Origin of the sequence: Halarcobacter mediterraneus, from assembly GCF_004116625.1 — a bacterium.
Classification (GTDB): Bacteria; Campylobacterota; Campylobacteria; order Campylobacterales; family Arcobacteraceae; genus Halarcobacter; species Halarcobacter mediterraneus.
Genome location: NZ_NXIE01000001.1, coordinates 57,672 through 288,357 on the forward strand (window position 1 = coordinate 57,672; position 230,686 = coordinate 288,357).

General features: G+C 26.7%; 247 protein-coding genes, 2 pseudogenes and 1 riboswitch (2 of these 250 only partly in view). Of the genes and pseudogenes, 163 read left to right on the plus strand and 86 right to left on the minus strand.

Annotation, left to right across the window (positions count from 1 at the left end):
* The 3 genes from hypF to CP965_RS00280 form a co-directional block, all read left to right on the plus strand.
* On the plus strand, positions 1-1,519 hold the 3' portion of the coding sequence (hypF, locus tag CP965_RS00270) for a carbamoyltransferase HypF (RefSeq protein WP_129060028.1). It extends 710 nt beyond the left edge of the window; 1,519 of the gene's 2,229 nt are visible here — the last part of the coding sequence; its start codon lies beyond the left edge, outside the window; the stop codon is at positions 1,517-1,519.
* Positions 1,520-1,600: 81 nt separating this feature from the next.
* Positions 1,601-2,947: a sodium-dependent transporter gene (locus CP965_RS00275; RefSeq protein ID WP_129060029.1), complete on the plus strand. Its 1,347-nt coding sequence runs from the start codon at positions 1,601-1,603 to the stop codon at positions 2,945-2,947.
* An 80-nt stretch (positions 2,948-3,027) separates the two neighbouring features.
* On the plus strand, positions 3,028-3,444 hold the full coding sequence (locus CP965_RS00280; RefSeq protein ID WP_129060030.1) for a hypothetical protein: 417 nt from the start codon (positions 3,028-3,030) through the stop codon (positions 3,442-3,444).
* Between the two features lie 18 nt (positions 3,445-3,462).
* Here the strand turns inward: CP965_RS00280 and CP965_RS00285 are convergent, their stop codons facing one another.
* Complete coding sequence (locus CP965_RS00285) at positions 3,463-5,655, minus strand: HAMP domain-containing methyl-accepting chemotaxis protein (protein WP_228712643.1); 2,193 nt, start codon at positions 5,653-5,655, stop codon at positions 3,463-3,465.
* 233 nt (positions 5,656-5,888) lie between these two features.
* Here CP965_RS00285 and CP965_RS00290 point away from each other — a divergent pair, with 233 nt between their 5' ends.
* Together CP965_RS00290 and CP965_RS00295 are read left to right on the plus strand one after the other, a co-directional pair.
* Positions 5,889-7,298, plus strand: coding sequence for a DASS family sodium-coupled anion symporter (locus tag CP965_RS00290; protein ID WP_164970967.1), 1,410 nt, complete (start codon positions 5,889-5,891; stop codon positions 7,296-7,298).
* 60 nt (positions 7,299-7,358) lie between these two features.
* Positions 7,359-8,012: a response regulator transcription factor gene (locus tag CP965_RS00295; protein ID WP_129060031.1), complete on the plus strand. Its 654-nt coding sequence runs from the start codon at positions 7,359-7,361 to the stop codon at positions 8,010-8,012.
* Between the two features lie 17 nt (positions 8,013-8,029).
* On the opposite strand, the gene CP965_RS00300 is transcribed toward CP965_RS00295, so the two are convergent.
* Positions 8,030-8,413, minus strand: coding sequence for a DUF3817 domain-containing protein (locus CP965_RS00300; protein WP_323807963.1), 384 nt, complete (start codon positions 8,411-8,413; stop codon positions 8,030-8,032).
* Complete coding sequence (locus tag CP965_RS00305) at positions 8,382-9,053, minus strand: hypothetical protein (protein ID WP_129060033.1); 672 nt, start codon at positions 9,051-9,053, stop codon at positions 8,382-8,384. Before CP965_RS00305 ends, CP965_RS00300 begins: the two co-directional genes overlap by 32 nt.
* A 123-nt stretch (positions 9,054-9,176) precedes the next feature.
* On the opposite strand from CP965_RS00305, the gene hypB reads away from it, so the two are divergent.
* The 13 genes from hypB to CP965_RS00370 all read left to right on the plus strand — a co-directional run bounded on the left by hypB (position 9,177) and on the right by CP965_RS00370 (position 18,801).
* Positions 9,177-9,938, plus strand: coding sequence for a hydrogenase nickel incorporation protein HypB (hypB, locus tag CP965_RS00310; RefSeq protein WP_129060034.1), 762 nt, complete (start codon positions 9,177-9,179; stop codon positions 9,936-9,938).
* A gap of 1 nt (position 9,939) precedes the next feature.
* Positions 9,940-10,224 (plus strand): HypC/HybG/HupF family hydrogenase formation chaperone, encoded by a 285-nt coding sequence (locus CP965_RS00315; RefSeq protein WP_129060035.1) that lies wholly within the window; start codon positions 9,940-9,942, stop codon positions 10,222-10,224.
* Between the two features lie 3 nt (positions 10,225-10,227).
* Complete coding sequence (hypD, locus tag CP965_RS00320) at positions 10,228-11,352, plus strand: hydrogenase formation protein HypD (protein ID WP_129060036.1); 1,125 nt, start codon at positions 10,228-10,230, stop codon at positions 11,350-11,352.
* Positions 11,349-12,344, plus strand: a complete 996-nt coding sequence (hypE, locus tag CP965_RS00325; protein ID WP_129060037.1) for a hydrogenase expression/formation protein HypE — start codon at positions 11,349-11,351, stop codon at positions 12,342-12,344. Before hypD ends, hypE begins: the two co-directional genes overlap by 4 nt.
* Position 12,345: 1 nt before the next feature.
* The gene (gene hypA, locus CP965_RS00330; RefSeq protein ID WP_129060038.1) at positions 12,346-12,687 is read left to right on the plus strand and encodes a hydrogenase/urease nickel incorporation protein HypA; all 342 of its coding nucleotides are present in this window, start codon (positions 12,346-12,348) and stop codon (positions 12,685-12,687) included.
* 93 nt (positions 12,688-12,780) lie between these two features.
* A complete protein-coding gene (locus CP965_RS00335) occupies positions 12,781-13,890 on the plus strand; it encodes an ABC transporter substrate-binding protein (protein ID WP_129060039.1) in 1,110 nt (369 codons plus the stop codon).
* 92 nt (positions 13,891-13,982) lie between these two features.
* Positions 13,983-14,390: a TerB family tellurite resistance protein gene (locus CP965_RS00340; RefSeq protein ID WP_129060040.1), complete on the plus strand. Its 408-nt coding sequence runs from the start codon at positions 13,983-13,985 to the stop codon at positions 14,388-14,390.
* 40 nt (positions 14,391-14,430) lie between these two features.
* Positions 14,431-14,634 carry a hypothetical protein gene (locus CP965_RS00345; RefSeq protein ID WP_129060041.1) on the plus strand — a complete coding sequence of 68 codons (204 nt, stop codon included), beginning with the start codon at positions 14,431-14,433 and terminating at the stop codon, positions 14,632-14,634.
* Complete coding sequence (locus tag CP965_RS00350) at positions 14,621-14,833, plus strand: hypothetical protein (protein ID WP_228712644.1); 213 nt, start codon at positions 14,621-14,623, stop codon at positions 14,831-14,833. Before CP965_RS00345 ends, CP965_RS00350 begins: the two co-directional genes overlap by 14 nt.
* 3 nt (positions 14,834-14,836) lie before the next feature.
* Positions 14,837-15,268, plus strand: coding sequence for a type II secretion system protein (locus tag CP965_RS00355; protein ID WP_129060042.1), 432 nt, complete (start codon positions 14,837-14,839; stop codon positions 15,266-15,268).
* A complete protein-coding gene (locus CP965_RS00360; RefSeq protein ID WP_129060043.1) occupies positions 15,268-17,115 on the plus strand; it encodes a primosomal protein N' in 1,848 nt (615 codons plus the stop codon). The genes CP965_RS00355 and CP965_RS00360 overlap by 1 nt, the downstream gene beginning before the upstream one ends.
* Positions 17,116-17,168: 53 nt before the next feature.
* Positions 17,169-18,356 (plus strand): tetrahydrodipicolinate N-succinyltransferase N-terminal domain-containing protein, encoded by a 1,188-nt coding sequence (locus tag CP965_RS00365; RefSeq protein WP_129060044.1) that lies wholly within the window; start codon positions 17,169-17,171, stop codon positions 18,354-18,356.
* 223 nt (positions 18,357-18,579) lie between these two features.
* Positions 18,580-18,801, plus strand: coding sequence for a cold-shock protein (locus CP965_RS00370; RefSeq protein ID WP_129060045.1), 222 nt, complete (start codon positions 18,580-18,582; stop codon positions 18,799-18,801).
* A 39-nt stretch (positions 18,802-18,840) separates the two neighbouring features.
* On the opposite strand, the gene aat is transcribed toward CP965_RS00370, so the two are convergent.
* Positions 18,841-19,506 (minus strand): leucyl/phenylalanyl-tRNA--protein transferase, encoded by a 666-nt coding sequence (aat, locus tag CP965_RS00375; RefSeq protein WP_129060046.1) that lies wholly within the window; start codon positions 19,504-19,506, stop codon positions 18,841-18,843.
* Positions 19,507-19,541: 35 nt separating this feature from the next.
* On the minus strand, positions 19,542-20,381 hold the full coding sequence (locus tag CP965_RS00380) for an AraC family transcriptional regulator (RefSeq protein ID WP_228712645.1): 840 nt from the start codon (positions 20,379-20,381) through the stop codon (positions 19,542-19,544).
* Between the two features lie 124 nt (positions 20,382-20,505).
* Here CP965_RS00380 and CP965_RS00385 point away from each other — a divergent pair, with 124 nt between their 5' ends.
* From CP965_RS00385 to CP965_RS00415, 7 genes are all read left to right on the plus strand, one after another.
* The gene (locus CP965_RS00385; RefSeq protein WP_129060048.1) at positions 20,506-21,606 is read left to right on the plus strand and encodes an aminotransferase-like domain-containing protein; all 1,101 of its coding nucleotides are present in this window, start codon (positions 20,506-20,508) and stop codon (positions 21,604-21,606) included.
* Positions 21,607-21,715: 109 nt separating this feature from the next.
* Complete coding sequence (locus CP965_RS00390) at positions 21,716-23,002, plus strand: NCS2 family permease (RefSeq protein WP_129060049.1); 1,287 nt, start codon at positions 21,716-21,718, stop codon at positions 23,000-23,002.
* Positions 23,003-23,011: 9 nt separating this feature from the next.
* Positions 23,012-23,458 (plus strand): phosphoribosyltransferase, encoded by a 447-nt coding sequence (locus tag CP965_RS00395; protein WP_129060050.1) that lies wholly within the window; start codon positions 23,012-23,014, stop codon positions 23,456-23,458.
* Positions 23,459-23,593: 135 nt separating this feature from the next.
* Positions 23,594-23,860 (plus strand): hypothetical protein, encoded by a 267-nt coding sequence (locus CP965_RS00400; protein WP_129060051.1) that lies wholly within the window; start codon positions 23,594-23,596, stop codon positions 23,858-23,860.
* 54 nt (positions 23,861-23,914) lie between these two features.
* Positions 23,915-24,304 carry a DUF423 domain-containing protein gene (locus tag CP965_RS00405; protein WP_129060052.1) on the plus strand — a complete coding sequence of 130 codons (390 nt, stop codon included), beginning with the start codon at positions 23,915-23,917 and terminating at the stop codon, positions 24,302-24,304.
* A gap of 4 nt (positions 24,305-24,308) precedes the next feature.
* Positions 24,309-25,109: an ion transporter gene (locus tag CP965_RS00410; protein ID WP_129060053.1), complete on the plus strand. Its 801-nt coding sequence runs from the start codon at positions 24,309-24,311 to the stop codon at positions 25,107-25,109.
* Positions 25,109-25,879, plus strand: coding sequence for a Rossmann-fold NAD(P)-binding domain-containing protein (locus tag CP965_RS00415; protein ID WP_129060054.1), 771 nt, complete (start codon positions 25,109-25,111; stop codon positions 25,877-25,879). The genes CP965_RS00410 and CP965_RS00415 overlap by 1 nt, the downstream gene beginning before the upstream one ends.
* Here CP965_RS00415 and upp read toward each other — a convergent pair.
* Complete coding sequence (gene upp / locus CP965_RS00420) at positions 25,876-26,499, minus strand: uracil phosphoribosyltransferase (RefSeq protein WP_129060055.1); 624 nt, start codon at positions 26,497-26,499, stop codon at positions 25,876-25,878. The genes CP965_RS00415 and upp overlap by 4 nt on opposite strands.
* Positions 26,500-26,632: 133 nt before the next feature.
* Between upp and CP965_RS00425 the strand changes: the two genes are divergently transcribed.
* From CP965_RS00425 to CP965_RS00445, 5 genes are all read left to right on the plus strand, one after another.
* Positions 26,633-27,883, plus strand: coding sequence for a uracil-xanthine permease family protein (locus tag CP965_RS00425; protein WP_129060056.1), 1,251 nt, complete (start codon positions 26,633-26,635; stop codon positions 27,881-27,883).
* Positions 27,884-27,975: 92 nt separating this feature from the next.
* On the plus strand, positions 27,976-28,473 hold the full coding sequence (locus CP965_RS00430) for a YajQ family cyclic di-GMP-binding protein (protein WP_129060057.1): 498 nt from the start codon (positions 27,976-27,978) through the stop codon (positions 28,471-28,473).
* Between the two features lie 160 nt (positions 28,474-28,633).
* Positions 28,634-30,439, plus strand: coding sequence for a PAS domain S-box protein (locus tag CP965_RS00435; protein WP_228712646.1), 1,806 nt, complete (start codon positions 28,634-28,636; stop codon positions 30,437-30,439).
* Between the two features lie 63 nt (positions 30,440-30,502).
* Positions 30,503-31,162: a response regulator transcription factor gene (locus CP965_RS00440; RefSeq protein WP_129060059.1), complete on the plus strand. Its 660-nt coding sequence runs from the start codon at positions 30,503-30,505 to the stop codon at positions 31,160-31,162.
* A complete protein-coding gene (locus CP965_RS00445; RefSeq protein ID WP_129060060.1) occupies positions 31,155-32,324 on the plus strand; it encodes a sensor histidine kinase in 1,170 nt (389 codons plus the stop codon). The genes CP965_RS00440 and CP965_RS00445 overlap by 8 nt, the downstream gene beginning before the upstream one ends.
* On the opposite strand, the gene CP965_RS00450 is transcribed toward CP965_RS00445, so the two are convergent.
* Complete coding sequence (locus tag CP965_RS00450) at positions 32,311-32,916, minus strand: hypothetical protein (protein ID WP_129060061.1); 606 nt, start codon at positions 32,914-32,916, stop codon at positions 32,311-32,313. The two genes, CP965_RS00445 and CP965_RS00450, sit on opposite strands and share 14 nt — an antisense overlap.
* A 90-nt stretch (positions 32,917-33,006) precedes the next feature.
* Between CP965_RS00450 and CP965_RS00455 the strand changes: the two genes are divergently transcribed.
* Positions 33,007-33,582, plus strand: a complete 576-nt coding sequence (locus tag CP965_RS00455) for an NUDIX domain-containing protein (protein WP_129060062.1) — start codon at positions 33,007-33,009, stop codon at positions 33,580-33,582.
* Between the two features lie 104 nt (positions 33,583-33,686).
* The gene (locus CP965_RS00460) at positions 33,687-34,826 is read left to right on the plus strand and encodes an iron-containing alcohol dehydrogenase (RefSeq protein WP_129060063.1); all 1,140 of its coding nucleotides are present in this window, start codon (positions 33,687-33,689) and stop codon (positions 34,824-34,826) included.
* A gap of 18 nt (positions 34,827-34,844) precedes the next feature.
* Here the strand turns inward: CP965_RS00460 and CP965_RS00465 are convergent, their stop codons facing one another.
* Both CP965_RS00465 and CP965_RS00470 read right to left on the minus strand, forming a co-directional pair.
* Positions 34,845-35,711 carry an AraC family transcriptional regulator gene (locus tag CP965_RS00465; protein ID WP_129060064.1) on the minus strand — a complete coding sequence of 289 codons (867 nt, stop codon included), beginning with the start codon at positions 35,709-35,711 and terminating at the stop codon, positions 34,845-34,847.
* A 64-nt stretch (positions 35,712-35,775) separates the two neighbouring features.
* Entirely contained in the window at positions 35,776-36,696 is a 921-nt protein-coding gene (locus CP965_RS00470) for an AraC family transcriptional regulator (RefSeq protein WP_129060065.1), read from the minus strand.
* Between the two features lie 221 nt (positions 36,697-36,917).
* Between CP965_RS00470 and CP965_RS00475 the strand changes: the two genes are divergently transcribed.
* The 4 genes from CP965_RS00475 to CP965_RS00490 are packed head-to-tail and all read left to right on the plus strand — an operon-like array spanning position 36,918 to position 40,976.
* On the plus strand, positions 36,918-37,373 hold the full coding sequence (locus tag CP965_RS00475) for a (2Fe-2S)-binding protein (RefSeq protein ID WP_129060066.1): 456 nt from the start codon (positions 36,918-36,920) through the stop codon (positions 37,371-37,373).
* Position 37,374: 1 nt separating this feature from the next.
* On the plus strand, positions 37,375-39,516 hold the full coding sequence (locus CP965_RS00480; protein WP_164970968.1) for a xanthine dehydrogenase family protein molybdopterin-binding subunit: 2,142 nt from the start codon (positions 37,375-37,377) through the stop codon (positions 39,514-39,516).
* Positions 39,517-39,520: 4 nt separating this feature from the next.
* Complete coding sequence (locus tag CP965_RS00485) at positions 39,521-40,411, plus strand: XdhC family protein (protein WP_129060068.1); 891 nt, start codon at positions 39,521-39,523, stop codon at positions 40,409-40,411.
* Complete coding sequence (locus tag CP965_RS00490; protein ID WP_129060069.1) at positions 40,398-40,976, plus strand: nucleotidyltransferase family protein; 579 nt, start codon at positions 40,398-40,400, stop codon at positions 40,974-40,976. The genes CP965_RS00485 and CP965_RS00490 overlap by 14 nt, the downstream gene beginning before the upstream one ends.
* A gap of 17 nt (positions 40,977-40,993) precedes the next feature.
* Here CP965_RS00490 and CP965_RS00495 read toward each other — a convergent pair whose 3' ends face one another.
* Positions 40,994-41,983 carry a phospholipase A gene (locus CP965_RS00495; RefSeq protein WP_129060070.1) on the minus strand — a complete coding sequence of 330 codons (990 nt, stop codon included), beginning with the start codon at positions 41,981-41,983 and terminating at the stop codon, positions 40,994-40,996.
* 117 nt (positions 41,984-42,100) lie between these two features.
* Here CP965_RS00495 and rpe point away from each other — a divergent pair, with 117 nt between their 5' ends.
* The 13 genes from rpe (at position 42,101) to CP965_RS00560 (ending at position 54,700) form a co-directional block, all read left to right on the plus strand.
* Complete coding sequence (rpe, locus tag CP965_RS00500; RefSeq protein ID WP_129060071.1) at positions 42,101-42,742, plus strand: ribulose-phosphate 3-epimerase; 642 nt, start codon at positions 42,101-42,103, stop codon at positions 42,740-42,742.
* A gap of 3 nt (positions 42,743-42,745) precedes the next feature.
* On the plus strand, positions 42,746-43,339 hold the full coding sequence (locus tag CP965_RS00505) for a phosphoribosylanthranilate isomerase (protein WP_129060072.1): 594 nt from the start codon (positions 42,746-42,748) through the stop codon (positions 43,337-43,339).
* Positions 43,326-44,168: a 3'-5' exonuclease gene (locus CP965_RS00510; RefSeq protein ID WP_129060073.1), complete on the plus strand. Its 843-nt coding sequence runs from the start codon at positions 43,326-43,328 to the stop codon at positions 44,166-44,168. Before CP965_RS00505 ends, CP965_RS00510 begins: the two co-directional genes overlap by 14 nt.
* Complete coding sequence (locus tag CP965_RS00515) at positions 44,168-44,710, plus strand: HD domain-containing protein (RefSeq protein WP_129060074.1); 543 nt, start codon at positions 44,168-44,170, stop codon at positions 44,708-44,710. Before CP965_RS00510 ends, CP965_RS00515 begins: the two co-directional genes overlap by 1 nt.
* Positions 44,711-44,737: 27 nt before the next feature.
* Positions 44,738-45,058, plus strand: coding sequence for a DMT family transporter (locus tag CP965_RS00520; RefSeq protein WP_129060075.1), 321 nt, complete (start codon positions 44,738-44,740; stop codon positions 45,056-45,058).
* Positions 45,059-45,151: 93 nt separating this feature from the next.
* Positions 45,152-45,248, plus strand: a riboswitch (guanidine-I (ykkC/yxkD leader).
* A 46-nt stretch (positions 45,249-45,294) separates the two neighbouring features.
* Positions 45,295-46,374, plus strand: coding sequence for a putative urea ABC transporter substrate-binding protein (locus CP965_RS00525; protein ID WP_129060076.1), 1,080 nt, complete (start codon positions 45,295-45,297; stop codon positions 46,372-46,374).
* Positions 46,375-46,386: 12 nt separating this feature from the next.
* Positions 46,387-47,199: an ABC transporter permease gene (locus tag CP965_RS00530; RefSeq protein ID WP_129060077.1), complete on the plus strand. Its 813-nt coding sequence runs from the start codon at positions 46,387-46,389 to the stop codon at positions 47,197-47,199.
* Positions 47,200-47,201: 2 nt separating this feature from the next.
* On the plus strand, positions 47,202-47,942 hold the full coding sequence (locus tag CP965_RS00535; RefSeq protein ID WP_129060078.1) for an ATP-binding cassette domain-containing protein: 741 nt from the start codon (positions 47,202-47,204) through the stop codon (positions 47,940-47,942).
* Positions 47,929-48,651, plus strand: coding sequence for an urea amidolyase associated protein UAAP1 (locus tag CP965_RS00540; protein WP_129060079.1), 723 nt, complete (start codon positions 47,929-47,931; stop codon positions 48,649-48,651). Before CP965_RS00535 ends, CP965_RS00540 begins: the two co-directional genes overlap by 14 nt.
* A gap of 9 nt (positions 48,652-48,660) precedes the next feature.
* Positions 48,661-49,281: an urea amidolyase associated protein UAAP2 gene (locus CP965_RS00545; protein ID WP_129060080.1), complete on the plus strand. Its 621-nt coding sequence runs from the start codon at positions 48,661-48,663 to the stop codon at positions 49,279-49,281.
* 102 nt (positions 49,282-49,383) lie between these two features.
* On the plus strand, positions 49,384-52,980 hold the full coding sequence (gene uca / locus CP965_RS00550; protein WP_129060081.1) for an urea carboxylase: 3,597 nt from the start codon (positions 49,384-49,386) through the stop codon (positions 52,978-52,980).
* A complete protein-coding gene (gene atzF, locus CP965_RS00555) occupies positions 52,977-54,308 on the plus strand; it encodes an allophanate hydrolase (RefSeq protein WP_129060082.1) in 1,332 nt (443 codons plus the stop codon). The genes uca and atzF overlap by 4 nt, the downstream gene beginning before the upstream one ends.
* Before the next feature lie 2 nt (positions 54,309-54,310).
* Positions 54,311-54,700 (plus strand): allophanate hydrolase-related protein, encoded by a 390-nt coding sequence (locus tag CP965_RS00560; protein ID WP_129060083.1) that lies wholly within the window; start codon positions 54,311-54,313, stop codon positions 54,698-54,700.
* Positions 54,701-54,722: 22 nt separating this feature from the next.
* Here the strand turns inward: CP965_RS00560 and CP965_RS00565 are convergent, their stop codons facing one another.
* From CP965_RS00565 to CP965_RS00580, 4 genes are read right to left on the minus strand one after another with little or no spacing between them, the layout of a single operon-like run.
* Complete coding sequence (locus CP965_RS00565) at positions 54,723-55,280, minus strand: 2-oxoacid:acceptor oxidoreductase family protein (protein ID WP_129060084.1); 558 nt, start codon at positions 55,278-55,280, stop codon at positions 54,723-54,725.
* A gap of 8 nt (positions 55,281-55,288) precedes the next feature.
* A complete protein-coding gene (locus CP965_RS00570; RefSeq protein ID WP_129060085.1) occupies positions 55,289-56,125 on the minus strand; it encodes a 2-oxoglutarate ferredoxin oxidoreductase subunit beta in 837 nt (278 codons plus the stop codon).
* A 1-nt stretch (position 56,126) separates the two neighbouring features.
* Positions 56,127-57,257: a 2-oxoglutarate synthase subunit alpha gene (locus tag CP965_RS00575; protein ID WP_129060086.1), complete on the minus strand. Its 1,131-nt coding sequence runs from the start codon at positions 57,255-57,257 to the stop codon at positions 56,127-56,129.
* A 9-nt stretch (positions 57,258-57,266) separates the two neighbouring features.
* Complete coding sequence (locus CP965_RS00580; RefSeq protein WP_129060087.1) at positions 57,267-57,584, minus strand: 4Fe-4S dicluster domain-containing protein; 318 nt, start codon at positions 57,582-57,584, stop codon at positions 57,267-57,269.
* 223 nt (positions 57,585-57,807) lie between these two features.
* Between CP965_RS00580 and CP965_RS00585 the strand changes: the two genes are divergently transcribed.
* From CP965_RS00585 to trpC, 4 genes are read left to right on the plus strand one after another with little or no spacing between them, the layout of a single operon-like run.
* Positions 57,808-58,518: a tRNA1(Val) (adenine(37)-N6)-methyltransferase gene (locus CP965_RS00585; RefSeq protein ID WP_129060088.1), complete on the plus strand. Its 711-nt coding sequence runs from the start codon at positions 57,808-57,810 to the stop codon at positions 58,516-58,518.
* Positions 58,515-58,895: a YkgJ family cysteine cluster protein gene (locus CP965_RS00590; protein ID WP_129060089.1), complete on the plus strand. Its 381-nt coding sequence runs from the start codon at positions 58,515-58,517 to the stop codon at positions 58,893-58,895. The genes CP965_RS00585 and CP965_RS00590 overlap by 4 nt, the downstream gene beginning before the upstream one ends.
* On the plus strand, positions 58,871-60,163 hold the full coding sequence (locus tag CP965_RS00595) for a tetratricopeptide repeat protein (protein WP_129060090.1): 1,293 nt from the start codon (positions 58,871-58,873) through the stop codon (positions 60,161-60,163). The genes CP965_RS00590 and CP965_RS00595 overlap by 25 nt, the downstream gene beginning before the upstream one ends.
* Positions 60,160-60,951 (plus strand): indole-3-glycerol phosphate synthase TrpC, encoded by a 792-nt coding sequence (trpC, locus tag CP965_RS00600; RefSeq protein WP_129060091.1) that lies wholly within the window; start codon positions 60,160-60,162, stop codon positions 60,949-60,951. Before CP965_RS00595 ends, trpC begins: the two co-directional genes overlap by 4 nt.
* A gap of 7 nt (positions 60,952-60,958) precedes the next feature.
* Here the strand turns inward: trpC and CP965_RS00605 are convergent, their stop codons facing one another.
* The 13 genes from CP965_RS00605 to CP965_RS00665 form a co-directional block, all read right to left on the minus strand.
* Complete coding sequence (locus tag CP965_RS00605) at positions 60,959-62,458, minus strand: hypothetical protein (RefSeq protein WP_129060092.1); 1,500 nt, start codon at positions 62,456-62,458, stop codon at positions 60,959-60,961.
* Between the two features lie 86 nt (positions 62,459-62,544).
* Entirely contained in the window at positions 62,545-63,222 is a 678-nt protein-coding gene (locus tag CP965_RS00610; RefSeq protein WP_129060093.1) for a YggS family pyridoxal phosphate-dependent enzyme, read from the minus strand.
* 3 nt (positions 63,223-63,225) lie between these two features.
* Positions 63,226-64,278: an RIP metalloprotease RseP gene (gene rseP, locus CP965_RS00615; protein WP_129060094.1), complete on the minus strand. Its 1,053-nt coding sequence runs from the start codon at positions 64,276-64,278 to the stop codon at positions 63,226-63,228.
* Positions 64,279-64,292: 14 nt separating this feature from the next.
* A complete protein-coding gene (pgsA, locus tag CP965_RS00620) occupies positions 64,293-64,835 on the minus strand; it encodes a CDP-diacylglycerol--glycerol-3-phosphate 3-phosphatidyltransferase (RefSeq protein WP_129060095.1) in 543 nt (180 codons plus the stop codon).
* Positions 64,835-65,614: an enoyl-ACP reductase gene (locus CP965_RS00625; protein ID WP_129060096.1), complete on the minus strand. Its 780-nt coding sequence runs from the start codon at positions 65,612-65,614 to the stop codon at positions 64,835-64,837. Before CP965_RS00625 ends, pgsA begins: the two co-directional genes overlap by 1 nt.
* Positions 65,614-66,501: a 4-hydroxy-tetrahydrodipicolinate synthase gene (gene dapA, locus CP965_RS00630; RefSeq protein ID WP_129060097.1), complete on the minus strand. Its 888-nt coding sequence runs from the start codon at positions 66,499-66,501 to the stop codon at positions 65,614-65,616. The genes CP965_RS00625 and dapA overlap by 1 nt, the downstream gene beginning before the upstream one ends.
* Positions 66,502-66,516: 15 nt before the next feature.
* The gene (locus tag CP965_RS00635) at positions 66,517-67,779 is read right to left on the minus strand and encodes a M16 family metallopeptidase (protein ID WP_129060793.1); all 1,263 of its coding nucleotides are present in this window, start codon (positions 67,777-67,779) and stop codon (positions 66,517-66,519) included.
* Positions 67,780-67,865: 86 nt separating this feature from the next.
* On the minus strand, positions 67,866-68,924 hold the full coding sequence (locus tag CP965_RS00640; RefSeq protein WP_129060098.1) for a quinone-dependent dihydroorotate dehydrogenase: 1,059 nt from the start codon (positions 68,922-68,924) through the stop codon (positions 67,866-67,868).
* Between the two features lie 60 nt (positions 68,925-68,984).
* Positions 68,985-70,694, minus strand: coding sequence for an ABC transporter ATP-binding protein (locus tag CP965_RS00645; RefSeq protein WP_129060099.1), 1,710 nt, complete (start codon positions 70,692-70,694; stop codon positions 68,985-68,987).
* Between the two features lie 38 nt (positions 70,695-70,732).
* Positions 70,733-72,040, minus strand: coding sequence for a murein biosynthesis integral membrane protein MurJ (gene murJ / locus CP965_RS00650; RefSeq protein WP_129060100.1), 1,308 nt, complete (start codon positions 72,038-72,040; stop codon positions 70,733-70,735).
* Positions 72,030-73,571 carry an endonuclease/exonuclease/phosphatase family protein gene (locus CP965_RS00655; RefSeq protein WP_129060101.1) on the minus strand — a complete coding sequence of 514 codons (1,542 nt, stop codon included), beginning with the start codon at positions 73,569-73,571 and terminating at the stop codon, positions 72,030-72,032. The genes murJ and CP965_RS00655 overlap by 11 nt, the downstream gene beginning before the upstream one ends.
* 49 nt (positions 73,572-73,620) lie before the next feature.
* Entirely contained in the window at positions 73,621-74,274 is a 654-nt protein-coding gene (locus tag CP965_RS00660) for a ferritin family protein (protein WP_129060102.1), read from the minus strand.
* A gap of 101 nt (positions 74,275-74,375) precedes the next feature.
* Entirely contained in the window at positions 74,376-74,813 is a 438-nt protein-coding gene (locus CP965_RS00665) for a Dps family protein (RefSeq protein WP_129060103.1), read from the minus strand.
* Between the two features lie 198 nt (positions 74,814-75,011).
* On the opposite strand from CP965_RS00665, the gene CP965_RS00670 reads away from it, so the two are divergent.
* Positions 75,012-75,425, plus strand: a complete 414-nt coding sequence (locus CP965_RS00670) for a Fur family transcriptional regulator (protein ID WP_129060104.1) — start codon at positions 75,012-75,014, stop codon at positions 75,423-75,425.
* 3 nt (positions 75,426-75,428) lie between these two features.
* Here the strand turns inward: CP965_RS00670 and CP965_RS00675 are convergent, their stop codons facing one another.
* Positions 75,429-76,346 (minus strand): calcium/sodium antiporter, encoded by a 918-nt coding sequence (locus tag CP965_RS00675; protein WP_129060105.1) that lies wholly within the window; start codon positions 76,344-76,346, stop codon positions 75,429-75,431.
* Positions 76,347-76,766 (minus strand): rRNA maturation RNase YbeY, encoded by a 420-nt coding sequence (gene ybeY / locus CP965_RS00680; protein WP_129060106.1) that lies wholly within the window; start codon positions 76,764-76,766, stop codon positions 76,347-76,349.
* Positions 76,767-76,881: 115 nt separating this feature from the next.
* Between ybeY and CP965_RS00685 the strand changes: the two genes are divergently transcribed.
* A complete protein-coding gene (locus tag CP965_RS00685) occupies positions 76,882-77,286 on the plus strand; it encodes a thioesterase family protein (protein WP_129060107.1) in 405 nt (134 codons plus the stop codon).
* Positions 77,287-77,331: 45 nt separating this feature from the next.
* Here the strand turns inward: CP965_RS00685 and radA are convergent, their stop codons facing one another.
* A complete protein-coding gene (gene radA / locus CP965_RS00690) occupies positions 77,332-78,681 on the minus strand; it encodes a DNA repair protein RadA (protein ID WP_129060108.1) in 1,350 nt (449 codons plus the stop codon).
* Positions 78,682-78,812: 131 nt separating this feature from the next.
* Here radA and CP965_RS00695 point away from each other — a divergent pair, with 131 nt between their 5' ends.
* The 3 genes from CP965_RS00695 (at position 78,813) to CP965_RS00705 (ending at position 80,792) form a co-directional block, all read left to right on the plus strand.
* A complete protein-coding gene (locus tag CP965_RS00695; RefSeq protein ID WP_129060109.1) occupies positions 78,813-79,196 on the plus strand; it encodes a MazG nucleotide pyrophosphohydrolase domain-containing protein in 384 nt (127 codons plus the stop codon).
* The gene (locus tag CP965_RS00700; protein WP_228712647.1) at positions 79,186-79,833 is read left to right on the plus strand and encodes a tRNA-uridine aminocarboxypropyltransferase; all 648 of its coding nucleotides are present in this window, start codon (positions 79,186-79,188) and stop codon (positions 79,831-79,833) included. Before CP965_RS00695 ends, CP965_RS00700 begins: the two co-directional genes overlap by 11 nt.
* Positions 79,834-79,940: 107 nt before the next feature.
* On the plus strand, positions 79,941-80,792 hold the full coding sequence (locus CP965_RS00705; RefSeq protein ID WP_129060111.1) for a hypothetical protein: 852 nt from the start codon (positions 79,941-79,943) through the stop codon (positions 80,790-80,792).
* Between the two features lie 43 nt (positions 80,793-80,835).
* Here CP965_RS00705 and CP965_RS00710 read toward each other — a convergent pair whose 3' ends face one another.
* On the minus strand, positions 80,836-81,888 hold the full coding sequence (locus tag CP965_RS00710) for a DUF4885 family protein (RefSeq protein WP_129060112.1): 1,053 nt from the start codon (positions 81,886-81,888) through the stop codon (positions 80,836-80,838).
* 241 nt (positions 81,889-82,129) lie between these two features.
* Between CP965_RS00710 and CP965_RS00715 the strand changes: the two genes are divergently transcribed.
* Complete coding sequence (locus CP965_RS00715) at positions 82,130-84,043, plus strand: methyl-accepting chemotaxis protein (protein WP_129060113.1); 1,914 nt, start codon at positions 82,130-82,132, stop codon at positions 84,041-84,043.
* Between the two features lie 9 nt (positions 84,044-84,052).
* Positions 84,053-84,607 (plus strand): YqiA/YcfP family alpha/beta fold hydrolase, encoded by a 555-nt coding sequence (locus tag CP965_RS00720; protein WP_129060114.1) that lies wholly within the window; start codon positions 84,053-84,055, stop codon positions 84,605-84,607.
* Between the two features lie 33 nt (positions 84,608-84,640).
* On the opposite strand, the gene CP965_RS00725 is transcribed toward CP965_RS00720, so the two are convergent.
* The 6 genes from CP965_RS00725 to CP965_RS00750 form a co-directional block, all read right to left on the minus strand.
* Complete coding sequence (locus tag CP965_RS00725; RefSeq protein WP_129060115.1) at positions 84,641-85,627, minus strand: c-type cytochrome; 987 nt, start codon at positions 85,625-85,627, stop codon at positions 84,641-84,643.
* A gap of 75 nt (positions 85,628-85,702) precedes the next feature.
* Entirely contained in the window at positions 85,703-86,842 is a 1,140-nt protein-coding gene (locus CP965_RS00730) for a sensor histidine kinase (protein ID WP_129060116.1), read from the minus strand.
* A complete protein-coding gene (locus CP965_RS00735; RefSeq protein ID WP_129060117.1) occupies positions 86,826-87,491 on the minus strand; it encodes a response regulator transcription factor in 666 nt (221 codons plus the stop codon). Before CP965_RS00735 ends, CP965_RS00730 begins: the two co-directional genes overlap by 17 nt.
* Complete coding sequence (locus CP965_RS00740) at positions 87,488-88,378, minus strand: cache domain-containing protein (RefSeq protein ID WP_129060118.1); 891 nt, start codon at positions 88,376-88,378, stop codon at positions 87,488-87,490. Before CP965_RS00740 ends, CP965_RS00735 begins: the two co-directional genes overlap by 4 nt.
* Positions 88,379-88,405: 27 nt before the next feature.
* Positions 88,406-89,437: a signal recognition particle-docking protein FtsY gene (gene ftsY, locus CP965_RS00745; RefSeq protein ID WP_129060119.1), complete on the minus strand. Its 1,032-nt coding sequence runs from the start codon at positions 89,435-89,437 to the stop codon at positions 88,406-88,408.
* Between the two features lie 4 nt (positions 89,438-89,441).
* Positions 89,442-89,993: a TlpA family protein disulfide reductase gene (locus CP965_RS00750; protein ID WP_129060120.1), complete on the minus strand. Its 552-nt coding sequence runs from the start codon at positions 89,991-89,993 to the stop codon at positions 89,442-89,444.
* A gap of 59 nt (positions 89,994-90,052) precedes the next feature.
* Between CP965_RS00750 and CP965_RS00755 the strand changes: the two genes are divergently transcribed.
* Together CP965_RS00755 and rny are read left to right on the plus strand one after the other, a co-directional pair.
* The gene (locus CP965_RS00755; protein WP_129060121.1) at positions 90,053-90,589 is read left to right on the plus strand and encodes a 5-formyltetrahydrofolate cyclo-ligase; all 537 of its coding nucleotides are present in this window, start codon (positions 90,053-90,055) and stop codon (positions 90,587-90,589) included.
* Positions 90,590-90,600: 11 nt separating this feature from the next.
* Positions 90,601-92,145, plus strand: coding sequence for a ribonuclease Y (gene rny, locus CP965_RS00760; protein WP_129060122.1), 1,545 nt, complete (start codon positions 90,601-90,603; stop codon positions 92,143-92,145).
* Positions 92,146-92,156: 11 nt separating this feature from the next.
* Here rny and CP965_RS00765 read toward each other — a convergent pair whose 3' ends face one another.
* Entirely contained in the window at positions 92,157-92,645 is a 489-nt protein-coding gene (locus tag CP965_RS00765) for a DUF2062 domain-containing protein (RefSeq protein ID WP_164970969.1), read from the minus strand.
* 113 nt (positions 92,646-92,758) lie between these two features.
* On the opposite strand from CP965_RS00765, the gene rsmD reads away from it, so the two are divergent.
* The 3 genes from rsmD (at position 92,759) to CP965_RS00780 (ending at position 95,936) form a co-directional block, all read left to right on the plus strand.
* Entirely contained in the window at positions 92,759-93,355 is a 597-nt protein-coding gene (rsmD, locus tag CP965_RS00770; RefSeq protein WP_129060124.1) for a 16S rRNA (guanine(966)-N(2))-methyltransferase RsmD, read from the plus strand.
* 3 nt (positions 93,356-93,358) lie between these two features.
* Positions 93,359-94,159 carry an ABC transporter permease gene (locus tag CP965_RS00775; RefSeq protein ID WP_129060125.1) on the plus strand — a complete coding sequence of 267 codons (801 nt, stop codon included), beginning with the start codon at positions 93,359-93,361 and terminating at the stop codon, positions 94,157-94,159.
* 79 nt (positions 94,160-94,238) lie between these two features.
* Positions 94,239-95,936, plus strand: coding sequence for a Na+/H+ antiporter NhaC family protein (locus tag CP965_RS00780; RefSeq protein ID WP_129060794.1), 1,698 nt, complete (start codon positions 94,239-94,241; stop codon positions 95,934-95,936).
* Positions 95,937-95,967: 31 nt separating this feature from the next.
* On the opposite strand, the gene CP965_RS00785 is transcribed toward CP965_RS00780, so the two are convergent.
* Entirely contained in the window at positions 95,968-96,462 is a 495-nt protein-coding gene (locus CP965_RS00785; protein ID WP_129060126.1) for a hypothetical protein, read from the minus strand.
* Positions 96,463-96,552: 90 nt separating this feature from the next.
* Between CP965_RS00785 and CP965_RS00790 the strand changes: the two genes are divergently transcribed.
* Both CP965_RS00790 and CP965_RS00795 read left to right on the plus strand, forming a co-directional pair.
* On the plus strand, positions 96,553-97,281 hold the full coding sequence (locus CP965_RS00790; protein WP_129060127.1) for a hypothetical protein: 729 nt from the start codon (positions 96,553-96,555) through the stop codon (positions 97,279-97,281).
* 1 nt (position 97,282) lies between these two features.
* Positions 97,283-97,933 (plus strand): hypothetical protein, encoded by a 651-nt coding sequence (locus CP965_RS00795; protein ID WP_129060128.1) that lies wholly within the window; start codon positions 97,283-97,285, stop codon positions 97,931-97,933.
* 42 nt (positions 97,934-97,975) lie between these two features.
* Here CP965_RS00795 and CP965_RS00800 read toward each other — a convergent pair whose 3' ends face one another.
* Entirely contained in the window at positions 97,976-98,797 is an 822-nt protein-coding gene (locus CP965_RS00800; RefSeq protein ID WP_129060129.1) for an SDR family NAD(P)-dependent oxidoreductase, read from the minus strand.
* Between the two features lie 60 nt (positions 98,798-98,857).
* Positions 98,858-99,439, minus strand: coding sequence for a nitroreductase family protein (locus CP965_RS00805; RefSeq protein ID WP_129060130.1), 582 nt, complete (start codon positions 99,437-99,439; stop codon positions 98,858-98,860).
* A gap of 58 nt (positions 99,440-99,497) precedes the next feature.
* On the opposite strand from CP965_RS00805, the gene CP965_RS00810 reads away from it, so the two are divergent.
* The 3 genes from CP965_RS00810 to CP965_RS00820 all read left to right on the plus strand — a co-directional run bounded on the left by CP965_RS00810 (position 99,498) and on the right by CP965_RS00820 (position 103,280).
* Positions 99,498-100,265: a TIGR02757 family protein gene (locus tag CP965_RS00810; protein WP_129060131.1), complete on the plus strand. Its 768-nt coding sequence runs from the start codon at positions 99,498-99,500 to the stop codon at positions 100,263-100,265.
* A gap of 159 nt (positions 100,266-100,424) precedes the next feature.
* Positions 100,425-101,633, plus strand: coding sequence for a tyrosine-type recombinase/integrase (locus CP965_RS00815; protein ID WP_164970970.1), 1,209 nt, complete (start codon positions 100,425-100,427; stop codon positions 101,631-101,633).
* Positions 101,634-102,272: 639 nt separating this feature from the next.
* Positions 102,273-103,280 carry a hypothetical protein gene (locus tag CP965_RS00820; protein ID WP_129060133.1) on the plus strand — a complete coding sequence of 336 codons (1,008 nt, stop codon included), beginning with the start codon at positions 102,273-102,275 and terminating at the stop codon, positions 103,278-103,280.
* A gap of 27 nt (positions 103,281-103,307) precedes the next feature.
* On the opposite strand, the gene CP965_RS00825 is transcribed toward CP965_RS00820, so the two are convergent.
* On the minus strand, positions 103,308-103,517 hold the full coding sequence (locus CP965_RS00825; RefSeq protein WP_129060134.1) for a MerR family transcriptional regulator: 210 nt from the start codon (positions 103,515-103,517) through the stop codon (positions 103,308-103,310).
* A 158-nt stretch (positions 103,518-103,675) separates the two neighbouring features.
* Here CP965_RS00825 and CP965_RS14065 point away from each other — a divergent pair, with 158 nt between their 5' ends.
* The 9 genes from CP965_RS14065 (at position 103,676) to CP965_RS00865 (ending at position 108,837) form a co-directional block, all read left to right on the plus strand.
* A complete protein-coding gene (locus CP965_RS14065) occupies positions 103,676-103,813 on the plus strand; it encodes a hypothetical protein (RefSeq protein WP_164970971.1) in 138 nt (45 codons plus the stop codon).
* Between the two features lie 130 nt (positions 103,814-103,943).
* Complete coding sequence (locus CP965_RS00830) at positions 103,944-104,753, plus strand: DUF932 domain-containing protein (protein ID WP_129060135.1); 810 nt, start codon at positions 103,944-103,946, stop codon at positions 104,751-104,753.
* A gap of 10 nt (positions 104,754-104,763) precedes the next feature.
* Positions 104,764-105,357, plus strand: coding sequence for a siphovirus Gp157 family protein (locus tag CP965_RS00835; protein WP_129060136.1), 594 nt, complete (start codon positions 104,764-104,766; stop codon positions 105,355-105,357).
* 10 nt (positions 105,358-105,367) lie between these two features.
* Positions 105,368-106,093 carry a Rad52/Rad22 family DNA repair protein gene (locus tag CP965_RS00840; protein ID WP_129060137.1) on the plus strand — a complete coding sequence of 242 codons (726 nt, stop codon included), beginning with the start codon at positions 105,368-105,370 and terminating at the stop codon, positions 106,091-106,093.
* Positions 106,093-106,407, plus strand: coding sequence for a DUF2958 domain-containing protein (locus CP965_RS00845; protein WP_129060138.1), 315 nt, complete (start codon positions 106,093-106,095; stop codon positions 106,405-106,407). The genes CP965_RS00840 and CP965_RS00845 overlap by 1 nt, the downstream gene beginning before the upstream one ends.
* The gene (locus tag CP965_RS00850; RefSeq protein WP_129060139.1) at positions 106,407-106,646 is read left to right on the plus strand and encodes a DNA-binding protein; all 240 of its coding nucleotides are present in this window, start codon (positions 106,407-106,409) and stop codon (positions 106,644-106,646) included. The genes CP965_RS00845 and CP965_RS00850 overlap by 1 nt, the downstream gene beginning before the upstream one ends.
* Before the next feature lie 431 nt (positions 106,647-107,077).
* On the plus strand, positions 107,078-107,668 hold the full coding sequence (locus CP965_RS00855; RefSeq protein ID WP_129060140.1) for a YagK/YfjJ domain-containing protein: 591 nt from the start codon (positions 107,078-107,080) through the stop codon (positions 107,666-107,668).
* 65 nt (positions 107,669-107,733) lie between these two features.
* Complete coding sequence (locus CP965_RS00860) at positions 107,734-108,240, plus strand: hypothetical protein (RefSeq protein ID WP_129060141.1); 507 nt, start codon at positions 107,734-107,736, stop codon at positions 108,238-108,240.
* Complete coding sequence (locus CP965_RS00865; protein ID WP_129060142.1) at positions 108,241-108,837, plus strand: metallophosphoesterase family protein; 597 nt, start codon at positions 108,241-108,243, stop codon at positions 108,835-108,837.
* Positions 108,838-108,945: 108 nt separating this feature from the next.
* Here the strand turns inward: CP965_RS00865 and CP965_RS14395 are convergent, their stop codons facing one another.
* Positions 108,946-109,077, minus strand: coding sequence for a hypothetical protein (locus CP965_RS14395; protein ID WP_267285271.1), 132 nt, complete (start codon positions 109,075-109,077; stop codon positions 108,946-108,948).
* A 92-nt stretch (positions 109,078-109,169) separates the two neighbouring features.
* On the opposite strand from CP965_RS14395, the gene CP965_RS00870 reads away from it, so the two are divergent.
* Positions 109,170-109,418: a helix-turn-helix domain-containing protein gene (locus tag CP965_RS00870; RefSeq protein WP_129060143.1), complete on the plus strand. Its 249-nt coding sequence runs from the start codon at positions 109,170-109,172 to the stop codon at positions 109,416-109,418.
* 6 nt (positions 109,419-109,424) lie between these two features.
* On the opposite strand, the gene CP965_RS00875 is transcribed toward CP965_RS00870, so the two are convergent.
* From CP965_RS00875 to CP965_RS00890, 5 genes are all read right to left on the minus strand, one after another.
* Complete coding sequence (locus CP965_RS00875; protein ID WP_129060144.1) at positions 109,425-109,619, minus strand: hypothetical protein; 195 nt, start codon at positions 109,617-109,619, stop codon at positions 109,425-109,427.
* A gap of 159 nt (positions 109,620-109,778) precedes the next feature.
* Entirely contained in the window at positions 109,779-109,949 is a 171-nt protein-coding gene (locus CP965_RS14070) for a hypothetical protein (RefSeq protein ID WP_164970972.1), read from the minus strand.
* A 2-nt stretch (positions 109,950-109,951) separates the two neighbouring features.
* Positions 109,952-110,992, minus strand: a complete 1,041-nt coding sequence (locus CP965_RS00880) for a hypothetical protein (RefSeq protein WP_129060145.1) — start codon at positions 110,990-110,992, stop codon at positions 109,952-109,954.
* Between the two features lie 64 nt (positions 110,993-111,056).
* Positions 111,057-111,785, minus strand: a complete 729-nt coding sequence (locus CP965_RS00885) for a hypothetical protein (RefSeq protein ID WP_129060146.1) — start codon at positions 111,783-111,785, stop codon at positions 111,057-111,059.
* Positions 111,786-112,521: 736 nt separating this feature from the next.
* Entirely contained in the window at positions 112,522-114,891 is a 2,370-nt protein-coding gene (locus tag CP965_RS00890; RefSeq protein WP_129060147.1) for a hypothetical protein, read from the minus strand.
* A gap of 412 nt (positions 114,892-115,303) precedes the next feature.
* On the opposite strand from CP965_RS00890, the gene CP965_RS00895 reads away from it, so the two are divergent.
* Positions 115,304-115,948 carry a hypothetical protein gene (locus CP965_RS00895; RefSeq protein ID WP_129060148.1) on the plus strand — a complete coding sequence of 215 codons (645 nt, stop codon included), beginning with the start codon at positions 115,304-115,306 and terminating at the stop codon, positions 115,946-115,948.
* Here the strand turns inward: CP965_RS00895 and CP965_RS00900 are convergent.
* Positions 115,941-116,177: a helix-turn-helix domain-containing protein gene (locus CP965_RS00900; protein WP_129060149.1), complete on the minus strand. Its 237-nt coding sequence runs from the start codon at positions 116,175-116,177 to the stop codon at positions 115,941-115,943. The two genes, CP965_RS00895 and CP965_RS00900, sit on opposite strands and share 8 nt — an antisense overlap.
* A gap of 26 nt (positions 116,178-116,203) precedes the next feature.
* Here CP965_RS00900 and CP965_RS00905 point away from each other — a divergent pair, with 26 nt between their 5' ends.
* The 11 genes from CP965_RS00905 (at position 116,204) to CP965_RS00955 (ending at position 129,940) form a co-directional block, all read left to right on the plus strand.
* On the plus strand, positions 116,204-117,016 hold the full coding sequence (locus CP965_RS00905; RefSeq protein WP_129060150.1) for a WYL domain-containing protein: 813 nt from the start codon (positions 116,204-116,206) through the stop codon (positions 117,014-117,016).
* Positions 117,017-117,105: 89 nt separating this feature from the next.
* Positions 117,106-118,674 carry a type I restriction-modification system subunit M gene (locus CP965_RS00910; protein ID WP_129060151.1) on the plus strand — a complete coding sequence of 523 codons (1,569 nt, stop codon included), beginning with the start codon at positions 117,106-117,108 and terminating at the stop codon, positions 118,672-118,674.
* The gene (locus CP965_RS00915; RefSeq protein ID WP_129060152.1) at positions 118,658-119,899 is read left to right on the plus strand and encodes a restriction endonuclease subunit S; all 1,242 of its coding nucleotides are present in this window, start codon (positions 118,658-118,660) and stop codon (positions 119,897-119,899) included. Before CP965_RS00910 ends, CP965_RS00915 begins: the two co-directional genes overlap by 17 nt.
* Positions 119,900-119,909: 10 nt before the next feature.
* On the plus strand, positions 119,910-120,491 hold the full coding sequence (gene kwaA, locus CP965_RS00920; RefSeq protein WP_129060153.1) for an anti-phage protein KwaA: 582 nt from the start codon (positions 119,910-119,912) through the stop codon (positions 120,489-120,491).
* The gene (gene kwaB, locus CP965_RS00925) at positions 120,491-121,462 is read left to right on the plus strand and encodes an anti-phage protein KwaB (RefSeq protein ID WP_129060154.1); all 972 of its coding nucleotides are present in this window, start codon (positions 120,491-120,493) and stop codon (positions 121,460-121,462) included. Before kwaA ends, kwaB begins: the two co-directional genes overlap by 1 nt.
* 28 nt (positions 121,463-121,490) lie before the next feature.
* A complete protein-coding gene (locus tag CP965_RS00930; RefSeq protein ID WP_129060155.1) occupies positions 121,491-122,417 on the plus strand; it encodes a hypothetical protein in 927 nt (308 codons plus the stop codon).
* Positions 122,401-122,958 (plus strand): hypothetical protein, encoded by a 558-nt coding sequence (locus tag CP965_RS00935; protein ID WP_129060156.1) that lies wholly within the window; start codon positions 122,401-122,403, stop codon positions 122,956-122,958. Before CP965_RS00930 ends, CP965_RS00935 begins: the two co-directional genes overlap by 17 nt.
* Before the next feature lie 169 nt (positions 122,959-123,127).
* Positions 123,128-124,078: an Abi family protein gene (locus CP965_RS00940; protein WP_129060157.1), complete on the plus strand. Its 951-nt coding sequence runs from the start codon at positions 123,128-123,130 to the stop codon at positions 124,076-124,078.
* A complete protein-coding gene (locus CP965_RS00945) occupies positions 124,075-125,811 on the plus strand; it encodes an AAA family ATPase (RefSeq protein ID WP_129060158.1) in 1,737 nt (578 codons plus the stop codon). The genes CP965_RS00940 and CP965_RS00945 overlap by 4 nt, the downstream gene beginning before the upstream one ends.
* Positions 125,808-126,785, plus strand: a complete 978-nt coding sequence (locus tag CP965_RS00950; protein WP_129060159.1) for an HNH endonuclease signature motif containing protein — start codon at positions 125,808-125,810, stop codon at positions 126,783-126,785. The genes CP965_RS00945 and CP965_RS00950 overlap by 4 nt, the downstream gene beginning before the upstream one ends.
* 11 nt (positions 126,786-126,796) lie before the next feature.
* Entirely contained in the window at positions 126,797-129,940 is a 3,144-nt protein-coding gene (locus CP965_RS00955) for a type I restriction endonuclease subunit R (RefSeq protein ID WP_129060160.1), read from the plus strand.
* A gap of 228 nt (positions 129,941-130,168) precedes the next feature.
* On the opposite strand, the gene CP965_RS00960 is transcribed toward CP965_RS00955, so the two are convergent.
* The 6 genes from CP965_RS00960 to abc-f all read right to left on the minus strand — a co-directional run bounded on the left by CP965_RS00960 (position 130,169) and on the right by abc-f (position 136,699).
* The gene (locus tag CP965_RS00960) at positions 130,169-131,314 is read right to left on the minus strand and encodes a type II toxin-antitoxin system HipA family toxin (protein WP_129060161.1); all 1,146 of its coding nucleotides are present in this window, start codon (positions 131,312-131,314) and stop codon (positions 130,169-130,171) included.
* Positions 131,304-131,546, minus strand: a complete 243-nt coding sequence (locus tag CP965_RS00965; RefSeq protein WP_129060162.1) for a helix-turn-helix domain-containing protein — start codon at positions 131,544-131,546, stop codon at positions 131,304-131,306. The genes CP965_RS00960 and CP965_RS00965 overlap by 11 nt, the downstream gene beginning before the upstream one ends.
* Positions 131,547-131,873: 327 nt before the next feature.
* A complete protein-coding gene (locus CP965_RS00970) occupies positions 131,874-132,968 on the minus strand; it encodes a glycoside hydrolase family 3 N-terminal domain-containing protein (RefSeq protein ID WP_129060163.1) in 1,095 nt (364 codons plus the stop codon).
* Positions 132,952-134,214 carry a GGDEF domain-containing protein gene (locus tag CP965_RS00975; RefSeq protein ID WP_129060164.1) on the minus strand — a complete coding sequence of 421 codons (1,263 nt, stop codon included), beginning with the start codon at positions 134,212-134,214 and terminating at the stop codon, positions 132,952-132,954. The genes CP965_RS00970 and CP965_RS00975 overlap by 17 nt, the downstream gene beginning before the upstream one ends.
* 25 nt (positions 134,215-134,239) lie before the next feature.
* Positions 134,240-134,683, minus strand: coding sequence for a GatB/YqeY domain-containing protein (locus CP965_RS00980; protein ID WP_129060165.1), 444 nt, complete (start codon positions 134,681-134,683; stop codon positions 134,240-134,242).
* A 60-nt stretch (positions 134,684-134,743) separates the two neighbouring features.
* Positions 134,744-136,699 (minus strand): ribosomal protection-like ABC-F family protein, encoded by a 1,956-nt coding sequence (gene abc-f, locus CP965_RS00985; protein WP_129060166.1) that lies wholly within the window; start codon positions 136,697-136,699, stop codon positions 134,744-134,746.
* A gap of 129 nt (positions 136,700-136,828) precedes the next feature.
* Between abc-f and CP965_RS00990 the strand changes: the two genes are divergently transcribed.
* Positions 136,829-137,977, plus strand: coding sequence for an MFS transporter (locus CP965_RS00990; protein WP_228712648.1), 1,149 nt, complete (start codon positions 136,829-136,831; stop codon positions 137,975-137,977).
* A gap of 27 nt (positions 137,978-138,004) precedes the next feature.
* Here CP965_RS00990 and CP965_RS00995 read toward each other — a convergent pair whose 3' ends face one another.
* From CP965_RS00995 to CP965_RS01005, 3 genes are all read right to left on the minus strand, one after another.
* Positions 138,005-138,598 carry an FAD-dependent oxidoreductase gene (locus CP965_RS00995; protein WP_129060168.1) on the minus strand — a complete coding sequence of 198 codons (594 nt, stop codon included), beginning with the start codon at positions 138,596-138,598 and terminating at the stop codon, positions 138,005-138,007.
* Positions 138,599-138,691: 93 nt separating this feature from the next.
* Positions 138,692-139,576, minus strand: a complete 885-nt coding sequence (locus tag CP965_RS01000; protein WP_206732224.1) for a cation diffusion facilitator family transporter — start codon at positions 139,574-139,576, stop codon at positions 138,692-138,694.
* Positions 139,577-139,583: 7 nt separating this feature from the next.
* Positions 139,584-140,759, minus strand: coding sequence for a pyridoxal phosphate-dependent aminotransferase (locus CP965_RS01005; protein ID WP_129060170.1), 1,176 nt, complete (start codon positions 140,757-140,759; stop codon positions 139,584-139,586).
* On the opposite strand from CP965_RS01005, the gene CP965_RS01010 reads away from it, so the two are divergent.
* Positions 140,747-141,430, plus strand: a complete 684-nt coding sequence (locus tag CP965_RS01010) for a M48 family metallopeptidase (protein WP_228712649.1) — start codon at positions 140,747-140,749, stop codon at positions 141,428-141,430. The genes CP965_RS01005 and CP965_RS01010 overlap by 13 nt on opposite strands.
* Here the strand turns inward: CP965_RS01010 and CP965_RS14290 are convergent.
* The gene (locus tag CP965_RS14290) at positions 141,414-141,680 is read right to left on the minus strand and encodes a hypothetical protein (protein WP_228712650.1); all 267 of its coding nucleotides are present in this window, start codon (positions 141,678-141,680) and stop codon (positions 141,414-141,416) included. The two genes, CP965_RS01010 and CP965_RS14290, sit on opposite strands and share 17 nt — an antisense overlap.
* Positions 141,681-141,800: 120 nt before the next feature.
* On the opposite strand from CP965_RS14290, the gene CP965_RS14400 reads away from it, so the two are divergent.
* From CP965_RS14400 to CP965_RS01110, 21 genes are all read left to right on the plus strand, one after another.
* Positions 141,801-141,929: a hypothetical protein gene (locus CP965_RS14400; RefSeq protein WP_267285272.1), complete on the plus strand. Its 129-nt coding sequence runs from the start codon at positions 141,801-141,803 to the stop codon at positions 141,927-141,929.
* A 1-nt stretch (position 141,930) separates the two neighbouring features.
* Entirely contained in the window at positions 141,931-143,379 is a 1,449-nt protein-coding gene (gene nadB / locus CP965_RS01020; protein ID WP_129060173.1) for an L-aspartate oxidase, read from the plus strand.
* A gap of 2 nt (positions 143,380-143,381) precedes the next feature.
* Positions 143,382-144,776, plus strand: coding sequence for a sodium:proton antiporter NhaD (nhaD, locus tag CP965_RS01025; RefSeq protein ID WP_129060174.1), 1,395 nt, complete (start codon positions 143,382-143,384; stop codon positions 144,774-144,776).
* 135 nt (positions 144,777-144,911) lie between these two features.
* The gene (gene guaA, locus CP965_RS01030; protein WP_129060175.1) at positions 144,912-146,447 is read left to right on the plus strand and encodes a glutamine-hydrolyzing GMP synthase; all 1,536 of its coding nucleotides are present in this window, start codon (positions 144,912-144,914) and stop codon (positions 146,445-146,447) included.
* Positions 146,448-146,687: 240 nt separating this feature from the next.
* Positions 146,688-147,119: a nuclear transport factor 2 family protein gene (locus tag CP965_RS01035; protein WP_129060176.1), complete on the plus strand. Its 432-nt coding sequence runs from the start codon at positions 146,688-146,690 to the stop codon at positions 147,117-147,119.
* Between the two features lie 129 nt (positions 147,120-147,248).
* Positions 147,249-147,887: a LysE family translocator gene (locus CP965_RS01040; RefSeq protein WP_129060177.1), complete on the plus strand. Its 639-nt coding sequence runs from the start codon at positions 147,249-147,251 to the stop codon at positions 147,885-147,887.
* An 82-nt stretch (positions 147,888-147,969) separates the two neighbouring features.
* The gene (locus CP965_RS01045) at positions 147,970-148,251 is read left to right on the plus strand and encodes a putative quinol monooxygenase (RefSeq protein ID WP_129060178.1); all 282 of its coding nucleotides are present in this window, start codon (positions 147,970-147,972) and stop codon (positions 148,249-148,251) included.
* A 136-nt stretch (positions 148,252-148,387) separates the two neighbouring features.
* Positions 148,388-148,636 carry a hypothetical protein gene (locus CP965_RS01050; RefSeq protein ID WP_129060179.1) on the plus strand — a complete coding sequence of 83 codons (249 nt, stop codon included), beginning with the start codon at positions 148,388-148,390 and terminating at the stop codon, positions 148,634-148,636.
* On the plus strand, positions 148,633-148,872 hold the full coding sequence (locus CP965_RS01055) for a type II toxin-antitoxin system RelE family toxin (RefSeq protein WP_206732225.1): 240 nt from the start codon (positions 148,633-148,635) through the stop codon (positions 148,870-148,872). The genes CP965_RS01050 and CP965_RS01055 overlap by 4 nt, the downstream gene beginning before the upstream one ends.
* A 78-nt stretch (positions 148,873-148,950) precedes the next feature.
* Complete coding sequence (locus tag CP965_RS01060) at positions 148,951-149,766, plus strand: AraC family transcriptional regulator (RefSeq protein ID WP_129060180.1); 816 nt, start codon at positions 148,951-148,953, stop codon at positions 149,764-149,766.
* 94 nt (positions 149,767-149,860) lie between these two features.
* Positions 149,861-150,229 (plus strand): VOC family protein, encoded by a 369-nt coding sequence (locus tag CP965_RS01065; RefSeq protein ID WP_129060181.1) that lies wholly within the window; start codon positions 149,861-149,863, stop codon positions 150,227-150,229.
* Positions 150,230-150,292: 63 nt separating this feature from the next.
* Positions 150,293-150,616, plus strand: a complete 324-nt coding sequence (locus CP965_RS01070) for a hypothetical protein (RefSeq protein WP_129060182.1) — start codon at positions 150,293-150,295, stop codon at positions 150,614-150,616.
* A gap of 101 nt (positions 150,617-150,717) precedes the next feature.
* Positions 150,718-152,208, plus strand: a complete 1,491-nt coding sequence (locus CP965_RS01075; protein WP_129060183.1) for an ankyrin repeat domain-containing protein — start codon at positions 150,718-150,720, stop codon at positions 152,206-152,208.
* A gap of 31 nt (positions 152,209-152,239) precedes the next feature.
* Positions 152,240-152,446 (plus strand): DUF1566 domain-containing protein, encoded by a 207-nt coding sequence (locus CP965_RS01080; RefSeq protein WP_129060184.1) that lies wholly within the window; start codon positions 152,240-152,242, stop codon positions 152,444-152,446.
* 8 nt (positions 152,447-152,454) lie between these two features.
* Positions 152,455-153,072, plus strand: coding sequence for a hypothetical protein (locus CP965_RS01085; protein WP_129060185.1), 618 nt, complete (start codon positions 152,455-152,457; stop codon positions 153,070-153,072).
* A gap of 11 nt (positions 153,073-153,083) precedes the next feature.
* Complete coding sequence (locus CP965_RS01090) at positions 153,084-153,359, plus strand: putative quinol monooxygenase (RefSeq protein ID WP_129060186.1); 276 nt, start codon at positions 153,084-153,086, stop codon at positions 153,357-153,359.
* 172 nt (positions 153,360-153,531) lie between these two features.
* Positions 153,532-153,696, plus strand: coding sequence for a hypothetical protein (locus tag CP965_RS14075; protein ID WP_164970973.1), 165 nt, complete (start codon positions 153,532-153,534; stop codon positions 153,694-153,696).
* A 10-nt stretch (positions 153,697-153,706) separates the two neighbouring features.
* Positions 153,707-154,273, plus strand: coding sequence for a pentapeptide repeat-containing protein (locus tag CP965_RS01095; RefSeq protein ID WP_129060187.1), 567 nt, complete (start codon positions 153,707-153,709; stop codon positions 154,271-154,273).
* 102 nt (positions 154,274-154,375) lie between these two features.
* Positions 154,376-154,915 (plus strand): dienelactone hydrolase family protein, encoded by a 540-nt coding sequence (locus tag CP965_RS01100; RefSeq protein ID WP_164970974.1) that lies wholly within the window; start codon positions 154,376-154,378, stop codon positions 154,913-154,915.
* Positions 154,905-156,131 (plus strand): DEAD/DEAH box helicase, encoded by a 1,227-nt coding sequence (locus CP965_RS01105; RefSeq protein WP_129060189.1) that lies wholly within the window; start codon positions 154,905-154,907, stop codon positions 156,129-156,131. The genes CP965_RS01100 and CP965_RS01105 overlap by 11 nt, the downstream gene beginning before the upstream one ends.
* Before the next feature lie 45 nt (positions 156,132-156,176).
* Positions 156,177-156,929: an acyl-[acyl-carrier-protein] thioesterase gene (locus CP965_RS01110; protein ID WP_129060190.1), complete on the plus strand. Its 753-nt coding sequence runs from the start codon at positions 156,177-156,179 to the stop codon at positions 156,927-156,929.
* Positions 156,930-156,961: 32 nt separating this feature from the next.
* On the opposite strand, the gene CP965_RS01115 is transcribed toward CP965_RS01110, so the two are convergent.
* Positions 156,962-157,486: an NAD(P)H-dependent oxidoreductase gene (locus CP965_RS01115; protein ID WP_129060191.1), complete on the minus strand. Its 525-nt coding sequence runs from the start codon at positions 157,484-157,486 to the stop codon at positions 156,962-156,964.
* Positions 157,487-157,588: 102 nt separating this feature from the next.
* Here CP965_RS01115 and CP965_RS01120 point away from each other — a divergent pair, with 102 nt between their 5' ends.
* Positions 157,589-157,951, plus strand: coding sequence for a winged helix-turn-helix transcriptional regulator (locus CP965_RS01120; RefSeq protein WP_129060192.1), 363 nt, complete (start codon positions 157,589-157,591; stop codon positions 157,949-157,951).
* Here the strand turns inward: CP965_RS01120 and CP965_RS01125 are convergent.
* The gene (locus CP965_RS01125; protein WP_129060193.1) at positions 157,934-158,542 is read right to left on the minus strand and encodes a TetR/AcrR family transcriptional regulator; all 609 of its coding nucleotides are present in this window, start codon (positions 158,540-158,542) and stop codon (positions 157,934-157,936) included. The genes CP965_RS01120 and CP965_RS01125 overlap by 18 nt on opposite strands.
* 101 nt (positions 158,543-158,643) lie before the next feature.
* On the opposite strand from CP965_RS01125, the gene CP965_RS01130 reads away from it, so the two are divergent.
* From CP965_RS01130 to CP965_RS14295, 12 genes and pseudogenes are all read left to right on the plus strand, one after another.
* Positions 158,644-159,951, plus strand: coding sequence for a cytidylate kinase family protein (locus CP965_RS01130; RefSeq protein ID WP_206732226.1), 1,308 nt, complete (start codon positions 158,644-158,646; stop codon positions 159,949-159,951).
* A gap of 62 nt (positions 159,952-160,013) precedes the next feature.
* Positions 160,014-160,226 (plus strand): hypothetical protein, encoded by a 213-nt coding sequence (locus tag CP965_RS01135; RefSeq protein WP_129060194.1) that lies wholly within the window; start codon positions 160,014-160,016, stop codon positions 160,224-160,226.
* A 116-nt stretch (positions 160,227-160,342) separates the two neighbouring features.
* The gene (locus tag CP965_RS01140) at positions 160,343-161,053 is read left to right on the plus strand and encodes a hypothetical protein (RefSeq protein ID WP_129060195.1); all 711 of its coding nucleotides are present in this window, start codon (positions 160,343-160,345) and stop codon (positions 161,051-161,053) included.
* Between the two features lie 7 nt (positions 161,054-161,060).
* Positions 161,061-163,577 carry an ATP-dependent helicase HrpB gene (gene hrpB / locus CP965_RS01145; protein ID WP_129060196.1) on the plus strand — a complete coding sequence of 839 codons (2,517 nt, stop codon included), beginning with the start codon at positions 161,061-161,063 and terminating at the stop codon, positions 163,575-163,577.
* A 35-nt stretch (positions 163,578-163,612) separates the two neighbouring features.
* Entirely contained in the window at positions 163,613-164,200 is a 588-nt protein-coding gene (gene pnuC, locus CP965_RS01150; RefSeq protein WP_129060197.1) for a nicotinamide riboside transporter PnuC, read from the plus strand.
* Positions 164,163-164,921: a phosphotransferase gene (locus CP965_RS01155; protein WP_129060198.1), complete on the plus strand. Its 759-nt coding sequence runs from the start codon at positions 164,163-164,165 to the stop codon at positions 164,919-164,921. Before pnuC ends, CP965_RS01155 begins: the two co-directional genes overlap by 38 nt.
* A gap of 8 nt (positions 164,922-164,929) precedes the next feature.
* The gene (locus tag CP965_RS01160) at positions 164,930-165,802 is read left to right on the plus strand and encodes a DMT family transporter (protein ID WP_228712651.1); all 873 of its coding nucleotides are present in this window, start codon (positions 164,930-164,932) and stop codon (positions 165,800-165,802) included.
* Between the two features lie 75 nt (positions 165,803-165,877).
* Positions 165,878-166,678, plus strand: coding sequence for an arylamine N-acetyltransferase family protein (locus tag CP965_RS01165; protein ID WP_129060199.1), 801 nt, complete (start codon positions 165,878-165,880; stop codon positions 166,676-166,678).
* 68 nt (positions 166,679-166,746) lie between these two features.
* Positions 166,747-168,060, plus strand: a complete 1,314-nt coding sequence (locus CP965_RS01170; RefSeq protein ID WP_129060200.1) for an APC family permease — start codon at positions 166,747-166,749, stop codon at positions 168,058-168,060.
* A gap of 95 nt (positions 168,061-168,155) precedes the next feature.
* Entirely contained in the window at positions 168,156-168,674 is a 519-nt protein-coding gene (locus CP965_RS01175; protein WP_129060201.1) for a GrpB family protein, read from the plus strand.
* 57 nt (positions 168,675-168,731) lie between these two features.
* Positions 168,732-169,427, plus strand: coding sequence for an alpha/beta fold hydrolase (locus CP965_RS01180; protein WP_129060202.1), 696 nt, complete (start codon positions 168,732-168,734; stop codon positions 169,425-169,427).
* Between the two features lie 122 nt (positions 169,428-169,549).
* Positions 169,550-170,493 (plus strand): annotated as a pseudogene (locus CP965_RS14295) (PQQ-dependent sugar dehydrogenase).
* A 31-nt stretch (positions 170,494-170,524) separates the two neighbouring features.
* On the opposite strand, the gene CP965_RS01190 reads toward CP965_RS14295, so the two are convergent.
* Positions 170,525-170,725 carry a YgaP family membrane protein gene (locus tag CP965_RS01190; protein WP_129060203.1) on the minus strand — a complete coding sequence of 67 codons (201 nt, stop codon included), beginning with the start codon at positions 170,723-170,725 and terminating at the stop codon, positions 170,525-170,527.
* A 148-nt stretch (positions 170,726-170,873) separates the two neighbouring features.
* Between CP965_RS01190 and CP965_RS01195 the strand changes: the two genes are divergently transcribed.
* Positions 170,874-171,161 (plus strand): hypothetical protein, encoded by a 288-nt coding sequence (locus CP965_RS01195; protein ID WP_129060204.1) that lies wholly within the window; start codon positions 170,874-170,876, stop codon positions 171,159-171,161.
* Between the two features lie 9 nt (positions 171,162-171,170).
* Here the strand turns inward: CP965_RS01195 and sfsA are convergent, their stop codons facing one another.
* Positions 171,171-171,875: a DNA/RNA nuclease SfsA gene (sfsA, locus tag CP965_RS01200; protein ID WP_129060205.1), complete on the minus strand. Its 705-nt coding sequence runs from the start codon at positions 171,873-171,875 to the stop codon at positions 171,171-171,173.
* 89 nt (positions 171,876-171,964) lie between these two features.
* On the opposite strand from sfsA, the gene CP965_RS01205 reads away from it, so the two are divergent.
* The 7 genes from CP965_RS01205 (at position 171,965) to CP965_RS01235 (ending at position 177,835) form a co-directional block, all read left to right on the plus strand.
* Positions 171,965-172,450 (plus strand): RNase H family protein, encoded by a 486-nt coding sequence (locus CP965_RS01205; protein ID WP_129060206.1) that lies wholly within the window; start codon positions 171,965-171,967, stop codon positions 172,448-172,450.
* Positions 172,447-172,926 (plus strand): GreA/GreB family elongation factor, encoded by a 480-nt coding sequence (locus CP965_RS01210; RefSeq protein ID WP_129060207.1) that lies wholly within the window; start codon positions 172,447-172,449, stop codon positions 172,924-172,926. The genes CP965_RS01205 and CP965_RS01210 overlap by 4 nt, the downstream gene beginning before the upstream one ends.
* Entirely contained in the window at positions 172,913-173,824 is a 912-nt protein-coding gene (locus tag CP965_RS01215; RefSeq protein WP_129060208.1) for a class I SAM-dependent methyltransferase, read from the plus strand. The genes CP965_RS01210 and CP965_RS01215 overlap by 14 nt, the downstream gene beginning before the upstream one ends.
* Positions 173,825-173,870: 46 nt before the next feature.
* Positions 173,871-175,115: an L-lactate MFS transporter gene (locus CP965_RS01220; RefSeq protein ID WP_129060209.1), complete on the plus strand. Its 1,245-nt coding sequence runs from the start codon at positions 173,871-173,873 to the stop codon at positions 175,113-175,115.
* 120 nt (positions 175,116-175,235) lie between these two features.
* A complete protein-coding gene (locus CP965_RS01225) occupies positions 175,236-175,892 on the plus strand; it encodes a FadR/GntR family transcriptional regulator (protein ID WP_129060210.1) in 657 nt (218 codons plus the stop codon).
* 9 nt (positions 175,893-175,901) lie between these two features.
* Positions 175,902-177,086 carry a CynX/NimT family MFS transporter gene (locus tag CP965_RS01230; protein ID WP_129060211.1) on the plus strand — a complete coding sequence of 395 codons (1,185 nt, stop codon included), beginning with the start codon at positions 175,902-175,904 and terminating at the stop codon, positions 177,084-177,086.
* Positions 177,087-177,124: 38 nt separating this feature from the next.
* Complete coding sequence (locus CP965_RS01235) at positions 177,125-177,835, plus strand: ZIP family metal transporter (protein ID WP_129060212.1); 711 nt, start codon at positions 177,125-177,127, stop codon at positions 177,833-177,835.
* A 9-nt stretch (positions 177,836-177,844) separates the two neighbouring features.
* Here CP965_RS01235 and CP965_RS01240 read toward each other — a convergent pair whose 3' ends face one another.
* The 3 genes from CP965_RS01240 to CP965_RS01250 all read right to left on the minus strand — a co-directional run bounded on the left by CP965_RS01240 (position 177,845) and on the right by CP965_RS01250 (position 181,689).
* Positions 177,845-180,406 carry a putative bifunctional diguanylate cyclase/phosphodiesterase gene (locus CP965_RS01240; RefSeq protein ID WP_129060213.1) on the minus strand — a complete coding sequence of 854 codons (2,562 nt, stop codon included), beginning with the start codon at positions 180,404-180,406 and terminating at the stop codon, positions 177,845-177,847.
* Positions 180,407-180,496: 90 nt separating this feature from the next.
* Positions 180,497-181,198 (minus strand): SDR family NAD(P)-dependent oxidoreductase, encoded by a 702-nt coding sequence (locus CP965_RS01245; RefSeq protein WP_228712652.1) that lies wholly within the window; start codon positions 181,196-181,198, stop codon positions 180,497-180,499.
* Positions 181,183-181,689 (minus strand): hypothetical protein, encoded by a 507-nt coding sequence (locus tag CP965_RS01250; protein WP_129060214.1) that lies wholly within the window; start codon positions 181,687-181,689, stop codon positions 181,183-181,185. The genes CP965_RS01245 and CP965_RS01250 overlap by 16 nt, the downstream gene beginning before the upstream one ends.
* A 112-nt stretch (positions 181,690-181,801) precedes the next feature.
* Here CP965_RS01250 and CP965_RS01255 point away from each other — a divergent pair, with 112 nt between their 5' ends.
* Positions 181,802-182,926, plus strand: a complete 1,125-nt coding sequence (locus CP965_RS01255; RefSeq protein ID WP_129060215.1) for a hypothetical protein — start codon at positions 181,802-181,804, stop codon at positions 182,924-182,926.
* Here the strand turns inward: CP965_RS01255 and CP965_RS01260 are convergent.
* Positions 182,903-184,552 carry a L,D-transpeptidase family protein gene (locus CP965_RS01260; protein ID WP_129060216.1) on the minus strand — a complete coding sequence of 550 codons (1,650 nt, stop codon included), beginning with the start codon at positions 184,550-184,552 and terminating at the stop codon, positions 182,903-182,905. The genes CP965_RS01255 and CP965_RS01260 overlap by 24 nt on opposite strands.
* Before the next feature lie 131 nt (positions 184,553-184,683).
* Here CP965_RS01260 and CP965_RS01265 point away from each other — a divergent pair, with 131 nt between their 5' ends.
* Together CP965_RS01265 and CP965_RS01270 are read left to right on the plus strand one after the other, a co-directional pair.
* Positions 184,684-185,319, plus strand: coding sequence for a hypothetical protein (locus CP965_RS01265; protein WP_129060217.1), 636 nt, complete (start codon positions 184,684-184,686; stop codon positions 185,317-185,319).
* Between the two features lie 57 nt (positions 185,320-185,376).
* Positions 185,377-185,715, plus strand: a complete 339-nt coding sequence (locus CP965_RS01270; RefSeq protein ID WP_129060218.1) for a MerR family transcriptional regulator — start codon at positions 185,377-185,379, stop codon at positions 185,713-185,715.
* A 17-nt stretch (positions 185,716-185,732) separates the two neighbouring features.
* On the opposite strand, the gene CP965_RS01275 is transcribed toward CP965_RS01270, so the two are convergent.
* Positions 185,733-186,782 carry a CNNM domain-containing protein gene (locus CP965_RS01275; RefSeq protein ID WP_129060219.1) on the minus strand — a complete coding sequence of 350 codons (1,050 nt, stop codon included), beginning with the start codon at positions 186,780-186,782 and terminating at the stop codon, positions 185,733-185,735.
* 175 nt (positions 186,783-186,957) lie between these two features.
* On the opposite strand from CP965_RS01275, the gene CP965_RS01280 reads away from it, so the two are divergent.
* Positions 186,958-187,326, plus strand: coding sequence for a hypothetical protein (locus CP965_RS01280; RefSeq protein WP_129060220.1), 369 nt, complete (start codon positions 186,958-186,960; stop codon positions 187,324-187,326).
* A gap of 15 nt (positions 187,327-187,341) precedes the next feature.
* On the opposite strand, the gene uvrA is transcribed toward CP965_RS01280, so the two are convergent.
* From uvrA to CP965_RS01320, 8 genes are all read right to left on the minus strand, one after another.
* Entirely contained in the window at positions 187,342-190,155 is a 2,814-nt protein-coding gene (gene uvrA / locus CP965_RS01285) for an excinuclease ABC subunit UvrA (RefSeq protein WP_129060221.1), read from the minus strand.
* A 120-nt stretch (positions 190,156-190,275) separates the two neighbouring features.
* Entirely contained in the window at positions 190,276-191,010 is a 735-nt protein-coding gene (locus CP965_RS01290) for a sulfite exporter TauE/SafE family protein (protein ID WP_129060222.1), read from the minus strand.
* A gap of 1 nt (position 191,011) precedes the next feature.
* The gene (gene cysE, locus CP965_RS01295) at positions 191,012-191,725 is read right to left on the minus strand and encodes a serine O-acetyltransferase (protein WP_407646389.1); all 714 of its coding nucleotides are present in this window, start codon (positions 191,723-191,725) and stop codon (positions 191,012-191,014) included.
* A 61-nt stretch (positions 191,726-191,786) separates the two neighbouring features.
* The gene (speA, locus tag CP965_RS01300; RefSeq protein ID WP_164970975.1) at positions 191,787-193,592 is read right to left on the minus strand and encodes a biosynthetic arginine decarboxylase; all 1,806 of its coding nucleotides are present in this window, start codon (positions 193,590-193,592) and stop codon (positions 191,787-191,789) included.
* Between the two features lie 2 nt (positions 193,593-193,594).
* Positions 193,595-194,812, minus strand: a complete 1,218-nt coding sequence (gene hisS, locus CP965_RS01305; RefSeq protein ID WP_129060225.1) for a histidine--tRNA ligase — start codon at positions 194,810-194,812, stop codon at positions 193,595-193,597.
* Positions 194,805-195,371 (minus strand): dTMP kinase, encoded by a 567-nt coding sequence (gene tmk, locus CP965_RS01310; protein WP_129060226.1) that lies wholly within the window; start codon positions 195,369-195,371, stop codon positions 194,805-194,807. Before tmk ends, hisS begins: the two co-directional genes overlap by 8 nt.
* The gene (gene coaD / locus CP965_RS01315; RefSeq protein WP_129060227.1) at positions 195,362-195,856 is read right to left on the minus strand and encodes a pantetheine-phosphate adenylyltransferase; all 495 of its coding nucleotides are present in this window, start codon (positions 195,854-195,856) and stop codon (positions 195,362-195,364) included. Before coaD ends, tmk begins: the two co-directional genes overlap by 10 nt.
* A gap of 2 nt (positions 195,857-195,858) precedes the next feature.
* Positions 195,859-196,413 (minus strand): UbiX family flavin prenyltransferase, encoded by a 555-nt coding sequence (locus CP965_RS01320; RefSeq protein WP_129060228.1) that lies wholly within the window; start codon positions 196,411-196,413, stop codon positions 195,859-195,861.
* 224 nt (positions 196,414-196,637) lie between these two features.
* On the opposite strand from CP965_RS01320, the gene CP965_RS01325 reads away from it, so the two are divergent.
* The 3 genes from CP965_RS01325 to CP965_RS01335 all read left to right on the plus strand — a co-directional run bounded on the left by CP965_RS01325 (position 196,638) and on the right by CP965_RS01335 (position 198,710).
* Positions 196,638-197,279, plus strand: a complete 642-nt coding sequence (locus CP965_RS01325) for a recombinase family protein (protein WP_129060229.1) — start codon at positions 196,638-196,640, stop codon at positions 197,277-197,279.
* Positions 197,280-197,301: 22 nt separating this feature from the next.
* Positions 197,302-197,964 carry a CBS domain-containing protein gene (locus tag CP965_RS01330; protein WP_129060230.1) on the plus strand — a complete coding sequence of 221 codons (663 nt, stop codon included), beginning with the start codon at positions 197,302-197,304 and terminating at the stop codon, positions 197,962-197,964.
* A gap of 74 nt (positions 197,965-198,038) precedes the next feature.
* The gene (locus CP965_RS01335; RefSeq protein ID WP_129060231.1) at positions 198,039-198,710 is read left to right on the plus strand and encodes a response regulator transcription factor; all 672 of its coding nucleotides are present in this window, start codon (positions 198,039-198,041) and stop codon (positions 198,708-198,710) included.
* Between the two features lie 32 nt (positions 198,711-198,742).
* On the opposite strand, the gene CP965_RS01340 is transcribed toward CP965_RS01335, so the two are convergent.
* A complete protein-coding gene (locus CP965_RS01340) occupies positions 198,743-199,936 on the minus strand; it encodes a hypothetical protein (RefSeq protein ID WP_129060232.1) in 1,194 nt (397 codons plus the stop codon).
* Positions 199,936-201,276 carry a c-type cytochrome gene (locus CP965_RS01345; RefSeq protein WP_129060233.1) on the minus strand — a complete coding sequence of 447 codons (1,341 nt, stop codon included), beginning with the start codon at positions 201,274-201,276 and terminating at the stop codon, positions 199,936-199,938. Before CP965_RS01345 ends, CP965_RS01340 begins: the two co-directional genes overlap by 1 nt.
* 161 nt (positions 201,277-201,437) lie before the next feature.
* On the opposite strand from CP965_RS01345, the gene rplI reads away from it, so the two are divergent.
* The 14 genes from rplI to CP965_RS01415 are packed head-to-tail and all read left to right on the plus strand — an operon-like array spanning position 201,438 to position 212,419.
* Positions 201,438-201,887, plus strand: a complete 450-nt coding sequence (rplI, locus tag CP965_RS01350) for a 50S ribosomal protein L9 (RefSeq protein ID WP_129060234.1) — start codon at positions 201,438-201,440, stop codon at positions 201,885-201,887.
* Positions 201,887-202,423 (plus strand): ATP-dependent protease subunit HslV, encoded by a 537-nt coding sequence (hslV, locus tag CP965_RS01355; protein WP_129060235.1) that lies wholly within the window; start codon positions 201,887-201,889, stop codon positions 202,421-202,423. Before rplI ends, hslV begins: the two co-directional genes overlap by 1 nt.
* Before the next feature lie 7 nt (positions 202,424-202,430).
* Complete coding sequence (hslU, locus tag CP965_RS01360) at positions 202,431-203,759, plus strand: ATP-dependent protease ATPase subunit HslU (RefSeq protein ID WP_129060236.1); 1,329 nt, start codon at positions 202,431-202,433, stop codon at positions 203,757-203,759.
* A 53-nt stretch (positions 203,760-203,812) separates the two neighbouring features.
* Positions 203,813-204,118: a hypothetical protein gene (locus CP965_RS01365; RefSeq protein WP_129060237.1), complete on the plus strand. Its 306-nt coding sequence runs from the start codon at positions 203,813-203,815 to the stop codon at positions 204,116-204,118.
* A complete protein-coding gene (locus CP965_RS01370) occupies positions 204,115-204,903 on the plus strand; it encodes a TatD family hydrolase (protein WP_129060238.1) in 789 nt (262 codons plus the stop codon). Before CP965_RS01365 ends, CP965_RS01370 begins: the two co-directional genes overlap by 4 nt.
* Before the next feature lie 37 nt (positions 204,904-204,940).
* On the plus strand, positions 204,941-206,344 hold the full coding sequence (locus CP965_RS01375) for a LysM peptidoglycan-binding domain-containing protein (protein ID WP_129060239.1): 1,404 nt from the start codon (positions 204,941-204,943) through the stop codon (positions 206,342-206,344).
* Complete coding sequence (locus CP965_RS01380) at positions 206,331-207,146, plus strand: septal ring lytic transglycosylase RlpA family protein (protein WP_228712653.1); 816 nt, start codon at positions 206,331-206,333, stop codon at positions 207,144-207,146. The genes CP965_RS01375 and CP965_RS01380 overlap by 14 nt, the downstream gene beginning before the upstream one ends.
* A gap of 8 nt (positions 207,147-207,154) precedes the next feature.
* Entirely contained in the window at positions 207,155-207,727 is a 573-nt protein-coding gene (gene hisB / locus CP965_RS01385; protein ID WP_129060240.1) for an imidazoleglycerol-phosphate dehydratase HisB, read from the plus strand.
* Positions 207,724-208,221, plus strand: a complete 498-nt coding sequence (locus CP965_RS01390; protein ID WP_129060241.1) for a KdsC family phosphatase — start codon at positions 207,724-207,726, stop codon at positions 208,219-208,221. Before hisB ends, CP965_RS01390 begins: the two co-directional genes overlap by 4 nt.
* Positions 208,212-208,742 (plus strand): hypothetical protein, encoded by a 531-nt coding sequence (locus CP965_RS01395; protein WP_129060242.1) that lies wholly within the window; start codon positions 208,212-208,214, stop codon positions 208,740-208,742. Before CP965_RS01390 ends, CP965_RS01395 begins: the two co-directional genes overlap by 10 nt.
* Before the next feature lie 12 nt (positions 208,743-208,754).
* Entirely contained in the window at positions 208,755-209,249 is a 495-nt protein-coding gene (locus tag CP965_RS01400; RefSeq protein WP_129060243.1) for an LptA/OstA family protein, read from the plus strand.
* Positions 209,246-209,848, plus strand: coding sequence for a ribosome biogenesis GTP-binding protein YihA/YsxC (yihA, locus tag CP965_RS01405; protein WP_129060244.1), 603 nt, complete (start codon positions 209,246-209,248; stop codon positions 209,846-209,848). The genes CP965_RS01400 and yihA overlap by 4 nt, the downstream gene beginning before the upstream one ends.
* On the plus strand, positions 209,838-210,299 hold the full coding sequence (locus CP965_RS01410) for an N-acetyltransferase (RefSeq protein ID WP_129060245.1): 462 nt from the start codon (positions 209,838-209,840) through the stop codon (positions 210,297-210,299). The genes yihA and CP965_RS01410 overlap by 11 nt, the downstream gene beginning before the upstream one ends.
* Positions 210,296-212,419 (plus strand): ATP-binding protein, encoded by a 2,124-nt coding sequence (locus tag CP965_RS01415; protein WP_129060246.1) that lies wholly within the window; start codon positions 210,296-210,298, stop codon positions 212,417-212,419. Before CP965_RS01410 ends, CP965_RS01415 begins: the two co-directional genes overlap by 4 nt.
* A gap of 3 nt (positions 212,420-212,422) precedes the next feature.
* On the opposite strand, the gene CP965_RS01420 is transcribed toward CP965_RS01415, so the two are convergent.
* The 8 genes and pseudogenes from CP965_RS01420 to CP965_RS01460 form a co-directional block, all read right to left on the minus strand.
* Positions 212,423-212,917, minus strand: a complete 495-nt coding sequence (locus CP965_RS01420) for a redoxin domain-containing protein (RefSeq protein WP_129060247.1) — start codon at positions 212,915-212,917, stop codon at positions 212,423-212,425.
* Positions 212,918-212,995: 78 nt separating this feature from the next.
* Positions 212,996-216,193: pseudogene (locus CP965_RS14300) on the minus strand (efflux RND transporter permease subunit).
* Positions 216,186-216,944 carry an efflux RND transporter periplasmic adaptor subunit gene (locus CP965_RS01435; RefSeq protein ID WP_129060250.1) on the minus strand — a complete coding sequence of 253 codons (759 nt, stop codon included), beginning with the start codon at positions 216,942-216,944 and terminating at the stop codon, positions 216,186-216,188. Before CP965_RS01435 ends, CP965_RS14300 begins: the two are co-directional and overlap by 8 nt.
* Positions 216,941-218,290, minus strand: a complete 1,350-nt coding sequence (locus tag CP965_RS01440; RefSeq protein ID WP_129060251.1) for a TolC family protein — start codon at positions 218,288-218,290, stop codon at positions 216,941-216,943. The genes CP965_RS01435 and CP965_RS01440 overlap by 4 nt, the downstream gene beginning before the upstream one ends.
* 180 nt (positions 218,291-218,470) lie before the next feature.
* Positions 218,471-219,202: a flagellar type III secretion system pore protein FliP gene (fliP, locus tag CP965_RS01445; RefSeq protein ID WP_129060252.1), complete on the minus strand. Its 732-nt coding sequence runs from the start codon at positions 219,200-219,202 to the stop codon at positions 218,471-218,473.
* Between the two features lie 64 nt (positions 219,203-219,266).
* Positions 219,267-221,048 (minus strand): penicillin-binding protein 2, encoded by a 1,782-nt coding sequence (gene mrdA, locus CP965_RS01450; protein WP_129060253.1) that lies wholly within the window; start codon positions 221,046-221,048, stop codon positions 219,267-219,269.
* 506 nt (positions 221,049-221,554) lie between these two features.
* Complete coding sequence (locus tag CP965_RS01455) at positions 221,555-221,854, minus strand: EscU/YscU/HrcU family type III secretion system export apparatus switch protein (RefSeq protein WP_129060254.1); 300 nt, start codon at positions 221,852-221,854, stop codon at positions 221,555-221,557.
* 1 nt (position 221,855) lies between these two features.
* Complete coding sequence (locus tag CP965_RS01460; RefSeq protein WP_129060255.1) at positions 221,856-223,505, minus strand: flagellar hook-length control protein FliK; 1,650 nt, start codon at positions 223,503-223,505, stop codon at positions 221,856-221,858.
* A gap of 97 nt (positions 223,506-223,602) precedes the next feature.
* Between CP965_RS01460 and fliW the strand changes: the two genes are divergently transcribed.
* The 6 genes in view from fliW to ftsZ are tightly spaced (at most 49 nt apart) and all read left to right on the plus strand, a layout consistent with a single transcriptional unit that may run on beyond the window.
* A complete protein-coding gene (fliW, locus tag CP965_RS01465) occupies positions 223,603-223,977 on the plus strand; it encodes a flagellar assembly protein FliW (RefSeq protein WP_129060256.1) in 375 nt (124 codons plus the stop codon).
* Positions 223,955-224,347, plus strand: coding sequence for a hypothetical protein (locus CP965_RS01470; protein WP_228712654.1), 393 nt, complete (start codon positions 223,955-223,957; stop codon positions 224,345-224,347). Before fliW ends, CP965_RS01470 begins: the two co-directional genes overlap by 23 nt.
* A gap of 2 nt (positions 224,348-224,349) precedes the next feature.
* The gene (gene recD2, locus CP965_RS01475; RefSeq protein WP_129060257.1) at positions 224,350-226,668 is read left to right on the plus strand and encodes an SF1B family DNA helicase RecD2; all 2,319 of its coding nucleotides are present in this window, start codon (positions 224,350-224,352) and stop codon (positions 226,666-226,668) included.
* Between the two features lie 49 nt (positions 226,669-226,717).
* Positions 226,718-228,181 (plus strand): peptidylprolyl isomerase, encoded by a 1,464-nt coding sequence (locus CP965_RS01480; RefSeq protein WP_129060258.1) that lies wholly within the window; start codon positions 226,718-226,720, stop codon positions 228,179-228,181.
* A gap of 3 nt (positions 228,182-228,184) precedes the next feature.
* Entirely contained in the window at positions 228,185-229,594 is a 1,410-nt protein-coding gene (gene ftsA, locus CP965_RS01485) for a cell division protein FtsA (RefSeq protein WP_129060259.1), read from the plus strand.
* A protein-coding gene (ftsZ, locus tag CP965_RS01490; protein ID WP_206732229.1) for a cell division protein FtsZ crosses the window boundary here: on the plus strand, positions 229,594-230,686 show its 5' portion. It continues 50 nt past the right edge of the window; 1,093 of the gene's 1,143 nt are visible here — the first part of the coding sequence; the start codon lies at positions 229,594-229,596; its stop codon lies off the right edge, out of view. Before ftsA ends, ftsZ begins: the two co-directional genes overlap by 1 nt.

Consider the following 230,686-nt stretch of genomic DNA (forward strand, 5'->3'; position numbering starts at 1 on the left):
TAAAAACTTAAGACAAAGAAAAAATAGACCTGAAAAACCTTTTGCCGTTATGTTTAAAAGTATTGAAGAAATAAAAGAACATACCTTTTTGTCAGAAAAAGAGGAAGAACTTTTAAACTCAAAAGAGAAACCTATAGTTCTAGTTAGAAAGAAAAATAAAAGTGGACTTTCAAATAGTGTAGCACCAAATATTGATAGATTAGGGTGCTTTATTGCTTATACTCCTTTGCATTATATACTTTTTAGATATTTAAATAATCCAATAGTTGCAACAAGTGCAAATCTAAAAGATGAGCCAATCATAAGATTTAAAGATGAAATATTAAAAAAACTTGCAGATGTAGTAGATTTTGTATTGGATTTTAATAGAGATATAGTAAATGCTTGTGATGACTCTGTTGTTCAAGTTGTAAATGATGATATTAGTAAACTTAGAAATGCAAGGGGTTATGCCCCAACTTCTTTAAAATTAGAAAAAAAAGTTTCTAAAAAAATATTAGCCCTTGGAGCAAATCAAAAGTCAACTATTGCTTTAGCTTTTGAAGATAATCTTATTTTATCACCTCATATTGGGGATTTAAACTCAATTGAGTCAATGGAATATTTTAAACGAACTATTGAAACTTTTAAAAACTTTTATGACTTTGAACCTGATGTAATAGTTTGTGATAAACATCCAAATTATGAAAATACTAAATGGGCAAAAACTTTAAATAAAGAGCTTGTTTTTGTACAACACCATTATGCTCATATTTTATCAACAATGGCAGAATATAAACTAAAAGAAAAAGTACTTGGTTTTGCTTTTGATGGAACTGGATATGGAGATGATGGAAACATTTGGGGTGGGGAAGTTTTTATTTGTAATAATAAAAGCTATGAAAGAGCTTATCATCTAAAATATTTTAAACTTTTAGGTGGTGAGAAAGCAGTAAAAGAACCTAAAAGGGTTGCTTTATCTTTATTATTTGAAGAGTTTACATTAGAGGAAGTTTTATCTTTAGAAAGTTCTGTTGTTAAACAGTTTAGTAAGAAAGAAATCAAGATGCTTCATATGGCTTGGGTAAAAGGTTTAAATTCTCCACTTACAAGCTCTATGGGAAGATTATTTGATGCAATTGCTTCTTTATCTAATCTTGTTCATATTCAAAGTTATGAAGGACAAACGGGACTTGCAATCGAGCAAAATTATGATAAAACTATTGTTGAGAATTTTGATTTTGAAGTTATTAATAATCAAATTGATTTATCTCCTATGATAAATCAAATATTAAAAGAGAAAGAGATAAAAGTTATTTGCTCGAAATTCATAAATACTTTAGTAGAAATAATTCTTTATATAAGTAAAGACTACGAAAAATTACCATTAGTTCTTAGTGGGGGAGTTTTTCAGAATAAAACTTTAATAGACCTAGTTTGTAAAAAATTAAAGGAAATGAAACGAAAATATTTTTATTCTAAACAAATACCTTTGAATGATGGAGGAATTTCAATTGGTCAAATCTATTATATAAGTTAAAATTTCAAAAAATTACATAAAAGTCACATCTTTATTTAAAATAAATTTAGATAAAATAAATTCTTTAATTAAGGAGCTTTTTTGATTAGTTCAAGATTTAGTAAAATAGGATTTATTTTAGCTGCTGTTGGTTCAGCAGTTGGGTTAGGAAATATTTGGAAATTTCCATATGTAACTGGAGAATATGGGGGTGGTGCTTTTGTATTAGTATATTTGATTACCGCTTTATTTATTGGAGTTTTTATTCTTATCTCAGAGTTACTTATAGGTAAACTTGGAAGAAATGATGCTGTATCAATGTTTGAAAACCTAGCAACAAAGCATAAAAAACTTTGGAAGTATGCTGGTTTTATGGCTTTTGTACCCTTAATAATTCTTACATATTATTCTGTTGTGATTGGTTGGATTTTTCATTATATATCAATTTCTCTTCAAGGTTTACCTCATACCGTAGAACAATCAACTGAAGTTTTTATGACTTTATTAACTACTGATATTCAAACTCAATTGTTTTATCATACTGTTGTATTTGTATTAGTTACTGCAATTATTTTAAGGGGAATAAAAGGTGGTATTGAAAAAATAAATAAAATCTTAATGCCTTTATTAGGAATTTTATTAGGAATTTTATTAATTTATTCAATTAGTATAGATAGTTTTTCTAATGCTTTTTCTTTCATGTTTAATCCTGATTTTTCTAAATTATCTTCAGAAGCAGTGATTGTAGCAATTGGACAAGCTTTTTATACTTTGTCTTTAGGAATGGGGATTATTATTACTTATGCTGCTTCTTTACCTAAAGATAGTAATATTGTAAAATCATCTATTCTAATTTCAATTATAGATACAACAGTTGCAATTGTTGCAGGTCTTATTATTTTTACTTTATTATTTGATAAAGGTGCAGAATCAACAAAAGGTGCAGGTTTAGTATTTATTTCATTACCTTCAGTATTTTATGAGTTTGGTTCAGTGGGTTCTTTTTTAGCTTTATTATTTTTTATTGCAATTGCTTTTGCTGGAATTACTTCTGCTGTTTCAATGATAGAACCAGCCGTAGAATATTTTGAAAATAGATTTAATTTTTCAAGAATAAAAGCAACTATGATTTGTGGTATTTTATTTTATCTAGTAGGAGTTGCAGTTTTATTATCTAATATAGAAGCTTATTCTGAAGTTTTTAAAATAGGTGAAAAAAGTTTATTTGATTGGTTGGATTTTGTTTGTTCAACTATTTTAGTTCCAATTGGAGGGATTTTAGTAGTTGTCTTTATTGGGCATTATATGGATAAAAAAGAAATAGAAAATGAACTTATTCCTGTAATGGGAGAGTTTTTAACTAAATTTTGGTTCTTTATGGTTAGATTTATAATTCCAATTGCATTAGTTATTGTTATTTTAAATGAAACAGGACTTTTTAAATTCTAATCTAAAAAAATGTACAATAACAAAAATAAAAAGCAGAGGCTAAGGCTTCTGCTTTTTTTATAAGTAAAGTAGGAATTAAAATGATAAAAACAACAAATGAAATCTCAAAAGAAGATGGATATTCAAGATATAATTTTTTTGAAATTCATCCCGATTTGGAAGCTATTATTCATAAAGATTATCAAAAATATGGAACTGATGAGTTTGATAGAAAAGAGTATTGTGAAAATATGTATAAAGAAAATTTTTATGATAAGTATGATGAAACAGTTTATAAAGAGGTTTATGACAAGTATATAAACAATGAGAAGTTTAAAGAAAAAGCAATGTTTATATATGCAATCATTGATTTTGATAAATATAAACAGTTTGTTGAGTTAAATGAGACAATAGAAAATCCTTCTGAACTAATTATTTCATATAGTATTTTAGATAATACAGGAGTAAAAGTAAATATTTATAATATTTCAATTACAGATATCTCTTTTGTATTTTAATATAAATAGTTAGAATTTCTAACTATTTATATCTTTTTCTATATCTTCTTTTCCTTCAAATTCTTTTTCATTTGCATTTTTAACTACAGTGCTTGCAATCTTAGAAGTGTTTAAAGCTACTTCTTCTGTTTTATTGGCAATTGAGGCATTTTTTTGTGTCTGCTCATCTAAAGAGTTAATTGCTTCATTTATTTGAACAATACCTGTTTGTTGTTCTTTTGAAGCATTAGAAATATCTTCTATAAGTTCTATTGTTTGAGTAATATTATTTTTTAGGTTTATATAACCATTTTGCATTTCATTTGAAATATCTTTACCTTCATTTGCTTTTAATGTTGCAGTTTCAACTAATTCTTTAATTTGTTTTGCTGCTTCAGCAGATCTAGTTGCTAAGTTTCTTACTTCTTGGGCAACTACTGCAAAACCTTTTCCTGCTTCACCAGCAGTTGCAGCTTCAACTGCAGCATTTAGTGAAAGAATATTTGTTTGGAATGCAATTTGATCAATCACTGTAATTGCTTCATTAATAGAGTTTACTTGTTCATCAATTTCACTCATAGCCTCATTTGTTTTAAGAGCTAATTTCTCACCTTCATTTGCAGAGGCAGTAACATCTGTTGTTAACTCACTCATTTGAGTTATTTTATTTGTTGTAAGTGTTATATTACTAGTAATCTCTTCTAAAGCAGCAGCTGTTTCTTCTAAAGATGCAGCAGCTTCATTTGAGTTAATATTTAAGATATTAACATTTTCTAAAAGAGAGTTAGAGCTATGATTTAAAATAAGTCCATTTTTTTTGTTTTCAATTAACATTTTAGTAATAGAAATACCTAGATTATTTACACCATTAGCAAGTTTTTCAAGGTGTTCTTTTATTCCATTAGTATCTATTTTATTTAAATAATTATACTTTGAGAACTCTTCTAATACATCTAAAATATTTTCAATGTTTTTCTCAAAATTATTACCCATTTTATTTAATACATCTTTTAATTTATTTAAAGATGGATTTGAAACATTAGTAGTAATTCTTTGACATAAATCTCCTTGTTCAAACTCACTTAATACTTCTACTGTTTCTTGAATAATAGCTCTATCTTCATCAATAGATTTTTTTGTTTTTGTAATATTTTCATTTACAACTTTTGACATAATCCCTATTTCTGATTTTGTGTTATTTTTTATAGGTTCTGTATTTTCAATTTCTCTGTTAATATATTTAAAGAAGCTCATTAAACCTTTTTGAAATTCATTTATTTCTTCACTGATAGATTTTGGTATAAATACTGATAATAAAATAATTAAAATAAGAATAACTAGTGAAATAAGTATAGTTATAGTTTTTAGGATATTATTATTTTCAGCAACTTCTGGTCCTATTGTGTCTTGTTCTTTCTTTATAGAAATTTTAATTTTTTCTGCAATCTCTGCAATCTCTGGTCCAATAGCATTAACTATATTTATATTTAAATCTCTTTTTGAAATGGCTTCACTCATCATTTTTAGATTATTCATATATAAGTTAAGAAATTTTGTAGCTTTTTCGACTTCTATTTTTTCTTTATTATTTTTAATAATTATTCTAATTGAGTTTAAGCTCTTTTTTAAATTATCAAACTCTGCATAAGCTTTTTTTATATCATCTTTATTGCTATTGACATAGTATTTTGTAGTACTAAGTCTTATAAGTAATAATGTTCTAAGAGCTTTTGCAGTTTGTAGTGAAGTATAGTTTTCTTTATTTTTATATCTATCATTCATAATTGATGTAAGCGAATCTTCAATATTATTACCGTGTGTTGCAAGTTTTGAAAAATAATCATTTTCTGATTTCATGTAAATAATTATTTCTTTAAACTTTTTATTATAATCAATGAGTTTTTTATCTAATTCTTGAATAAACTTTACTCTAGTAGGTTTTTGAATATTCTTTTTAGCTTCTTTTAATAGCTGCAATGTTTTTTGATAATAGTGTGAATATTCTTCTATGTCTTTTTTTGATGAACTATTCAAATAATCTTTAACATTCATTCTTATCATTAACATATTTGATTGAATTTGACTTGCAAGAATATTGTCTCTTGCCATTTCTCTGTAGTGAGTAAATCCTTTTGATGATTTATTAATTCCTAATATACTATATACAGATACGATAGACAATAATATAATTATTGTTCCAAATGAAATTAAAAGTTTATTTTTAATTGTCATTTTAAATCCTTTTTCTATCAATGTAACATTGATAAATAATATTAATATTATAATAGTATTCCAACAAAATTTTATTTAAGCTTAAATAAAAATATATAATATTATTTATTTATAAGAAAGAAAGATTTGTCTCAAAATTTATTAATACTTTAGTAAGAAGAAGAAAAATGTCATACTAATGTCACATAAAAATCATATTATTACTTTATTACAATATTTATGAAGGAGACGTTATGTTAAGTAACAAAATGAAAATGTTACTACCTATTCTTGTAGCTATAGTTATTGCTCTTCTACCAACCCCAGAAGGTTTAAGTACAAATGCACACTATTTTTTTGCAGTATTTTTAGGTGTAATTGTAGGTTTGATTTTAGAACCAATTCCTGCTGCTTTAATAGGTTTAACAGGTGTAGCTTTTTGTGCAACTTTTGGTTTAGTAGGTGAGAGTGCAAAAGCTAGTAGAGATTGGGCATTAAGTGGTTTTTCAAATGGAGTTATCTGGTTGATTTTTGCGGCATTTATGTTTGCCTTAGGTTATAAAAAATCAGGTTTAGGTAAACGTATCGCTTTATTACTTGTAAAATATTTAGGAAAAACTTCATTAGGATTAGGTTATGCTGTGGCTTTTTCTGATGGTATTTTATCTCCTTTTATGCCTTCAAATACGGCAAGAAGTGCAGGTACAATTTTCCCAATAGCAATTAATATTCCTCAAATGTTTAATTCTACTCCTGAAAATGAACCAAGAAAATTGGGTGCATATATTTCTTGGGTTGCAATTGCAGCAACGTGCGTAACAAGTTCTATGTTTTTAACAGCACTTGCACCGAACTTACTTGCAGTTTCTTTAGTGGAAAAAAATGCAGGTATTGTAATTGAATGGGGACAATGGTTTTCAACTTTAGCAATAATAATGATTCCTTTATTTTTACTTATTCCTTATTTGTCATACTTAATTTATCCACCTGAACAAAAATATTCTCCTGAAGCACCAATTTGGGCAAAAGATGAATTAAAAAAAATGGGTTCAATTACAAAAAAAGAGTTACTAATGTTAGGTTTAGGTGTGCTTGCTCTTCTTATGTGGATTTTTGGAAAATCTATAGGTGTAAATAGTACAGTTGCTGCCTTAGCTGTATTATCTTTACTTGTATTAACAAATGTAATTTCATGGGAAGATGTTATTACTAATAAAGCTGCAATCAATGTATTCATTTGGTTTGCTACTTTAGTTGCAATGGCAAGTGGCTTGAAAAAAGTGGGATATTTAGATTGGGCAGCAGGTTTAATTTCAAATTGGTTAGGAGGACTAACCCCAACTGTAGTTATAATAGTTTTAGTTGTATTATTCTTTTTATTTCATTATTTATTTGCTAGTGTTACAGCACATGTTGTTGCTTTATTACCACTATTTTTAGGAATAGGTATGAATTTAATTCCAGCAGATATGGTTCCTTCTTTAGCTTTATTATTAGTTGGTTCTTTAGGTCTAATGGGAATTTTAACTCCTTATGCAACAGGACCATCACCTATTTGGTATGGAGCAGGATATATTTCTCAAGCGACTTGGTGGCTATTAGGTGCAATATTTGGAATAATTTTCCTTTCTGCACTAGTTCTTCTTGCATTCTTCATTATTTAAAAAGTAGCATCTTTTAAGATGCTACTTTTTATTTCTTTAATATTTTATGGAGATTCTTAATTGAAGATTTTACTTTTACAATCTGATAAAAAAGTATCAAAAGATATAAGAGATGTCCTAGAAAAAGAAAACTACAGTCTTGATGTTTTTTTTGATGGACAAGAAGCCTTAGAGTTTTTAAGTAATGGCTATAGTTGCTATATTTTAGATGCAGAAGCATCTTCTATAGATGGTTTATATTTATTAGAATTGATTAGATTAACAAACAAAAGTATTCCTATTATAATCACTTCAAATAATGATTTTGTAAAAATAAAAAAGGCTTATGATTTAGGTTGTTGTGATTGTTTAAAAAAACCTTTTTATCTTATTGAGTTAGTAAGTAAAGTAAAAAAACTATGTTGTATTAAATGTAGGTTTTTAGAGTTTGATGAAAACTTTAAATTTGATTTTATTAATTATGTTTTATATAAAGACAATAATGAAATTCAGTTAACAAAAAAAGAGATTTTATTTTTATCACTATTTTGTGAGAGACTTAATAAAGTAGCAACTTATGAAGAAATAACTGAGTATGTATGGGAAGGTGAACAAACAAACTTAACAAATATTAGAGCTATGATAAAAAGACTTAGAAAAAAATTACCAAAAGATAGTATAGAAATTATAAAAGGTTTGGGATATTCTTTAAGTAAAAAAGTTAAACTAATATAGATGAAATCTCATCTATATTAGTTAATATTTCTAATAGGTTTTACTTTTTTCTCTATAAATATAGCCCCAAAAGGGATTAAAGATAAAATAAAAAGTTGTAAAGTTAAACTATTTTCCCATTCATGTCTAATTTTTGCTTCAAATAAAGAAAGCATAAAAATAATAAATAAAACACCATGAGCCATACCTATGATTTTTACAGGCTGAGGATCTCCTCCAATATATTTTATAGGCATAGCAATAAGTACTAAGACTAGAAAAGAAAGGCCTTCAATGGCAGAAATAACTCTAAAACGTCCTAAAGCAGAATTTAACATATTTTTTCCTTCTTTTTTTATTAAATTATATTCTTTTAAAATTATAGCTACTTTAGAGTGTAAATTTAGTGTACTCTTTAAAATATAGGTTTTTTAAAATTTTAATTTGTTCATTTTGTAGGTAATTAAATTTAAATTCACACTCTTTTAGGTAATAAAAGAAGTTTTCATCATCTATTCCTTTATATTTTCTAAGATTTTTTTCTAAATATTTCCAAAAAATATTTAGAGGAGTAGAATAGGAATCTTTAGAAAAAATTCTATGCCATTTTAAATAGTTTTCAAAGGTTTTATTATCGTCTTCATTATTATATAGGGGGAGTTTTGGCATTAAAAGAGTATAAATTCTTTTATTTGAATAAAAACCTATGATATTGATTGCTTCATATAAAGATTTTTTCTTTTCTTTTTTTTGTTTATCATTAAAATAATAAAACTCTTCATATGAACTATTATCTTTTGGTAAAGATTGATAAGTTTCTTCTAAATAGTTTGAAATAAGTTTTCTAAAAAGGTTGTATCTATTTTTTATAGTACGATAATTAACATTTAAAAGCTTTGCACATTTATTTGCGCTTATTTGATTACAGAAAAATTCAATAACAGTAATATCTGTTTCAAATTTTTTTACAGAAAACTTTTTTTTACATGAAGAACATTTTTTATAATTGTTCTTTAAATGGTATAATTGTTTATTGTTACAATATGGGCATTTTTTTATCATATTTTATTTTACTATTTTTGTCCTAAAAGTACATAAGTAGTATAAGCTATTAGCTTGCTTTCAGCTTCTAGAAAATAAACTATAGTTTATATAAATGAACATTCATTAAATAAAGGAAAAACTATGTGTCAAGATTGCGGATGCTCAATAACAGACCATCATCATGAACATCATGGAGATTCAGACTCTCATCAATCAGCTCATGAAACCTTACATCATAACCCACAATTAAATGATAGTAAGACAATTTCAGTCATTAAAAAAATTTTAGATAAAAATGACCATGAAGCAGCTCATAATAGAGCACACTTTGATAAACATAATGTTTTAGGAGTTAATTTAATGTCAAGTCCTGGAAGTGGGAAAACAACTCTTTTAGAGCATTTATCTGAACTTACAAATTTTAAATTTGGTGTTGTAGAAGGTGATTTAGAAACAAATAAAGATGCTGATAGGTTAAAAGAAAAAGATATAAAAGCTGTACAAATTCAAACAGGTAGTGCCTGTCATTTAGATGCTTTTATGGTTCATAAAGGTTTGCATGATATGCCTTTAGAAGAACTAGATGTATGTTTTGTAGAAAATGTAGGAAATCTTGTATGTCCAGCTTCTTATGATGTTGGTACTCATTTAAATATCGTTCTTGTTTCTATTCCAGAAGGAGAAGATAAAATTGCAAAATATCCTGTTATGTTTCGAACAGCTGATTTAATATTATTTACAAAAACAGATCTTCTTCCATATTTTGAATATGATTTAGAAAAAGAAAAAGAAGTTGCAAGAAAGCTAAAACCAAATGTAGATATTTTAGAAGTATCAATAAAAGATAAAGATAGTTTACAAGCAGTTGTTGAGTGGATTAATTTTAAAAGAAAAATGAGATAATATGTGTTTATCAATACCATCAAAAATTACAAAAATAGATAAAGAAAATAATATAGCAACCGTTGATACAATGGGAGTAGAAAGACAAGCTTCTTTAGAACTAGTTGATCAGGCTGTGGAAGTTGGGGATTATGTACTTATTCATATTGGTTTTGCAATGAATAAAATAAATGAAGAAGATGCTTTAGCTTCTTTAGAGGTTTATAAAGAAATTATAGAAAAAATGGAAGAAGATGAACGTCGTCAGGCAATACTTGAAGATGAAGCCTGTCCCAATAAGGCTTAAGTTATGGAACAATTGAAGTTAAAAGACTTATATGATGGTTTTAGAAATCCTCAAACTATAAAGGCTTTAAAGAGACTACTTGACAAAGAAGCTAAAAAACTTAATACAAAAATAAATATTATGGAAGTTTGTGGGGGACATACCCATACTATTATGAAATATGGAATTAACCAATTGTTACCTGAGAATATTGAATTTATTCATGGTCCTGGTTGTCCTGTTTGTGTGATGCCAAAAGAAAGAATAGACCATGCTTATCTTTTAAGTTTACAAGAAAATGTAATTTTAGTAACATTAGGAGATATGATAAAAGTTCCAGGTAGTCGTGGAAGTTTGCAAGATGCAAGAAGTAAAGGTGCTGATGTAAGATTTGTTTACTCTCCTTTAGATACTATAAAAATTGCAAATGAGAATAAAGATAAAAAGATAATCTTTTTTGCAATAGGTTTTGAAACAACAACTCCAATGACTGCTGCACTTTTAGAACACGTTATAAAAAATAAAATAGACAATATCTATTTTCATATAAATCATATAACAGTTCCTGAACCTATGAGAGTATTATTAGATAATCAAGACTGTAAAATAGATGCTTTTATTGGACCTTCTCATGTTAGTGTAATTACAGGTTCAAAAATATATGAAGAGTTTGTAACAGAATACAATAAACCAGTAGTTGTAGCAGGTTTTGAACCAGTTGATGTGATGCAATCAATTTTGAGTTTAGTAAAACAGTTTAATGAAAATAAATGTGAACTGGAAATTGAATACTCAAGAGCAGTTTCATATGATGGGAATCTAGCAGCTCAAAAATTAAATGATAAATATTTTATAAAAGCAGAACATTTTAGATGGAGAGGATTAGGAGATATTCCAAATTCAGCTTTAAAATTAAAAGATGAATATGCTTTTTTAGATGCTGAATTAATCTATAAAGATATTTTACCAAATGAAGAAATAGATGATCATAAATTATGTATTTGTGGAGATATAATGCGTGGCGTTGCTAAACCAAATGATTGTAAGGTATTTGGGAAAGCCTGTAAACCAAGCTCACCTTTAGGCTCTTGTATGGTAAGTAGTGAAGGTGCTTGTAGTGCTTATTATAAATATGGGAATTTGTTATGAAAACAATTACATTAGCTCATGGTAATGGTGGGCAAGAAAATAATGAACTTATTTCAAAGATTTTTTATAAAGCTTTTGAAAATGAGATTTTAGCAAAAAGTGAAGATGCAGCAATTATTCAAGATGGAACTTTAGCTTTTTCAACAGATTCTTTTACTGTAAGTCCTATAGAATTTCCTGGGGCAGATATTGGTAAGTTAGCTGTTTGTGGTACTTGTAATGATTTAGCTATGATGGGAGCTAAGCCTAAATATCTTACTTGCTCAGTTATTATTGAAGAAGGTTTTGAAGTTGAAACTTTAAAAAGAATTGTTGCAAGTATGAAAAAAGAGCTTGAAGTAAATGGAGCTATTGTAGTAAGTGGAGATACAAAAGTAGTACCAAGAGGAAGTGTAGATAAAATATTTATAAATACAACTGGAATAGGGCAAATACAACAAAAAGGAATATCTTCAAACAACATTCAAGAAGAAGATATGATTTTAGTATCAAACTCAATAGGAAAACATGGGGCAACAATTTTTGCAAGCAGAGAAGGAATTGATTTTTCAACTTCTTTAAAATCTGATTGTGCGTCATTATGGCCAGTTGTAAAAAAGCTTATTGATAGTGGTATAAAAATAAGAGCCTTAAGAGATGCAACAAGAGGTGGAGTTAGTGCTGTTTTGAACGAATGGGCAAAGCAATCAAATATTTGTATTGAAATTGAAGAAGAGAAAATCCCAGTTTGTGATGAGGTTAATGGGATTTGCGAACTTTTAGGTTTTGAGGCTTTAAGTTTAGCAAATGAAGGAACTTTTGTAATGGCAATATCAAAAGATGAAGTTCAAAAAGCTTTAAAAGTTTTAAAAGAAATTGATACTTCAAAAGAAGCTCAGATTATAGGAAAAGCAAGTACTTTACATCGAGAAAAAGTTGTATTAAATACTGCTTGGGGTACACAAAGATTTATTGATTTACCAACAGGTGAGTTATTGCCAAGGATTTGTTAATATGCATGAATATAGTATTGTACAGTCCCTTTTAGAGTCTTGCGAGGAACACGCTAGACAAAATGATTCAACAAATGTCACAAAAGTTGTAGTAAAAATTGGAGTTTTAAGTGGAGTAGAACCAGATTTACTTCAAACTGCATTTGATACTTTCAAAGAGAAAACTGTCTGTGAAAATGCTAAATTTATAATAAATCATCAAAAAGTTGTAATAAGTTGCTTATCCTGTAATACAGACTCAACTTTAGAAAAAAATGAATTCTCTTGCCCTAAATGTAATTCAACTCAAGTTAAGGTAATAGATGGGGAAGATATGTTTTTGATGAGTTTGGAAATGAATTAATTAAAAATTATTTTTTTGTAATTTATATATAATTAAATTAGAATTATTGCTAATTTATGATAATCTTTTAATCAAATTTTTTAAAGAGAGAAAATGAAAAGGTTATTAGTCTTATTTTTTTTATTTGATTTTTATTTATTATTTGCAGAAGAAATAAAAATTGGGGCAATAATGCCAATGTCAGGTCCTTTGTCAATCTATGGGAAGGATACAAACAAAGGTGTCTCATTAGCTTATAATTTACAAAGTACTTTAAAAAATGGAAATAAAATAAAACTAATTTTAATTGATAATAAAGGTTTTAAAGAGGAGACAAGAAAAGCTGCTTTAAAACTTATAAAAGATGAAAAAGTTGTTGCTATATTAGGGGCATTAACTTCAACAAATAGTGAAGAAACCATAAAAATAGCTAACAAATATAAAACCCCAGTTATAATCCCTGTTGCAACAAATGATAATCTAATAAATTTAAGTGAATATGCAAGTAGGGTATGCTTTTCTGATTCTTTTCAAGGAGAAGTTATTGCTAATTATGCAATAAGACAAAATTATAAAACAGCTATTGTTGTAGTAGATAAAGCACAGGTTTATTCTTTTGGTTTATCAAATTCTTTTAAAAAAATTTTTGAAAAAAAAGAAGGGAAATTATTAAAAAAAATAGAAATTGAATCAGGAAATAAAGATTTTAATAAACTTATAACAGATATAAAAAAATTAAGTCCCGATTTTATTTTTTTACCTCTATATCATCCAGAAGCTTCAATCATTGCAAGAGAATTAAAAAAAGAGAATATTCAAATACCTCTTTTTTCAGGAGATGGAGTGGCAAATGAAACTTTTATAAAATTAGGTAAAGATGCTGTTGAAGGATATATGTTCACTGATTTTTTTGATTATAAACATCCTACTTCTAAAAAGGCAAAGGATTTTATTTCATATTATCAAGAAACTACAAAAAAAGAAGAAGTTAATTCTTTTACTGTTTTAGGAGCTGATGCATATAATATTCTTATTAATGCAATAAATAAATGTTTAAATCCTAAAGATAAAGCCTGTATTAATAGAGAAATAAAAAATACAATAAACTTTGATGGTTTCTCAGGTCAAATTACTATTGATTCTTCTGGAAATGCTAACAGATCGGCAGTAATTAAACAGATTAAAGATAAAAAAATGATTTATAAGGATATTGTAAATCCCTAGATTTGAAAATTCACATTAAGTACACAAAGTATTTAATTATTATTAACCTTAGTTGATTAAAATTATAAAATATATTAAAAAATAGGATAGAAATGCTTTTAATGAAATTAGAACCAAGAGAAAAATTTTCATTTTTACAATTAGCACATTATTTAGCAAGAGTTGATAATGATTATGGAAAGAAAGAACAAGAAGTTATTTTAGAATATTGTGCAGAAATGGGTATTGAAAATGATGATACTTTTATTTTAGAAGATTTTGATTTAGAAAAAACTTTAAGTGATTTTAGAAGTAATAAGAGTAAAAAAATAGTTTTATTAGAGTTGATGATTCTTATTCATGCTGATGATAAATTTGATTTTGAAGAGAGAAATTTAATATTAAAAATAAATAAGCTTTTTAATTTTTCTCAAAAAGATTTAGAGTTTTATTCTCAATGGGGGAAAGCAGTAGCTGCTTTATATACCCAAGGGAAGCTTTTTATAGATGATATAAATTAATTTAAATAAATTAATTGGAAAAATAGGATAAAATATTTTCATGGAAATCATCAATATATTAAATAAAAAAATTGAAAAGCTTGTGCATGAGTATGAGCTTATTAAAAAAGAAAATGAATTATTAAAAAGAGACCTTGATGATTTAAAGAATAAAAATGATGCCTTGGAAAGAAATAATCAAGACATGCTTTTAAAAATTGATAGTACTTTAACATTTGTTGAGGCAAAGAGTGGTGGAAAATAAAGTGACTTTTCATATAAATAATATGGCATATACTATAAATATAGATGATAAATTAAAAGATGAAATAACAAGATATTTATCAACAGATAAAAACTTAGATACAAAAGAGTTGTTAGCAGCATATATTAGGATTTCTCAAGAACATATAAAACTAAAAGATGACATTGAAACTATTTCTAATAAGCTTCCTAATCTTTAAATTATGAGTAAAGCTTTTTCTTTATTAGAAATAATTTTTGTTTTATTAATCATTTCAATTATTCTTTCTTTTTTTATGGGTAAATTTGATGATTCTTTGAATAGTGCTTATAAAACTAGTATAAAAGCAGAAATTTCTTTAATAAGAAACTCAATAAATAAAATAAACTCAAAAAAAATATTGCTAAATCAAAATATACTTACCAAGTTAGATGAAGCATTAGTTGAAAAAGAAAAAGTATTGTTATTTGAAAATATTTTACAAATACCTTTACTTTCAACAAATAGTATAAGAAAAGATTTAGGGAAATGGATAAAAATATCTTCTAATAAATATAAGATATATTTTACGTCAAATAAATATTTAGAATTTGAATATAAAAATAATGCTTTTTCTTGTTTAAGTGAAATAAATCTTTGTAAAGAGTTTGAATAATGAATTACTATGAATTATCTTTGTTAAAGTCACCTTTAGAACCTTTAACTTTTCAAACAGAAGAAGAACTTGAATTAGGAGTTAAAGTAGAAGTTTCATTAAGAAATAGAAAAAATCTTTCTGAAGCTGTAGTTATAAAAAAAGTTGATAAACCTAAGTTTACTTGCAGTGATATAGTAAGTATTACAGATTATTTTTTTGATAAAAAAATGCTTGAAATTGCAAAATTTATTTCTCAATATTATGTCTGTTCTTTAGGAGAAGCCTTATCTATTTTTTCTCCTTTTAACAAAAGTATTTCTTTGGAAATTGATAATGAAAAGTTTGATTCAAATATTCAGTTATCAAAAAAACAAGAAGAGGCATTTTCTTTTTGTGAAGAAAAAAAGCAAGCTTTACTTTTTGCAAATACTGGAAGTGGTAAAACAGAAGTTTATATTAAAACTATAGAAAAAATATTAAATGAAGGTTCACAAGCTGTTCTTCTTATGCCCGAAATTTCATTAACTCCTCAAATGCAAAAAAGACTAGATAAAGTATTTTCCTCTTCAGTTGCAATTTGGCATTCTAAAATCACAAAAAAGAAAAAACAAACTATCTTACAAGATTTACAAGAAGGAAAAATAAAATTAATTGCAGGTGCTAGGTCTGCACTTTTTTTACCTTACAAAAACTTAAAACTTATAGTAGTAGATGAAGAACATGATGATTCATACAAAAGTGATTCAAAACCAAGATATCAAGCAAAAGATTTAAGTATATACATTGCTAAAAAATATGATATTAGACTTATTTTAGGAAGTGCTACAGCTTCTATCTCTTCTTTTTTAAAACTACCTTTTTATAGGTTAAAAGAGACTTTTTTTGATACTAGAAAAAGAGTGGAATTTGATGATTCTTCACAAGATTTGTCACCAAGAATTTTAAATAAAATAAAACAAACAATAGCAAATGAAAATCAAGTAATAGTTTTTTTACCAACACGAGCAAATTATAAATATCAAATTTGTACTTCATGTGGAAAATCAGTTGAATGTCCTTATTGTTCTGTTTCTATGAGCTTACATAAAAATGATTTAGCTCTTAAATGCCATTATTGTGGATATACTCAAAAAATACCTGAAGTTTGTCCTTCATGTAATAATGGTGTTATACATAACTTAAGAGTTGGTACAGCACAAATAGAAGAAAAACTAAATGAAGAGTTCCCTGATAAAATTATTAAACGTTTTGATAGAGATGAAATAAAAACTGATAGTAAATTGAAAACTGTTTTAAATGACTTTAACAATAATAAAATTGATATTTTAGTTGGAACTCAAATGTTATCAAAGGGGCATGATTATCATAATGTAAAACTAGCAGTTGTCCTTGGAATAGACTCTATTTTAAATATGAATTCATATAAAGCAAGGGAAAAAGCATTATCTTTACTAATCCAAATAGCAGGACGAAGTGGAAGAAAAGGTGATGGAGAAGTTATTGTTCAAACTCAAAATTCTGAATTTTTTTCTGATTATTTACAAAATAATGATTATCAAGAGTTTTTAGAAGAAGAGTTAGAGTTTAGGCAAGAGCTTTATCCCCCTTATTTAAAAATGGCAAAAGTCATATTTGCTCATACAAATGGCTTAAAAGTAAAAGATGAATTAGATAAATATGTAAAAATCTTAAAACAAAAAGAGAATATTCAGGTAGTTGGTTTTGGGCAGTCTCCTATTTTTAAAATGGCAAATAAATATAGATATGAAATTATTTTACGTTCTTCAAATGTCAAAGCCTTACTTCAAGCTTTGCACTCAATTACATCTTCTATGGCAATAATTGACATGGATACTGTTTATTAATTAATCTTTAGTCTCTTTATTGTATAATCCACAAAAAATTATAAGGAAAATTAATGGCTTTTACAAAAGATGATTTTAAAGAATTAGTAGCAAATATTCAATCTCAAGACTGGTATAAAAATCCAATTGGTTTTGGTATTGCAAAAGTTGATAGAGGACAATTAAACAAAGAAAAAATTTTACAAGCTTCATATCCTGTAGTAAACTGGGAAGAAAATTATGGAAGTGCAGCAGTTTTTTTAAATGCATTAAAAGAAGCTGGTGAAAATATTGATACTTCTAAATCTGAGTTAGTATTTAGTATTAGTGATAAATTTTTAACAACTTGTATTGAGTCTTTTAGACCATACATTCCAGAAGCAAAAGGACAAGAGCACAAAAATGTTCAAGTTATTTCTACATTAGCTTCTTTACCAATTGATTCAGGACTTACTGCTGATGATTATAGAGTTGTTTTTATTTTTGAAGATACAAATCCAGTAAGTGCAGAGTCTGTATATTTAAAACTTTATGCTTTATCAACTGGAAAAGCAGCACTTAGAAGTTTAAATCTTGATGGTGCATTTGGTCAATTACACAATAGTGCTTGGGTTGGAAATCAACCAATTGAATTAGATTGGCTAAGAGAAAATGAAATTACATTAAAATTATCTGGTAAATTTCCTAGTATTACAAAAGTTGATAAATTCCCACAATTTTTAGACCATGTAATTCCTGCTGATAATACAAGAATTTTAGATACAAATAAAGTAAGATTTGGTGCTCAATTAGCAGCTGGAACTACTGTAATGCCAGGTGCTGCATATATTAACTTTAATGCAGGTACTGAAGGTGCTGTTATGGTTGAAGGTAGAATTTCTTCAAGTGCAAAAGTTGGTGCTGGTTCTGATGTTGGTGGAGGAGCTTCAATTCTTGGTGTTCTTTCTGGAACAGATGGTGTTCCTGTAACTATTGGAGATAACACATTATTAGGTGCTAATTCTTGTACTGGTACTGCTATTGGTGATTCTTGTATCTTAGATGCAGGTGTAACAATTTTACCAGGTACTAAAATCACTCTTTCTGAAAAAGCTGTTGAGCAATTAAAAGAGATTAACCCAGGTAAAGAGATTTCTACTGTTATGAAAGGTATGGATTTCCAAGGTGTTAATGGAGTACACTTTAGAGTTAATTCTCAAACTGGTCAAACAATTGCTATGAGATCAACTAGAGAAGTTAAATTAAACGCTGATTTACACTAAAACTTTAAATAAAAGAGAAATTTTTTTCTCTTTTGTTAAACTAAGATAAAAAATTTGCAATTAATTTTTTATTTAGTTATAATATCTCTCATAAAGAAAATTAGTACTTTTTCTTTGTCTGCTTTTTATTAAGACTTTTAATATTTAACTTTCAAATTGAAAAATCAAATTTATACTTTAACAAAAACGCTTCAAATGAAGTAATACAAAAACAAGGATTTTTATGTCAACAAAATATAATGGAACTGTAAAATGGTTCAATAGTGAAAAAGGTTTTGGATTTATCCAATTAGAAGATGGAAGTAAAGACTTATTTGTTCATTATAGTGAAGTTTCTCAAAACAATGGTTATGGAAGAGTTTCTTTAGATGATGGTCAAAAAGTTACTTTCGAAATTGGTCAAAATGAAAAAGGTGAGCACGCAAAAAGCGTTGAACTTTCATAATTTAGCAAATAAAAGAATTTAAGAAATACTTAAATTCTTTTATGACTTTAATAGCTTGAAATATTCTTCTCTAGGTATTTCTTTTGCACCTAAACTTGTAAGATGATTATTATGAACTTGACAGTCAATAAGTTTAATATCGTTTTCTTCAGCTTGTTTACAAAGATAATAAAAAGCGACTTTAGAAGCATCTTTTTCTTTTGCAAACATACTTTCTCCACAAAAAACATTATCAATTAAAACGCCGTATAAACCACCTACTAATTTATCATTTAAATAAGTTTCAATAGAATAAGCATAGCCTAAGTTATGAAGATTTGTATATGCTTGAATAAAGTTTTTATCAATCCAAGTTTCATCTTCGTGTTTTCTTTTTATACTTGCACAGTTTTTCATAACCTCTTGAAAGTTTTCATTTGTCTTTACAATATAACCTTTATTATTAATTGTTCTTCTTAAACTTTTTGATACTTTAAATTCATGGGGATATAAAATCATTCTTTTCTGGGGACTGAACCAATGGATATGATTATACTCATCAATAAACCAAGGAAATAAACCATTTTCATAAGCATTAATCAATCTTTGGGGGTGAAAATCCCCGCCAATTGCAACTAAATCATTATTCATCATATCTAAAGTTGGAAAATCAAAACTGTTTTCTTCAAGTAAATAAATTTTTTCTATAGGCTCTAAAAGTTTCATAAAAGAATAGTATCTAAATATGATTAAATGAAATATTAGTATATGACTTTTATAGGTAGATAGAAATCTAAAATAAAGTGTTTATTTTCATCTAAAAAGTGATTTTTTTCATAAATAGAATAAGGAGGGAAAGTCTTTGCTTCATAGCCTGAATTTGGAAGCCATTCGTTATAAATATAAGACATGAATTTTAAAACATCTCCATATTTCCCTTTTAGTTTGAAAATAGCACAAATACTGCTAGGTATTTCTAATATTGGAAGATTTTTATACTCTTTTTCTACTTTTATACAAGCAACATAAGAAGCTTTATCTTTGGGTGTTATTGTTGGATTGTCATGTTGAATACCAATTTGTAAAGGGTTTTTAATATCTAGCTCATAAGCTAAAGACCTTAATCTTTGCCAAGTGTTTTCTATATCTTCTCCATATCCTTTATGTCTAAGATAAATACATTTAATACTATCACAAGGTTTAATTATAGGTTCTATTTTTTCAATTTCTTTTATACTGTCATAATCTTTTAATATTTGTTCAGAAAATTTTTTATAACCATCTATTCTCCACTGTTTTGGAGTATAATTAAATACTTTTTTAAAAGCTTTAATAAAAGAAGAATGGGAAGAAAAACCACATACATTTGCCACTTCACTTATGGTAGAATATTTATTTACAATAAGTAAATTTGCAGCTTTTTGTAGTCTTATAGAAGTAATCATTTCAAAAATGTTATTTCCTGTTTCTTCTTTAAATATTCTATGAAAGTGATATTTACTTACAGAGACATTCTTTGCAAGTTCATCTAAAGTGATATTTGTTGAAATATGTGTATAGATATAAAAGATTGAATCATTAACAACTTTTGATCTAAACATTTTTGTATCTTTTTTCATAAAACTATTATAACAAAAAAATAGCAATATAGAACAAAAAAAATGAAATTTAGGATAAAGAATAAAAAAACTATTTGTATTATACTTAAATAAAAAAAGGCAAATTATGAAAAAAGAGTTGAAAAGGTCTTATATTAGGGAAATATTAGATGCAATAAATGAGCAGACAATCTCCTTTGCTGGAGGATTACCTGATGATAGTCTTTTCCCTTTAGAACAATTAAAAGAAGCTAGTAATAAAGTTTTCGAAACTTCTAAATGTTTACAATATAGTAAATCTATTGGAGATGATAATTTAAGAGAAAAAATTGCAGAAATTTATACAAAATATTTATCTTTTCCTACAACAAAAGATGAAATTTTAATAACTTCAGGTTCACAACAAGCTTTTGATATTATTAGTAAAACATTTATTGATAAAAGTTTATTTGTTCAAAGTCCAACTTATATTGGGGCATTAGGAAGTTTTAAGATCCTTGATAAGGAAATTTATGAATATAAAAATTTAAGTTCTTTAAAAAAGAGTTTAGAAAAAAATGATTGTGTTTATATTATGAGTGATTTCTCAAATCCAACAACAAAATCTATTTCTGCAAAAAAAAGAGAAGATTATGCAAAAGTTATAAATGAGAAAAAAGCTTTTTTAATAGAAGATGGTGCTTATTCTTTATTGTCATTTGATGGTAAGTTAAAAATACCATTAGCTTCAAAAGTTAAAAATAGTTTCCATTTAGGTTCTTTTTCAAAAATAGTTGCACCAGGACTTAGAGTAGGTTGGATTAGAACTTCAAAGGAAAATATTTCAAAACTTTTAGTTGCAAAAGAGTCTTTGGATTTACATACTTCAATTTTAAGCCAAATGATTTTAAATCAATATTTAGAAGACAATAAACTATTTGAACATATTGCAATTATTAGAAAAGAGTATGAAAAAAAGATGAAATTTATGGCTAAATGCTTAAAAAGATATCTTCCTTCATTTACTTTTAAAAGACCAAAAGGAGGAATGTTTATTTATGGCGAATTTGAGGAAGATAGTTTTGCTCTAGCAAAAAAAGCTTTAGAAAATAATGTTGCATTTGTTCCTGCAAAGGTTTTTTTTAAAGATGAAAAAGAATCAAATTTTGCAAGATTTAATTATACAAACTCTACTTTTGAAGAAATAGAAAGGGGAATTAAAATCATTAGTTCAAATATTAATAAATAATAAAATTATTTAATGCTAAAAAGTTGTATATTTTATACATTTTTTTAGTAGAAATAGAGTTGTTTTTTTGTATAATTTTTCCTTAATTTTTAATTTTAAGGACAAATTTATGTTTAAGCTAAAAGAACATAAAACAGATGTTTTCACAGAGTTGTCTGCTGGGTTTACAACATTTTTAACAATGATGTATATTGTCCCTGTAAATGGTTTTATTTTAGCTGATGCAGGGCTTCCTATGGAAGCTGTTATTACTGCAACAGCTTTAATTACTATTCTAGCCACTTTATTTAGTGGAATATGGTCAAATACTCCTATTGCAATGTCTGTAGGAATGGGATTAAATGCCTATTTTTCATATGGTTTAGTATTAGGAATGAAAATACCATGGCAAACTGCTTTAGGAATAGTTTTTATTTCAGGGATTTTATTTGTGATTTTATCTTTTACAAATTTTAGAGTTTGGATAATGACTTCAATACCTATGAATTTAAGGCGTGCTATTTCTGCAGGTATTGGTACTTTTATTGCATTTATTGGATTAAAGCAAATGGGAATGATTGTTGATAATCCTGCAACTTTGGTTTCTTTAGGAGATTTTTCTAAACCAAATGTATTATTAGGTGTATTAGGTCTAGTTTTAGCTTTTGCTTTTTATTCTTATAGAGTAAAAGGAGCTTTTGTCCTTTCTATTGCTTTAACTTCAATTGTTGCCTGGATATCAGGACTTGGCGATATTCCAAAAGAGCTATTTAGTGCACCAGCTTCGATTACTCCTATTGCTTTAGAACTTGATATTGCTAGTGCTTTGACATTATCTTTACTTCCTGTGATTATTACTTTTTTAATTACAGATATGTTTGATACTTTGGGTACTTTGACAGGAGTTGGAACAAGAGCAAAACTATTTCAAGAAAATAATAAAAATGATAAATCTTTACAAAAAACATTAGAAGCAGATGCCATGGCGACTACAGCTGGTTCCTTATTAGGTGTTTCTACAACTACTGCTTTTATTGAAAGTGCAGCAGGAGTAGAAGATGGGGGAAGAACAGGTTTAACTGCTGTTTTTACTGCTTTATTTTTTGTTTGCACACTGTTTATGTTACCTTTATTTAAATCAATTCCAGGAAATGCAATTTATCCAGTTCTTGTAGTTGTTGGGGTATTGATGTTTACAGAACTTGGAAAAATTAACTTTGAAGATACTGATTTAGCAACAAGTGCAGGGGCATTTTTTATAGTAGTTTTAATGCCTTTAACCTTTTCTATTACAAATGGTATTGCTGCAGGTTTTTTAGTTTATACAATTATTAAATTAACTAAAAATCAGTATAAAGATTTGAATTTAGGTATTTTAGCAATTACATTTATTAGTTTATTAGCATTTATTTTATAAGGAATTTTTTTGGAAAAATATTATTATGGTTATGAAGAGTTTAGAGATGACACTCAAGTTTTAGTTAATAAATGTAGGGATTTTGAACCAGATATTTTATTAGCAGTAGCAAGAGGTGGTTTAACTTTAGCACATTTAATGGCACAAGCAATGGATATGAGAAATCTGTATGCTTTAAATTCTATACATTATGAAGGGGAATTAAAATTAGATTCTTTTAATATTTTTAATATCCCTGATGTTTCACATGCAAAGAGAGTTTTGATTATTGATGATATTGTTGACTCAGGTGAGACTATGAGAGAGATTTTAAAAGTATTACATGAAAAATTTCCAAAAGTTGAGTTTAAGTTAGCAACAATCTTTAGAAAAAAAACAGCTGTTTTACAACCAGATTATTCTGTAAAAGAAGCTGATAAATGGATAGATTTTTTCTGGGAAGTTGATGTAAAGTAAGTAGTTTATTCTTTTAAACTACTTACTTCTCTATAAATTATATACTTTATATATAATTATTTACTATTTTAGAGTAATTTCAAGTGAATTTGTAGTATAATGTTTTCACAAATTTAAATTATGGAATAGGACATTATGACTTTTATTGAATTTAAAAAACTTTTATTAGATGCAGAACTTACAATACCAAAGTTTACAGCTTTGATTAAGGTTAGTGAAAAAAATATCCAATCATATAAGAAAAAAGAGCAGGTTCCTAATGCAATTGCTGCTGTAGCAGCTTGTTTTGCAAAGATGAATCAAGAAGGCATTGATTATAAAACTTTAATTGGTGAATTAGATTTAACTAAGAAAGAGAAAAAAGGTGCAGGTTTTTCTTCTAAAAAGAAAGAAAAAAAATAAAGAAAACGATTAATCTTTTTTAGCTATACTTCCCAAAAAAATTTAGGGAAAAAAATGGCTATAAATAAAAATGTTAGATTATTTCTAACAATATCTTCAATTATGATGGCTCTTGCCATTGCAATCGGTGCTTTTGGTGCACATGGTCTAAAAGCGATTGTTTCACCACAGTTATTAGTTATATATAATACTGGTGTAGAATATCATTTTTATAATACATTAGGGCTTTTTGCAGCTTGTTTTATGATGTATTTAAAGCCAGACTCAAAACTATTAAGAGTTGCAGCTTGGCTTATTTTAGTAGGAATGATAATTTTTTCATTTTCATTATATGCTTTAGTTATATTGAATATGCCTATTTTAGGAGCTATTACTCCAATTGGAGGAACACTTTTAATTATTGCATGGATTTTACTAGCAATTTCATTTTATAAGGATAAATAAATAAATGAATGTAATTGAAAGGATTGAACAAATTAGAGATGCCAAATGGTTTTCTAATTTAACAACTTTTATTATTTTAGCTTATGCTTCTGTTTTAGGTTTTAAAACTATTGATGAAGTAGAAACAAATTATGCAATTTTTTTACAACTTGCAGATATTTTTGTAACTATATATTTTATTTTTGAAATAGCAATTAAAATGGTTGCAGAAAAAAAGTTTATTAATTTTTTTAAATCTGGATGGAATGTTTTTGACTTTACTATTGTTGTAATTACTTTATTACCTTTAGAACAATCAGGTTTTGCAGCAATTGCAAGGATGCTTAGAGTCTTTAGAGTTTTAAGACTATTTACTGCTAGACCAGAACTTAAAGCAATTATTGATATGTTAATTAAAGCAATTCCTTCAATAATTGATATTGTAATTTTAATGTTTATAATTTTCTATATATATGCAATTATAGGAAATTTTTATTTCCAAGAATTACCATCAGGTTTATGGAAAGACTTTTTAGTATCAATGCTTACACTTTTTAGAGTTTTAACTTTTGAAGATTGGACAGATGTTATGTATGAAGCAATGGAAGTTTATCCTCTAGCTTGGATTTATTTTGTATCCTTTGTTATTATCGCAGCTTTTGTATTTTTTAATTTATTTGTTGCAGTTATCATTGGAGAAATGCAAAAAATACAAGAATCTGATTTTCATGATGAAGTACATGAAGATAGTAAAAAAATAGATATACTATTAGAAGAACTTCAATCATTAAGACAAGAAGTTAAAGAATTAAAAAAGAAAGAATAATGAAAAAAACAATTTCTATTTTGGGCACAGGGTGGCTTGGTCACCCTTTAGCTCTTAAATTATTAGATAAGTATAAGGTGAAAGTTTCCCTTAGAACACTTGATAAAAAACAGCAATTCCAAAATGAAGGCTTAATACCTTTTATTTTAAATGAAGACTCACTTGAAAATTTAGATGAATTATTAGAAACAGATTACCTTTTTATAAATTTTCCTCCATCAAAGTTTGATAATTTTTCTTCTTTTCTTGAAAAAATATATTCTCACCAAAAAATACAAAAGATAGAAAAAATCATTTTTATAAGTTCTACTTCAATTTATCCAGATGAAGCAAAAATTTTTGATGAAAATGAAGTTTTTGATAATCCTAAATCAAGTAAAATATTTAAAATAGAAGAGGCTATTAAAGATAAAACACATCTTATTTTTAGGTGTGCTGGTCTAATGGGTGCAAATAGAATTTCTGGTAAATATTTTGCAGGAAAAGAACTTGATAGTGAAGATGTAAAAGTAAATTATGTTCATTTAGAAGATATTATAAGAGCAACTATCTTTGCACTTGATAATGACTTAAAAGGTATTTATAATTTATGTAGTTGTGAACACCCAACTAGAAAAGAGATATATTTTAAAAATGCTTTAAATTTTGGTTTTGAAAAACCCATTTTTAAAAACAAAAAAGTTTATAAAGAACGTTTAATAGATGGAAGTAAGATAGAAAAAGAGGGATTTAAATATAAATATCCAAATCCTTTATTTTACAAATATTAAGAATTTGTATTAAAAGCTCTATCCCCAGCATCTCCTAGACCTGGTCTAATATATTTATTATCATCAAGTCTTTCATCTATTTGAGCAATATAAATATCAACATCCTTATGAGCTTCTTGTACCGCTTTAATCCCTTCTGGTGCACCTAAAATATTTAAAGAAATAATTCTTTTTGCTCCTTTTTCTTTTAAATAAGTAATTGCATCAATTAATGACCCACCAGTTGCAATCATAGGATCTAAAAGTAAAACTGTTTTATCTTCTAAAGGGGGAATATTTTCATAAAAAAGTTTTGATAAGGCAGTTTTTTCATCTCTTTTCATTGCTAAAAAACCACTTCTTGCATAAGGAAGAGTTTTTAAAATACCTGTAAGCATAGGTTCTCCTGCTCTTAAAATTGGAACTAAAACTAATTTTTGTACTTCAAGCATTTCTACATCTAAAGAACCTTGCCAAGTATTTATATTTTGTGTAACTGTTTCAAAATCACTTAAAGCTTCTGACGCAATAATTCTTGATAATTCTTCAATTGTAAGTCTAAATTCATTAGAGGCAGTTCTTACATCTCTTAGTCTATTTACTAGATGTTTTACAACTACATTTGTACTTTCTTTATACATATAAAATTCCTAATTATTTAATTTTTAAGCTTTAATAATAGCTTAAAATTGCTTATAAATTATACTAAAATTTACTAAAAATTAACCCAGTCTTAGTTAAAATAATTAACTTATTTCTACTTGAAGAGGACTTATGAAACCCACAGATTATAATTTTAAAGTTAAGGATTCTATTTTAGGTATACAATTTCTTTTTGTTGCCTTTGGTGCTTTGGTACTGGTTCCTATTTTAACAGGACTTGACTCAAATGTTGCATTATTTACAGCAGGAGTTGGTACTTTAGTTTTTCAATTTATTAATAAAGGAGCTATTCCTCCTATTTTTTTAGCTTCATCTTTTGCTTTTATTGCTCCTATAGCACATGGAGTTAAAACTTGGGGTATTGCAGCAACTATGTCAGGACTTATTGCTGCTGGTTTATTGTATGTATTATTAAGTTTCTTAATTAGACTAAAAGGAGACGCTTTTTTACATAGACTACTTCCTCCTGTTGTTGTTGGTCCTGTAATTGTTTCTATAGGTCTTATTCTTTCTCCTGTTGCAGTTAATATGGCAATGGGAAAAACAGGTGATGGAGCTTTAGAATTAGTACCTTTTGATAAAGCAATTGTTATTTCTATGGTAGCTTTATTTACAATGGTTTTTATATCTTTATTAGGGAAAGGAATTTTTAAATTGGTTCCTATTTTAGGTGGGATTATTGCAGGATATATTACAGCACTTTTTTATGGTGTAATTGATTTTTCAACTATTCACAAAGCTGCATGGTTTGCTATTCCTAATTTTACAGCACCAGAATTTAATTGGCAAGCAATTATTTTTATTTTACCAATTGCAATAGCTCCAGCAATTGAACATATTGGAGATATGTTAGCAATTTCAAATGTTACAAAAAATGATTATCTTAAAAAACCAGGATTAAAAAATACACTTTTAGGTGATGGTTTAGCTACTTCAGTTGCTTCTTTATTTGGTGGACCACCAAACACAACTTATTCTGAAGTTACAGGTGCAGTAACTGTGACAAAAGCTTATAATCCTGCTATTATGACTTGGGCTGCTATTTTTGCAATTTTATTAGCTTTTGTTGGAAAACTTGGTGGTTTATTAGCAACAATTCCAGTTCCTGTTATGGGTGGAATTATGCTTTTATTATTTGGTATTATAGCAAGTATTGGTATTTCAACTTTAGTTAGAGCTAATATAGATTTTAATTGTCCAAGAAATTTAGTTATTGTATCAATGATTTTAGTATTTTCTATTGGAGGAATGACATTTAATTTTGGTGGAGTTCCTTTTTCAGGAATTGGACTTGGAGCAATCACAGGTATTTTATTAAACTTACTTTTACCACAGCCTCGAAAAGATGATCATATTATATAGTTAGTTTACTAACTATATAATTGACTTTAATAACTTATATATCAAAAATTTCTTATAATAAATTGTAAAATTAAAGAATAGGAGTTCTTAATATGGCAAAAGAACATAGTTTTGATATTTCTGCAAAACTTGATATGAGTGAAATGAAAAATGCAGTAATACAAGCACAAAAAGAGATAGATAATAGATATGATTTTAAAGGTATTGCTAAAGAAATAGAGTTTAATCAAGGTGCAAAAACTTTAACTCTAGTTAGTTCTAGTGATAACAAAGTTGAGGCTATGTATGATATTTTAATCTCAAAAATGAATAAAAGAGGTTTATCAATTAATTCTTTAGAAGAATTGAAAAAAGAGGATAGCTCTGGTGCAAATAGAAGATATGTATATTCTATTGTTGATTCAATAAAAGCTGATGAAGCTAAACAAATACAAGTTGAGATTAAAAATTTGAAATTAAAGATAAAAGCAGTAAATCAAGGTGATGAAATTAGAGTTACTGGAAAAAATATTGATGATTTACAAACAATAATGAAACATCTGAAATCGTTAGATTTGAAATCTCCTTTAGTTTTTGATAACTTTAAATAGTACTCTTTTGAGTGCTATTAATAAATAATAACTTTTTAAATGCTACTTTAAAGCTATTTCTTTAGAAAAAAAACTTTTAAAAACTAACAAATCTTAACTAAAGTATATAAAATATTTAAAAATTTTGTTACAATTATTATAAAAAGTAATGGTGTGTGTAGTGGATGAAATTAATAAAAAGTGTTTGAAAAAAATTACAATACTTTATGTGGAAGATGATTTACTTATTCAATCTCAGACTAAAGAAATTTTAGAAAAAGTTGTAAAAAAAGTTTTTACTGCAACTAATGGAAAAGAAGCTTTATCTCTTTTTGAAAATAATAATATTGATATTATTATTACTGATATTACTATGCCTGTAATGGATGGAATAATTCTTTCAAAAAAAATTAGAGAAGAAAACCAAGAAGTACCTATTATTATAACAAGTGCTCATAATAATAGTGATACTTTTATTAAAGCTATTGAAATAGGAATTAGTAGATTTATTTTAAAACCTTTAAATATAATGGATTTAATTAAAATAATAGATGAGTTTAGTGAAAATATTTGTAATAAAAAAGAAAAAGATAATATTAGCAATCTTCTAGAACAATATAAAAGTATTGTAGATGTAAATTCGATTGTTTCAAAAACAAATAAAAATGGTTTTATTACTTATGTGAATCAACCTTTTATAGATATTTCAGGGTATTCAAAAGAAGAATTAATTGGTTCTAGTCATAATATTATTAGGCATCCAGATAATTCAAAAGAGATATTTGTAAAAATGTGGGATACTATCTTGACTAAGAAAGAAGTCTGGCAAGGAGTTCTTAAAAATTTAGCAAAAAATGGTAAGTCCTATTATGTTCGATCTACAATAAAACCTATATTAGATGTTGATGGTAATATTATAGAATTTATTGCAATTAGACAAGATATTACTCCTCAAGAAAAAACAAGAAAGTTTTTACAAAAACAAAATTTTGAAAAGATATCAAATTTAAATGATGCTTTAAAAAATCAAGAACAATATGAAAATGTAATTAATCAAATAAATATCGTTTCAAGATTTAATCTTCAAGGAAAAATTACTTATGTAAATAAAAGATTTTGTAAATTGATAGAGTATAAAAAAGAAGAACTTATTGGTCAGACTTTCAAAATGATTAGACATGAAGATACTAATATAGAAATATCAAGGCAAATGTGGAAAACTATTAAAAGTGGTAAATCTTGGAGTGGAAAACTTATAAATAAATCTAAAACAGGGAAAACTTTCCATTTAGACGCTGTAATATCTCCTATTTTTAATCAAAATAATGAAATTTATGAATTTATTTCTGTTTGTCATAATATAACACCTATAATAGAACTTCATAAAGAGTTAGAAGATACCCAAAGAGAGATTATATATAGAATGGGAGAAATAGGAGAAACTCGTTCAAAAGAGACTGGTAATCACGTAAAAAGAGTAGCTGAATATTCAAAATTATTAGCTAAATTATATGGTTTAGAAAATTCTGATATAGAAATTCTTTTTATGGCTTCTCCTATGCATGATATAGGAAAAGTTGGTATTCCAGATGAAGTACTTAATAAGCCTGGAAAATTAAATGAACAAGAATGGGAGGTAATGAAAGAACACAGTGCTTTAGGTTATAATATTTTAAAAAATTCAAAAAGAGAAATATTAAAAGCAGCTGCAATTATCTCTTATCATCATCATGAAAAATGGGATGGAAGTGGATATCCCCAAAGATTAAAAGAAGAAGAGATTCATATATTTGGAAGAATAACAGCCGTTGCTGATGTTTTTGATGCCTTAGGTAGTGATAGATGTTATAAACAAGCTTGGGAGTTAGATAGAATTTTAGAATTGTTTAAAGAACAAAGAGCCAAGCATTTTGAACCAAAATTAGTAGATTTATTTTTTGAAAATTTAAATGACTTTTTAGAAATTAGAGATAAATATGTGGATTAATATGATACACACAGAATAAACAAATTTAGTGTACAATTTTTTAATTTCTAAAAAGGATATTATTTGAAAGTTTTACTTCTTGAAGATGATTTAGCATTAAATGATTTATTAAATGACCATCTAAATGACCAAGGTTTTGATGTTACTCTCACAACAAATGGTCAAGAAGCTTTAGAGTATCTAATTGATGAAGTTTATGATTTAGCAATTTTAGATATTAATACACCAATAATAAGTGGAATTGAAGTTTTAAAAACAATAAGAAATGATTATAAAAACCAAACACCAGTAATCGTACTAACAGCTTATCAAGATATGAAACATTTAAGAGAGTCTTTTGAAAATGGGGTTGATGATTATATTCGAAAACCTTTTGATTTAGAGGAATTAGATCAAAGAATAAAAAAACTTTGTAAACAGTTTAATATTGAGCAAAACAGTGAACTTTTTATTAGTGAGGATATAAAATTTTTACCTCAATCTTGTGAATTAATTTTTAAGAATGAAATAAAACAAATAGCACAAAAAGAAAGAGATATCTTAAACTATTTTTGTAGTCATAGAAATAGGGTTATTTCTAGTGAAGAGCTTTTACAAAATATTTGGGCTTATGAAGAGATGCCAACAGAAGCTACAATTAGAGTTTATATTAAAAACTTAAGAGAAATTTTAGGAAAAGATAAGATTAAAACAATAAGAGGTATAGGGTATAAATTTGAATAAAGCAGAAAGAAAAGCATTAATTAGTTTTTTATCAATTTATATTGGTTCTGCAATGTTACTTCTAGGGATATTATTTTATTTTTATTACCAAGAAGAGATTAAATCTTTAAAAACAAGTTGTAGTATGGAGTTGAAAAATGCTTCAATGAAAATAAGAACAGATATTTTAAATGCTTATATGCACGATAAAGAATATATTCCAAAAGAGTTTAATAGTGCAATTTTAAGGTTTGCTCTTTATGATAAGGATAAAAAACTGCTTTTTTCAAATTTAGATGAACAAGATGCTGTTGATTTAAAAAAAGTTTTTTATGAACAAGCAAAACAACATTTTTTAATAGAAACTATAAATGAAGCAAAAATACCAATTCATTATATTGTAATGCAAACTTGTCAAGGTGTTAGAAATATGGATAATCTAAAAATCTATATGAGTATTGCATTTATTTTAAGTTCACTTTTTATAGGATTAATTGCTTTTCTTCTAGCAAAATTATTATTAAAACCCGTAAGAGAAAAAGTAATTCATATGGATAATTTTATAAAAGATTCTGCCCATGAATTAAACACACCAATTTCTGTTTTAATGACTTCAGTTCATATGTTAAAAAATGGTAAAAACTCTGAAAAAATGATGAGATATATTTTAAGTAGTTCTAAACAAATCTCACAAATATATAATGATATTCATTTCTCAGCCTTTAATGATATTGATGAAAGTATAGATGAGATTCTTTTTTTAGATGAACAAATAGCTGATAGTGTAGAGTTTTTTTCTGATATTGCCGTTACAAAAAAAATACAAATTGAGTCAAATTTAGAAAAAATAAAAGTAAAAATGGATAGAACAAAAGCCCAAAAATTAGTAAATAATATAATTTCAAATGCTATAAAATATAGTCCTTTAAACTCAAAAATCAAAGTAGTTTTAAAAGATAATATTTTTACTGTACAAGATTTTGGAATAGGAATAAGTGAAGAGGAACGTAAAGAAATTTTCAAACGTTATAAAAGAGGAAAAAATATTGAAGGTGGCTTTGGTATAGGTTTAGATATTGTTAACAGAATTTGCAATTTTTATAGTTTGAAGTTAGATTTAAAATCAAAAGTAGACGAAGGGTCTACTTTTTCTGTAGATTTTTCCTCTATTATTTTCCAATAGAGTCTATTTTTAATATCAAAACAACAGGTTCTGTTTCACTTGTAACAAGTTCAGAACCAATTGATCTATGATTGTGATTAGAAAGTTCACCTTGAATAGAGTGCAATATATGCCAAAACTTTTCATTTACTGGTGTACTAATTTGTTTTAATTTGTGTTTTAATATTTCATCAACAATAATTTCAATAAGATGTTGATATATTATTTTATTAGTCTGTCTTTGAATTCTATAGTTCTTCATAATAATTAAATTGTTTTTATAAGCAAGTTGTTCTTCTGGAACTAGTTCAGTATGTTCTTTTACTTCTTCAATTTCTTTATCTAATTCTTTTTCTAATTTTTCTATTTCTTCTTTACATTTATCTTCTAATTTTGGATTCAATTCTAAAATTTTTGATAAAATATTATCATCTTCTAAATACTCTTTTTCAATACTATGAGTATAAATTCTATTTTTTTCATAATCATGGTGAATAGCATAAAAAATTTCTATAGCAGGAGCTACATATACATATTTGTCTTCTTTCCCATCTTTAAAATCAACTCCATGAGGAGAGATAATTTCTTTAGGACCAGTATATTTTAATTGCATTTATTTATAACCTTTTTATAATTCCAGTATATATAATTTAATTTACTCATATTTTATTTAAATGTTTATAAAATTCTACAAAGGTTATCAATGAATAATAAAATAGAAGAGTTTAAAACTCAAAAATTAGAAAATCCGAAATTTGTTTATCCCTTAAGAATAAATTATATTCAAAATGGAAAAAGAAAAACTTGGGAAGTTGTAAAAAATTTTGATTCTGTTGCAATTTTACTTTATCATGAAGAAAAAAAATCTTTTTTATTAGTTAAACAATTTCGTCCTGCTGTTTATTTAAATGATGATAGTAAAAAGTGTACCTATGAATTATGTGCAGGAATTGTTGATAAAGAACTAAGCTTAGCACAAATAGCAAAAGAAGAGATTGATGAAGAGTGTGGTTTTGATGTTCCTTTATCAAGTATAGAAAAGATAACCTCATTTTATACAAATGTTGGGGTTAGTGGTGGCTGTCAGCATCTTTACTTTGCAAAAATAGATGAGAGTATGAAAATTCATGAAGGTGGAGGAATACATGATGAACAAATTGAACTTATGTATTTACCTATTGAACAGTATAAGGAGTTTATTTTTGATGAATCAAAAGCAAAAACACCTGGCTTGATGTTTGCTTTTATGTGGTATATGGAAAAGTTGATAAAAAATTAATTTTATTTGTAGAATTTGGTATATGATTTGTAGAATTTGGTCTTTAAAGTTTGAGGGTTTCTTTTTATAATACTTTTGCGAATTTAAATTAAAAGGATAAATAAATGGAATTTTCTTTTCATAACCCTACAGGAATAGAATTTGGAAAAGGCAAAATAAAAGAGATTGCGAACTTAATTCCAAAAGATAATAAAGTATTAGTAGTTTATGGTGGTGGTTCAATTAAAAACAATGGTGCATATGAACAAGTAGTTGAAGCATTAAAAGATCATAAATGGTTAGAATTTGGTGGAGTTGAAGTTAACCCTACAGTTGAAACTATGAATAAAGCAGTTGAACTTGTAAAAGCTGAAGGTGTAGATTTTATTTTAGCTGTTGGTGGTGGTTCTGTTATTGATGGTTCTAAATATTTAGCAGCTGCATCATTATATGATGGAGATGGTTGGGATTTCTTAGATGGTTCTAAAGAAGTTGAGAAAGCACTTCCTCTTGGAGTTGTTTTAACTCTTGCTGCAACTGGTTCTGAATCAAATAATTTAACAGTTGTATCTAGAAAAACTACTGATGAAAAAAGAATGTATTTTTCAGATCACTCTTACCCAAGATTTGCTGTACTTGACCCATCATTTATGGGAACATTAAGTGATAGACAACTTGGAAATGGTTTAGTTGATGCCTTCGTTCACATCTCTGAGCAATACTTAACAAAAACAAATGATTTATTAGTAAATGATGGTTATGCTGAAACTTTATATAAAGGTTTAGTAACTCTTGCTGATAGATGGGATGAAAGAAGAACATTATGGTGGCAAGAAAATTTAATGCATATCTGTAATCAAGCATTAAACTTCCAATTAGCAAATGGTGTTTGTCAAGACTGGTCAACTCATATTATTGGACATGAATTAACAGCATTCTATGGACTTGATCACGCAAGATCACTTGCAGTTATCTTACCTCACTTAATTAGAGAAATGATTGATGAAAAACAAGATAAATTAGCACAATTTGGTAAAAATGTATTTGGAATTGAAAATGATAATGAAGCAGTAATTCAAAAAATGGAAAATATATTTGAATCTGTTGGATTACCAACTAAATTAAATGCTTATGATATTGATGATAAAGTAGTTGAAAATGTTCATAATGCATTTAAATCTCATGGTTATTTAGAAATTGGAGAAAATGGAACTGTTACTTTAGATAAAGTTGAAAAAATTATAAACAGATCTATTGCAGCGTAAGTTTTAATTTACACTACACTAAGAAGAGGCTTTTGCCTCTTTTGGTGAATATCCAAAATAACTTTTAAAATCTCTACTAAAGTGTGAAGGATTATCATAACCTAACTCATTTGCTACAGCTACAACTTTGTAATCATATTTTGTCAAAAACTCTTTTGCTTTAGAAAGTCTAATTTTTTTTATATATTGTAAAGGAGTATGAGAAGTTATTTTTTTAAAATGATTATGAAAAGATGAAACACTCATATCACAAACTCTAGCAAGAGTTTCCATATCATGGTTCTCTTTATAATTATCATGGATTATTTTTAAAGCTTTTGCAATTTTTGATTCACTATTTTCCTCTAAAAACATTTTATGAAGCATTTTTGCATTTTTACCTATGGCTATTCTATAAAATAATTCTGTTAAAACACCATTTGCCAAAATATTTGATTCTTCTTTTGATTCTAAAATATCTAAAAGTTTTGAAGTAATATTTTCTATTTCATTTGTAACTTTATCTGAAAAAATACCAAAACTACTCTTATTTTCACTGTTAAATTCTCTTGTACATAATTTTTCTATAATATCATACATAATTTCTCTATCAAGTGATACTAAAAGACAAATAAATGGGTCTTCTTTAGTAGCATAAGTTTCACACTCTAAAGGAAGTGTCGTAGGAACAACAAGATAATTGTCACAATCAAATGTAAAACTGTTATTTGCTAGATTTGCAATTTTTTTACCTTGTAATACAAGGATAAGACAAACATCATAAATTAGGGGACTTTTAGGTTCATAAGTTTCTGTTTTAAAGATTTTAATACTTGGTAAATTTGTATCATGAACACCATCTGGCATATTTAATATTTCTCTATTTTCTATAATACTTTTTTTCATTATTTACTTTATGTCTAATATGATTTTTGTAATTTTATTATATTAAAACCATATTTAAAATAAATTAGTCATTATTCTTTGTTCTTAAGTATTTTGCGTGGGCTTTTGGTGGCATACCATACATTCTTGAATATTCTCTACTAAATTGTGAAGGACTTTCATATCCAACTGCAAAAGCAATTTCTGAAGCTTCAATATTTTGATTTAAAAGCATTAGTTTTGCTTCTTCTAATCTAATCTTTTTTTGAAATTGAATAGGAGACATTGAAGTAATGGTTTTGAAGTTTTGATATAATGAAGCTTCACTCATATTAATAAAGTTTGCAAGTTCTTTTACATTTAATTTTTCATTAAAATTATCTTTTATTTCAGAAATCACTTTTACAATTTTATTTGATACTGTACCTTCTATGGCAAACTTATTTAAAAAATAGCCACTTTTATCATTTATTAAAATAAATAAAATTTCTTTTATAATTAAAGGTGCAAGGTAATCAATTTCATTTTTTTCTTTATCAAGTAATTTTATTAATCGAGAAATAGGTCCATATAGTTTTTCTTTCATTTCATCAAAAAATAAAGCTTTTTCCAACTTTTTGTTTATTATAAGCTTTTTAGGATTTATATTTTTTATAACATCATATATATCTTTTAATTCAAATCTTAGTCGAAAAGAAACAAAAGGTTTTTCTTCTGTTGCTTCAATTATTTTTACTTTTGCATGAATATGCGTTGAAGAAAGGAGATATCCTTTCCCTCCATATGTATACATATCTTCTCCAAAGATTACAGTTTTTTCCCCTTGTAAAATAATACAAAGTGATGGTTCATACATAATTGCATGAAACTCTGTTGTTTTATTTGCAAAATAAAAATCTAAATTTGGGATTTCGCTTTGTATTTCAGCATTAGTATCTGATAAAGAATATTTCTTATTTATAAATTCAAGTAAATCTTTTTGAAATTCTTGTATTGTACTTTCCATTGTTTCCTCGAGTAAAATAGCTAATTGATTTATTATATTTAATATTTTTGTAATTCAATATAAATATTCTCTATTAGTATTGCTTAATTCTACAAGGAACTTGAAATAATTTTTCTAAATTTAGAGAATTAGGCAATTTATTTATAAAATTGTTCTATTGAATATCTTATTTTTCTTTTATAATAAACTGTAAGTCAATTAAATATTTAAATGGAGATAAAATGAAAAATATTATAATAAATAGTAAACAATTTGACATTAGTAATATTCCTGAAGATACACCATTATTATGGGCTATGAGAGATTACTTAAATCTTACAGGAACAAAGTTTGGCTGTGGTGTTTCTATGTGTGGAGCCTGTACTATTTTACTTGAAGGAAAGGCTATAAGAAGTTGCCAGACTCCATTAAGTGAAGTTATTGGAAAGAGTGTTATAACTATTGAGAATAAAGAAGATAAAGAGGTAAATACTCTTAGAAAATATTGGAAAGAAGAAGATGTTGCTCAATGTGGATACTGTCAACCCGGTCAAATCATGAATGCAGCTGGACTTTTAAAATCAAATACTAAACCAACTGAAAATCAAATAATAGAAGCGATGAATGGAAATGTTTGTAGATGTGGTACATATAATAAAATAAAAACAGCTATTTACAATGCTTCAAAGGAGATATAAAATGGGTGTAAATAGAAGAGAATTTATCAAAGGAACTACAGCTTTAGGTACTGCTTTTATAGTAGGTTTTCATCTTCAAACAAAAGGTATGGCAGCCAAATTAGAAAAAAATGACCCCTTGGAACCAAATGCTTTTATTAAAATAGATAAAGATAATACTATCACTTTTATTTTAGGTCAAGTTGAAATGGGACAAGGTACATACTCAACTATTGCAATGTGTATAGCTGATGAGTTAGATGCTCATTGGGAAAATATTATTTTTGAGCCTGCGCCAGTAAAAGAAGTATATAATATGCCAGGAATGGGGATGATGCTAACTGGTGGTTCATATAGTATTAGAAATCAACAAAATAGAGTAAGAAAAGTTGGTGCAACATTAAGATATATGCTAAAACAAGCAGCAGCTAAAAAATGGCAAGTAAGAGTTTATGATATTGATACAAAAGATTCTTATGTTATAAATAAAAGAACAAAAGAAAAATTAACTTATGGTTCTTTAATTGAAGATATAAAAAATATGAAATTACCAAATGATATTGCACTTAAAAAAGAGAGTGAATATACTCTTATTGGTAAACCAATGAAAAGACACCCTATAGAAGTAGAAGAAAAACTTACGGGAAAAGGTATCTTTGGAATAGATGTTAGGCTTCCTAATATGAAGTATGCTTCACTTATATTTCCAAAAGTTTATGGTGCAAAAATAAAAAGTTTTGATGCTAGTCAAGCAGAAAAACTAGATGGTATAGTAAAAATAAAACAACTTCCTAATAATAAAATAGCAGTTATAGCAAATCATTGGTGGCAAGCTAAAAATGCTAGAGATCTAGTAAAAGTACAATGGGATAATGGTGAGTTTGAGAAAGTCAGTACGGCTAATCTTATAAAAGAGTATAAAGAGTATTTTGATACAGATATTCCAGTAATGAGAAAAGATGGAGATACGAATAATGCTTTTAAAACAGCTCATAAAATAGTTGAAGCTGAGTATAGTTTTCCCTTTTTAGCCCATGCTCCAATGGAGCCTTTAAATTGTACTATCTCTCATACTGGTGATAGTGCATATATGTCAGTGGGTGGACAACTTCAAACTCTTTATAGAGGTACAGCTGCTAAGATTTTAGGTATTGAAGCAGATAGTATTGAATATTATACAAATTATTTAGGTGGAAGTTTTGGTAGACGTTCAACTCCTAATAGTGACTTTATTATAGATGCTGCTTTCGTGTCTAAAGATGAGGGCTATCCTATTATGACTTTATATAGTAGAGAAGATGAAATACAATCTGGTGGAAGTTATAGACCTATGACTTTAGCAAATGCAAAATTATCAATTGATGAGAAGGGAAATATTACAGCACTTAAAACAAACCTTGTAAATCAGTCTCTTACAAGAGGAACACCTTTTGAAGCATTTATGTTAAAAGATGGTGTTGATGCTTTACAAAGGGAAGGATTAGATGACCATCCTTACACAGTAGCTAGTCATGATATGAAGTCGTTTTGTCCTCAATCTCCTGTAACTGTTGATTGGCTTCGTTCTGTAGGGCATACTGTTTCAGCTCCAATTATAGAAAATATTATGGATGAAGCAGCTTTTGCAGCAGATATTGACCCACTTGATTTTAGAGTAAAAAATATTAAAAATCCTAGATTTATAAAACTTTTAAAAAATGTAGCTAAACAATCAGATTGGTATAACAGAAAAAAAGGTAGTGGTTATGGAGTTGCAATTGCAGAATCTTTTGGAAGTATTGTAGCTTTTGTTATTAAAGTTAATGTAAAAGATAAGGATTATAAAGTAGAAAAAGTATGGGGTGCAGTAGATTGTGGATTTGCATTTAATCCATATAATGTAGAAAATCAAATGATAAGTGCTATAAATTTTACTATAGGACTTACAAAATATAGTGAAATTACTATTACAAGTGGTAAGGTTGATCAAAGTAACTTTTACGACTATATAGTTTCAAGACAAGAAGATGCTCCAAGCTTAATAGATATAGATATTATAAATTCAGAGGAAAAAATAGGAGGTATTGGAGAACCAGGAGTTCCTCCAATGTTTGCAGCTATTATAAATGCATTATATGATGCAACAGGAAAAAGATATACAGATTTTCCTATTAAAATAGGATAATTTAATGTTTACAAATAAAGAGGTTTTAAAATTTGTAAATAGTAGTATTGAAAAAAAATTAGATATTGTAGTGACAAGTGTTATAAAAACACTTGGCTCTACATATACAAAAGCAGGAAATCTTTTAGTTATAAATTCAAATGGTCAGTTTGTAGGTGTATTAGGTAGTTCATATCTTCATAATAAAATTTTTGAATCTTCAAAAGAAGCTTTAAAAACAAAGCAGATACAAATTTTTAAGTCAATACCACAAGATGAATCATCAGGACATGGTGAAAGTGAATTTCTAGTACAGCCATTTTTTTATAGTGAAAAATACGGAGCTTTAGGTATAGCTTTAAAGAATTTTGGAAAAACACTTGTAAGAGATATAAAAGATGCTAGTTATAAAATACTTGATGAGGTACAAGAAACAAAACTAGAAGCTGGGAAGTTTTATCAAACTATAAAAGCCCCTTATTCAGTCTTGATTTTTGGCTTAGCTGCCCATGTAATACCTATGATTTCAATGGCAAACCTTATGGGATGGAAAACTACAGTAGTTGATTTAAGGATAAAAAAATCATATAAAAATAAAGCAGATAAATTTATAGAATTAGAGACTCTTGAAGATATATTAAAGATAGATCTGGATTCATATGATGCTTCAGTTATTTTAAGTCATAATCCAAAAACTGATGATACTTATTTGAAAGCTTTACTTGATTCTAACATTAGCTATATAGGTATGATGGGAAATAAACAAAATATGAAAAGGATAACAAAACTTTTTAATTTAGAAGATGATGATAGATTTTATGCTCCTGTTGGTTTAGATATTGGAAGTAATACTTCCCAAGCAATAGCTTTATCAATTTGTGCTCAAATAGAAGCAAAAAAAAATGAAAAACTCTAATGATTTAGCAGTTATTATCTTAGCTGCTGGAATGTCAAAAAGATTAGGTTCTTGTAAACAATTATTAAATTATGAAGGTAAGACTTTATTAAAAAGAGCTGTCAAAAAAGCACTTAAGCTTTCAGATGATGTATTTGTTGTTTTAGGATATGAAAAAGATAAATGTGAAAAAGAATTAAAAGCCTTTAATATAACAACTATTTTTAATGAAAACTATGAAAAAGGTATGGGAACATCTATTTCTTGTGGAATACAACATACACAAAATTTTAAAAATACAATGATTCTTTTATGTGATCAACCTTTTATCCCTCTTTCTCATTTAAAAACTCTTAGTAAAGAAATAGATAATAAAAGTATTATTACATCTTTGTATAGTAATAATTTAAAGAAGTCTGTTCCTGCAATTTTTCCAAATATCTTTTATAATTCTTTATTAAAACTTGATGGAGATTTTGGTGCAAAGTATTTGTTAAAAGATGAAAATACAATAGATATTAAACTAGAAAAAGAGTTTACAATAGATATTGATACTAAAGAAGATAAAAAACTTTTTCTAAAGTAATAGTTTTATCAGATTTTTTACCTTGATAAGGATATTCCAAAGTTTATCCTTGTAATATCTTTGTCATAATCAATTAAACTATCTCCATATCCATTGGAAATTTGAATATGCCCAAAGGTATTTTTTGAACCAAAAAATGGAAAAGTCCAATCAAATTGTACAAAACCTCTATTATCTTTTGATTTTAGATTATTTCTAAGCATAAGTTTAAAATTATTTTCTTTATATGGATACATGAAAGTTAAGTCTCCATATCCTAAGTAATCTTCTATATCTGGATTGTCATCATCTTTTTCTTCAATTCTATACCAAACCCTTGGTATGATAAAAAGACTTTTATATTGAAAATAACTTTCTAAATATATTCTATTCCAAGACCTTGATTCTTCTTCGCCTTGACCATTTGATTCATGTAAAAAACCAGTTTTAAAACCTTTTAAAGCAGTTTTATCTCTTTTCCCATAAGGTACAGTTACAAAAAATTCAGGTTTATAATTTGTTTCTCTAAAAGGAGAAGAATCACTATATAACTGCCAATAAGAAACTTGTGTATATCCAAAATAAAATGTTTCTTCAAAACCAAAAAAGTTATGAGAAATAGGTTTTTTTAAACTCAATTGAAATTTTGTTTCATTTCTTTTTCTATCATTTCTTTTTTTTGTATCATAAGAAATAGGAAAAAAATAATTTTCTTTATAAGGATATAAGTTAAAAGAAGAAGCAAGCATTTGTTCTATAGTTGTCATTGTTTCTTGATCTTCTATTGTATTTACATTTTGGGCTAAAACTTTTACTTCTTCAGGCATTTCTTTTATTTTTATTTCTTCAAAACTATTTTTTTCTAAGGTTTTTTCCAAGTAAGTATTATTTGCAATTTCTTTATAGATTAGCATTGCTTCTTTATATTTGCCATCTTTTTCTAATTTAGAAGCTTCTTTCAGTAAACTGTTTTTATCATAAGATAAAAGAAAATTAAATAATAAAATCAATATAATAAATATCCTCATTTTACTTCCTAATTGTAAAAATAATATGATAAGATACACAAAAAAAGATTAAAAGTTTCAACTTCACTTATATAAAAAATGGTATAATCGCCCCAATATTAAAAAAAAGGTTATTTAATGCTTGTAGCACCTTCAATTCTATCAGCAGATTTTGGTAAGCTAAATGAAGAAATAAAAGCCATTTGTGATGGTGGTTGTGATTATGTACATGTTGATGTGATGGATGGACACTTTGTCCCTAATATGACACTTGGACCTGTTGTTGTTAATCCTGTTGCAAAAGTTGCAACTAAACCTTTAGATGTACATTTAATGGTTGAAAATAATACATTTTTTGTAGAACTGTTTGCTCCTTTAAAACCAGAGTTCATATCTTTTCATATAGAGAGTGAAACTCATCCACATAGACTTATTCAAAAAATTAAATCATATGGTATAAGACCTGCAATAGTTCTAAATCCACATACTCCACCTGAAGCAATAGAGTATTTAATTGAAGATTTAGATATGGTTTTATTAATGTCTGTAAACCCTGGATTTGGTGGTCAAAAATTTATATCAAGTGTTATTGAAAAAACAAAAAAACTTAAAGAAATGATAAATAGAAGAAACAAAGCCTGTTTAATTCAAGTTGATGGTGGAGTTAACGATAAAAATATTTATGAACTAAAAGAAGCTGGTGTTGATATGGTTGTTGCTGGTTCATATGTTTTTGGAAATGAAAATTACTCAAAAGCAATAAAGAGTCTACAGGTTTAATTTATGAAAATAAAAATTTGTGGAATAACAAATCTAGATGATGCACTTGCAGCAGCTGAAGCAGGAGCAGATGCTTTAGGTTTTGTTTTTTATGATAAGAGTCCAAGATACATTGAACCTTTTGAAGCTAGAAAAATTGTAGATGCCCTTCCTCCTTTTATTCAAACTGTAGGTTTATTTGTAAATGAAAATAGTGGTTATATTAATCAAGTTTGTACAAATGCAAAGATGCAATTAGCACAAGTAATTGATGATGATAGTTTTACTGATTTTGATGTTTTAAAATTTAAGTATATCAAAGTTATTCGAGCTAAAAGTGAAAAAGATATTATTGAAAATATCAATAATTATGTTTTAGTTGACGCCTTTGTTGAAGAGTTTGGAGGAGCTGGAAAAAGAGTTGCTTTAGAATGGTTTAATAAAGTAGATTGCTCGAAAATAGTTCTTGCTGGTGGTTTAAATCAAAATAATATTTCTGAAATAAAAGATTACTCTTTTTATGGTGTTGATGTAAGTTCAGGTGTTGAGGCTAGTAAGGGAAAAAAAGATAAACAAAAAATGGTTAATTTCGTAAAAGCAGTAAATGACATACAATAGAAATTTTTATAATAATCTTACAAATAAGTTAAAAAAAGCTCCAATTGATTTTGATGAATTCTTAGAAATCTTGAAAAAAAATAAAGAGAAGTTTTTTGACAATCCTGAATTAGAGTTTGAATTATTACTTTCAAATGGCTTTCCTTTAGAAATTGAAGATAATAAAGTTTTTTTAAAAACTTCTCAAACAAAAATTGAGGAACAGACTTTTTGTATTGTTGATATAGAAACAAATGGTGGACATGTTAATAAAGGACACCAAATAATTGAAATCGGTGCAGTAAAATATAAAAATGATGAAATAATAGATTCTTTTGAGTCTTTAGTTTATGCAAAAGATATTCCTGAGTATATTCAAGGAGTTACAAATATTACCCCTAAAATGCTTGTAAATGCACCATGTTTAAAAAAAGTCTTAGAAGATTTTAAAGTGTTTTTAGAAGATGATGTATTTGTAGCACATGATATTAAATTTGACTATAATTTTATATCTAATTCTTTAGAAAAATATAATTTAGGTAAACTTCATAATAGAAAGCTTTGTACTATTGATTTAGCAAGAAGAACAATAAAAGCTGAAAAGTATGGTTTAAAATCACTAAAAGAGGTTCTTCATATTAAAATTGATAATCACCATAGAGCTTATAGTGATGCATTAAGTACTACATATATTTTACAAGAGTCTTTAAAACATATTAGTAAAGAGGTTTCGACTGTGGAAGAATTAATTGATTTTTCAAAAAATGCAAAACCTATAATGCCTAAAATACAAGTTAATCAAAGAAGAAATCAAAATAGTAAAAAAGAAGAAAATAAGGAAGAAAAATAATGTTTACACAAGAAAAATATTTAAAAGCTTTAAATTTTGCAGCACAAGCCCATGGTGAACAAAAAACACCAAAAGGTGTTCCTTATATTACACATTTAGTTTCAGTTGCAATGGAAATAATCCATGCTTGTGAACAAAGTGAGTTAAAACTTGAGCAAACTGATTTTGCAATAACTGTATCTCTTTTACATGATACTTTAGAAGATACAGATGTAACATATGATGATATCTATAAAGAATTTGGACCAGAAGTAGCTGAAGCTGTTGATGCTTTAACGAAAGACGAAACACTTGAATCTAAAAAAGAACAAATGGCTTCGAGTATTAATAAATTAATGAGTCAACCTTATGAAATTCAAATGGTAAAACTTGCAGATAGAATATCAAATATGCAAAAACCACCAGAATCTTGGGATAGTTTAAAAAAATTAAGTTATCAAAAAGAAGCTAAATTTATTTTATCTTGTTTAAAAAATTGTAATATTCATCTTTCAAAAAGATTAGAAGATAAAATAAATGAATATACTACATATATTAATTAAAAGTTTTTGCTCTTATAAAGGATATAAATGACTGCATGGATGTATTTAATTTTAGCAGGGCTTTTAGAAATTGGCTTTGCTTCAATGTTAAAACTTACAGATAATTTTACAAGAGTATTTCCCACAATAATATTTTTACTATTTGCAACTGGAAGCTTTTATTTTCTTACAAAAGCAATAGAACATATACCAATAGGAACAGCTTATGCTGTTTGGACTGGAATAGGTGCTTTTGGAACAATTCTTATTGGAATACTTTTTTATAAAGAGCCTGCAAGTGCTTTAAGACTATTTTTTTTATTCACACTTATTGTTTCAATAGTAGGTTTAAAATTAGTTAGTAATTGAATATTTTATATACAGCCTATCTCTTTTTTTCTTAAAAAAAACTTCTTATAATAGTTCTATCAAAACATATTAGAGAGGCAAAGGCCTCAGTTAATAAAAGGAAGCTAGGGTTCCGATCTTAAAAGATGACTGGTCCGAGAGCTACCGACTCTTAAATAGAGTTACACGGAGGGACAAAAGCCCGGGAGGTTTTATGCCTCCTAGTGTGTTTTAAATTCTATTTAGGAGAAATCAGGATGAAAACATCTACCTTTACAAAATCGTTTAGATTACTGTCATTAATAGTTTTATTTTTAGGACTTTTTTCAACTTCACTTTTTGCACAATCAAAAAAAGATTTCAAAGTTGCATGGAGTATTTATGTTGGTTGGATGCCTTGGGATGTTATTGCCTCACAAAAAATCATGGATAAATGGGCAAATAAATATGGTATTAATGTAGAAATAGTACAAATTAATGATTATATTGAATCAATTAATCAATATAGCTCAGGAGAATTTGACGGCTGTGTTATGGCAAATACTGATGCTTTAGGTATTCCTGCTGCTGGTGGTGTTGATTCTACAGCTCTAATCATTGGAGACTTCTCAAACGGTAATGATGTTGTTATCTCAAAAAATGCAAATTCTATTAAAGACTTAAAAGGCACAAACGTTAACTTAGTTGAGTTATCTATCTCACATTATTTATTAGCAAGAGGATTAGAAAAAAATGGTATGTCTGAAAAAGATATTACAGTTGTAAATACAAGTGATGCTGATATGGTTTCTGCTTATACTACACCACAAGTTACATCAGTTGTAACATGGAAACCACAAGTTAGTGAAATCTTAGCAATGCCAAAAGCAAATAACTTATTTGATAGTTCAAAAATTCCTGGTGAAATTATTGATTTAATGGTTGTAAATACACAAACTTTAAAAGAAAACCCTGCACTTGGAAAAGCTTTAGTTGGTGCTTGGTATGAAATGATGAGTTTAATGAATACTGACACACAAAAAGCAAAAGAGTTAAAATCACTTATGGCAAAAGCTTCAGGGACAGATTTAGCTGGTTTTGAAGATCAATTAAAAACGACAAATATGTATTATACAGCAGCATCAGCAGTAGAGTTTAATAATAGTAAAGAGATTATTAAAAATATGGAGTTTGTTGCAAAATTTTCATTTGACCAAGGACTTTATGGTGAGGGAGCAAGTGATTATACCTTTGTTGGTATTGAATTTCCTAAAGGAAAAGTTATAGGAGATAAAGAAAATATTAAATTAAGATTTGATGATACATATATGAAAATGGCAGCAGACGGAAAGCTGTAGTTAGGATAACTAATGAAAAGATTAATAAACCAAGTCCCTTCAAAGACAACTAACTTGTTTTTAGGGCTATTACCTTTTTTATTGATAGCGATAGTTTATATAAGTTCTTCAAATGCGAGATTGGCTGAGAACCCAAATGATAAATTATTACCCTCAATAGAAAAGAGTATAAACTCTATGAGTAAGTTGGCTTTTGAAAAGAGTAAAAGAAGTGGAGAATATGTGTTATTGAATGATACTCTTTCTAGTTTAAAAAGATTAGCTATGGGAGTAGGAATTAGTGCTTTATTTGCTCTTTTAGTTGGGGTTACTATAGGGATTATTCCTTATGTGACTTCAACTGTTTCACCTTTAATTTGGTTCTTTTCATTAGTTCCAACTATGGCTTTATTGCCTATTTTATTTATAGTATTTGGTCTAGGAGAGGTTTCTAAAGTGGTGTTAATCATTTTAGGAATTGCTCCAATTATGACAAGAGAAATTTACCAAAGGGTAAAAGAAATACCAAGTGAACAAATCATAAAGGTTCAAACACTTGGTGCTAATACTTGGCAGATTATCATAAGAGTTATAACTCCTCAGATTTTACCAAGATTAATTGATGCAATAAGATTGACTTTAGGAACTGCATGGATTTTTTTAATTTCAGCAGAAGCAATTGCAGCAACTGAAGGTTTAGGATATAGAATCTTTTTGGTTAGAAGATATTTAGCTATGGATGTAATTTTACCTTATGTTCTTTGGATCACATTGTTGGCTTTCTTAATAGATTTTATTTTAAGAATTTTTAACCAAAGATTGTTTCCTTGGTTTGGTAAGGAATAACTATGAATCTAGTAGAAGCAAAAAATATATGGAAAATATATGGTGATAGTATAGTTTTGGAAAATTTGAATTTTTCTATGAAAGAGGGTGAATTTTGTACTTTAGTTGGACCTTCAGGGTGTGGAAAAACAACATTTTTAAGAATGCTTTTAGGAGTAGAGAATCCAACAAAAGGGAAACTGTTTTTTGAAGGAAATGATTACCCTCAAGAACCTAGTGATGAAAGGGGTATCGTTTTTCAACGATATTCTACTTTAAGTCATTTAAATGTAATTGATAATGTAATTATTGGTTTAGAGTTTGAATCTTCTAAGTTTTTTGGAAAACTTTTTGGAAGCAAAAAGAAAGAAGCTTATGAAAAAGCCGAAGAAATTTTAAAAGCAGTAGGTCTGCAAGATGCAAGAAATAAATTTCCCCATGAATTAAGTGGAGGAATGAAACAAAGGTTATCAATAGCTCAGTCTTTAGTTAAAAAACCAAAGCTTTTACTTCTAGATGAACCTTTTGGAGCATTAGATCCAGGTATAAGTTTAGATATGCATGAATTACTTTTAGATATACACTCAAAGTTAAACTTTGGAGTTGTGATGGTAACCCATGATATAAGTGAAGCTTTTAAATTAGGAACAAGAGTTTTAGTATTTGATAAAGTGAAAGTTGATGAAAAATATCCAAATAGATATGGGTCAACAATAGTTAATGATATAGATTCTAGTAAGGAAAGAAAGAATGTTAAGAAGTGATAAAGTTGTATTAAGTGAGACCTTACCTTCAAGTGTAAAATGGTCAAAAATTATAAAAAGAGGTCAAACAGTAAGATTAAAAGCCTTAGGTGAAAATGCCAGTTTAAGTGCAATGTTTTATAACGCTTTTAATACAGCAGAGAGATTTAATAGTGCTGATACAGTTAAGGTTCAATGGAACGCTTTTTTAGGTAAAGGAAAAGTTCTTTTATCTGAAATGGGAAGAGTTCTTTTTGCAGTTACTGATGATACAACTGATGGATTATTAGATGTATTAGGTGGTATTAGTAATGAAAGAGTTATTAAAGAAAATTTTGGTGGAGAAGCAACTTATCAAAGTTGTAGAAATGGATATCATAAATCAGATAAAGAGAATTTTTTAATTGAACTTGGAAAATATGGAATGACAAAAAAAGATTTAATAGAAGCTCTTAATCTGTTTAGAAAAGTTGATGTAAAAGATGGTTCAAAATTGGTTTTAAATGAAAGAACTGCAAAAGAGGGTGAATATATTGAGTTAACTGCTCATATGGATATTTTACTTATTTTATCAAATACCCCACATGCAATGGATAAAAGTGGAGTTTATAATTCAAGTGATGTTGAAATTACTATTTTTGAAAGTGTTGAAATCAAAGATGACGATTATCTTGATTATTCAGAAGAGGCTAAAAGAGGCTTTATTAATACTAATAGATATTTTGTATAAGGATTTAAGATGTCAAAAAATATAGAAAATGCAATTTATAATGAAAAACTACCATCAGGACTTCCTTGGGGAAAAGTTATAAAAAAAGGTCAAACATTTAGAATAGTTGATTTAGAAGGTTGTCAAGCGGTTGATACACTTTTTTATAATGCTAATAATGTAAATGATAGATATAGTGCAACAGATACAATTAGAGAGCAAGGTAGTATTTTTATAACAACTGGAACAAAACTTTTAAGTAGTGATGATAATGTTTTAATGGAAATTGTTGAAGATACTTGTGGAAATCATGATACTTTAGGTGGACATTGTAGTGCTGAAAGTAACTCTGTTAGGTTTGGACTTGATAAAAAATATATGCATTCTTGTAGAGATAACTATTTAACTATTGTTTCACAGCTTGAGATGAATCCAAAAGATATTACAAATAATATAAACTTTTTTATGAATGTTCCAGTAGAGGAAGATGGTCATTTAGCAATTGTTGATGGTATTTCAAAACCAGGAGATTATATTGAGATGGAAGCACAAATGGATACATTAGTTTTAATTTCAAATTGTCCTCAATTAAATAATCCTTGTAATGGATATAACCCAACACCTATTCAATTAATTATTTGGGATAAATAGTTTGTATATTTTTTATATAAGAACTATTTATTAAATAATAAAAAACAACACAAAAACAACACTGTTTTTTTATACTTAATAAAAATTATGAAAAGAGGAAAAATGTTTAAAAGAGTATTGATTGCAAATAGAGCAGAAATTGCAAATAGAGTTATTAAGACATTAAAAAATATGGGAATTGAATCTGTAGTTATTTATAGTGAAGCAGATAAACATGCCTCATTTGTAATGAATTCAGATATAGCCGTACCATTACATGGAATATCTTTGAATGAAACCTACCTAGATTTTAAAAAGATTATTAATATTTGTAAAGAGTATGAAGTAGATGCAATACATCCAGGGTATGGATTTTTAAGTGAAAATGTAGAGTTTGTAAAAGAGTGTGAAAAAAACGGCATTGTTTTTATAGGACCAGATTCTAAGCATATTGAAGATTTTGGTTTAAAACATACTGCAAGAAAAATTGCCAAAGATAATGGTGTACCATTGTTAGAAGGAAGTGAACTATTAAGCAGTTTAGATGAAGCCAAAACAACAGCTAATACGATTGGATATCCTGTGATGTTAAAAAGTACTGCTGGAGGTGGTGGTATTGGTATGAAACTTTGTTTCGATGAAGAAGAGCTTGTTTCTGCCTTTGATAGTGTAATAAAACTTGCAGGTTCCAACTTTAGTAATAGTGGTGTCTTCTTAGAAAAATATATTCAAACTGCACGACACATTGAGGTACAAATCTTTGGTGATGGACAAAGAAATGTAAAAACATTAGGTGAAAGAGATTGTTCTATTCAAAGAAGAAATCAAAAAGTTATTGAAGAGACACCAGCCCCAAACTTAAGTGATGATTTAAGAGAGCAACTTTTTGAAGCTTCAAGAAAACTAGCCCTTGCCGTAAACTATAAAAGTGCAGGAACAGTTGAGTATATCTATGATACCCAAACACAAAAGTTTTACTTCTTAGAAGTAAATACAAGACTGCAAGTTGAACATGGTATTACTGAAGAAGTTTGCGAGGTTGATTTAGTTGAGTGGATGGTACGAATTGCAGCAGGTGATAATACACCATTGCTTGAGTATAATCACAATCCCAAAGGTCATGCTATTGAAGTTAGGGTATATGCTGAGGATGCCAGCAAAAACTTTCAACCTAGTACTGGACTTATTACAAAAGTGGAGTTTCCAAGTGATATTAGGTGTGATTCATGGATAGAGGACGGATGTGAAGTAAGCCCTTTTTATGATCCCTTATTAGCAAAACTGATTGTTGTAAGTGAAACTAGAGAAGAGAATATCTCAAAACTACAAGAGGTTTTAAAACAAAGTAGAATTTATGGGATTGAATCAAACTTAACGTACTTAGAGCACATCTCAAAAGAGCAGTTTTTTACAAATACTTCATTTTATACAAAAGTCTTAGATAGTTTTGAATACAAGCCTTGTAAAGTGGATGTCTTAAAATCGGGTACTTTAACGACTATTCAAGATTATCCTGCACGTCAAGGGTATTGGGCTGTTGGTATTCCACCATCAGGTGCAATGGACAGTTTGACACCAAGACTTTTAAATAAGCTTCTTAACAATGATGAGAATGCATCATTTATTGAGATGACATTTATGGGTGCAACTTATAATTTCAGACAAGCAACTACCATTGCTATTGGTGGAGCAAATATGCAAGCAAAACTAAATGGCGAAGAGATAAATATGTATGAGCCAATTAGTGTAAATGAAAATGATATTTTAGAGTTTAAAAAAGTTATTGGAAATGGAAATAGAACTTACTTAGCAATCACAGGTGGATTTGATGTAGCAAAATATTTAGGAAGTGCTTCAACTTTTACTCTTGGAGAGTTTGGTGGACATGGTGGAAGAGCTTTAAAAGCAGGAGATGTATTAAGCTTTAATGCAACAAAACAAAAAGAGTTTACACCACTTCAAGATCAAACACAACTTACTGATGAATGGGAAATAGGTGTGGTATATGGACCACATGGAAGTCCAGATTTTTTTACTCATGAAGATATTAAAATGTTTTTTGAAAGCTCTTGGGAAGTACACTTTAATTCAAGTAGGACAGGTGTAAGACTTATTGGTCCAACTCCATCTTGGGCTAGAAAAGATGGTGGAGAAGCTGGATTACACCCTTCAAATATCCATGATAATGCCTATGCCTTTGGAAGTATAGATTTTACAGGAGATATTCCAATCATTTTGGGACCTGATGGTCCAAGTCTTGGGGGTTTTGTATGCCCTGTAACAATTGTCTCATGTGAATTATATAAAATTGGACAAGTTAAAGCAGGAGATAAAATCAAGTTTAAACCAATAAGTTTAGAAAATGCAGATAAAATGGTTAAAGCTTATGAAGAAGCTATTACTTTAAATAAAAATTTACCTAAATTGGATGATTATATTATAGACTTTGATGAAAAGGTAGAGAGTCCTATTGTAGAAAAACTTAACTATAATGAATTAAATATGGATATTATAATAAGAGCTGCAGGGAATGAATTTTTATTGGTTGAAGCAGGAGAACTTAAACTAGATATCGAGCTTAGATTATTTATTCATGCTTTAATGGGCTATATTGAAGAAAAAAATTTAACTGGAATAATTGATTTAACTCCTGGTATTAGAAGTTTACAAATCCATTTTAATTCTCAAGTTATTAGTAGAAAGTTAGTTATAAAAACAATAATATCTGGAATTAGTTCTTTAAGAGATATTGAAAATTTAGAGGTAGATTCTAGAACAGTTTGGCTTCCACTATCTTGGAATGACCCTTCAATTCAACTAGCTATTAATAAATATCAACAAGTGGTACGCCCTGATGCACCTTGGTGTCCTTCAAATATTGAGTTTATAAGAAGAATAAATGGACTTAAAGAGCAAGAAGAAGTTAAAGATATAATATTAAGTGCAGATTATTTGGTTATGGGATTGGGCGATGTGTATTTAGGTGCACCAGTTGCAACACCACTAGATCCTGCACAAAGATTAGTTACTACTAAATATAACCCAGCAAGGACTTGGACAGCACAAAATTCTGTGGGTATTGGTGGTGCATATATGTGTGTGTATGGAATGGAAAGTCCTGGAGGATATCAACTTTTTGGAAGAACCTTACAAATGTGGAATACTTATAGACAAACTAAAGAATTTAGTAAACCTTGGTTACTTAGATTTTTTGACCAAGTTAAGTTTTATCTTGTTTCTAGCGAAGAATTACACGAAATTAGAGAAAAATTTTTATATGGGAAATATCCTTTAACTATAGAACATAAAAGTTTCAAATTAAAAGAACATAAAGAGTTTTTAGTTAAAAATAAAACTAGACAAAAAAATTTCCAAACAATAAGGGGAAAAGCCTTTGAAGATGAAAGGTTAATGTGGAAAGAGAAAGGTTTAGATAAATTTACTCCTAAAGCTGAAACCATAGAAGAGAAAGAACAATTAATTTTAGCAGCTGATGAAGAAGTTGTTGAATCAATCATGTCTGGAAATATCTGGAAAATTGAAGTAAAAGCTGGAGATAAGGTAGAAGCAGGTGAAGTTTTAGTGGTACTTGAATCTATGAAAATGGAAGTAGATATAGAAGCAGAAGTTTCTGGAACTATTACTAAAATATTATATAAAGAGGGTGATAATATAGAAAGTGGAGATATTTTAGTAGTTATAAAAAAGGATGAAAAATGAATTTAAATATCGAACTTCTAAGAGAAAAATATCTAAGTGGTGAGCTTAAAGTAGAAAAAGTAATCTCTTCTATTTTTGAAAAAATAGAGCAAACAAAAAATTATAATATTTGGATTTATACTTTAAATAAGCAGGAGTTAGAGCCATATTTAAAAAATTTAAAAACTAAAAAAATTGAAGATTTGCCATTATATGGAATCCCTTTTGCCATAAAAGATAATATAAACTTAGAAAATATTCCTACAACAGCTGCTTGTAAAGAGTATAAATATATTCCAAAACAATCTGCTTTTGTAGTAAAACAATTAATTGAAGCTGGTGCAATTCCAATAGGAAAAACAAATTTGGATCAATTTGCAACAGGACTTGTTGGAACAAGGAGTGATTATGGTGAGTGTAAAAACTCTATAAATCCTGAGTATATTTCAGGTGGCTCAAGTTCTGGAAGTGCGGTAAGTGTTGCTTTAGAAATGGCAAGTTTTTCTTTAGGAACTGATACAGCAGGTTCAGGAAGAGTTCCAGCTGCTTTTAATAACTTAATTGGAGTAAAAGCAACTAAAGGAGTTATTAGTACATCAGGAGTTGTTCCTGCTTGTAGAAGTTTGGATTGTGTTACTATTTTTGCAAAGACATTAAGTGAGGCAAAAACTGTTTTTAATGTGGCAAATAAATATGACAAAGAAGATATTTATAGTAGAGTTTATACTCCTTCAATTAAAAAAGCAAAAAAAGAGTTTACTTTTGCAATACCCAAAAAAGAGAATTTAGAATTTTTTGGTGATGAAAAAGCAAAAGATTTATATATAAAAGCAGTTGAAAAGTTTGAGTCTTTAGGTGCAACAGCAGTTGAAATAGATTTTGAACCATTTATTGAAAGTGCAAATTTACTTTATAGTGGACCTTGGGTAACTGAAAGATATATTGCAATAAAAGATATGATTACAAATCATGAGGAAACTGTAAATAAAACAGTTGGAACTATTGTTAAAAGTGGTGAAAAAATAGATGCTATAAACTATTTTGAATCAGAGTATATTTTGAAAAAAAATAGAAAATATGTTGATGAGGTATTAGAAAAGTTTGATTTTATATTAACTCCTACAACTGGAACAATATATAAAATTGCTGAGGTAAATGCAAATCCAATACAACTTAATACAAATCTTGGATATTACACAAACTTTATGAATTTACTTGATTTAAGTGCTATTGCACTTCCAGCTGGATTTAGAAAAAATAAACTTCCTTTTGGTGTAACAATAGTTGGTGATAATTTTGATGAAGAACTACTATTTGAATATTCTTCAAGATATTTATCAAAGGATTAATTATGCAAGAAGATGAAATTTTAGTAGGTGTTTGTGGTGCTCATATGAGTGGCTTAGCATTAAACTGGCAATTAGTTGAACTTGATGCAAAATTTGTTAAAAAAACACAAACAAAAAAAGGTTATAGACTTTTTGTATTAGAAAATAAAGACCCTATAAGACCAGGTATGATTTATGACAGCTCAAGTAGTTCTCAAATAGAGCTTGAAGTGTGGTCAATTAAGGTTGAAAACTTTGGAAAATTTATGAAGCAAATTGCTTCTCCTCTTTGTATAGGAAGTGTTTTTTTAGAAGATGACTCTTATGTTTATGGATTTTTATGTGAGGCAGATTTTTTAAAAGATGCCAAAGAGATAAGTGAGTTAAAGAGTTGGAGAAATTTTTTAAAGTAAAATAAAAACTCATTAAGAGTTTTTATTTTGTTATTTCTTTAGCGTATTTTAATCCCAAATCAAAAGCTTTATTATTTATATCATGAACTTTTGCAGGAACTTTAGAAAGCATTGTTTTTCTTAAAATATCATTGTCTACTGTATATCCTGTCATATGGTTTGCAATTGATAGGGCAAGTACTGATTGTGTAATTACATTTCCCACTTCTTCTTTTGCTATAGTAATAATTGGAATTTCATATATTTTCCATTTTTCTCTATCTTCTTGTGTTGGTTTTACCAAGTTTGGTTCTATTACAATAGTTCCACCAATTTTTACACCACTTTTAAATTGGTCGTATGAAATTTGTGCTACTGAAAGCATAAAGTCTATTTCTCCATCATTTGCATATGGATATAAAATTTCTTCATCTTCTAAGGTAATATCAACAACAGTTGGACCACCTCTTACTTGAGAGGTGTAAGTAGCTGTTTTTAATCCATACCCTCCAGCCTTTATTTTAGCAGCTGCAAAAATCTCACCAGCAAGAAGTACACCTTGTCCACCAACACCAGTAAATCTCATCAATGTTTTAGCCATAACTTCTCCTACATTTCTACTTTTGTATTATTTTGATGTGCTTCTTGAACCAATTTATACATTTGTGTATATTCATTAGCTTCTTTATCTTGCTTTAAAATTCCAGTTGGAAAAAGTTTTGCTTTTTCTTCACTTTCTTCTAATTTATCATATTTCATTTTAGCCATTGTAATTTCATCAATCCATTGAAGGTTTTCCATAGCTGTACCCATTTTATTTTTTCTTCCAAGGTTTACATGGCAATTAGAAAAAATATCAAAAAATGAGTATCCTTTGTGTTCTAAACCTTTTACAAAAATTCTTTCAAGTTTTTTAGGGTCTAACATTGTTTCTCTTGCAACAAAACTTGCTCCTGCTGCTATAGCTAAATCACACGCATTAAAAGTAGGGTCTATATTTCCTCTTTTCATAGTAACAGTCCACATTCCTTGTGGAGTTGTAGGACTTGTTTGTGAGTTTGTTAATCCATAAATAAAATTATTTATAACAATTTGGTTAATATCAATATTTCTTCTACATCCATGAATTGTATGGTTTCCTCCAATTGCTAAACCATCGCCATCCCCTGTGATACAGATTACTTTTTTTTCAGGATTTGCTAGTTTTATTCCAGTTGCATAGGCAATAGTTCTACCATGGGTTGTATGTACAGTGTTACAATTAATATATGAAGAGAACCTTCCTGAACAACCAATCCCAGACACAACACAAACATCATCCATATTCCAACCAAGTTTATCAATTGCACGGATTAATGCTTTTAATATTACACCATCTCCACAGCCCCAACACCATAAAGTTGGCATTTTATTTGTTCTTAAATATTCATCATAATTAAATGCCATTTTATAATCCTTTTACTTTTTCAATTATTTCTAAAGGAGCAATTGGTCTACCATTTGATTTAAATAAGGTTGCTAAATCTCTTCTTCCACTTGCTCTTTGTATTTCTTGAATATATTGACCCATATTTAATTCTATAACTAAAGTTTTTTCAATCTTATCACACCACTCTTTGATTTTATTTTCTGGACTTGGCCAAAGTGTAATAGGTCTAAATAATCCTATTTTAATACCTTCTTTTCTTAATCTACTTATAGCTTCTCTTACAGATAAAGCAACTGATCCATAAGCTATTATCATAATATCTGCATCATCTAACATATATTCTTCATAAGCTTCCACTTCATCAAGGTGGGCGTCTATTTTATTAAATAGCCTATTCATAAGATTTTGACAGGTATTTGCATCTTCTGTTGGATGACCTGTTTCATCATGATGTAAACCAGTAAAGTGATATCTATAGCCTTGAAACATTGGATTTAATATAGCAGGTTCATCTTCTTTTACCCCATAAGGTTTATAATCTTTAGGTGCTCCTTCAAAAACTCTTCTAGGGATAATACTATTTTTTATTTCTTCTAAATCAGGGATTATAGCTTTTCCACTCATATGTCCAATTGTTTCATCAAGTAGTAAAAAAACAGGTTGCATAAATCTATCTGCTAAGTTAAAGGCTCTTATTGTTTGAGTGTAACACTCTTCTAAAGTAGATGCACAAAGAGTAATTGATTTAAAGTCTCCATGTGTTGGAGCTTTTACTTGATTTATATCTCCTTGTTGTACTCTAGTAGGAAGTCCTGTTGATGGTCCACCTCTCATTACATCGATTATAACCAAAGGTACTTCTGCAATATAACCTAAACCAATATTTTCAGCTTTTAATGAAATTCCTGGTCCAGAAGTTGCTGTTAAGGCTCTTTTCCCACTCATTGCTGCTCCTAAAGCAGCACAAATTCCTGCAATTTCATCTTCCATTTGGATTGCAGCTCCACCATTTTTTGGTAATAAGTCTGATAATGTATGCATAATTTCACTTGATGGAGTAATAGGATAACCTCCAAAGAATTTACAGCCAGCATCAACAGCTGCAAGTGCTGCTAATTCATTACCTGTTGATATTAATTCTCTTGCCATTTTTACTCCTTAAGGCTCAAGTTTTCTATAATTGTTTTTTTTGATAGCTTCAGATCTTTGTTTTGCTTCTTCTGTAAGTTTTGCAAATTTAAACTCTTTTTTATCTGCTACATATATTGCAAAATCAGGACATGATAATTCACATTCCATACAGCCTATACATGAGTCTTTTTCTATAACTTCCACCATTGCCCCTAATGTTGAATGGGGTTCTTGTCTCATAGCAAGAACTCCAGCTGGACAAACTGATACACATACATCACATGCTTTACATCTATCTTCATTTACCCATACAGGAGTATTTGCAGGAGCATTCATTATTGACATATGTTCTCCTTTTCATTTTTTTTATAAATATATATACTTATTCTAAACTATTATTAAAGAATATTAACTAAATATTATATATAAAATATAATTAAAATATTCTGTCAAACACTTATTTTAAGGGAAGTTCAAAATCTTTGTAATATTGATAATTTATTCTTTTCTCTCACTAAATTTAAATATATTATTAGATATAATTGGAAAAATTTATTTAGGGGAAACTTTGCTTTTATATCAACCAAGTAATGGGTATTGTTACAATAGTGATACTCACTTTTTACATAATTTTATTTCTGAAAATTTAAAAAAATTTAAAAATATAAAAGGTAATTTACTTGATATTGGAAGTGGAAGCGGTATCTTAGGTTTATTAGTAGCAAGGGATTATGATAGATTAAAGCTTAACCAATGTGAAATTCAAGATGCTTTTCAAGAACTTTCTTATAAAAATGCACAGTGCAATAAAATAGAAACTTTCTTATATAAAGGGTCTTTTTTAGATTTAGAATTTGATAAGTTTTTTGATATATGTGTATCAAATCCACCTTTTTATCATAGTAGTGTTATAAAAAGTGAAAATGAAAATATTAAAATAGCAAGATATAATGATAGCTTGCCTTTAAAGCAATTTATAAAAAAAGTTTCAAATATTTTAAAAGATGGAGGCAAATTCTTTTTCTGTTATGATGTAAAACAATTAGATGATATAATAGTTTATTTAAAAGAGTATAAATTAAATATTGAATCATTACAATTTGTTCATCCAAAAAAGCATAAAGATGCTACTTTAGTTTTGGTTTATGCTAGAAAAAATTCTAAATCTCTATTAAATGTTTTAAAACCTTTAGTTGTTTTTGAAAATGAAGATTTTACACAAGAGGTTCAAGAAATATATAAAAAATCTTCAACACATAGTATAAAAGTAGAAATATGAGTTTAGTTAGAAAAGATGGGTATGATTTTGCTTTTAATCCAAAAGGTTGCGAAACTTGTGAGGGAAATTGTTGCATAGGAGAAAGTGGCAATATTTGGGTTAATAAGCAAGAAATAGAAAATTTAAAAAATCATTTAAATATATCATTAGAAGAATTATCTAAAAGTTATATAGAAAAAAGAGGGTATAGATATAGTATAAAAGAGAGAAAATTAGCAGAAGACAATTTTGCCTGTATCTTTTTTGATTTAGAAAAAAAACAATGTGGTATTTATGAAGCTAGACCTACTCAATGTAGAACATTCCCATTTTGGGACTATTTTAAAAAGAATAAAGAAGAGGTTATAAAAGAGTGCCCAGCTATAAAAGAATTTTAATATTATTATTTACAGTATTTATTGTATTTGGTTGTAGTAAATCAAATAGTAACTTGATTAGTAAAGATTTTAAGTATGAACAAAATCAAGAAGAGAATCAATCAATTTTATTTGCTTTAGAATATATCAAACAAGGAAATAAACAAGAAGCGAGTCAATTATTTTATAACCTATACCAAACTACTTTAAATGATGAATATTTACTAGAATATGTAAGGCTTAATTTCTCAATGAGAGAATATAAAGAGGTTATTTCTATTGTTGATAAGAATTTAGAGAATATTAAAAATAGTGAAGATAAGATTTTAAAAATTTATGCTTTAGCTTTGATACAAACTAAGAATTTTGATAAAGCAGAGATGATTTTGAATAAATTACTTAAAAAGTACAATACTGATTCAAATAAAGAGTTATTAGCAAATATATATTTGCTTAAAAAAGATTATGTAAAAGCTAAAGAAATTTTTAAACAAATTTATACAAACTCATTAACTTCAAGCTCTTTACTTAATCTTGTAGATATTATGTATTCTTATTTAAATGAAAAACAAGAAGCTATAAATTATTTAGAATCACATTTAAAACTTTATGGTTGTACAAATCTTATTTGTTCAAAACTATTAGGTTTTTATCAAGAACAAAATGATATTGATGGTGTAATTTCTGTTTTAAAAAAGACTTATAATAGTTTTAAAGAGACAGGGAATGATTATACTTTACAAAAGGTATATAAACTACTTATATATTACTTAGAAAAAAAAGATATTAATGAAGCAATAAGTTTTTTAGAAGAAAGTCAAGCAGATGATGAAAAGTTATTATCTTTATATCAAACAGCAAGAAAAACAGACAAAGCTTTATTTTTAGTAAAAAAACTTTATGAAGAAACAGGAAATATTGATTATCTTGCACAAATTGCAATGTTAGAGTTTGAAGTTGCAAAAGATAAGAAAAAAGTATTAAAAGATGTAATTAAAAAATTTGAAGATGTTTTAGCTGTATTAGATAATCATATTTATCAAAACTATTTAGGATATCTTTTAATAGATTTTGATATTGATGTTAAAAAAGGTTTAACTTTAGTAAAAAAAGCTTTAGAAAAAGCACCGAATAACTTTGCATATATAGATTCTCTTGCTTGGGCTCAATACAAATTAGGGGATTGTGAAAATGCAAAAATCAATATGAAAAAAGTTGTTGATGGTGTTGGATTAAATGATGAAGAAATAATAAATCATTGGGAAAAAATTAAGGAGTGTAGTAAGTGATATTAGATGAAATAAATAAAAGAACATTAGAAGACGTCGAAAGAAGAAAAAAAGAGTATTCTTTAGATTGGTTGGGAAGAAGTTTAAGTGCAAACCCTTATCCTCCAAGAGATGTTAAACCTTATTTAACTTCTACAAAAGAAGAGCCAATAAGAATAATTGCGGAAGTAAAAAAAGCAAGTCCTAGTAAAGGTGTTATAAAAGAAGACTTTGATCCTTTGAAAATAGCTCAAGAGTATTCAGAAAATGGAGCAAATGCCATTTCAGTTCTAACTGAACCTCACTACTTTCAAGGTAATTTAGAGTATCTAACTCAAATAAGAAGATATGTTCCAACACCTTTACTTAGAAAAGATTTTATTCTTGATAAATACCAAATAGTTGAAGCCTTAGTATATGGAGCTGATTTTATTTTACTTATTGCAAAAAGTTTAAGTACCAAACAATTAAAAGAGCTTTATGAGTATGCTTTACATTTAGGTTTAGAAGTATTAGTAGAAATTCATGATAAAGAAGACTTAAAAAAAGCTATGCACTGTGGAGCAAATATAATTGGTATAAATCATAGAAATCTTGAAACCTTTGAAATGGATATGAATCTTTGTGATGAATTAATTCCTATGATTCCAAATGGAAAGATTATAGTTGCTGAAAGTGGAGTAAGTAACATAGAAACTATAAAAAGATTAAGTTCAATAGGAGCAGATGCTTTCTTAATAGGAGAACATTTTATGAGAGTTCCATCTATTGAAGAAGAACTTAAAAAATTTAAGAGTGCTTTAGCATAAAATAACGCTAAAGCTCTTCATCAAATACTTTACTTAGAATTTCACTTTCACTTAATTCTTTTTTTGCTTGTGTTTTTGGTGGATTCTTTATGAGTAATACCATCTCTTTTAAATCATCTAGATTATATTTTGTAAGGTTATTAAGTAAAGTATCATTAATCATTTCTTTTTTTAGTGTATCATTATTGATCATTTTACCTATTACTGTTTGAAGATTTTTTCTTGTTCTTTCAAATACTTTTTCTTCTTTTGTAAGAACTTTACACTCTTTTTCCAAGTAAGTAATTAAACTATCACCTTTGTATTTATATGTTTTTACTGAATTATATACAAACTCTTGAGATTTAACATCTTCTAAATATACATTAGTAAATACATATCCTCCAACTTCAACTAGTCCAACTAAAGATCTAACTGGATTATGAGAACAGATGAAATCTTCTTTTACTCTTACAGGAGCATATTCTAAAGAAGTAATATTATTTCTTAAAACAATAAAGTTTTTATTTACTTCAATTGGTCCACCTTTTAAAGATACTAATTCATTTTTGAAAGCTAAAAAGTCTCCACCGACTCTTTTAGGACTTCCTTCTAAGGTAGTTAGTTCATTATCACTAATATCGAAATCCCCTTCTACTTCATGAAATCTAAGAGGAAGTTTTGAAAGATTTTCTAATTTTCCTGAAAGTCTAACATCTCCGTGAACTCTTACTGAGTTGTCTGGAAGTACATTATACTTTTTGATTCCATTTCTATGAAGCCATCTTTCAACTTCATCTTTCGTAGTAAGTGCTAATAAAGGTTTGTAGATATGTCCAATTACCTCTTCACCTTTATATTTCCACATTTTCTTTTCATCATCAAAGTTTCTCGAAATATGATTTAAAGAAATATCAGTAAAAAGGTTCCATGAAATCTCATCGGCTATATCATTAAGATTTTTTAATTGATTCCAGTAGCAAGCATAATCTTGTCCAACTGTAATAGGTCCACCCCTAAGTAATTCTAATCTATTTTTAGAACAGTCAAAAGTTCCTTCTACATATTTTGGACCACCTTCTAAAGTTGTTAGTACATTATTAGAGCAATTAAAAAAACCAGTAATACTTCTAGGCGCACCCTCAATTGATTCAAGTCTATTATTTGAACAATTATAGTAACCATTAACTTCTTTTGGTCCATAAGATAGATTGTTTTTTAATTCATTATTTGAGCAGTCAAAATCTCCGACTTCATTTGGTGCACCAAAAAGTGAAGTTAATTGATTATAAGAACAATTGAAGTCCCTTACTACTTTTTTTGGCGAGCCTTTTAAAGAAGTAAGATTATTATTTGAGATGTTAAAATATCCATCAATTACATCAAACTTTATAGGTAGTTCATTTTCGTCAATTTTCCCTTCTAAGTTAACACTTCCATGAACAGTTATGTATAAATCTTCAGATATAGTGAAGTTTTCAACTCCTTTTTTTGTAAGCCATTTTTTAACATCATTTACATCATTCATCTAAGACCTTTAAAAAATATGAGAAAATATTTTTTTTAAATTATTTTCTATTATATCATAGTTTAATTTATACTTTATTCAATAAATTATTTAAATAAAGTAGAGCCAACTCTAATCATATTAGAGCCACAAGCAATGGCTAATTCAAAGTCAGAACTCATTCCCATTGAACAGTATTTTGGATTATATTCTTTTAATTCATCAAAAATAGATTTTGTTATTTTAAATGAATTAGTTATTATTTCCCTATCTTCTACATGTGCTCCAATACTCATAATACCTTTTAATTTTATATTTGAACACTCTTTTGATATTTTTTCATAAACTTCTTTTGCTTCTTCTGGAAGCACACCTGCTTTACTGTCTTCTTTTGCAGAGTTTATTTGAAGAAGACAAGACATTGTTTTATTTTTTGTTTTTAGTTTTTTATTTAATTCATATGCTAATTCAAGAGAATCTAATGATTGCATTAAAGTAGGGTTTAAATCAATTAAATTGTTAATCTTATTTTTCTGTAATCTTCCTACAAAGTGCCATTCAAGTGGTAGTTCATCAAGTTCTTGTGATTTTTGTTTTAAATCTTGAACTTTATTTTCTCCAAAAGCTCTTTGACCTGCGTTATATAACATTGCAACATCTTCAGCATTAGAGTATTTAGAAATACCAATTATTTTAACAATATGATGTTCTGAAACTCTAAGTCTTGCTGCTTCTACTTTTGAAATAACTTTATCTAAATTTTTAACAGCTTTATTTTTATCCATTTTTTATCCTAATAATCTATTTAAATCATTGTATATTCCAAGTAGCATTAAGGAAGCTAAAATTACCCAACCAGTAATTGTTAAATAAACAAATACTTTATCACTTGGTTTTTTTCTTGCAATAATCTCATAAAGGTTAAACATAATATGCCCACCATCTAAAGCAGGAATAGGAAGAAGGTTTAGAACACCTAAATTAACAGAAATTAGTGCTGTAATTGCAAGTAAAGCTATAATTGAAGATTCACTTGCATCAGAAATCACCTTTCCTATTGTAATAACTCCACCAATTTCACTACTTGGAATAATTCCTTGAATTAATTTTTGTACACCTAAAAATATCATTTTAGAAGATTCTATAGTTTTATCCCATGCATAAGATAGTGCTTCAATTGGGTTGTGATAAATAGTTACAAGTTTTGGAGCAGGAGATATTCCAATCATTCTTTTTTTAATATTTTCTTTAAACATATTTTGTGTATCTGAAATATGTGGTCTTATGATTTTTGAGATAAGTTCTCCATCTCTTTTTAGGTAAAATTGTAAAGCACCTTCTGTTGAAATTATAGTTTTACCAATATCTTCCCAAGTTTTAATTTCAGTGTTATTTATTCTAATAATTTCATCGCCAGATTTTATTCCAGCTTTAAGAGCAGGAGAGTTTTCTTGAACTTTACCTACTGTAGGGCTTAGTGTATTTGCTCCTGCAAGGGCAATTATAAAATATAAAATTGCTGCAAGTACAAAGTTTGCAAAAGGTCCTGCAAAAAGAATAACTATCCTTTGCCAAGGTTTTTTATTATTATAAGAGTCTGTTCCTTCTTCATAAAGACCAGGTTTAGTGTCATCTTGCCCTTTCATCTTTACATAACCACCAAGGGGAATTAATGCTATTTGCCATTTTGTTCCTCTATACATTTTAGAAAAAATTTGTTTCCCAAAACCAATTGAAAAAACTTCAACTTTTACTCCAAAATATCTTGCAGCTAAAAAGTGACCTAATTCATGAAAAAACACTAAAAAAGAAAGAACAAGTAAAAAAGTTATAGTACCCAATTGAAAAACTCCATTTAAACTTTAAAATAATCTCTTGTGTACTCATATCCTGAATACATAGTTAGAACAACAGCAATCCACAATAGTGTAGTTGCAAAAGGCCAATTCATAATTAAAAAACCTATAGCAATCATTTGAAATACAGTTTTAATTTTTCCTGCCATAGTAGAAGCTACATTTTTACCTTCACTTACGGCAACAACTCTGAGTCCTGTTATAAAAAACTCCCTTGAAAGTATTAAAAATACTGCCCAAGCAGAAGCTCTATCTATAATCATTAGACCAATAAATCCTGCAAGTATTAGCATTTTATCTGCAAGAGGATCTAAAATAGCACCTAACTTTGTCATTTGGTTCCATTTTCTTGCAATAAAACCGTCAAAAAAATCAGTAACTGAGGCAATAACAAAAATTAAACCTGCAAAATAATCAAGCCAAGAAGGATGCCATGAAGCGAAGATTGTAGAATCTCTTTCAACTAAAAACCATAGCATTAGCGGAGCTAATACTATTCTAAAAAGGGCTAGTGTGTTTGGTAGATTTAAGGTTTTTGGCATTATTTAAATGTTGTCCCACCATCAACAATTAGAGTATGTCCTGTAACCCATGATGCTTCTTTTGTACATAAGAAGTAGCAAGATTGTGCTAAGTCTTCAGGTTGGCCAATTCTATTTAAAGGAGAGTATTCAGCAGTTTTTGCTTTAACTTCTTCATAATTTGTAAATGCTTTAAGAGCATCTGTATCAATAGGACCACCTGATACTGCATTTACTCTAATATTCATTTCTCCAAGTTCCGTTGCAGCATATCTAACCATAGCCTCTACAGCTGCTTTATTTGTTCCATGACCTGCATAATTTTCAATATATACTAAGTTCCCTGTTGAAGATAAAGAAACAATAGCTCCTCCTCCAACTTTTTCCATTCTTTTAGCTGCTTGTTGCGAACCACATACAAAGGCATTTACTGTTGCTGTATAGATATTATTTAATCCTCTTGGTTTTAGTTTCATAAACTTACCATAACCACCAACTACTGCTCTACCATAAATCATAGCATTTGAAATAAAGAAATCAACTCTATCAAAATCTTTGTCAATTTCTAAAAATAGTTCTTTATATTTTTCTGGTTCAAGTATATTAAAAGGATATGCCTTGCATTTTACTGCATACTTTTCTTCAATATCCTTACAAATATTTTCAGCAATTTCAGCATTTGAGTTATAAGTAAATGCTACATTAACACCATTACTTGCAAATTTATAAACACACTCTTTTCCAATACCTTTTGTACCACCAGAAATTACTAAAGTTTTCCCCTTCATTTCATTACTCATTATTTAATTACCTCATATTTTTCTAACGTTTTTTCTAATTTTTTCAAGTTTTCTGCACTTGGAGCAGTTAAAGGAAGTCTATATTCTAATGTATCTAATAATCCTGCAATATACATAACTGCTTTAATTGGAATAGGATTACTTTCACAGAAAAGTACAGAATTTAAAGAGTACAATTCTTCATTTATTTTTTTTGCATTTGCAAAATCACCTTCTAAACAAGAATGAACAAGTTTTGATTTTAAATTAGGTAAAATATTTGCCGTAACTGAAATATTTCCTTTCCCTCCACTTGCTAGAATAGGGAAGTCAATGGCATCTTCTCCTGAAATAATAACTAATTCTTCTCTTTTTGATTGTAGTTCTACAATTTTTTCAATAGAACCACTTGCTTCTTTTACTGCATAAATATTTGCAACATCATCATAAAGTCTAATAATTGTATCTGTTTCAATTGCAACTGCTGTTCTTCCTGGAACATTATAAAGCATAAAAGGTATTTCAACTGATTGAGCAATTGCTTTATAATGTTGATATAAACCTTCTTGTGTAGGTTTATTATAATATGGTGTTACTGATAAAATCCCATTAGCTCCTACTGACTGAGCATGTTTTGCAATATCACAAGCTTCATGTGTAGCGTTTGAACCTGCACCTGCAATTACTTTTGCATTTGTACCTTTACATGTTGCAACAGCAACTTCTATACAATCTTTGTGTTCTTTATGAGATAAAGTTGCACTCTCTCCAGTTGTTCCCACAGGTACAACTACGTCTATACCTTGTTCTATTTGTCTTTTTATAAGTGCTTCATATTTTTCTAAATCAACTTTTCCATTTTTAAATGGTGTAATTAATGCTGTCATTGCACCTGTCATAATATCCATATAGTTTTCCCTTCTTTAATTTTTTTCTTTTTTTAATATTACTGTTGTAGAATTTTTTTTATTTAAATATTTCTTTGCAACTTTTCCAATATCTTCTTTTTTTAGTTTTTCGATATTTTTTTCATATTCAAAAAGAGGTTTAATATTTCCTCTTACAAAATAATTTCCATATAAAGATGCTACAGAACTTGAATTTTCAAGTGAAAAAATAAAATCAGCTTTTGTATTGATTTTTATTTTTTCAACTTCTTTTTTTGTAATCTTACCATTTTTTATATTTTTTATGATTTTATCAAATTCACTTTTCACATCTTTTGCTTTAATTCCCTCATTACAAACTGCAACAAATAAGAAAAGCCCTGGATCTGTAAGTTCTAAATTATATGCATAAACAGAGTTAACCATTCTTTTTTCATCTACTAATATTTTTTGTAGATATGAACTTTTTCCTGAGCTTAATAATTCACTTAATGCACTTAATGCCACTTGATCTTTATGTTCATAATTTGGAATATGGTATGCAACAGCTAACATCTCAACTTCACTATCTTTATAAATAGTAATATTCTTTTCACCATCTTGTTCTGGTTCAATTGTATGTATTGTTTGAGGTATCTCTTTTTTATTTGCTATTTTTGCAAAATATTTTTCACTTGCTTTAAAAACTTCTTCTTTTGATATATCTCCAGCAACTACAATAACTGCATTTTTTGGTTGATAATATGTAGAGTGAAAATCTCTTATATCCTCTATTGTCCAGTTTTTGATGTCTTGTGTAAATCCAATTGGAGTCCAGTGGTATGGATGATAAATATAAGCATTATTAAATAATCTATATTGTAAATATCCCATTGGGTTATTATCTGTTCTCCATCTTCTTTCTTCTGCAACTACATCTCTTTCTGGTTGGAATTCTTCATCTTTTAAAGTTAAGTTTTCCATTAATTCTGCAAAAAGTTCTAAAGACTTTTCCATATTTTTAGAACTTGACTTAATAAAATATTTTGTGTAGTCAAAAGATGTTGAAGCATTATTAACTCCTCCAAATCCTTTAACTATTTCATCAAATTCTCCTGCTTTTAAACTTTTTGTAGATTTAAAGTTTAAATGTTCTAGCATATGGGCAATACCACTTTTACCCATAATTTCATTTCTACTTCCTACATTATAAAAAATATTTGTCGAGACAACATTAGAACCATTATCCATAGGAATAGCTACTATTTGTAAACCATTTTCTAATGTTTTTGTATGATATTTTAATAAACTATTAGCCATTAAATCTCCCATAAAAATTGTAAATAGTGAAAAATGAAAAATAAATATTTTTATAATTCTAGTTTTTGTCATTTTTCAAACCTTAATTATTTTAAATCTGAACCTATTACTTCAGAAATATGATTATATCCATCTTTCTGCATAAGTTCTAAAATTTCTTCATTAATTTTCCTAATCATTGATGGACCTTCAAAAACAAGTCCTGAATAAGATTGAACTAATGAAGCACCAGCTTTTAACCTTCTATATGCTTCTTCTCCTGTTGAGATTCCTCCAACAGAAATAAGTGTTGTTTTACCATATAATTCTTTTGCAATTTCTTTAAATAGTTCATAAGATTTTTCAGTTAAACAAGCTCCACTTAATCCTCCAAAATCTTGTGCATTTGGAACAAGAGAATAATCAATTGTTGTATTTGTCGCAATTATTCCAGCAGCTCCTGCATTTACTGCCGTTTTACAAAGCTCAATCGCAACATCTACTTCCATATCTGGAGCAATCTTAAGAAAAATTGGTTTATCAGTAAGTTCTTTTGCCATTGAAAATAGCTCATTGATAAATTTTTCATTTTGTAAATCTCTAAGATTTGGTGTATTTGGACTAGAAATATTTATTACTAAATAATCACTTGTATCTTTAAATTTTCTAATTAAAGCCTTATAGTCCAAAAGTGCATATTCTTCCGGTGTTGTTTTATTTTTACCAATATTTGCTCCAATCGGAATAGTAAAAGGATAAACTTTTTTTAGATTTTCTAGTACTTTTGCTGAACCTTCATTATTAAATCCCATTGCATTCTGAACTGATTTTTGCTCTGGATATCTAAACATTCTAGGCTTAGGGTTTCCTTCTTGAGCTCTTGGAGTCATTGTTCCAATCTCAGTAAATCCAAATCCCAATGCAGGCATTGATTTTATCATTGTTGCATTTTTATCAAAACCTGCAGCTAATCCAACAGGGTTTTTAAATTCTATTCCAAAGATTTCTTGACTAAGTTTTGGATTTAAAATAAAGTTTTTCTTTACCATATAATTATTAAGCAATCTACAGTTTGGTAAGATTCTTAAAGCATACTCTCCTAAATGGTGAGCTGTTTCAGGTTGAAACATAAATAGGACTTTTTTAAGTGTGTTATAGGTAAACAAATATTTCCTTTTTATAAAATTTCAATATTTTATCTAAAAAGTATTGAAAAAAAGTTGATGTTAGATATTTGCAAGGTTATAAAGTCTTTGATACTCTTTACAATTGTTTAAAAGATTTTCTTCTTTATCTATACAAACAATTTCACCTTTTTTAAATACTGCAATTTTATCTGCATTTTTTATAGTACTTAATCTATGAGCAATTACAAATACAAATCTATTTTTTGATACTTCATCTATTACTTCTGAAATGATTGATTCACTTTCATTATCAAGTGCTGATGTAGCTTCATCTAAAATAAGAATTTGAGGATTTTTATATAAAGCTCTTGCAATCGCGATTCTTTGTCTTTGCCCTCCACTTAAATTTGTTCCAAACTCATCTAATTGGGTGTTTATCCCTTCTGGTAATTGTTTTACAAAGTCATATGCATGAGCTTGTTTTAATGCTTTAATTACTTTTTCTTCATCTAATTTATGCCCATAAGAAACGTTTGAAGCAATAGAGTCATTAAAGATATAAACTCTTTGGGTTACTATTGATATTTGTTTTCTTAAATCTTGTATATTTATATTTTTTATCTCTTTTTTATCAAAAAGAATTTTTCCTGAACTAATATCATAAAATCTAATAAGAAGATTTATTAAAGATGATTTTCCACCACCACTATCACCTACTAAAGCAAATTTTTCGCCTTTTGAAGCTTCTAAATTAATATTTTTTAGTGCTGTAAAATTTTCATATTTTAATTCTACATTTTCAAATTTTATTTTTTCAATATCTGTAGGCATTTTTTCTTTACCAGAAAGAATTGTTGGATTAATATCATAAACAGTTAAAATTCTTTCATGGGCTGCAATTGCATCTTGAAGTTTATTATACACTGATGAAATTCTTTTTAAAGGTGTATATAACATAAAAAGTGCAGCAATAAAAGACATAAAAGCACCAGCAGTTAGCTCTCCTGAAATAACTTGTGTTCCACCATACAAGATTACAATTGCAGCTGCAATTGCTCCTAAAAACTCCATAATAGGAGAAGTTAGTTCCGATGTTTTAACTGCTTTTATATTGATTCTAAAAAAGTTTTTATTGTGTGTTTCAAATTTTGATAGTTCTGTTTTTTCTGTTGAATTTGCTTTTATAATTTCTACATTGTTAAAGACTTCACTTAAATGGGAAGTTATATCTGAAGCACTTTCTTGTGAACGAAAAGATAATTTTTTCATTTTTTTTGCTAAAATTGCTAAGGGATATATTGCTAAAGGTAATACAACAAGTCCATAAAAGGCTAATTCAGCACTTTGGTAAATAACTACAAAGATTAAAGCAAATACTGTAAGAGACTCTCTGATAAAATCTGCAATTAGATTTGATACTGCTGTTTGTATTCTATTTATATCATTTGTAATTCTTGAGATTAATTCTCCACCATGTTTTTTTTGAAAAAATTCAATATCTAAAGTCAAGATATGAGCTAAAAGTTTATCCCTTACAATTCTAATAATATCTTGACCAATATAAGAAGTATAATAAACTTGGATATATTTACCAAAACCTTGTGCAGTTTGGGCTAAAATTAGAAAAATAGGCACTAAATATAGCATTTCTTGGTCTTTTGCTATAAATACTTCATCCAGTAAAGGTTTAACAATATATGCTAATCCTGCACTTCCTCCTGAAACTAAGATAATACCAATTAGTGCGAAAAATATTTTTAATTTATAGTTTTTATAATAAGGTACATAATATTTAAAAAATTCTTTCATTTTTTTCCTATATTTATTTTAAAAAGTAATGATTATATCTAAAATTCACTAAAATACAAGTTCTTTAGGTTTTTAAAACCAAACTCTTTTAAAGTCAATATTAAAAGTATAAATCCACTTAAAGTACTTGCAAAAGCAAGTCCTGCTGCTCCATAAGGTTGGATAAGTAATAAAGAAAAAACTATATTAAACCCTAAAGCTTTCATTGAAATTTTTGCAGCTAAAAATTGTTTTTCATGGGCATATAACCAAAGTGAAAAAATTTTAGCTAAACCAAAAGGAAGCAAACCAATTAGATACATTGTTAAAATAAGAGCAGTATTTGTTGTATCTTCACTTGTAAAGGCGCCTCTTTCAAAGAGTAGCCAAACTATAAAGTTATCAAAAACAATACCAATTAAAGTTGCAAAAGATAGTAAAATAACTAAGATAAGAGAAGATTTTTTCATAAGCTTTAAAGCTTTATTCTCATCTTTATTTTTTATTGCTTTTGCAATCATAGGAAATAAAGCAACGGATGTAGCAATGGCAAAAAGTGCTAAAGGAAGTTGAAAAACTCTATTTGCATAATATAGATATGAGATTGAACCACTAACTAAGAATGAAGCAAGCCAAGTATCTAGAAATGCTGAAATATGTGCAGTTGAACTTCCTAAAGTAGCGCCAAAGAAACTTTTATAAAATCGATTTTCTTCCTTTTTTTTATATTTTTTAAATGTAAATATTTTACATAAGTTATATTTTTTCATAGCAAGTAAATGAACAAAAACTTGTAAAATTCCACCAATTAAAACTCCATAAGATAAATAAAATGTAATTTCATATTTTCCTAAATCTTTTGAGATTAAAAGTGCAGCAATAAGTGAAAGGTTTAATAGTGCAGTTGAATATGCTGTTGTTGCAAAGTGATTTTTATATTGTAATAATGCAGCCATAAAAGTTACAATAAAAATCAAAGGAAGATAGTAAAAGTTTATTGCAACCAAAGGTGAAGCTAATTGTATCGTTTGTTCATCAAATCCTAAAGCAATTGCCTTTGTAATAAGTGATGAAAATAAAGTTACAATAAGGGATAAAACAATTAAAAAAGCAAAGAGCTGTAAAAATATAATAGAAGAAAATCTTATTTTATATTTTGATTTTGCATAAGAGGGAATAAAAGCTTGTGTAAAAGCTCCTTCAGCAAAGATTCTTCTAAATAAGTTTGGTAGTTTAAAAGCAACAAAAAAGATATCAGAGTAAATATTTGCACCTAAAATAGAAGCAGTAAGTAAGTCTCTAATGAAACCTAAAATTCTTGAAACTAAGATTCCACTACTATTTGTAAATATTGATTTAATTAACATATTCTATATCACTTTTATTGTAAATAACTATTTGAGTTTTATTGATATAATATCCTAAGTGACCTCTTTTTATGATAATTGTTGAGCCATCTTTGGGAATTTGATTTTTATTTTTAAAATAGATTGATATTTTTTTTGAATCAAAGTATAAATACCCTTTTTTATAAGTTGCTTTTATATTTGTGATTATTTCATTTTGTTTATTTATATCAAGTAAATCGTTTTTTGATACAGTTAGATAAAAGTCTTTATAGTTTTTTCTTTTTTCTTTTTTTCTTTCAATTTCAAAACTTGTAATTTCTTTTAAACCTTTGTAAGTCTTGATTTCTTTAATATTTAAATCATAAGAGAAACCTTCTTGCAAGTTTTGAACATTTCCATAAATAAATATTGCTCTATTATTTATTTGTTTAATAATAGCAATATTATCATTTTTATATAAAACAAGACAATCTTCTAAAATAACATTTTTATTTAATTTTTCTATTTTATATAAATCAGCAATATTACTAATATTTTGTTGTTTTATTTTTTCTTGTTTCTGTGTTGAGAAAGTTGCAATAATAGGTAAGTGATCTGAGAAACCTTTTCCTAAATGTACTTTATTTTTCATTTGCCATCTTAGTACTTTTTTATTTTTATATAAGTAATGTGGTTTAAAGACTTTAAAACTATTTTGAATATAAGATATTTTTTTATTATCAAACATAGAATAGGGTAGTAAGATATTATCTGGTGTAACATTTCGTCCTCTAAATTTACTTGAAAATCTTTCTGTAATATTTAGTTCAATCCAAGGATTGAAATGTAATACTTTTTTATTTTTTAATATATCAAACTTCGAGATAAAATTTTTATTTTCAAAAGTATTTAATACATGATTTATTCCTGTTATTCCTGAAGTATTATTTAATCTTTTTTCTGAATATATAGTTTCATATTCATTATAGTTTGAATTAAAATCTCCCAATAAAATATAATCATAATCTTTTGGTAAAGTAGAGACTCTATCGAATAAGTATTTTGCATATTTAACTCTATAACTTTCAGCTACTCTTTTTGAAGGCCAGTGATTATTGAATATTTTGAATTCTATATTATCAAAAAGAAAAGTTGTTTCTAAAATAGGTCGAAAAGTTTTGTCTGAAAATTTTATATTTAAAGCTTTTTCATCAATAATCTTTATTTTGCTTAAAAATCCAAGACCTACACTTGAATTTGAATATTTTTTAAAAGAAATATATTTATACTCAGGGATTCTTTTTTGTAGTAGTTTTAGTACTTGTTTATTTTCTATTTCTTGTAAGGCAATAATATCAGTATCTAAGTCTTTTAAAACTTTTATACTATTTTTCATTTTTATTTCAAAGGTTTTTTTATTCCAATTTGATTTTGTATTTGGTAGATACTCTTTATAGTCTGTTTTATTTGCATTTAAATCAAAAAGATTTTCAATATTATAAGATGCAACAGTAAATTGTTTTGCAAATAAGAATAAGGGAATAAGTAGTAAAAAAAGTATTTTCTTCAAAAATGTCTCCTAATTAAAGAAGACATTTTATCCAATAATATTTTAATAACTATTTTTTACTATTTAATCTTGATTGATATTCTTGAGGATGTTTACATACAGGGCAAACTTTTAGAGCTTTTTTACCTCTGTGAACATGTCCACATACTTCACAAATCCATTCTTCTTCCTCATCTTCACTTACAAACTCTTCACCTGCTTCAAGTCTTGCTAATAATTCTTTATACATATTTTCATGTTCTATTTCAATATTTCCAATTAGTTTTAGCATTGTAGATATTTGAGAGTAACCTTCTTCTTTTGCTATTTTTGCAAAGTCTGGATACATAGTTACATTTTCATAACTTTCTCCTGCTATTGCAATTTTTAGATTTTCTGTTGTTGCTCCAAACTCTTCACCAGTAAGGAGCTTGTTACAGGCTTTTAATTCTAGTTTTGCATGCATTTTTTCATTGTCAGCAGCTCTTTGAAAATGTGCAGCAATATCTCTATACCCTTCTTTTTGAGCAATTTTTGCAAAATATTCATATTTGTTTCGTGCCATTGATTCCCCAGCAAAGGCTTTCATTAGATTTACAGCAGTTAAGTTTTCTGTAATCATTTCCATTTTTTCTCCACAGCAGTGTAATTCTCCACCACCAACTTTTTGTACTTCTACTGTATTACCGCATTTATTACAACGGTATGATTCATATTGTCTCATTTTTTCTCCAAAGTTAAGTTTTTATATTGATAAAGTAAGGTTTAGATGAACCTTTATCATTAATGATTATAATTCATCTAAACTTAATAAGAGGTACTTGTTTATGATAAAGAAGCTTTTATCATCCAAATATTTTTTTCTAGATGTGCAGTATTGTCATCAGCAAAAGCAACAGTTGTATTATCGCCATTTTCTTCAGCTAATTTTGATAATTTTTTAAACTCTTTTAATAGAGTTTCAAAATCTGATAAAATATTTTTTAATACATATTTTGCATCAAAATCTGTTTTTTTATCTTCTTTAATAATAGAGTTTTCTTCTAATTCACTTAATAAAACTAGAGGTTTTTCTCCAAGTTGTAAAACCCTTTCTGCACAATCATCATAAATCGTACTAAATTCTCCATATATTTTTTCAGTCATTTCATGGATAGGGAAAAACTGCATTCCTTTTATATTCCAGTGATAGTTATGAATTTTAGTAAACATTACTAAAGAACTTGCCTGTAATACTTTTAATTGTTTCGTTAACTTTTTCATCATTTCTCCTTTGGATAATTTTTTTCCTTAGATAAATTGTAGTGGAATTAATCTTAAAGGAAAATTATTATCTTCTAGTAAATTTGATTAATAATACTTGTTTTACATTTTTTTACTATTATTCAAAATAAGAAACTGTGTAAAATTAAAAACTAAAACTTTTTTTAGTAAGATTTCAACGCAGGAAAGGGGATAGAAATGATTAATAGTTCACTATTATTAAAAGAGTATAATTTAAAAGTTACTCCTCAAAGAGTTGCTATTGTTGAAGAATTATATAAACATGGTCATATGAATATTGATGAACTTTATAAAAAGCTATTAGAAAAATTCCCTTCTATTTCTCTTGCAACTATATATAAAAATGTAAATGCAATGGTAGAGAAAATATTTTTAAATGAGGTTAAGATTCCTGAAACAAAATCAGTTTATGAATTAGCTAAAGAAGCACATTCTCATTTAGTTTGCTCATCATGTGGAAAAATAGAAGATATTAAAATAGATACATCTGTATTAAATGATTCTATAAAAGAAAAATCATCTTTTCAGATTGAAAATGTTGATATAGTATTTTCTGGAATTTGTACTTCATGTCAAAATAAATCAAAATAGTCTTTATAGACTATTTTGAATTACTAAACCTAAAACAACCATCAAAGCAATACCAGCACTTTTATTATAAAGTTTATTAGCAGTTATTAACACTAGCATTAAAGATACTATAAATGCAGCTGCTATATCAAAGAAGTTTTTACTTAAATCTACATTTAAATCATTTACTATAGCACTTATTCCTAGTACCATTGTAAAATTTGCAACATTAGAACCAATAATATTTCCAATTGCTAAATCAGCATTATTATTCATAGCTGATTTAATAGAAATTGTAAGTTCAGGTAATGAAGTTCCAAATGCAACTAAAAATAGACCAATAACCCATTCACTAATACCAAATGATCTTGCAATATTTCCTGCACTATCAATTGCAAAGTCTGCTCCTGCTACAACAAAGATAAAACCAATAATCAATAAAGTTAATGTTTTTGGCCAAGCAAATTTTTCTTTTGCTAATTCTTCATCAATCTCTTCAACTTGATTTGAACCAATAAGAAAAATTAAATATGCTCCCATCAATAAAATAAATAAAATACCATCTATGATATTAAGTTTTCCATCTATTGCCATAAGAATAAAAACTAAAATTGGAAATAACGACCAAGCAGAATCTTTTGCAAAAAGGTCTCTATCTGGACTTATTTTTTTTGCTACTAAAAATACAGCTCCTAAAACAAGAGAAATATTAAAAATAGTACTTCCTATTACATTTGCAACAGCAATATCTCCACTTCCTTTTATTGATGCAGACATTGATACAGCCATTTCAGGTAAACTTGTACCTAATGCAATTAATGTTGCACCTATAACAAAGTGAGAAATATTATAATGTAAAGCAATTTTTTCGCTTTGTTGAATAATAAAATCTGCACCATAGATTAATGCTCCCATTGATATTATAAATATAAATATATCCATTTATGAGTTCCTTACTATTAGACTTTTTGGTAGATTAAATTTCTTAATTAGCTCTTCTTCTTTTTGTCTTTGTTCTTCATTGTCTATTTCATGGTCGAAACCTAAAAGATGAAGTAATCCATGAATAAAAAGAAGTTTTAGTTCATCATTAAAAGAATGATTATACTCTTTTGCTTTTTCTTCTACATAATCAATAGAAATAACAATAGAGCCTAAAGGCATATTTGGCATATCAAACTCTAAAGGAAAAGATAAAACATCAGTAGCCTTGTCAATATTTCTGTGCTCTTTGTTTAGTATTTGAATTTCTTCATTATTTGTAAAAATTAATTCAATATCTTTTTGAGTTAATTCTTCTAAAATTTCTTCCAAAGGCGAAATATCAATTTCTACATTAGTTTGATTATCTAAATCAATCATTATTTTATCCCTTAAATTTTGGCGGATTATATCTAAAAAAGTATAAATAAGCGTATAAATAGGTACTATGAATTTTATGTTACAATAAAAATTTAAAATTATTTTAGGAGTGTTTATGGAATTAGAAATAGGAACAAAAGCAACTATTGAGTTTAAGGTTAAAGCTTCTGATTTAGCAAAAAATTTAGAAATATCACCTGAAGATGATTTTCCAGAAGTTTTTGCAACAGCAAGACTTACAGCACTTATGGAGTGTGCCTCTGCAAAAATATTAATTCCTTTTTATAAGGAAGGGGAATTTTCTGTTGGTGTTGAAGTGGGCTTAAAACATTTAGCTCCAACATTAGAAGGAGATATTGTTAAGGCAACTGCAACTTTTGTAGGAATGGAAGGAAAACTTTATAAATTTGAAGTTGAAGCTTTTGATTCAGGTGGAAAAGTTGGAGAAGCTACTCATACAAGAGCAATTGTCTCAAAAGATAGACTTATGGCAGGGGCAAATAAAAGAGTTGAAAAATAAATGATTGAGCTTAGAATAGCTCAATCATTTTAGGAACACATAAATCTAAAATAATTCTATCATTTTAGGAACTTCATCAACTGCAAAAGTTTTAAGTTCTAACTTCAAATTAGGTTTTTGGGCTACAACGGCTTTTTTTATCCCTTGTGCTTGGGCTTCTTTGAGTCTTAAGTCTATTGAATATACATCTTTTATTTCACCTGTTAGGGAAACTTCTCCAATAAAAACTGATTCTTTTGAAATGGGTCTATCTCTAAAAGAAGAAATAATAGCAGCAATAATGGCTAAGTCAGCTGAACTTTCTTTGATTTTTATTCCTCCACTTATATTTACAAATACATCATAATGGTTTAAGGGTAAATCAATCTTTTTTTCAAGTAAAGCTAAAAGCATATTTAATCTATTTGCATCAAATCCTGTGGCACTTCTTTTTGGATTTGGGTAAGTACTTTCTGTAACAAGGGCTTGAACTTCTATAATTAAAGCACGACTTCCTTCCATAACAACAGTTAAAGCTGAACCACTTTGTGCTTTACTTTTATCAAAAAACTTTGAGGCAATATCTTTTGCTGATAATAAGCCTTCTGCTGTCATCTCAAAAATTCCTATTTCTGAAGTTGAACCAAATCTATTTTTAAAACCTCTAAGCATTCTAAGTTCTCTACTTGCCTCTCCTTCAAAATATAAAACAGTATCAACCATATGTTCTAAAACTCTTGGTCCTGCTATTGAACCATCTTTTGTGATATGTCCAATTATAAACATTGCAATATCAGACTCTTTTGCTTTACGCATAAGTTCAAAAGTGATTTCTCTAACTTGTGACACACTTCCTGGTGCTGATGTTAAGGCACTTGAGTAAATTGTTTGAATAGAGTCAATTATACATACTTCATAGTTTTCTCTTAAAAGTTCATCAAGAATCTCTTCAAGGCGAATTTCACTTAATAAATATAAGTCATTATGGTTTGCATCAAGTCTATTTGCTCTAAGTTTTATTTGTCCTGCACTTTCTTCTCCTGAAACATATAAAACCTTTTTACCTGAACTTGCAATGCTTCCTGCAACTTTAAGTAAAAGAGTAGACTTCCCAACTCCAGGGCTTCCTCCTATTAAGGTTAATGATCCCGGAACAATTCCTCCACCTAAAACTAAATCAAATTCGTCATTATATGAAGAGAATCTTGTGACATCATCTTGTTTGATTTGAGTTATTGGTGTAGCTTTTGAATTTGTATTTACAACTTTGGCAGTTTGTTTTAAAACTTCTTGTTGTTCTTGATTTAATTCCATAAAAGAATCCCAAGAACCACAGTTGGGACATTTCCCTAACCATTTTGTACTTTGTTCTCCACAAGCTTGACACTCAAAAAGTGAGGTTTTCTTTTTTGCCATATTTTTATCCTATTTTCTTTGTCTTGCAATTATAATGAAAATAAATTAAGAAAATAAAAAATATGGCTATATGCAATATTTTGTGAAGTTTTGATAAAATCAGGAATCATATATATAAAGAGTTTATTAAAATGGAAAAATTTTATGAGTTATTTGATTTAGCAGAGGAAAAATCAAAAATAGATGAAAATAGTACTTGGAAAGGTGGTTCAAGTATTTATTTAGAAGAATTAAAAAATGAAGTTGATGAAGTAATTGAAGAATATAAAAAAGATAGAAAATGTTTTTTAGAAGATGAATTAGCAGATATACTTTGGGATTATTTAAATATATTAATTGCAATAAAAAAAGAAAAAGATATTGATATTCAAAGGGTTTTTTCAAGAGCTTTAAGAAAATATACCCAAAGAGTAAATGCTATCAAAGATGGTGAAACTTGGGCAGCTATAAAAGAGAAACAACAAAAAGCTTTATTGGATGAGTGGAAAGAAAGTATAAAAAAAGGTGAGGAATAAAGTTTTGTCTACAAGAGAGATTTGTTTTACTTGTTATAGACCTAAAAGTAGTTGTATGTGTAAGTATGTTAGTAAAATTAATACAAATACAAAGTTTGTAATTTTAATGCATCCTAAGGAGTATAGAAAAACTAAGAATGGAACAGGACATTTAACTAATTTATCTTTAAAAAATTCAGAAATTTTTATAGGTATTGATTTTTCAAAGCATAAAGAAGTTAATAAAATCATAAATAATCCTAAAATAAACTCTTATCTTCTTTATCCTTCATCTAATAGTATTGAGTTAAATACTCAAAAGTTACCTTTAAACAATAAAGAAAATGTAATATTTATCGTTGATTCTACTTGGGCTTGTTCTAAAAAAATGATTAGACTAAGTAAAAATCTACAAGAGCTTCCTAAAATAAGTTTTAAATATACAGAAGAATCAAATTTTAAAATCAAAACCCAACCAAATGTTTATTGTCTTTCTACTATTGAATCTGTTTTTTGTGTTTTAACTTTATTAACAGAGCAAAAAGTTGAAAACTTACTAGATAAAGAATTAAATTCTTTTTTAAAACCTTTTAATGAAATGGTTAACTATCAGTTAGAATGTGCAGAAAATAGAAAAATAAGAAATAAAATCAAATAAACTTTTAAATTATATTTATATATTTTTGAATTATAAAATTATATTTTAATATAATATTAATACTTATAAATATACAATAAAATAATTTTATTTAAAAGGAGTTTTTTATGTTTAGAAATGGTTCTAAAAATATGTTAAAAGTTATTTTAACTATGTTTTTTTTGAGTACAAGTTTAGTATTTGCTAATACTATCACTGGTAATAATAGTTTTAATACAGCTTACCCTATAGGGAATTGGCAGTATCATAGTTCTATAATTGGAGAGTTAAAAGCAGATGAGACTGAGTCATATTTTTCATTTAGAGCAAATAGAGGAGATAGAGTTTATGTCAAAGTTTTTCATGATGATTCGGATGAAGGAAGAACTCTAGAAGTTTTTGACCAATTTCAAAATAATATAGGGATAAATGTTGGAATTTATGGTTCTTCTTCTTTTACACCGTATTTGCTGGTATCAGATATAGATGGTACATCTTCTGGTCAATTGTTTTATATAAAGGTAACAAGGGGTAATAGTACAGGTAGCATATTTTTTTCTGTGTCAATTAATAATAGGATGAGTGGAGGCTTAGCAACTTTTGAGTTTAATGGAACAGCTGTTAATCCTGGAAATCCAGATATTCTACTTAACCCTAATGGAGTTGATTCTTCAGTAATTTCTATGGATTTAAGTAATAGCTCAAAAATTCCTGAAGGTGCTATTGTAAAATCTATAAAGACAGAAGGTAGGTTATCAAAAAACTTAGGAGGTATTGTTCATAAAATTTCTCCATCTACAAATAATATTTGGTATATAGAAGAGTGGTCAAATTATAATATTTCTGAATCTGATGAATTAGAAGTTGCGCAGAGGTGGGATTTTAAGTATAACTTTAAAGGTACAAGCTCTTCTAATATGAGAGATGTAAAAGCAACTATTGTGTATGAATATGATACAACGTTAGGTTTTGAGAGATAGCTTAAAAAAAGAGAACCATTAAGGTTCTCTTTTTTACTTATTTTTAAACATAAATAGGATTAATATTTTTAGAGTTATGAAGTTCGTCAATCCAATCAGTTTTTCCAGCACCAAAATTTTCAGCTTGGAAGACATCATAAAAAGAGCCATTTTGATAATCAATAGATAAAAGTAAATCAGGTGTAGAATGGAAACCATTAAGAATAAGATTGTCTAAATCTCTTTTATAAGAAGAAATATGAAGACCTTTAAACTGATCAGGGATTTGATCACTGTTTTTAATATTTTCTTTGTAGATATCAAAAATATCAATGCCTTCATTAGTAAGAAACTTGCCATCAACTAAGTTTAAATCATTTAAATTATAACCAGTGATATCCATAGTATCTCGAATGACACTAAAACGATTGTATTTTTCATCAGAGACTTGAGAAGAGCCATTAGAAGCACTGTAAAGAATATGATAGAAGAGTTGTTTTGCATTGTCTCCATTTAAAGCATTTTGTAAAGAATTAATAAGATTTTTATCTTCAAGACCAGAAATAGAGACTTTATAACCATTAGGGTCAATAGTAAATCTAAGTTTAGAGTCTTGAGGTAAAGAAAGCTTGTTTAAATCTAAAAGTTCAGAGAATTGATTATTAACTTCTTGACGCTGAAAAGCTTTGTTTCTAGCGACTTCAACACCTCCATTCATAAAACCTCTTTCTCTAAAAATAGGGTCCATAAAATACCCACCAGTAAGTTCTCCTGATTTAAAATAATGAAATTCATTTAAAAAAGCAGCACTTCTTTCTCTATCTGTTAAACCTTCTATATAGTATGGAGAGTGGGAGTTAAAATATTTATCTCTCATATGACTAGTAGGATGTTCAAATTGTTTAGTAAATTGAACAACTTTAGAATAATGTTCATTTAACATTTTTATTCTTGTGTCAACTTCTCCTTTATAATCATTTCTAGCTTTAATAATAGTTTCTTCTTTAGAGAGTTTTTTTTCTTCATTTTTAACATCATTTTTATTTTCTTCATTAGAAACTTTTTTATTGTTTGTTAAATTTATTGAAGTAAAAGTATTGTTTGAATTAATAGTCATGAAAACTCCTTTAATAATTCTTTGTATTACTTTATTTGAATATTGCTTTATATGTGGTTAAAATATAAAATTACATTATTAAGTATTTATATGAAGATTTGTTTTTTTATAAAAAATAAGACAATAATTAACTAATTGAAACATTATTTATTTTATTACTATTTTATGTAGATATTATGTATAAATTTATCTTTCTTTAAAACTATTACTATTATTATACATTTTTTATCAAGGAGAGAAAATGCTTAATAGTATAAAGTTAAAGGTACTTACCTTAGTTATTTTACCTGTCTTATTGGCGACATTGTTAATCACTATTTTAACTATAAATCTTACATATAGTAACAGTAGTCATACATTAGAAGAGTTTGAAAGTTCAATTGTTAATGAAAAGAAAGAGTTACTTAAGAATCAGATTTTAACAATTTATACAATAATTGATTCAATAATAAAAGAGTCAGAAAATATTGATGAGGCAAAACAAAAAGTTATTAATGTAGTTGAAAAAGCAAGATTTTTGAATGGAAGTGGATATTTCTTTGCTTATGAGAAGATAGGAGAAAATTATCATTTTGCTTTTCATGGTACAAAGCCACAATTAAATGGTACAAAGACAAATATTATGGCAAAAGATATAAAAGGATTTTCTTTTAGAAAGGCTTTAATTGATACTGCAAAAGATGATAATAAGTTTGTAGAGTATTATTATCAAAAGCCAAATACTAAAGAAATTTTGAAAAAAATGGCTTTTTCTAAATATATAAAAGAATTTAACTGGACTATTGTAACAGGAATTTATGTTGATGATATTCAAGAAAAGATTTTAAAAACAAAAAATAGATTAGATGAAGATGTTAATTCTTTAGTTTATACTTTGATTTCTATGATAATAGTTCTTTTTATAATATTAGTAATTGTTGTTTCTTATATTTCAAAAATATCTTTAATTAAGCCTTTAGAAGTTTTTGAATCAGGATTATTGTCTTTTTTATCTTTTTTAAATAAAGAAAAAGAAGATGTTCAACTAATTGAAATAACCACTAAAGATGAAATTGGTAAGATGACTAAGCAGATTAATGAAAATATAACTAAAATTAGACAGACTATTAAGCAAGATGATAAAGTTATAGAAGATGTTTCAAAGGTAGTAAGTAGTGTTAGTTCTGGAATTTTAACACAACAAGTTGAAGCTAAAACTTCTAATGTAATTATTAATGAACTTACTCAAAACTTAAATAAAATGATTTCAAATTTACATAATACTATTAATCACACAATTGAAGTTTTAAAATCATATGAAAAACGTGATTTTACAAAACAAATAACAATCTCTTCAAAAGGTGAATTAAATGATTTATCTTTAGGTGTAAATAGTTTAGGAAAAGAGATATCTGATATGTTACAAACAAATTTAGATAATTCAGATATTTTAAATAAAAGCTCAAATAATTTATCTTCAAATATGAAAAGATTAACAATAAGTGCCAATGAACAAGCAGCTTCTTTAGAAGAAAGTGCTGCAGCTCTTGAGGAAATAACTCAAACAATGAGAGCAAATTCAAATAATATAAATGATTTATCTTCAAATGCAGTTTCTTTGAGAAATGAAGTAAATAAAGGAAAAGAACTATCTAAGAAAACAAGTAGTTCTATGGAAAATATTAATAAACAGGTTGAAGCAATTACAGAATCAATTTCAATAATTGATCAAATAGCTTTTCAAACAAATATCTTATCTTTAAATGCAGCTGTAGAAGCAGCAACTGCTGGTGAAGCAGGAAAAGGTTTCGCAGTTGTTGCAGGAGAGGTAAGAAACTTAGCAAATAGAAGTGCAGAAGCAGCAAAAGAGATAAAAGATTTAGTTGAAGGAGCAACTTTAAGTGCTAATGAAGGTAAAGATATAGTACACTCTATGTATGAAGGATATGAGCATTTAAATGAAAATATTTTAAATACAACTTCAATTGTAGAAACTGTAACAGCAAATTCAAAAGAACAAATGCAAGGAATAGAACAGATAAATAGTGCTGTTTCTTTATTGGATAAAGCTACTCAAGAAAATGCTCAAATTGCATCTGAAACAAATGAAGTTGTAAAAAGTGTTACAGATATGGCTAATGCAGTTGTTAAGGAAGTAAAAAAATCTAAGTTTTAAAGGTATAAGATGATTATATACATACATGGTTTTGGAAGCAGTGGACATGGAGGAAAAGCTAGTTTATTTAGAGAGTATTTTGAAGAAGAAGTTTTTGCTCCTTCTTTATCTTATGTTCCAAGTTTAGCTATAGATACTCTTGAACAAATAATAGAAATATTAATTGAAAAAGATGAAAAAATAGGTTTAGTAGGTTCTTCTTTAGGTGGCTATTATGCAATATATTTAGCTAATAAATATGATTTAAAAGCTATTTTAATAAATCCTGCTATTTATCCATATAAAACTTTAGATAAATTAGGAATGGCAGTTAATTATTTTGATTCTTCTTCTTTTGAAGTAACAAAAGAACATCTTAATCAATTAAAAGCTATTGAAGTTAATACTTTAACTAATCAAAAAAATTTTATGACTCTTTTACAAACAGAAGATGAAATTTTAGATTATAATGAAGCTGTTGAAAGGTTACCTGAGTCAGAACTTATAATAGAAGAGGGTGGTAATCACTCTTTTGAAAATATAGAAAGTTATTTTAGAAAAATAGATAAGTTTTTATTTAGTTAAGAAAGAGTTTTTCTCTTTCTTAAACTATGTTATTTATTTGATTATATTACCAAATGGTCCAAATTGATGTTCTTTTTTCTCCATATTTGGTCTATAAACATCTGGTGCTTTTACTCTATCATCAGGGAAGTCAGAACTTCTATTGATTTTTTCAGGTCTATAGTGACTATCTTGATTCATATAAGCAGCCACATCATACGCTTCTTTATCTGTTAAGATAGGGTTTTCTTTAGTTGCTCCAAGTGGCATATTTGATTTAATAAAATCTGCTGATTTTAATATTCTATACATACCTGCACCTTTATTATATGTATCATCTGTACCCCATAATGCTGGGAACATATAACCATTTGCTTTTCCTGGATTTTTTACTCCTAATCCATCAGCTCCATGACAAGAAGCACAGTGTTGTGTGTAAACTTTTTTACCATTTTCTAAATCAGCTTTATTTTTCTTAATCATTTTTCTATCTATTTTAGCTAATCTTCTACCTTCCATATCAGCTCCACCAACTGGATAACCTTGACTTAAAAAGTGCATATAAGCTTTCATAGCTTTCATTTCTTTACCTTCAGCAGGTAGTGGATAACCATTCATACTTCTTTGCATACAACCATTTATTCTTGCTGTTAATGTTCCTATACCATCTTCTCTTGGTCTATATTGAGGAAATTCTCCATAAGTTCCTATAAAAGGAGCTGAATATTTTTTTGTACCAGCATCTAAGTGACAGTTTTGACATGCATTATTATTTCCTGCAAATCTCATACTTACATCTTCTACTTCTGGTCCAATATATTTATATGTATGTACAATTAATTCTTTACCATATTTTACTAATTTACCATAATCATTATCAGGTAAATCCTCTATATTAGGTATTTTATATTCCATTTTAGGTTTTGTAAAACCTCTATATTCTCTTTTCTTTAACTCTTTTGGCTCAAATGCAAAAGTACTTGTTGCAGCAAAAGATATTAAAGCTGAAAGTAATACTAATTTTTTACCGTTGATTTTCATGTTTTCTCCTTCATGTTTTATAAAAGTATTATACAAATATAAAGTTAGTTTTATGTTTACTTTTAATGATATATATTAAGAATTAATTAAGAAAGTATATTTGAAGGTAGTTCCAGTTTCTTTTGTAGATTCTAAAAAGATTTCTATATTATTTGCTTCACATATATTTTTTACAATATTTAATCCTATTCCAAAACCACCTTTAATATGGTTTTCTTTATAGTATCTGTTAAATATTGTTTTCTTATTTATTATTGGGTTTGCATAATTATGAACAGAAAAAACTATACTGTTTCTTTGTGTATCCCTATAAAGGTTTATTGAAACTATTGTATCTTTAAATGAATATTTTATTGCATTGGAAATAGTATTATCAATAATTCTTTGTAAATGAGTTCTATTTATAGAGATAGAAATATTATTTTCAATATTTAAATTAAATTTAATATTTTTTGGTATAGAGAGGCTTTCGAACTGATCAACTCTTTGATTTAATAAATAGCTAAAGTCAATATTTTCTTTATTGTATTTAACACTTTTTTGTTTTATTAAGTATTCTATATCTTCATAAACTAAAAAAAGATTTTTTGTGGCATTTATAGAACGTTGTATTTCTTTTGTGTCTTTTTGTTTTTCTTGAAGAATCTCTAAGTTTAATTGAATTACTCCTAGGGGAGTTTTTAATTCGTGCATTGCATCATTAAAAAAAGCATCTAAATATTCATTTGCTTTTTTATATGGTTCAATACTCGCTTTAATTAGTAAATATATGGAAATAAAAATAAATAAACCTATGCACAATGAAAGAATTAATATTTTTAAATATACTTCTTTATAATAAACATTTTTACTAAGGGTTAAATATTTTGCATTTAATCTATTTTTTGAAAGTTCCATTTCAAAGTTTATTTTTTTAGTACTTTTAAAATTTAGATTTCTAGTCTTATATAGTATTTTTCTATTTTTATCAAGTAAGGTTGCTTCAATTTTAAAAGATTTTGGAAAGATAAAAGTATCACTTTTGGAGTTTGAAAAATCATATATAGCTCTTTGTATTTTTTGAGCATATTCTACAAGAGCTCTATTTTGAGTATTTTTATAGTTTTCAATTTCTAAATTTGTGTAAAAATAAGTAGGTATTGCAATAAATAGAAAAAATATTGCAGTATAAAAAAGAGAAATTTTAAGTATAAAGTTTTTACTCTTCTCTATCAATTTTATATCCTATACCTCTTTGATTTTTAATTAACTCTTTAGAGGTTTTATCTCTTATTTTTTTTATACAAACTCTGATATCTGCTTCACAAATATATTTGTCATCCCAAACTTCAGTTCTTAGTTCTTCTATTGTTATAAATTGATTCTTTTTTGAAATTAGATAAAAAACAACTTCTGATTCTTTTTTTGTTAGATTTACAAGCTTATCTTCCAAATAAAGTTCTTTTTTTACTATATCATAGGTAAAGTTTGGTTTTAGTCTTAATTTTTTTGTTGTTTCATTACCATAAAAAAGTTTTATTAGTTGTTCTATTCTGTATTTTAATTCTTTGGGTGAGAAGGGTTTCTTTATATAGTCATTGCAGCCAAGTTCATAACCTAAACTTAAGTTATTAATATCAGTTAAAGAGGTAATATAAATCACAGGAGTATTATTGCCATCTTCTCTTATAGTTTTTACCAACTCATAGCCATTTAGTTTAGGAACTCTAATATCTAAAATAAGAATATGATATTTATTGTCATAAATTGCATTTAAAGCTTCTTCTCCATCTTCATAATCATCAACTTCATAGGCTAAAGATTCTAAATAATCTTTTATACTAAGTTTGTAGTCTAGGTCATCTTCAAGTAATAATATTTTCATTTAATTCTTACCTTAGAGTTAAGATTTGTAGCTTCATAATCAAAGCTATTTTTTATGTCTATATGATGATTGTTTTCAATTGCAGTGAAAATATATCCTAAATGTTTATGATTTAAATCATAATATGAAAAATATGCAAATGAGTAATTTTCATTTGAAGTATATCCATAATCTTTTAAATTGTTTAGGTCTAAGTCTTTTAAGTCAAAAATATTAGCATTATTTACTAATACAAACTTTGAAATAGTATTATTATTTTTTAAATCTGTTGCAATAGATAAATATTTTTCGTCTAATAGTACAAAAAGTTTATATCCTTTTTCTTTCAATTCTTCTGATAAATATTCAAAGTCAACAATAGCTTCAATAGAACCTAAGAATTTATTATCTTGTAAAATAGGCGAAATTGCTTTTATATTTAATCTTTTACCAAGTTCTATTGAAACTAAAGGTTTTTTCTCTTTTTTTACTTTTACCAAGCCATTTCTAAATGAAGCTAGAGGAATATCTTTTATATCTAAATTCCAACTTCTTAGGTAAGTTGTTAGGTCTTTATTATGGATTTGTATTTCAAAATTACTATTTTGAAATTGTTTTAAAGTTTCTATTTTTTTATTTACTATTTTAAAACTTTCTTCTCTATTACTTTTTAGATAACTATTTATAATCTCTTTATCTTCAGAAAGTAAAATTGCTAAAGATAAAGCATATCTTTTTTGTTCTTCAAAAAGGTTTTTAGTAGTACTTAGAGAGTTTTCTAATTTACTTAGAAGTTCATTGCTATTATTTATATTATTTAAAAAATAAAAAATAAAAACAATAAAAAAAGAGGTTAAAAGTACTATTATAAATAAATACTTATTAGTTTTTGAGTTTAAATAGCTCAATAGTTACCTCTTTTTTTGAGAAATATTTTATTCAGCTGTATAAATTTCGTCTAATAAACTATCAACAAAATCATCTGGGCTGAACTCTATTAAGTCGTCTTGCTTTTCTCCAATACCTACATAAAATATTGGTAGTTCAAGTTGGTTTGATATAGAAAATAGCGCTCCACCTTTTGCCGTACCATCAAGTTTAGTCACAATAATTCCATTTACTCCAACCATTTCATTAAAAGCTTTAGCTTGTGCTATTGCTGTATTACCTTGTGTCCCATCAAGAATCATAAGTTTTTGATGAGGAACACCTTCTTTTGCTTTATTACATACTTTTACAATTTTTTTAAGTTCATTACTTAAATTTGTTTGTGTTTGTAGTCTTCCTGCTGTGTCAATTATTACATTATCTATATCTTTTGCAACGGCTGAAGAAATAGTATCATAAGCTACTGCACTAGCATCATGCCCTTGTTTTGTTTTTATAATCGGAACATTAAGTTTTTGAGCCCAAGTATCAAGTTGTTCAATGGCTGCTGCTCTAAATGTATCTCCAGCACCTAAAATAACACTTTTCCCTTCTTTTTTACTTAGGTTTGCTAATTTTGCAATTGTTGTTGTTTTTCCTGCTCCATTTACTCCAATAATCAATCTTACAAATGGTTTTGGTAAATTTGATAAATCAACTTCCGGTGCATGTTCAAAAAGCATTACAAGTCTATGTCTTAGCTGTTTTCTTGTAATCATTTCAGGAAGTCCATCCATTGCTTTTTCAATAATTTCATATTCCATATCTGCTTCAATTAGCATTTCTTCAATATCTTCAAAAGCAATCTTTTCTTTTTTTTGTGGAACAACTGATTTTATATTTTCAAATGTTTTTGATAAGGCTTTAGTAAAAAAACCTTTTGAATCCTCATTTGAAGTACTAGTGTCTTCTTCTACTAAAGAAGTATTAGTTTCTTCTTGAGGTTCTTCTTTTTCTATTGTTTTTTCATTTTCTTCTTGAAGAATTATCTCTTCTTCAAGTTTTTCATCTTCTTTTTTCTTTTTAAAAAAACTGAACATCTAATTATTTTCCAAGAGCATTTTCAATATCTACTTCCATCATTTCTTCAGGAACAACACCTACATATCTTTGAGCAATATTTCCTTCAGGGTCTATTAGAAAAAGAGTTGGGATACTTTTTACAGAACCAATTTGATCAGCAATTTTGAAGTTATCTTGAGTATTTGTTATTAAATATGAGATTTCATACTCTTCAATAAATCTATTAAGTTCTTGATCTGTTAATAAAGTTCCATCTTTTTTCCCTAAATTTAATCCAACAATCTCAAGTTGTCCTTCATATTTTTTTCTTAAATTATTTAAATGAGGGATTTCAGCTCTACATGGAGGACACCAAGTCGCCCAAAAGTTTAATAAAACAGCTTTACCTTTTAATTCAGGTATAAGTACTTTTTCTTCTTTTTTCTCTATTGTTAGACTACTTTGATCTTGTGCTTTCAATGTAAATTTTGTTTGAACTTCTTTTACAATTTCTTTTTCTTCTTTTTTAGAATCACAACCCGTAAGTAGCAGGCTTAGAGAAATTATAAAAAATGCTAATATTTTAAACTGCATTTTAATTCCTTATTGGTAGAATATTTAAGGTAAGAATTTTACCCAAGTAAGGCTTAAATATGAAAGAAAATCACAAAAGTGATTTTAGAAAATTGTGTATTAAAAAATTAGAGTTTTCAAGCCACTTTTCAAAGTATTATAAAGATAAGAAAACAGTAGAGAAATTAGAAGAATTTATAAAACTGAATAATTTCAAAAATATATTGTTATATATTCCAATGAGTATGGAAGTAGATGTACTTCCATTAATCAATAGACTAAGAAAGGCAAAACTTAATGTTTTTGTTCCTTTCATGGTGAAGGACAGTTTTAAATTAGTAAAGTATAGATTACCATTAAAAAAGAAGAGATTTGGTATTAGGGAACCAAATAACTCTTTTTGTATTCATCCAAAAGTAGATTTAGCCATTGTTCCTGTAGTAGGAATGGATAAAGAATGGAAAAGAATAGGTTTTGGTAAAGGAATGTATGATAGATTTTTTTATAGGTTAGATTATAAGCCTACTATTGTTTTTACTCAATTAACACTTTGTAAGTCAAATGAAAAACTAAGCAATAAATATGATATTCAAGCTGATTTTATAATTACAAGTTAAGGGTTTATAATATGGAATTAATAATAGTAGGAGTTGTAGTTGCCCTTATAAGTGTTGCAATTACAATATTTGTAGTAAAAAAAATTAATAAAGCAAAATTTGATATTTATATTGAACAAGCAAAAGCAAAAGCAAAAGTTATTGAGCATGAAGCAAAAGTTATTTTAAAAGATGCTCAAATAAAAGCAAAAAAAGATTATGAAAGAGAATTTAAATCTGCTAAAAAAGAGTATGATGAAATGCTTTCAAAAATCGAAAGAAAAGAAAAAGAGTTAAATCATCACTTAGAGTCTGAGTTAAAAGCTATAAAAGAACAAAAAGCACAAATAGTTGAAAAAAATGAAAAAATTACAACTATTAAAGAGGGTCTAAAAAGACAACAAAAAACTTATGATGAAAAGATTACTAATACAATAAAAGTATTGGAAAATGCTTCTGGTTTAACACAAGATGAAGCAAAAGAGTTAATGCTTGAAAAAGTAAAAGAAGATAGTCGAGCTCAAATTGCTTCAATTTTTAGAAGAAAGTATAAACTTGCAGAACAAAAAGCTAAAGATGAAGTAAATAATATGCTTTCTCAAGCAGTTACTCGATATGCAGGAGAGTTTGCAGCAGAAAGACTTATTAATAATTTACCTATTAATGATGAAGAAACAAAAGGGAAAATTATTGGTAAAGAAGGGCGAAATATTAAAGCTCTTGAGATGTTATTAGGTGTTGATATTATTATAGATGATACTCCAAATACAATTACAATATCATCTTTTAATCTTTATAGGCGTGCAATTGCAACTAGAACTATTGAAGAACTTCTTGAAGATGGAAGAATTCAACCTGCAAGAATTGAAGAGATTTACAACAAAGTAAAAACAGAGTTTGATAATAATATTTTAAAAGAAGGTGAAGATGTTGTTATGGAACTTGGTATTAAGTCTATGCACCCTGAACTTATCAAGTTAGTTGGAAGACTTAGATATAGAGCTTCATATGGACAAAATGCCTTAAAGCATACTTTAGAAGTAGCAAATTTAGCAGGATTAGTGGCTGCTCAAATGGGTGGAGATGCAATTTTAGCAAGACGTGCAGGACTTTTACATGATATTGGAAAGGCATTAACTCATGATATGCCAGGAAGTCATGTAGATTTAGGTGCTGAAATATGTAGAAGATATGATGAACCTGATACTGTAATAAATGCTGTTTATGCCCACCATGGACATGAAGAACCTATAAATGTAGAAAGTGCCGCTGTATGTGCAGCAGATGCTTTAAGTGCTGCTAGACCAGGTGCTAGAAGAGAAGTTTTAGAAAGCTTCTTAAAAAGAGTAGAAGAGGTTGAAAATATTTCTACTTCTAAAACTGGTGTTATTAATGCATATGCAATTAATGCAGGACGTGAAGTAAGAGTTATAGTAAAAGCAGAGTTAGTAAATGATGATGAAGCAATTTTACTTGCAACTGAAATTGCTAAAGAAATTGAAGAAAAAGTTCAATATCCAGGTGAAATTAAAGTTAATGTAATAAGAGAGCTTAGAGCTTCTTCTTATGCAAGATAAGGTTTATCCCCTTATCTTTTTCTACTTCTTTTTACACTAATTATCCAAAAATAATTTACAAAAATAGCACAAATAATACTTGCAAATATTCCAAAGGTTATTGCACCTATCCAAAGAGAAATAGCTATTTGATCGAAATTATCATACATTGATTCAAAGTTAAATTCTATATAATCTGTATTTCCTAAAATAATATTTCCTATTTTATATTCAAAATAAAAAAGAATAGGCATAGTTAAAGGGTTACTTGTAAATATAAGAAGAAAACTAATAGGAAGATTCACACTAAAGTAAATTGCTAAAAGAGTTACTAAAACTACTTGTAAAGGCATGGGTAAACAGGCTACAAAGATTCCAACTAAAACTCCTCCAACAACTTTTTTTCTAGAAAGACTCCAAATTTCTCTCTTATGTAAAAAGTTACCAAATATTTTTAAAAGTTTTTGTTCTTTTATTTTTTCATGGCTTGGAAGCACTTTTTTTAATTTCTTTCTTGGCAAAGAAATCCTTAATAATAAATTAGAAGAAGTTTACCAAAACTTTTTTGATAAAACAAATACTTAATAAACTTTTACTATAATACGAAAAATTTAAAAAATTAAGTAAGAATAATATGACTAATAATAAACCAACAACAAAAATAATTGCAGGAAAGTATAAAGGAAAAGTTTTAGAACTGCCTTCCTTAGATGTTACAAGAAGTTCAAAAGCAAGATTAAAAGAGTCTTTGTTCAATGTAATACAATTTGATATTTGTGATAAAATATTCATCGAAAGCTTTGCAGGTAGTGGAAGTATTGGACTTGAAGCTATTAGTAGGGATGCCAAAAGAGCTTACTTTGTAGAACTTGATAGAAGTTCATATAAAGTATTATTGAAAAATTGTAAGTTAGTTGAAGCTGCTAAATGTCAAACTTTTATGGCAGATACTTTTGTTCAAACACCAGCAATTTTAGAGAGTTTAAAAAATTCAAATGATGAAATTATTTTATATGTAGATCCACCTTTTGATTATAGAGAAGGAATGAATGAAATATATGAGAAGTCATTTGAAATGATAAAAAATATTGAAAATGAAAATATATTTTTAATTGTTCTAGAACATGTTTCAAGTTTAGAAGTACCTGAAACTTTAGGTAGTTTTTCTTTGAAAAAAACTAAAAAGTTTGGAAAAAGTTCTTTATCATATTTTGAATATACGAAAGCATAAAATATGATAAAATGGGCATTAACTTTACTAATATCTTTAGTTTTATTAGTTTTTTTTCTGCCGTTTTTTTATACTATTTCTGCTTATGAGTTGAATCCTTCAAAAATACTTCTTTCTCCTTCTTTTGAACATATTATGGGAACAGATAGATTAGGAAGAGATATCTTTGCACGAGTTTTACAAGGGGGACAAACTTCTTTAATAATAGGTTTTCTAAGTGCCTCTATTGCTTCTTTAATTGGACTTTTTGTTGGTATTAATGCAGCTTTTTTTAAAGGAAATGTTGATAAAGCAACAGTTATATTAATAGATTTATTTCTTACTTTTCCAACTTTCTTTCTTCTTCTTGCTTTAGTCGCTTATATTCAAGCTTCAATTATTGTTTTAATAATTGTCATTTCTATTACAGGTTGGATGAGTATGGCAAGACTTATTCGAAGTGAAAGTTTTGCCATAGGTAATCAAGCTTTTATAAAGATATTGAAACTTGCTAATGTTTCAAAAACAAAGATTATATTCAAGTATTTTGCTCCGCTTTTAGCTCCTATTTTTTTAATCTCATTTACTTTTGGAGTTGGAGGAGCAATTTTAGCAGAATCAGGACTTTCTTTTTTAGGTTTAGGAGTTAATCCTCCTGAAATGTCTTGGGGAAGTTTATTAAGTGATGGTAAGGCTGTTCTTGATATAGCTTGGTGGGTTAGTTTTTTCCCTGGACTTATGATTTTTTTAGTCACTTTTAGTTTAATGCAAGTTTCTGATTATTTACAAACAAAATTCAATTCAAAAGAAATTCAAAAAACATAATATGTAACTTTCTGAAATTTTTATATGATTAATGATATACTCCATTCTTCATTTTAAATAAAGGAATCCTTTGAAAAATATAACTAAAATTCTATTTATACTTTTAGTTTTTCCTATTTGTTTATTGGCAAATGCTGAAAATAATGCCTCAATTTATGGTGCCTTAACACTTTTACCTCCTTTGGTTGCTATTTTATTAGCTTTTATTACAAGAAATGTGATTTTCTCATTATTTATGGGAATTTTAGTTGGAACTTTCTTAGCAAATATTAGTGGCGATAATATTGTTGCTTCTTTTTTTAATGCTTTTGTTGATATGTCAGCAAAAATGATTGGTTCTCTTGCAGATTCTTGGAATGCAGGTATCGTATTACAAGTTTTAACAATTGGGGGAATGATAGCAGTAATTACTAAAATGGGTGGTCCAAGGGCAATTGCTCAAAAACTTGCATCAAAAGCAAAAAGCCCAGCAACTGCACAATTTTATACTTGGTTAATGGGGTTTTTTATTTTCTTTGATGATTATGCAAACTCTTTAGTTGTAGGACCTATTATGCGACCGGTAACTGATAAATTAAAAATAGCAAGGGAAAAATTAGCTTTTGTTATTGACTCTACAGCTGCACCAATTGCAGGTCTTGCACTTATTTCTACTTGGGTTGGATATGAATTATCATTAATCAAAGATGCTTATGTAGCAATTGGGCAACCAGAAGTAAATGCTTTTGCAATTTTTGTAGAAACATTACCATATCGATTTTATAATATTTTAATGCTTGCTTTTGTTTTTATTTCAGCTCTTTCTTTAAGGGAGTTTGGTCCAATGCACACGGCTGCTAAAAGGGCTTATGAAAAAGGACAAGTAACAAATCCAAAAACTGATTCTACTTTAATGAATCAAGAAAACTCTTTTATGATGCCAAAAGAAGATACTTCTTATTCTATTTTTAATGCTTTAGTTCCAATTGGTGTTTTGATTATTGTTTCAATAGTTGGATTTTATATAAATGGAGTTAGTTCTTTAGAAGGCAAAAGTTTACAAGCAGTTCAAGCTGATCCCTATAGTTTTTCATCTATTCAGTTGGCTTTTGGTGCGGCTGATGCTTCTATTGTAATCTTTGAAGCAGCACTTTTAGCATCTTTAGTTGCTATTGGAATGGGACTTCAGCAAAAGATTTTTTCTTTACATGAAGCAATTGAAACTTGGGTTTTTGGGGTTAAATCTCTTATTATTACAGCGGTTATTTTAATCTTAGCATGGTCTTTATCTGCTGTTATGAAAGAGTTAGGAACTGCTCATTATCTTGTAACAATGTTATCTGATTCAACACCTCAATTTATTTTACCAACAGTAATTTTTATATTAGGTTCAATAATTTCTTTTTCTACTGGAACTTCTTATGGAACAATGGGAATTTTAATGCCTTTAACTATTCCTTTAGCTAGTGCTGTTGGAGTTTATACAGGTTTAGAAGGAATTGAATTACATAATTATATTGTTTTAAATGTTGGTGCTGTATTAACAGGGGCAATTTTGGGTGATCATTGTTCTCCTATTTCTGATACTTCAATTTTATCATCAATGGCTTCCTCTTGTAATCATATGGATCATATCTCTACACAATTACCTTATTCACTTTTTGTAGGTTTTGTTTCTATAGTTTTTGGATTTTTACCAGCTGCTTTAGGCGTGTCTGTATATATATTATTGCCACTTGGATTAGCTGTGATTTTCTTAACTATAAGATTTTATGGAAAACCTTATATGACAAATTAAAAAGAGGACTTCTCCTCTTTTTAAAAATAAGTTATCTTATCCCTGCTTCAAATTTTATTTGAATTCCATCATAAACTCTTAATGTATCATTTACATCTACTTGTCCAAATGTAGGATTTGAATTTACTGATTTTTTAGGAACAAAAAATCTATAAATTTTTCCAATGATTATATTTGATCCATTAAGAATATTTCCTACATCTTTAATAATACCGTATCTAGTACCTATTTTTAAGGTTGGCTCATCTTGTGGCATACCATAAACTTCTACCCAAACAGAGTTACCATAATAATATTCTCCATATACATATTCTTGATAACCTGGTGCAAAATTTGCAAACCAATCAAAAGTAGTATATTTCCCATTATTTAATTCTTCTCGAAAAGGTCCATAAAAATCTCCTTCATAAAGAACAACTCCTTCAATTTCTGTAGCTTTCCAAAGATATGCTTCAGCATTTGCATTTATAGTAAATGAAAAGATTAAACTTAATAAAGTAAAGATGGATTTTCTTATTTTATTCATTCTGTTCCTTTTAGTAAATTATCTATAATTTTATTTTTTTTTAACTTGAAAGATTATAAAATTATATTTATAAAAATTATGAGGTGTAAAATGAAAGTAACAAATGAAAGTAATAATATTTATACAATATATTCACAAGATAATATACCAAATAAAAATAATGGTATTGAGAATGAAAGTTTCTCTTCTCAAGTTTCTAGTGAAGAAAGACAAGAAAAAAGTCCTATTTTAGTCTATTTAGATAAAAATAATGCTTTTGATGATTTGAGTGAAGATGATGCAAGTTTATTTAGAGAACTTTTATCTGATAATATTCTAGATGATAAAGATATGGAAAAACTGTCATTTGAACAAACACAAATAATGAAAGATTTTGTTTTAAAAGATAGAGAAGGAGATTTATCTCTTCCTGTTACTTCTTTTCAAGGAAAGTCTTTTGACCTTTTGAATGCTTCTATTTATACTGCTGATGATACTTTTAATAGAGCTTTATATGATACAATGTTTCAAACAGATGATCAAAGAGTAAGAGCAAGTTATTTTCATATCTTAGCATATAATCTTTCACAACTTATTGCAGATGAAGAGCCATCACCGTATTATGTGAAGGATGATCCATATAGTTCAATAGGAGCTAATTTTGGACCCCATAATAAAGATAAAGTTAATATAGATTTTAATAATTTTTTAAATACTTATAAGTCTAAATTGCAAGGGAAGCTAAATGAAACACAAGATAATATTGAAATTTATAAACAGTTTAAGCAAGATTTCGATTTTTATTCAAAATTATTAAATAATTTTAATAAATATAGTTAATATGAAAAAAAAATATTTTATATTCCTTTCTATTATTATATTATTTTTATTTATATATTATGACAATAATAAGGAAGTTAAGGAAACTGTAAATATAAATGATGAACCTATTTATGAGTTAATTAATAATGAGACAAAAAAGAAAATTGAAGATAAAGTTAGATTAGAAATAAAAGAAAATAAAATAGATGAAACTAAAAAAGAAGATAAGTTCATTTTAAAATCAGCAATTGATTCTAAAGAAAAGTTTTTAGTTCAATTAATTATGAAAAAAAAGCTTGATAAAAATTTTTTAAAAAGAAAGGATAAAGATAGATACATAACTATATCAGGTCATATTCAAACTAATGGAGACAAATCTTTTTTTCCTATGAGTTTAGAAGATAAGTATTTAGAATTAATTAATCAAATATTTCTAGAGTTAAAAAACATTTCAACAAAAGAAACCTATCGTTGTGAAGGTTATTTTCTTAGTGATATAAATCCAAACTATTCATATAATATTTTGATAAATTTATATAAGAATAAAATTGAATGTTATATAGATTCCCAGAGTGATAATAGTTATACCTATGAAAATAGAAAAAAGGCAAAACTACTTAAGACTAATAAAGATATTGATAAGGAATATAAAATCGAATCAATTTTTTGATGTAAATATTAATTGAACTAAAATAATAAATATTTTAATTTTTTATATTCTATTTAAAAGTTTATCAAGTAAGTTTGTACTTAAAACTCTTTTTGCAAAACCTAAGATATAAGTAGCTTTTGTTACATAATATCTTGGTTTTGGTTTTGTTGTTTCCATGATTTTTAGTACAATATTGGCAACAGAAGTTGCTGGAAGATTAAAAGGTGTATTGTCTTTATCATTTTCAAGTCGTTCTTTTAGTTCTTTTTTATAAGTATTAGAAAAAAAACTATTTTCAATATCTATATTTTTTTTAAATTTCTTAAGGGCATTTTCTCTAAATTTTGAAGTTACTGGACCTGTATTTATTGTAGAGATATAAATATCACTATTGCTAGTTTCAAGTCTCATTGTATCTGCAAGTCCTTCTATTGCATATTTACTGGCATTATAAGCACCTCTAAATTTCAATGATATTATTCCTAATACTGAAGAGTGTTGAATAACTTTTCCATAGCCTTGTTTTCTAAAAATTTTCATAGCTTGAATTGTAACTTCATGTAATCCAAAAAAGTTTGTTTCAAATTGTTCTTTTAAAGCAAGAGTACTGATATCTTCAACTGCTCCTGGTTGACCAAATCCAGCATTATTGAAAATAGCATCTAGTTTTTTATCCTGAGCTAAAATATATTCTAAAGCTTCTGAAATCTCTTCTTTTTTTCTTACATCAACTTTTAGAGTGATTAAACCTAAGTTTTTTAATTTTTGTATATCTTCATCTTTTCTAACACTTGCATATACTTTATATCCATTTTCTTTTAAGGTTAGTGCTGTTTGATATCCAATTCCACTAGAACAGCCTGTTATAAAAATATTTTGCATTATTTATCCAATTTATTAAGTATATTTTTTTAAAAATGCAATTATATCAAAAAAAGTATTTTAGTATTCTCCTACTATAATTTGTTCTAGAGTTCTTTTCGGTACAAAGTGTGTTTGTTTTTCATCTCTGTAGTAACTTGTATCAAAATTTTGTGCATCTATTAGTTTAATTTCTTCATCTGAAATTCCAAGTGCTATACCTATCATTACATCATAAGAATCAGGAATTACGAAGAGGTTTCTGCAAAGTTCTTTATTGATTGAAGCTAAAGGTGCAGTTGCTAGTCCTTTTGTTTTTGCGGCTAAGCTAATAGCTGTAAATGAAGCCCCTGCATCAAACATAGGAAAACCATCTATCATCTGGTCATTTAACATAAATATAAAGGCACTTGGTCTTTCTTCTTCACTTTGTGACCAATCTTTTATAGTACTTGCCCAAGTTGTATTTTGGGCTAATTGATTTACTGCTTCTTTATTTGTCACAAGAATATATTTTATTGGTTGCATATTTTTTGCACTAGAAGTTATTCTTGCTAAATCAAGTATTTCTCTTAAATCTTTTAACTTAATTTCTATATCTTTTTTAAATCTTCTTGTAGTTCTTGCTTCTTGGATTAGTTTTTTTAATTCTTCATATTTCATTTAAACTCTTTTTTTTGATTTCTTGATATTATACCAAAAGTGAATATATAGGAAAAAAATGCAAAATATAAAAGAACTTTTAGACAAAGAAGTTTGTAATAGAAATAGTAATTGTGAACTTTCATATGAAAAACCTGACCCACTTTTAGTAGCAAGTAGATATAAAGATGAATATGCGATTTTATTGTGTGCTTTATTTGGATATGGAAAAGCTTCTTTAATAGTAAAGTTTTTAGATAGTTTAAATTTTGATTTGCTAAATGAAAAAGAAGAAATAATAGATAAAGAGTTAGATAATTTTTATTATAGATTTCAAAATACAGAAGATGTAAAAACTATATTTAAAACTTTTAGAAGAATGAAACAAGAAAACAGTTTAAATGATATTTTTCTAGAAGGCTATAAGAAAGAAAATGATGTTTTAGAAGGTCTTGATACTATTCTTTCAAAGATATTCAAAGCTTCAAATTATAGTTCTCAAGGTTTTACTTTTTTAGTTTCAAGTCAATTGAAAAGAGATAAACAAGGAAAAATAAAATATATAGGAAATGCACCATATAAAAGATGGATGATGTTTTTAAGATGGATGGTTAGAGATGATAACCTTGATTTAGGATTATGGAAAGATATAGATAAAAAAGATTTAATACTTCCTTTAGATACCCATACTTTTAAAGTTTCACAAAAACTTGGATTGCTAAATAGAAAAACCTATGATTTAAAATCAGCAGTCTTAATAACTGAAAAGTTAAAAGAGTTCGATTTTCATGACCCTATAAAATATGATTTTGCACTATATAGAATAGGACAAGAGAAAAAACTATAATTAACTATAATCACTATATTAAAGCCCATTTTATAGTTAATTTAAGAAATCTAATAAATATAGTTAGCTACAATTATTAATAAAAAAATATAAAAAAGTACACCTCTAGGTACACTTAAAAGTACACCTTTATTTTGGATGTATTTTAAAAGGATTAATATGAACAAGTATATTAGTATTGAAATTCCTAATAAAGATTGTAAAGGTATGTTCTTTAATTGTGAAACAGATTTAAAAAAAATTACATCTGTAAAAGAAGCAAATAAACTTATTGGAAAAGTTTTCAAGATACAATTAAGAACAAGAGTAAATGGTAAGATGGGTAAAAAGATATTTACTTTTGAAAGTAAAAAGATTACTTTTTTAAAAGCTATTGAGTATGTAGCTAGCAAAAGAACAGAAGTAAGAGAAATTCTAAAAAACAATGGAACTTTACGTAAACAAAAAAAAGTGGAGGAGTCTTCTGTTAAAATAGAAGAGGGAGAAACTTTTTTAGATAAAGTTGAAACTTTTCTTGAAACAAAAGAGATTTCAGCAAGAAAATCAACTATTCAAAACTATTCAACTGCTTTAAATATACACTCAAAACCATTACATAACAAATCTATTGAAAGTATTACAATAAATGATGTTCAAAAAATAATAAATAGTATGTTGACAAATAGAGCAGCAGCAACAGTTGTTTTATATGCTAGAACATTAAGAGCTTTTCTAGCAAAGCATAAGGCATCAGTGATTAATGAGTGGGAAGAACTATCATTACCTCATGTTGATAATAAAGTGGACTATACACTAAGTTTAAAAGATACCAAGAAAATTATATATGCAATGAGAAATTATAGTGGTACAGAAATTGAAGGCGAAACTTTTTATCAGTTTGAGGAGATAAAAAATATATTCACTTTCTTACTTTCTGGAAGAAGGATTAATGAAGTATTACAGTTAAAATATAATGATATTAATTTAGAAGAAAAGACATTTAAAGTACCAGCTTCAACTGCTAAGGGAAAAAAAGAATTAGTTTTTAATCTTGATAATTATTTATTAGATGCAATTAAAAGTCAAGCTAGATTAAATAGGATTGATTTATCAAAAAATTTAATAGATAAAAAACTTTTTAAATATACAAAAGAAACACCAAGGGTACACTTCCAAAATCTTTTAAGAGCAATGGGATTACCAAAATTAAGGCTACATGACATAAGACATATGTTAGCAACAACACTTGTGCAAAATAAAGTTCCTATTGCAGATATTAGTGTTTTACTTGGACATAGTAGTATTGCAATAACAGAAGCTAGATATGCAAATAAAAGTAAAGATCAGGCGAGTAGAGCACTTGATGCTTTTAATGATATTATAAAATAAAAAATATTAGTTCTGATAATATTTATAAAGAGTAGAAATGAAGAATCATAACTCACCTTATTCTTACTAGTCTATATATTAACCTTAGTTTTTATTAATTTGTTTATATAAAACTTAAAGATTTTAATTTGTAATTTTATCTTCAAAGATATAAAAATTTTATTCTTATTGTAGAATTAAGTTTTTTAGTTATTTTTTATTAAATTATACTTGTAATAATATTGATTAGTATGCACATAATTTTTACTTTTTCATTTTATTGTGTTATTTTAATATTTTATAAACTATTTAAAAATTAACACTTACTATTTTTTTGCAAGTAGATTTATTAAAATTACTACATTCACTATTTATTTAAAAAAGAGTATTTTTCTATTAATTACATTTCTCTAAATTAGTAAAACTAATTAAGGAATAAGTGTATATTTTCATCAAGTTAAATGAGTTTTATTAGTTAGTAAATTATATTTTATTATTATAAACTATAATATTTAAGTTTTAATATAATAATTATTTATTAAAACTTATTGTATACTTATTTTATTTCAATTATATATTTATTTAAAAAATTACAATTTTTTCTTCAATATCCTATTTATAGAGTGTTGATAGAGTAAAAGTGATTACTAGGAGATATTAATGTTTAGAGATAAAAATAAAGTATTGTATTTAGTATATTTTGAGTTTAATAAAATATATGACCCTGGTAATATGTCTACATTTGTAATTAATGATCAAAATTCAAGCATATATTTAAAAAGAAAAAAAAAGTTATCAGAGCTTAGAAATAATGTGGAAAGAGATGGAGGGGAAATATATGATTTATCTGATAATAAAAATCTTTCAAAAGAAAGTGAAATTGTCAATAAGATTAAAAAAAGTAATGAAAATATAATTTTATTTATAACAAATAACAAAAAATTATTTACAAATTTTAATAGACCAATATATTTATTTAATATTGACGAAGAATCTTTAGATTTAAATAGTGAGGAATTAGTTAATGTAAACATGAATGAAATCATTTCATTTTTGAAATCATTTCAAACTAATGAGATTAAACAAAAAATCTATATGATATTTTTTATTTATGGCATTATATTTGAACTTGATATAAAGTTATTGATAAAAGACACTGCGTATGAAGTAAAAGAAAAAAATGAACTAATAGATTTAATAAATGAGGATTTAGACTTATATATATTTAAAAGAATTTTGACTTCTAGATTATCAATTATTTTGTATAGATTATTCTTTTTTGATTTAAATGCAAAAAAAACAGCAGTAGGTAGATTTTTTAGAAATAGCTTAAATGTAAAAAGTGAAACTTATAGTTTTAAAAATTTGAATAATAATCACGAAGGCTTTTATTTTACAAGTTTAGAAAATAAATCTTTTAGGGGTTACAAAATACCGTTTTATCAAATTAGCTTACCAGATAATATTTTTGTTGAAAAAATAAAAATTGCAAAAAAGCTACTTAAACTAAATGTTAAAAAGAAAATAGTTTCAGAAGCATTGGAAATAAGTGAAGATGAAATAGATACACATATTTATGGAGATGATAATTTAAAACCTACTAATTATATTGAAACTGCTAATAAAATGTATTCTAAGCGAGTTTCTTTAGAACAGTGGAAAGAATAAATATATTTGTTAAGAATTTACTACAGATTAATCTGTAGTAAAAAAAGTATTATTATTTAAGTACTCAACTAAAACACTCCTACTCAAATGTATCTTATTGCCAATTTTAACAAACTCAATCTCACCTTTTGAAATCAATTTTTTAGCCATATCCACTTTTATAATCTTCATCTCCTCAACTTCCTTTAAATTAAATAACACTCCACAAGGAATTATCTCATCGTAATTAGTTTTCATTGTTTGCTCCAATTTTAATTTTTCAATTAAGTGGAGTCTCAATATTTTTTTATGTAAAAAATCTGTACATCAAAAATATTTCATCTACATATTATTAATAAGATAAGAGTCTAGTAGTGTTTAAAAAAGCTAATTTCTTAGTGTAAAAAGAGATAAAAATGATTGTAGATAACGAAAGTATTTCTTCCAAACCAGGAGAGATAATAAAAAGATTGTTAAAAGTCAGATTTAGAAAGAGTAGCTTTCCAATGAGAAAAGTAAATAACCCAAACTATAACCCACTAAAAGGAGCATAAATGATACCACCAAGTGTACTGCTTACTATAGTAATATCAGCAGCAACAATAATCAAAGAGACATTAGATAGTGAGGATTGACTTTATAAACACCTAAACTCTTAAATATTTAAATTTAAAAGGATAAAAAATGTCAGTAAAACCATTAAGTAACGAACAGTTAAAACAACAAGCACCAACATTGTTTACTTCAAATGCCCATAGTGAAGTAAGTTCTAAATATCACTTCATACCAACAATAGATGTGATTGAAGAGATAAAGTCACACAATTGGCATCCAGTAAGTGTAAGTCAAGCAGGTGTAAGAGATTTGCAAAAAGAAGGTTATCAACAACATTGTGTCAGATTTAGACACTTTGAGGATCTGTTAAATCCAAGTGATAATGCAGTTGAACTATTATTATTTAACTCCCATGATAGAACTAAAGCTTTTAGTATTAGTGCAGGTATTTTTAGATTTGTATGTTCTAATGGCTTAGTAATCTCTGATAGTGTATTTGAAAGCTATAAAATAAAACATTTAGGAGAAAGAGATAATGATGTAGCAACAGCGGTATCTAATATAACAGCTATAAAAGATAAACTTCTATTAAAAATAGACAAATTATCATCTATAAAGCTAAATGATAGTGAAAAACAATCCTTTGCTAAATCTTCAATACCTCTAAGATTTGAAGAACACCTAGAGGTTAATCCAAATGATTTACTACTACCACATAGAGAAGAGGATTTTCAAGATGATTTATACACAACCCTAAACATCATCCAAGAAAATCTAATAAGAGGAAATATAAAAGGGGTAAATAAACAAACCAACAGAAAATTTACTTCTAAACAAATTTCTTCAATATCTACTGATGCAAAATTAAATAAAGAGCTTTGGGATATGGCTGAGAAAATAGCAGGTATAAAAGAACCTGATTATCTAATGGCAGCATAAGGAGTTAAAAATGAAACTAGTTAATTATGCTTTACAAAACCAAATAGAGTATCTAGGGGAAAATAAATCAAATACTAACTTTAAAGAGTATTTACAATCTATTTTAGAAGATACTTCAAAGCCATACTATCAAAGAGCAGATTATATAGGTTTATCTCTAAATGAGATAAAAAGTAAGATTGATTGTCTATCAAGAGATATTAATGAACTGCAAGCACTAAAGAAGAGACTATCTTTATCTTTAGAGATTGCAAAAGAGCAGGTTGCTAATATCTTTATTGCAAATGGCATAGATAGAATAGATGGAAATATAATCTCTTCATTAACGCTGTCAAAAGAATCCTCAAAACAAAAAGACATCATTAAAGTTCTAGATGAAAATAAAGTGATGGGATTAGGGTATGTGAAGTTTTCTGTTGATATGGATGGAATAGAAAAAGCACTAAATACAAAAGAGGGTAAAAAGGAGTTAGCAAACTTAGTTGAACTAACCCCTCTTAGTGTAACAACCCCTTCAAAAGTAAAAGTTAATACCAAAAGAGACAAAACCAATTCGAATAATGAAACCCAAGAGATTCTAATTATAGAAGAACAAGTTGCATAAGGAGTAATCTATGTTTAACGATGAACAAATAAAAACATTAAAAAATGAGTTAGATTCAAATAGAATTAAATCTAGAGAAAAAGGAAATATCAACCTCTCTTATTTAGAGGGGTTTGATGTAATTGAAACAGCTAACAGTATCTTTGGCTTTGGTAATTGGTCTTATAGTGTTTCTAAACTAGAACAGGTATCACAAGAGATAAATACCAATCAAAACTATGTAGTATGTTATAAAGCAGTTCTAAAAGTATTGGTAAACAATCTTAATCATACCCAAGAGATAAGCAGAGAAGATGTAGGCTTTGGAAATGGAATTGCTAAAACATTAGCTGATTCACATGAAAGTGGAGCAAAAGAAGCTATTACAGATGCATTAAAAAGATGTTTAAGAAGCTTTGGTAATCAGTTTGGTAATTCTCTTTATGACAAGACTAGAAAACATAATAATGTTAATTTAGAGAATAAGGCTACATCTAAAACTAATCAAAGTCCTTCTTCTCAAAACAACTATCAACATCCATCCTCTAATCAATTCTCCAATTCTAACCAAGGCTTTAATCAGTTTGAGTATCAATCACTATATAACTTAGGGTTAAATATTGTTGAACAAAACGGATACTTGCTTGTAACTGGTGATGATATATTCTCCAAAAAAGATTCTATTAAAGCTTGTGGGTTTAGATGGGATGGTAAAACAAAACAGTGGTATAAGGTCTTAGAGCAGGGAGCTGCATAATGGATACAGATACAAATGAACTAATACCTAAAGAGCTTTTAGAAACTATCCCTAATTTGTATGAAACTGAAAGAACATTAAATCCTATTTGTCATGTAAAACTATTTACACCTTTTAGTCAATGGACTTGGTATATTATAGAAATATCTAAAGATGATTTAGATACTTGTTATGGTTATGTTCAAGGATTAGATAGTGAACTTGGATATTTTTCATTAAAAGAGTTAGCATCTATCAAAGGAGTATTTGGTTTAGGTGTTGAAAGGGATATTTGTTTTTTAGCTATACCTTTGTCTAGAGTAAAGGAGAAGTAGTGTGTTCTATATATGAAGATTTAATTCCTAAAAAAGTTTTATTCTCTTTAAAAGAGATTGAACAAATGGGAATTATAAAAACTAGTATGAGTAAAAAATTGATACTTCAAAGAAAACTAGAGATAGTTAAAATAGGAAATAAAAATCATATATCAAGAATAGAACTTATTAGATATCTTGATGAAAATACAATATCTTTAAACTCAATTGAATTTTCTCAAAATAAAAATATTGCCTAAGGCTACATTTGTAGCTTTAGGTAGTAATCTTCTTTGAAACTATTTTTTTTAGTTCCTAACTTTGTACATTGAGAGTAAGTATAAATACCTATGTATGGTCTATTTTTATTTTTGTATACAAAGGTAATACTAGGGATATGTGTTATTTAATAATTTAGGTTTTTAATATTATATATAAACACTATATTAGATACTACAAATAATATATAGACTATTAATACTAACAACATAACATTAAGCTATTATCAAACTATAACAACAAATAACAATCTAACCAATAACATAACCTAGAACTATTAGCATCATCTCTTAGCTAGCAAGTCCTAACTTGCTAAGTGTAGGAAGATACCTCTATTGTCTAAGATCTATTAACTAGTAAATATTTTTGTATACAAGATTCCTTTAACTGAATAAATATTAAAGGATAAAAAATGAAAATAACAAAAAGAAGTAAAAAAAGAATTGCAAGTACGAAAGAGTACATTGATGCACTACAAGAAAAACATTCTAAGTTATGTGTTGTAAGATTAGACATGGGTTATAAAAAACCTTATAGTGAAGAAATGAGTTTTAAAGAGGTACATAAGGACATTAATAGAAACCTGAACAATAGAAGAAATAACCAATCTATCTATGAACATAATGTTGGTTATATCTTAAAAAAAGAGTACACAGAAGATAAAGGTATTCATATTCATGGTATCTTTATATTTGATGGTCAGAAGGTTCAAAAAGATGTACATAAAGCAGACCAAATAGGAAAGTACTGGGAAGAGCAAATAACAAAGGGTAAAGGTACTTACTATAACTGTAATAAAAATAGTTACCCAGAGCATGGTATAGGTATGATTGATTATAGTGATAAAGAAAAAAGAGAGAATCTTGATAAAGCCATATCTTATTTATGTAAAGATGAACAGCATATAAATGAAGACTTAGATAAGAATTTTAGATCAATAGTAAGAGGTGCAAAGCCTAAGAAAAAGACTAATGCAGGTAGACCAAGAAGTAATAAGTTTTAAGCTAATAAAAAAGAATTAGAAGATAACATAACAAAAAAAGATATAACATCAAAGCAAGGAGTTAAATGCACTTAGAATATAAAGAAGTTGAAGGCTTTGAGTTTGTTAAAATAGGACAAGCAGTTATGAGTGATACTCCTATTGTAGCTAAAGGAACTAGTGGTAATTATAAATTAACCTTTGAGTCATTTCATTTAGATTTTTTAACAGCAGAACAATCTACTTACTTGGTATATGAAGATGAAGATTTAATTTATGTTGGATACTATTCTGGAAGCTTTAAAGATAGATGGCTAAGAAAACAAAATGATATCTACTATTTTTGGCATAGTGATAATATAGACGATTACTGTAACAAAGTTCTACTAGAAAATGGCAGTAATATTACAATATGGCTAAGTGTTGACCCTTATGCAAAAACACATAATGATGTTGATGTAAATATTAGTAAATACCTAGAAGATAAAATTATTATGACTAAAAAACCTAAACTTAATAAAGTAGCTATAAGTTTAGAGGAGAACAAGAAGAATACTTTACCAGTAAAAGAAATATTAAGAGCAATTAAGTAAATGACTATACTACATACAACAGACTTACACTTTAACAAACATTGGTTTGAATGGATATCTAAACAACAAGATAAATATGATGTGTTTTGTATTACAGGTGATTTTTTAGAAGATTCTAAAGATGAGACTCTATTAGAGCAAATAGAGTGGATTAGTAATTGGATGAAAAGTTTTACTAAACCTCTTTTCATATGTAGTGGTAATCATGATATTGAAGAGCTTGAGAATGAAGAGTGGTTTTTAAAAGTTAATAACATATATAGCGATAATAGTATTAAAACAATTAATGGATTTAAATTTGGATCTATTCCTTATATAGCTGCTGAGTTTTATGAGTATGATGAATGTGATGTGATACTTTATCATTTACCACCATCAAATACCAAAACTTCAATCCATAAAAAAACAAATGAAGATTGGGGAGATAAAGAGTTTTATAGAAATATAAAAAAAGGTATTTTATCTCCTAAGATTGTATTGTGTGGTCATATGCATTATCCAACAGATGTAAGAGATAAAATCAATAATACAACTATATATAATCCAGGTGTAGATGTGTCAAAGAAAGTGCCTAAGCATAACATTATCAAAATCTAAAATAGTTTTAACAAGAGAGTTAATAATAAAAGATAAAGTGAAATAAAAATCATAAGTCTAAGAATCATTAAAAAACCTCTAAAGTAATTAATCCTTAGAGGTTTATTTTTACCATTCAGTCCCACAATCTCTACACATATATCCACCATCCCAATCAATAATGTCATCAGTTGAACCACAATTTGGACACTTTCGATCACGAGCAACAATAAATACATATGATGTAAAATCTATTTTCATAACAAATCCTTTATTTTTTTATTCGCTATAGCAAATATGATAAAAATTCTAACCATATTAAACTTAAATTCTAATTCGCTATAGGAAAGTATATGTTAGAGTTTTTAGATATTGATGATAAGGATGTTAAGGAGTTTCACAAAAGAATTGTTGAAAATGTAAAAAGAATAAGAACAGCTAAAAAAGTTACTCAGGCAGATCTTGCACAAACAATTGGTCATAAGTCAGTGAGCACTATAGGACAAATAGAATCTTATTATAAGAACAAGCATTATAATATTGAACAACTTTATAAAATATCTATTGCATTAGAAGTAGATATCTGTGAATTTTTTAAATAATTCAAATTAATTATATTTTAAATATAGAGTAACTTTTAATTGGTAGTATAAGTTATCTTCCCGTGATTTATGATTTTTATTCTCTAAGCCTACAAAAAAAGGTTTTGATTTTTTATCACAATTACAATCATCTCCTAAAAGTTTTGCTATACCGTAACCTGTTGCTGCTAATGCAACACCACCTAAAATAAATGGAAACATCTTATACCTCCAAAGTATTAATTTTAAAAAATATGACATAGACTTTGGAAAGGTTGTATCGTTTTATGATTTATTGTTTTGACTTTTTTTAAATTATAATATTTGTATATTCTAATTAAATTGACTATTAATACAAAAGCTTTTGATTAATTCCAAATATTAATAAAGTAAATTATCTATCTCATTTTGAGTTAAAAACTCTTTTGAAGTCAAAAAATTACCCTCTTCATCATAAAGTTGGCATGATTTCTTTTGAGATGTATCAACATCTTCAAATGCTTTTTCAACTAAAGATTCAATCTCCTCTTGTGTCAAGTACATTTGTTCCATTGTCATTTCTTATAATAGTATTTAAAACTTCTATCAATGGGATATTTTTTTATTATTTCTATCATCTCTTCAATACTAAATTCTCTAAACCCTAGTTCTTCTTTTTTTTCATCATCAAGTTTTTTAAAGATTACAGACATATTTGCTCCAACTTTTCGTACATAAAGTTCTCTAGCTGGTGAATCTATTTTTTTTAAATATTGTTGAGCTTCTAATTCAGTATCAAAAAGTTCACATAAGCAACTATTAGATACATCATATGTAAGATAAAACCCCTCTTTTTTGTCATAAACTCCAAACTTTGTAAGTATCATTCGTGTATCAAAGCAGTTATCTTCGTCTAAATTATTTTCATCTATAAAATCATAAAGTTGTTCGTAAGTATGAACTTCTCCCACTTTTGATTCTAAAAACATTTTTATATTTTGTATACCAAGTTTTAAATATAGTTGTTTAAAGTCTTTAAATTCAAACTCAATTGTATAATTTAAATCTTTATTGATATTATCGTATAAAACTTCCATAAATTTTCTTTTAACACAATTTGGTATCTCTTTTACATATGTATCGAAAATCGGTTTTTGCTCTATAATACTTAATTGTTCTTTTAATGTATAGTTTTTTAAACCAAGTTGTTTTTTTCTCTCATCAGAAAGTTTTTTCAAAAGTATAAACACTTTTTTTATTACTTTTTCTTGAACAGCGTCTCTATCATAGTCATGAATACTATACAAACGCTTAGATGCTTCCCTAGAAGTATCGAATTCTTCTCCATGAACCTTATGTTTAACAACATCAATTGAATCAAACCAGTATTCACCAGAAACTAATTTATGCGTCTTTATATACTCCAAGCCATCAGTTTCTTGCTGAAATTCTCCTAGCTTTGACTCTATATACATATGTGAATTTTGAATATCCCATTCATCATAAAGCCTAAGAAAACTGTCAAGTGTAAAATAATCAAGTATTTTGTTCCCATATGTTTTTGCCAAAGAATCTAAAAAATTTTCTTTTATCGTTTTAGATAAAGACTCTTCCATTTTATTTCCTTATAATATATTTATATATTTTTCTAGCTTTTCTAAATATTTTATTAAAAAAACATCAACAAAATAACAATTTAAGTTTATTTATATAATTTTGATTTTTTTTATAATATTCTTTTTGTTTTTTATATATTTGGAATAAAATTGAGTAAAAAAAAGTATCTTTATTTTTTTCAATATCAAACAAATATATATTATTTCCTGATTTAGTTTTTCCTACTTTATTAAAACCATATTTTTCTAATTTATTTTTAAAGTGACTTCTTCCATTTGTATCTTTATATTCTACTGTAAAAACTTTTTTTACATTATGTTCAACCATAAGACTTATTATCTTATCGCCTAAAGATGCAATAAAGTATTTAATTAATCTTTTATTATAATATTTAGAATTAACATCAATAACAAGAGAACCAACATGTAGAATTATTTCATCATTTATATTATGATCAATAATATCTTCTAACTCAAAATCATTTTCGTCAATTATGCTATTTCTTAATTTTTCATATGTATAATTTAAAACTACTTCAACATGAATAAATCCTAATATATTTTCATTTTCTTTTAAAATAGACCAAAATTTTGGTGATTTATTATAAATATCCTTGAGAGATTGAAAAGATAAAGTTTGATTATTTTGTTTGTTATCAAAATAAGATTTTTTTGCTAGTAAATCTATTTGTCTAAGTTCAATATCTGGAATAATATAATTTTCATCATAATAAGGATAAGAAATAGAACTTATACTTTTCAGAAAAGCATTTTCTTTACTATATAGTTTCATATGTAAACATATTATTTTCTCATAAAAAATTGATATCAATATATCACTAGAAATTATTAAAATAAGAATATATATATTTTTAAAAATAATTATACTTAAAAAGTATAAAATAGAATAAATAAGAAAAAGTTTTATAGCCAAAACTTCTTTTTCTTGTTTATTGATTTCCCATAATAAATTCAAAAACTTTGTTAAAAATAAGTATAAAGCTATGAAAAAAATTGGATTAGGGTATTTATTATAATCCAAAATAACTATAACAGATAAATACAATAAGATAATGATGATAAAATCAATAATAGTATGTGTAATTGTATAATCTTTTTTAGTGTATTCATTATCTGTATATAAGTAATCCATTACATAAGAGATTAATATTAATAAAAAGAGTACATACCTTTCAATATTATTTATCATATATATATAATCAAACTTATCAAGAACATTGTATATAACTGAACCTAAAAAGGATGGATATACTAAACCTATAATAAATTTGTGTTGTAAATTTTCTTTTTCCTCAAAACTCACTTTAAATTCTACCTTATTCTATTGATTTGCTTTGCTAGAGACTTAGTTGATAAATACTCATTTCCTTTGGTGTTAAAAAACATAAATTAGGATAGATAAAGTGGTTTTCCCACACCCACAATTAATGAGTAAATTTAACATCTGATAATGGAATTTCTGTTAGAAGTCCTAGTTTCATTTAGTCTCTTTATATAAAATTTCTATGTTAAAAATTCATAGTTAATTCTTTAAGGTTACCTCTTTTTATAATCTCTAATTTGATTAATAATTCAAATTTATCGAAATCTTGTTTTTCTACAATTTCATCTAGTTTTGATAACTGAAGATTGTTTTTTTCTATTAATAATGCTGCATCTTGTTTTTCAAAACTTCTTGGATATTGTATTAAAAGTACTTTTATACATTTTAAACTATTATGTTCAATAGCTTTTTTAATAATCTCTTTTATTTCAATTTTTTCATCTGATTCTAGATGCTTATGAAGTGCATCTTCTTTATCATCTTTAATTATTATATTAATATCAAAATGTAGACCATTATTAAGATTTTTTATGTCACTTTTTATAATATTTGAACTATTATCTTCATGACTTAAGAGATCAATATTTTTAAATTTTTTTTGGTTTATTTTAATTAAAATATTAAAAATTGAATTGATTTGTTTATTGAAATTTGAACCAAAAGAATAAGAAGTATAGCTTAAAGTTTCGCTAATTATTAAATCATATATCTTATTGGATTCCATACCAATATCAATAAGATTATTTATATAAGTTACTAATCTATCACTTTCTACAAATAATGCCTTTTTCAAATAAAATATCAATATAGTTGAATAGGTTTTTAATAATTCATTTTCACTTTCAGGTTCTATAGCTTTTACAAAATTAAAAAAAACTTCTTCTGTTTTACTTATGTAATCATTATTTACTCCAAGTCCATCAAGCTTTTTATATAACTCCATATACTTTAAAATAAATTTATTCTTATTTTTCTGTGATAAACTATTAAATTTTGTAGAATTTAAAAAATGAGAATAGTGATTATTTACAATCTCAAAATTTGTTACACTACTAACTTTTATATTTAAATTATTTAAAAATTGAATGTATATGTTAAAAGATACTCTTTCATCAATAATAAAATCATGAAGAAAAAAATCTGAATAAATTTCAATACACTCTTTAATATTTAATATACTTAGATTATTTTTTATTATCTCTTCTAATTCATTGTGTAAAGTATCAATTGTTATTAAAATAGAGTTTGATTTATATTTTTTATATTTTGAAATATAATTTACAAATTCAAGTTCATATTTAAAATTGTTTTTATTAAATATTTGTAGATAATTTTTTAAATCATTTGATAAAGATTTATTATTTGAAATAAAATTAATAAAGTCTAATTTATAATATTCATACAAGTTATCATATAAATTTTTATAATCAAAATTATACTTTATTTCAAATATGGGATAAATATTATGCCTTAAATTATGAAAGCTAATAATAACTTCAATAACTAATTGTATTTCATTTATCTCCTTAAGTTTTTTATTTTGAAAATATTTAAAAAAGTAGTTTATTGCTTGTTCATAATTTTTAATTTCAATAAATTTTAGTATTGCATTAAGTGCAATAAATTCATATATTTCATGCTCTAAATATATTTTTTTTACAATTGAACAAAAAGGACACCTCTCTTTACTAGAAAGTTCCTTTACCTCTCTTAATGTAAAATCTTGAGGATAAAACATTGTTTTATAGATTAAAATATCTCGATATAAACTTTTGTCTTCATAGTATGTGTTTTTATACATCTTTTTTAATTCGTTGTATTTAAAATATGTACTTCTTGAAGCACTTAATTCCCCCTCTTTATTAAGTCTAACTTGTTTTTCTAAATTTGATTCAGAATTAGTTTCATCTCTTCTTTCTTTACTATATAATTTTTCTTTTAAAGTAATAAAGTTTTGAGATATATGGTTAAATTTTTCATCAAACATTTTTTGCTTTAGTATATTTTCAAGTTTTTGCATTAAATTTATAGTATTACTGTCTCTATATTTATATCCCAATTTATCAATTAACTTATTATATATTGTAGCAATAAGGATATCATCTAGTTTTTTTTCCTCATATATGGGGATAGCTTTTTCTTGATAGCCAAATTTTTCAACATAATTTATGTATATATCATCATAGCCATTATGATTTAATATACAATATTCAATAATAGAATAGGTTAATTTTTTAAAATCATTAGGAGGTAAAGTAACTTTAGAAAAAGTAATTTGATCAACTGTTTCACAATTTTCTAATAAATCATCCATTTTATTAACAATATCAATCATAAAAGTTTTAAAAGCTTCAAGTTTTGAAAACTCTGAAATATTCTCAAATATAAATTCTAATAAATTTAAGGATTGATATATTTGTTTATTTTTTTGAAATAGAAATAATAGGTTTTTAAGATGTTCTATGAATTCATCATCAAATTCTTTTTGTTTAAATTTAATATTTAAAATTTCATTTTCTCTTATAATTTCATCATTAATATTAGATATTGACATAATATTTTACAGACCTTTTTTAATATTTAAATTTTTCGAGAATAGATTTTATTTTCATTTTATTTTTTGTTTTACTAACAGCTAATATCTGATTAGAAATCTTTAAAAATAAATAATATTATATGTAATACTCTTTAAAAAATAATGAAATGTTTTATGGAAATATACTTTTTTTTACATTTATTAAAAATACTTAAACGATTTTGATTTAAGGTTAGACTATTTTAATTACAACCAAATGGGCAGTTGATAATAGACTTTATGAGAAAAAAACAGTAGTATATGTCGATTTTTAAGGCTCTATTGCTTTTAAATAGAAAAATTTATAAAAATATTGTTTTTTTCTAAAAAACGACACAACCTTTCCATTACTAGTGTTAAACTTCTTTTATAAAACAAAAAGGAGTGACCAATGCTACCAGTATTTATTATAGGTGGAGTTGCATTAGCTGCAACTGGCTTTGGATTAAGAAAGTATGTCCAAGAGAATGATAAACAAGAGCTATTAGAAGATGCTTATATTGGTTTTACAAATTGGGGAGATAATCTTGGAAGAAAAATAGCTGATTTTGGAGATAGCTTTTTTGAGAATAAAGATGAAGAAGAACCCAAAGATAGTATTGAAAAGTTTGATGAACTAAGTTCTATTTTTTTTGAGCATTTAATACCAATGTTTCTAGAAACTTATGGAAGTTTTAAGAATCTTCCAGAATTAGAAATGAAGCAGTTTTATACTTTAGAATCAGAGGCAAATTATAATCTATTTAAAATAACAGATAAATCCAAAATCGAATTGGATTCTTGTGTTAGTAAATTTGCAAAGGGTATTTATGCTGTAAAAGTAGAATTAGAAGAAATAAAACTATTATGTAATGGTAATAATAATTTTAAAACTCTTTCTAAATCTACTAAGAAAAAGATTAAAAATACACATTTACTAATGATTAGACTTATAAAGATTTATAATCATGATATCATTGATGAAGATGGTCAGTTATTAGAACAATATATAAGAGAACTAGATGAGATTAAAATTATCGCAGATAAGATTATTTAGTTTTTAAGAAATCACAAAGGTCAATTTCGAGAATTTGTGAGATTTTCAGAAGTTGTTCAAGATTAAAATGTTTGCTTTTATAGTATATCTCAGCACCTGATACTACAGAGACTGATTTATATCCCATTTTTAAAGATAAATCAAGTTGAGATAACTTTTTTTCTTTTCGATATTTGGCAACATTTTTACCAATAGTTTTATAAAGCTGTTCAGGAGTGATATCTTGCATATTAATACAACCTACTATAAGAGATAATGGTAGAAGTTTATCTTATATGTATAGATAACTCAATCAGTAAATATACAATGTATTATACGAAGGACTTAAATGAAAGATTAAGTTTAATGCCTATAGAGAAAAAAGGCAAATATTATAGTTTAGAAGGTTATGCCCTGGGTAAATTAGGTTTTAATGATATAAAGAACTTTGCAACACTAAGTGGTATAAAGTCTTTATATCCTGATTTAACTAATGAGTTTATTACTGATATTTTAAACTCAAAACTAAATAATGCATATCTTATAAAAAACCAAGGTTTTGAAGATATTAGTAATAGGAAACAAGACTTTGAAGATTTAAGTGGAGCTATTCTTAGGAATAGCCCAGTAAATTTTATTTACTATAAAAAACAAAGAAAAGTAAATCCATATAAACTTATCAATAATAATGGTATTTGGTATCTTCTGGCAGATGAAAATGATAAACTAAAAACATTTACTTTTTCAAAAATTACTAAATTTAGGTGGGAAGATGAGAATAAAAAATTCTCTCCTAAAAAAGATTTTTTAAAAGAGCTTGAACAAAATAAAAGTAATTGGTATACCGATAAAATTGAAGTTATTCTACAAGTAGACAATGAAGCAAAAGAATATTTTAATAGAAAAGAGATATTCCCAAATCAAAAGATACTTGATAAGAATGATGAATATTTGACTATTTCTACAAAAGTATCTTATGATGATGAAGTATTAAAAGTTGTTAAGTATTGGATACCTTATATTAAGATTGTTGAGCCAGTATATTTGAAAGAGAAGTTAGCTAAATTATTAAAAACTTATATATCTTAGTCAATCTCCATGTATAGGAGTATATTACTTATTATTAAATACAATTTAGATAAAATAATTAAAAACAATATTATAGGACTATTTATTTAATGGCAAAAGCAAAAGCAGTAAAAAAACAAAAGAGTATGGAAGAGACGCTGTGGGACAGTGCAAATAAGTTAAGAGGAACAGTTGAGTCAAGCGAATATAAGCATATAGTTTTAGGACTGATTTTCTTAAAGTTTGTAAGTGATACATTTGAAGAAAGAAAAGAGCAATTAATATCAGAGGGTAAAGAAGCATTTTTAGACATGGTAGAATTTTATACTATGGAAAATGTTTTTTATCTTCCTAAAAACTCACGTTGGTCATACATAAAACAAAATGCAAAACAAGATGATATAGCTCTTAAAATAGATACTGCTTTATCAACTATTGAAAAAAACAATCCATCTTTAAAAGGTGCATTACCTGATAACTACTTTTCAAGACTAGGGCTTGATGTAAGTAAGTTAGCTGCTTTAATAGATACTATCAATAACATCAACACTATAGAAGATAAAGGGCATGATATAGTAGGTCGTGTTTATGAATACTTCTTAAGTAATTTTGCCATAGCTGAAGGTAAAGGTAAAGGGGAGTTTTATACTCCTAAATCAATAGTAAATCTAATAGCAAATATGATTGAACCATACAAAGGTAAAATCTACGACCCTGCTTGTGGTTCAGGTGGTATGTTTGTTCAATCTATAAAGTTTATAGAAGCTCATAAAGGAAATAAAAAAGATATTTCTATCTATGGACAAGAATATACAGCAACTACATATAAACTAGCAAAGATGAACTTAGCTATTAGAGGAATATCTGCAAACCTTGGAGATGTACCAGCTGATACATTTGCAAAAGACCAACACAAAGATTTAAAAGCTGATTTTATCATGGCTAATCCTCCGTTTAATCAAAAAGATTGGAGAGGAACAAATGAACTACTAGATGACCCAAGATGGTCAGGATATGAAGTACCTCCAACATCAAATGCAAACTATGGTTGGATACTAAATATGGTTTCAAAACTATCTCAAAATGGTGTTGCAGGTTTTGTCCTTGCAAATGGTGCATTAAGTGGTGGTGGAGATGAATATGAGATAAGAAAACAGCTTATTGAAAATGATTTGGTAGAATCTATTGTTATCTTACCTAGAAACCTTTTCTATACAACGGATATTAGTGTTACTCTATGGATTTTAAATGCAAATAAAAAGAAAAGAGAGTTTGAACAAAATGGAGTAAATAAAATTCATAGAGATAGAACAAATGAAATCTTATTTATGGATTTAAGACAAAAGGGTGTTCCTTTTGAAAAGAAATTTACACAGTTTGATGAAGAAACAATAAATGAAATATCTACTACTTATCATACTTGGCAAAGTGATAAAGATTCTTATGAAAATATAGCTGAATACTGTTATAGTGCTTCAAAAGATGAAGTAGAGAAAAAAGATTATTCCCTAGTACCTAGCAAATATATTGAGTTTGTAAATAGAGATGAAAATATTGACTTTGATACAAAAATGACAAATCTTCAAAGTGAATTTATGCAACTTCTAAAAAATGAAGAACAATCAAAACAAGAACTATTAACAGTATTTAAAGAGTTGGGTTATGAAATCAAACTATAAAAAGCTTGGTCAATATATTCAACAAGTAAGTATTAAAAATACTGATTTAAAAGTTGACAATCTTCTTGGTGTAAGTATAACTAAGCAATTTATCCCTTCTATTGCAAATACTATTGGTACTGATATGTCAAAGTATAAAGTAGTAAAAAAAGGTCAGTTTACTTATGGTTCTATTACTTCTAGAAATGGAGATAAAATATCTATAGCTTTACTTGAAGATGATGAAGCTATTGTTTCTACATCATATACAGTATTTGAGATTATAGATACAAATGAACTAATTCCAGAATATCTTATGATGTGGTTTAGAAGACCAGAGTTTGATAGATATGCAAGATATATGTCTCATGGTAGTACAAGAGAAGCATTTGGATGGGAAGAGATGTGTGATGTAGAATTACCAGTTCCATCACCTGAAAAACAAAAAGAAATAGTAAAAGAGTATCACACTATCGTGAAGCGAATTAAACTAAATGAGACACTAAATCAAAAACTAGAAGATACAGCACAAAGTATCTATAAAGAGTGGTTTGTAAATTTTGAGTTTCCAGATGAAAATGGTAAGCCATATAAATCAAATGGTGGTGAGATGGAATACTCGGATGAATTGGATATGGAGACGCCTGAAGGGTGGATTTCATTAAGTCTTGAAGAAGTATGTACTTTAATTACTAAAGGTACAACACCACAAAATATGTTTAATAAAAAATTTGATTCTAGTGTAAATTATTTAAAAGCAGAATGTATAAATATGTTTCATGGAATAGATGAAAAAAGACTTTCATTTATCGAAGAAGATACGCATTTAAAAGAACTAAAAAGGTCAATACTAAAAGAAGATGATTTATTGTTTTCAATTGCAGGCACATTAGGTAAATTTTCAAAAGTATATAAGAAAATCTTACCTGCAAATATAAATCAAGCAATAGCAATTATACGAGTGAATCAAGATAAAATTAGTTTAAATTATATTGAAGGATTATTTTTAAGTGGTTGGCATACTGAATTTTACAGAGATAATGTTCAACAAGCTGTACAAGAAAATTTAAGTTTAACTACAATTAAGGCATTACCAATTTTAATACCATGTAATTCTGTTTTGGAAAAAATAAATCTTGTAATGAAATCTATTCTGAAAACTTTTGAACAAACAAATAAAGAAAATGAAATGTTGATTGAATTAAAAGATGTTTTACTTTCAAAAATGGCAACGATAGATGGGTAAGGAGTAGATAATGAATGATAATTTTAGAAAAATTAATTTATACATATTGTCACTAGGGCTTTTATTTGCATTTTTCATTATTATTACTATTAAGTTTCCTAATGATTGTTTCAATATTAAAGATTTAGAGGACTGGAAAGATATTTTATTATCAAATGTTATCCCAATTATTTGTTTAATAATGCTTTTTTACAGTTTCTTTGCTTATAAGAAATTTGAATTTGATTTAAAAGGAACAACAGATATTCCTTTTACCGTGACAAAAGTTGAAAGTATAAACTATGAACATTTAACATTTTTAGCAACATATATTATTCCATTAATAAGTTTTGATTTTGAAAGTGTTCGTCAAATGATTGTTTTAGGTTTATTACTTGTTGTAATGGGTGTGATATATATTAAGACTGATTTATTCTATGCAAATCCATCATTGGCATTATTGGGATTTTATATATATAAAGCCAATGGCTCTTTTAAAAATGGAATTAGAGATGATATTGTTATTATAAGTCGTGAAAAATTTATTGTTGGACAGAAAGTTTCATATATAAAACTTGATGACAGAATTTATTATGCTAAAGGAGTAAATTAGTGAATATAGAAGAATTAAAAAATGAAATTGAATTTTTTAATGATAATACGGATGAAATAGGTGTTTCAATTTATGCTGTCTTAAAAAATGAATTAAATCCTGTTAAGCTAGACATAGAAAGTGAAGCTTTAAATGGTCTAAAAACATTATTTTTAGATAGTCTAAATGAAACTATTATTAATAATGATGAACTTTCTGTTTTAAATTTATCTTCATCTGATGATAGAGTAAATGCAATTTACCAGTATGATGTTGATATTCCAGATGAATTATCTTGTATTAATAGTGTAATAACTACTGATAATTTACCTTTGATGAATATTTCTGATACAAGTTTATTAGATGTTCAATCTCTACTAATTGAAATTGGTAATGATGAGAAACAAATGGTTTTATATAAAACTATGGCTTCTATTAATATTTATGGTCGAACTAATTTCTTTTTGAAAAAGAGTAAAACAAGACTTACTAAAATTGATGATGAATTTTTAAGAGTAAGTTCAAACTTCCAATTAATGAGAGTTAATAATGAGTTATTTGTAATTGATTTAAAAAGTTTAGAAAAAAATTTTGGATTTCATGAGGTTATTAAAAAAGAAGCAACTCTTGGAGTAACTGCTATTGAAAATATATTACTAGTAGAAAATACGGAAGTTTTACATGAACTTATTGAAGATGTAAAATATGCAAGAAAATTTACAAAAGTAGCTAAATCATCTCCTGTATTAAAAGCTAAAATTCCAAATCAAAATATAATAAATTTTTGTAAAGCTTTCCCTAGATTAGTTGGAAAGATTAGATTTAATCAAAGTGAAGATAAAATCCTACTAGATACTAAAGTTTCTAAAGATTTATTTATCAAAGTATTAATGGATGACTTTTTAACATCAGAACTTACTAAATTCCATTATGAAAGTGTTGCTAAAGATGGGTTAGATGAAGATAGTAGTGATGAAGTAGAAGAAAGTTAATTATAAAAATAATTATAGAGGATAAATTTTGGGAAAAATGATAAAAGCATCAGTATTTGATATTGAAATTTCTGATAGAAGTCTTTTTTTATCAGAAAAAACATTAGAAGATATCTTAAAAGAATTATCTTCTAAACTTGATGACAATGACTCAAGTAATACGAGAGTACTTGATATAAATGCAAATGATAAAGAAACTTCAATTTGGTTTGATTCATTCGATGATATAACAAGTTTTTCTCAAGAAGAAATATTTAATAATACAGTTTGCTTTTTACTAGCTAAGGATATGAATTATCAGTTTGTAGAAAATAAAGAAGAAAAGAAGATTGAAAATTCTGCCCATAATGAAAAAATAAAACCAAAAATTCCTGCACATTGTATTTTTATAAAAGATAAAAATATTTTGCTAATGGAAGAAACTTCTGAAACTCCTACTATTTCAACTCTAAAAAGAGGGATAATCAATAATTTATCTCTTAAGAATAATGATTTAATCTATAAAGCAAAATATAGAGAAAATATAATAGAACGATTAAATTTATTTGTGGATAACATAAAAACAATAGAGATGATAGATTTAGATATAGAACAATATTTAAAAGAATCAGAAGACACAGATGGTTATATGCAAAACTTTTTACATAATCCTAATACAAAATTGACAGCAAAATTACAAGTTGAATCAAATGATTGGCAATCTAAAGTAGTTAATTTCTTTACAGATACTTTTAATAATAGGGCATCAAAGGAAGTAAAAAATATTAAAATTACATATAAAGATGAAAAACAAAATGATGATATTATTTCACTTTATGAGAATTTAGTTTATTTGAAAATAGAAAAAGATATGTATATAGAAGATATTTCAGGATTAGAAGGACTTGATAGATTAAAATATTCTAAAGAGGTATATAAGACTATGATTGAGGCATACAATGAAATTAATAATTAAATATATTATTATATTTATGTTGATTTTATCAGGTCTCTTTTTTGATAATATAATCAATATATATAAAGATATTATCCTGAATACCAATATAGTAGTTTTATTAGTCACTTTAATTGCTGGTCTATTTGGTTTTATAGTTGCAGTTATACCTTTTGCAATACAACTGTTTAATCAAGATAATTCAGATAAAAAAAATAGTTTTCTTAATAAGTTAATGACAAAAAAGAAATTTGATTTTTTTGTAAAACCTATGTTTAATAGGTTTATAAAAATGTTATATGTTATGTTTATTTTATTTCTATATACATTTTTATTAAATATATTACAAACTATAGATTTTAAGGGCATAACTTTTATTTTTAAAGAGATTTATGAAATACCTTTATATAAATATGGGATTGTATTTTTATTTTATTTATATGTAGTATTGATTATTCAGTTTTTTACAATGTTAAGAAATATTATAAGAGATTTACAAACATTAGTATTTAACTTTTTTAAAGTAAAAGAAGAAGAATTTAAATATATGGAAAATAAATAATGACAAATACTATTTATATGAACAATTATAATTTACAATTTGTTACTTTTAAGAGCTTCGGGATTGTAGCCCGATGTACTCTAAGTGCACTTAAAGATTATGTAAGTTATACTTTCACTAACACACCCCCTCCACCTCTTAACAATGTGCCAAAGAGAGGGTCTTCTTTATGAATAACCTTCAAGAACAATTACAATCATTAAAAAATCAAGAAAACACTTACCAAAAAGAACATAAGACTTTTGAAGAACAATTAGAACTTTTAAAACAAAGAGATTTAATCATTTCAAATCCTCAATATGTACTTACGAAACTACAACATATAAATTATTATAGACTTAGTGCTTACTTTTTACCTTTCCAATATCCTAAAAATTTAGAAAATAAAAATAAATTTTTACCAGATACAACTTTTGAAAATATAATAAAACTATACTACTTTGATACAGAACTTAGAAAGATTATATTTGAAGCTATTGAGGTTATAGAGATTTATCTTAGAACACAAATAGCTTACCATCATGCAAAATCTTATGATGCTTTTGGTTACTTAGATATATCAACACTAAGAACAAATAAACAAACAGAATTTGATGAACTTCACAAAGATATATTAAAAGAAAAAGAGCGTTCTAAAGAAGTATTTATAAGGCACTTTAAAAATAAATATAATACTACTGATTTGCCTATTTGGACAGTTGTAGAGATTATTTCATTTGGCTCTTTATCAAAACTATTTATGCTTTTACAAGAAAAAGAACAAAATGAAGTAATATCATCTATGGGTGAAATTAATAAAGTAGTATTTTTCAAATGGTTCAAAGCATTATCAAGTGTAAGAAATGCTTGTGCTCATCATAGTAGACTTTGGAACAAGACTTTAGGCGTTAGTTTTGAAGTTCCAAGAAAACATGAATCTTTTAAAGAGTTATCAGATAGTAAAAATAAAATCTTTTTTGCACTAACAGTTATAGAGTATATATTAACTTGTATTGGTGAAGATGAATTAGAATTTAAAGCTAAAATAAAATCCTTAATAAAAAAATATCCTGAAGTAGATATAGAAAAAATGGGATTTATAAAGAACTGGGAAAATAATCCAATTTGGAGAGATAAATGAGTAAATTTGAATTAATCTATTTATGGGTTGAAGAGTATAAAAATATAAAAAATCAGAGGTTTAATTTTAGTCCTAGATTTGAATGTAGGTATGATAAAGATACAGAAGAACTAGCAATAACGGGTAAAGAATATATAAATATTTTCCCTGATAATCTTAATATTACTGCAATAGTTGGAGAAAATGGTAGTGGAAAAAGTAGTTTATTAGATTTTATTTTAGAACAAAATGAATATAACGGTATATTTGTTTTTAAATATAATAATAAATTATTAGTCTTTCATAAAAACTTAAAAAAGGAAAATATAAAGAATGAAACTCGATTTGAGATAACATTAAATCCTGAATCATTAAACAAATATGGAACTTCATTACTTTTTATGAAATCATTCATAGATATTAACACATATAAAATGAGTGACTTTTTAATACCTCGAAGATTTTTTCATTTGACTGAAAAGATAGATTTTATTTCAGATTTACATAAGAACTCTGTAGAGCTTTTTAATATTGTCTCAATTAATTCAAAAAAAGAAAAAAATGATGATACTCTAGCTTCTTCTTATTCTAATTTAGTTCTAAATAATCATTTTAGTTATCTTAAAAGTAAGTATTTGCATATAATTTTAAAGCATTATCCCAATTTAAAAAGATTTATTGCTGAACATTTTAAAATTGAGAATATCAAATTTCAACTCAAAGATTTGGGAAAAATCTTTTTAGCTTCACCTAGTTTTAAAGATAATTATAAAAGAGATGAATTTTTAAAAAATATGTATACTAATTTTGATGAAGAAAAATTAACAATCAATAGATTTAAAATTCTTTGTTTGATTTTTTGTTATTTAAAAGATGATGAAATTAAAAAATTTATATTAAGTCAAAAAAATATTAATTTTGTCAATATATATAATTCCTTAATGACTCAGAATTATGATTACTTTTTTATCTGGGATAGTTTTATAAACCTAGTAGAGTCTGATCTTGAATTTGAAAAGTTTATTGAAAAATACCTTGAATTTATAGAAGAAATAAGGCATGATATTTTGGAATTTAGTTTTACTCCAATGTTAAGTAGTGGGGAGGAAAAACTACTTTACCTAATTACAAATATGTACAATCATATTTTGAATATGAAGAAATCCGGAGTTAGTAAATTCACAATAATTGTTGATGAACCTGATACTTTACTACATCCAAATTGGCAAAAAAAGTTTATTTCGTTAATAACAAATTTTATAAATGTCTTTTTCAAGAATGACACTTTTAATTTTATAATGACATCACATTCTCCATTTATTCTCTCAGATCTTCCAAAAGGTAATATAGTTTTTTTAGATAAGTATAAAGAAAATGATTATGAAGTAAAAAATAACATACAAAAAATAGGTAATTGTAAAAATGTTACTAGTGAGATTAATATTAAAACCTTTGGATCAAATATTCATACTTTATTGTCACATGGATTTTTTATGAATAATGGACTTATGGGAGAATTTGCAAAAAATACAATAGATAAAATAATTAAATTTTTAAATGGCAATAACTCATTTATTGATATTCCAATAAATAAGATTAAACATACTATAAATTCTGTTGGAGAAGATTTTTTAAAAACAAAACTTTTGGATATGTATTATAAAAAATTTAATGATGATTTTATAAGAGAACAAAGAAAACAAGAGTTATTAAAACAAAAGAACTTAATTGAAAAAGAGTTAAAAGAATTATGATTCAAATATCTTATCCTGAAGACACTATATTAGAAAAGTTTTATAATGATTATAAATCTGAAATATTAAGACGTATTACTGTAATAAAAAAACAAAAGAAAATATCTTGGAAAAATAAAAACTACAGTTTAACAAAAAAAATAATTAAAATTATAGAACAATTTGAAAATGAAGAATATCTAAAAAGAGTTATGCTTTCACCTCCAAATGAATTAGTTAAAATAATTCAGATATATAAAAAAATGTATGAAGAACCCCGATTTAAAAATATAGGTTTACAATTTTTTTATAATAAATTTTATGACGAAAAGAGAACAATAGATATATTTTTACGTAGTATCTTTGAAAAATATGGTTATGATAAAATTGATAAGCTACAATTTATTAAAATTATAGATTTAAAAACATGCCCATACTGTAATAGAAACTATACCTTCTCATTAAATGAAGAAGGTAGTGTGAAACCAGAAATTGATCATTTCTATCCTAAATCACTTTATCCTTTCCTTGCATGTTCATATTTTAATTTAATCCCATCATGTCCTACATGTAATGGATTTGGAGCAAAAGAATCAAAAGATACATATTATCAGTATCCTATAACAAATCCGTATGAAGTAAAAAAAGATGAGTTTAAATTTTCTATTAGCCCTAATAATATAAATTTTTTTAATGTTGAAAGTAAAAAATATGATTTTGATAGTTTTGAAATTGAATTATATGGGAATAAAGCTAGTCTAGAAGTATTTAAATTAGAAGAGCTATATAAGGAACATAAAGATGTTGTTGTAGAGCTTTTAATAAAAAAAGCATATTATCCAAAAAGTTATATAGAAGAATTAAAAAATTTTGGTTTTTCCGAGGATGAAATTTACAGATATTTACTGTCTAATTATAAAAGAGATGAAGATTTACATAAAAGACCTTTAAGTAAGCTGGTTAGAGATATCAGTGAAGAATTAAAATTAATTTAGAGAGATTAATAATGAATAAATTTACAGAAGAAAAATTAGAACTAGCATTTGTAGAGTTACTTGAAAATCAAGGCATTATCTATCAGTTTGGTAAAGATATACAAAGAGATGAAAGTGAAGTATTACTAGAAGACGATTTAAAAGAGTATCTAAAAAGTAGATATAAAAGTGATAATATAACTGATAGTGAAATTACTCAAATAGTAAGGAAACTACAATCTTTCCCTGCAAGTGATTTATACGACTCTAATAAATCTATTATGAAACTAGTATCTGATGGATTTATTTTAAAAAGAGAAGATGCTTCACAAAAAGATATTTACATAGAGTTTATAAATTATGAGGATGTGAATAAAAACAGTTTTAAAATAGTAAATCAACTTGAAATTATGGGCTATGAAAAAAGAATACCTGATGGAATACTGTATATAAACGGTATTCCATTGGTAGTGTTTGAGTTTAAAAGTGCCATAAGAGAAGAAGCAACTATCCATGATGCTTTTGTACAACTAACTACAAGGTATAGAAGAGATATACCTGAACTTTTTAAATATAATGCCTTTTGTGTCATAAGTGATGGAGTGAATAATAAAGCAGGTTCATTTTTTGCACCTTATGAGTTCTTTTACTCTTGGAGAAAGATTACTGGAGATGAAATAGATGTAGATGGTATTGCATCTATGCACTCTATGCTTCAAGGTATGTTTGATAAAGAAAGATTAGTAGATATTATTCATAACTTTATCTATATGCCTGATAAATCAAAAAAAGAAGAAAAGATAGTTTGTCGTTACCCTCAATACTACGCTACAAGAAAACTCTATGAAAATATAAAGTTACATCAAAAACCAAATGGTGATGGTAAAGGTGGTACATACTTTGGAGCCACTGGGTGTGGGAAGAGCTTTACTATGCTTTACTTAACAAGAATGTTAATGAAAAGTGTTGAGTTCTCAAGTCCTACTATTATACTTATCACAGATAGAACAGACTTGGATACACAGCTTAGTTCTCAATTTTCTAATGCTAAAGGCTTTATAGGTGATGATGGAATAGTAAGTGTTGAAAGTAGAGCTGATTTAAGAGAAAAACTACAAGGTCGTGAGAGTGGTGGAGTATTTTTAACTACTATTCATAAGTTTACAGAAGATATAGAGATACTAAGTGAAAGAACAAATATCATCTGTATATCTGATGAAGCACATAGAAGCCAAATAAACCTAGAGCAAAAAGTAAAGACTTCTAAAGATGGTTTGAAAAAAACTTACGGTTTTGCAAAGTATCTACATGACTCATTGCCAAATGCTACTTATGTTGGATTTACAGGAACTCCTATAGATGCTACTCTTGATGTATTTGGAGATGTAGTAGATAGTTATACTATGACAGAATCAGTAAGAGATGAAATCACAGTAAGGATAGTATATGAAGGAAGAGCTGCTAAAGTTCTACTTGATAACTCAAAATTACAAGATATTGAAAAATACTATGATGATTGTGCAAAAGCAGGAGCAAATGAACACCAAATAGAAGATAGTAAAAAATCAATGTCAAATATGAGTGAAATACTTGGTGATCCTGATAGAATAAAAGCAATTGCGAAAGATTTTGTAGAACATTATGAAAAAAGAGTAAGTGAAGGTGCCACACTAAAAGGCAAAGCTATGTTTGTGTCAAGCTCAAGACCTATAGCTTATGCACTCTTTCGTGAGCTTATTGCTTTAAGACCACAGTGGAATGAAAAAAGTGTAGCAGATGATGGTGTAGAACTTACTGATAAAGAGAAAAAAGAGATATTACCTCTTGAAAAACTAAAAATGATTATGACTAGAAATAAAGATGATGAAAAAGAGTTATATGATTTACTAGGAACTAAAGAGTACAGAAAGACTTTAGATACACAGTTTAAAAATGAAAAATCAAACTTTAAAATAGCTATAGTAGTAGATATGTGGCTTACTGGGTTTGATGTACCATTCTTAGATACTATTTATATAGATAAACCAATACAACAACACAACCTTATACAAACTATTTCAAGGGTAAATAGAAAGTTTGCAGGAAAAGAAAAAGGGCTAGTAGTTGATTATATAGGTATAAAAACAGCTATGAATAAAGCCTTAAAACAGTTTTCACAAATGGATAGTCAGAACTTTGAAGATATAAAAGCCTCAATTGTAGTGGTGCGTGACCAATTGGATTTATTATCAAAACTATTCCATAAGTTTGATAGTAATTTATATTTCAATGGAACACCAACAGAACAATTAGATTGTTTAAATAGAGCTAGTGAATATGTACAGCTTACAAAAGAGCTTGAGACAAGATTTATGTATCTTGTAAAAAGACTTAAATCTGCTTATGATATTTGTTGTGGAAGTGAAGAGTTTACTCAAAATGAAAAAGATTATATTCACTTCTACCTAGCCATTAGAAGTATTGTAATAAAGCTTACAAAAGGTTATGCTCCTGATACTGCACAAATGAATGCAAAAGTTAGAGAGATGATAACAGAAGCACTTAAAAGTGATGGCGTTGAGGAAATATTTAAATTAGGCTCAGAAGATGAAGCTCAAGTTGATATTTTTGATGAAGATTATATTAATAAGATAAATAAAATCAAATTACCAAACACAAAGATAAAACTACTGCAACAACTATTAGCAAAAGCATTAGAAGATTTTAAAAAAGTAAATAAAGTAAAAGCTACAGACTTTTCTAAAAAATTTACAGCGTTAGTTGAAAAATATAATGAAAGAAAAGAAGAAGATGTCCTTGTTAGTGAAGTCTTAGAGGACTTCACTGATGAGATTATTGACCTTTATGAAGAGTTGAAAAAAGAGAAAGAATCTTTTGGGGATATGGGTATAGACTTTGAAGAAAAAGCTTTCTACGATATATTAAAAAGTATTGCTATTAAGTTTGATTTTTCATATCCAGAAGATAAGTTAATAGAACTATCTCGTGAAGTAAAAATAGTAGTTGATGATAAAACAAAATATACAGATTGGGATGTAAGGGATGATATAAAAGCCGAACTAAAAGTTGACCTTATTATGCTTTTAGCTAAACATGGATATCCACCAATTACAAAAGATGAAGTATTTAAAGAGATATTTGAACAAGCAGAGAATTTTAAAAAGTATAAAAATTAATTAACATTATAAATGGAGGTTAAAAAATGTCAGAAGTGAGTAAATTACTAGTAGAATCAAGAAAAAAACTACTTGATTTAACTTTTGGAATGACCCCGATAGTGTAGACAGTTTTTTAATCAGTTAACACCTACGACTTATTAAGATTTTCATTGTACCTTTTCTCAAATTCATTATAAAAATGAGGGAAGTATTATTGGCATTCCCTCATTGCTAGTCTCAATTATTTTAAATAGTTTCACTCCAACATAAAATTAAGTCTTCTAAAAACTCTTTTACATCAGGTTGTATCTGCTGAAATTGTTTGATTTCTTTTTTAGTTTTAATTATTGCATCTTTACACTCATTTAGTATTGAGGTATATTCACTATTTGATAATCCACAGCTTAGTTTTGCAAAAGCTTTATAGGTTTTTTCTTTCCACCATAGTTTACCATCACTAAGTCTTAAAGCAGGGATGTCATTTTTTAAATAAATAGTAGTAGTAATTACATCATAAATAGGTGCAAGATATGAGTCTTCAAAATCATTTTGATAAAGAATCCCATAATTTTTAAGATGACCATCACCATTTTTTAGTAAATGATTCATAATTATAGCTTTAAAAAAGATTTTTAAACTCTCTTTTCTTTTTGTTGGTGATATAATATCTTTTATTACTCTAACACACTCTTCATAACTTCCATCATATTTTTGTTCTGTTCCACGTGCTGTAAGTACACACATATCCTCAAACCCTAAATATTTGTCATTATTTATATCAAATCTTTTCATTACAAACATTGTAAAATCATCACTTATATAAAATTCTGGTGTAGGAAGTCCAGAATAATTACAAGCTTTCATACAAAAATATTCATTTAATGCTAGATTTGGATAGTTCTTTTCCCAAGACTTTACAATAAAATGCTCAAACTTCATTGTAGTTTTATCATGTGCTTGAAGTAGTAGTTTTGGCTGCACCCCTGATACACCTGAACGTATAGCAAATCTTTCAAGAAGTTCATCAAATAGATTTTTTGAAGATGTGTTTAGAATATCATCTAGTTTTAAACTTTCATCTATGTTAGGTACTTTTTCAAACTTTACCCGACCTAACATATAAGGACCAATAAGTTTTAATAAGTTTATATCATCCATTGTTTGTATTTTGGAGAAATGATTAATAATAGTTTCTTTTAAAGCCCCTTCTGGCATATTCATTTGAAATATAGGATGAAGTTTTTTACTATTCCAACTAGCACTTCTAATTGGCATAGTAAGACTTACAACATCTTTTGCAGATTCTTTGTAATTAAATACGTATTGTTCATTTTCTAAAGATAAAGAACCACTATCTGTTTTGTTAATAAATACTTTAATATTATTGCTCATCTTGTAGCTCCTCTAATGTCTTTGGTCTTCCTTTTGGACGCAATGCAAACTCTTGACCTAATAAATCTAATAAAGTCTCAACTTTCTTTATTCCAACTTCATCTATAAATCCATTTTCAATTTTAGATATAGTTCTTTTCGTAATACCTGAATATTGTTCTAAGTCATTTTGTGACCAATTCTTACTTTTTCTTAAATGTTGAATTTCTTTTCCTAGTTGTGATAGGTTCATTTTGATCCTTTTAAGAAGTATATTTCATATAATAGCAAAAAATTTATAAAAAAAGAAGTATATTTCATGTTTAAAATTCATTTTAGAGTGTATTTTTGATACTTGAGGTAAAAATAATTATGACTTAAATATAATGATAAAAAATAACATGAATAAAATATGCTGATAGGTATATGAAGATTTTAGAACCAAAATGGATAGATGATAAAATATCTGAGGATTTAAGTAATTATCTCAAATTTGAATAAGTAGATAAATAAGTACACCTAAAAGTACACCTTTTAAAAATATTACTCTTTTAATGGTCTATTTAAAGTATTTCCTCTCCTATATAGAATAGGGCAGGAGAAACTTATTGATTAGTCTATTAGATTCTAATATTTTAGATAAAGGTATTTCTTTTTCTTGTATTAATTGAAATATAGTATTTACTATTGTTTCAAGCTTAGTATTTCCTAATTGATTTCCAAATACTAAAATATTAATCCCTGAATTAATAGCTAACTTTAGTGTTTGTTTCAAAGTATAGTGATTTGATATTGCTTTCATTTGTAAATCATCACTTACTATAAGACCTTTAAATTTCAGTTTTTTTCTTAATAACTTAGTATTTATATTATATGAAAGTGTTCCAGGATATATTTTGTCTAGTTGTTTATTAAAAACATGTGCTGTCATTATAAAATCAGCTTTATTTTTTTTAATAAGTTCTTTATATGGGAGTAATTCTTCTTCACTCCAAGTATTTGATATATCTACAAAGCCTTTATGGGAGTCTTCTTTTGAAGAACCATGTCCAGGGAAATGTTTTAGTACAGAATAAATACCATTTTTCTTCTGTTCTTCTATAAAAATTGAAGCTATTTCAACGACTTTATTTGTATCTTTTGAATAAGCTCTTTCAAGTTTATTTATTACATAGTTATGTTGGTTTTTATTTAGATCAACTACGGGTGCAAAGTTTAAATTAAATCCATAGCTGGTAAGTTCTTTTGAGAGTTTTGAATAAATATTTTGTATTTCTTTTTTTGATTTTTTTGAAATTTCTTTGGCACTTGGATAGTTTGTAAAACCATTTGTTTTATTCAGCCGTTGAACTTTGCCACCTTCTTGATCAATAGAAATAATCATTTTATAGTCTGAATAGTTTTGAATATCATTTATTAGTTTTTTTAGTTGTTTAGGGGATTTTATATTTTTAAGTTGTTTTGTCTTGTAGTCTTTACTAAAAAGAATTATTCCACCAAGATTGTATTTTTTTATATCTTCTTTTAGTTGAGTATTTAAAGAAAAACTATCAAAACCTATAATGATAGTTTTCCCTATAAATTTTTTTATTTCTTCTTCTGTATAAATATCTTTTGCATTTAAAGAAGAGAATAAAAAAAGAATTAGTAAAAAAACTTTAAATAACTGTACCATCTTCAATTATAATTTTATTTCTTCCACCTTCTTTTGCTTCATAAAGTAGCATATCTGCTTTTTGAATAGCATTTTCATAAGAAGAGTGATTATTTCTTATAGCAACACCAGCTGAGAAAGTTACATGAATTTTTTCTGATTTATATATAAAGTCATTGTCATTTATTATTGTTTTTATTCTTTTTAAATATTTAAGAAGTTCTCTTTTTAAATTAAAATGAATAATTGCAACAAACTCTTCTCCTCCGTATCTACCTACTATATCAAATTCTCTTGTATTTTTATTTAATACCTTTGCAAAAGTAGAAAGAATAATATCTCCAGCTTTATGTCCGTGAGTATCATTTATCTTTTTAAAATGGTCTAAATCAAAGAAAATTATTGCAAATTGATTATTTGTTCTTTCATATGCACTTTCAATTCTTTTAATTGCTTCTTCATAAGCTCCTCTTGTTAAAAGACCTGTTAAATGATCTTTTGCACTTTCTTCTCTTGTTTTATCTAGCTCTTTTTCAAGCTCTTGCACTCTTTGTTCTAGTTTTTGAACATCAGATTTTCCTGAGTGAAGTTTTTCTCCTACACTTGTCATTTCATTTTCAATTGAAAGTGCTGCATCTATAAGTTGACTTTGAAGTTGTGATAGTTCTTCTAAACCACTTGTATTTTCCATATCAATTGATTGGATTTGTGATTTAATATTAGAAACTTCTTCTGAACCTTTTCCACTACTTTGAATAGCATCATTAAAATATTGTCCCATGAGAGTAAGTAGTTTTGCAATATCAGAGGTTTTTTGTTTAACTATCTTTTTATCTGCTTCAAATCTTTGTGTAATGAATTCTTGCATTTCTTTTTGAATATCTTCTTCAAATATTAAAGCAGGAGAATTACCTATTTTCACTGAGAATTTTTTTAATTCTTCATTTACCCCAATACTAATAGATGGAGTTACAGCTTCTTGAAAAAGTTTTGATAAAGAATTTACTTGGTCTTTTGAAACTCTATTTAGTAAAACAGGTATCATATCCTCAAAGGTTTCAATACCTTTTGCTTTTATTTCTATTTGTTCATTTTTTGTTAGTTTTTGGACTAAGCTTTTAAATTGTTTACATTCTGTTACAGATAAATTGTATGTTTTTGAAACTTTACAAAACTCTTTATGATATTCATTAGGAGTTGCGGGAACTCCTCTTTTCCTTAGGTTAAGAAGTGTGTCTTTTACAACACTATTTATTTTGTTATCCATCAATTTTCCTAATATATTTTAAAGTTTATCCTAAAAGTTTTTTTGTCATTTCGTTGATTCTTTTTCCATCTGCAACACCTGCTAGTTTTTTAGTTGCTTGTCCCATAACTTTACCCATATCTTTTATTGTTGTTGCTTGTAGTTGTGAAATGATTTCTTTCATTTGTGTTTCTAAATCTTCATCAGATAATTGTTGTGGCATATATTTCTTGAAAATATCCACTTGTTCCTGTTCTTTTTCTACTAAATCATCTCTATTAGCTTCTTTATATTGAGCAATTGATTCTTCTCTTTGCTTAATACCTTTTTGAATAAGTTTTAAAACATCTTCATCTGATAATTCTTTTCTTTCATCAACTTCAATTTGTTTAATCATTGTATTTATAGCTCTAATAGAATCTCTTTTTACAATATTTTTTTCTCTCATTGCAATTTTTAAATCATCTTTTAATTGTTGTTTTAAACTCATATAATATACCTTTTTGTTTTATAAAATTATTTTTGATTAATTATAGCTTGTTTTTTTTAACTACTCGTTAAAACTTTCTAAGAGTTCTTCAAGCTGTAAAAACCTTTCTACCTTTTCTTCATAAATTTCTTGAACCTCTTCAAGCTCCTTTGAAACGGCGACTATCCCTTTTTGTTCATAGCAAGCTGGATTAGCTAAACATTGATTTATTTCTTCAATTTTATCTTCAAGTTTTTCTATTTCTTTTGGTAAAGAATCATAATCCCTTTGATCTTTATATGAAAGTTTAGTTTGTTTTTTCTCTTTGTTTTTTATTTTTGTATTATTATTGTCTTGTTTATTATTGTCAGACTCTAAAAGACTTAAGTCTTTTAACTCTTTTTCTATTTCAAGGTATTCTGTATAAGGTTGAAAACTTTCTTCAACAATTCCATTATAACCTTTAAACACAAATAGTTTTTTTGCAATTTTATCTACAAAATATCTATCATGGGATACAAAAATTAGTGCCCCTTGAAAATTTTGTAAATACTCTTCTAAAATATTAATTGTTGGGATATCTAAATCATTTGTAGGTTCATCAAGAATTAGACAATCAACTTTTTTAGTAAAAAGCAAAGCAAGGGCAACTCTATTTTTTTCTCCCCCACTTAATACACCAATTTTTTTATCTAAATATTCTCTTGGAAAAAGAAAGTTTTTTAAATATCCAAAAACATGCATATTTCTTCCATCATCAAGAACAACTCTATCCCCACCATTTGGACAGAAAGTTTCCATCAGGTTTTTATTATCATCAAGCATTTCTCTTTGCTGGTCAAAATAACCTATATCAAAGTCTCCTTTTTTGAAGGATCCAGAATCTATTTGTAATTTTTCCATAAAGATTTTAAGTAAAGTTGATTTTCCACTTCCATTTGGACCTACAATAGCGATAGTGTCTTTTTGTAGAATTCTTGTAGTAAAATTTTTAATTAACTCTTTATCTCCTAAACTCTTACAAATATCATCTAATTCATAAAGCATTTTCTTTTTATTTTTTTGTTTCTCTTCTGTATTAAATGCTTTTTGTTCTCTTTGAAGTTCTAGAGACATTTTTTTTATAGCACCTGGATTTGTTTTAGCTTTTTTCTTTAAATCAAAGTATTCAGCTTTTCTTCTTTCATTTCTTTTTCTTCTTGCTGTTACACCTCTTTGCATCCAGTGAGCTTCTCTTTTTACAAGTCTTAAAAGGTTTTCATGGTCTTTTTGCATATTTTCTAATATTTGTTGTTTTTGCTCTAAATAAGAAGAATATCCCCCATCAAATCTTTTTAAGTTTCCTCCTTCAACTTCCACAACAGAAGTTGCAATATTATCAATAAAATATCTATCATGGGAAATAAATAGTAAGGTAAAATTGTTTTTTAAAAGTAGGGTTTCTAAAAATTCAACCATATATACATCAAGGTGGTTTGTAGGTTCATCAAGAAGTAAAACATCAGGTTTTTTAAGAAGAAGTCCAGCAAGACTTACTCTTCTTTGTTCTCCACCACTTAAAAGATTTACATCTTTATCTTCATATTGTTTTAGTTGAAACTCTTTTAAAACTCTTTCTATAGTATTATCTAAATCCCAAGCATTGTGGAAATCAATATATGTAGCAAGTTCACTTTGTCTTTTTAAAAGTTCTTTATTTTCATAATCACTTGCTATTTGTAAAGTTATCTCTTCATACTCTTTTTTTGCTTCTTTTATTTGAGCTAGTTGTGCTTCAATTGCATCTCTTACTTTAAGGTTAGGTTCAAACTTAGGTTGTTGATCTAGCATCTCAATTTTTAAAGATTTATCAATAGATATTTCACCAGAATCTGCTTCAACTTGGTTCATTATTATTTTAAAAAGAGTTGATTTTCCTTGACCATTTTGACCTATTACTGCTATTCTTTGACCTTCTAATAAGGTAAAATTCACATCTTTTAAAATAGTTTTTATATCATATTGTTTTGAAATGTTTTGTAAGTCTATTAGTGCCATTTATTTCCTAAAAAATCATATTGTTGTTAATTTTAAAGTAGATATAATATCTAAAAAATGGTTACATATGACTTTTTTGTTAAATCCCTTTTCAATGATATTTTTTATAATTCTGCTATAATGTCTTTTGTGAAAAAGTTTGATTTATTTATTATAGTTTATTGTATCATTATTATTTTATCAGTGATGTATGCTACTCAGCCTTTACAGCCACTGTTAGCAAGAGAATTTGATATCTCAGTAACAAAGGCTTCTCAGTTTACTGCGATTATTATGCTTTTTCTTGCAATTTCTCCAATAATATATGGATATATTCTTGAAAAAGTAAATGCAAAGAAAATGCTAATAAACTCATCTATAATTCTTTTTATTACTAATATTTTTCTTGGTTCTTCAACCACATATGAATTTTTTATGTTTTTTAGAACAGTTGAGGCTTTAGTTGTTCCTGCTATTTTAACTTCGTTAATGAGTATTTTAGCAAATATGGACAAAGAAAATGTGAAGTTTAATATGTCTATTTATGTAGCCTCAACAGTTTTTGGTGGTTTAGTAGGTAGAGTTTTTTCTGGTTTTATTGCCACAAATTTTTCTTATCAATTTGTTTTTTACTCTCTTTCTTTTGCTATTTTAGTTTCTATTTATTTTATTAATAAATTAAGTTATGAAGGTGAAGCGGATATTGTTAAACCTAAAATAAGTGATGTATTAGAGATTTTAAAAGATAAACGTTTTACTACTATTTATTTATTAATGTTTTGTGTATTTTTTGTTTTTGCAGGTGTTTTAAATGTCTTGCCTTTTAGATTAAAAGATATCTCAACAGATATTTCAGAATTTCAAATTTCACTTTTATATTTAGGTTATGGAATGGGAATTTTAGTCTCTTTAAACTCAAAAAAGATTATTAGGTTTTTTAAAACAGAAGTTAATACTATTATCTTTGGTCTTGTTTTCTTTCTTTTTATAACAGTATTTTTAGTTTTACCAAATATTATGACGATGTTTTTACTTATTTTTCTTTTTTGTTTAGGAATGTTTACTGTACATAGTGTAAGTACTGGATTAGCAAACTCTTTAAAAGCTTCTCAAAAATCTTTGACTTCAGGAATGTACCTTACTTTTTATTATTTAGGAGGAGCTATTGGTTCTTTTATTCCTTCTATTATATATGAAAAATTTGGTTGGAATATTGTGTTGTATATTTTTTGTTTTATACTGTTTTTAACATTGATTTTAATATTTACTAGAAGAAAACTTTTTATTGAAGAGAAATAAAGTAAGATAAAGCTAAAGAAAAATTCTTTAGCTTTTTACATCATGAACAACAGCTATTTTACCTGACCATTTTTCAAATATATTGCAAGCAACTTTAGCTCCATCTCCACTAGCACAAGAAAACATTGTAGGAACGCCACTAGCTAATCCTGCAACATATAAGTTTTCAGATATGATATTATTATTGTTATCAAGATAGATAAGATTAGGTTTTGGTACAAAGTTATTATCTTTTACTTCAAGACCCTCACAATCAATTTCAAATTTATGTAAACCTGTAGCTAAAACTACAATTTTAGCTTCAAAAGTTTCATTTTGTGTTGTAACAGTAAAATTTTCTGCATTCTTCTCAATCTTTGTTACAGTATCACTTTTTAATTGGCAAGCAGGATAATTTTCCAATTGTTTTTTCATATTTACTAATAAGTCTACACCATTGATTCCTGGTTCTACTCCTGCTACATTGCAGTATTTACCTACTTTTAAATCACTACCATCATTATCAAGCATTAAGTAAGTTTTATCTTTAGCCCAATCAAACTTATCATTAGCACTTGCAAGTGTTAAAGCACAACCAAAACCAGCTGCACCTGCTCCAACAATAACTACATCATATACCATATAAAATCCTTTCAATATAATTTTATGTAGTATATAGTTTAGTTAATAATAAATCACTTAAGTATTTTGAGAATGATACTTAAAATTATATAATTAATTTTGGTGGTCAATTTCTAAATCATCATATGGGTCAAGATGAATATTTATTTCCCATTGTTTATTTTTATCAAGGTTTTTTATCTTTTCTTCCACTTTATCTGAAACTCTGTGGGCTTCCATTAGGGTAATTAAACAATCAAAAACTAAATGAACTTCTACAAAGATTTTATTTGCAGCTTCTCTTGTTTTTAGTAAATGAAAAGTATTAACTCTTTCTTCTTCTTTTATAATCTTTATTATATCTTCAACGATACTTTCATCAACTGCTTTGTCTAATAGTTCAAGAATACCTGTTTTAATTAGTTCAAAAGCAGAATATATTATAAAAATAGAAATTGCTCCACCTACAATAACATCAACTATTTCAAAACCTGTAAATGTTACTAACAACAATGAAACAAAAACAGCAATATTTGTATAGACATCTGTTTTATAGTGTAGGGCATCAGCTTTTATAATCATACTATTAGTCTCTTTTGCTGTTTTATTTAGAAACAAAACTAAAGAGATTGTTATAATTGTAGAAATAAACATTACAATAAGTGAAATTTCTAAGTATTGAGAAGCCTCTTCATGTATTGCTTTTTTTACTGCTTGATAAAATAAAAAAACTCCAGATAAAGAGATTATTACACCTTCAATTACAGAGGCTAAAGCTTCAATTTTTCCTCTTCCATAATTAAATTTTTCATCTGCTGGTTTTTCTGAGTTTGTGATGGCAAAGAAGTTAAAAATAGATACAAACATATCAAGTATAGAATCAACTGCAGATGCCAAAACTGCAACTGAACCACTTGCAACTCCTACTGCTAATTTAATAAGAGTAAGAATTGCAGCAACACTACTTGATATAAGAGTTGCTTTTTTTTGTGGGGTCATAATAATATTAAGAGTAGTTTTCTTCTACAAACTTTTTAACTCTTTTTATACCTTCTTCAATAGTAGCTAAATCAGTAGCAAAAGAGAATCTAAAATAACCTTCAGTTCCAAAAGCTAGTCCAGGAACTACAGCAACACCTTCTTTTTCTAAAAGGTCAGCACAAAATTTCATAGAGTCTCCACCAATTTCTTTTATATTAACAAAAAGATAAAAAGCTCCTTGTGGTTTTACACAAGAAATACCTTTGATATCATTAAAAGACTGTACGGCTACATCTCTTCTTTTTTCAAACTCTTTTCTCATTTTTTCAATATCAGCATCTGCACTTCCATCTAAAGCTGTAACAGCTGCTTGTAAAGTAATAGAGTTGACATTTGAAGTTACTTGACCTTGTAGTTTTGTCATAGCTTTTACAAGTGCTTTATGGGCAGTTGCAACATAACCATATCTCCATCCTGTCATAGCAACAGCTTTACTAATTCCATTTATTGTAATTGTTCTTTGGAACATATCTTCATTTACAGAAGCTACTGCAGTAAATTTATTACCATCATAGATGATTTTTTCATACATTTCATCAGTAAATACTAAAATATCAGTTCCTTTTAAAACTTCAGCCAATGAAAGTAGTTCATCTTTCGTATAAACTGCACCACTAGGGTTTGATGGTGTATTTAAAAGTAAAACTTTTGTTTTAGGCGTAATTGCTGCTTTTAATTGTTCTGCTGTAATTTTAAACTCTGTTGAGTCATCTGTTTCTATAAATACAGGAGTTCCTCCTGAATATTTTACTTGTTCAGGATATGTAACCCAATATGGAGCAGGAATAATTACTTCATCTCCTTCTTCAATTAAACATTGAAAAAGGTTAAATAATGAATGTTTTGCTCCATTTGATACAATGATTTCATCTAAATTATATTCTAATCCGTGGTCAGTTTTTAATTTCTTGATAATTGCTTTTTTAGTTTCAATGGTACCTTCAACAGCTGTATATTTTGTATGTCCATTTTTGATAGCTTTTATTGCTGCTTCTTTGATAACTTCAGGTGTGTCAAAATCTGGTTCACCTGCACTAAAACTTAAAATGTCTTTACCCTGTGCTTTAAGTTCTCTTGCTAAAGCTGTAATCGCCATTGTAACTGATGGTGATAGGTTTTCCATTCTACTTGCAATTTTCATTTTATGTTTTTCCTTTAGTAAATTTAGAGTATGATTGTATCAATTATTTACTTAGAAAGTGGTCAGTAAAAGTGATAGAAAAATTTAAAATTGAAATAAATGAAAAAATTTATAATTTAAATTTAAAAAGAAAAATTTCAAATAAACATACATATTTAAGAATAAAATCTAAGGATTTATTAGAGATAAGTTCTCATATCTTTTTTACAAAAAAAGATGCAGTAAACTTAGTTAATAAGCAAGAAAAATGGATAGAAAAAAAAGTAAAAATATTTTTACAAGAAGAAGAAAATAAAGATACTTATTTATTATATGGAAAAAGATATGAAAAACAAAACTTGTCTTTAGAAGATATTGAAAATATTTACAGAAATGAAACAAAAAAGCTTATACCAATTTTAGTGGAGAAGTTTTCAGGTATTATGAAATTGTATCCTTCTTCTATTAAGTATAGAAAAAATAAAAGGACTTGGGGTTCATGTAATTATAAAAATGGCTTAAACTTTAATATTTTGCTTACACAGTTTCCTATTGAAGTGATTGAGTATGTAGTAATCCATGAATTGGCACATATAAAACATAAAAATCATTCTAAAGCATTTTGGAAATTAGTACAAAAGTATTGTAATGATTATAAACAAAGAGAGAAACTTCTTAAGAGTTTTTTATAATTTTTCTAATTTCTTCAATTTTATCATGAAATTTTTCATTTGTTAAGTGATTGCTAAATATTCCATATGAACGTTCTTTATAAATAGGACTATTAATATTTATTTTTTCTTTTTTTTCTCTTTTGTTTGTAACAAAAAACTTTAGTTGTTCTACTTGAAGAATAGGGTACTTTTTTAATAGTGTATTTATTAAACTCTTGTTATACTCAAACTCCATTTTATAAACAGGATGAGTTAATACAAAATACAAAGTATCAGCCTTAATATAGGCAAACTTAATGCCTTTTTTTAAGTTAACTGGTAACAAGTCAATAAAGTTTTGAATTGTTTTTTGTGTATTGATTTTCCTGAATTCAGGATTATTTTTAAGATGACTAAGTATTTCGTTAATTTTTTTCATACGCTAATTATAGCAGGAATTTTATTATCTTTTAGTGGGTGTGGATATAAAGACAATCCTACTTATGTAGATAATAATAAAAAACAAGTTTCAAAATAATATGATATATGATTATGTAATTATAGGAACAGGTGTAGCAGGACTCAATGCTGCAAGATTGATTCCCAAAGATAAAAAAGTATTAGTTTTATGTAAAAAATCTCCATGGGATTGTAATACTTTTTGGGCTCAAGGTGGTGTTGCTACTGCTGTTGATAAAGAAGATATTGAACCTCATATAAAAGATACTTTAACAGCAGGAGTTAATGAAAACAATAAAGAAGCAGTAAGAGTTTTAAGTGAAAATTCTAGGGCTTGTATTGATGACTTGATAGAAGCAGGTTTAAAGTTTGATTTAAATGCTAAAGGAGAGTTAGCCTTTACAAAGGAAGCAGCACATAGTAGAAGTAGAATATTACATGCTGATGGAGATGCTACAGGAAGAATGCTTCATTTATTTTTATTATCTTTATGTAATCATGATATTCGAACTGATGTTGTTGTTAATGATTTTTTAATTAAAGATGATATTTGCTATGGAGTTCAGTTTTTTACTAATGAAACTGAAGAAGAAGTGGTATATGCCCATAATACTATTATTGCAAGTGGTGGTGTAGGTTCAATTTATAAATATCATACCAATTCAACTGCAATAGCAGGAGAAATTCAAGGTCTATGCCTTGAAAAAGGTTTAAGACTAAAAGATATGGAAATGATGCAGTTTCATCCAACTGTAGTAAAAGGTACTCATTTTGCAAGAAAGCCACTTTTAAGTGAAGCTTTAAGAGGAGAGGGTGCTTATATTGTAGATGAAAATGGATATAGATTTTTATTTGATTATCATAAAGATGGGGAGTTAGCTCCACGGGATGTAGTAAGTCGTTCAATCTTTGATTATCATCAAAAAACAAAATTAGGAATTTATCTTTCTTTTGATAAATTTGAAAAAAACTTCTTCAAAAAAAGATTCCCAAACATTTATTCAAATTTAAAAGATTTAGGATTTGAATTGCCTTTTGAAAAAGTTCCTATCTCTCCAGCTTTTCATTATTCAATGGGAGGTATTCAAACAGATATCTCTGCAAAAGTTATTGGAATGAAAAACTTATATGCAATTGGAGAATCTGCTTGTAATGGGATACATGGTGCAAATAGATTAGCTTCAAACTCTTTGTTAGAAGGGATTGTTTTTTCAAAAATAGCTGTAGAAAATAGTCTTAAAGCTAATTTCAAAATTCAAAAAGACAATTATACTAAACCAATAAAAAAGTATGTTAGAAATCAAGAAATTGATAAAGAAATTAAAAACTCTCTTAGAAAACTTATGTGGAAAAATGCAGCAATTGTAAGAGAAAAAAAATCTTTAAAAGAGGCTTTAAGCACTATAGAGCAATATTTACAAGAAAATGTTGGAAGACTGCTATATTTAAGGCTACTTACGGCAAAATCTATTTTAAAAGCTGCAATTGAAAGAGAAGTCTCAATTGGAGCTCATTTTATTAAGGAGTAACAATGTTAAAACTGTTGATGGTATTACTTCTATCATCTATAACATTATTAGCTAGTGGTGGAAATTCTACCCCTGGAGAAATTGCACCTGATTTAACTATGACTTGGGTTGGATTTGCGTGCTTGTTTATATTTGTTGTTGGTTATTATTTTGTGGCAGCGGAGGAAAAGTACGGCATAGATAAAGCTAAACCTGCTTTATTTATTGGTACTTTTATGTTTGTATTAGTAGCGTTATATTATGCTTTAAATGACTTAAGTATGGATTTAGTACATACTCAAGCTCAACATCTAATCTTAGAAATTGCAGAAATTTTCTTTTTCTTATTTGTTGCAATGACTTATATTGAGTCTTTAATTCATATGGGAGTTTTCGATAGATTAAAGTATAATCTTGTTTCAAAAGGTTTCAGCTATAAAAAAATGTTCTGGGTAACTGGATTTATTGCATTTTTCTTATCTCCTATTGCTGATAACTTAACTACTGCATTAATTCTTTCTACTGTATTAATCACTATTGAAAAAACAAGAAAAGACTTTTTAGTACCAGGGGCTATTAATATTGTTGTTGCAGCTAATGCAGGTGGTGCATGGTCTCCTTTTGGTGATATCACTACACTTATGGCATGGACAGCAGGAAAAGGTCATTTTACTGATTTCTTATTTTTATTCCCAGCTTCAGTTTTAGGTTATTTAGTTACTGCATTTTTATTATCTAAATTTGTTCCAGATGATAAACCAACATTTGATGCAAGTAAAGAAAGTAAACCAGAAATGGCAGAAGGTGCAAAAGTAGTAATGGGACTTGGTGTATTTACTATTTTTTGTGCAGTAATGTCTCATCAGGTATTACATTTACCTGCTATGTGGGGTATGATGTTTGGTCTTTCTTTACTTAAAGTTTATTCTTATGGATTACAAAGAAAATATGGTACTGAGCATTTTAATATATTCCATTCAATGGCAAAAATTGAAAATAATACTTTAATGTTTTTCTTTGGTATTTTAGCGGCAGTTGGAGCATTGTATTTTATTGGATGGCTAGGATTAGCTGCAATTGTATATCAACCTGATGTATTAGGACCTACTTGGTCAAATATTGGTGTTGGTTTCTTATCAGCTATTGTTGATAATGTACCTGTAATGTCAGCAGTTCTTAAAGCTAACCCAGATATGGGACTTGACCAATGGATGCTTGTAACACTTACAGCTGGTGTAGGTGGTTCTATGATTTCATTTGGTTCTGCTGCTGGAGTAGGTGTTATGGGTAAATTACATGGTATTTATACTTTTGGTGCCCATATGAAACTTGCATGGACTATTGTAATAGGATACTTTGTTTCTATTGCAGTTTGGTATTTTCAATATGAGATTCTAGGTTTTTATCATATTGGATAAATTTTTTTATTGTTGTATGAAGATTATTTCTTCATACAATGAATTCTTCTTACTTTTTTAAAACTTTTTTTAATTAATTTCAAATTACACTTTAGCTATAATCGCCTATACTTTTAAAACAAAGGAAATTGTTTAATGAAACATGTACCAATAGTTGTATTAGATTTTGGTAGTCAATATACACAAATTATTGCAAGAAAACTTAGAGAAGCTGGTGTTTACTCAGAAATTGTACCATTTAGTGAAAGCATAGAAGATATTAAAGCTAGAACTCCAAAAGGTATTATTCTTTCTGGTGGACCAGCATCTGTTTATGCTGAAGATGCTTATCATCCTGATAAAGAGGTATTTAATTTAGGGCTTCCTGTTTTAGGTATTTGTTATGGTATGCAACTTATCTCTCAATATTTTGGTGGCTCGGTTATTCCTGCTGATCATCATGAATATGGTAAAGCAAAACTTACATTTGAAAAGACAAGCGATATTTTCAAAGACACTACAGATGGTCAAACTGTTTGGATGTCTCATGGAGATAAAGTTGATAAATTAGCCGATGGTTTTGAAGTTATTGGAACAAGTGAAAACTCTCCTTTTGCCGCAATTGCAAATATGGATAAAAGAATTTATGCTTTTCAATTTCACCCAGAAGTTTACCATTCAGAGCAAGGGTCAAAAATCCTTAAAAACTTCGCAAAATATATTTGTGATTGTGAATCAACTTGGAATATGGGTTCATTTGCTAAAGAACAAATTACTAAAATCCAAGAGCAAGTTGGAAACAAAAAAGTTCTTTGTGCTGTATCAGGAGGAGTTGATTCTTCTGTAGTTGCTACACTTTTAGCTGAAGCTATTGGAGATCAACTTATTCCTGTATTTGTAGACAATGGTCTTCTTAGAGCAAATGAAAGAGAACAAGTAGAAGCTATGTTTAAAAGTAGAGGAGTTAACTTAATAACTGTTGATGCAAGTGAAACTTTCCTTTCAAGATTAGCAGGTATTACAGACCCTGAAAGAAAAAGAAAAATCATCGGTGAAACTTTTATTGAAGTATTTGATGAAGAAGCAAAAAAACATGATGGTATAGAGTTTTTAGCTCAAGGTACACTTTATACAGATGTTATTGAATCAGTTTCTGTAAAAGGACCTTCAAAAACAATTAAATCTCATCATAATGTTGGTGGACTTCCAGACTGGATGACATTTGAGTTAATAGAGCCTTTACGAGAAATTTTTAAAGATGAAGTTAGACTTTTAGGATTAGAACTTGGACTTCCAAAGGATATGATTGGAAGACATCCTTTCCCTGGACCAGGACTTGCTATTAGAGTTATGGGAGATGTAAATAAACCTGATTTAGAGTTACTAAGAAAAGCTGATGTTATTATGCTAGATGTTCTTCATGCAACAGGATTATATGATAAAACATGGCAAGCCTTTACAGTACTTCTAAATGTAAAATCAGTTGGAGTAATGGGTGATAATAGAACTTATGATAACACTGTATGTGTAAGAATAGTTGAAGCAACTGATGGTATGACAGCTACATTTGCACATATTCCACATGATATCTTAGAAACAATTTCAAGAAGAATTATCAATGAAGTTGATGGGATTAATAGAGTTGTTTATGATATTTCTTCAAAACCACCAGCAACAATTGAGTGGGAATAAAAGCGATAGCTTTTATTCATCTTGCACTAGATTTAGGTTCGAAGTACTTTTAGTACATCTTCTCCTAAATCTAGCACAATCTAAACAAAATCTATCACTTTTCACAGTTTTTATTTTAAAAATCTAATTTTATCTTTCATTATTTTAATAGTTTTTAACTATAAATCACTTCTTAAAAAATGTATATTTACTAAAATTTCAATATAATAACTTTACATTTAATAAGGATATATAATAATTATGAAAAATGACAATTTAAAAGAACTTGTGATTGAATATTTTAGGAAAGTAGATAATGGTGACTCTAGTTATCTTGAGTTATTCTCAGATGATGTTGATTTTTTCTTCCCTAAATTTGGACAAAAAAAAGGAAAAAAGGCATTAATTGAATTTGGTAATAGAATAGGAAGTTCTTTAACAAGCATATGGCATGATATAGATGGCTTTCAAATAACAACTGCTGAAAATAAGGTAATTGTTGAAGGACAAGAAGGAGGAGTGATGAGTGATGGAACTTCTTGGCCTGATAATAATATATCAATAGGTCGTTTTTGTAGTGTATTTGAGTTTACTGGAAAATTTATTAGTCGTATGTATGTATATGTAGATCCTGATTTCCCTAGCCGAGATTTAGAAAGAATTTCAGTATTGTCAGAGGGAAATAACACATAATAAACTATTCAAAAAAGATTTCTGTAGGTTATATTTTCAGCTAGACATATTAGTTGGTTTTATATATAATTTATTATTGTTAAATAGTTAGATGTCAGTTAAGCACTCATGTTTATTAAAGGAGATTAAATGGATATAAATAACATCATAACTTTTATAGCGGTAGCGACCCTGTTGGTTATTTCACCTGGCCCGAATGGTTTCCTTATTGCTAAAACAGTTCCAGTGTCTGGACAAAAAGCGGGCTTCGCTAATATTTGGGGATTCGTTGGTGCTTTTTATGTGCATGGAACATTATCTATATTTGGTATATCAGTACTTCTTGTTCAATCTTCTCAAGCGTTCTTTATCTTTAAATCTTTAGGTGCAGCTTATTTAGTTTGGATTGGTATCAAATCACTTATTGCTGCTTTCAAAGTTGATAGTATTAAAGTATCAGATTTAGCTCAGAAAACTACGAAGTCTATTTCGATGCGCACAGCATTTTTAGAGGGCTTCTTAACAAACGTGCTCAACCCCAAAGTGTCAATGTTCTATTTGGCGGCCTTTCCGCAATTTATATCCATAAACGAGAGTTCAATGAATGCATATGCATTGGTAACTGCTCACGTTGTGGTGAACTTTGTGTGGTTTTCAACAATGGTATTGATGTTGTCACGTATAAAAAGTGCTACTAACAACGTTCGATTTAGAAGGTGGTTAAGCTCCATCACTGGTATTGTATTTATTGGTTTTGGGGCAAAGTTGGCATTAATGAAAAGTAGTTAACAAACCAATTAATATGACCTCAAGACGCTTCGCTTCTTTTGGTAGCTTATTGGGGCGTTAGGTTAAAAAATAAAGGAAAGTTATGAGTATTACAAGAATAAATGAATTCCAATCAGCAGAAGGAAAAGAAGATGAACTATTTGATTTTTTAAAATCTTTAATCCCTTACATTACTTCATCTGATGGATGTCTAATGTGTGAAGTATTAAAAAGTGATGAATTTCCAAATAAGTTTATAGTAATAGAAAAATGGGACTCGAAAGAATCTCACATAAAATCTATTGAAGCTTTTCCAAAAGATCAAATGCAAAATGCAATGTCACTCTTTGGTGATACACCAAAAGGTGGGTATCACCACACCTAACAAATCATAGGAGAGAAATATTTGACCCTGTGGCTCAAATATTTCTCAACTCAAACGTTATCCAAAAACAGGAAATAAACTTTTACAAAGTTTTATGATATAATACACTTATACATCACTACATAAAGGAGTATTTATGCATAGATTAAATTTAACAATTGATGAAGAATTATATGAACAAGTAAGAGCAGTTAGTTTTATAGAAAAGAAATCAATTTCACAAATGATTAGAGAAAGTCTTAGTGAATATATTGCAAAAAATTCAAAAACTAAAGAACAAGCTAATTTAATACTAAAAGCAGATGATGAAAAAGAGATTTTATCAATATTAGCAAATGATGAATTTACCTCAAATGAAGATTTTAAAAATAAATTTAACTTATGATTATTTCATATTCTAAGACATTTGAAAAGAAGTTTTCAAAATATGATAGAAAACTTCAAGAAAAAATATTTAATGCCATTCAAAACTTGCCAGATGGAGATGTTAAAAGATTAACAGGTAATGAGATACCTCCTATTTATAGAATCAGAGTTTCAAAGTACAGAATACTTTTTCACATGAATGAGGAAGAGATTCAAATATTAAAAGTTGATAGCAGAGGTGATATTTACAAGTAGTAAATTGTCTAACAAAACTTTGCAGTGAACGCACAGCGTCACTGAAGTCAAACGTTATATTATAAAGATAAACAACAAATGAACTATCAAACATTTAAACCACATAAAGATTTAGAATCTATTGTTAAGTTTTATTGGACTTTAGAAGTGCCTTTTGATTCAAAAAATAAAAAGCAAAAAATTTTACCAGATGGCTGTATAGAAATGACTTTTAATTTTGGAGACAAAATTAAAAGATATACTTCTAAAGAAGACTTTATACTTCATCCAAATGCAATGGTAATGGGGCAGAGAACAAAATCATATTATATTTTGCCTATTGGAGATGTAGATACTTTTGCTATATGTTTTTATCCTCTTGGTTTTGCAAATTTTATACAAACACTTCTTAAAGACTTGGTCGATAAAGAAACACCAATATCACAACTTTTTGAAAAAACACAAGCTGAAGAATTAGAACAACACATGGCACATGCAAAAGATACCCAAGAAAGAATCAATATTATTGAAACTTTTTTATTAAAAAAACTTAATTTAAAAAATACAATAAATAATATTGTAAAATCAACAGTTGATACTTTATTAAAGACTAATGGAAAAACTCCAATAAATGTCATCTTGAAAGATAATATTTCAAAGAGAAGACAGATTGAAAGATACTTTAGAAAACAAATTGGCATAAGTCCGAAGCAATTGAGCAAGGCAATTCGATTGCAAGCAACTTTACAATTACTATTCAATAAAAAATCTGAAACTTTGACAGACATTGCATATGAGAGTGAATATTTTGATCAAAGTCACTTTGTAAAAGATTTCAAAGAGCTAACTGGGATTACACCCAAAGACCTTTTAAACAATGAACATATGGCTCTAGCTTCACTTTTTTATAAATAAATCTGAAGTGTCGCATTTCTACTATTTTAAATCTTATTATTAAGTTATAGTTTAAATCTCTATATGAGTCAAAATAAATTTAAAAGGAGAAGTGATGAAAAGTTATATTTCAATGTTTGAAATTCCAGCTACTGATATTTCACGAGCAATTAATTTTTATCAAACATTATTAGAGATTAAAATTGAAAAAATGGATGTTGAAGGTATGCAAATGGGAATATTACCTTATGAAGAACAAATGGTAACAGGAGTAATTATAAAAGCAGAAGGATATGAACCATCAGCAAACGGAGTAACAATCTACTTAAATGTAGGTGAAAATCTACAATTATTTCTTGACAAAGTAGAGAATAATGGTGGGAAAATCATAGTACCTAAAACAGCTCATGCAGATGAGAATGGCTACTTTGCAATATTCCTTGATTCTGAAGGAAACAAGATAGCTTTAAATTCACCTAGTTAAAGATAAAAAGTGCTATGATTTAAAAAACTAGTTGCTATAACGTTATAAAAAGGATTAAATATAATGAAAAGAATAATATTGGTTATTTTACTATCAGTATTTTTATTTGCTGAAAACAATTTACCAGAAGGGGCAATTAAAAGAGGTTCTTTATCAAATACAAAATTAATTAACGATGCTAAATTAGGAGTAATCTCAAAAGTTGCACAAATGGGATGTAAGAAACCTGAATCATTTAAGCCTTTTGTTTTGGCTATGCCAATGGGTAAAGTAGGTTCAAGAGTATGGAAAGAATTATGGATAGTGCAGGGGTGTAATTCTAAATACCCAGTTGAAATTATCTTTAGTGAAGATGGATTAGGTGCTGCAAATTGGTCAATTAATTAATTATTATAGAGTTAAAAGATAATTTTTGTTATGATTTAAAATCACTCTTTATATAATTATTTAGTTGTATGAGTATCTAATTTATTCATTAAAGGAAAAAAATGAAAAAAATCTTATTTATCTTCTTATTATTTTCAAATATCATTTTTGCAAACTCAAATATTACTCCAGAAACGATCATGTATGGAAATTGCCTTAATAGTTATGAAAAAAAATATATGAAAAAATCAAATAATAAAGCTTTTGCATATGCAATGCAAACTAATGGTAAAAGTTCTTGTGGTTGGGGAAGTAGATATAAAACTATAGAAGAAGCTAGACAAATGGCTTTAAAATATTGTAGTAAAAGAAAATTAAATGTTGAGTGTAAAGTTATTGATGAAAATGGAAAACTTATTGTAGAAAAAGATGACTTTATACCAATTGTTCCAAAATCAAATAGATATTTATCAAAAGATGAATATTCTAAATATCTAGAAAATGGAAAAGAAATTATAAATAGTAGTAAATGTCTTTATTCTTTTAAAATTTATCTTAGAGGTAAAGAACATCAGTCTTTTTATTTTGCTAGGGATAGTAAAGGAAATGAAGTATGTGGAAAGAGTAAAAATAAATTTTCTATCCAAGAAGCAAAAGAAACTGCCTTTGCTCAATGTAAAAAAGCTTTAAAGAAAGAAAATATAAATGCAATATGTAAACCTTATGCAGTTAATTTTAAGATTGTAGGAAAAGCAGAAGATTTTGGATATGTTAAAGGTAAAGCTGATTATTTAGATGCTATTTATAGAGGGAAAATAAATAAGATTAAAAGATATATTTCTGAAAATGCTGATATAAATGCTATTGCAAAAGATGGTAGTTCTCCTATTTTTGTTGCTGCTGCAAAAGGGGATGAAGAGTTTTTCTTATCTTTAATTGAAAAAAAAGCAAATCCTAAACAAATAATGAATGATGGTAGTAATTTATTAATAGCAGCTGTATTAGGTGAAAATCCAAATATTATAAGATATTTATTGTCAAAAGGCTTTGATATTAATACACAAAATGATAAAGGATATACTCCCTTGCATATTGCTTTTAAAAAGTTTGATACTTATCTTATTGAAATTTTAATGCAAGAAGGAGCTGATGCTACTATTAAAGACAAAAAAGGTGTAAGTGGATATGATTTAGCCAAAAAATGGAAAATTGACCTTGATGTTCTAAAGAAGATAGATATAAATCGAAAAAAAGACAATTGTAATCAAGTATTTTATGCTGCTAAAAATGGTGATGTTTTAGGTTTGAAAAAATTAGCAAAATTAAAAGCTAATTTTAAAAAATCATGCGATTTTGATTCAATTACACTTGACTATTCAAAAGATGATAAGAGAATAACTCGAATACTTCTTGATAATGGAATAGATATAAATGTTAAAAATAATAGAGGTGAAACAGCTTTAATGAATGCAAAAACTGCTAAAAAAGTAAAAATTCTTTTGGATTTAGGGGCAGATAAAATGATTAAAGATAAAAATGGTAAAACAGCTTATGAGCGTGTTAAAAATGATAAGTATGTAAGTGAAGAGATTAAAGATTTACTTAAATATTAAATTTACTTTTTTCAAATGAAAAAGAAAGAAAGTGAGATATGATGTGAAAAAAGTTCTAATAGCAGGAGCTACAGGCTATTTAGGTGGATATGTAGCAAAAGGTTTAGAAAAAAATTTAAAAAATGGTTGGCGTCTTCCTACTTTTGATGAGTTAAGAACAATTCTTGATAGTAAGTGTGAAAAAAATACAATCAATTCTAAATTGTTTCCTGATATAAAACTTTTATCTAATAGTTAAAAGTGAAAATGAATAGATTAATATATATCTTTTTTTTCTTTTTTTATACCACTATTTATGCAAACAGTGAATTATATGAATCTGATTTATATTATTTAGAGGAAAATGAAGTATTATTATACAAAGTTTTAAATTGGTGGAGCACCAAATCTCAAGAAAATAGTATTGAATTTTGTTTTAATAATCTTAGAGTTAGAAGCAATAAAACTCTTAATTTAGATTATGATAGAAAAGCAAAAATATTGAAAATATATTTAAAAGAAGAGTTTGCTAGTTTGGTATCTATTTTTGAAAATAAGAGTACATATTTAAAAACTGATTATTTAAATAGAAGCTATTTTAAAAGTTTAAAACCAAAAAATATCAAAAGAATAGATATGATTAGTTTAAACAATATTAGTTTTAGTGAATATAAAAAGATAAAAAGTATGAAGAAAAATCTTGCTTTTGAACTTGAAGGAAAAATTGCAGGATTATTAGCTTATACAGGACAAGTTTCTTTGCATAAAAGTGGAGATTTTTTAAGAACTTGTCCTAATAACTCAAAAGAAAAGTTTGATATCTCTTTTAAGCTTTTAAATATAAAAACAAAAGAAATATTAGTTAAATACAATAAAAAAAATTAATAAGGAAATTTATGTCAAAAGTTATATTAAAAGGTTTTATTTTGGTTCCCCAATCAGAACTTGAATTAGTTAAAAAAGAGTTAATAACTCATAAAAACCTTACTTTGAAAGAGGAGGGTTGCATCACTTTTAGTGTTACAGAAAATATACACAACCCTCTTAGTTTCGAGGTTTATGAAGAGTTTGTTGATAAAGTTGCATTTGAAGAACATCAAAAAAGAGTTAAAGCTTCAAAATGGGGTAAAGTAACTGCAAATGTAACACGCCACTATGAAATTATTGAATAAAATAATAGTTTAAAAATATGAATTTATAATGATTAAGAAAAAATATCAAAAACTTTGTTATACTCTAGACTATTTAGATAAAAACTTAGATTTTTAGGGCATTTAGTATATTCTTAGGTAATTGATTGTTCTATTGGTTTATTTTATATAAAAACAAACAAAAAGGACATAGATGGCTAAGCCTAATTATAATTACGAGAAAAGAGCTAGAGAGATAGAAAAACAAAAGAAAAAAGAGGAAAAACGTTTAAAAAAACTAGCTAAAAAAGAGGGTGATTCTGAAGAAAATACATCAGAGATATCAGAAACTCAAAGCTCTAATATAAATATTAAATAAAAAGAAAATTATGTTTAATAATGATGATTATTGGGAAGAAGAGTTTAACCAATACAAATCAGAAAAGATGTATAAAATCTACTTTGATAATTGTACTTTTATTAAATGTGATTTTTCAAAAGCATTTATTGACTCTTGTAAGTTTACAGAATGTATTTTTATAAATTGTGATTTATCTTTATCCATATTAAAATCATCTACTTTCAATGATGTTATCTTTAAAAACTCTAAATTGATTGGTATTTCATGGAGTTCATGTGATGAACCTTTTGATGTAAGTTTTGATTCATGTAATATATCTCAAAACTCTTTTCATTTTTTAGACTTAAGAAAAATGGTATTTAAAAACTCTCTTATTAAAGATACTGGCTTTGAGGAGTGTAACTTAGAAAATTCTATTTTTGATAATTGTGACTTAGAACTGTCTTCTTTTATAAATAACAGTTTAGTTAAAGCAAATTTTGAAACATCTAAAAACTACGTTATAGACCCTAAATCAAATGATTTAAAAGATGCAAGCTTTTCTTTACCTGAAGCACTTAGTTTTTTATCAGTACTTCCTATTAGAATTAAATAAATTTTAATAGTATTGTAAGGTTATTCAATCTTTTATCTAATATAGAAATTAAAGCAAAAATGGTAGAATCAATCAAATTAAAAAATAATGAAAAGATTAATTATGACAAAAGTATTGATTTTGACAGATATATTTGGGAAAAGCTATTTTTCAAAAAACTTATTAACATTTAATGAATACTATATATTAGACCCATATGAAGATGAGTTTATATTATTTGAAGATGAATATGAAGCCTATAGTAAATACATAAAATTATGTGGACATGATAAATATTTACAAAGAGCACAAGAACTTTGTCTAAAAGAAAAGATTGAAGTTATTATTGGTTTTAGTATAGGTGGTAGTATTGCTTGGAGATTAAGTGGTTTAAATATTCCTTCATTAACAAAAGTTATCTCTTTTTATCCTTCTCAAATAAGAAACCATTTAGATGTAAGTCCACAAGTTCAAGTAAATATAGTTTTTGCAAAAGAAGAACAGAGTTTTGATACAAAAGAAATTGTTAAAATATTAGGAGACAAAGGAATAGAAAATCTTGAAATAAGTGATTTTGATCATGGGTTTATGAATAAAAAATCAAAAAATTTTAATGAAAAAGCTTTTGAAAAATATAAAAAGGAAATATTAGATGACATTTAATGATTTTGGTTTAAAAGAACCAATAAACAAAGCCCTTGAAAAAATAGGATTAGAAAAGCCAACACAAATACAAGAAAAAGTGATACCTTTAGTTTTAGAAAAACAAGATGTTATGGCTCAAGCAAAAACAGGAAGTGGTAAAACTGCAAGTTTTGTTATTCCTATCCTAGAATCATTAAAAGCTAATAAAACACAAAAAAAAGCAAAAATAAAAGTGTTGGTTTTAGCTCCTACAAGGGAGTTGACTCTTCAAATTGCCCAAACATTTTCAAACCTTAGTCAATATTTTCCAAAAGCCCTTTCTATAGTTTCTATTATCGGTGGAGAAAAAATTGGGGAACAACTTTTAAAGATACAAAAGGGTTGTGATGTAGTAGTTGCAACTTCAGGAAGACTTCTTGATATTATAGGTAAAAAGCAAATTGATTTATCTACTATTGAATATTTTGTTTTAGATGAAGCTGATAAGATGCTTGATTTAGGTTTTGTTCAAGAACTTGATGAGATTCTAAAAATTATTCCAAAAAATAGACAAAATCTTTTATTTTCAGCGACATACTCACAAAAAGTGATTGATATAGCTTCAAAAATAACTACTAATGCTGTAAGAGTGGAGATAAAAGATTCTACTACTCATGTGGAAGAGATAAATCAAAGGGCAATTTTTGTAAACAAAGAGGATAGAAGTGCACTCTTAAGACATCTGATAAAAGAAAATAAGTTTAAGTCAGTATTGGTTTTTATGGCAAACAAAAGAGCAACTGATAATATAGCAAATAAATTTATTAAAAAAGGATATGAGGCTGAATCTTTCCATGGAGATTTAAGCCAAGAAGAAAGAAATCTCACTCTAAATGATTTTAAAAATAAAAAAATCGATATTCTTTTTTCAACTGATATTGCTTCAAGAGGTTTGCATATTGATGATATTGATTGTGTTGTAAATTTTGATTTGCCAAGAAGTACAGAGGATTATATTCATAGAATAGGAAGAACAGCAAGAGCAGGAAAAAGTGGAGTTGCAATCTCATTTTTAGATAATGAAAACCTAAGTCATTTCAAACTAATTGAAAAAAGATATAAATTAGATATAAAAAAAGAGCAAATTGAAGGTTTTGATTTTACACTTTTAAAAACCACAAAACAAAAAGGAACTGCACCTGTAAAAGGGAAAAGAAAAAGTAAAAAAGATAAGTTAAGAGAGCAAAAAATTTGACAATAATGATTAAATTACATATATTTATGTATAAAAGGAGTTATTATGGAAAATTATTTTGATAAAGAATTTGAATTAAGATTTTTTGAAATGAATAGATTAGGTGAAGCTTCACCTATTGCCATATTAACACTACTTCAGGAAACTGCTGCTGATCATTGTCATTATGCAGGGCATGATCTTCTTTCTTTGATGTCTGAAAATCTTGGATGGGTATTGCTTTCAGGTGCAATGAAAATGGAACGTTATCCTCTTTATAAAGAAAAAATAATTATAAGAACATGGATATCAAAATATCATTCTATTAGAGGATTTAGAGAAAATATTATTTATGATGAAAATTACAATATTATAGGAAGAGCAAGAGGTTTATGGGTTTTTTATGATATAAAAAGAAGAAGACCCAAGAAGATACATTCTGATTTTTTAAAAAGATGGTCATCTTATAAAATAACATCCCTTGAACATGATATAACTAATAAAATTGAATCTTTTGATTCTGTTCAATATAGAAAAGAATTTAAAGTTAATATGTATGATACCGATACTAATAAACATGTTAATAATCTGAGGTATTTACAATGGCTTATAGAATCTATACCTGATGAGATATTAAACAATTATTATTTATATTTTATTGATGGACGTTTTATTTCAGAGGCTCAATATGGAGATGTAATTTTGTCTTCAACAAAAAGAGATATTGAGGAAAACTCTTTTATCCATACTATTCAAATTAAAGGTAGTAATAAAGTTTGTGCAACAGGAAAAACAGTATGGAAACAAATACATAAATAATTAGAAAAAGGTATTTTACCTTTTTCTTTCTTTTATAAATTTTTTACATAAGTTATATAATCATGTGTATATTCATTAAGAGTTTCTTCACTTAAAACTGTTTCTGTATCATATGTAATATAAGCTTTTCTATAATTCATTTTTACATATTTAGCAGTAATCTCAAATGGATATAAAAACTCTTCAACTCTTTTTTTATCTTTCCCTGTTGGAGAAAACACTTCTTTAGAACCTCCACAACTAACTGCAACTGCAAAAGATTTATCCTTAAGCATAGATGCACCTGCATGGGCAAATCCTGGCTCTAATACTTTATCAAACCATTCTTTTAAAAGTGAAGGAGAGCTAAACCAATACATTGGAAATTGAAAAAGAATAATATCGTGCTCTAAAAGTAATTTTTGTTCTTCTTTTACATCTATTTTAAAATCAGGATATTTTTCATATAAATTATTGATTGTTATATTTTTTATATCTTTTATTCCATTTACTAATCTTTTGTTTACTATTGATTGTTCAATATTTGGATGAACTACATTCACTAATATTTTTTTCATTTTTAATCCTTTTAATGTGATTTAAGTGAATTGTATTATAAAATAAAACAAAATGTAAGTATGTACTTTTTTGTAGTATACTATACAAAAGGATAGTTTAAAATGAAAAAATCTGATTTAAAACCCCTAATAGACACACCTTTTGGTTATACCTTGTCTCTTATATCAGGTAAATGGAAAATGGTAATTTTATATTTATTAGATGAATATAAAGTCATAAGATATAATGAATTACAAAGAAAAATAGGCTCAATTACTTATAAAATGTTAAGCTCTCAATTAAAAGAATTGGAAGAAAATAAATTAATAAATAGAAAAGAGTATCCTTCAATTCCACCAAAAGTAGAATATAGTTTGACAAAGAAAGGAAAGTCTCTTATTCCTATTTTAGATGAAATGTGTAAATGGGGGTCAAAAGAAAGACCTGATTTAGTTAAGTATATAGAATTAGATTCCATATGCTAAGATGAAAACATTAACTGCTTTTTTCGCCATTTCATTCATCTGTTTTTCTGTGAATTTTTCATCAGTTTTGAAAAGGAAAGGATAAAGGATTTCTGATTCTAAAAGACCAAAAAAATGTTTTGCTGCTAAATCTGTATTAGTTTTCTTTAGTTTATTTACTTCTATTGCTTTATTTAAATATTTTGAAAGTATTTCTTGACTTTTTAAAACTCGATTTTTGTAAGTGATTTTTCCTAAGTCAGTAATTCCTGATTGACTGATAGTAAGTCTTCTTATTTCTATCATTTTTTTCGAATATACGAAATTAAGAAATCTTTTACCAAATTTATATAATTGAGTAGGTAAATCGTTTATTTCATTTTTTGTATCTATAACTTTATGAACAAAATCAGATTCTTGAGCATTCTCTATAGATATAACTTCAAAAAAAAGTTCTTCTTTAGAAGAGAAATAGTTATATAAAGTTGCTTTCGAACCACCAAGTCTTGAGCTAATTTTAGACATTGATGCTCTTTCAAATCCAAATTCTTTAAAGATTTCTGATGCTGCTTTTAATATTTCTTCTTTTTTTTCTTGGGTTTTTCTTCTCATAAAATTACTTTCTAATTAGTTAAAGGAATATTAACATTTAAATGGATAATATTCCTTTAAGTATACCGTACTGTACAGTTAAAATTATAAGAAAGAATTAAATGAAAAAAGAAAAAGTTATTAATCTAAATTTTATAAAAAGGTTTTTTGTATTTATTATTGGGCTTTTTATTATGGCTTTTGGAGTTTCCTTTTCCGTTAAAGCAGATATAGGAGTATCCCCAATTTCATGTGTGCCTTATATTTATAGTTTAGGCTTTCCCTTATCTATAGGAGAATTTACAATACTTTTAAATGCCTTATTTATGCTTATTCAAATAGCAATACTAGGTAAGAAATATAATCTTATTCAATTAATACAGCTTCCAGCTATTATCCTTTTTGGTTATTGTATTGATGCTGCAATGATTTTAGTTGAGAATATAGTTTTATCAAACTATATAGAACAATTAATTTTATGTTTAATTTCTTGTGTTGTTTTAGCTTTTGGAATATTACTTGTCGTTAAAACTAGGCTTACTTATCTTCCTTTAGAAGGTTTAGTAGTTGTAATTTCTCAAGTTTTTAAAAAAGAATTTGGGAAAGTAAAAATTTCTATGGACAGTATAATGGTAATAATAGGAGTAATTAGTTCTTTTATTTTTTTAAATCAATTAGTTGGAATCAGAGAAGGTAGTATTATTGCTGCTTTATCTATAGGTGCTTTAATTAAGTTTTTTAATACTAATTTACCTTTTATTGAGAAATGGCTTACTAATGAAGTTATTGAAAAATCAAATATTGAAAATATCAGTAATAAATATAATGAGACTTTTATAATTACTATTTCAAGAGAATATGGAAGTGGTGGGCATGAGATTGGACAATTCTTGGCAAAAGAGCTGAAAATCCCTTTTTATGATAAAGAACTAATTGATTTAACAGCAGAAAAAACAGGTTATACACCAGAATATATCCAAGAAAATGAACAAAAACTTACAAACTCATTATTATATGACTTATATGAACAAAATTTTACTTATGTAAATGATGAATTGCCACCTAAAGATGTACTTTTTTTAATTCAAAGTAAAATCATAAGAGATATTTGTATGAAAGAGTCTTGTATAATTGTAGGACGATGTGCTAATTTTATTTTAAAAGACCATCCAAATTGTGTTAATATTTTCATTCATGCTAACAATGAATATAGAAAAGAAAAAATCAATAAAGTTTATGGTGTAAATCCACCTTTTACAGATAATGATTTAAAAGATTCAGATGAACAAAGAGCAAATTATTGTACTCACTTTACAAAAAAAGATTGGAGAGATGTTACAAATTATCATATTACACTTGATAGTTCTTTATATGGTTCAAAAGAAAGTGCAAAAAAACTTATTAAACTTATAAAAAGTAGAAATTTATAAGTAGATTTTTTTAAGGCAGATTAATATAGAATATCTTTCTTATTAAAACTTAAAGAGATGAAATGAATATTGATACCTTAATACTTTTTATGATTATGACTATTGTATTTCTATTAATTTCATTTTTTTCATTATGTACATATGGATTATTAGCAAAGAAATCTAAAGTTTGCTTATCAAATAATAACAGAATGACTTGGTTCCATCGTATTACAGGTGGTATATTTATTAAAATGAGACTGGGGTTATTACAATTAAAAAATACACAAAATTAAATTATTTAAAGTCTATTTTTATTTTTCTGCTTCTATTATCTTTACAAATTTTAATATATTTTATTTATATAAAACCTATAATCATACAATGGGGTTCATCTAATAAAGAGTTTTCTATGCAAATGCTTGGAGATAATAAATCTCTGCCTATAACCTCTACAAGAGCCATTACAATAGATGCTTCAAAAGATATTGTATGGCAATTACTTATGCAATTAGGTGCAAAAAAACAAGGATTTTATAGTTATGACTTTTTAGAAGAGAATTTAAAAAGTAAAGATAAAAATCCAGATTTAAAAATAGGTGATATTATTCATGGTTCAGCAAAAGAAGATGGCAGATTAAGTTCTTATAATTTTAAAGTTTTAGATCTCAATCCTAATGATTCTATTGTTCTAGAAAATTGGGGGACTTTTTTACTTAAAAGTATAAATAAAAATCAAACACGTTTGATTATACGAACTCAAGAAATAAAAAGTACAAGTCTATTGACAGCTTTTAAAAATGAGTTGATTATACCTTTTCATTTTATTATGGAAAGAAGGATGATGTTAGGTATTAAGATGGAAGCAGAACAAAAGAAAAATCCAATTTTATCATTTAACAAAGATTTAGTTTGGTTAGTGGGTGTTGCACTTTCCTTTTTTCTTATTTTATTGATTTTTATTGCTTTAAAGAGCACTTTTTATAAAATATTAATTAGCTGTCTCCTTAGTACTATATGGCTAGTTATTGTTTTTTTATTTAATCCTGAACCAACTTATATTATGGCTTTTTTATTAGTATGTTTCTTTTTATTTATAAAACTTAATAGGATTAAATCATAAGCTTATAATGAAAAGTTTACCAATAAATGATGTTTTAGATGACATCAAACAAACATTAAATCAAAATTCAACACTTATACTACAAGCACCTCCTGGGGCAGGGAAAAGTACAGTTGTTCCTATTTCACTTTTAAAAGAGTCTTGGGCTGAAGATAAAATAATTATTATGTTAGAACCAAGAAGAGTTGCTGCAAGAATGGTAGCTCAACAAATGGCAAAACTACTAGGAGAAGAAGTAGGGCAAACAGTTGGTTATCAAGTTAGGATGGATAGTTGTAAATCTAAGCAGACAAAACTATTGCTTGTAACAGAAGCCATCTTAGTACGAAAATTACAAAGCGATCCAGCTTTGGAAGATGTAGGTTTAATCATTTTTGATGAGTTTCACGAAAGAAGTATTCATACTGATTTATCCCTTGCTTTATCTTTGCAAGTTCAAGAGTTACTAAGAGAAGATTTAAAGCTTCTTATTATGTCTGCAACTTTAAACTCTAAAGAGTTAACAAAACTTTTAGGCGATGATGTCCCAGTTGTAAGTTCTAAGGGGAAAAGCTATGAAGTAGAAGAGTTTTTCTTAGATGAAAATATCAAACAACCAGATTATAAAACCATAAGTACAGTTTTATTAAATACTATACTAAAAGCAGTAAATGAAGATGAAGGGGATATTTTAGTTTTTCTTTCAGGGGCTAAAGAGATAAATAGTTTACAAAAACTTCTTTGTGAAAAATTAGAAGATACTACAATAGAGGTTTTACCTTTATACTCAAGTTTGAGTAAAGAAAAGCAAGATAAAGCCATATCAAAATCAACTAAAAGAAAAATTATACTCTCAACAAATATTGCTCAAACTTCACTTACAATCGAAGGAGTAAAAATTGTTATAGATACAGGATTAGAAAAACAATCTTTTTATAACTACTCAAATGCAATGAATCATTTAGAACAAGTTTTTATTTCACAAGATTCTGCAACTCAAAGAGCAGGACGAGCAGGAAGACTAAGTAATGGGAAATGCTATAAGCTATGGCATAAGGGAAAGATACTACAAGAGTCAAGTAAGCCAGAGATACTAAGGACAGATTTAAGTTCATTCTTACTAGAAGTTGCACTTTGGGGAGAAGATATAAATGAACTAAAACTACTAGATATTCCTTCCCAAGAAGTTTTAAATAGTACAACAATAGTTTTACAAGAACTAAAGATGTTAGATGAAAAAAGTAATATAACAGCTATTGGTAAAAAAGCACTTGCTTTAGGAGTTCATCCAAGGTTTGCATATATGATACTAAAAGCAAATGAGTTAGGCTTTGCCTATGAAGCTTGCCTTTTAGCTTCACTTTTAATAGAAAAGGATATTTTAAAAAGCAAATTCCAAGATGCAAATATTTATTCAAGATTTATACACTTGTATGAAAAAGATTTGGATAACTCTTTTATAAATAAACATGTAGCAAAAAATATTTTAACTGCATCAAAATTTATATTTTCAAAACTAAAAGCAGTTGAAGATATAAAAAAAACAAATAAAAGAATAGACGAAGAGGGTGTATCTATTTTAACGCTTTTTTCTTATCCTGATAGATTGGCAAAATTAAGGGTTAAAAATGACAATAAATATAAACTAAGTAATGGCAAAGGAGCTATTTTAAATAAGGAAGATACACTATTTAATGAAAGCTTCTTGGTAGTTCCAATTTTAAATGCAAATAACAAAGACTCATATATAAATCTTGCTTCAAGAATATCTTTAGATACTATTTTAAAAGAGTTTGAATCAGATATAAACATTCAAAAGAGTATCACATATAATAAAGAAAATAAAAAATTTGATATAAAAGAGCAATACTTTTTTTATGAACTAGAACTTTTCTTTAAACCTATAAGTGATGAAAACCAAGACTTTTCTAACTTACTTTGTTCCCTTTTGCAAAAAGAGGGATTAGAGCTTTTAACTTGGAGTAAAAAAGCAAAAGCCTTAAGACAAAGAATAAACTTTATAAATGAAAATAGTGATTTAGAATTTCCTAGTTTCAAAGAAGAAGCATTAATAGAAAGTATTTCCATATGGCTAGAACCACATTTACATAATATAAAAACAGTAAAAGAGTTGGAGTCCTTAGATACATATTCAATGTTACTTAGTCTTTTACCTTGGGATAAACAACAACTTTTAGATACTCTTGCTCCAACTCATATAAAAGTTCCAAGTGGTTCAAATATTAAAATTGATTATAGTGATATTACAACTCCTATTTTAGCAGTAAAGATACAAGAGATGTTTGGTATGTCTGAGACACCAAAGATACTAAATAATAAAGTACCTCTTCAAATTCATCTTTTAAATCCAGCCTTAAGACCTATTCAAATAACTTATGATTTAAAAAGTTTTTGGGAAAATTCATATGATGAGGTTAAAAAAGAGTTATTTTCTAAGTACAAAAAACATTATTGGCCCAATAATCCTTTTGAAGCAATTGCCACAAACAAAACTAAAAAGAATATGAAGGATAAGCTATCTTAGACTTTTTGCAAACAATATTAAACTCTTTGTCGGTGATGAGTACTTATGAAGCCATTGCAATGATTTTAGCAATAGCATATATTCTACTTGCTCTAAGACAAAGCTTATGGTGTTGGCCAGCAGCATTTATCTCAACACTTATTTATACAATACTATTTTTTGATGTATCTTTACTTATGGATTCAGCTTTAAATGCTTATTATCTTATTATGGCAATTTATGGTTGGTATTCATGGAAATATGGTGGAAAATTACAAGAGCAAGAACTTGAAGTATCAAATTATGGTTTAGAAAAAAATATAAAAATTATAATTGTATTATCCCTTGTATCTTTAATTTTTGGTTATATTATGGCAAATTATACAAGTGCTGACTTTGCATATGTAGACTCTTTTACCACTGTATTTGCAGTTTTTACAACATATATGCTTGCAAAAAAGATATTAGAAAACTGGATTTATTGGATTGTAATTGATATGATTTCTATTTATATCTATATTCAAAAAGGACTCAATCTTACAGCTATTTTATTTGTGATTTATACAGTTTTAGCACTTATTGCTTTTAGAAAGTGGAAAGAAGAGTATGACCAAAGAACAGTTAAAACAATACAATATATTTAAAAATGAAGAATTTTTAAGTCTTAAACTACTTAAAAACCAAGGTTTTTGTAATATTAATTATTTACTAAAGACTTCAAAAAACAAATACTTAATAAGAGTCTTTAAAAATGAAGATACTGTAAATATAAGTAGAGAGTTTGAGTTCAAAATTCAGAAAAAAGCTTTTAAAAAAGGTATTGCAGGAAAGCCACTATTTTTAGATAATAATAAAACCTTTATGGTATGTGAGTATTTAAAAGGAAAGCATAAATACAGTTTATCAAATATTGAACTAAAGAATTTAGTAAAGACTATAAATAAGCTTCATTCTATAAATATAAATTCAATAGAGCTAGATTTAAGCAAAGAGTTAAAAAAATATACTCATCTAAGTAATAAAAAAGCTAAAAAGAGTATATTAAATATAAAAAATGAGATAAAAAAACTAAAAACTTACAAAAAACAGCTAGTTTGCTCACACCATGATTTAAATCCAAAAAATATCATTTTTGAAAAAAGAAAAATCAAGTTTATTGACTGGGAGTACAGTTCTATTAGTGATTGTTTTTTTGATTTAGCAACTATTTGTTATGAGTTTGATTTAAATAAAAAACAAGAAAAAATTTTGTTAAAAACTTATTTTAAAAAAGTAGTTAAAAATGATATGAAAAAACTTGAAATTTATAAAACTATTTATAAGCATATATGTAAATTGTGGTTTATTAGTTTGGAAAAAAATTGAGGAATTATATGTCAGAAAAATTAAAATCTATGGATAAAGGTGTTTTATTTATGATAGTAAGTGCTTTACTTGCTGCTTTTAACGGAGCAGTAGCAAAAGCATTATCCGAAAGTATGGATCCAATAGAGATAGTATTTTACCGAAATCTTATAGGTTTTATAATAGTTCTTTATAGTTTTAAAAGAGTAAAAGCATCTTTTAGTTTTACAAAAATACATTTATTACTTTTAAGGGGTGTTTTTGGAGGAACTGCAATGGTTCTATTCTTTTATACTATTGCTACTATTCCTTTAGGTGAAGCTGTAGTATTAAATAAAACTTCGCCATTTTTTGTAACAATTCTTGCATATTATTTGATGAAGGAAAAAATAAACCTTTCTACTTTCTTTGCTCTTATTATAGGTTTTTTAGGTGTTGTTTTTATTATGAAACCTTTCGGTATTGAAATCTCAATTGAACATATTTTTGGTGTTTTAAGTGGATTTTTCTCAGCAGCTGCATATGCAACAATAAAAAAAATCAAAGATATTTATGATGCAAGAATTATTATGCTTTCTTTTATGGGTGTGGGAATGCTTATACCTTTAGGTTTATATTTATTTACTCCTTACGTACAATTTCAAGTTTACACTGAAGCTTATATTTGGTTTTTTCTTTGTCTTATGGCTATTATTTCTACAGCTTCACAATGGTTTTTAACAAAAGCATATAGTCTAAGTAAGGCTAGTATTATTGGAGTGGTTAGTTATACAAATATTCCTTTTGCTTTAGGTTTTGGAGTTATGTTAGGAGATACTTTTCCCGATATTTATACTTTTATAGGTATTGTACTTATTGTTATTGGTGGAATTTTGGTTAGCATAAAGCCTAAAAAAGTTTAATTTAAAATTAACATATGTTAATGACTTTTAGAAATTATAATCTTATAATCTAAGAAAATATTCTAGGAATAAGATATGAATAATGAAATTGTAAAAAAGTATTTAGCTAAATTAAATATAAATGAAAATATACAAACTATTGAAGATATTTCAAATTTAATGTGTCTTCATCAAAAAACTTTTCCTTTTTCAAGTTTAAAGGTTTTATTAAAAAAAGAGATATCTTTAAATTTAGAAGATATTTATGACTCACTTATTGAAAAAAAGCAAGGTGCTTATTGTTTTGAACACAATAAACTTTTTTATGAAGTGTTAAAAGAACTAGGCTTTGATGTTGATTTTTATTTGGCTAGAGTTGTAAATAATACAGATAATGAAGTTCCTCAAACCCATAGGTTCACACTTTTAAATTTTGAAAATGAAAAATATCTAATAGATGTTGGAATAGGGTTTCGTTCTCCTTGCATTCCTGTAAAGTTTACAAAAGAGTTTTCTTTTAGTCATTTAGGTTTTTCTTATAGAGTAATAAAAGAAGATAATGTTTATCTTTTACAATCAAAAAAAGAAGACAAAATTTTTACTATGACAAAGTTTGATTTAAATAGATGTTATGAAAGTGATTTTGAGTTAGCACATTTTTATTCACATAAACATTCAAATGCAATTTTTGTAAATAATTTAGTACTTTCTTTAATAAATGAAAAAGAAATACGAAGTTTGAGAAACAATGAATATTTCAAAATATATGAAAACTATCAAGAAAAATCCACTTTTAATTGTTTTGATGAATTTAAAAGCATTTTAAGTAGTGATTTTAATATCTCTTTTAGTGATGAAGAACTTAAATTACTCTATAATAAATATTCAAGAATATAAACAAATTTCTATTTTGCTTTTAAATAAATTTTGCTATATTAATTTTTAAATAAAAAGAAAGGCTTTTATTGTCAAAAGTAGAAAGAAGTATTGGATTATTTGGTGCCATTTCAATAGGTGTTGGAGGAATGGTAGGTGGGGGAATTTTTGCTGTTTTAGGTGAAGCTGTATCTTTAGCTCATGGTGCTACAGTTCTTGCTTTTTTATTTGCAGGAGTAGTAGCTTTATTGACTTCTTATTCTTATGCAAAATTATCTGTAAAATTCCAAAGTAGAGGTGGAACAGTAAGTTTTATTGATAATGCTTTTGGACATAACTTTTTATCAGGAAGTGTAAATTTTATGCTTTGGTTAAGTTATCTTGTAACAATATCCTTATATGCAGTTGCTTTTTCTTCTTATGCTCAAGCACTTTTTTTTGATAATTCAAATAATCTTCTTAATCATCTTTTTATTAGTTTGGCTATTGTTTTACCCTTACTTATAAATTTAGTAAGTGCGTCTTTTGTTAGTAGATCAGAAACTATAATTGTAATAACAAAAGTTCTTTTACTTATACTGATTATTGTAGTTAGTTTTTCTTTTCTTGATACAAAAAGGTTAGACCCTTCTAAGTGGGAAGATGGTTTTTCTATTTTAGTTGCGGGTATGATTATTTTTGTTGCTTATGAAGGTTTTGAGTTAATATCAAATTCAGCAGAAGAGATTAAAAGTCCTAATAAAAATCTACCTAAAGCTTTTTATATTTCAGTTGTTTTAGTGATTATTCTTTATTTATTAATAGCTATTATTACAATTGGAACTGTAGATGAAAAGACTTTAATGGAAGCAAAAGATTATGCTTTAGCAATTGCAGCTAAACCTGCACTTGGTCAAATAGGTTTTATAATTGTTTCAATTACAGCCTTACTTGCTACTTTTTCAGCTATAAATGCAACAATTTACGGAAATGGTAGATTGGGTTATATCTTAGCTATAAAAGGAGAACTTCCAAAGGTATTTAATAAAGAAAAAAATAGTATTCCTACTTTAAGTATTTTTATAACTGCTTTTTTTAGTCTATTTTTAGCAAATAGTATTGATATTAATCAAATAGCAATTATAGGTAGTGCGAGTTTTTTACTTATATTTTTTATAGTAAATTTAGCCGCATTAAAATTATATAAAGAATTAGAAGCAAATAAGATTATCATTATTCTATCTTGTAGTATAAGTTTTATGGCTTTAATTACCTTATTGGTACATACTTTTTTCACAGATAAAAATGCAATAATTATCTTTTTTGTTTTTATTATTATTTCTATTTTATTTGAGTTATTTTATGGAAGAATTGTAAGAAAACAGATTTTTAATAGAAATTATGAAAATAGTAATAAATATTAAAATTTATGCTTAAGTAAATATTTATCTTATAATTATTTAAATATAATAAAGAAAAAAAGAAAGTAAACTTACTCCTAAGTTATAGGGTTTATAAAATGAAAATTTTAAAATATGAAAAAATTGAAGCAAGGTTTATACCTTGGAATGAAGACTATTTTCATGTAGCAAATGCTTTAATTGATTTTATTCGTACAGATATTTTCGATGTGTTACATATTGGATCAACTTCAGCAATGGTGGGTGGAAAAGGAATTATTGATTTATCTATTCTTTATGAAAGAGACCAGTTGGATTTAGCTGTAAAACATCTTAAGTCTTTAGGTTTTCAAGATCAAATTAGTAATAATCCTTTTCCAAATGAAAGACCAAGAAAAGATGGAGCAGTTATTTTTAATGAGAAAAAATATTTAATTCATGTACATGTGATAAGAAAAGGAAGTATCGAGTATAGAAAGCAATTAAAGTATAAAGATTTTATGCTCTCAAATCCAAAAGCAAGGGAAAAATATGAAGAGTCTAAAAAGCTTATTTTAGAGCAAGGGATTTTGGATCAAGAAGAGTATGGAAAACAAAAATCCCCTTTTGTAAAAGCTGTTCTTGAGAAAATAGAATAAAAAAACTAATTATAAATATTTATTTTTTTTTAATTCAATTCTTGATAAAAAGTAATTATGAAAGAAAAAATATATTTAATTCCAGGTCTTATGACCGACGAAAGACTTTGGAGTAGAATAACTCCACATTTAGAAAAAAATTATGATTTAATACATCTGCCTATTCCTTTAAGCGAAAATTTTGATGATGTTATAAATCTAATAGACAAAGATATAAGAGAAGATAATATAAACTTGTTAGGTTTCTCTTTAGGTGGATATATTGCATCTTATTATGCAGTAAATTTTCCTAAAAAAGTTAATAAATTGTTTTTATTGAGTTCTACTCCTAGTGAAACAGAAGAAAAAGATATTTTAAGAAGAGAAAAAAAACTGCATAGTTCAAGAAATGGTAGTTTCACTCCTTTAAATGAAAAAAAAGCATTGGACTTATCTGAAATAAAAAATGATGAAGAATTATTAAAAATTATTTGTGATATGTTTAATGATTTAGGAAATGAAGTTTTTGTGCCTCAATTATCACTTACTCTAAAAAGGAAGAATCTCTTTAAGCCTTTAAAAGAGTTACAAATACCAGTACACTTTTTTTATAGTTTAGGCGATAGATTATTAAATCATACTTCAATTGATGAATTAAAACATTTAGATCATGATTTTGAGTTTTTTGCAAGAGAAGGATCTAGTCATAATATTTCATTAGAGTTTCCAGAAATCCTAAGTGAAAGGATAAGGAAATGGATGGAAACAAGTTAATTTTTAATTTTCTTTTTCTTATATTTTTTTCATTTTTAAATGCAAATGAATTAAAACCAGAAAAGTTAGTATCTAATTTAGAAGGAGTTCCTTGGGGAATGACTTTTATTAATAATAAAGAGATGCTAATTTCTTTAAAATCAGGTAAACTCTTACATCTTGATTTAATCAATAAAAAAGTACAAACATTAAAACTTAATCTTGATGTCTCTTATCGAGGTCAAGGTGGTTTAATGGATATAAAAAAATCTCCTAATTTTGCTCTTGATAATTATATTTATTTAACCTATGTAAAAAATATAGAAGGTACACCTACAACGTTGGCAAGAGTAAAATATAAGGACAAAAAGTTATATGACTTTAAAGACTTATTAATTACAAAATCTCAAAGTGATACTGCAAGGCATTTTGGTAGCAGAATTACTTTTGATGAAAAGAATTTTATTTATTTTTCAGTTGGAGATAGGGGTGTAAGAAAAAACTCTCAAGATTTATTAAACCATTCTGGAAGTATCTTAAGATTGAACTTAGATGGTTCAATACCTAAAGATAACCCTTTTATAGAAAATAAAAAAGCTTTAAATGAGATTTATTCTTACGGTCATAGAAATCCACAGGGGGTTTTTATGATAGAAAGACTCGTAGATTATGGATAAATGAGCATGGCCCAAGAGGTGGAGATGAAATAAATCTAATTAAAAAAAGTAAAAATTATGGTTGGCCTATAATTTCTTATGGTAAAGAGTATTGGGCTCCTTTATCTGTCGGAGAAGGTACACATAAAAAAGGGATGGAACAAGCTATAAAATATTATATCCCTTCTATTGCTCCAAGCTCATTAATTGTTTATTCAGGGAAAAAATTTAAAAAACTAGAAGGAAAACTTTTAGCAGGCTCTTTAGTATTAACACATTTAAATGTAATAACTTTAGATAAACAAGGGAAATTTTTAAAAGAAGATAGACTTTTTGAAAATTTACATGAAAGAATAAGAAATATAGTTGAGTCTCCAAGTGGAGAAATATTATTCTCAACTGATAATGGAAATATTTATATTTTAAAATAAATTTGCCACTAAATTTAGTGGCAAATCATTATTACTTACTTTGTAAGTTTTTTGGTGTACATTTTTTTGAAATAATACATAATGGACAAAAATCTGCAAGTCCAGCTATCAATGGAATAATACCTAAGTAAAACCATACAATACCAGTATAAATTCCTACTGCAATTAAAACAATACCTATAAGAATTCTAAATTTTCTACAGAAATTTCTAATCTTATCAAATTTATTCATTATAATCTCCCCTTATACTTTTTTATAATTTTATCTTATTTTGCTTAGATAAAATTTAGTTATATTAATTAAATAAAATTTTCTTTGATGATTTTTTAATGCTACGTTTTAGTGATACAATTATTTTAAATAATAAATGAGGGACAAAATGGATAAAAATCAAATAAAAAAAGAGTTTGCAATAGTTATTAGAAATGCAAAAATTGCAGCAGCGATATTTTTTATACTCTTGACTCCTAGTATTGTAATGGTTGTAAAAGATGTAAACTATGTTTTTGGGCAGGATGAAACTTTTTGGTTTCGTGCTTCAATTGCTGGTTTTGTAATATATATGGGATATACTATTTTTTTATGGAAATGTCCAAATTGTAAAAAGTTTCCTGGACGTGGTTGGTTTAGAAAAGAGTGCCAACATTGTAAAGCGGAACTTTCATAAAGGGTTATTTTAACCCTTTAGTTTTTTATTTTCACCTTTAATATTTATCTCTTCAAAATTAATATCTGATTGATAAACTAAAACTTCAACTCCACTTGAAATAACTTCTTGAAAAATTTCATTATATCTTTTATCTATTTCATGTGCAATTCTAAAAGGCAAATTATCTGTTCTTTGAATAACATAAAGCATAACAGCTCTATGACCTTCTTGAACCATATCTCTTAACTCTTCTAAATGCTTTTGACCTCTTGTTGTTTTTGCATCGGGAAAGGCAAGAGTATCACCTAAGTTTAGACTTACACTTTTGATTTCAACAAAGCATTTTTTATCGCTATCATTATTCCAAAGAAGAATATCTATTCTACTATTTTGATTTCCATATTTTTGTTCTGGCTTTAGATTATCATAGCCTTGCAGTTCCTTTATTGTTCCATTTTCAATAGCTTCAATTGCAATTTTATTTGCAACACCTGTATTTGTACAAATAAGGTTTTCACCCATCTTTGTTAGTTCTAAAGTATATTTTAGTTTTCTTTTTGGATTATCATGGTGAGTAACCCAAACATCACAGTTGTCTTCAATACAAGAAGTCATGGCTCCACTATTTGGTACATGAGCTGTAATTTCTTCCCCATTGTCAAGTATAATATCAGCTAAAAATCTTTTATATCTTTTTATAAGTTTTCCATGTATTAATTCTTCAAATTTCATAAAAGGCCTTTTTGTTTTTTTGTATTTTATAGAACTTGGCTTATTTTTATATAAAATCTTTAATATAGAAAAAGTAGCTATAATCTCACATGGAAAAAATAAAAAAAGTTTTTGTAGATGGTAGTGTAAATCCTCAAAAGAAAATAGGTATAGGTGCTTTTTATCTCTATGATGAGTTAAATAAGTTTAATGAAGAAGATATTAATACAAAAAGATTTGAAAACACTTCTTCTACTAAATTAGAATTAGAGTGTTTACTTTGGGCTTTGAAAACTATTGATAGTAAAGATAAACTTCTTATTTATACCGACTGTCAAAATATATTTTCTCTTTTAAATAGAGAAGAGAAATTAAAAAAAAATAATTACTTTACATCAACAAATAAAAAAATAAAAAACCACTTACTATATGAAGAGTTTTTTTATTTAAATGAAATATATGATTTGGAGTTTATAAAAGTAAAAGGACATAAAAAAAGCTCAGAAAAAGATGAAATAGATTTGATTTTTTCTAAAGTTGATAAGAAAGCTAGAAAAGAGCTTAGAAATATAACTTTGGATACAATTTTAAAATGAAAGAATTAATAACAGAGTATGGATATCAAAAGTTTGTAAAAGAGTTTAACAATCTTTTAAAAGTAGAAAAACCCCATTGGGTAAAAGAGAAAGAAATAGCAGCTCAATTTGGTGATAGAAGTGAAAATGCTGAGTATATTTCTGCAAAAGAGATGATAAGAAATATTGATAAAAGATTAAGATTTTTAGATAAAATTATTAAAAATAGTGATGTTATTGATATAAATAAAATTCCCCATGAAAAGGTAAATTTCGGTTCATGTGTAAAGCTTTTAGATTTAGAAAATGAAGAAGAAAAAACTTTTTGTATAGTTGGTACATATGAAACAAATCCAAATGAAAATCTAATCTCAAATAAATCTCCACTTGGAAGAGTACTTTTAGGAAAAAAGTTAAATGAAGAGTTTGAATTTACAATAAATGAAAAAAACTATGAATATGAAGTAATAGAGATAAAAGAATATGAACATAAATGATTTAGAAAATATTTTAAAAAATAATCTAAAAGATAGAACAAATGAATTTAAAAGAGTTTTTCATGGAAGAGGAAACTTTTATGAGGGCTTTTCTTTTCTGACTATTGATAGTATAGATAAAATACTCTTTGTAACTTTTTTTGAAGAGATTTCTCAAAAGCTTGAAAGTGAAATTTTACAATGTTTAGATTCACTTTATAATGAGTTTAACTTTAGGTGTTTTATTTTACAAAGAAGATATTTAAATGGTGGTGAAAATGAAGTTTTAAAAGGTAACTTATCTAACGAAGTTTATGCTTTTGAAAATAAGTTAAAATATCAATTAAATTTTTTAAATAAAAATATTGGTTTTTTTGCTGATATGAAAAAAGGAAGAGAATTTGTACTTTCAAACTCAAAAGGTAAAAAAGTTTTAAATCTATTTTCATATACCTGTTCTTTTAGTGTTTGTGCTTTAAAAGGTGAAGCTAAAGAAGTAGTAAATGTGGATATGTCAAAAAGTAGTTTAAATACGGGAAAAATTAATCATAATCTAAATAATTTAGATACAAAAAAAGTAAAGTTTCTACCCCATAATATTCTTAAATCTTGGAGTAAAATTAGAAAATTAGGACCTTATGATTTAATTATTATTGACCCGCCTTCCTTTCAAAAAGGAAGTTTTGCAGCAAGTAAAGATTATGAAAAGATTATAAAAAGACTCGATGAATTTGCAAATGAAAACTGTTTAGTTTTATCTTGTTTAAATGCTCCAGAACTTGATACAAATTTTATCAAAGAGTTATTCTTTTCAAAAGCTCCTTCTTTTAAATATATAAGAAGAATTGATAATTTACAAAGTTTCCCTTCTAAAGATAAAGATAGAGCTTTAAAAATAATGCTTTATCAAAAGGCTTAATAAGTTTTTTGATAAAATTACACAATTTTTACATTTTAGGAAGAGTATGGTTGAAAAAAATAGATGGCTAATGGCTTTAAGTGCCGTTGGTGTACATATTTGTATTGGTTCTGTTTATGCATGGAGTGTTTATGTAAATCCTATTCAAGAACAAATGAATTGGTCTTTAACTGATGTAACAATTTCTTTTAGTATAGCAATTTTCTTTTTAGGATTATCAGCTGCACTTATGGGTAAATTTGTTGAAAAAAATGGTCCAAGAGTAGCTGCAATTATTGCAGCTTCATTATTTGGTTTAGGAACAATTGGATCTGGTCTTGCAATTTTGATGGAATCAAAAATGCTTTTATATTTCTTTTATGGAGTATTAGGTGGTTGTGGTTTAGGAATAGGGTATATTGCTCCTGTTTCTACTTTAGTTAAGTGGTTCCCTGATAAAAGAGGAATGGCAACAGGACTTGCTATTATGGGCTTTGGTTTTGCTTCTGCTATTTGGGGACCTGCAATAAAGGTTTTAATAGAAAAAGTTGGTATTGCAAGTACTTTTTTTATTTTAGGCGCAATTTACTTTGTAATAATGTTTCTTTCTGCTTTATATCTTCAAAAGCCAGAAGAAGATTATTTACCTAAAAAGTTTAAAAAGAAAATAAAAGAGGGTAAGAAAAAACTAAAAGAAGACTTAGAAACTTTAACATTAAAAGAAGCTATAAAAACTCCAAGATTTTATGGTCTTTGGATAATGCTATTTATAAATATAACTTGTGGTATTGCAATTATTGGTGTTGCATCTCCTTTACTTCAAGAGGTTATAGGTATATCTGCAATAGCAGCAGCTGCAGCTGTTGGATTAATGGGAATTTTTAATGGAGCAGGAAGACTTATGTGGGCTTCAATTTCAGATTATATTACAAGACCCGTTGTATATGTGATTTTCTTTGTAACACAAATACTTGCTTTTTATATGTTGCCTTCAATTAGTGAGATTATTGTATTTCAAGTAGTATTATATTTTATTATGACTTGTTATGGAGGTGGATTTGCTTCAATTCCTGCATATATTGGAGATATCTTTGGAACTAAAGAATTAGGGGCTATTCATGGATATATCTTAACTGCATGGGCTGCTGCTGGACTTGTTGGACCTCTTATTATTTCTATGGTAAAAGATTCTACAGGTTCATACTCTCAAACTTTATATGTATTTGCAGGTTTTTTTGTAGTTGCTTTAGTTGTATCTATTGCAATGATTATAAATATTAAATCTATTAAAAAACAAAAATATAATCATTAAATAAAAAGAGTAGCTTTCTACTCTTTTTAGCATAAATTTATTTGACAATTTTGTAAATTTCTATTATTATTTTAACTTGTCCAATGATTGGATGAAATTCTTAAAACATAGGAAAAATAAATGCAAATAAAAAAACCAGTTAAACTATCTTTACCAAAACAAATAACACTTGAAATAGAAAAAGCTATAAAAAATGGTATTTTTAAAGTAGGTGAAAGAATTCCTTCTGAACCTGATTTAGTAAAAAAGTTTGCTGTTAGTAGAAATACAATTCGTGAAGCAATTCAATCTTTAATTCAAGCGGGAGTTTTAGAATCAAGACAGGGTAATGGAACTTATGTTTTAACAAATGATAGGTTTGAAGCAAATATTTTAACTCGTTTAAGTAACTCTAAAATTCAAGAAGTACATGAAGTTCGTAGCTCTTTAGAAAAAGAGATAGTAAAGTTAGCCGCACAAAGAAGAACGCAAAGTGATTTAGAAGAGATTAAAAAAGCATTAGATGAAATAAATATAAATAAAGGCTCTTTTGAAGAAAATAGTGAAGCAGATTTGAAGTTTCACTTAGCCATTGCAAAAGCTTCTCATAATTCGATTTTTTATGATTTATATAAATCAATTTCTCAATATATTTGTTTTTCTGTAGCTAAAAGATTGGAATTAACACTTATTGAAGAAAAGTTGATTTCTCAACTACATATAGAGCTTTATGAAGCTATTTTTTCCCAAGATGTGAAAAAAGCAGAAGAAACTATAAATAAAATTTTAAAGATATAAAGGTTTTTGATGAAAATAAATTCACAATTGATTCTAGTCTTTATAGGATTAGTTTTTGTCTCTTTTAATTTAAGAGCTCCAATTACTTCTGTTGGTCCTATTTTAGATTTAATACAAAATGAATATAGCTTAAATAGTAGTATGCTAGGTTTTATTACAACGCTTCCATTATTAACCTTTGCAATTTTTTCTCCTTTTGTTGCGAAAATTAATCATAAATTTGGACATGGTTTAACTATGTTTTTTGGACTTCTTTTGATTATTTTAGGAGAATTAATCCGTTCATACACAAATATTTATGGGCTTTTTTTAGGAACAACTTTGATAGGAATTGGTATAGCTATTGGAAATGTATTAATTCCTAGTGTAATAAAACATAAATTCAAAAAAAATATGGGAAGTGTACTAAGTATTTATATTACTTCTTTATGCGTTTTTGCGGCAATTGGTTCAGGATTGAGTATTCCTTTAACAAATATTTTTACTTGGAATACCTCTTTAGCTATTTGGGTTCTTTTAGCAATTATTTCTTTGATTATCTGGTTGCCACAATTAAAAAAGAGTGAAAAGTATAATAATACAGATGATTTAAGTATAGAAAATGATATGCAAAGTAAATCTATTTGGAAATCACCACTTGCTTGGTGGGTTACTTTGTATATGGGGACGCAATCTTTGTTATTTTATACTTTAATTACTTGGCTTCCTTCAATTTTGGTTTTTAAAGGTTTTGATAATCATTTTGCTGGGATGATGTTATTATTTTTCCAATTAGTAAGTTTACCAATCACTCTTTATGTACCGATTTTAGCCAATAAAATTAAAGAGCAGAAGTTAATTGCAACAATAATTTCTTTAAATTATTTACTTGGAATGATTATTCTTTTATTTGCAACATCAACTTTTTTTATTATTATTTCAATGATATTCTTAGGAATTGGAATGGGTGGAGCAATTAGTCTTGGAATAGGGTTTATAAGTTTACGAACTCCCCATTCAAAAAAGGCGGCAGAACTTTCAGGAATGTCCCAATCAGCAGGTTATCTTTTAGCAGCAGTTGGTCCTATTTTAATAGGTTTTATTTATGATATGACCAATTCTTGGATATTTTCACTTTGGGTATTGATTCTTTTAATATTTTTATTAATAATTTTTGGAATAAAAGCTGGAAAAGATGAAGTTACTCATCATTAATATGATATGATTAATTATCATATTTTGGAGTTTCTTATATGCTTATTAAAGTAATTATCTTTTCTTTTTTAGCTGGAATAACAGTTTTTATAGGAGGAGTTTTTTCTTATTATTTTGAAAAAACAATTCATAATCGGAAAATAAAAATAACCACTATTCGATTTTTAACTGCTTTTGCTACTGGTATTATGCTTGCAGCTGTATCTTTTGTATTAGTACCAAAAGGTATGCATGAATTATCAGCTATTTCAAGCATTTCTATTTTTTTATTAGGTGCACTTATTTTTTATTTTCTAGATGATTATATTCATAAGAATAGTAAAAATATCCCTCAAGTCATTGCAATGCTTTTAGATTTTATACCTGAATCCATAGCTTTAGGAGCACTTTTTGTATATGATTATAAAGTAGGAATTTTATTAGCTATTTTTATTGCTTTTCAAAACCTTCCTGAATCTTTTGGCTCATATATTGAATTAAGAGCTTCTGCTTTTTCTAAGAAAAAGTCTTTAATTATTTTATTTCTATTTAGTTTTATAGGAGTGTTTTTCTCTTTGTTAGGATATTTCTTTTTAAAAGATAGTCCAGTTTTAACATCTTCTTTAATGCTTTTTGCAGCTGGAGGAATTTTATATTTAATTTTTGAAGATATTGCTCCTTCAATGAAGTTAAAGAATAGTAGATTTATTGCTTTTGGTGTTAATTTAGGTTTTATAGTAGGAATGTTAGCAGAAGTATTAATTTCTTAATTTCTTCTACTATTTTGAAGTTACAAAATTATCTGTAGGTCTTCCTATATGATACCCTTGACAATAATCAACATTTAATTGTTTTAAAGTCTTTACAATTTCTTCATCTTCTACAAATTCAGCTATTGTTTTTATATTTAATTCCTGCGCTAAAGTTGTTATGCTGTTTACAAAAGCTTTATCTTTTTCATCTTTATTTATATTTATAATAAAATCTCCATCTATTTTTAAATAATCAATTGGAAATTTTTTAATATAATGAAATGATGAAAATCCACTTCCAAAGTCATCTATAGCAAATTTATATCCTTCTAATTTCAAATTATTTACAAATTTCTCAAGTAAAGAAAAGTTTTTTACTGTTTCTCTTTCTGTTATTTCAAAAACAATTCTTTCTCTATTTATTTCATATTCAGTAACAAGAAAATTTATTTGTTTTATAAAGTTATTTACAATTAATGATTTTGGAGAGAGATTAATAAATAAAATACCTTTATAATCTGTTTCTTTTATTTTTTTAAAGGCTTTTTCTATAACCATTAAATCCATTTTATTAATAACTCCTCTTGCTTCTGCAATTTCAATAAATTCAAAAGCGGAAACAATCTTATTATTATGTTTAATTCTCATTAGTAATTCATGAATTACTAAATTATTAGACTCATCTGCAAGTGTTTGAATTGGTTGAAAATATGGATATATTTGATCATTTTCTAGTGCTGATATTAGCAGAGCTGATTTTTCATGATTTTCTTTTAGAACATTAGATATATCTTCTTTTGTTGGAGTTTTAATTGAATTTTTACCTTCTTCTTTAGCTTTATACATCATATGATCAGCAATAATAAACAACTCTTTTTGAGAATGAGTATGGTCGGGATAAACTGAAATACCAATTGAAATAGTTATTCCTACATTGGTTCCATCAGGAGCTGTTAATTTTTCTTTTGCAATTCTTTGGGCAATTCTATTTGCTACAACAATTGCACCATTTACATCACATTCTGGAAGAATTACTGTAAATTCATCTCCACCATATCTTGCAGGTATATCTTCATCTCTTTTTTCTTCTTCTAGAATATCAGCAATTGTTTGTAAGAATCTATCTCCAAAAGCATGACCAAAGTTGTCATTTATAGGTTTAAAGTTATCACAATCAATAACCATTAGTGCAAAAGAATAGTTGTGCCTATTTGCTCTTTTTATTTCATACATCATCATATCATTGAAAACTCTTTGATTAAAAAGATCTGTTAAAGGATCTCTTGCTGCATAATATTCTAAATCTTCTGTGTATTTGTTTATTGCTTTTACAGAACCAACAAGGTTTGCCATAGTTGTTAAAATTGAATCAACAACTATATATCTTATCGGATCTGTCGAAAGTACTGATTGTAAACCTATTCCTACAATTCCTCCAATTTTTGGAGAATCCAGAAATAATGATTTGGATCTGTATTCAACATCTTCTTTTTTTAAGTTTTCAATACTTAATCCTCTATTTGCAATTATGTGTTTAATTGTAAAGTCAGTCATTCCTTCAAAGTATTCTGAAGATTTTATCATTCCATGAATATATTCTTCAAATACTTCTTTTATACCTTCTTTTGGGTTTCCTAGCCAAAAAATATCTACTTCAAATTGGTCATCATCAACTCTAAAAATAGTCATTAAAGTATAAGTTTCCATAATAGTGTTTATTTGAACTAATAAATCACTAATATATTCTCTCCAATCTTTAACTACATCAGAGGTAATGATAAATTTATCTAAGAGTTTTATTTCAAATTCAAGAAGTTCTTTATCAACAGCAACATTTTTAAGTTTTTTAGCCATTGAGTCTACATTTTTTATAATTTCATTAAATTCTTTGAAGTATAAGTCAATATCTTTTGAATCAAACTCTTTAAAGTCACTAATAGAATTAATATCTTCAACTTTTTCTTTAAATAGTTCTAGTTTTTTAGTTACTTTTTTTGTTGTATATCTTGATGAAATAAATACAGAAATTAAAAATATTGGAATAATAATTAAAAAGAAAATTGAAAATTGGTATTTAGATTCAAAGAAGATAGAATTTAAATCTTGTTTTACTTCTACAGCTCCTAATACATCACCTACTTTTGCATTTGTATGACATTGTAAACATTCATTCGATGCTGTTAGGGGTAGTATCTTTCTTACTATATTCTTTTCAAAGCTTTCAAAAGAGTTTATATCTTGGTTTAATATAGATACCAAAGTTTTATCTTTATGTTTTTCTTCTATATCTCCAAAAAGAGCTTTAACTTTATTAGCTCTATAAATGTTAATTTCATAATTACTGTTTTCAAAATTATCTTCTAAGGATTTTGTAAAGAGATTTAAATCTTCTCTACTCCAACCTTTTTTCATAATTTGATACATTGAAGAGAATACTTGTTTTGAAATTGTTTCTGAGTGATCTATTGCTTCTTTTTTTATTAAAGAAGTATGAAGATAAGTACTAAAACCATAGCAGAGAAGAAAAATTATTATTGCTAAAATAATTTTACTAGAAAAAATATAGTTTTTGAATGTTTTGCTTTTCATTTAAGGCCCTATAAAAAATAAGTTTATACTTTTTGTAATTATTAAAGTATCCAAATAATAATTATATAAGGCTTAGACTTAAGTATATCTTCAGATTTTTCTTACATCAATAAAACTTCCACTTTCAAATTCATCTTTTCTTTTTAAGGTTTCAAATAACTTATTAGCTGCTTCAAAAGATTTTTGAATTGGTCCATTTTTTAAAGTTTTTGCAGAAGTGAAAATTTCATCATCAATATCAAATCTTATATAGTCAGTCATAGGTGTTTCAATTACACCAGGAGCAATTGCTAATAGTTTTGTGTCTAACATTTCCTTTGCATAAAGATTTAGTAACATATTTAAAGAGGCTTTTGATAATGAATAAGAAGCCCAGCCTTTAGAGCCTTTTATTGCAGCACCTGATGATATACCTATGATAGTTGAAACTTTTATACTTGCTAAAATATCAAGAAGTTCTTTATTTGTAAATAGGTTTAAATCAAGAACTTCTTTTATTTCTTGTGTAGCTAGTTTTGTAACTTCTTTGATTTCTCCTAACATTCCTGCATTTAAAAATACTGTATCTATACTTTTTATATCATTTTTAATAAAGTCTTTTAATCCTAGTTTTATTTCATTTAACTTTGATAAATCAAACTCTTTAAATATAAAATTTTTATTTTCAATATTAGGTTTTGTTCTACTTATCCCATAAACTTTAAAGCCTTTTTCTAAGTATAGATTTGTTAATGCTAAACCTAAACCAGAACTACAACCTGTTATTAAGATATTTTTTATTTTAACTCCCATTCGTAATTTTTGTCATTTTTAACTTTTGAAAAATATAAATTTCCTGTATTTCTCCAAGCATCTAAAACAATACTATTTTCAAAACTTATATCTTTTCTTGTTAGAATTAAGGCACTATGCTCAAAATACTCATTTCTATTAGCAATAATTCTTTTAAACTCAAAACTTTTATATTTTTTTCTTTTTAAAAAACTTAATAAATCATTAGCATAATGATAACATAAACCTTTATCTTTGATTCCTAAGTTTATTAAAGTATTATGGAATAAAGCATAAGTAGTTACTCCATATGAATGAGCTAAGAATTTAGAATATAAAATTATATCTTTAGAAAAGTTTTTAGCTTCTTCTTTATCTATTCTTTTAGAGGTACTAGTAACAGTTTTATATAATGAGTTTGTTTTATTTTCTATTTTGATATAAGATATATTCTTAGTAGAACAAGCACTAAAAAAAATTATAAAAAGAAAACTTAATAAATAGATTCTCATAGCTTTATTATAGTTTTATTAATTTAAAGTGACTTTACAAAACATTACTCTTTGGCTATAATCAGCAAAATTAATGAATTATGGAGTTAGAAGCTAAGCTTCTTTATAGTTGGTGCAACAGTTAAAAATAAACAATGATATAAAAAATTTAAACTTTACAAAAATAGAAAAAAACCTTTTTTATTACAAATATGATTTAAGAAATGTAAAACCTTTATTAAAATCTACAAATCCAGATATTTCTCTTGAAGATACTGCAACTTTTAATAGTTTTAAGGGGGAAGTTTATGAAAATATAATTTATGAATTATTATTAGAATATGCTTCAAAAAATGACTTTATAAAAAGTTTTGTTTTAAAAGGTCCTCATCAAAATAGGGTTGATAAATTCTATAAAACAGGCTTAATGATAGATAGAAGTCTTCAAATAGTGTATAAATCAAATTATAAAGATATTTCAGAATTTGATGCATTATTTTTTACAGAGGATGCTTTATATTTTGTTGAAATGAGTACTTCAAAGAAAACAGTTAGTTTAAATAAAAGACTTGATAAAAAACAAGCTTTATTAAAAGCTTTATTCCCTCATTTGCATATAAGAGCTTTAATAGTTTTAACAGAAGGGACTATAGGAATTAAAAGATTTCCTTCTTATTGTACTATTTGGATTACAAAAGATTTAGAAGATATAGATTTTTTAAAAAGAATAGTTTTTAATAGAAAGAAAAATGGCTTTAAGACTAAGTTTACTTCTTCTAAATTTATAGAAGCTTATACTATAGAACATAAGAGATTTATATATTTTCAAACCTTAGAATGGATTTTAAAAAGAAGTAGACAAAATAAAGATTTAATAATAGATTTGAAGTTTTTTAAGACAAAAAAACTTTTACAATATTTTGATATTTTTACAAAATTGTATATTGGTTTTTTAACAAAAGAGGAGTTTAAAAAATTAGTTCCTTCTTATGAGGCTGAAATTCAAAATGTTTTTGTATCTTTAGAAAAAATAAATACTAAAGAATTTGATCTTGTTTATTATGTTAAAAATATAAATGGCAAGCTAAGAAGAGTACGACTTACAAAAAAAGAATTATCTATAAAAGACAAAGCTTTAGATGGTTTTACAAATGCCGAAGTAAGGTTTATGAAGTATTTAATTGAAGATAAATATTTATTAAGTTTAAATCAAATTGAATTGATTCAAAAAAAACTACATGAAAGTGGATTTAAATAAGATTTTTTCTTGTATCTTATCATATTCATAAATATCTTTTCTAAATTGTAACTTATCTTTTTCATCAACCCAAGTTGTTAAATATATAAAGTGAACAGGTATTTTATTTGATAATATAAAACTAGTTTCTTTTTTTTCTTCAAATATATCTTTATCTAATTGACTTATATTATTATCTAATAGTGAAATCTTTTCAAATAGTTCAAAAGGCTTTTCAATCCTTACACAGCCATGAGAGAGCATTCTATTATTTAATTTAAAATAGTTTTTATCTGGTGTATCATGTAAATAAACAGAATATTGATTGGGGAACATAAATTTAATTTTTCCTAAAGGGTTTGTTCCTCCTGGTTCTTGAATAAATCTCATTGGTGCTTTTTTTGGTGTTCCTATTAAATCATTATTTAAATAATCTATCCAATTAATATTTAAGGAGTTAAATTCAGCAGAGTTTGGCTCCCAATTTTCATGAACTCTAATATTCTCTTTTATTAAATAACTTGAATCTCTTACTAATTTGGGAATAATTTCATCTTTTACAATTGTTTGTGGTATTTTCCAATAAGGATTTATTGTGATTTTTGACATTCTATGGCTAAAAATTGGAGTAGGGGAGTTTTGTTTACCTACTATTACATTCATTTTTAATGCTAATTTATTTTCTTGAAAAACTTTTAATTTATATTCTGGAATATTTATTAAAATATAAGTATTTCCTAAATTTCTAGGAAGCCATCTCATTCTTTCTAGATTTATTCTTATTTTTTTTATTTTTTTTTCTATTGGCATATTTAGTTTCTCAAATGTCTGATTTCCTACAATACCATCTTGAATAAGACCATATCTTTTTTGAAATTGAATTACTGCTTTATATAATTTATTATCAAAATACTCAAGACAATTTTCTTCTATTTTTTCACATGAAAAAGTATTTAAATCTTTGCTTTCATAAAGTCTTTGTCTTAAATATTTAATTTCAGGACTAAAATCTCCTCTTTTAAGAAACTCTTTTTTTTGTGGAACTTTTGTATACCCGCCGTCATTTAGCAAATTTTGAAGTTTTTCTATTTTTTTTTCTAGTTTTTTAGCATAGTGTAAACTAAAATCAACTTGATTAATGGCAATTCTTATATTATTTTCTTTAAAAGCTTTTTTTAAAAGAGTCACATTATTTTTATTTGCTTGATATTTTAACCATTTTGCTTTGATTTGTTTATTTTTCTCTAAATTCTTTAAGTATGATAAAAAATCCTGCCAATTTATATAACCTTTTGATAAATAATTCATATATTTTTCGTAGCTTTGTGTTAAAAGAATATCAATTAAGCTAATTTCTTTTTTTGATAAATAATTCTTTTTTTCTAGAAGCTTTTCTATTCTTTCAATTTCAAATAACTTATTTATAAAAGGTTCTAATGTTTTATTATTTTTGATTTCATATATTAGTTTAAATGCAATATCTTTTAATTCTTTATTTTTTTCAAACCAAATTATCTCTTTTTTAAAAGACGAGTAATATTTTTGAATATTAAGAGTATCTTTTGTTTTTAAATCAAATGATGCAAAAACTTCAATAGAGTGGCTCAATAAAATAATTAAAAAAAGAAAAAGAATTTTTGTTTTCATATTAAATAACCATGTGATTTTTTTTATTATAGATTAAAATAGCTAAAAGAAGGGAAAAATACATTTTTATTTAATTTAAACTAATATTAAGAAATGTGACAATATACTTAAGTAGTATAAAGGAGTTTACTATGGAAGTAACAAATGGGAACTTTAAAAATTTAGATATATTTAAAAAAAATATTTCTAATGAAGAACAAAAGGTAGAAAAAACAGAAGAAAATATGAATAGTGAAAAAAATAGTTTAGTTCATAATTCTGCTGTAAATGTATCTATTTCAATGGAAAGTGTTAAAGTATTTCTAAATATTAAAAGTGTTGAGTTTACTCAAGCTAATACAAATGCTCAAAATTCTTTAATGAATATTATCAATAATACAGAAGTTTATGATTTTCTTTCAGGTAGGGAAATAGATGGAGGCTTAAGTCTTTCTTCAATAGGCTATGAAGGTAAACCAATTACTGAATTATCTTCTGATGAAGCTAAAGAGTTAGTATCAGATGAAGGTTTTTTTGGAATAGAAGAAACTTCTCAAAGAGTAGGTTCTTTTGCAATAAGCTTAGCTGGAAATGATCTTGAAGCATTAAAAGAAGTGAGAAAAGGTATTGTTCAGGGTTTTGAAGAAGCAGAAAAAATGTGGGGTGGAACTTTACCTGATATTTCTTATAAAACTCAAGAAAAGACTTTAGATATAATTGATAAGAAAATAGAAGAACTTCTTAGCACAGACTCAGAAAAAGAATTAGAAAATACTTTAAATGAATAGGGTTTTATAGATATTTAAGTAGAGTTAAATAATAATTCGTTTAAAAAAGGATAATTATTGGCTTTACTTGATAATGCTAAAGATGTTTTACCTTTAAGTAGTATTGCAGAATTATTAACTGCAAAGGTAAGAACTTTAAAAATGTATGAAGATAAAGGTCTTCTTCCTCATAAGAAGTCTTCTAAAAAGTTATATTCTATAAGTGATGTAAAGATGATAGCTTTTGTTCACTATTTAGCAAGTGTTAAAAAAATCAATGCAAATGGAATAAAGTATATTATCGAGATGCTTGAAAGTAATATGGATGAAAAAAATAGAACAGATTTTCTTAACTTAATAGAACAAAAACTAGAAAAACTTTCAGGTGTAGATGTAACAGATGTAGAAGTAATTTAATACTTCTTCATCTTTATTCAAGCTTCTTTAGAAGCTCTTTCTTTTCTTTTAGCTTTCATTTTATTTAAAGCAAGTCTTCTCATATCAGCAGTTGTATCAAGTTCATCCATTATTTCTAAACCTAATAATGTTTCAATACAATCTTCTAATGTAATTAATCCCTCAGTTTGATCATAGTTATCTAATACTAAAAACATATGTTCTTTTTTCTGAATAAATTTATTTAAAGCTTTTCCTACAGGTATATTTTCATTTAAAGCAAATAATGGTTTCATTATTGATTCCATAGTTGCATTTGTATCTCTAATAGCTTGCTTAAAAAGTTTTTTTGTAAGAACAACACCTACAATATTATCAATTGATTCGTCATAAACAGGAACTCTTGAAAACTTATATGTTCTTTTATCTTCTAGCACATCTTTTATTATTGTATTTTTATTTACTGAATACATTACTGATCTTGGAGTTAAAATGTCTTTTATTTTAATCTCATTTAAAGTTAATGTATTTTCAATAATATCAGACTCTAAGTCACCAATTACACCTTCTTCTTCACTAAGAAGTGTTGTATGTATTAACTCTTCTCTTGATATAGAGTCACTATTATCATTGCCTTTTATTTTTTTTGTAACAAATTGAGTTGTTTTAATTATCGGATATGTAAGTAAAACAAAAAATCTAATAGCTCTTGCAGCGAAAGGCGCTAATTGTTTCCAATATACTGCACCTATAGTTTTAGGAATAATTTCTGCAAAGAATAAAATTGCAAATGTAAGTACAATAGATACAAACATAACTAGAGTTTTATCTCCATTAAATACATTTTGTGCTTGAACACCAATTGCAGTTGCCCCTAAAGTATTTGCAATAGTATTAAGTATTAAAATTGAGGCAATAGAACTATCTATATCTGTTTTTAGATTTTTTAAAAGTTTCCCTGCAATAGGGTTATTTTGTTCTAAAACAGAAATATAAGAAAAGTTTGTTGATAGAATCACTGATTCTAAAACTGAACATAAAAACGAGATACCAATAACGGCAATAAAGAGGATTATTAAAAGTTCCATTTTGAACCTTTAAATAGTAGAAATAAGCTACGCCTCTGGGAACTATCTTCCAAGTAAGTCTCCTTAATAAAATTAACAACGTATAATAGCAAATTTTATCTTTAAATCAATCTTAGTTGACAAAAAAAATAAAAATCTTGTATAATTATTAAAGAAATGCAATAAGGAGGTTATTATGGAATATGGACTAATACCGAATATTGATCAATTTTCAAAAAATAGTGAAATTTTATCTCAGCAAATTCAACCTTCAAATGAAATTTCTAAGATAAAACAAGGAGAAGAATCTAAAGAAATTGCAAAAGAAAAGTTTCTTAAAAACAAAGATGTAGAAGAAACTTCAAAAACAACATCAGAAAGTGTATCACAATACCAAGAAGTTGTTTTGACAAATCTAAACTTTGGTTTTAATAATCAATCAAAAGATTTTTATGTAAAAGCAATAAGAGGTGAAGCAGAAAATCAGTATCCAACTGACGAAATGATGAGATTAAAAGCCTTTTTTTTAGCAGAAGCTAAAGAAGAAGCAGCTAAAGCTGTATAATTTAGCTGCTTTTTATTAAGAGTTTATTTCTTTGTCTAAGTAAAAACCTGTATAGGATTTTGTTTCTTTATGATTTCTTGCTAGTTCTTCAGGTGTTCCTTGTGCAACAATTTTACCACCTTTACTTCCACCTTCTGGTCCTATATCGATTATCCAGTCAGAATTTTTTATAATATCTAAATTATGTTCTATTACAAGTACAGAGTTTCCTACTTCAACTAAGTGATGTAAGACTTTAGTAAGTCTATCTACATCCGCAAAGTGTAAACCTGTTGTTGGTTCATCTAATACATAAAGAGTATTTCCTGTATCTTTTTTACTTAATTCTTTACTTAACTTGATTCTTTGAGCTTCTCCCCCTGATAAAGTAACTGCATTTTGTCCTAAAGTAATATATCCAAGCCCCACATCTGAAAGGGTTTGTAATTTTGCTTTTATTTTAGGTACTTTTACAAAAAACTCTAAAGCTTCATCAACACTCATATTTAAAACGTCAGAAATATTTTTCCCTTTGTAAAGAATTTCTAAAGTTTGAGCATTATATCTTCTTCCTTGGCAATCATCACATTTAACCATAATATCTGGTAAAAAGTGCATTTCTATTTTTATTTCACCTTCTCCTTGGCATTTTTCACATCTTCCACCTTTTACATTAAAAGAAAATCTTCCTATTTTATATCCCCTTAATTGTGCTTCTTTTGTTTTTGAAAATAATAATCTTATTTCGTCCATTAGTCCTGTATAAGTGGCTGGGTTACTTCTTGGAGTTCTTCCAATAGGAGATTGGTCAAGATAAATTACTTTATCTAATTTTTCTAAACCTTCAATTTCAACACCATCTATTTTTTTAACTCTTTTTGCATGGTTTAATAACTCTTTTGCAACAGGAAGTAGAGTTTGTAAAATTAGTGAAGATTTACCACTTCCTGAAACACCTGTTATTGAAACAAGATTTTTAAGAGGAATTTCAACATCTAAATTCTTGATATTATTAATATTAACATTTTTTATTTCTATGAACTCTTTTTGTGGTCTATTATGTAAATAATCTATTTTTTTCTTTCCACTTACATATTGTGCTGTTAAAGTTTTTGCTTTATTCATTTGTTTTAATGTACCAGCGAAAACAATTTCTCCTCCATATTTCCCAGCATTTGGACCTATATCTACAATATAATCTGCTGCTTCAATAGTTTCTTTATCATGTTCAACAACAATTACTGTATTACCTTTTTCTTGTAAGGCTTTTAGTGTTTTAATTAATTTATTTGTATCTCTTTCATGTAAACCAATTGATGGCTCATCAAGTACATACATAACTCCTGTAAGTCCAGAACCAATTTGTGAAGCAACACGTATTCTTTGTGCTTCTCCTCCTGATATTGTCCTAGCATCTCGACCTAAAGTAATATATCCAAGTCCTACATCATGTAAAAAGAAGACTCTTTCTTTGATTTCTTTTAAAATTGGAGCTGAAATCATTTTTTCTTGTTCATTTAAATAGTCAAAGTTTTTTTCATCTTGAAAAAATGCATGGGCTTCTTCAATAGGTTTATTGATTATATCTGCAATGGTTTTTTTAGCTACATAAACACTTTGAGAAGAGGGCTTTAATCTATTTCCTCCACAATCAGGACAAACTTTTTCTGTCATAAACTCTGCCATATCTTTTTCATCTTTTATCATGTCATAGGCAATTTTTATAATACCTTCCCATTTACGTGTTAGTTTGTGTCTTTTCCATGTAAATTTAGCTTCTTCAACTCCTCCATGAAGAATTGATTTTTGTTGATGTTCTGGTAGATCTTTAAATGGTATTGTTATATCAATTGAAGCAGCTTCACAATATGCAATAAGCATTTTAAAGTAATAACCTTTGTTAAAGCCATAAATAATTTTTATAGCTCCATCTTCAAGTGGTAACTCTTCATTTACAACTTTTTTCATATCTAAAGTATATCTAATACCTAATCCATCACAAGAGGGACAAGCTCCCTTTGGAGAGTTAAATGAAAATGATAAAGGCTCTAAAGGTTCAAATGAAATTTTACAATCAAAACATGCCATATGCTCAGAGTAATGAATATGTTTTTCACATTTTACTTCTTCATGGTTTAATACTTCAATTTCAAGTTCCCCAAAACTTTCTTTTAATCCTTTTTCTACATCTTGCGCAATTCTATCTTTATTTTCATCTTTAATTACAACTCTATCTATTACAACTTTAATAGTATGCATTTTGTTTTTTTCTAATTCAATATCTTCATCAAGTCTAGCCATAACTCCATCAATCATAGCTCTTACATAACCTTTTGTTCTTAAAGATTCAAGAAGATCTGCAAAAGTACCTTTTTTTCTATTGATTAGTGGAGCTAGTATTACAGTTTTTGCTCCTTGAGGTAAGTTTAATACTTGTTCTATTACATCACTTGCACTCATTTGAGAAATCGGTTTACCACATTTGTGGCAGTGCTGTTTTCCTATTCTTGCATATAATAGTCTAAAGTAATCATATACTTCTGTAATAGTTCCTACTGTAGAACGTGGATTTTTAGAAGTGGTTTTTTGATCAATTGCAATTGCAGGAGTTAATCCTTCTATTCTCTCAACATCTGGTTTTCCAACTTTATCTAGAAATTGTCTTGCATAAGCACTTAAAGACTCAATATATCTTCTTTGTCCTTCAGCATATAGAGTATCAAAGGCTAAAGTAGATTTACCAGAGCCACTTAAGCCTGTAAAAACTATTAGTTTATTTTTTGGTATTTCTAAATTTATATTTTTTAAGTTATTTTCTTTTGCATTATATATTTTGATTGTATCTTGCATAGTATTCCAGTACTTTTTGATTTTAAATTTGCATTATACCAAATAAAAATGAAACTAAATATAGATAAAATGTAAGTTAGTAAATTTATCTCTTTTCTTAACTATTTTAAAAAATAATTATTAGAAAAGAGTTTTATAAAGCATAGTAGTTAAAATAATAAAATTTAAAATAAGAATATATTTTTTATAAGAAGTGGCTTTTATAGAGTTTTTCATTTTTATACCAAAAAATACACCAATTAAAGATGCAAGCCCTACAACAAGCCCTTCTTTATAAAGCATTTGTTCACTTATTGCCAAAGAAGTGAATCCTGCTACGGAAGAGAAAATTACAAAAAATAGACTTAGGCTAGTAGCTACTTTTAATGGATATTTCATAAAACCAACTAAAATTGGTATTAACATTACTGCTCCACCAACACCAATACTCATTGCAATAATTCCAATAAAAAAACCAACTGTAAAAAGTCTTAATTTACTATGTTGTTTTATTTCTTCAGTGGGTTCAGAAGGTGAGAAAAAAATTTTTACAATAGAAAATATAATGATTAGTATAAATAAATATTGTAAAAAGAGGTCAGAAACTAAAGAGTGGATAAAGCTATTTTGCAATCCTCCTACAAAACCACCAAGTCCAATAACAATACCATCTTTGAAAACAGATTTTGCTTTCTTTGAGTTTAAAAAAGAACCATAAATTGAAGAAAAAACCATTTGCATAATAGAAATTGCAATGGCTTCTTTCATAATAAAACCACTAGCTATAAGCATAGGAACAAGAATCATTCCTCCTCCTACACCAAAAAAACCAGATACAAAACCTGTAATAATTCCAAATATTGAAAGTTCTAACATTTTATTTCTTTATTGAATTCATAGCATCAATAAATCTATTGTAATCTTCTTCTAATTTTTTATCTTTGTTGCTTACATCTATACCATCTTCTTCTTTAAGTACTTCTTCTAAAATATGAATTCTCTCTATAAGATATTTAAACATCTCTTTATTAATATCTGGTAAATCATCATGGGCAAGTCTACAGTTTTTCTTATCTTTTTTAATAATTTTAGCTGGAACTCCAACGGCTGTAGAGTTTTTAGGAACATTACAAACAACTACAGAATTTGCACCAACTTTTGAGTTTTTATCAATTATGATATTTCCTAATACTTTTGCTCCACTTCCTATAACTGCATTTGATCTAATAGTAGGGTGACGTTTACCTTTATCCAGACTTACTCCACCTAAGGTTACTCCTTGATAAATAAGAACATCATCTTCAATAATAGTTGTAGCTCCAATAACAACCCCAATTGCATGATCTATAAATACTCTTCTTCCAATTGTTGCAGCTGGGTGAATATCTGTTTTTGTTAGTAAAGATCCTATTCCTACTAAAGCTCTTGCTGTTTTTGTCCAACCTTTATTATAAAGTTTATTTGCAATTCTATGATTAATAATTGCCCAAACACCTGGATAGTTAAAGAATAGTTCAAAACTAGAGTCTAATGCTGGATCATTTAATTTAGGAACGGAAAAATCTTCTTTTATTTGTTTCCATAAAGATATTTTCTTTTGATCATTTAAAATATGTGTTTTAATTTTTTCATGTATATTTTTTTCTTTTGCTTCACTCATTATAACTCCATGCTGTTTTTAGATAGCTATTTTCATGTAAATATTTTTCTAAAATTTCATAGGTATTTCTATCTAAATCTTTTTCTAATATATTTTTTATTTCACCTGTGTCATAATCAATATCTTCTAAGATATCAATAATTTTTTGAGATTCAATAATCTTTTCTAATTTTAATTCATTATTTTCAAAAACAACATTAACCTCTGTAGGATGAGAAAATAGATTATGTTTCATTCCTAAAGTATCTTGATATGCTCCTACATTAAAAAATGCAAGATAATATTCTTCTTTTTCTAAATCTACATTATGTAAATATAAAGGTTTTTTAGCATTAAACTCTATTTCTCCATCACTATCACAAGTAATATCCCATAAAGAAGCACTTCTTGTAGGTTTTTTATCTAAATGACTAATTGGCATGATAGGAAACTCTTGATTTATCCCCCATAAATCAGGAAGTGATTGGAAGATAGAGAAGTTTAACAGATATTTTTCTTGTATCTTATTATCGATTCTTTTTAACTCTTCATAGTCTTCTATTTCAAGTAAATTTATAGATTTCTTAATAATTAATTGAGCAAGTATTTCTGCATTACTTCTATCTTGTAAATCAATATAACCTAAATCAAAAAGTTTTAATAAAGATTCTAAATGATCCATACTATCATGCATATATTCTAATGCTGTTTTTATATTAATGTCTTCATATAATTCATTTAATTCTTCAATTAAAGGTGGATTTACTTCTTTTAGCCTTAAGTTATTTTCTTCGTACTCCGCTGAAAATAGTTCAAGGACAGGTGTAATTAAAACAGTACTATTTGCAGAAATAAATCTTCCAGACTCTGTATAAATATCTGGTTCTTCTACACCTTTTTGTTTTGCAATATTTTTTAAAGTAAAAATTACATCATTCGCAAACTCTTGTAAGTGATATTGTGTAGTTCTTTGATATTGTGAATATTCAACTGCTAGTCCACCACCAATATTTATAGCACTTAAGTTTGTAGCTCCTAAGTTTTTTAGTTCGGCATAAATATGTCCTGACTCTTTGAGTGCTTTTTTTAGTGGTTTTATTGTCGTCATTGCTGAACCAATATGAAAATGAATCATAGTTAAGTAATGAAGAAGATCGTTCTTCTTTAGTAGTTCATATGCTTCAAGTATTTCAGTAGAACTAAGACCAAATTTAGAATCAATACCACCTGACTTTGCCCAAGCTCCACCTCCACTATTAAATAGTCTAACTCTAATTCCTACATTTGGTGTTGGTAAAGAGGTCTCTTTTTCTACTTCTAATATCATTTCAAGTTCTGTTAGACCTTCAATAATAATAGTTATATTATGACCCATTTTTTTTGCAATAAAAGCTATATGAATCATTTCTTTATCTTTAAATCCATTAATTGTAATAGGAGAACCATAATTATTATAAGTCATAGCTAAAATAAGTTCAGCCTTACTTCCTGCTTCTAAACCATATCCAAACTCCTCTCCTGATTTTACAAGGGGTAATAAAAAGTTTGGAAGTTGATTTACTTTTAAAGGAAACACTGCATTAAATTTTCCTTTATAATCATACTCTTTTATCGCATTTTCATATAATGTAAACAATTTTGATATCTGTTTATTTGTTAAATGGGGGAATCTAAGTAGTAAGGGACCTTTAAAATCTTGTGCTCTAATATCTCTTACAATATCTAAAAGTGCAGGTTTTGATGCATAATTTATTTTTGCTAATCCATTTTCAATGAAAAAGTTATCATCAGACCAAATATCTATACCATAATTTTCCAATATTAAAAATCCTCTATTTTTATAGTTTTTTCTTCTTGTGTTTCAATATTTTTTACATAAATAGTGTTATCATTCAGTTCATTTTCACCAATTAAAGCAACTATATTTGCTCCTTGCTTTTGAGCAAGTTTAAAGTGTTTTCCAAAACCTCTTGATGTATATTCCATAATAGTTTTTGTAGTTTTTCTTTTATTATTTACAACTTTAGATACTAAATTTAATGCTTTATCATCCATTGCGCCTACATAAACTATATCCTCTTTTTGTTCTTTCATTTTTACAAGTTCTAGTAATCTTTCTATTCCAATAGCAAACCCAATTCCAGGAGTTTCTCTTCCACCAAGGAATTCAACAAGTTTGTCATATCTTCCTCCACCTGCAATTGCACTTTGTGATCCAATCTCATTTGAAGTAAACTCGAATGCTGTTTGAGAGTAATAATCTAAACCTCTAACAAGATTTGTATCTATCTCATATTTAATATTATTGAAGTCTAAAATCTCTTTTAACTTTTCAAAATCTGTATCACATTTCTCACAAAGATTATTAGTGATTTTAGGAGCATTGTATAATAGTTTTTGACAGGTTTCATTTTTACAATCTAAAACTCTAATTGGATTTGTATGAATTCTTCTATTACAGTCTTCGCAAAGGTTTTCTTGAATGTTTGTTAAATACTTAATAAGTTTTTCTCTATACGGAGGCATACAAGTTGGACAACCAAGTGAATTAAGCTGTAAAGTAAATTTAATTCCAAAAAAATCTAAAATATCTTTTAGCATCATTATAATATTTGCATCTTCATAAACTGAAGCTTGACCAAATACTTCACAACCAAATTGGTGAAATTGTCTTAGTCTTCCTTTTTGAGGTCTTTCATATCTAAACATAGGTCCATAATAGAACCATTTATATGTTCCACCAGCTCTATCAAACTTATTTTGAACAAAACTTCTTACAACACCTGCTGTTCCTTCTGGTCTTAAACAAACGTCATTTTCACCTTTGTCTATAAACTGATACATCTCTTTATTTACAATATCAGAACTTTCACCTACTGATCTTTTAAATAAAGCTGTTTCTTCTAATATAGGGGTTTCAATATAGGAAAAACCATAGTTTCTAGCAATTCTTGATGCATTTTCAATAAAGTATGTAAAGTATTTACTATCATCATTTAAAATATCATTCATTCCTCTTAAACTTTGAATATTAGCCATTAATAAATCCTTCTATTTTTTCTGCAATTTCTTCGATGCTTAAGCTTGCATCTATATAAATATGGTTTAAATTTAATATTTCTATTGTTTTTTTCATTCTGTTTTGAATATCAAGTAAATACTCAATTCCTCTTGATTCTATTGAATCATTTGATTTATTTCCTAATCTTTTAATTAACTCTTCTTTTGATAATTCAAGTAAAATAACATGACTAGGTAGTATATTTTGTGTTGCAATTAAATTTAAATTTGTTACAAGTTCTAAAGGTAGTTGTTTTGCATAAGAGATACCACTAATTATACTTCTATCACTTATAACCATCTTTTCTTCATTTGGTTTAATAACTTGCTCTATATGTTCAGCTCTGTCTGCAAGAAATAAAAACATTTCAGCAGTTTTACTTGTCGCTTCACCATTTAAAGCCATTGCTCTTAGTTTTAAACCTATTTGAGTTCCACCTGGTTCTTTTGTAAAAACCGCATCTTTGTGGTTTTTTTTCAAAATATCAAGTTGAGTTGATTTACCAGCTGTATCAACTCCTTCAATTACTACATACATTTTAATACCTCGTCTGGTACAAGATGACAGAACTTACCATCAAACCTAATTATCTCTCTTACAATTGTTGAAGAAACAAAGGCATTTTCTAATGTTGGCATTAGATAAAGTGTTTCTAGTTTTTTATTGATTGATGAGTTTGCATAACCCATTTGTAGTTCGTATTCAAAATCAGAAACAGCTCTAAGTCCTCTAATAATAGTATGTATTTCTAGTTCTGTTGCTAAATCAACTAATAAAGTATCAAAGCCAATAACTTTAACTGTTTCCATATTTTTTGTTGCAGCTTTAGCAAATTCAACTCTTCTTTCATGGGAAAACATTGGACCTTTTCTTTCACTTTTTGCAACTGCAATAATAACTTCATCAAAGATATTTGCAGCTCTTCTGATAATATCCATATGTCCATTAGTAATTGGGTCAAAAGTCCCACTATAAATAGCTTTTCTATAAGAGTCAAGAGGTTTTTTTAAATTTTCTGCCATTATTATTTCCATCTTTTATATAAATTGTGGTCAATTTTTAATAAATCAAACCATTTTCCTATCATAAAGTCTTCCATCATTTCTAGTGAATCTTGTTTTGAATAATATGCAAGTGTAGGGGGAGCAATAGTTACACCTAGTTTTGAAAGTTTTAACATATTCTCCAAGGCTATTGAAGAATAAGGCATTTCTCTAGGGGCTAAGATAATATCTCTATTCTCTTTAAGCATAACTGTAAATGCTCTAGTAACTAAGTTATCGCTGATTCCTACAGCACATTTTGCAAGGGTATTCATAGAGCAAGGAAGAATAATCATCTTGTCTGTTTTAAAAGAACCTGATGCGATAGGGGCTTCTATTTGAGTTTCTTTATAGATAAAAGAGTCTTTTCTTTCATTTATCAAGTCTTTTATATTTATATTTTCTTCAAGTTTTAAGGCTTTTTTAGCACTTTTTGAAATTACTGTATGAACTTCTATATTGCTAGGAAGTTTTTGTATAAATTTTAAACCTAGTCTAGAACCACTAGCACCAGTTATCGCAACAACTAATTTCATTTAAAACCTTTTTTGATTTTTAGAAGAAGTAGATGTTAGCTAAAAATGACTTTATTTTCAAAAAGATAGATAAAAATACAAATAAAAATTATCAAAAAGTACATTAAGTTTAATCTAATATTAAGCAATGTTTATATATCATTTTGTATAAGTATTTTATATCTTTTATTTTACAATATGTTAACTAAAAAATATAAAATAATACTTTTTGTAAAGGAAATAATATGTCTAATATTTTAAGTTTTGTGAGAGTTAACAACAATAATGAGATTTATACAAAAAAACAAATAGAGGGATTAGAAAACTATATAGAAAAAAACAATATTTCAATTTCTCAAAATATAGAAATTGAAATTGATACCCCAGAAGAAGAAAAAAATATTTTAGAGTTTTTAAAAAGATGTCAACCTTCATCTACAATTATTGTTTATGATTTAAATGTTTTTGGAAGAACTATTGAGACAATTTTAGAAATTGTAAAATTTCTTTTATCAAACAAAGTTAGAATTATTGTTGTTAAACAAAATTTAGATTTAATTGATGATAAAGATATGTTAACACAGATGATTCTTGGTGTTATATCAATGACAGTAAATTTAGAAAAAGATTTAATGAGTATAAGAACTAAAGAAGCTCTAGCTGCAAAGAAATTAAAAGGCGAACATTTAGGTAAACCAAAAGGCACAATTCAAAAGTCTAAATTTGATAAACAAAGGGATAAAATTGAAGAGTTATTAGCAGTTGGTTTATCTGTTAGAAAAATTGCAAAACTTTTAGGGTATAATAATCATATAGGATTAAATAATTATGTTAAAAAAAGGAATATTAGACATAATTTGCCAAGCACCTTAGAAATAGCAAGCTAAGGGATTAAAAAAGGAGTAAAAAATGTTTGCAATATATAATAAAGCAGGTTTGAACTTTAGAAGTACTATTGACAATCTTTACTCCTTATCAAATGTAGACTCAATATCAAGAGTTAGAAATAATACAGAAGAAGGTCTTCCTAAAGATCATTCCCTTAAAAATAAAAAAAGAACTGGTAAAACTTTTGAAGAAGAATTAAATAATAAAGATACTTCTGATGTAACATCTGTATATAAGGAAATTGCAAATATAGATACAAAAGAACCTATATTTCATATAAAAGAACTGATGAAAACTGATGTAATTACTTTAAATGAAGATGATACTATTAAAAAAGCATATGAATTAATGGAAGAATATGAAGTTAGACAAATACCTGTTTTAAGTATAGAAGACGGGAAAATTATAGGTATGGTGACTCATAAATTATTAGTAGAATATATTTTTAATGATTTAGAGTATGCAGAACACAATGCCAATAGAACTTTAGATACTTTGGATTTTGGACAAGTAATAACAGCAGATCCTATAACAGATATAAGAAGAGTTGCAAAAGTTATGTCTGATTTTAGCTTAACAGCTATTCCTGTAGTAGATGAAGAGGATAATATTAAAGGAATAGTTTCACGTGCAAATATTTTAAAAGCAATTGCAAATACTCCTCCTTTACAAATTTGGGGATAATCTTTTTTATAACTAACAAATAATTAATACATCTATTATAAGATTCCATAACTATAATACTATGGAGAATATATTTGAGTGCATTAAAAGTTTTAGTTTTAGAAAATAAAGATAGTTTTAATACTCAGATTATAAAAGTACTAAAAGATAATGATTTTTATATAGACATTTCCAAAGATGATAATGATTTTTTATCACAGATTTATGAAAAGCATTATGATTTATATTTAATAGGTATAAATGAAGATTCTTTACCTCGCTTTAACTTAATGAAAGCATTAAATGATTTTAAGGATTTGACTTTAAAAATGGTTATAACATCTACTCCTGATATAACTAAACGCTCTTTTTTATATGGTTGTGATGAATGTGTAATTAAAAATCTTGCAGATGAGAAAGAAATAATTTTAAGAATTAAAGCTTTAATTAGAAGACAGTTCAGAGTTTATGGTGATTTTATTCTTTTAAAAAAAAATATCAAATATGATATTTTTACAAAAAAGATATATAAAAATAATGTTGAAGTTTTTTTAGGAGAAAAACCTTCGATGATTTTAGATTATTTATTAAAATATAAAGAGATATTTGTATCTTCAGAAAAACTAGAAGTAGGTGTTTATCCCGCAAATAGTAAATCTAAAAACGCTTCTATACGATTTCATATACATAAAATAAGACAAGCACTAGGTAATGACATAATTATTTCTAGTAGAACAAATGGATATAAAATTAATATTGATTTATAAAAAAGAAGAAATTAAATTTCTTCTTTTTTAATTTATAGAGAGTTTTTAAATAAAATATAAAATCCCCAAGCAAAATAGACAATGCACCAAGTAGATAAAATCCAAAGTAAAGAGTTAGCCATTAAAGTAACTGTTTTATCTTTTGAAGCATCAAAATATCCATTGCTTTTACCTACTTTCCATGCCATAGTAGCAATAAAAGTCACTCCCACTCCTCCTAAAGAAAGAAAAGTTAAAACAAACATACTAATTGAAGCCCATTCAATATTTAGAGGATATTCATAAATGTTATATCCAAAATTATTCATAATATTAAATCTTAAATATTCTCTAAATCCAGAGATTACTAAAAGAAATACTATAAATAGTAGAGATGTTAGATAACTATTTTTCATTTTATTTGATAATACAATCATAAGAAGTGTAAAAACTATAATTAAAATAGAGTATATATCAGCAAGTTTATTTATTTGAAAACTCCAAGTAATAAATAGAATAAAACTAATAACAAAGCCACTAATAGCAATTTTTGTTCCTATTTCTCTAGTTTTTGTTAAAAAGCTTTCGGAAAACTTTTTAGTAGATTTTAAAAAATCACTATAGTTTTGTAAAAATAATCCAACGGCTGGAATACTTAAACTCATTAAAAATAAAAATCTAATTGTTTCAGGATTAAAAGTTAAACCTGAAGTATCAACTGTTCCATTTGGAGCATACCATTGCATCCATTTCTCAGGTTGAATAGCTTGTACTGAAAATACATGCATTAATAAACCTGCAAAAACCAAAAGGCAGAAAGATATAACTCCAATAAGTTTGCTTGAAGAAGAACCTTTTTTATTTGCATAATAATACCAATAATACATACTGTATCCTACTAATAAAGTATATATAAAAATCACTACCCAAAGCCCTGATAAAGTATTAATTGTGTACCAATTAGGATCATATATCACTTGAGTAAATAATAAAGGAGCAACTCCTAAAACTATTAATAAAGAAACACTTAACTTTCCAGTTTGAAGTAAGTGTGGTGTTATAATTTTCCACGTTTCATCATCTTTTTGTTTATATGTTCCATAAAGTGATAAACCAAGACTTCCTATTGATAAGAATACAAATAAAGCATGTAAAGCCCAAGTTAATATGTATAAACCTTGAAAAACAACAGGATAAAATGGAACACCTGCTGGATCTCTTAATAAATTTAATATATCAGCATTCATTAATTCTCCTTATTTTGACTTGCAATCCAAGTTGCAATGGCATCAAACTCTTCATCAGGTAAATCAATTCTTGGCATATATGGAATAGCCCCTGTTGCTAAAGAGTATTGTAAAAATGATTTAATCATATCTTTGTCTTGACCTATAAACTTATCTAATAAAGGTCTAAATTTACCAGTTTTTTCTAAAGAATGGCAATTTGAACACGCAATTTTTGTAAGTAAATGTCCAACTTCAAGTTTATTTTCATCAGTTATAGTTTTCAATCTTTCAGGAATCCATACATTTGTTTTAAGTAAGCCATGTTTTGCAACAATTTCTACTTCATTTTTTATATTTTTCCCAGGTACTTCTCTACCCATAATTTGATTACTATATACATATTGTCCTACAACATATGGCTTTCTAATACTTTCTCTTAATTTTTCTCCAGGCCATAAACCAAAAATTGCAACTACAAAAAGCATTGTTATAGAAAAAGCTCTATTTATAAACAATGGTTTAAAAATAGCAATAGCAAAATATAAAGAGAATACTACAATTAAAATGGCTTTGTTTCTAATCATATCAGCCATATAGATTTGTAATAGAAGTTTTGCATTTTCTGGAAGTGTTGTCATATACCACATAAAACAGATTAAAGTAATAAAACCACCAATAAAACTAATAACACCCATTTTTCTTATTAATTCTATTTTTAGTTCTTTATTATCTAATGCAGATGCAATAATTAAACCAATTACTCCAGACATCATTATCATAAAACCTATTCTTAAGAATAAATGAGGGAAGGTTGTTAGACCAAAAAAAGCATCACTTACTGAACCAGTTTGATAAAAAGCATCATTCCCTGGCCACATCATAAAACTAATAATTCCTATAATTAGGAATAAAGTTCCTACAGAAGCTAAAGCAAAAGCATAAGTTAATTTAAGGTGAGTCTTTCTATTTATTTTATTAATAAAATAAACTAAAGCAAAAACACCAACAACTTCAAAAACAAAAAATACCCATTCTGTTGCCCAAACCCATACAAAGTTATGTATTAAAGCACTGATTCCCCTTGGACTTGCAGCAGTTGCTGTATACCAAATTCCTGGACCAGTTATTGAACCTACAACATATGAAAAGATTAGTAAAAACATTCCATATTTTTTCATATACCCATATAAGTCTGCTCTATCTTCTTTATATGCTTTATGTGCAAGAAAAGCAAATAGTAAAGCAGCACCAACAGAAGTATGTGAAGCAAGGATATGAATTGTCCCTGTTATTCCCATAATCCAGGCTGAACCTATTTCTGGAAAATAGAAAAGAGGAAACATTCCTATTTGTTCCATAATTTCTCCTTCAATAATATTTATTTTGCAAAATTGCAAAACTAAGATGCTATGTTAATGCTAGAGTGTTAATTTTGTGTTATTCTTAATTAAATTAATTATTAATTCTTACTTCAAATACTTTATAGTAAAATATTCAACTTTTTGAAAATGGAGAAATTATGAAAGTATTATTATTAAAAGATGTAAATGGAACTGGAAAAGAAGGTGATGTAGTTGAGGTAAAAGATGGCTATGGTAAAAATTTTTTAATTGGAAAAGGTCTTGCTTTACTTGCAACTAATGAAGTTTTAAATAAATATAAAGCACAACAAAGAAAAAAAGCAGAAATTGAAGCACAAGAAATTGCAGAAGCAAAAGAGTTAGCTGAAAAACTAAATTCTACAAAATTAACTATTAAACATAAAGTTGGAGCTAATGGACATTTAATAGGTTCAGTTACAAATAAGGAAATTAGTGAAGAGTTAAGTACTCAATATGGAATTGAACTTGATAAAAAAGCTATTACATTAAAAGCTAAAATAAAAGCAGAAGGTATTTTTGAAGTTGATTGTAAATTAGGGCATGGTATTCATGCAACATTAAAAGTGGATATTATAGGAGTTCAATAGTGTTTGACGCAACTACTATACTTGCATATAAAGGACAAGGTCAAGCCGTAATAGGTGGAGATGGACAAGTTACTTTTGGAAATACAGTTTTAAAAGGTAATGCTACAAAGATTAGAACATTATATAAAGATCAAATTTTAGCAGGTTTTGCAGGAAGTACAGCAGATGCTTTCAATTTATTTGATATGTTTGAAACTCATCTTGAAACAACAAAAGGTGATTTATTAAAAGCAGTTATTGCTTTCTCTAAAGAGTGGAGAAAAGATAAAGTATTAAGAAGACTTGAGGCAATGATGATTGTTTTAAATAAAGAACATATATTTATTTTATCTGGAACAGGTGATGTTGTTGAACCTGAAGATGGAAGTATCGCTTCAATTGGAAGTGGGGGAAATTTTGCTATTTCAGCAGCACGAGCTTTAGCAAAACATTCAGATTTAAAACCAATTGATTTAGTAAAAGAATCTCTAATGATTGCTGGAGAACTTTGTATATATACAAATCAAAATATTAAAATTTTAGAAATAGAGGATTAATAAGCTTATGAATATGACACCCAAAGAAATTGTCCAATTTTTAGATGATTACGTTATTGGTCAAAATGATGCAAAAAAAACAATTGCACTTGCTTTAAGAAATAGATATAGAAGAATGAGAGTAAAGCCAGAACTTCAAGAAGAAATTATGCCTAAGAATATTTTGATGATAGGAAGTACAGGTGTTGGTAAAACTGAGATTGCTAGAAGACTTTCTAAAATGATGGGATTACCATTTATTAAAGTTGAAGCTTCAAAATATACTGAAGTTGGTTTTGTTGGTCGAGATGTTGAATCTATGGTTAGAGATTTAGTTTATGAATCAATTAATTTAGTGACAAAAGAGTTTGAAGAAAAAATTAAAGATAAAATTGATGAAGAAATAAATAAGCAAATAATTGAAAAACTAGTTCCATCTTTACCTGATACAGCAAGTGAAAGTGCAAAAGAATCATTTATTAAGACATTTAATAAAATGGAAGAAAAACTTTTATCAGGAGAACTTGATGAAAAGAAAATAGAAATTGAAGTTCCTAAAAAAGCTCATGTAGAAATTATTGATTCCTCAATTCCTATGGATATGAGTTCTATGCAAGAAAGTCTTAATAAAATGCTTGGTGGACTTAATAAAGAGAAAATAAAAAAAGAAGTAGCCATTAAAGATGCAAAAGTTTTATTAAAAGATGTAGCAAGTGATAAGCTTTTAGATCAAGAAGCTATTAAAGTAGAAGCTATAAAAAGAGCAGAAAATGGTGGTATTATTTTCTTAGATGAAATTGATAAAATAGCAACTGGTTCAAAAGCTCAAAATCAAGACCCATCAAAAGAGGGTGTTCAAAGAGACTTATTACCAATAGTAGAAGGAAGTTCTGTTCATACAAAATTTGGGCAAATTAAAACTGATCATATCTTGTTTATAGCAGCAGGTGCATTTCATGTTTCAAAACCAAGTGATTTATTACCAGAATTACAAGGAAGATTTCCCTTACGAGTTGAATTAGATAATTTAGATGAGGAAGCTTTATATAAAATTTTAACAAATACAAAAAGCTCTTTATTAAAACAGTATAAAGCTCTTTTAGAAGTAGAAGGTGTTGAATTAGAGTTTGATGATGAAGCTATACATGCTTTTGCTAAATATTCAGTAACAGCAAATGAAAAAACAGAAGATATTGGAGCAAGAAGGCTTCATACTGTTATAGAAAAAGTTATTGAAGATATCTCTTTTAATGCAGATGAAAAAAAAGGAGAAAAAGTTTTAGTTGATAAGCAACTTGTTGAAGAAAAATTAGATGATATTGTTGATAATGAAGATACAGCAAGATATATTTTGTAAAAGTTTAAATCTAATTTTGATAAAATTGGTAAAAATCTAAAATGGGGAAGAAAATGAAGATCGTTACATTTAAAGAACTTGATGATTCACTAATTGATAGTAGACATGAAGTTGAATATTTTCAAAGTGGAACAAATGGTAATGCACAAGTAATAATATTAGATATTGATACAATATTTGATTTTGAAGAAAATAAGCATGAAATTTGTGTAGAAGATTTTAAATCAATAGCAATTATTGAAGATGATAGTGATTTTGAAGCTTTTAAAAACTTTGGAATAGATGCTTGGATAAAAGCAACAGACTTAGGTGACTTAAATGGTTTATTAAACTTAATTGAAAAGAGGTATTTCTCATAATTATAGATTCACATTGTCATTTAGACAACAAACAATTTTATGACGATATTGATGAGGTTATATGTCGTGCCTTAGACCATGGAGTAAAAGGTTTCTTAATCCCTGGTGCTGACCCTGATGATCTTCCTAAAGCTATGCAATTAGCAGAAAAATATAAAGAAGTATTTTTTTCTGCTGGTGTTCATCCTTATGATATTAAAGCTTATGATAAAAAAATATTACAAGAATATATTTCTCATCCTAAGTGTATTGCAGTAGGAGAGTGTGGTTTAGATTATTTTAGATTACCTGAAGATGAACAAGAAAAGAAAGAAGAAGTTCAATTACAAAAAGAAATTTTTATAAAACAAATAGAGTTTGCAAAAGAAGTAAAAAAGCCTTTAATAGTACATGTTCGTGAAGCTTCTAATGATTCTAGAACTATATTAGAAAACTATGGAGCAAAAGAGGTTGGTGGTGTTTTACATTGCTTTAACGCAAGTGAACATTTATTACCTTTATCTGAACATAATTTCTATTTTGGAATAGGTGGTGTTTTAACTTTTAAAAATGCTAGAAAATTAGTTGAAGTTTTACCTAAAATTCCTAGAGATAAAATTATTTTAGAAACAGATTGCCCTTATTTAACTCCTCATCCCCATAGAGGAAAAAGAAATGAACCTTTTTACACTACTTTTGTAGCTCAAAAAGTTTCTGAACTTTTAAATTTAGAACTTAGCGAGGTTGAGAAGCTTACCGTGGATAATACTAAAAATTTATTTAAGCAGTTTTCTACAATTATTTAGATAAAATATTACCTATTTCACAAAAATAGGATAGTATTTGAGAAAACTTGCTTTATTATTTGCCCTTTCATTTTACTCGTACGCTTCGTTAATTGGTTCTAGTTACTCACAAAGAGATTTAAGTATTTTAGAAAATTTAGATATTAACCCTTCATTTATTACAGACTATAAACTTCAAAAAGTTTATGAACAATATCAAAGTAAATATAATTCGAATAACTATATTGAAAAGTTAAATGAGGCTTCTTTATTTGTACCTAAAGTAAAAGATATTCTTAGACAAGAAGGAATACCTGATGTATTTATATATATGGCAATGGCAGAATCTAACTTTACAATTGATGCAAAATCAAGAGTGAGAGCAACAGGACTTTGGCAATTTATGAGTGCTACAGGAAGAAGATATGGTTTAGAAAATAATTTATATGTTGATGAAAGAATGGACTTAATTAAATCAACAAGAGCTGCTGCAAAATATTTAAATAGATTACATACATTATTTGGGAAATGGTACTTAGCTGCAATAGCTTATAACTGTGGTGAAGGTAGAGTTATAGAAGCAATTACAAGAGCTACAATAGATTTATATGTTGAAAAAAATCCTAAAATGAAAAATAATGAAAAGATTAAAGAATATAGAAAGATAATAAGAGCTTATCAAGAAAGAAGAGTTAGATTTAGAGAACTTAGAAAAGTTTATAATAGAGTTAAGAAATGGGGAATAGAACCAGATATTAATGATTTATTAAAAGTTCAAACAGTTGTAAGTAGACAATATATTCCAAGTGAAAGTAGAAGATATATTAGAAAAATTATCTCTTTAGCAATGATGAAATCTCAAAGTTTTATAAGACATGATGAAAATTCGCACTTACTTAATATGGGAATTTCAACAACGGTAGCTACTGTTCCTGTTAAAGGTGGACTTCATTTAAGAAATATTGCCCAATCAATTGGAATGACTTATGATGAGTTGTTAGGTTTAAATAAGCATATTAAACAATCAATAATTCCTCCTAATGAAGAGTTATATGAGATTAATATTCCATATAGTAGATTAAGTAGATTCAATGAGAATAAAGATACTATAAAAGATACTCAATATCTAGTACATATAGTAAAAAGAGGGGATACTTTATATGATCTTTCAAGAAAATATAATATACCTTATAAGATTATAAAAGACTATAATAAATTAAAAACAAATCTTTTGTCATTGAAACAAAAAATAATTCTTCCTATGCCTAAAAGTATGTACAATAAAATCAAACTTTCAAGTATTAAGAAAAAGGTAAAACAAATTAAAAAATACACTGTTAAAAGTGGTGACTCTTTATATTCGATTGCAAAAAAATATAAAATTAAAATTGATAAATTAAAAAAAGATAATAATTTAAAAACTTCACTTTTAAGAATAGGAGATAAGATTGTTATTCGATAAATCTTTAAAAATAACTATTTTTAGTACCTTATGTACAACTTTTATTTTTACAGGATGTTCTACAAAAACAACTTCAGGTTATTATATCCCTTTTGTAAGTAAAGAATCTTCTTCGAGCACAAATAGAAATCTTAATCCTTTAGGGGAACAAGAAATTAGAAATTCAAAAGCAATGCATCGTGCAACAATGAGACCTTATAAAGTTCATGGGAAATGGTATTATCCTACACTGGCAAAAGTAGGGGATTCTCAAAAAGGTATTGCATCTTGGTATGGACCAAATTTTCATGCTAAAAAAACCTCTAATGGAGAAGTTTATGATATGCATGCAATGACTGCAGCTCATAAAACTTTACCTATGAATACTATGGTAAAAGTAGATAATTTAGAAAATGGGAAGTCAACTATTGTAAGAATAAATGATAGAGGACCTTTTATTACTGGAAGAATTATTGATTTATCAAATAAAGCTGCTCATGCAATCAATATGGTTGGAAAAGGAACTGTTAGTGTAAAAATTACGGTTCTTGGGTTTAATGCTAAAATTGCAAAAACAAAAGAAGAAAAACAACAAACAGCAAGTGTTGGAAGATATTATGTTCAAGTTGGTGCTTTTAGTAAACTTGAAGGTGCAAAAATTACAAAAAGAAAATTTGAGTTAATTTTAGAAGATAGATATAGTGTTATAATTAAAAGTACAGATTTAAATAGAGTTTGGATTAGTGGTTTTAGGTCTGAAGAAGAAGCACAGGATTTCAAAGAAGCAAATGGATTAAGTGGTGCATTAATTATTGCAAAATAGGAACAAATATGATAGAAATTAATAGAAAAACAAAAGAAACAGATATTAAATGTAAATTAGATATTCAAGGGAATGGAACTTCAAATATAAATACTGGAGTTGGTTTTTTTGATCATATGTTAGAAGCACTTTCAAAACATAGTGGTATAGATATTGATTTATCATGTGAAGGTGATTTACATATTGATGCACATCATACTGTAGAAGATTGTGGTATTGTTTTAGGGAAAGCTTTAAAAGATGAGATTTTCCCAATTAAAAATGTAGAAAGATATGGTAATGCTACTGTTGTTATGGATGAAGCTTCTACTACCTGTGCTTTAGATTTATCTAATAGACCTTTTTTAGTTTATGAAGTGAATTTAAGTGGAAAAGTAGGAGAGTTTGATGTTGAACTCGCTGAAGAATTTTTTCATGCTATTGTTATGAATTCAGGTCTTACTTGCCATATAATAAATGAAAGAGGAAGAAACAAACATCATATTTTAGAAGCCAGTTTTAAAGCTTTTGCTGTTGCTTTAAGACGAGCAATGGCTAAAAATGAAAAACTAGGAGTTCCTAGTACAAAAGGTGTTTTATGATTGAGTTACTTGTTCTTGATGTTGATGGAACTTTGACTAATGGACAAATAACTTATACTAATAGTGGAGATGAATTAAAATCCTTTGATGTTGCCGATGGTTTGGCAATTGCTACTTGGACGAAGAAACTTGGTAAAAAAGTAGCTATTATTACAGGAAGAACTTCTAAAATAGTAGAAACAAGAGCAAAAGACTTAAATATAACTCATCTTTATCAAAAAGTTGATAATAAAGATGAAGTTCTAGAAAATATTTTAAAAGAAGAAAATTTATCTTGGAATCAAGTTGCTGCAATTGGTGATGACTTGAATGACTATAAAATGTTAAAAAAAGTTGGTCTTTCTTTTACTCCTGCAAATGGTTCAAAATATATTAAAGATATAGTGAATATACAATGTAAAGCTTTTGGTGGAAGTGGTGCAGTAAAAGAAATGATAGAATATATTATAAAAGAAGATGGAATTGAAGAGGAATATGTAAATTCATGGTTGTAAGAGTTTTTGTAGTAGTACTTTTAATTTTATCAGTAGTTAGCTATTTTATACCTGTTAATAATAGTACAAAAAATGATTCAATTGATGATATGCCTCTTTTAGTATTTAAAGATTCTACAATGTATACTCTAACAACAGAGAATATGAATAGAATAGTTTATTCAAAAGAAGTTCAAAGATTTAGAGATAGAGATGTTATGTATGAAGGTGCTTTAACTTTAAAAGGAAAAGATAAAAATAATAATGATATTACTGATATTTTATATTCAGATATTATCATAAAAAAAGCTGAACTTTATAAATTTTTAAAGAATGTAAGATTTAGAAGAGATGACTTTGTTACTTTAAATACAGATGAATTGTTTTATGATTCTTTGAAAGAAGTAGCAACAAATACTTTACCCTTTTATGGTACTTATTATAGTAATAAAATTGAAGGAGAGAGTTTATATTTAGATATGAACTCTTATCATATGAAATCAAATAATACTCATTTTGAAATAGAAATTGAAAAAAATTAAAGGAAATATTTAATGAAATTATTATTAAAAGTTGCATTGATTTCTACTTTTCTTTTTGCTAATGCAAATACAGAGAAACTCATAATTGATGCAAAAAACTTTGAGACAGATGATAGTAAAGGTGTTTCAATATTTACAGGAAATGTAAAATTGAAGATGGCAAAAGATAAACTAAACTCTGATAAATTAGAAGTTTTTATGAAGCCTAAGTCTCAAGGTAAAAATGTAGAGCCTTTAAAATATATTGCTACAGGAAATGTAAGTTTTACAATTTTTTCAAATGGTAAACATTATGAAGGAAAAGGTAGTAAAGTTATTTATGATCCAAAAAAATTAGAGTATACTGTTATTGGTAAAGGTTATTTAAATGAAGTAACAGAAAGTAGAGAACTTTATGGAGAAAAAATTTTTATAAACCAACAAACAGGAAGTGCTAAAGTTAGTGGTACAGATAATAAGCCTGTTAGATTTATTTTAAATATAGAAAGTAGTAATAAAGAAAAATGAAAATAGTAGATGCCCAATTTTTAACATCAGCACAAAGTATTATAGACTCTCCTGCTCCAGATAAAGCAGAAGTTGCTTTTTTAGGTAGATCTAATGTAGGAAAGTCTTCTTTATTAAATACTTTAACAAATAGAAAAGGTTTAGCTAAGTCTTCTTCAACACCAGGAAAAACTCAATTAATAAACTATTTTGATATTAAGTTTAAAACCTCAAATGAAGAGTTACCTTATCTTTATGCAAGATTTGTTGATTTACCTGGATTTGGTTATGCAAAAGTCTCTAAAAGCTTAAAAAGAGACTGGAATAAAAACTTAACAGGTTATTTAGAAGAAAGACCATGTTTACAAATATTTGTTCATTTAGTTGATGCCCGACATACAGAGTTAGAAATAGATAAGAATGTGGATGATTTTTTACAAACAATAAAAAGAGGAGACCAAATAATTATTCATGCTTTTACAAAGATTGATAAATTAAAACAAAATGACTTACAAAAATTAAAAAGAGCATACCCTGATGGAATTTTTATCTCAAATTTAAAAAAAAGAGGTTTAGAGCAACTTCAAAATAAAATTACAGGATATCTCTTTGGAAATTAATTTTGTTAAACCTGATGTAAGTCATATAAAATCAATGCAAGAACTTGTAAAAGAAGAAGTAGAGAATGGAAATATTCTTTTAAGAACAGAAGATGAAATGGCTAATACTATTAGGTCTTATACTTTGGTTGAAGTAGATAGTAAGATAGCTGGATTTACTGCTTTGCATATTCATTCAGCAAGGTTAGCAGAAGTAAGAAGCTTGGTCGTATCTAAAAACTACAGGGGACTTAAACTTGGAAAAAAATTAGTAGAGGCCTGTATTACTGAAGCTAAAAAGCTAGGCTTGGAACAAATTTTATCATTAACATATGAAAAAGGCTTTTTTGAAAGTTGTGGTTTTCATGAAATTGCAAAAGAGGATATTCCTGAACATAAAATTTGGGCTGATTGTATTAGATGTAAGCATTTCCCTATTTGCGAAGAAATAGCGATGGTATATGACTTATGAAAAAAACTCTGCTAATAATATTAACTTTTCCTTTTATATTATTAGCAGAAACTAATTTTTCTTTTAAAACTAATTTAATTAAACTTACTAAAGAAGAAAAACTTTTCTTAATTGAAAAAAATATTGATTGTGTTGTTAGCAAAAATTGGCCTCCTTTTATTTTTGAAGATAATAACAAACTAGTTGGAATTTCAAAAGACTTTTGGGATTTGATCAAAAATAAAACTTTAATTAGTTCTTCATGTCGTGATGTTGGTACCTTTCACGAACTTTTAACTTTAATACAGAATAAAAAAGCAGATATTAGTTTATCTTCTGCAGTAAGTGAAGAAACTCTTGATTTTGCCTTATTTTCTAAACCTTATATTTCTTATCCTCTTGCAATTGCTACAACTATGGATAAACAATATATTTCAAATACTTCTTTACTTAATAATAAAAAAATTGCTGTTGGTAAAAATTATAGTTCTTATCAAATTTTAAAAGCAAAGTACCCTAAAATTGAGTTTGTTGAAGTTGAAAATAATATAGAAGCTTTAAATCTTCTTGCTAGAGGGGATGTTTATGCTGTTGTAGATATTTTGCCTGTTTTATCTTTAATTATTTCAGAATATGGTTTTAAAAATATAAAGATCAGTGGAACAACAGAGTTTAATTTTGATGTTAGATTTATGGTTAGAAATGATTATGAAGAACTAGTTTCAATTATAAATAAGGCAATTGATTCTATTACGAAAGAAGAGTTAAATCAAATCAAAAATAAATGGCTCTCCGTGCGATTAGAAAGTGTTGTTGATTATTCTAGATTTTGGGAAATAGGATTTATTATCTTTTTAGTATTAATTATTTTATTTTATAGACAATACATTCTTAATAAACATAATAAAAAATTACAAGAAGCTAATGAAGAAATAGAAAAGAAAACCATTGAATTGGAAAAAAAGACTAAGCAATTAGCAAAACAAAAAGAGTTGTTTGAAAAAATTTATAATGAATCAACTGATGGCATTTTTTTAGTAGATTTAAAACAAAATAGAATTATTGATTGTAATGACTCTGCTTTAAAAATATTAAAATATACTTTTAAAGAAGAGTTTATTCAACTAAAATTAGAAGATTTTTTCCCTTTTAAACAAGCAAATGGAATATCTTCAATTTTTAGAATATATAAAATGATTGATATAGCAATAGAAAAAGGTTCAAACTCTTTTGAGTTTATTTTTAAAAATAAAAAAGCCCAAAATATTTGGTTAGAAGTTGTATTAACAACTATTAATTTAGATGATAGTAATTTAATGCATGTTGTTTTAAGAGATATTGATAAAAGAAAAGAGATGGAAGAGGAACTGAATATCCTTACTTTTAATTTAGAAGGAAAAGTAAAACAAGAAGTAAAAAAGAATGAGGAAAAAACAAAACAATTGTTACAGCAAAGTAGATTAGCCCAAATGGGAGAAATGATTTCTATGATTGCCCATCAATGGAGACAACCTTTAACTGCAATATCTGCTACAACTAATAATTTACTTCTTAGAATGATGATAAAAGATAGACCAAAAGATGAAGATTTAGAAAAAGAGATATCTTTGATTTCTGATTATTCTCAATATCTTTCTAATACAATAGATGATTTTAGGAACTTTTTTAAAAGTGAAAAAGAGAAAATTGATATAACTTTAGAAACTATCGTAAACAATTCAATTTCAATTATTAAAAATTCATTGGAATCAAATAGTATTAAATTGTCTATAGACTACTCTTGTAATGAAACAGTAAATGTTTTTGCATCAGAAGTAAATCAAGTAATTTTGAATTTAATTAAAAATGCAGAAGATGCTATTTTAGAAAGTAATTTAGAAGAAGGAGAAATAAAAGTATCAACTTTTTGTGAAGAAGCATTTTGTTATATTACTATAGAAGATAATGCAAAGGGAATTCCTGAAAAGATTATAGATAAAATCTTTGATCCTTATTTCTCAACTAAAACTTCAAAAGATGGTACAGGTTTAGGTTTGTATATGAGTAAAATTATTATAAAAGATCATTGTGGAGGAGAGTTAATAGCATCAAATAGTAAAAATGGAGCTATTTTTACAATAAAAATACCTAAAAGTTTATAAGAATTAATTACTCCACCACATTCTTAAATATAATCCTAAAGTTGAAGTATAGCCTACTTCACTAAAATTAAGATTTTGGTTTTTATCATAGATAAAAGTTGTAGGAAAAGCTTTTATATTAAATTGTTTTGTTAAAAAACCATCTTCATCATTTACTACTTTAAAAGTAAGATTGTTTTTTTCTAAGTATTTTTTTATTTCTTTTTCATTTCCTGATTGTGTGGCAATAGTTATTACTTGATAGTTTTTTGAAACTTTTTCAATATTACTTGCTTCTAATTCGCAAATAGGGCACCATGTTGCCCAAAAATGAATTAAGAGAGGTTTTTCCTTATCTATAAGATATTTCTCATTATTTAGAAGTTTAAATTCTTGTATATTTAACTTTTCTTTATTTAAATCAAGAGACTTATAATAGCTCACAATATTTAATACAATAACAAAAATTACTGTATATTTAATAGTTTCTTTTATATATTTTTTTATTTTACTATTCATTTAAAACCTTAGAAGTATTTCCTTATGATTATTTATAAATCATAAGGAAATTTTAGCATTTTAGTATAAAGTGAATGTTTATAATATTTTATATATATGGTTTTTTATTATAACTGGTACAAAAAACATTGATACTACATATGAAATTAATGTTCCACCAATTAATGCAACCCCAAGTCCTCCAAAAACTGCATCAGTTGCAAGTAATGAAGATGCGAATACCATTGTTAAAACAGTTAGAATAATAGGTTTAGATCTGGTTGCTGTTGCTTTTGCAATGGCTTGATTTATAGTTAGTCCTTCATTTTGAATTAATTGTTTTGTAAAATCAATAATTAAAGTAGAATTTCTTGAATTAATTCCAATAAGTCCAATAAAACCAATCAAAGAAGTTGCTGTTAGGTAAAAGGTGTCATTAGTAATAGTATCCATAATAATATGTGCAAAAATTACTCCAATAATTGAAATAAAACTAGCTAAAACTATTCCTCCTGAAATAGCGAAGCTTTTATAGTAAACAACCATTAAAAAGAAAATTAAAACTAAAGCTATAATAAATGCTCCCCCTAAGTCTATAAAAGTATCTATTGTTACTTTTAATTCTCCATCCCAGATAAGTTTAAATTTTTCATTAGTTTGCTTGTTTATAAACTCTAAATTTAACATATCACTTTTTATCACTTTATAGTCTTTATCAAAATTATTTAAAAAATCATCTCTTGCATCAAGTAAAGGATATATTTGACTATCTTTGTTTGTTTCAGCTATTACATTTATAAATGGAGTTAAATTTTTAGAAGTTAGCGTTGCTTCTGTTTTTGTTTTTGTGATTTTAACAAGTTCATTTACTGGTATTAAATTTCCATATTTATTTACAAGTTTTAGTTTTGAAAGTTCATTTAAAATGGCTTCTTTATTATTTGTATCAAATATTCTATTATCATCAAGCCTTAAGAAAATAGGTATTTGACTTTGTTTATTACTTTCATTAACAGCTGCAACACTTAAGCCTTGGTAAGCTAAATATATAGTATTTTTAACTTGTTCTAAAGAAATACCACTTTCAATAATCTTATTGTTGTCTAAACTTAATTCGAATTTATCAAGTTCATCATCTGCCATAACATCTACATCTACCAAAGTTTTTTGCTTTTCTAAAACTTTTGCTACTTTTTTTGAAAAATCTCTTCTGCTGTCAAAAGAGTTTCCTCCATAAACTTCTGCAACAATTGAGGCTAAAACAGGAGGACCAGCTGGTAATTCTATTAATTTGATATTGGCTTCATAGTTAGAACATTTTTCTTGAAGTTCTTCTCTAATTGAACTTACAAAGTTATAACTAGTAATATCTCTATCTTTAAATTTTTTTATATTTACAACAATTTCAGCTTGAGATTGTTTATCCTTTAAAGAACTTTGTTTTACTAAAGCTGCAAAGTCTAAAGGTTGTCCTTGCCCTAGAAAAACTGAAATATCTGTAACAATATCTTTGGTAATCAAAATTTTTGAAATACAAGAAGTTACTTCTTTTGTTTGATTTAATGAAGCTTTATCATGTAAATCTACATAAACTGAAAAAGTATCAGAATCCTTACTTGGTAACATTTTAGCTTTTGTAATCTCTATAGGAAAAGTAAGTACACTAAGTAAAAATAAAATAAGTGTAATTACATAAACCATCAAGGATTTAAAAGGATTTTCTAAAATTGTATAAATAAAATTTTCAAGTTTCATATAAATCCTTTATAAAAATTTCTTAACTAAATAAGGAGTAAACATATATGCAACAATTAATGAAACAATAAGTGCAATTGGTACAAATACAGGAAGAGGGTTCATAAATTGTCCCATCATACCTCCTACAAAAAACATTGGAATAAAAGTCATAATAATAGCTATTGTTGCAATATTTGTTGCATTTCCAATTTCATTTGTTGCAGTTATGGATAAGGTTTTGATATCAGTAGTTTTTTTATCCTCTTTTCTATGCCTAACTATATTTTCAATTACAATAATTGCTGCATCAACAAGCATACCTAAACTTACAATTAAAGCAAAAAGAGTGATTCTATTTATAGTTTCATCTAAAATAAAACCAATAAAAAGTGTCATTGATAAAATCATTGGAACCAATAATGAAACAATCATAGCTTCTTTAAAACCTAAAGTAAATATTAGTAAAATAGCAATAATTATAATAGAAATTAAAAGATTCTGAACTAAAGAGTTCACAGCATTATTTGCTGTATATCCATCATCTCTTGTAATAACATATTTTATATTTTTATTTTCTAGTTTATTTTCTATACTTTTGATATATTCAAATATCTTTTCATTTATTATTACAGAGTTTGAACCTTTTAATTTTGATATTTCTAAAGTAAGTTGAGAAATACCCTCTTTGTGTTCCTTCGTATATAAAATAGCTTCTTTTTTATTTTGGATATCAAAGCCTTTAGTAACTTTTGCTACATCTTTTAAATAAATAGGGGTATTAAAATTATATGAAATAATAATATTTTCTAAATCTTCTTTTGATTCTATAGCATTTTTTATACTTAATACAGTTAGGTTTTTTTCTTTATTATCACTTTTTATATTAGGAGTAATCTGTGATAAAGCTTTTACTCTTTGGGCAATTGCCCCTAAAGATAAATTATAGCTAGCTAATTTATTTGCATTGAATTCAACATTATATTGATCTTTTTTTTCTCCTTTAAAATCAACTAAAGCTACATTTTCTATTTTGTTTATTTCATGGGAAATCTTACTTATTTCATTATATAATTGAGTCTGAGAGATTTTATTATTATCTACATAAAAAGCAATAGTTGCAATGGGAATATCTGTATCTATATCCATTGTTTTGACAATAGGTTCTAAGGCTCCTTTTGGCATCATATCTATATTCCTCATCACTTGGTCATATAGTTTTAAATTAGAATCTTTTTTATCTTCCCCTATATAATACTGTACTTGAACTATTCCTACTGATTCTTTTGCATAAGAATAAATATATTCAACACCTTTTATTTCTCTTATTTTTTTTTCCAAAGGTTCTATGATAACTTTTTGTATTTCACTTGGTTTTGCACCAGGAAGAGGAACTATTACAGCTCCTCCACTTACTTTTATTTGAGGATTTTCTTCCCTTGGCATAAATTCTAATGAAATAAGTCCTAAAGATAAAATAAAAATACTCAAAATAAAAGTTAAGGGATGATCTATAAAGGTTTTGGCTAACTTCCCTGCAATATTATAGTTAATATCATTCATTATTTTGCCCTAAAATAACTTTACTATACATACCAGGATAGATATTTTTATCTTTTTTATCAAACTCTATTTTTAGTATAAAAGAGTGAGTCATATTTACAGTATTTGGAATAATTGATTTTATCTTTCCTTTTGTTTTATAGTTAATAGAATCAATTATTACTATAACTTCATCATTGATTTTAACTTTTGATAGCTGACTTTCTGAAATAGAAGTTTTTATTTTTAATGAGTTTAAATCTGTTAAAATAAATGCAGGAGAAGAGGGCATAGCTAATTCACCTTCTTTTATACTCTTTTTTATAATTAAACCATCATTTGGTGCTTTAATTTTTAAATATTCATATTGAGTATTTATTTCTTTAACTTTTGCTTGAGCTATTTTTAGCATTTTTTCTGTATTTTTTAGTTTTAGTTCCAAAAGTTCTAAATCATATTTTGCAACTAAATCTTTTTTATATAATCGTTTATATCTTTCATAGTTTAATTTTATATTTTCTAAATTGTTCCTTTGTATTTCATAACTTGATAAGGCTTCATTTTTTAGACTATCAATATTAGAAGAGTCAATTATATATAAGATCTCTCCTTTTTTAACAAAGTCTCCTTCTGAAACATTGACTTCTTTTATATATCCCATAAATTTACTTGAAATGATTTTCTCATTGTCTGAAATAACTGTTCCTGTTAGTTCTTGTGCATATAAGTTTAAACTAGTTATAAAAGCTAGAATCGTTAAAAAATATTTCATTTACTCTCTCCGTTTATATTATTTCCAATTGCTAAATTAAGTTTTCCTTGAGCTAAAGAGTGCTCATATTTAGCCAAAATAAAAGCTGCTTCATTTTCTCTATATATAGCTTCTTGTTTTAAAAGTTCTGACATTGCAATTAATTGATTTTTATACATTTGTTTTGATTGTTCTAGAACTTCATATGCTAAAACCTTTGCTTCTTTTTTTTCTTTTAAAAGTTTTTCTTTTGCTTGAAGATTTAAAGTGGCTTTTTTCAGTTCTAGTTTAATAGCATCTTCTAGTTCTTGTTTTTGTAAGAGAGATTTTTGATATTCAAGTTTACTTTTTTGAAATTCATATTCTCTTGCTGGGTCAAATAGTGGAAACTTTATTCCAATCATAGCTAAGTAGTAGTCTTTCTCACTTGAAAAGTTTACTCTATCATCATTTACACCATACTCTAAGTGAGTATAAATATTTGGATAATATGCTGCTTTATTAAGAGCGATATTTTTTTTATTAATTTGATTAGCAAGGGTAATTATTTTTATGTCATCTCTATTTTTTAAAGCTTTTTCATAAGAATTAGTTGGATTAAGAGAATTATTATATGTTTTTAATCCTTGAATATCTTCTATTTTTTCAATACTTGTTAAGAAAGATAAGTAAGCAAGAGCAAGTTCATAATTATTTTTAGCTTGAGTTAGTTTACTTTGAATATTTAAAGAGTAAACTTTGGCTTGTTTTTTATCTATTTTTGTTACAAGACCTTCCTTATAAAATTCATTTGCAGTTATTTCGAAAATATTAGTAACTTCTTTTGCTTTTTTTATAGCTTTAATATACTCTTTTGCTACAACTGCATTATTATAAGCTTTTAGAACTTCATAAGATAAATCTTTTATATTTTTATTTAAAATAGTCTTTTCTATTTTTTTCTGTAAAGAAATCATATCTTTTTGGTTTGATAATTTAAAGCCAGTAAATAAAGGAATATTATAGGTTACTTTTGTTGTAAAATTATTTCTATTTTCAGGTTGATTTAAATCAAAGGGCTGTGTATCAATAGGTCCTCCAAACTCTGAAAATCCAAAATCTTTAAAGCTAGCTTCCCTTGAAGATAGTTTATAATTAAAAACATAACCTGCATGATTAGTTCTACTAGCTTCATGTATTAAATTTACATTACCATAAGAAAAAGATTTAATCTTTTTTAAATCAGAATTTTTTTGTTCAATATTTATTTTTTGTTGTTTTATTTTTTTACTATTTTCTAAAGTAGCTGCAAGAGCTTTTTCAAAATTTATAGTTTGGGCATTTGCTATTGAAAATATTAATAATATATATAAAAAAAACTTATACATTTGCTCTCCTATAAGTTAAATTCAGGGATTATACTATAAAAAATAAAATATAAGTATTATAAGAAAAAATTATCTATTTTTATTTTCCAATTTTTTAGTTAATAGTGCTAAAAGTAACACTACTATACTTATTATTAAAAAGCTAATGACTTCATTTAAAAAAGTTTCCATAATAAATCTTTATTTAAAGGACTGGGCTAAGTTACCAATAATTAATGACCATCCATCAATTACAATAAAAAAGATTAGTTTTATGGGTAAGGATATCATTACAGGAGGAAGCATCATCATACCTAGAGACATTAAAATAGAAGCAACAATAATATCAATAACTAAAAAAGGTAGAAAAATCAAAAAACCAATTTCAAAAGCTGTTTTTAATTCACTTACAATAAAAGCTGGCATTAATAAAGTTAAAGGTACATCATCAATATTTTTTGGGTTTTCTTCTTTTTTTATTCTATAAAATAGTGCTAAATCTTTTTCACGAGTATTTTTAATCATAAACTCTTTAAAGGGTTTTACACCTTTTTCAAAAGCTACTTCATATCCTATAGTTTCCTCCATATATGGTTTTATAGCATCATCCCAAGATTTTTTAAAGTATGGTTCCATTATAAAAATTGTTAAAATCAAAGATAAAGAGATAATTATTTGACTAGGGGGTGTTTGTTGTAAACCTAAAGCTTGTCTTAGAAGAGAAAATACAATTACAAGTCTAGTAAAACTTGTTACCATTAAAATAAGTGTTGGAGCTAAAACAAGTAAAGTTAAAATAATTGCAATATTAATTGTTTTAACAAACTGAGCAGGTTCTTCAAGTGCAGCAATAGAAAGATTTACTACTGGTGGTGTAACCTCTTGTGCAAATAATGAAAGTGAAAAAATCAATAAACTAAATAATAGTTTCAAAAAGTGTCCTCATTTAAAATAAGAAATTACTATATCTAAAAAATAATTAAATCTCAAAAGTTGTTTATTTAGTATCTTTTATATAACCTAATTCTTGAAGTTTATGATAAATCTTTTTTACCATATCCCCTGCTGCACTTCCTCCATGTCCCCCATGTTCAACTATTGCCGTAATAACATATTTTCTATCAGAATCATATGGACCATAAGAGGTAACCCAAGCATGAGATCTGTGATAGTATTCAAGTTCACTTTCTTTCATTCTTTTCTTTTCAGATTGTGGTATTGAAACAACTTGAGCTGTACCTGTTTTCCCTGCCATAATAATTTTACTATTCCTTGAATATTTATATAAAGTCCCTTTTTTATGATTATTTACTTCATACATACCTTTTCTTATAATATTTAAATGTTTTTTCTCATGGGGAATTTCAAGTGGTTCTTCATAGCTATCTTTTGCAAAATGAGGCTTAGGAAGTTTCCCTGTAGCTAAAAAGGCTGTGTATCTTGCAATTTGCATAGGAGTTGTAAGCATTTCTCCTTGACCTATTGATGTAATTACTGTTTCTCCTACATACCAAGGTAAGTTATGTCGTTTTAGTTTCCAATCTTTATTAGGATTTGTTCCATAATGTTCATTATCTAAATCAATACCTGTTTTTTGTCCTATCCCATATTTTCCTAAAGTTGTAGAGATTTTATTTATTCCTACTTTTAAACTGCCTTTATAGAAAAAGTCATCACAACTTTCTCGTATAGCTTTTACAAAACCAGTTTTTCCATGTCCACTTTGTTTCCAACATCTAAATTTTCTATTACCAATTTGTAAAACACCAGTACAATAAACACTATAATTTGGTGGAATTCCATTTTCTAGAAAAGATAAAGCAACACCCATTTTTATTACAGAACCTGGAGGATATTTCCCATTAATTAATTTATTTGTAAAAGGATGATTAAAGTCAGTTCTCATTTTATTCCATTCTTTTACTGAAATTCCATCTACAAAGATATTGTTATCAAACTCGGGGAAAGAACTTGCAGTTAAAAGTTCCCCTGTTTGAGCATCCATAACAATAACAGCTCCACCTTTTCCTGGAAAAATATTTTGTACATATTCTTGAAGTTCTATATCAATAGAGATAGTTAAATCATTATCAGTTGATGGTTTTTTTTCTTCAAGAAGTTCAATTTCTTTATTTAGAGCATTTACTTTAATATTTCTATATCCTAGTTCTCCTTGAAGTTTATTATTATAATATTTTTCAAGTCCTATTTTTCCAATAATTCCACTATGTTTAGAAAAATCATTATTCTCAATATCTAGTCTTGAAGCTTTTCCTACATAGCCTATAATATGAGAGGCATTTTGTCTATAAGGATAGATTCTTTTAACTTCAGGCTTTATTTGAATATTATCTAAAGAGTTAAACAGAGTATATTTTTTAAAAAATTTATCATAAGGTATATATTTTACAACTTTTACAAAATCATGTTTATAAGGAGAGTCTACTTTCTTATATTCTTTATATAACTCTTCTTTTTCATATTCAGGAAAATGTTTATTTATCAAGGATATTAATTTGTCTAAATTTTTCTTATTTTTATATGATCTTAAATGAGGTTTTAGGTTAATTGAAAAACCTAACTTATTCATCGCTAAGGCTTTTCCATTCCTATCTTTAATAATTCCTCTATTTGGGACATCATAAATTTTTTTTATATAATTTCTTTTTGATAATTCTTCATAATAAGTATTTGATTTAATACTTAAAAAATAGACTCTAGCAAGTAAAGTAAAGATTACGATAAATATAAAAACAAAAATTAGGTTTAATCTTTTCAAATAAAAACTCCAAAGATAATCAAATCAAGAATTAAATTTATCAATAATGTTAGGTTTAGTTGCATACTTGATTCATTGTTTAAAATCCATAATATATATATTCCACAATAGAAAACTAAAATATAAATATATAGATTAATACCATCAACGGATAAAACTCTTGTAATATAAGGGATAATAAAAGCATAAATAAAAAAACATAAAAGTAATATAGAAAAAGGTTTAAACCCATTGTTTATTTCAATAATTAAAATTGTAAGACTTAAGAAAAATAAAGTATATGTGTAATTTCTCTCCATACAAACGTAAAAAGCAACAAATAATATACCAGTTAAAAGAATAGGAAAAAAATATATAGAAGAAATTGCATTAATAATTAATGAAAAAATGCAAAATAAAAATATATAAAAAGGATTATCTAAATTGTTGATTTTCATAAGTTATTATTGGCTTTTCTTTTTGTGATTTTAAGGGAGGATTATAATAAAATTATACTTATATATATATCAAATACTATTATTACTTTTTTCTTTTTTGTCTCTTTCCTTTTTTGTTAGGTCATAAATAAAAGCAAATATTTCTGAAACCGCTTTATACATACTAGGAGGTATCTCTTTATCAATATCAATTGCAGAAAGAAGTTCAATTAAATCTTCATCTTTTTTTATAGGTATATCATTGTCTTGGGCAACTTTAATTATATTTTTTGCAATATCACCTTTCCCTTTTGCAATTACTTTAGGAGCATTATCAATTTCCATTTCATATTCTAAAGCTACAGCTTTTTTTATATTTTGTTCATTCATTTTAAACCTTTATATCTATCCCAAAACCTAAAGTATTTTCATTTTTTGTATAAATATTTGTTTTTTCCTCTTTAACTTCTTTTTTTAAATCTATTATATTAATAGACATAGGAATTAGTTCTACAGAGTTTAATGCTCTTTTCAATTTAAATAAGTTTTCTCTAATAGCTTGTTTAAATTCATTTTTTGAAGCATAAATAGTCAAATCCAATTTATTTTTATCAAATAGTGATAAAAAAAGTTTTGTGTCTCCAAACTCTTTTAAATTTAAGTTTATTTCACAGTAAAACTTTTCATCTTTTCCTTCTTTCATTGAAATTGAACCATCTTCTAGCATATCCCAAAGGAAAGGAATGTAAACATTATTACTATTTGAAACAATAGATAAGAGTTGATGATACTCAATTTGTGTAATCATTCTTTCAACTTGTCTAAAAGTTTCAAGAGATTTTGAATCTGTTTTATTTGAGAGTTCTTCTTGTACTTTAAGAAGAACAGTTTTTAAATCATCTTGAATAGGGTTATTATTTATCTGTTTATCATTTAAATTATTGTTTATAAAATTGTTACTAAAATTATTTATAGTATGTTCTAATTTCTCTATTATTTTATTAAAATTTTGTATAATATTTTGATTAGGATTCTTTATATTTACTTGTTCTATTGTAGTTTTTAAAGAGTTGACTAAATTTTCAAGAGTAGAAGAAAAATTTGTATGAAAATTACTTAAAATAGATTTATTATCTACAAAATTTCTATTTACCAAATCCTTTGATTGAAGTAGAGTGTCTATTTGCTTTAAAAGATTATCTTGATTTGGTATATTTTTATTTAGAATTATTTCATTTTTTAAGTTTTGTAATATGTCTTTAGTTTGAGTTAAAACTTCACGTTTGACTTGATTTAAATTCTGTATTTGGTTTGTTGCACTATTTTCAATTTTTGATTGAGTTAGTTGTATATTTTCTAATATAGGTTTTAGTTTATTTGTTAATTGTTCAAAATTTATTATTTGTTTATTTTGAAGCCCTTTTGTTAAAGACTCTAGCTGGGTTGACAAGGTTTTTAAATCATTAAGGTTTTGATCTTCTTTCCCTTGTAGGCCTTTTATGTTCTGATTTAATATTTTATCAATCAAATTATTTATTTTTGTATTTTCTTGAGAAGGAGACTCCTTTAATAAAGCTTTTAATTGATTTAAAATAGTTTCCAAATTATTTGTTAAAGAAGTTTTTCCTTGATTTTGTATTAATAGTTTTGACTCCAAAAAAATACCTGAATTTTCAATTGAGTTTTTTAAATTATTACTATTTATCGTTTCTATATTTTTTAAAAAGTTTTCAATTTGTGGTTTAAATTTTTGTAAATTTTCATTATTTTGAATATTTTTTAATAAAGAGTCAATTGTTTTAGAAAAGTTACCCAAATCTTTAAAAAGTGTAGTATTTTTAAGTAATGTTTCTATTGAAGAGTTAGTTTTTGTGGACATTTTTGTTTCATTAAATAAATTTTTTAAAATGTCACTTATATTTGTATCACCTTTTTTTAAATTATCTAATGTTTGTGTATCAGCTTCTTTTAAAGCCTCTTTTAAAAGCTTATTATTATTTGGTAATAAAATATTCAATAAGTTATTATTTGAAACTAACATAAGAAAAGTATAGCATAAATAATTGGAAAATTTCTGCTTTTCTTTTATATAAAAAACTTTTAGATATAATTAAAAACTATTTTAAAAAGGGATAAAAATGAAATTTGAAGTAGTTACTCCTATTGATGGTTTTGAAAATGAAAAAGAATTTGAATTATCAAAATTAGATGACTTTTTTTCAGTTATAAAAGGTGTTGAAACAGGGGAAACTATAAGATTAATGAGTTTTGGAGCTTTAAAGTCATTAGAGTTTGAACTTCCTGAAGATATTGTTTCTAAACTACAAATTGATAACATTGAAGATATTTCAATATTTTATATATTTGTTTTACAAGCACAAACTTCTGATTCTTCAATGAATATTTTTACTCCTATTATAACAAATAATAAAACTAAAAAAATGGGACAGATTCATTTAGATATCCATGAATTAGGCTTGGATAGTTTAAATGATATTTTGCCAAAATTTTAAAAAAGATATAGATTTTATGCATGAAAAACAATTAAGAATTAGATATATTAGAGTTTTAGAAAAGTTCTTTACAAGAACAGTTTCTTTATTAAAGTTAGAGAATTTTGATAAAAACTTATTTAAAGAACGAACTGTAAAAAATTATGAAGATATTAAAAAAGTTAAATCAGTAGAATTAAACTCTCAATATTTAAGTCAATTAATTGCTTTTATTAATAAAACCCTTCAATATGCTGAAAACTCAAGTGAAACCTTTGAAAATGAAAGAAATACACTTTTAAAAGAAGCAAATTTATTACAAAAAGAAAAAAAGAGAAATACTTATAAAAAAGATAAACATAAAAGAGCTAAATTTGATGATGGATATTAATAGTGTCAGAATCAAGTAATAATGAACATAAAACCTTTAATCTTACAGGTGTTTTAAAGAAGGTTTTATATAAAAATGAAGAAAATAGTTATGTTATAGCAGTTTTAGAAAATAATCAAAAGATATGTGGAAATTATTTTGATACAGATATTGAAAAAATTGTGGGAGAAGAAGTACTTTTAAAAGGAAATTGGACTACTCATAAAAAATATGGTGTTCAGTTTGAATTTGAAACTTTAGAATTAAAAGAAGCAGAAATGTTTTTTTTCTTAACAAAAATAGTAAAGGGCATTGGAAAAAAGTTTGCCCACGAACTACTTGAAAAATATACAGAAGATGAATTAGTTGAAATATTGAATGAAAAGCCCAGTGAGCTCTTACAGTTTAAGGGAATAAAAGAAAAAAAATTAGATAAAATAGTATCTTCTTGGCAAAAATTTAAGCACTTAAGAGAACTTGGAAAATTTTTATCAAAGTTTGGTGTTACTTCAAACTTAATTAATAAAATATATTCTCATTTTAGTGAAGTAGATAACTTAATAGAAAAAATAAAAGCAAATCCTTATATTTTAATAAATATAAAAGGTATTGGGTTTAAAAGAGCTGATGAAATAGCAAAAGCTTTAGGTATAGATCCTAAGTCAGATTTTAGAATAAGTGCTTGTGTAAATTATACTTTAAGAGAATTCTGTGACAATAATGGAAACTCTTCAATTGACAAATCACATTTATACAAACTTTTAGATGAAGCTTTACATTTTAAAGATGAAGAAATTTTATATGAGCAGGTTGTTAGTAAAATGTTAATTGAGGAAGAGGTTTTTCAAACTGATGAATATAGAATTTCTCCATCAATGTTATATTATGCAGAAAGAAGAATTTTAGAGTTTTTTCAAAGAAGGGAAAATGAAAGAAATAGAAAAATTATTGCTTCTTTTGATGAATATATTGAAAAAAAAGAAAAAACTTTAGGTTTTACATTAAGTGAAGAACAAAAAAAAGCAGTTGAACTTATAAATGAAGGACATAAAACTCTTTTTTTAATAGGATATGCAGGAACAGGAAAATCAACTTCAAGTAGGGCAGTTTTAGAACTACTTGAGGAGGTTGTAGCCTATGATGATATTATTGCTATTGCATTAAGTGGTATAGCAAGTCAAAGAATTTCTGATACTACAGGGTATGAAAGTTCTACAATTCAATCACTTTTTGTAAAGCATGAAGATAAAGAGTTTTTCCCCCATAAAGTTATCTTATTAGATGAAGCTTCTATGGTTAATTCTGTTATGTTTTATAATTTAACAAAAAAAATCTCAGATGACACAATATTTATTATTGTAGGAGACGATGGCCAGCTTCCTGCAATTGGAGCAGGAAATATTTTGGCAGATGCAATAAAATTTGATTTAGCTCCAATTTGTAAATTAACTAAAATATATAGACAAAGTGAAGACCAAGCAATTGCTGTAATTGCAAATGATATTAGACAAGGAGAAGTTCCTGAATATAATAAAGATTATAAGGACTTTAAGTTTATAGATATTTCTATAAATAATTATTATGCCATTAAAAATTCTTCTTCTCAAAGTGAATTTTCTGATGTTAGAAGTAGAATAAGTGAATCTATATTAAATACAATTTTAAATATATCAAGTCAATATATACAAAAATATTATGATTATATAAAAGACAAAAATATTTCAAAAGCCTTAACTCTTTTTCAAGTAATTACTCCTATGAAAGCTGGTGTTTTAGGCGTTGAGAATTTAAATATGCAATTACAAACTCTTTTTAATCATACAAAAGCAAAGGCTTATAAAAGTAAACTTTATGAGTATAAAATGAGTGATAAGGTTATTCATATTAAAAATGAGAATATGAAAGCTCAAACAATGCAAATGTATAAAACAAACTCTAGTGAATATTTAGAAAAAAGAGTTTTTAATGGGCAGTTAGGTCTTATAATAAAAGTTGATTTTGATGAGAATCAATGTATAGTTTTATATCCAAATGATGATATGGTTGTTTTTTATGAGTTTGATGAATTGAACTCTTTATTATCACTTGCATATTGTTTAACAATACATAAAACACAAGGAATGGAGTATGAAAATGCTCTTATTCCTATGAGTTTTTCTCATTATATTATGCATAATACAAAGCTTTTATATACAGCTATAACAAGAGCTAAAGATATGTGTTTTATTGTGGGCGAAGAAGAAGCTTTTAAAAGTGCTTGTAAAAGAATAGAAACAACAAGAAGACAATCTGTAATAAATGATCTTCTTTCAAAAAAAACTAATAACATTTTACCTATATAAAAGTAATCTTTTTGTATTATATCTAAAATTTTTTAGAGGATAATATTTTATGATAAGTTGGATGCAAAGACACAAAAAGTGGCTTGTAATTACTATTTGGATAAGTACAATAGCCTTTGTAGGAGCTGGATTTGTAGGTTGGGGATCTTACGATTATGGTTCAAAAGGTGGAGCAGTAGCTGTTGTAGGAGATAGAGAAATTACAGTTGAGGAATATCAAAAAGAGTATTCTTCTTTATATGAACAATACGCAAGAATGTTTGGTAGTCAATTTAATCAAGAAATGGCAGACCAATTAAAATTGAAAGATGCTGCATATAGGTTAGTAATTCAAAAAAATCTTATTTTATCTCTTGCTGATGATTTAGGTTTAGATGTTTCTGAAAATGAAATAGCAAAACAATTAATTCAAATTCCAGCATTTCAAAAAGATGGAAAATTTGATAAAGATATTTATATTGGAGTTTTACAACAAAATAGAACAAATCCTATAGATTTTGAGGCTTCGATAAAAAGAGATTTACTTTTACAAAAAGTACAAGCTTTATTTGAAATAAAAGCAAATAAAAAGCAAATAGAAAACCTGAATCAACTACTATTTGCAGAAGATAAAGTAAGTATTAAAATATTAAATTCTAATGATATTAAAGTAGAAATAAAAGAAGATGAATTAAAAAAATATTGGGAAGAAAATAAAAATAGATATATGTCTGAACCTTCTTTAAAACTTTCAATAAAAGAAATACCAGTAGCTTTAGGTTCTTTTTCTCAAGAAGAGTTAACAGAACATTATAATAATTTTAAAACAGATTATGTAAAAGAAGATGGTAAATTAAAATCTTTTGATGAAGCAAAAGATGATATGATAAGAGTGCTTAGTGAAAAAGAAACAAAAAAGACAGCTTTAAAAAAATATTTAGCCTTAAAAAAATCAGAAGCTAAATTTACAAAAGAAATGGAAGTAAAAGAGAATAGTTTAGATTTTCCTGAAGAAGAAATTAAAAATCTAAATGATGCTGTTCCTGGAGATATTCTTAAACCTTTTGTTTATAGAGGTAATTATATAGTTGTTAAACTTATTAACAGAAATTTACCTAAACCTTTATCTTATGAAGAAGCTAAAGTACAAACAACAATTGACTTTAGACAAAATAAGGAAGCTAAGGCTTTAGAAGAACTTGCTAAAAAAGAACTTGAAAACTTTAAAGGAATAGATTTAGGTTATGTTTCAAGGACATCTTTTGACAAAGTAAAAGGTTTAACTCAACAAGAAGCTTTAAATTTCCTAAATCAGTTATTTGCATCAACAGAAAAAGAAGGTAAAATAACTTTAAGGGATAAAATAGTACTTTATAAAATACATGAGACAAAATTGGCTAAATATGATTCATCTAAGGATGAAGCAGTAAAAACTACAGTTGATAATTTATTAAATCAAGAATTAATTAATAATTTAATAAATAATTTAGAAAATAGGTATGAAGTTCAATCTTCAATTACATTAGAGGAGTAATACTTGAACAAAACTCTTTTAGCAATTGACATCGGTTCATCGAATATAACAGCAGTAATTGCTAGAAACAATTTAGATTATAAAATAAATATTTTAGGAACTGGTTCATCAAAAAGTAGTGGTATAAATAAGGGTGTAATTTCAAATATCGAGGCAGCATCAAAGAGTATTAAAGATGCTGTATTGATTGCTAAGAAAAATACAAGTGAAGAAATAGACTCTACAATAGTATCTATTTCAGGTGCTTATACTAAAGGAATAAGAAGTTCAGGTAGTGTTAATGTTCCAAATGGACTAATTACCGAAAATGAGATTAATCAAGTTCTTCAAATGGCATTATATAATGCAACAATTATTCCTGAATATGAAGTAGTGCATGTTGTTCCTATTTCATATAAAATAGATGATTCTTCTGACGTAGAAAATCCTTTAAATATGAATGGTTCAAGACTTGAAGCTTCTGTTTTTGTTCTTACTGCAAAAAAAACAGCACTTACTAATATTAAGTCAGCTATGAAAATAGCAGGACTTTCTGTAAATAATTTTATTCTTGATGGATATGCTGCAACAATATCTGTTTTAGATGAACAGCAAAAAAAGTTTGGGGCAACAGTAATAAATATTGGATCAACAACTACAGAGTTTGTCTGTTATAAAGGTTATTCAATGATTTATAATGGTTTTATTCCTGTTGGTTCTAATCATATAACAAATGACTTATCAGTTATGCTACATACTCCTCCTTTAGCAGCTGAAAAAATTAAAACAGAATATGGTGATTTATTAAAACCAGAAGAAGAAGTTGTTAATAAAAAAATTAGAACACCAAGAATAGGTGATGAAAAAAACTCTTCGGAAGTTTCTTTAGAATATATTCAAACAATAGTTCATGCAAGAGTTGAAGAAGCTTTAACTTTAGTAAAAAAAGATTTGAAAAAAAGTGGTATACATGAAAATCTAGGTGCAGGAATTGTTTTAACAGGTGGAATGAGTAAATTAAATGGCTTAAAGGAACTTGCAGCACTTGTGTTTGATGATTTACCAACTAAAGTTTCTAATCCTATAAATATAAAAAATGGTTATTTGAGTTTTGAAGATTCAAAAATGGCAACTATTGTTGGTATTTTATTATATTCTTTAGAACCAAATAGAGGTTTTGAGCTTGATTCAAATAAAAATTTAATCAAAAAAATTAATATAAATGAAACAGGTTCTAAAATTGATGATATTCCAATGGCTCAAGAGAAAGTAAAAATGGCTCAAAAAGAGCAAAATAAAATAAGAAGAACTCAAAATGCAAGTTCATCATCAAAACAAAATCCAGATGGTTCAACTACTCTTACGAGATTGCCAGAAAATAGTAAAAAGAAAGGTGTTGGTAAGATCTGGAATATGATCACGGAGTGGTTCTAATGGATAATAACTTATTTAAGGTGGATGATATTAAAGTGGAAATGCCAAATAAAACTCTTTCAGATAATGTTGCCAAAATATCAGTGATTGGTGTTGGTGGCGGTGGTTGTAATATGATCAATCACATGATAAACGAAGGTTCTCATAAAATTGATTTAATTGCAGCGAATACTGATTTACAAGTATTATATATATCTAAAGCTCCTAAAAAAATACAATTAGGGATAAAGCTTACAAAGGGTCTTGGTGCTGGTATGAAACCAGAAATTGGTAGAGATTCAGCTGTTGAAAGCTACGAAGATATAAAAACAGCTTTAAAAGGTGCTGATATTGTTTTTATAGCTGCTGGTTTAGGTGGAGGTACAGGTACTGGAGCTGCAGCAATTATTGCTAAAGCAGCTAAAGAAATAGGAGCATTAACTGTTTCTGTTGTAACAAAACCTTTTACTTGGGAAGGTAAAAAAAGAGCAGGGCTTGCTAATTTAGGACTTGAAGAAATTAAAAAAGTAAGTGATTCTATAATTGTAGTTCCTAATGATAGACTTCTTGAAATAATTGACCAAAATGTTGGAATGAAAGATGCCTTTAAAATAATTGATAATATCCTTTACCAGGCAGTAAATGGAATGACAGAAGTAATTCTTACTCCTGGAAATTCAGATATTAATACTGACTTTGCAGATGTTAAAACTATTATGCAACATAAAGGTATGGCATTAATGGGTATAGGTAAAGCAAAAGGAGAAAATGCTGCTCAAAAAGCTTTAGAAGATGCTATAGACTCTCCTTTATTAGACAAAGTATCTTTAGGTGGAGCTAAAGGTATTCTAATTCACTTTAACATTCATCCACAAGTATCATTATTTGCAATAAATGATGTAATGTCAAGAATTCATGATACAATAGATTCTAATGCTGAAATTATTTTTGGTACAACTTCTGATAATACTCTTGAAACAGATGAAGTTAAAATTACTATAGTTGCAACAGGTTTTGAATCTAAAAATGATCCTATAGTAGAAACTGAAGAAGCTCAAGAAGATAATAAGTCTAAAAAAATCAGTCCTGATGATGAAAATTATTTAGATATTC

Excerpts from the sequence above, each read along its gene's own strand:
- CP965_RS01135 (WP_129060194.1), top strand. The coding sequence starts at position 160,014 with ATGAATATTGATACCTTAATACTTTTTATGATTATGACTATTGTATTT.
- CP965_RS00380 (WP_228712645.1), bottom strand. The coding sequence starts at position 20,381 with ATGTTTAGATCAAAAGTTGTTAATGATTCAATCTTTTATATCTATACA.
- atzF (WP_129060082.1), top strand. The coding sequence starts at position 52,977 with ATGAATTTAAATATCGAACTTCTAAGAGAAAAATATCTAAGTGGTGAG.
- CP965_RS01480 (WP_129060258.1), top strand. The coding sequence starts at position 226,718 with ATGATAAGTTGGATGCAAAGACACAAAAAGTGGCTTGTAATTACTATT.
- CP965_RS00890 (WP_129060147.1), bottom strand. The coding sequence starts at position 114,891 with ATGTCAATATCTAATATTAATGATGAAATTATAAGAGAAAATGAAATT.
- CP965_RS00705 (WP_129060111.1), top strand. The coding sequence starts at position 79,941 with ATGTTTAGAAATGGTTCTAAAAATATGTTAAAAGTTATTTTAACTATG.
- CP965_RS00955 (WP_129060160.1), top strand. The coding sequence starts at position 126,797 with ATGAATAAATTTACAGAAGAAAAATTAGAACTAGCATTTGTAGAGTTA.
- CP965_RS00455 (WP_129060062.1), top strand. The coding sequence starts at position 33,007 with ATGAATAATAAAATAGAAGAGTTTAAAACTCAAAAATTAGAAAATCCG.
- CP965_RS00915 (WP_129060152.1), top strand. The coding sequence starts at position 118,658 with ATGAAATCAAACTATAAAAAGCTTGGTCAATATATTCAACAAGTAAGT.
- CP965_RS00685 (WP_129060107.1), top strand. The coding sequence starts at position 76,882 with ATGGAATTAGAAATAGGAACAAAAGCAACTATTGAGTTTAAGGTTAAA.
- CP965_RS00660 (WP_129060102.1), bottom strand. The coding sequence starts at position 74,274 with ATGAGACAATATGAATCATACCGTTGTAATAAATGCGGTAATACAGTA.
- CP965_RS01095 (WP_129060187.1), top strand. The coding sequence starts at position 153,707 with ATGTTTAATAATGATGATTATTGGGAAGAAGAGTTTAACCAATACAAA.
- rpe (WP_129060071.1), top strand. The coding sequence starts at position 42,101 with ATGCTTGTAGCACCTTCAATTCTATCAGCAGATTTTGGTAAGCTAAAT.
- CP965_RS00970 (WP_129060163.1), bottom strand. The coding sequence starts at position 132,968 with ATGGTACAGTTATTTAAAGTTTTTTTACTAATTCTTTTTTTATTCTCT.
- CP965_RS01470 (WP_228712654.1), top strand. The coding sequence starts at position 223,955 with ATGATATTTTGCCAAAATTTTAAAAAAGATATAGATTTTATGCATGAA.
- CP965_RS00800 (WP_129060129.1), bottom strand. The coding sequence starts at position 98,797 with ATGCAAAATATTTTTATAACAGGCTGTTCTAGTGGAATTGGATATCAA.
- CP965_RS00280 (WP_129060030.1), top strand. The coding sequence starts at position 3,028 with ATGATAAAAACAACAAATGAAATCTCAAAAGAAGATGGATATTCAAGA.
- CP965_RS01240 (WP_129060213.1), bottom strand. The coding sequence starts at position 180,406 with ATGAAAAGCAAAACATTCAAAAACTATATTTTTTCTAGTAAAATTATT.
- CP965_RS01115 (WP_129060191.1), bottom strand. The coding sequence starts at position 157,486 with ATGAAAAAAATATTAGTGAATGTAGTTCATCCAAATATTGAACAATCA.
- hrpB (WP_129060196.1), top strand. The coding sequence starts at position 161,061 with ATGAAAAGTTTACCAATAAATGATGTTTTAGATGACATCAAACAAACA.
- CP965_RS00315 (WP_129060035.1), top strand. The coding sequence starts at position 9,940 with ATGTGTTTATCAATACCATCAAAAATTACAAAAATAGATAAAGAAAAT.
- CP965_RS01120 (WP_129060192.1), top strand. The coding sequence starts at position 157,589 with ATGAAAAAATCTGATTTAAAACCCCTAATAGACACACCTTTTGGTTAT.
- CP965_RS00755 (WP_129060121.1), top strand. The coding sequence starts at position 90,053 with ATGAAAGAAAATCACAAAAGTGATTTTAGAAAATTGTGTATTAAAAAA.
- hisS (WP_129060225.1), bottom strand. The coding sequence starts at position 194,812 with ATGGCTAATATTCAAAGTTTAAGAGGAATGAATGATATTTTAAATGAT.
- CP965_RS01420 (WP_129060247.1), bottom strand. The coding sequence starts at position 212,917 with ATGAATAGTAAAATAAAAAAATATATAAAAGAAACTATTAAATATACA.
- CP965_RS00360 (WP_129060043.1), top strand. The coding sequence starts at position 15,268 with ATGAATTACTATGAATTATCTTTGTTAAAGTCACCTTTAGAACCTTTA.
- CP965_RS01455 (WP_129060254.1), bottom strand. The coding sequence starts at position 221,854 with ATGAATGAACAAAATATAAAAAAAGCTGTAGCTTTAGAATATGAAATG.
- CP965_RS01235 (WP_129060212.1), top strand. The coding sequence starts at position 177,125 with ATGCTTATTAAAGTAATTATCTTTTCTTTTTTAGCTGGAATAACAGTT.
- CP965_RS00290 (WP_164970967.1), top strand. The coding sequence starts at position 5,889 with ATGTTAAGTAACAAAATGAAAATGTTACTACCTATTCTTGTAGCTATA.
- ybeY (WP_129060106.1), bottom strand. The coding sequence starts at position 76,766 with ATGATTGATTTAGATAATCAAACTAATGTAGAAATTGATATTTCGCCT.
- CP965_RS00880 (WP_129060145.1), bottom strand. The coding sequence starts at position 110,992 with ATGGAAGAGTCTTTATCTAAAACGATAAAAGAAAATTTTTTAGATTCT.
- CP965_RS00465 (WP_129060064.1), bottom strand. The coding sequence starts at position 35,711 with ATGAAAAAAAGTATTATAGAAAATAGAGAAATATTAAATATGCCAGAT.
- CP965_RS00305 (WP_129060033.1), bottom strand. The coding sequence starts at position 9,053 with ATGATAAAAAAATGCCCATATTGTAACAATAAACAATTATACCATTTA.
- CP965_RS00900 (WP_129060149.1), bottom strand. The coding sequence starts at position 116,177 with ATGCAAGATATCACTCCTGAACAGCTTTATAAAACTATTGGTAAAAAT.
- CP965_RS00945 (WP_129060158.1), top strand. The coding sequence starts at position 124,075 with ATGAGTAAATTTGAATTAATCTATTTATGGGTTGAAGAGTATAAAAAT.
- CP965_RS00475 (WP_129060066.1), top strand. The coding sequence starts at position 36,918 with ATGAAAAATATTATAATAAATAGTAAACAATTTGACATTAGTAATATT.
- CP965_RS01340 (WP_129060232.1), bottom strand. The coding sequence starts at position 199,936 with ATGAATGCTGATATATTAAATTTATTAAGAGATCCAGCAGGTGTTCCA.
- CP965_RS00520 (WP_129060075.1), top strand. The coding sequence starts at position 44,738 with ATGACTGCATGGATGTATTTAATTTTAGCAGGGCTTTTAGAAATTGGC.
- CP965_RS01130 (WP_206732226.1), top strand. The coding sequence starts at position 158,644 with ATGAAAAAAGAAAAAGTTATTAATCTAAATTTTATAAAAAGGTTTTTT.
- CP965_RS00485 (WP_129060068.1), top strand. The coding sequence starts at position 39,521 with ATGTTTACAAATAAAGAGGTTTTAAAATTTGTAAATAGTAGTATTGAA.
- CP965_RS00805 (WP_129060130.1), bottom strand. The coding sequence starts at position 99,439 with ATGAAATATGAAGAATTAAAAAAACTAATCCAAGAAGCAAGAACTACA.
- CP965_RS00775 (WP_129060125.1), top strand. The coding sequence starts at position 93,359 with ATGATAAAATGGGCATTAACTTTACTAATATCTTTAGTTTTATTAGTT.
- CP965_RS00390 (WP_129060049.1), top strand. The coding sequence starts at position 21,716 with ATGTTTAAGCTAAAAGAACATAAAACAGATGTTTTCACAGAGTTGTCT.
- CP965_RS00865 (WP_129060142.1), top strand. The coding sequence starts at position 108,241 with ATGACTATACTACATACAACAGACTTACACTTTAACAAACATTGGTTT.
- CP965_RS00355 (WP_129060042.1), top strand. The coding sequence starts at position 14,837 with ATGAGTAAAGCTTTTTCTTTATTAGAAATAATTTTTGTTTTATTAATC.
- CP965_RS01035 (WP_129060176.1), top strand. The coding sequence starts at position 146,688 with ATGAAAAATGACAATTTAAAAGAACTTGTGATTGAATATTTTAGGAAA.
- CP965_RS00590 (WP_129060089.1), top strand. The coding sequence starts at position 58,515 with ATGAGTTTAGTTAGAAAAGATGGGTATGATTTTGCTTTTAATCCAAAA.
- hypD (WP_129060036.1), top strand. The coding sequence starts at position 10,228 with ATGGAACAATTGAAGTTAAAAGACTTATATGATGGTTTTAGAAATCCT.
- ftsY (WP_129060119.1), bottom strand. The coding sequence starts at position 89,437 with ATGTTCAGTTTTTTTAAAAAGAAAAAAGAAGATGAAAAACTTGAAGAA.
- CP965_RS01085 (WP_129060185.1), top strand. The coding sequence starts at position 152,455 with ATGAATAGATTAATATATATCTTTTTTTTCTTTTTTTATACCACTATT.
- CP965_RS00470 (WP_129060065.1), bottom strand. The coding sequence starts at position 36,696 with ATGGAAAGTACAATACAAGAATTTCAAAAAGATTTACTTGAATTTATA.
- CP965_RS00710 (WP_129060112.1), bottom strand. The coding sequence starts at position 81,888 with ATGACTATTAATTCAAACAATACTTTTACTTCAATAAATTTAACAAAC.
- CP965_RS00825 (WP_129060134.1), bottom strand. The coding sequence starts at position 103,517 with ATGAAAACTAATTACGATGAGATAATTCCTTGTGGAGTGTTATTTAAT.
- CP965_RS00540 (WP_129060079.1), top strand. The coding sequence starts at position 47,929 with ATGTTAAGAAGTGATAAAGTTGTATTAAGTGAGACCTTACCTTCAAGT.
- CP965_RS00875 (WP_129060144.1), bottom strand. The coding sequence starts at position 109,619 with ATGTTTCCATTTATTTTAGGTGGTGTTGCATTAGCAGCAACAGGTTAC.
- CP965_RS01400 (WP_129060243.1), top strand. The coding sequence starts at position 208,755 with ATGAAATTATTATTAAAAGTTGCATTGATTTCTACTTTTCTTTTTGCT.
- CP965_RS00980 (WP_129060165.1), bottom strand. The coding sequence starts at position 134,683 with ATGAGTTTAAAACAACAATTAAAAGATGATTTAAAAATTGCAATGAGA.
- CP965_RS00790 (WP_129060127.1), top strand. The coding sequence starts at position 96,553 with ATGAAAGTAACAAATGAAAGTAATAATATTTATACAATATATTCACAA.
- CP965_RS01230 (WP_129060211.1), top strand. The coding sequence starts at position 175,902 with ATGAAAATAAATTCACAATTGATTCTAGTCTTTATAGGATTAGTTTTT.
- CP965_RS01330 (WP_129060230.1), top strand. The coding sequence starts at position 197,302 with ATGTTTGCAATATATAATAAAGCAGGTTTGAACTTTAGAAGTACTATT.
- CP965_RS01325 (WP_129060229.1), top strand. The coding sequence starts at position 196,638 with ATGTCTAATATTTTAAGTTTTGTGAGAGTTAACAACAATAATGAGATT.
- CP965_RS00750 (WP_129060120.1), bottom strand. The coding sequence starts at position 89,993 with ATGCAGTTTAAAATATTAGCATTTTTTATAATTTCTCTAAGCCTGCTA.
- CP965_RS00510 (WP_129060073.1), top strand. The coding sequence starts at position 43,326 with ATGACATACAATAGAAATTTTTATAATAATCTTACAAATAAGTTAAAA.
- CP965_RS00960 (WP_129060161.1), bottom strand. The coding sequence starts at position 131,314 with ATGAGCAATAATATTAAAGTATTTATTAACAAAACAGATAGTGGTTCT.
- CP965_RS01415 (WP_129060246.1), top strand. The coding sequence starts at position 210,296 with ATGAAAAAAACTCTGCTAATAATATTAACTTTTCCTTTTATATTATTA.
- CP965_RS01210 (WP_129060207.1), top strand. The coding sequence starts at position 172,447 with ATGAAAGAATTAATAACAGAGTATGGATATCAAAAGTTTGTAAAAGAG.
- CP965_RS01220 (WP_129060209.1), top strand. The coding sequence starts at position 173,871 with ATGGTTGAAAAAAATAGATGGCTAATGGCTTTAAGTGCCGTTGGTGTA.
- CP965_RS00490 (WP_129060069.1), top strand. The coding sequence starts at position 40,398 with ATGAAAAACTCTAATGATTTAGCAGTTATTATCTTAGCTGCTGGAATG.
- CP965_RS01345 (WP_129060233.1), bottom strand. The coding sequence starts at position 201,276 with ATGGAACAAATAGGAATGTTTCCTCTTTTCTATTTTCCAGAAATAGGT.
- CP965_RS00965 (WP_129060162.1), bottom strand. The coding sequence starts at position 131,546 with ATGAACCTATCACAACTAGGAAAAGAAATTCAACATTTAAGAAAAAGT.
- CP965_RS00480 (WP_164970968.1), top strand. The coding sequence starts at position 37,375 with ATGGGTGTAAATAGAAGAGAATTTATCAAAGGAACTACAGCTTTAGGT.
- CP965_RS00610 (WP_129060093.1), bottom strand. The coding sequence starts at position 63,222 with ATGGATAAAAATAAAGCTGTTAAAAATTTAGATAAAGTTATTTCAAAA.
- CP965_RS00505 (WP_129060072.1), top strand. The coding sequence starts at position 42,746 with ATGAAAATAAAAATTTGTGGAATAACAAATCTAGATGATGCACTTGCA.
- CP965_RS01205 (WP_129060206.1), top strand. The coding sequence starts at position 171,965 with ATGGAAAAAATAAAAAAAGTTTTTGTAGATGGTAGTGTAAATCCTCAA.
- CP965_RS01160 (WP_228712651.1), top strand. The coding sequence starts at position 164,930 with ATGTCAGAAAAATTAAAATCTATGGATAAAGGTGTTTTATTTATGATA.
- CP965_RS01125 (WP_129060193.1), bottom strand. The coding sequence starts at position 158,542 with ATGAGAAGAAAAACCCAAGAAAAAAAAGAAGAAATATTAAAAGCAGCA.
- CP965_RS01075 (WP_129060183.1), top strand. The coding sequence starts at position 150,718 with ATGAAAAAAATCTTATTTATCTTCTTATTATTTTCAAATATCATTTTT.
- CP965_RS01320 (WP_129060228.1), bottom strand. The coding sequence starts at position 196,413 with ATGAAATTAGTTGTTGCGATAACTGGTGCTAGTGGTTCTAGACTAGGT.
- CP965_RS00385 (WP_129060048.1), top strand. The coding sequence starts at position 20,506 with ATGAAAAAAGAGTTGAAAAGGTCTTATATTAGGGAAATATTAGATGCA.
- murJ (WP_129060100.1), bottom strand. The coding sequence starts at position 72,040 with ATGTTAATTAAATCAATATTTACAAATAGTAGTGGAATCTTAGTTTCA.
- CP965_RS00430 (WP_129060057.1), top strand. The coding sequence starts at position 27,976 with ATGGCAAAAGAACATAGTTTTGATATTTCTGCAAAACTTGATATGAGT.
- CP965_RS01045 (WP_129060178.1), top strand. The coding sequence starts at position 147,970 with ATGAGTATTACAAGAATAAATGAATTCCAATCAGCAGAAGGAAAAGAA.
- CP965_RS00340 (WP_129060040.1), top strand. The coding sequence starts at position 13,983 with ATGCTTTTAATGAAATTAGAACCAAGAGAAAAATTTTCATTTTTACAA.
- tmk (WP_129060226.1), bottom strand. The coding sequence starts at position 195,371 with ATGTATGTAGTAATTGAAGGAGTTGATACAGCTGGTAAATCAACTCAA.
- CP965_RS01155 (WP_129060198.1), top strand. The coding sequence starts at position 164,163 with ATGACCAAAGAACAGTTAAAACAATACAATATATTTAAAAATGAAGAA.
- nhaD (WP_129060174.1), top strand. The coding sequence starts at position 143,382 with ATGTTAAAACTGTTGATGGTATTACTTCTATCATCTATAACATTATTA.
- CP965_RS00570 (WP_129060085.1), bottom strand. The coding sequence starts at position 56,125 with ATGGCATTTAATTATGATGAATATTTAAGAACAAATAAAATGCCAACT.
- uca (WP_129060081.1), top strand. The coding sequence starts at position 49,384 with ATGTTTAAAAGAGTATTGATTGCAAATAGAGCAGAAATTGCAAATAGA.
- CP965_RS01390 (WP_129060241.1), top strand. The coding sequence starts at position 207,724 with ATGATTGAGTTACTTGTTCTTGATGTTGATGGAACTTTGACTAATGGA.
- dapA (WP_129060097.1), bottom strand. The coding sequence starts at position 66,501 with ATGGATATTATGACAGGTGCAATGACAGCATTAATTACACCATTTAAA.
- CP965_RS01435 (WP_129060250.1), bottom strand. The coding sequence starts at position 216,944 with ATGAAATATTTTTTAACGATTCTAGCTTTTATAACTAGTTTAAACTTA.
- CP965_RS00400 (WP_129060051.1), top strand. The coding sequence starts at position 23,594 with ATGACTTTTATTGAATTTAAAAAACTTTTATTAGATGCAGAACTTACA.
- CP965_RS00530 (WP_129060077.1), top strand. The coding sequence starts at position 46,387 with ATGAAAAGATTAATAAACCAAGTCCCTTCAAAGACAACTAACTTGTTT.
- CP965_RS00735 (WP_129060117.1), bottom strand. The coding sequence starts at position 87,491 with ATGAAAATATTATTACTTGAAGATGACCTAGACTACAAACTTAGTATA.
- CP965_RS00885 (WP_129060146.1), bottom strand. The coding sequence starts at position 111,785 with ATGAAACTATATAGTAAAGAAAATGCTTTTCTGAAAAGTATAAGTTCT.
- nadB (WP_129060173.1), top strand. The coding sequence starts at position 141,931 with ATGATATATGATTATGTAATTATAGGAACAGGTGTAGCAGGACTCAAT.
- CP965_RS00575 (WP_129060086.1), bottom strand. The coding sequence starts at position 57,257 with ATGGCAAGAGAATTAATATCAACAGGTAATGAATTAGCAGCACTTGCA.
- CP965_RS00810 (WP_129060131.1), top strand. The coding sequence starts at position 99,498 with ATGCAAAATATAAAAGAACTTTTAGACAAAGAAGTTTGTAATAGAAAT.
- CP965_RS00870 (WP_129060143.1), top strand. The coding sequence starts at position 109,170 with ATGTTAGAGTTTTTAGATATTGATGATAAGGATGTTAAGGAGTTTCAC.
- CP965_RS01365 (WP_129060237.1), top strand. The coding sequence starts at position 203,813 with ATGAAGATCGTTACATTTAAAGAACTTGATGATTCACTAATTGATAGT.
- CP965_RS00725 (WP_129060115.1), bottom strand. The coding sequence starts at position 85,627 with ATGAAAATCAACGGTAAAAAATTAGTATTACTTTCAGCTTTAATATCT.
- CP965_RS01290 (WP_129060222.1), bottom strand. The coding sequence starts at position 191,010 with ATGTTAGAACTTTCAATATTTGGAATTATTACAGGTTTTGTATCTGGT.
- CP965_RS00415 (WP_129060054.1), top strand. The coding sequence starts at position 25,109 with ATGAAAAAAACAATTTCTATTTTGGGCACAGGGTGGCTTGGTCACCCT.
- pnuC (WP_129060197.1), top strand. The coding sequence starts at position 163,613 with ATGAGTACTTATGAAGCCATTGCAATGATTTTAGCAATAGCATATATT.
- pgsA (WP_129060095.1), bottom strand. The coding sequence starts at position 64,835 with ATGCCAAAAACCTTAAATCTACCAAACACACTAGCCCTTTTTAGAATA.
- CP965_RS00905 (WP_129060150.1), top strand. The coding sequence starts at position 116,204 with ATGGTAGAAGTTTATCTTATATGTATAGATAACTCAATCAGTAAATAT.
- CP965_RS01100 (WP_164970974.1), top strand. The coding sequence starts at position 154,376 with ATGACAAAAGTATTGATTTTGACAGATATATTTGGGAAAAGCTATTTT.
- CP965_RS00635 (WP_129060793.1), bottom strand. The coding sequence starts at position 67,779 with ATGGCTAATAGTTTATTAAAATATCATACAAAAACATTAGAAAATGGT.
- CP965_RS01165 (WP_129060199.1), top strand. The coding sequence starts at position 165,878 with ATGAATAATGAAATTGTAAAAAAGTATTTAGCTAAATTAAATATAAAT.
- CP965_RS00670 (WP_129060104.1), top strand. The coding sequence starts at position 75,012 with ATGATTAATAGTTCACTATTATTAAAAGAGTATAATTTAAAAGTTACT.
- CP965_RS01275 (WP_129060219.1), bottom strand. The coding sequence starts at position 186,782 with ATGGAACTTTTAATAATCCTCTTTATTGCCGTTATTGGTATCTCGTTT.
- CP965_RS00565 (WP_129060084.1), bottom strand. The coding sequence starts at position 55,280 with ATGGCTAAAACATTGATGAGATTTACTGGTGTTGGTGGACAAGGTGTA.
- CP965_RS01175 (WP_129060201.1), top strand. The coding sequence starts at position 168,156 with ATGAAAATTTTAAAATATGAAAAAATTGAAGCAAGGTTTATACCTTGG.
- CP965_RS00995 (WP_129060168.1), bottom strand. The coding sequence starts at position 138,598 with ATGGTATATGATGTAGTTATTGTTGGAGCAGGTGCAGCTGGTTTTGGT.
- sfsA (WP_129060205.1), bottom strand. The coding sequence starts at position 171,875 with ATGAAATTTGAAGAATTAATACATGGAAAACTTATAAAAAGATATAAA.
- CP965_RS01395 (WP_129060242.1), top strand. The coding sequence starts at position 208,212 with ATGGTTGTAAGAGTTTTTGTAGTAGTACTTTTAATTTTATCAGTAGTT.
- CP965_RS00860 (WP_129060141.1), top strand. The coding sequence starts at position 107,734 with ATGCACTTAGAATATAAAGAAGTTGAAGGCTTTGAGTTTGTTAAAATA.
- CP965_RS00840 (WP_129060137.1), top strand. The coding sequence starts at position 105,368 with ATGTTTAACGATGAACAAATAAAAACATTAAAAAATGAGTTAGATTCA.
- CP965_RS14070 (WP_164970972.1), bottom strand. The coding sequence starts at position 109,949 with ATGGAACAAATGTACTTGACACAAGAGGAGATTGAATCTTTAGTTGAA.
- CP965_RS00625 (WP_129060096.1), bottom strand. The coding sequence starts at position 65,614 with ATGAGTAATGAAATGAAGGGGAAAACTTTAGTAATTTCTGGTGGTACA.
- coaD (WP_129060227.1), bottom strand. The coding sequence starts at position 195,856 with ATGGCAGAAAATTTAAAAAAACCTCTTGACTCTTATAGAAAAGCTATT.
- CP965_RS00370 (WP_129060045.1), top strand. The coding sequence starts at position 18,580 with ATGTCAACAAAATATAATGGAACTGTAAAATGGTTCAATAGTGAAAAA.
- CP965_RS00345 (WP_129060041.1), top strand. The coding sequence starts at position 14,431 with ATGGAAATCATCAATATATTAAATAAAAAAATTGAAAAGCTTGTGCAT.
- CP965_RS00425 (WP_129060056.1), top strand. The coding sequence starts at position 26,633 with ATGAAACCCACAGATTATAATTTTAAAGTTAAGGATTCTATTTTAGGT.
- guaA (WP_129060175.1), top strand. The coding sequence starts at position 144,912 with ATGAAACATGTACCAATAGTTGTATTAGATTTTGGTAGTCAATATACA.
- CP965_RS01245 (WP_228712652.1), bottom strand. The coding sequence starts at position 181,198 with ATGGGAGTTAAAATAAAAAATATCTTAATAACAGGTTGTAGTTCTGGT.
- CP965_RS00975 (WP_129060164.1), bottom strand. The coding sequence starts at position 134,214 with ATGGATAACAAAATAAATAGTGTTGTAAAAGACACACTTCTTAACCTA.
- CP965_RS00410 (WP_129060053.1), top strand. The coding sequence starts at position 24,309 with ATGAATGTAATTGAAAGGATTGAACAAATTAGAGATGCCAAATGGTTT.
- rny (WP_129060122.1), top strand. The coding sequence starts at position 90,601 with ATGGAATTAATAATAGTAGGAGTTGTAGTTGCCCTTATAAGTGTTGCA.
- CP965_RS01060 (WP_129060180.1), top strand. The coding sequence starts at position 148,951 with ATGAACTATCAAACATTTAAACCACATAAAGATTTAGAATCTATTGTT.
- upp (WP_129060055.1), bottom strand. The coding sequence starts at position 26,499 with ATGTATAAAGAAAGTACAAATGTAGTTGTAAAACATCTAGTAAATAGA.
- CP965_RS00545 (WP_129060080.1), top strand. The coding sequence starts at position 48,661 with ATGTCAAAAAATATAGAAAATGCAATTTATAATGAAAAACTACCATCA.
- abc-f (WP_129060166.1), bottom strand. The coding sequence starts at position 136,699 with ATGGCACTAATAGACTTACAAAACATTTCAAAACAATATGATATAAAA.
- CP965_RS00460 (WP_129060063.1), top strand. The coding sequence starts at position 33,687 with ATGGAATTTTCTTTTCATAACCCTACAGGAATAGAATTTGGAAAAGGC.
- CP965_RS00940 (WP_129060157.1), top strand. The coding sequence starts at position 123,128 with ATGAATAACCTTCAAGAACAATTACAATCATTAAAAAATCAAGAAAAC.
- CP965_RS00525 (WP_129060076.1), top strand. The coding sequence starts at position 45,295 with ATGAAAACATCTACCTTTACAAAATCGTTTAGATTACTGTCATTAATA.
- CP965_RS01005 (WP_129060170.1), bottom strand. The coding sequence starts at position 140,759 with ATGAAAATTGCAAGTAGAATGGAAAACCTATCACCATCAGTTACAATG.
- CP965_RS00560 (WP_129060083.1), top strand. The coding sequence starts at position 54,311 with ATGCAAGAAGATGAAATTTTAGTAGGTGTTTGTGGTGCTCATATGAGT.
- CP965_RS01040 (WP_129060177.1), top strand. The coding sequence starts at position 147,249 with ATGGATATAAATAACATCATAACTTTTATAGCGGTAGCGACCCTGTTG.
- CP965_RS01460 (WP_129060255.1), bottom strand. The coding sequence starts at position 223,505 with ATGTTAGTTTCAAATAATAACTTATTGAATATTTTATTACCAAATAAT.
- CP965_RS00535 (WP_129060078.1), top strand. The coding sequence starts at position 47,202 with ATGAATCTAGTAGAAGCAAAAAATATATGGAAAATATATGGTGATAGT.
- CP965_RS01215 (WP_129060208.1), top strand. The coding sequence starts at position 172,913 with ATGAACATAAATGATTTAGAAAATATTTTAAAAAATAATCTAAAAGAT.
- CP965_RS00910 (WP_129060151.1), top strand. The coding sequence starts at position 117,106 with ATGGCAAAAGCAAAAGCAGTAAAAAAACAAAAGAGTATGGAAGAGACG.
- CP965_RS01065 (WP_129060181.1), top strand. The coding sequence starts at position 149,861 with ATGAAAAGTTATATTTCAATGTTTGAAATTCCAGCTACTGATATTTCA.
- CP965_RS01000 (WP_206732224.1), bottom strand. The coding sequence starts at position 139,576 with ATGACCCCACAAAAAAAAGCAACTCTTATATCAAGTAGTGTTGCTGCA.
- CP965_RS00785 (WP_129060126.1), bottom strand. The coding sequence starts at position 96,462 with ATGAATAAAATAAGAAAATCCATCTTTACTTTATTAAGTTTAATCTTT.
- CP965_RS00935 (WP_129060156.1), top strand. The coding sequence starts at position 122,401 with ATGAAATTAATAATTAAATATATTATTATATTTATGTTGATTTTATCA.
- CP965_RS00675 (WP_129060105.1), bottom strand. The coding sequence starts at position 76,346 with ATGGATATATTTATATTTATAATATCAATGGGAGCATTAATCTATGGT.
- CP965_RS01140 (WP_129060195.1), top strand. The coding sequence starts at position 160,343 with ATGCAAATGCTTGGAGATAATAAATCTCTGCCTATAACCTCTACAAGA.
- hslU (WP_129060236.1), top strand. The coding sequence starts at position 202,431 with ATGAATATGACACCCAAAGAAATTGTCCAATTTTTAGATGATTACGTT.
- hisB (WP_129060240.1), top strand. The coding sequence starts at position 207,155 with ATGATAGAAATTAATAGAAAAACAAAAGAAACAGATATTAAATGTAAA.
- CP965_RS00695 (WP_129060109.1), top strand. The coding sequence starts at position 78,813 with ATGGAAAAATTTTATGAGTTATTTGATTTAGCAGAGGAAAAATCAAAA.
- CP965_RS00495 (WP_129060070.1), bottom strand. The coding sequence starts at position 41,983 with ATGAGGATATTTATTATATTGATTTTATTATTTAATTTTCTTTTATCT.
- CP965_RS01250 (WP_129060214.1), bottom strand. The coding sequence starts at position 181,689 with ATGAGAATCTATTTATTAAGTTTTCTTTTTATAATTTTTTTTAGTGCT.
- CP965_RS01070 (WP_129060182.1), top strand. The coding sequence starts at position 150,293 with ATGAAAAGAATAATATTGGTTATTTTACTATCAGTATTTTTATTTGCT.
- CP965_RS00515 (WP_129060074.1), top strand. The coding sequence starts at position 44,168 with ATGTTTACACAAGAAAAATATTTAAAAGCTTTAAATTTTGCAGCACAA.
- CP965_RS00645 (WP_129060099.1), bottom strand. The coding sequence starts at position 70,694 with ATGAAAGAATTTTTTAAATATTATGTACCTTATTATAAAAACTATAAA.
- CP965_RS00450 (WP_129060061.1), bottom strand. The coding sequence starts at position 32,916 with ATGCAATTAAAATATACTGGTCCTAAAGAAATTATCTCTCCTCATGGA.
- aat (WP_129060046.1), bottom strand. The coding sequence starts at position 19,506 with ATGAAACTTTTAGAGCCTATAGAAAAAATTTATTTACTTGAAGAAAAC.
- CP965_RS01265 (WP_129060217.1), top strand. The coding sequence starts at position 184,684 with ATGGAAGTAACAAATGGGAACTTTAAAAATTTAGATATATTTAAAAAA.
- uvrA (WP_129060221.1), bottom strand. The coding sequence starts at position 190,155 with ATGCAAGATACAATCAAAATATATAATGCAAAAGAAAATAACTTAAAA.
- fliW (WP_129060256.1), top strand. The coding sequence starts at position 223,603 with ATGAAATTTGAAGTAGTTACTCCTATTGATGGTTTTGAAAATGAAAAA.
- CP965_RS00855 (WP_129060140.1), top strand. The coding sequence starts at position 107,078 with ATGAAAATAACAAAAAGAAGTAAAAAAAGAATTGCAAGTACGAAAGAG.
- CP965_RS00665 (WP_129060103.1), bottom strand. The coding sequence starts at position 74,813 with ATGAAAAAGTTAACGAAACAATTAAAAGTATTACAGGCAAGTTCTTTA.
- CP965_RS01260 (WP_129060216.1), bottom strand. The coding sequence starts at position 184,552 with ATGAAAACAAAAATTCTTTTTCTTTTTTTAATTATTTTATTGAGCCAC.
- CP965_RS00820 (WP_129060133.1), top strand. The coding sequence starts at position 102,273 with ATGTTTAGAGATAAAAATAAAGTATTGTATTTAGTATATTTTGAGTTT.
- kwaA (WP_129060153.1), top strand. The coding sequence starts at position 119,910 with ATGAATGATAATTTTAGAAAAATTAATTTATACATATTGTCACTAGGG.
- rplI (WP_129060234.1), top strand. The coding sequence starts at position 201,438 with ATGAAAGTATTATTATTAAAAGATGTAAATGGAACTGGAAAAGAAGGT.
- CP965_RS14395 (WP_267285271.1), bottom strand. The coding sequence starts at position 109,077 with ATGAAAATAGATTTTACATCATATGTATTTATTGTTGCTCGTGATCGA.
- CP965_RS01280 (WP_129060220.1), top strand. The coding sequence starts at position 186,958 with ATGGAATATGGACTAATACCGAATATTGATCAATTTTCAAAAAATAGT.
- CP965_RS00835 (WP_129060136.1), top strand. The coding sequence starts at position 104,764 with ATGAAACTAGTTAATTATGCTTTACAAAACCAAATAGAGTATCTAGGG.
- CP965_RS01105 (WP_129060189.1), top strand. The coding sequence starts at position 154,905 with ATGACATTTAATGATTTTGGTTTAAAAGAACCAATAAACAAAGCCCTT.
- CP965_RS00845 (WP_129060138.1), top strand. The coding sequence starts at position 106,093 with ATGGATACAGATACAAATGAACTAATACCTAAAGAGCTTTTAGAAACT.
- CP965_RS01190 (WP_129060203.1), bottom strand. The coding sequence starts at position 170,725 with ATGAATAAATTTGATAAGATTAGAAATTTCTGTAGAAAATTTAGAATT.
- CP965_RS00895 (WP_129060148.1), top strand. The coding sequence starts at position 115,304 with ATGCTACCAGTATTTATTATAGGTGGAGTTGCATTAGCTGCAACTGGC.
- CP965_RS00335 (WP_129060039.1), top strand. The coding sequence starts at position 12,781 with ATGAAAAGGTTATTAGTCTTATTTTTTTTATTTGATTTTTATTTATTA.
- CP965_RS01055 (WP_206732225.1), top strand. The coding sequence starts at position 148,633 with ATGATTATTTCATATTCTAAGACATTTGAAAAGAAGTTTTCAAAATAT.
- CP965_RS01110 (WP_129060190.1), top strand. The coding sequence starts at position 156,177 with ATGGAAAATTATTTTGATAAAGAATTTGAATTAAGATTTTTTGAAATG.
- CP965_RS14065 (WP_164970971.1), top strand. The coding sequence starts at position 103,676 with ATGATTGTAGATAACGAAAGTATTTCTTCCAAACCAGGAGAGATAATA.
- CP965_RS00950 (WP_129060159.1), top strand. The coding sequence starts at position 125,808 with ATGATTCAAATATCTTATCCTGAAGACACTATATTAGAAAAGTTTTAT.
- CP965_RS01225 (WP_129060210.1), top strand. The coding sequence starts at position 175,236 with ATGCAAATAAAAAAACCAGTTAAACTATCTTTACCAAAACAAATAACA.
- CP965_RS00815 (WP_164970970.1), top strand. The coding sequence starts at position 100,425 with ATGAACAAGTATATTAGTATTGAAATTCCTAATAAAGATTGTAAAGGT.
- CP965_RS01440 (WP_129060251.1), bottom strand. The coding sequence starts at position 218,290 with ATGTATAAGTTTTTTTTATATATATTATTAATATTTTCAATAGCAAAT.
- CP965_RS01180 (WP_129060202.1), top strand. The coding sequence starts at position 168,732 with ATGAAAGAAAAAATATATTTAATTCCAGGTCTTATGACCGACGAAAGA.
- CP965_RS00830 (WP_129060135.1), top strand. The coding sequence starts at position 103,944 with ATGTCAGTAAAACCATTAAGTAACGAACAGTTAAAACAACAAGCACCA.
- CP965_RS00720 (WP_129060114.1), top strand. The coding sequence starts at position 84,053 with ATGATTATATACATACATGGTTTTGGAAGCAGTGGACATGGAGGAAAA.
- radA (WP_129060108.1), bottom strand. The coding sequence starts at position 78,681 with ATGGCAAAAAAGAAAACCTCACTTTTTGAGTGTCAAGCTTGTGGAGAA.
- CP965_RS00715 (WP_129060113.1), top strand. The coding sequence starts at position 82,130 with ATGCTTAATAGTATAAAGTTAAAGGTACTTACCTTAGTTATTTTACCT.
- hypE (WP_129060037.1), top strand. The coding sequence starts at position 11,349 with ATGAAAACAATTACATTAGCTCATGGTAATGGTGGGCAAGAAAATAAT.
- CP965_RS14400 (WP_267285272.1), top strand. The coding sequence starts at position 141,801 with ATGACTAAGTATTTCGTTAATTTTTTTCATACGCTAATTATAGCAGGA.
- CP965_RS00580 (WP_129060087.1), bottom strand. The coding sequence starts at position 57,584 with ATGTCAATAATGAATGCTCCTGCAAATACTCCTGTATGGGTAAATGAA.
- hypA (WP_129060038.1), top strand. The coding sequence starts at position 12,346 with ATGCATGAATATAGTATTGTACAGTCCCTTTTAGAGTCTTGCGAGGAA.
- CP965_RS01090 (WP_129060186.1), top strand. The coding sequence starts at position 153,084 with ATGTCAAAAGTTATATTAAAAGGTTTTATTTTGGTTCCCCAATCAGAA.
- CP965_RS01050 (WP_129060179.1), top strand. The coding sequence starts at position 148,388 with ATGCATAGATTAAATTTAACAATTGATGAAGAATTATATGAACAAGTA.
- rsmD (WP_129060124.1), top strand. The coding sequence starts at position 92,759 with ATGACTAATAATAAACCAACAACAAAAATAATTGCAGGAAAGTATAAA.
- CP965_RS00605 (WP_129060092.1), bottom strand. The coding sequence starts at position 62,458 with ATGAATGATGTAAATGATGTTAAAAAATGGCTTACAAAAAAAGGAGTT.
- CP965_RS00795 (WP_129060128.1), top strand. The coding sequence starts at position 97,283 with ATGAAAAAAAAATATTTTATATTCCTTTCTATTATTATATTATTTTTA.
- CP965_RS14075 (WP_164970973.1), top strand. The coding sequence starts at position 153,532 with ATGGCTAAGCCTAATTATAATTACGAGAAAAGAGCTAGAGAGATAGAA.
- yihA (WP_129060244.1), top strand. The coding sequence starts at position 209,246 with ATGAAAATAGTAGATGCCCAATTTTTAACATCAGCACAAAGTATTATA.
- CP965_RS00285 (WP_228712643.1), bottom strand. The coding sequence starts at position 5,655 with ATGACAATTAAAAATAAACTTTTAATTTCATTTGGAACAATAATTATA.
- CP965_RS00365 (WP_129060044.1), top strand. The coding sequence starts at position 17,169 with ATGGCTTTTACAAAAGATGATTTTAAAGAATTAGTAGCAAATATTCAA.
- CP965_RS00405 (WP_129060052.1), top strand. The coding sequence starts at position 23,915 with ATGGCTATAAATAAAAATGTTAGATTATTTCTAACAATATCTTCAATT.
- CP965_RS01195 (WP_129060204.1), top strand. The coding sequence starts at position 170,874 with ATGGATAAAAATCAAATAAAAAAAGAGTTTGCAATAGTTATTAGAAAT.
- hypB (WP_129060034.1), top strand. The coding sequence starts at position 9,177 with ATGTGTCAAGATTGCGGATGCTCAATAACAGACCATCATCATGAACAT.